This is a genomic window from Enterococcus sp. AAFC-DPL-5182, from assembly GCF_058216605.1.
In genome coordinates this window covers 2,076,171-2,306,856 of record NZ_CM177101.1, presented here as the reverse complement: position 1 = coordinate 2,306,856, position 230,686 = coordinate 2,076,171, and the positions used below count along the sequence as shown (strand labels likewise).

General features: G+C 36.3%; 208 protein-coding genes, 15 tRNA genes, 3 rRNA genes, 2 other RNA genes, 2 pseudogenes, 2 riboswitches and 1 other annotated feature (2 of these 233 only partly in view). Of the genes and pseudogenes, 190 read left to right on the top strand and 40 right to left on the bottom strand.

Annotation, left to right across the window (positions count from 1 at the left end):
* Positions 1-545: the 5' portion of a LysR family transcriptional regulator gene (locus AC4BB7_RS10755; protein WP_490483007.1), read on the bottom strand. The gene continues 337 nt to the left of window position 1, outside the view; only the first 545 of its 882 coding nucleotides appear in the window; it begins with the start codon at positions 543-545; its stop codon lies off the left edge, out of view.
* Between the two features lie 626 nt (positions 546-1,171).
* A riboswitch (M-box (ykoK) riboswitch) is annotated at positions 1,172-1,342 on the top strand.
* Positions 1,343-1,458: 116 nt separating this feature from the next.
* Here AC4BB7_RS10755 and mgtA point away from each other — a divergent pair.
* The 6 genes from mgtA (at position 1,459) to dnaJ (ending at position 10,614) form a co-directional block, all read left to right on the top strand.
* Positions 1,459-4,122, top strand: a complete 2,664-nt coding sequence (gene mgtA / locus AC4BB7_RS10750; protein WP_086313501.1) for a magnesium-translocating P-type ATPase — start codon at positions 1,459-1,461, stop codon at positions 4,120-4,122.
* A gap of 245 nt (positions 4,123-4,367) precedes the next feature.
* The gene (gene hemW / locus AC4BB7_RS10745) at positions 4,368-5,525 is read left to right on the top strand and encodes a radical SAM family heme chaperone HemW (protein ID WP_490483006.1); all 1,158 of its coding nucleotides are present in this window, start codon (positions 4,368-4,370) and stop codon (positions 5,523-5,525) included.
* A gap of 188 nt (positions 5,526-5,713) precedes the next feature.
* Complete coding sequence (hrcA, locus tag AC4BB7_RS10740) at positions 5,714-6,757, top strand: heat-inducible transcriptional repressor HrcA (protein ID WP_490483005.1); 1,044 nt, start codon at positions 5,714-5,716, stop codon at positions 6,755-6,757.
* A gap of 61 nt (positions 6,758-6,818) precedes the next feature.
* Positions 6,819-7,361, top strand: coding sequence for a nucleotide exchange factor GrpE (grpE, locus tag AC4BB7_RS10735; RefSeq protein ID WP_086313498.1), 543 nt, complete (start codon positions 6,819-6,821; stop codon positions 7,359-7,361).
* 62 nt (positions 7,362-7,423) lie between these two features.
* Positions 7,424-9,253 (top strand): molecular chaperone DnaK, encoded by a 1,830-nt coding sequence (dnaK, locus tag AC4BB7_RS10730; RefSeq protein WP_010771895.1) that lies wholly within the window; start codon positions 7,424-7,426, stop codon positions 9,251-9,253.
* A gap of 197 nt (positions 9,254-9,450) precedes the next feature.
* Entirely contained in the window at positions 9,451-10,614 is a 1,164-nt protein-coding gene (gene dnaJ, locus AC4BB7_RS10725) for a molecular chaperone DnaJ (protein ID WP_086313497.1), read from the top strand.
* A gap of 63 nt (positions 10,615-10,677) precedes the next feature.
* Here dnaJ and AC4BB7_RS10720 read toward each other — a convergent pair whose 3' ends face one another.
* Positions 10,678-11,607, bottom strand: a complete 930-nt coding sequence (locus AC4BB7_RS10720) for a helix-turn-helix transcriptional regulator (RefSeq protein WP_490483004.1) — start codon at positions 11,605-11,607, stop codon at positions 10,678-10,680.
* Positions 11,608-11,743: 136 nt separating this feature from the next.
* A riboswitch (adenosylcobalamin (AdoCbl) riboswitch) is annotated at positions 11,744-11,886 on the top strand.
* Between the two features lie 239 nt (positions 11,887-12,125).
* Between AC4BB7_RS10720 and AC4BB7_RS10715 the strand changes: the two genes are divergently transcribed.
* The 29 genes from AC4BB7_RS10715 to AC4BB7_RS10575 all read left to right on the top strand — a co-directional run bounded on the left by AC4BB7_RS10715 (position 12,126) and on the right by AC4BB7_RS10575 (position 35,010).
* Entirely contained in the window at positions 12,126-13,259 is a 1,134-nt protein-coding gene (locus AC4BB7_RS10715) for a 1-propanol dehydrogenase PduQ (protein ID WP_490483003.1), read from the top strand.
* A gap of 80 nt (positions 13,260-13,339) precedes the next feature.
* The gene (eutS, locus tag AC4BB7_RS10710; protein ID WP_086313494.1) at positions 13,340-13,684 is read left to right on the top strand and encodes an ethanolamine utilization microcompartment protein EutS; all 345 of its coding nucleotides are present in this window, start codon (positions 13,340-13,342) and stop codon (positions 13,682-13,684) included.
* Positions 13,685-13,702: 18 nt separating this feature from the next.
* A complete protein-coding gene (locus AC4BB7_RS10705; protein ID WP_490483002.1) occupies positions 13,703-14,275 on the top strand; it encodes an ANTAR domain-containing response regulator in 573 nt (190 codons plus the stop codon).
* Positions 14,268-15,686: a sensor histidine kinase gene (locus AC4BB7_RS10700; protein WP_490483001.1), complete on the top strand. Its 1,419-nt coding sequence runs from the start codon at positions 14,268-14,270 to the stop codon at positions 15,684-15,686. Before AC4BB7_RS10705 ends, AC4BB7_RS10700 begins: the two co-directional genes overlap by 8 nt.
* Before the next feature lie 103 nt (positions 15,687-15,789).
* On the top strand, positions 15,790-17,217 hold the full coding sequence (gene eutA, locus AC4BB7_RS10695; RefSeq protein WP_490483000.1) for an ethanolamine ammonia-lyase reactivating factor EutA: 1,428 nt from the start codon (positions 15,790-15,792) through the stop codon (positions 17,215-17,217).
* A 47-nt stretch (positions 17,218-17,264) separates the two neighbouring features.
* Positions 17,265-18,632, top strand: coding sequence for an ethanolamine ammonia-lyase subunit EutB (locus tag AC4BB7_RS10690; RefSeq protein ID WP_086313490.1), 1,368 nt, complete (start codon positions 17,265-17,267; stop codon positions 18,630-18,632).
* 19 nt (positions 18,633-18,651) lie between these two features.
* Entirely contained in the window at positions 18,652-19,566 is a 915-nt protein-coding gene (gene eutC, locus AC4BB7_RS10685; protein WP_490485141.1) for an ethanolamine ammonia-lyase subunit EutC, read from the top strand.
* Between the two features lie 15 nt (positions 19,567-19,581).
* Positions 19,582-20,235 (top strand): ethanolamine utilization microcompartment protein EutL, encoded by a 654-nt coding sequence (gene eutL / locus AC4BB7_RS10680; RefSeq protein WP_490482999.1) that lies wholly within the window; start codon positions 19,582-19,584, stop codon positions 20,233-20,235.
* Between the two features lie 18 nt (positions 20,236-20,253).
* Positions 20,254-20,718 (top strand): BMC domain-containing protein, encoded by a 465-nt coding sequence (locus AC4BB7_RS10675; RefSeq protein WP_086313487.1) that lies wholly within the window; start codon positions 20,254-20,256, stop codon positions 20,716-20,718.
* 13 nt (positions 20,719-20,731) lie between these two features.
* The gene (locus tag AC4BB7_RS10670; RefSeq protein WP_490482998.1) at positions 20,732-22,192 is read left to right on the top strand and encodes an acetaldehyde dehydrogenase (acetylating); all 1,461 of its coding nucleotides are present in this window, start codon (positions 20,732-20,734) and stop codon (positions 22,190-22,192) included.
* Positions 22,193-22,283: 91 nt separating this feature from the next.
* On the top strand, positions 22,284-22,562 hold the full coding sequence (locus AC4BB7_RS10665; RefSeq protein WP_211272478.1) for a BMC domain-containing protein: 279 nt from the start codon (positions 22,284-22,286) through the stop codon (positions 22,560-22,562).
* A 161-nt stretch (positions 22,563-22,723) separates the two neighbouring features.
* Entirely contained in the window at positions 22,724-23,353 is a 630-nt protein-coding gene (gene eutD, locus AC4BB7_RS10660; protein ID WP_490482997.1) for an ethanolamine utilization phosphate acetyltransferase EutD, read from the top strand.
* Positions 23,354-23,362: 9 nt separating this feature from the next.
* Positions 23,363-23,992, top strand: coding sequence for a hypothetical protein (locus AC4BB7_RS10655; RefSeq protein WP_490482996.1), 630 nt, complete (start codon positions 23,363-23,365; stop codon positions 23,990-23,992).
* A gap of 9 nt (positions 23,993-24,001) precedes the next feature.
* The gene (locus tag AC4BB7_RS10650; RefSeq protein ID WP_086313483.1) at positions 24,002-24,265 is read left to right on the top strand and encodes a EutN/CcmL family microcompartment protein; all 264 of its coding nucleotides are present in this window, start codon (positions 24,002-24,004) and stop codon (positions 24,263-24,265) included.
* 20 nt (positions 24,266-24,285) lie between these two features.
* Complete coding sequence (gene eutH, locus AC4BB7_RS10645; protein WP_086313482.1) at positions 24,286-25,377, top strand: ethanolamine utilization protein EutH; 1,092 nt, start codon at positions 24,286-24,288, stop codon at positions 25,375-25,377.
* A 9-nt stretch (positions 25,378-25,386) separates the two neighbouring features.
* Complete coding sequence (locus tag AC4BB7_RS10640) at positions 25,387-25,839, top strand: cupin domain-containing protein (protein WP_490482995.1); 453 nt, start codon at positions 25,387-25,389, stop codon at positions 25,837-25,839.
* Positions 25,840-26,245: 406 nt separating this feature from the next.
* Positions 26,246-27,133 carry an energy-coupling factor transporter transmembrane component T gene (locus AC4BB7_RS10635; RefSeq protein WP_490482994.1) on the top strand — a complete coding sequence of 296 codons (888 nt, stop codon included), beginning with the start codon at positions 26,246-26,248 and terminating at the stop codon, positions 27,131-27,133.
* A complete protein-coding gene (locus AC4BB7_RS10630) occupies positions 27,106-28,782 on the top strand; it encodes an ABC transporter ATP-binding protein (protein ID WP_490482993.1) in 1,677 nt (558 codons plus the stop codon). Before AC4BB7_RS10635 ends, AC4BB7_RS10630 begins: the two co-directional genes overlap by 28 nt.
* Positions 28,775-29,461 (top strand): ECF transporter S component, encoded by a 687-nt coding sequence (locus tag AC4BB7_RS10625; RefSeq protein ID WP_490482992.1) that lies wholly within the window; start codon positions 28,775-28,777, stop codon positions 29,459-29,461. Before AC4BB7_RS10630 ends, AC4BB7_RS10625 begins: the two co-directional genes overlap by 8 nt.
* A 23-nt stretch (positions 29,462-29,484) precedes the next feature.
* A complete protein-coding gene (locus tag AC4BB7_RS10620) occupies positions 29,485-29,859 on the top strand; it encodes a DUF4430 domain-containing protein (RefSeq protein ID WP_490482991.1) in 375 nt (124 codons plus the stop codon).
* 10 nt (positions 29,860-29,869) lie between these two features.
* Complete coding sequence (locus tag AC4BB7_RS10615) at positions 29,870-30,367, top strand: ECF transporter S component (protein WP_490482990.1); 498 nt, start codon at positions 29,870-29,872, stop codon at positions 30,365-30,367.
* A gap of 3 nt (positions 30,368-30,370) precedes the next feature.
* Positions 30,371-31,117: an AIR synthase related protein gene (locus tag AC4BB7_RS10610; protein ID WP_490482989.1), complete on the top strand. Its 747-nt coding sequence runs from the start codon at positions 30,371-30,373 to the stop codon at positions 31,115-31,117.
* Complete coding sequence (gene cobU / locus AC4BB7_RS10605; RefSeq protein ID WP_490482988.1) at positions 31,114-31,707, top strand: bifunctional adenosylcobinamide kinase/adenosylcobinamide-phosphate guanylyltransferase; 594 nt, start codon at positions 31,114-31,116, stop codon at positions 31,705-31,707. Before AC4BB7_RS10610 ends, cobU begins: the two co-directional genes overlap by 4 nt.
* A complete protein-coding gene (gene cobS / locus AC4BB7_RS10600) occupies positions 31,704-32,453 on the top strand; it encodes an adenosylcobinamide-GDP ribazoletransferase (protein ID WP_490482987.1) in 750 nt (249 codons plus the stop codon). Before cobU ends, cobS begins: the two co-directional genes overlap by 4 nt.
* 11 nt (positions 32,454-32,464) lie before the next feature.
* Positions 32,465-33,049 carry a histidine phosphatase family protein gene (locus AC4BB7_RS10595; protein ID WP_490482986.1) on the top strand — a complete coding sequence of 195 codons (585 nt, stop codon included), beginning with the start codon at positions 32,465-32,467 and terminating at the stop codon, positions 33,047-33,049.
* Positions 33,046-33,495 (top strand): EutP/PduV family microcompartment system protein, encoded by a 450-nt coding sequence (locus AC4BB7_RS10590; RefSeq protein ID WP_490482985.1) that lies wholly within the window; start codon positions 33,046-33,048, stop codon positions 33,493-33,495. The genes AC4BB7_RS10595 and AC4BB7_RS10590 overlap by 4 nt, the downstream gene beginning before the upstream one ends.
* A complete protein-coding gene (locus tag AC4BB7_RS10585) occupies positions 33,492-34,049 on the top strand; it encodes a cob(I)yrinic acid a,c-diamide adenosyltransferase (protein ID WP_490482984.1) in 558 nt (185 codons plus the stop codon). The genes AC4BB7_RS10590 and AC4BB7_RS10585 overlap by 4 nt, the downstream gene beginning before the upstream one ends.
* Before the next feature lie 109 nt (positions 34,050-34,158).
* Positions 34,159-34,578, top strand: coding sequence for a pyridoxamine 5'-phosphate oxidase family protein (locus tag AC4BB7_RS10580; RefSeq protein ID WP_490482983.1), 420 nt, complete (start codon positions 34,159-34,161; stop codon positions 34,576-34,578).
* Positions 34,579-34,599: 21 nt separating this feature from the next.
* The gene (locus tag AC4BB7_RS10575; protein WP_490482982.1) at positions 34,600-35,010 is read left to right on the top strand and encodes an EVE domain-containing protein; all 411 of its coding nucleotides are present in this window, start codon (positions 34,600-34,602) and stop codon (positions 35,008-35,010) included.
* Between the two features lie 52 nt (positions 35,011-35,062).
* Here the strand turns inward: AC4BB7_RS10575 and AC4BB7_RS10570 are convergent, their stop codons facing one another.
* The 3 genes from AC4BB7_RS10570 to AC4BB7_RS10560 are packed head-to-tail and all read right to left on the bottom strand — an operon-like array spanning position 35,063 to position 37,867.
* Positions 35,063-36,286 carry an ABC transporter permease gene (locus tag AC4BB7_RS10570; RefSeq protein ID WP_086313467.1) on the bottom strand — a complete coding sequence of 408 codons (1,224 nt, stop codon included), beginning with the start codon at positions 36,284-36,286 and terminating at the stop codon, positions 35,063-35,065.
* Between the two features lie 15 nt (positions 36,287-36,301).
* A complete protein-coding gene (locus AC4BB7_RS10565) occupies positions 36,302-36,994 on the bottom strand; it encodes an ABC transporter ATP-binding protein (RefSeq protein ID WP_490485140.1) in 693 nt (230 codons plus the stop codon).
* A 12-nt stretch (positions 36,995-37,006) separates the two neighbouring features.
* Complete coding sequence (locus tag AC4BB7_RS10560) at positions 37,007-37,867, bottom strand: efflux RND transporter periplasmic adaptor subunit (protein ID WP_490482981.1); 861 nt, start codon at positions 37,865-37,867, stop codon at positions 37,007-37,009.
* Positions 37,868-38,067: 200 nt separating this feature from the next.
* On the opposite strand from AC4BB7_RS10560, the gene AC4BB7_RS10555 reads away from it, so the two are divergent.
* The 6 genes from AC4BB7_RS10555 (at position 38,068) to AC4BB7_RS10530 (ending at position 43,699) form a co-directional block, all read left to right on the top strand.
* Positions 38,068-38,802, top strand: coding sequence for a metallophosphoesterase (locus AC4BB7_RS10555; RefSeq protein ID WP_490482980.1), 735 nt, complete (start codon positions 38,068-38,070; stop codon positions 38,800-38,802).
* Between the two features lie 117 nt (positions 38,803-38,919).
* On the top strand, positions 38,920-41,112 hold the full coding sequence (locus AC4BB7_RS10550; RefSeq protein ID WP_490482979.1) for a Tex family protein: 2,193 nt from the start codon (positions 38,920-38,922) through the stop codon (positions 41,110-41,112).
* A 2-nt stretch (positions 41,113-41,114) separates the two neighbouring features.
* Entirely contained in the window at positions 41,115-41,600 is a 486-nt protein-coding gene (locus AC4BB7_RS10545) for a SprT family protein (RefSeq protein WP_086313462.1), read from the top strand.
* Between the two features lie 81 nt (positions 41,601-41,681).
* The gene (locus AC4BB7_RS10540) at positions 41,682-42,407 is read left to right on the top strand and encodes an ElyC/SanA/YdcF family protein (RefSeq protein ID WP_490482978.1); all 726 of its coding nucleotides are present in this window, start codon (positions 41,682-41,684) and stop codon (positions 42,405-42,407) included.
* Positions 42,408-42,689: 282 nt separating this feature from the next.
* Positions 42,690-42,772 (top strand) — tRNA-Leu (locus AC4BB7_RS10535).
* A gap of 186 nt (positions 42,773-42,958) precedes the next feature.
* On the top strand, positions 42,959-43,699 hold the full coding sequence (locus AC4BB7_RS10530) for a glucose 1-dehydrogenase (RefSeq protein WP_490482977.1): 741 nt from the start codon (positions 42,959-42,961) through the stop codon (positions 43,697-43,699).
* Positions 43,700-44,443: 744 nt separating this feature from the next.
* Here the strand turns inward: AC4BB7_RS10530 and AC4BB7_RS10525 are convergent.
* Positions 44,444-44,845 (bottom strand): DUF2871 domain-containing protein, encoded by a 402-nt coding sequence (locus AC4BB7_RS10525; RefSeq protein ID WP_086313459.1) that lies wholly within the window; start codon positions 44,843-44,845, stop codon positions 44,444-44,446.
* A gap of 170 nt (positions 44,846-45,015) precedes the next feature.
* Here AC4BB7_RS10525 and AC4BB7_RS10520 point away from each other — a divergent pair, with 170 nt between their 5' ends.
* Both AC4BB7_RS10520 and AC4BB7_RS10515 read left to right on the top strand, forming a co-directional pair.
* Positions 45,016-46,665 carry a glycoside hydrolase family 13 protein gene (locus tag AC4BB7_RS10520; RefSeq protein ID WP_490482976.1) on the top strand — a complete coding sequence of 550 codons (1,650 nt, stop codon included), beginning with the start codon at positions 45,016-45,018 and terminating at the stop codon, positions 46,663-46,665.
* A 230-nt stretch (positions 46,666-46,895) separates the two neighbouring features.
* Positions 46,896-48,113, top strand: a complete 1,218-nt coding sequence (locus tag AC4BB7_RS10515) for a pyridoxal phosphate-dependent aminotransferase (RefSeq protein WP_490482975.1) — start codon at positions 46,896-46,898, stop codon at positions 48,111-48,113.
* A gap of 83 nt (positions 48,114-48,196) precedes the next feature.
* On the opposite strand, the gene AC4BB7_RS10510 is transcribed toward AC4BB7_RS10515, so the two are convergent.
* Positions 48,197-48,373 carry a hypothetical protein gene (locus AC4BB7_RS10510; protein ID WP_086313456.1) on the bottom strand — a complete coding sequence of 59 codons (177 nt, stop codon included), beginning with the start codon at positions 48,371-48,373 and terminating at the stop codon, positions 48,197-48,199.
* Positions 48,374-48,567: 194 nt separating this feature from the next.
* Here AC4BB7_RS10510 and AC4BB7_RS10505 point away from each other — a divergent pair, with 194 nt between their 5' ends.
* Both AC4BB7_RS10505 and nagA read left to right on the top strand, forming a co-directional pair.
* Positions 48,568-49,395, top strand: coding sequence for a helix-turn-helix domain-containing protein (locus tag AC4BB7_RS10505; RefSeq protein WP_490482974.1), 828 nt, complete (start codon positions 48,568-48,570; stop codon positions 49,393-49,395).
* Positions 49,396-49,498: 103 nt separating this feature from the next.
* Positions 49,499-50,647 carry an N-acetylglucosamine-6-phosphate deacetylase gene (nagA, locus tag AC4BB7_RS10500; protein ID WP_086313454.1) on the top strand — a complete coding sequence of 383 codons (1,149 nt, stop codon included), beginning with the start codon at positions 49,499-49,501 and terminating at the stop codon, positions 50,645-50,647.
* A gap of 41 nt (positions 50,648-50,688) precedes the next feature.
* Here nagA and AC4BB7_RS10495 read toward each other — a convergent pair whose 3' ends face one another.
* Positions 50,689-51,081 (bottom strand): hypothetical protein, encoded by a 393-nt coding sequence (locus AC4BB7_RS10495; RefSeq protein WP_086313453.1) that lies wholly within the window; start codon positions 51,079-51,081, stop codon positions 50,689-50,691.
* A 33-nt stretch (positions 51,082-51,114) separates the two neighbouring features.
* Positions 51,115-51,783, bottom strand: coding sequence for a DNA/RNA non-specific endonuclease (locus AC4BB7_RS10490; RefSeq protein ID WP_490482973.1), 669 nt, complete (start codon positions 51,781-51,783; stop codon positions 51,115-51,117).
* A 165-nt stretch (positions 51,784-51,948) separates the two neighbouring features.
* Between AC4BB7_RS10490 and AC4BB7_RS10485 the strand changes: the two genes are divergently transcribed.
* The 4 genes from AC4BB7_RS10485 (at position 51,949) to floT (ending at position 58,411) form a co-directional block, all read left to right on the top strand.
* Positions 51,949-52,650, top strand: coding sequence for an ABC transporter ATP-binding protein (locus AC4BB7_RS10485; RefSeq protein WP_086313451.1), 702 nt, complete (start codon positions 51,949-51,951; stop codon positions 52,648-52,650).
* A 6-nt stretch (positions 52,651-52,656) separates the two neighbouring features.
* Positions 52,657-56,085: an ABC transporter permease gene (locus AC4BB7_RS10480; RefSeq protein WP_490482972.1), complete on the top strand. Its 3,429-nt coding sequence runs from the start codon at positions 52,657-52,659 to the stop codon at positions 56,083-56,085.
* 308 nt (positions 56,086-56,393) lie between these two features.
* Entirely contained in the window at positions 56,394-56,918 is a 525-nt protein-coding gene (locus AC4BB7_RS10475) for an NfeD family membrane protein (protein WP_086313449.1), read from the top strand.
* Between the two features lie 20 nt (positions 56,919-56,938).
* Entirely contained in the window at positions 56,939-58,411 is a 1,473-nt protein-coding gene (gene floT, locus AC4BB7_RS10470; RefSeq protein ID WP_086313448.1) for a flotillin lipid rafts scaffold protein FloT, read from the top strand.
* A 107-nt stretch (positions 58,412-58,518) separates the two neighbouring features.
* Here the strand turns inward: floT and AC4BB7_RS10465 are convergent, their stop codons facing one another.
* The gene (locus tag AC4BB7_RS10465) at positions 58,519-59,778 is read right to left on the bottom strand and encodes an MFS transporter (RefSeq protein WP_086313447.1); all 1,260 of its coding nucleotides are present in this window, start codon (positions 59,776-59,778) and stop codon (positions 58,519-58,521) included.
* A gap of 228 nt (positions 59,779-60,006) precedes the next feature.
* Between AC4BB7_RS10465 and AC4BB7_RS10460 the strand changes: the two genes are divergently transcribed.
* Positions 60,007-60,705: a carbonic anhydrase family protein gene (locus AC4BB7_RS10460; protein ID WP_490482971.1), complete on the top strand. Its 699-nt coding sequence runs from the start codon at positions 60,007-60,009 to the stop codon at positions 60,703-60,705.
* Between the two features lie 65 nt (positions 60,706-60,770).
* Here the strand turns inward: AC4BB7_RS10460 and AC4BB7_RS10455 are convergent, their stop codons facing one another.
* Positions 60,771-62,387, bottom strand: a complete 1,617-nt coding sequence (locus tag AC4BB7_RS10455; protein ID WP_490482970.1) for a PucR family transcriptional regulator — start codon at positions 62,385-62,387, stop codon at positions 60,771-60,773.
* A 61-nt stretch (positions 62,388-62,448) separates the two neighbouring features.
* On the bottom strand, positions 62,449-63,204 hold the full coding sequence (locus AC4BB7_RS10450) for an IclR family transcriptional regulator (protein WP_086313444.1): 756 nt from the start codon (positions 63,202-63,204) through the stop codon (positions 62,449-62,451).
* 176 nt (positions 63,205-63,380) lie between these two features.
* On the opposite strand from AC4BB7_RS10450, the gene AC4BB7_RS10445 reads away from it, so the two are divergent.
* The 5 genes from AC4BB7_RS10445 to AC4BB7_RS10425 are packed head-to-tail and all read left to right on the top strand — an operon-like array spanning position 63,381 to position 68,553.
* Positions 63,381-65,054: a thiamine pyrophosphate-dependent enzyme gene (locus AC4BB7_RS10445; protein ID WP_086313443.1), complete on the top strand. Its 1,674-nt coding sequence runs from the start codon at positions 63,381-63,383 to the stop codon at positions 65,052-65,054.
* 47 nt (positions 65,055-65,101) lie between these two features.
* Positions 65,102-66,004 (top strand): sugar phosphate isomerase/epimerase family protein, encoded by a 903-nt coding sequence (locus tag AC4BB7_RS10440; RefSeq protein WP_490482969.1) that lies wholly within the window; start codon positions 65,102-65,104, stop codon positions 66,002-66,004.
* A gap of 22 nt (positions 66,005-66,026) precedes the next feature.
* Positions 66,027-66,989, top strand: coding sequence for a D-2-hydroxyacid dehydrogenase (locus AC4BB7_RS10435; RefSeq protein WP_490482968.1), 963 nt, complete (start codon positions 66,027-66,029; stop codon positions 66,987-66,989).
* 28 nt (positions 66,990-67,017) lie between these two features.
* A complete protein-coding gene (locus tag AC4BB7_RS10430) occupies positions 67,018-68,163 on the top strand; it encodes a glycerate kinase family protein (RefSeq protein WP_490482967.1) in 1,146 nt (381 codons plus the stop codon).
* A gap of 27 nt (positions 68,164-68,190) precedes the next feature.
* The gene (locus AC4BB7_RS10425) at positions 68,191-68,553 is read left to right on the top strand and encodes a cupin domain-containing protein (RefSeq protein WP_086313440.1); all 363 of its coding nucleotides are present in this window, start codon (positions 68,191-68,193) and stop codon (positions 68,551-68,553) included.
* A gap of 64 nt (positions 68,554-68,617) precedes the next feature.
* Here the strand turns inward: AC4BB7_RS10425 and AC4BB7_RS10420 are convergent, their stop codons facing one another.
* Positions 68,618-69,217 (bottom strand): FUSC family protein, encoded by a 600-nt coding sequence (locus AC4BB7_RS10420; RefSeq protein WP_490482966.1) that lies wholly within the window; start codon positions 69,215-69,217, stop codon positions 68,618-68,620.
* A 116-nt stretch (positions 69,218-69,333) separates the two neighbouring features.
* Here AC4BB7_RS10420 and AC4BB7_RS10415 point away from each other — a divergent pair, with 116 nt between their 5' ends.
* A complete protein-coding gene (locus AC4BB7_RS10415; protein ID WP_490482965.1) occupies positions 69,334-70,293 on the top strand; it encodes an aromatic acid exporter family protein in 960 nt (319 codons plus the stop codon).
* Positions 70,294-70,512: 219 nt separating this feature from the next.
* Positions 70,513-71,016, top strand: coding sequence for an HD domain-containing protein (locus AC4BB7_RS10410; RefSeq protein ID WP_086313437.1), 504 nt, complete (start codon positions 70,513-70,515; stop codon positions 71,014-71,016).
* A 67-nt stretch (positions 71,017-71,083) separates the two neighbouring features.
* Here the strand turns inward: AC4BB7_RS10410 and AC4BB7_RS10405 are convergent, their stop codons facing one another.
* A complete protein-coding gene (locus AC4BB7_RS10405; protein WP_490482964.1) occupies positions 71,084-72,439 on the bottom strand; it encodes an MATE family efflux transporter in 1,356 nt (451 codons plus the stop codon).
* A gap of 313 nt (positions 72,440-72,752) precedes the next feature.
* On the opposite strand from AC4BB7_RS10405, the gene AC4BB7_RS10400 reads away from it, so the two are divergent.
* The 5 genes from AC4BB7_RS10400 to recQ all read left to right on the top strand — a co-directional run bounded on the left by AC4BB7_RS10400 (position 72,753) and on the right by recQ (position 79,269).
* A complete protein-coding gene (locus AC4BB7_RS10400; protein WP_490482963.1) occupies positions 72,753-74,021 on the top strand; it encodes a voltage-gated chloride channel family protein in 1,269 nt (422 codons plus the stop codon).
* Positions 74,022-74,080: 59 nt separating this feature from the next.
* On the top strand, positions 74,081-74,359 hold the full coding sequence (locus AC4BB7_RS10395; RefSeq protein WP_490482962.1) for a UPF0223 family protein: 279 nt from the start codon (positions 74,081-74,083) through the stop codon (positions 74,357-74,359).
* A 1-nt stretch (position 74,360) separates the two neighbouring features.
* A complete protein-coding gene (locus AC4BB7_RS10390; RefSeq protein ID WP_490482961.1) occupies positions 74,361-75,128 on the top strand; it encodes an inositol monophosphatase family protein in 768 nt (255 codons plus the stop codon).
* A 250-nt stretch (positions 75,129-75,378) separates the two neighbouring features.
* Positions 75,379-77,214, top strand: coding sequence for a translational GTPase TypA (gene typA, locus AC4BB7_RS10385; protein WP_086313432.1), 1,836 nt, complete (start codon positions 75,379-75,381; stop codon positions 77,212-77,214).
* Positions 77,215-77,481: 267 nt separating this feature from the next.
* Complete coding sequence (gene recQ, locus AC4BB7_RS10380; RefSeq protein WP_490482960.1) at positions 77,482-79,269, top strand: DNA helicase RecQ; 1,788 nt, start codon at positions 77,482-77,484, stop codon at positions 79,267-79,269.
* Positions 79,270-79,335: 66 nt separating this feature from the next.
* Here recQ and AC4BB7_RS10375 read toward each other — a convergent pair whose 3' ends face one another.
* Entirely contained in the window at positions 79,336-80,115 is a 780-nt protein-coding gene (locus AC4BB7_RS10375; protein ID WP_490482959.1) for an ABC transporter ATP-binding protein, read from the bottom strand.
* Between the two features lie 158 nt (positions 80,116-80,273).
* Here AC4BB7_RS10375 and AC4BB7_RS10370 point away from each other — a divergent pair, with 158 nt between their 5' ends.
* The 23 genes from AC4BB7_RS10370 to AC4BB7_RS10260 all read left to right on the top strand — a co-directional run bounded on the left by AC4BB7_RS10370 (position 80,274) and on the right by AC4BB7_RS10260 (position 94,443).
* Entirely contained in the window at positions 80,274-80,840 is a 567-nt protein-coding gene (locus tag AC4BB7_RS10370) for a YceD family protein (protein ID WP_490482958.1), read from the top strand.
* Positions 80,841-80,899: 59 nt separating this feature from the next.
* Positions 80,900-81,079, top strand: coding sequence for a 50S ribosomal protein L32 (gene rpmF, locus AC4BB7_RS10365; protein WP_010763436.1), 180 nt, complete (start codon positions 80,900-80,902; stop codon positions 81,077-81,079).
* Positions 81,080-81,324: 245 nt separating this feature from the next.
* Positions 81,325-82,746, top strand: coding sequence for an NADP-dependent phosphogluconate dehydrogenase (gene gnd / locus AC4BB7_RS10360; RefSeq protein WP_086313428.1), 1,422 nt, complete (start codon positions 81,325-81,327; stop codon positions 82,744-82,746).
* 149 nt (positions 82,747-82,895) lie between these two features.
* Positions 82,896-83,582 carry a response regulator transcription factor gene (locus AC4BB7_RS10355; protein ID WP_010765234.1) on the top strand — a complete coding sequence of 229 codons (687 nt, stop codon included), beginning with the start codon at positions 82,896-82,898 and terminating at the stop codon, positions 83,580-83,582.
* An 11-nt stretch (positions 83,583-83,593) separates the two neighbouring features.
* Positions 83,594-85,096, top strand: a complete 1,503-nt coding sequence (locus AC4BB7_RS10350; RefSeq protein ID WP_490482957.1) for a HAMP domain-containing sensor histidine kinase — start codon at positions 83,594-83,596, stop codon at positions 85,094-85,096.
* 624 nt (positions 85,097-85,720) lie between these two features.
* Positions 85,721-87,281, top strand: a 16S ribosomal RNA gene (locus tag AC4BB7_RS10345).
* Positions 87,282-87,364: 83 nt separating this feature from the next.
* A tRNA-Ala gene (locus AC4BB7_RS10340) sits at positions 87,365-87,437 on the top strand.
* A gap of 187 nt (positions 87,438-87,624) precedes the next feature.
* Positions 87,625-90,536: ribosomal RNA gene (locus AC4BB7_RS10335) — 23S ribosomal RNA — on the top strand.
* A 96-nt stretch (positions 90,537-90,632) separates the two neighbouring features.
* Positions 90,633-90,748 (top strand): 5S ribosomal RNA (gene rrf / locus AC4BB7_RS10330).
* The 16S, 23S and 5S rRNA genes sit together here with 14 tRNA genes alongside, the layout of an rRNA operon.
* 7 nt (positions 90,749-90,755) lie before the next feature.
* A tRNA-Asn gene (locus tag AC4BB7_RS10325) sits at positions 90,756-90,829 on the top strand.
* Positions 90,830-90,876: 47 nt separating this feature from the next.
* Positions 90,877-90,965, top strand: a tRNA-Ser gene (locus tag AC4BB7_RS10320).
* Between the two features lie 15 nt (positions 90,966-90,980).
* Positions 90,981-91,052, top strand: a tRNA-Glu gene (locus tag AC4BB7_RS10315).
* Between the two features lie 12 nt (positions 91,053-91,064).
* A tRNA-Val gene (locus AC4BB7_RS10310) sits at positions 91,065-91,137 on the top strand.
* Positions 91,138-91,146: 9 nt separating this feature from the next.
* Positions 91,147-91,220 (top strand) — tRNA-Asp (locus AC4BB7_RS10305).
* Positions 91,221-91,234: 14 nt separating this feature from the next.
* Positions 91,235-91,307, top strand: a tRNA-Phe gene (locus AC4BB7_RS10300).
* 3 nt (positions 91,308-91,310) lie between these two features.
* Positions 91,311-91,391 (top strand) — tRNA-Tyr (locus AC4BB7_RS10295).
* A gap of 9 nt (positions 91,392-91,400) precedes the next feature.
* A tRNA-Trp gene (locus AC4BB7_RS10290) sits at positions 91,401-91,471 on the top strand.
* Between the two features lie 13 nt (positions 91,472-91,484).
* A tRNA-His gene (locus tag AC4BB7_RS10285) sits at positions 91,485-91,557 on the top strand.
* 31 nt (positions 91,558-91,588) lie between these two features.
* Positions 91,589-91,661: transfer RNA gene (locus AC4BB7_RS10280), tRNA-His, on the top strand.
* A 14-nt stretch (positions 91,662-91,675) separates the two neighbouring features.
* Positions 91,676-91,747, top strand: a tRNA-Gln gene (locus AC4BB7_RS10275).
* A 34-nt stretch (positions 91,748-91,781) separates the two neighbouring features.
* Positions 91,782-91,852 (top strand) — tRNA-Cys (locus AC4BB7_RS10270).
* A gap of 16 nt (positions 91,853-91,868) precedes the next feature.
* Positions 91,869-91,952, top strand: a tRNA-Leu gene (locus AC4BB7_RS10265).
* Between the two features lie 76 nt (positions 91,953-92,028).
* Positions 92,029-94,443, top strand: coding sequence for a bacterial Ig-like domain-containing protein (locus tag AC4BB7_RS10260; RefSeq protein WP_490482956.1), 2,415 nt, complete (start codon positions 92,029-92,031; stop codon positions 94,441-94,443).
* 70 nt (positions 94,444-94,513) lie between these two features.
* Here the strand turns inward: AC4BB7_RS10260 and AC4BB7_RS10255 are convergent, their stop codons facing one another.
* A complete protein-coding gene (locus AC4BB7_RS10255; protein WP_086313426.1) occupies positions 94,514-95,059 on the bottom strand; it encodes a PadR family transcriptional regulator in 546 nt (181 codons plus the stop codon).
* A 122-nt stretch (positions 95,060-95,181) separates the two neighbouring features.
* Here AC4BB7_RS10255 and AC4BB7_RS10250 point away from each other — a divergent pair, with 122 nt between their 5' ends.
* Positions 95,182-96,381, top strand: coding sequence for an MFS transporter (locus AC4BB7_RS10250; protein WP_490482955.1), 1,200 nt, complete (start codon positions 95,182-95,184; stop codon positions 96,379-96,381).
* Between the two features lie 147 nt (positions 96,382-96,528).
* Here AC4BB7_RS10250 and AC4BB7_RS10245 read toward each other — a convergent pair whose 3' ends face one another.
* Positions 96,529-99,192 carry a sigma-54-dependent transcriptional regulator gene (locus tag AC4BB7_RS10245; protein ID WP_490482954.1) on the bottom strand — a complete coding sequence of 888 codons (2,664 nt, stop codon included), beginning with the start codon at positions 99,190-99,192 and terminating at the stop codon, positions 96,529-96,531.
* 253 nt (positions 99,193-99,445) lie between these two features.
* Between AC4BB7_RS10245 and AC4BB7_RS10240 the strand changes: the two genes are divergently transcribed.
* The 17 genes from AC4BB7_RS10240 (at position 99,446) to ssrA (ending at position 117,054) form a co-directional block, all read left to right on the top strand.
* On the top strand, positions 99,446-99,781 hold the full coding sequence (locus AC4BB7_RS10240; RefSeq protein ID WP_490482953.1) for a PTS lactose/cellobiose transporter subunit IIA: 336 nt from the start codon (positions 99,446-99,448) through the stop codon (positions 99,779-99,781).
* A gap of 23 nt (positions 99,782-99,804) precedes the next feature.
* On the top strand, positions 99,805-100,107 hold the full coding sequence (locus tag AC4BB7_RS10235; RefSeq protein WP_086313422.1) for a PTS sugar transporter subunit IIB: 303 nt from the start codon (positions 99,805-99,807) through the stop codon (positions 100,105-100,107).
* 23 nt (positions 100,108-100,130) lie between these two features.
* Positions 100,131-101,390, top strand: a complete 1,260-nt coding sequence (locus tag AC4BB7_RS10230; protein WP_086313421.1) for a PTS sugar transporter subunit IIC — start codon at positions 100,131-100,133, stop codon at positions 101,388-101,390.
* 12 nt (positions 101,391-101,402) lie between these two features.
* A complete protein-coding gene (locus tag AC4BB7_RS10225; protein WP_490482952.1) occupies positions 101,403-102,455 on the top strand; it encodes a tyrosine-protein phosphatase in 1,053 nt (350 codons plus the stop codon).
* Between the two features lie 263 nt (positions 102,456-102,718).
* Positions 102,719-103,555 carry a BglG family transcription antiterminator LicT gene (gene licT, locus AC4BB7_RS10220; protein WP_490482951.1) on the top strand — a complete coding sequence of 279 codons (837 nt, stop codon included), beginning with the start codon at positions 102,719-102,721 and terminating at the stop codon, positions 103,553-103,555.
* A gap of 125 nt (positions 103,556-103,680) precedes the next feature.
* On the top strand, positions 103,681-105,564 hold the full coding sequence (locus tag AC4BB7_RS10215) for a beta-glucoside-specific PTS transporter subunit IIABC (RefSeq protein ID WP_490482950.1): 1,884 nt from the start codon (positions 103,681-103,683) through the stop codon (positions 105,562-105,564).
* Positions 105,565-105,604: 40 nt separating this feature from the next.
* A complete protein-coding gene (locus tag AC4BB7_RS10210; RefSeq protein WP_086313417.1) occupies positions 105,605-107,035 on the top strand; it encodes a 6-phospho-beta-glucosidase in 1,431 nt (476 codons plus the stop codon).
* 808 nt (positions 107,036-107,843) lie between these two features.
* Positions 107,844-110,384 carry a choline trimethylamine-lyase gene (cutC, locus tag AC4BB7_RS10205; protein WP_086313415.1) on the top strand — a complete coding sequence of 847 codons (2,541 nt, stop codon included), beginning with the start codon at positions 107,844-107,846 and terminating at the stop codon, positions 110,382-110,384.
* 141 nt (positions 110,385-110,525) lie between these two features.
* The gene (locus tag AC4BB7_RS10200; RefSeq protein ID WP_490482949.1) at positions 110,526-111,542 is read left to right on the top strand and encodes a DMT family transporter; all 1,017 of its coding nucleotides are present in this window, start codon (positions 110,526-110,528) and stop codon (positions 111,540-111,542) included.
* Complete coding sequence (locus AC4BB7_RS10195; protein ID WP_086313413.1) at positions 111,542-111,820, top strand: hypothetical protein; 279 nt, start codon at positions 111,542-111,544, stop codon at positions 111,818-111,820. Before AC4BB7_RS10200 ends, AC4BB7_RS10195 begins: the two co-directional genes overlap by 1 nt.
* Positions 111,821-111,839: 19 nt before the next feature.
* On the top strand, positions 111,840-112,790 hold the full coding sequence (cutD, locus tag AC4BB7_RS10190; protein WP_490482948.1) for a choline TMA-lyase-activating enzyme: 951 nt from the start codon (positions 111,840-111,842) through the stop codon (positions 112,788-112,790).
* A 237-nt stretch (positions 112,791-113,027) separates the two neighbouring features.
* A complete protein-coding gene (locus AC4BB7_RS10185) occupies positions 113,028-114,185 on the top strand; it encodes a histidine kinase (RefSeq protein ID WP_490482947.1) in 1,158 nt (385 codons plus the stop codon).
* 16 nt (positions 114,186-114,201) lie between these two features.
* Complete coding sequence (locus AC4BB7_RS10180; protein ID WP_086313410.1) at positions 114,202-114,936, top strand: response regulator transcription factor; 735 nt, start codon at positions 114,202-114,204, stop codon at positions 114,934-114,936.
* Between the two features lie 132 nt (positions 114,937-115,068).
* Complete coding sequence (locus AC4BB7_RS10175; protein ID WP_086313409.1) at positions 115,069-115,545, top strand: GAF domain-containing protein; 477 nt, start codon at positions 115,069-115,071, stop codon at positions 115,543-115,545.
* A 78-nt stretch (positions 115,546-115,623) separates the two neighbouring features.
* Positions 115,624-116,046, top strand: a complete 423-nt coding sequence (locus tag AC4BB7_RS10170; RefSeq protein ID WP_490482946.1) for a VOC family protein — start codon at positions 115,624-115,626, stop codon at positions 116,044-116,046.
* Positions 116,047-116,225: 179 nt separating this feature from the next.
* Positions 116,226-116,549, top strand: coding sequence for a DMT family transporter (locus tag AC4BB7_RS10165; protein WP_086314308.1), 324 nt, complete (start codon positions 116,226-116,228; stop codon positions 116,547-116,549).
* A gap of 137 nt (positions 116,550-116,686) precedes the next feature.
* Positions 116,687-117,054, top strand: a transfer-messenger RNA (tmRNA) gene (gene ssrA / locus AC4BB7_RS10160).
* Positions 117,055-117,145: 91 nt separating this feature from the next.
* Here ssrA and AC4BB7_RS10155 read toward each other — a convergent pair.
* Positions 117,146-117,295: pseudogene (locus tag AC4BB7_RS10155) on the bottom strand (tyrosine-type recombinase/integrase); the annotation flags it as partial.
* Between the two features lie 247 nt (positions 117,296-117,542).
* On the opposite strand from AC4BB7_RS10155, the gene AC4BB7_RS10150 reads away from it, so the two are divergent.
* From AC4BB7_RS10150 to AC4BB7_RS10110, 9 genes are all read left to right on the top strand, one after another.
* Positions 117,543-117,932 (top strand): hypothetical protein, encoded by a 390-nt coding sequence (locus AC4BB7_RS10150; protein WP_490482945.1) that lies wholly within the window; start codon positions 117,543-117,545, stop codon positions 117,930-117,932.
* On the top strand, positions 117,919-119,085 hold the full coding sequence (locus tag AC4BB7_RS10145; protein ID WP_490482944.1) for a hypothetical protein: 1,167 nt from the start codon (positions 117,919-117,921) through the stop codon (positions 119,083-119,085). The genes AC4BB7_RS10150 and AC4BB7_RS10145 overlap by 14 nt, the downstream gene beginning before the upstream one ends.
* Before the next feature lie 187 nt (positions 119,086-119,272).
* Positions 119,273-120,073, top strand: a complete 801-nt coding sequence (locus AC4BB7_RS10140; protein WP_490482943.1) for a hypothetical protein — start codon at positions 119,273-119,275, stop codon at positions 120,071-120,073.
* A 52-nt stretch (positions 120,074-120,125) separates the two neighbouring features.
* Positions 120,126-120,965, top strand: a complete 840-nt coding sequence (locus AC4BB7_RS10135) for a hypothetical protein (RefSeq protein ID WP_490482942.1) — start codon at positions 120,126-120,128, stop codon at positions 120,963-120,965.
* 333 nt (positions 120,966-121,298) lie between these two features.
* Positions 121,299-121,589, top strand: coding sequence for a TIGR04197 family type VII secretion effector (locus AC4BB7_RS10130; RefSeq protein ID WP_490482941.1), 291 nt, complete (start codon positions 121,299-121,301; stop codon positions 121,587-121,589).
* Positions 121,586-121,972, top strand: coding sequence for a hypothetical protein (locus AC4BB7_RS10125; protein ID WP_490482940.1), 387 nt, complete (start codon positions 121,586-121,588; stop codon positions 121,970-121,972). The genes AC4BB7_RS10130 and AC4BB7_RS10125 overlap by 4 nt, the downstream gene beginning before the upstream one ends.
* Complete coding sequence (locus tag AC4BB7_RS10120) at positions 121,962-123,251, top strand: T7SS effector LXG polymorphic toxin (RefSeq protein ID WP_490482939.1); 1,290 nt, start codon at positions 121,962-121,964, stop codon at positions 123,249-123,251. Before AC4BB7_RS10125 ends, AC4BB7_RS10120 begins: the two co-directional genes overlap by 11 nt.
* Positions 123,252-123,253: 2 nt before the next feature.
* On the top strand, positions 123,254-123,631 hold the full coding sequence (locus AC4BB7_RS10115) for a hypothetical protein (protein WP_086313402.1): 378 nt from the start codon (positions 123,254-123,256) through the stop codon (positions 123,629-123,631).
* Positions 123,632-123,796: 165 nt separating this feature from the next.
* Complete coding sequence (locus AC4BB7_RS10110) at positions 123,797-124,189, top strand: hypothetical protein (RefSeq protein ID WP_490482938.1); 393 nt, start codon at positions 123,797-123,799, stop codon at positions 124,187-124,189.
* 384 nt (positions 124,190-124,573) lie between these two features.
* Here the strand turns inward: AC4BB7_RS10110 and AC4BB7_RS10105 are convergent, their stop codons facing one another.
* On the bottom strand, positions 124,574-125,440 hold the full coding sequence (locus tag AC4BB7_RS10105) for a LysR family transcriptional regulator (protein ID WP_490482937.1): 867 nt from the start codon (positions 125,438-125,440) through the stop codon (positions 124,574-124,576).
* Positions 125,441-125,563: 123 nt separating this feature from the next.
* Here AC4BB7_RS10105 and AC4BB7_RS10100 point away from each other — a divergent pair, with 123 nt between their 5' ends.
* Entirely contained in the window at positions 125,564-126,142 is a 579-nt protein-coding gene (locus AC4BB7_RS10100; protein ID WP_490482936.1) for a DapH/DapD/GlmU-related protein, read from the top strand.
* A 181-nt stretch (positions 126,143-126,323) separates the two neighbouring features.
* Here the strand turns inward: AC4BB7_RS10100 and AC4BB7_RS10095 are convergent, their stop codons facing one another.
* From AC4BB7_RS10095 to AC4BB7_RS10080, 4 genes are all read right to left on the bottom strand, one after another.
* Entirely contained in the window at positions 126,324-127,148 is an 825-nt protein-coding gene (locus AC4BB7_RS10095) for a DUF4393 domain-containing protein (protein WP_490482935.1), read from the bottom strand.
* Positions 127,149-127,634: 486 nt separating this feature from the next.
* Entirely contained in the window at positions 127,635-129,278 is a 1,644-nt protein-coding gene (locus AC4BB7_RS10090; protein WP_490482934.1) for a YfhO family protein, read from the bottom strand.
* 355 nt (positions 129,279-129,633) lie between these two features.
* Positions 129,634-130,548, bottom strand: a complete 915-nt coding sequence (locus AC4BB7_RS10085) for a helix-turn-helix domain-containing protein (protein ID WP_490482933.1) — start codon at positions 130,546-130,548, stop codon at positions 129,634-129,636.
* A gap of 458 nt (positions 130,549-131,006) precedes the next feature.
* Positions 131,007-131,348 (bottom strand): hypothetical protein, encoded by a 342-nt coding sequence (locus AC4BB7_RS10080; RefSeq protein ID WP_086313395.1) that lies wholly within the window; start codon positions 131,346-131,348, stop codon positions 131,007-131,009.
* Between the two features lie 251 nt (positions 131,349-131,599).
* On the opposite strand from AC4BB7_RS10080, the gene AC4BB7_RS10075 reads away from it, so the two are divergent.
* The 10 genes from AC4BB7_RS10075 to AC4BB7_RS10030 all read left to right on the top strand — a co-directional run bounded on the left by AC4BB7_RS10075 (position 131,600) and on the right by AC4BB7_RS10030 (position 141,066).
* A complete protein-coding gene (locus AC4BB7_RS10075; RefSeq protein WP_490482932.1) occupies positions 131,600-131,917 on the top strand; it encodes a hypothetical protein in 318 nt (105 codons plus the stop codon).
* A 229-nt stretch (positions 131,918-132,146) separates the two neighbouring features.
* Positions 132,147-132,194: a sequence feature (sodium ion sensor (DUF1646 type); this cis-regulatory element may regulate processes involved in with the transportation of sodium ions), on the top strand.
* 167 nt (positions 132,195-132,361) lie between these two features.
* A complete protein-coding gene (locus tag AC4BB7_RS10070) occupies positions 132,362-132,688 on the top strand; it encodes a hypothetical protein (protein WP_086313393.1) in 327 nt (108 codons plus the stop codon).
* Positions 132,675-134,678, top strand: a complete 2,004-nt coding sequence (locus tag AC4BB7_RS10065) for a V-type ATP synthase subunit I (RefSeq protein ID WP_490482931.1) — start codon at positions 132,675-132,677, stop codon at positions 134,676-134,678. Before AC4BB7_RS10070 ends, AC4BB7_RS10065 begins: the two co-directional genes overlap by 14 nt.
* A gap of 15 nt (positions 134,679-134,693) precedes the next feature.
* On the top strand, positions 134,694-135,167 hold the full coding sequence (locus AC4BB7_RS10060) for a V-type ATP synthase subunit K (RefSeq protein WP_010760283.1): 474 nt from the start codon (positions 134,694-134,696) through the stop codon (positions 135,165-135,167).
* A 13-nt stretch (positions 135,168-135,180) separates the two neighbouring features.
* Positions 135,181-135,762, top strand: coding sequence for a hypothetical protein (locus tag AC4BB7_RS10055; protein WP_490482930.1), 582 nt, complete (start codon positions 135,181-135,183; stop codon positions 135,760-135,762).
* A gap of 41 nt (positions 135,763-135,803) precedes the next feature.
* Entirely contained in the window at positions 135,804-136,805 is a 1,002-nt protein-coding gene (locus AC4BB7_RS10050; protein WP_490482929.1) for a V-type ATPase subunit, read from the top strand.
* Complete coding sequence (locus AC4BB7_RS10045) at positions 136,795-137,106, top strand: V-type ATP synthase subunit F (protein ID WP_086313389.1); 312 nt, start codon at positions 136,795-136,797, stop codon at positions 137,104-137,106. The genes AC4BB7_RS10050 and AC4BB7_RS10045 overlap by 11 nt, the downstream gene beginning before the upstream one ends.
* A gap of 167 nt (positions 137,107-137,273) precedes the next feature.
* A complete protein-coding gene (locus AC4BB7_RS10040) occupies positions 137,274-139,055 on the top strand; it encodes a V-type ATP synthase subunit A (RefSeq protein WP_490482928.1) in 1,782 nt (593 codons plus the stop codon).
* On the top strand, positions 139,048-140,424 hold the full coding sequence (locus tag AC4BB7_RS10035) for a V-type ATP synthase subunit B (RefSeq protein ID WP_490482927.1): 1,377 nt from the start codon (positions 139,048-139,050) through the stop codon (positions 140,422-140,424). Before AC4BB7_RS10040 ends, AC4BB7_RS10035 begins: the two co-directional genes overlap by 8 nt.
* 6 nt (positions 140,425-140,430) lie before the next feature.
* Positions 140,431-141,066: a V-type ATP synthase subunit D gene (locus AC4BB7_RS10030; protein ID WP_490482926.1), complete on the top strand. Its 636-nt coding sequence runs from the start codon at positions 140,431-140,433 to the stop codon at positions 141,064-141,066.
* A gap of 90 nt (positions 141,067-141,156) precedes the next feature.
* On the opposite strand, the gene AC4BB7_RS10025 is transcribed toward AC4BB7_RS10030, so the two are convergent.
* The 4 genes from AC4BB7_RS10025 to ccpN form a co-directional block, all read right to left on the bottom strand.
* A complete protein-coding gene (locus AC4BB7_RS10025; protein ID WP_490482925.1) occupies positions 141,157-142,098 on the bottom strand; it encodes a serine hydrolase in 942 nt (313 codons plus the stop codon).
* A 387-nt stretch (positions 142,099-142,485) separates the two neighbouring features.
* Positions 142,486-144,405 (bottom strand): fructose-1,6-bisphosphatase, encoded by a 1,920-nt coding sequence (locus tag AC4BB7_RS10020; RefSeq protein WP_490482924.1) that lies wholly within the window; start codon positions 144,403-144,405, stop codon positions 142,486-142,488.
* Positions 144,406-144,420: 15 nt separating this feature from the next.
* Positions 144,421-145,233 (bottom strand): pyruvate, water dikinase regulatory protein, encoded by an 813-nt coding sequence (locus AC4BB7_RS10015; protein WP_490482923.1) that lies wholly within the window; start codon positions 145,231-145,233, stop codon positions 144,421-144,423.
* 90 nt (positions 145,234-145,323) lie between these two features.
* Positions 145,324-145,959, bottom strand: a complete 636-nt coding sequence (ccpN, locus tag AC4BB7_RS10010) for a transcriptional regulator CcpN (protein ID WP_086313383.1) — start codon at positions 145,957-145,959, stop codon at positions 145,324-145,326.
* A 166-nt stretch (positions 145,960-146,125) separates the two neighbouring features.
* On the opposite strand from ccpN, the gene ppdK reads away from it, so the two are divergent.
* The 11 genes from ppdK (at position 146,126) to AC4BB7_RS09955 (ending at position 156,565) form a co-directional block, all read left to right on the top strand.
* Entirely contained in the window at positions 146,126-148,741 is a 2,616-nt protein-coding gene (gene ppdK, locus AC4BB7_RS10005; protein WP_490482922.1) for a pyruvate, phosphate dikinase, read from the top strand.
* Positions 148,742-148,879: 138 nt separating this feature from the next.
* On the top strand, positions 148,880-149,986 hold the full coding sequence (locus AC4BB7_RS10000; RefSeq protein WP_490482921.1) for a serine hydrolase domain-containing protein: 1,107 nt from the start codon (positions 148,880-148,882) through the stop codon (positions 149,984-149,986).
* Between the two features lie 91 nt (positions 149,987-150,077).
* Positions 150,078-151,379, top strand: a complete 1,302-nt coding sequence (gene lysA / locus AC4BB7_RS09995; protein ID WP_490482920.1) for a diaminopimelate decarboxylase — start codon at positions 150,078-150,080, stop codon at positions 151,377-151,379.
* 180 nt (positions 151,380-151,559) lie between these two features.
* Positions 151,560-152,528, top strand: coding sequence for an alpha/beta hydrolase (locus tag AC4BB7_RS09990; protein ID WP_490482919.1), 969 nt, complete (start codon positions 151,560-151,562; stop codon positions 152,526-152,528).
* A 14-nt stretch (positions 152,529-152,542) separates the two neighbouring features.
* Positions 152,543-152,911, top strand: coding sequence for an EamA family transporter (locus tag AC4BB7_RS09985; protein WP_086313378.1), 369 nt, complete (start codon positions 152,543-152,545; stop codon positions 152,909-152,911).
* Positions 152,908-153,255, top strand: a complete 348-nt coding sequence (locus AC4BB7_RS09980) for an EamA family transporter (protein WP_086313377.1) — start codon at positions 152,908-152,910, stop codon at positions 153,253-153,255. The genes AC4BB7_RS09985 and AC4BB7_RS09980 overlap by 4 nt, the downstream gene beginning before the upstream one ends.
* Positions 153,256-153,687: 432 nt before the next feature.
* Positions 153,688-154,131, top strand: coding sequence for a hypothetical protein (locus tag AC4BB7_RS09975; protein WP_490482918.1), 444 nt, complete (start codon positions 153,688-153,690; stop codon positions 154,129-154,131).
* Between the two features lie 202 nt (positions 154,132-154,333).
* Positions 154,334-154,786 (top strand): hypothetical protein, encoded by a 453-nt coding sequence (locus AC4BB7_RS09970; protein ID WP_490482917.1) that lies wholly within the window; start codon positions 154,334-154,336, stop codon positions 154,784-154,786.
* Positions 154,787-155,956 carry a hypothetical protein gene (locus AC4BB7_RS09965; protein ID WP_490482916.1) on the top strand — a complete coding sequence of 390 codons (1,170 nt, stop codon included), beginning with the start codon at positions 154,787-154,789 and terminating at the stop codon, positions 155,954-155,956.
* Positions 155,957-155,972: 16 nt separating this feature from the next.
* The gene (locus AC4BB7_RS09960) at positions 155,973-156,314 is read left to right on the top strand and encodes a hypothetical protein (protein WP_086313373.1); all 342 of its coding nucleotides are present in this window, start codon (positions 155,973-155,975) and stop codon (positions 156,312-156,314) included.
* Complete coding sequence (locus AC4BB7_RS09955) at positions 156,308-156,565, top strand: hypothetical protein (protein WP_490482915.1); 258 nt, start codon at positions 156,308-156,310, stop codon at positions 156,563-156,565. The genes AC4BB7_RS09960 and AC4BB7_RS09955 overlap by 7 nt, the downstream gene beginning before the upstream one ends.
* Positions 156,566-156,850: 285 nt before the next feature.
* Here AC4BB7_RS09955 and AC4BB7_RS09950 read toward each other — a convergent pair whose 3' ends face one another.
* Both AC4BB7_RS09950 and AC4BB7_RS09945 read right to left on the bottom strand, forming a co-directional pair.
* Positions 156,851-157,192: a metal-sulfur cluster assembly factor gene (locus tag AC4BB7_RS09950; RefSeq protein ID WP_069644547.1), complete on the bottom strand. Its 342-nt coding sequence runs from the start codon at positions 157,190-157,192 to the stop codon at positions 156,851-156,853.
* A gap of 185 nt (positions 157,193-157,377) precedes the next feature.
* Positions 157,378-157,944, bottom strand: a complete 567-nt coding sequence (locus AC4BB7_RS09945) for a helix-turn-helix domain-containing protein (protein WP_086313371.1) — start codon at positions 157,942-157,944, stop codon at positions 157,378-157,380.
* Between the two features lie 303 nt (positions 157,945-158,247).
* Here AC4BB7_RS09945 and AC4BB7_RS09940 point away from each other — a divergent pair, with 303 nt between their 5' ends.
* From AC4BB7_RS09940 to pyrG, 4 genes are all read left to right on the top strand, one after another.
* Positions 158,248-159,312: a dipeptide epimerase gene (locus AC4BB7_RS09940; protein ID WP_490482914.1), complete on the top strand. Its 1,065-nt coding sequence runs from the start codon at positions 158,248-158,250 to the stop codon at positions 159,310-159,312.
* Positions 159,313-159,328: 16 nt separating this feature from the next.
* Positions 159,329-160,699 carry a transglutaminase-like domain-containing protein gene (locus AC4BB7_RS09935; RefSeq protein WP_490482913.1) on the top strand — a complete coding sequence of 457 codons (1,371 nt, stop codon included), beginning with the start codon at positions 159,329-159,331 and terminating at the stop codon, positions 160,697-160,699.
* Between the two features lie 32 nt (positions 160,700-160,731).
* On the top strand, positions 160,732-162,402 hold the full coding sequence (locus tag AC4BB7_RS09930; RefSeq protein ID WP_490482912.1) for a peptide ABC transporter substrate-binding protein: 1,671 nt from the start codon (positions 160,732-160,734) through the stop codon (positions 162,400-162,402).
* Positions 162,403-162,644: 242 nt separating this feature from the next.
* Complete coding sequence (pyrG, locus tag AC4BB7_RS09925) at positions 162,645-164,246, top strand: CTP synthase (RefSeq protein ID WP_086313366.1); 1,602 nt, start codon at positions 162,645-162,647, stop codon at positions 164,244-164,246.
* 85 nt (positions 164,247-164,331) lie between these two features.
* On the opposite strand, the gene AC4BB7_RS09920 is transcribed toward pyrG, so the two are convergent.
* Entirely contained in the window at positions 164,332-166,659 is a 2,328-nt protein-coding gene (locus AC4BB7_RS09920) for a PBP1A family penicillin-binding protein (RefSeq protein WP_490482911.1), read from the bottom strand.
* On the bottom strand, positions 166,649-167,290 hold the full coding sequence (recU, locus tag AC4BB7_RS09915) for a Holliday junction resolvase RecU (RefSeq protein ID WP_490482910.1): 642 nt from the start codon (positions 167,288-167,290) through the stop codon (positions 166,649-166,651). The genes AC4BB7_RS09920 and recU overlap by 11 nt, the downstream gene beginning before the upstream one ends.
* 61 nt (positions 167,291-167,351) lie before the next feature.
* Here recU and AC4BB7_RS09910 point away from each other — a divergent pair, with 61 nt between their 5' ends.
* From AC4BB7_RS09910 to nth, 7 genes are all read left to right on the top strand, one after another.
* Positions 167,352-167,894 (top strand): SLOG family protein, encoded by a 543-nt coding sequence (locus AC4BB7_RS09910; protein WP_086313361.1) that lies wholly within the window; start codon positions 167,352-167,354, stop codon positions 167,892-167,894.
* Positions 167,895-167,987: 93 nt separating this feature from the next.
* On the top strand, positions 167,988-168,422 hold the full coding sequence (gpsB, locus tag AC4BB7_RS09905) for a cell division regulator GpsB (protein WP_086313359.1): 435 nt from the start codon (positions 167,988-167,990) through the stop codon (positions 168,420-168,422).
* 23 nt (positions 168,423-168,445) lie between these two features.
* An RNA gene (gene rnpB / locus AC4BB7_RS09900) (RNase P RNA component class B) lies at positions 168,446-168,820 on the top strand.
* Between the two features lie 126 nt (positions 168,821-168,946).
* On the top strand, positions 168,947-170,110 hold the full coding sequence (locus tag AC4BB7_RS09895; protein ID WP_086313357.1) for a THUMP domain-containing class I SAM-dependent RNA methyltransferase: 1,164 nt from the start codon (positions 168,947-168,949) through the stop codon (positions 170,108-170,110).
* 11 nt (positions 170,111-170,121) lie between these two features.
* Positions 170,122-171,621 carry a carboxypeptidase M32 gene (locus tag AC4BB7_RS09890; protein ID WP_490482909.1) on the top strand — a complete coding sequence of 500 codons (1,500 nt, stop codon included), beginning with the start codon at positions 170,122-170,124 and terminating at the stop codon, positions 171,619-171,621.
* Positions 171,622-171,657: 36 nt separating this feature from the next.
* A complete protein-coding gene (locus AC4BB7_RS09885) occupies positions 171,658-172,374 on the top strand; it encodes a DnaD domain protein (protein ID WP_490482908.1) in 717 nt (238 codons plus the stop codon).
* 11 nt (positions 172,375-172,385) lie between these two features.
* Positions 172,386-173,033, top strand: a complete 648-nt coding sequence (gene nth, locus AC4BB7_RS09880) for an endonuclease III (RefSeq protein ID WP_490482907.1) — start codon at positions 172,386-172,388, stop codon at positions 173,031-173,033.
* A 197-nt stretch (positions 173,034-173,230) separates the two neighbouring features.
* On the opposite strand, the gene AC4BB7_RS09875 is transcribed toward nth, so the two are convergent.
* Positions 173,231-175,033 carry a glycerophosphoryl diester phosphodiesterase membrane domain-containing protein gene (locus tag AC4BB7_RS09875; protein WP_490482906.1) on the bottom strand — a complete coding sequence of 601 codons (1,803 nt, stop codon included), beginning with the start codon at positions 175,031-175,033 and terminating at the stop codon, positions 173,231-173,233.
* 92 nt (positions 175,034-175,125) lie between these two features.
* Positions 175,126-175,515, bottom strand: a pseudogene (locus AC4BB7_RS09870) (TVP38/TMEM64 family protein); the annotation flags it as partial.
* Positions 175,516-176,116: 601 nt separating this feature from the next.
* Between AC4BB7_RS09870 and AC4BB7_RS09865 the strand changes: the two are divergent.
* The 4 genes from AC4BB7_RS09865 to rplS all read left to right on the top strand — a co-directional run bounded on the left by AC4BB7_RS09865 (position 176,117) and on the right by rplS (position 179,355).
* Entirely contained in the window at positions 176,117-177,484 is a 1,368-nt protein-coding gene (locus AC4BB7_RS09865) for an Nramp family divalent metal transporter (RefSeq protein ID WP_086313348.1), read from the top strand.
* A gap of 115 nt (positions 177,485-177,599) precedes the next feature.
* The gene (gene rimM / locus AC4BB7_RS09860) at positions 177,600-178,124 is read left to right on the top strand and encodes a ribosome maturation factor RimM (protein ID WP_086313346.1); all 525 of its coding nucleotides are present in this window, start codon (positions 177,600-177,602) and stop codon (positions 178,122-178,124) included.
* A complete protein-coding gene (trmD, locus tag AC4BB7_RS09855) occupies positions 178,114-178,863 on the top strand; it encodes a tRNA (guanosine(37)-N1)-methyltransferase TrmD (protein ID WP_490482905.1) in 750 nt (249 codons plus the stop codon). Before rimM ends, trmD begins: the two co-directional genes overlap by 11 nt.
* 144 nt (positions 178,864-179,007) lie before the next feature.
* Positions 179,008-179,355, top strand: coding sequence for a 50S ribosomal protein L19 (rplS, locus tag AC4BB7_RS09850; RefSeq protein ID WP_010772344.1), 348 nt, complete (start codon positions 179,008-179,010; stop codon positions 179,353-179,355).
* Between the two features lie 500 nt (positions 179,356-179,855).
* Here the strand turns inward: rplS and AC4BB7_RS09845 are convergent, their stop codons facing one another.
* Positions 179,856-182,273, bottom strand: a complete 2,418-nt coding sequence (locus AC4BB7_RS09845; RefSeq protein WP_490482904.1) for a hydroxymethylglutaryl-CoA reductase, degradative — start codon at positions 182,271-182,273, stop codon at positions 179,856-179,858.
* A 185-nt stretch (positions 182,274-182,458) separates the two neighbouring features.
* On the opposite strand from AC4BB7_RS09845, the gene AC4BB7_RS09840 reads away from it, so the two are divergent.
* The 32 genes from AC4BB7_RS09840 to AC4BB7_RS09685 all read left to right on the top strand — a co-directional run bounded on the left by AC4BB7_RS09840 (position 182,459) and on the right by AC4BB7_RS09685 (position 216,594).
* Complete coding sequence (locus AC4BB7_RS09840) at positions 182,459-183,610, top strand: hydroxymethylglutaryl-CoA synthase (protein WP_490482903.1); 1,152 nt, start codon at positions 182,459-182,461, stop codon at positions 183,608-183,610.
* A gap of 221 nt (positions 183,611-183,831) precedes the next feature.
* On the top strand, positions 183,832-184,374 hold the full coding sequence (locus AC4BB7_RS09835; protein WP_490482902.1) for a hypothetical protein: 543 nt from the start codon (positions 183,832-183,834) through the stop codon (positions 184,372-184,374).
* A 209-nt stretch (positions 184,375-184,583) separates the two neighbouring features.
* The gene (locus AC4BB7_RS09830) at positions 184,584-184,997 is read left to right on the top strand and encodes a MerR family transcriptional regulator (RefSeq protein WP_490482901.1); all 414 of its coding nucleotides are present in this window, start codon (positions 184,584-184,586) and stop codon (positions 184,995-184,997) included.
* Positions 184,998-185,116: 119 nt separating this feature from the next.
* On the top strand, positions 185,117-186,100 hold the full coding sequence (locus tag AC4BB7_RS09825) for an aldo/keto reductase (RefSeq protein WP_086313336.1): 984 nt from the start codon (positions 185,117-185,119) through the stop codon (positions 186,098-186,100).
* A 36-nt stretch (positions 186,101-186,136) separates the two neighbouring features.
* Entirely contained in the window at positions 186,137-186,553 is a 417-nt protein-coding gene (locus AC4BB7_RS09820) for a cupin domain-containing protein (protein WP_490482900.1), read from the top strand.
* A gap of 19 nt (positions 186,554-186,572) precedes the next feature.
* Positions 186,573-186,887 (top strand): carboxymuconolactone decarboxylase family protein, encoded by a 315-nt coding sequence (locus tag AC4BB7_RS09815; protein WP_490482899.1) that lies wholly within the window; start codon positions 186,573-186,575, stop codon positions 186,885-186,887.
* 191 nt (positions 186,888-187,078) lie between these two features.
* Positions 187,079-187,765 (top strand): alpha/beta hydrolase, encoded by a 687-nt coding sequence (locus AC4BB7_RS09810; RefSeq protein ID WP_086313330.1) that lies wholly within the window; start codon positions 187,079-187,081, stop codon positions 187,763-187,765.
* A 260-nt stretch (positions 187,766-188,025) separates the two neighbouring features.
* Positions 188,026-189,267 (top strand): sugar ABC transporter substrate-binding protein, encoded by a 1,242-nt coding sequence (locus AC4BB7_RS09805; RefSeq protein ID WP_490482898.1) that lies wholly within the window; start codon positions 188,026-188,028, stop codon positions 189,265-189,267.
* A gap of 115 nt (positions 189,268-189,382) precedes the next feature.
* Positions 189,383-190,267, top strand: coding sequence for a carbohydrate ABC transporter permease (locus tag AC4BB7_RS09800; RefSeq protein ID WP_490482897.1), 885 nt, complete (start codon positions 189,383-189,385; stop codon positions 190,265-190,267).
* A 14-nt stretch (positions 190,268-190,281) separates the two neighbouring features.
* On the top strand, positions 190,282-191,112 hold the full coding sequence (locus AC4BB7_RS09795) for a carbohydrate ABC transporter permease (RefSeq protein WP_490482896.1): 831 nt from the start codon (positions 190,282-190,284) through the stop codon (positions 191,110-191,112).
* A gap of 33 nt (positions 191,113-191,145) precedes the next feature.
* On the top strand, positions 191,146-193,293 hold the full coding sequence (locus AC4BB7_RS09790) for a glycoside hydrolase family 3 N-terminal domain-containing protein (protein ID WP_490482895.1): 2,148 nt from the start codon (positions 191,146-191,148) through the stop codon (positions 193,291-193,293).
* A gap of 14 nt (positions 193,294-193,307) precedes the next feature.
* Positions 193,308-196,613: a GH36-type glycosyl hydrolase domain-containing protein gene (locus AC4BB7_RS09785; RefSeq protein ID WP_490482894.1), complete on the top strand. Its 3,306-nt coding sequence runs from the start codon at positions 193,308-193,310 to the stop codon at positions 196,611-196,613.
* Between the two features lie 13 nt (positions 196,614-196,626).
* The gene (locus AC4BB7_RS09780) at positions 196,627-197,598 is read left to right on the top strand and encodes a LacI family DNA-binding transcriptional regulator (RefSeq protein ID WP_490482893.1); all 972 of its coding nucleotides are present in this window, start codon (positions 196,627-196,629) and stop codon (positions 197,596-197,598) included.
* A 144-nt stretch (positions 197,599-197,742) separates the two neighbouring features.
* Entirely contained in the window at positions 197,743-198,168 is a 426-nt protein-coding gene (locus AC4BB7_RS09775) for a MarR family winged helix-turn-helix transcriptional regulator (RefSeq protein ID WP_490482892.1), read from the top strand.
* Positions 198,169-198,179: 11 nt separating this feature from the next.
* A complete protein-coding gene (locus tag AC4BB7_RS09770) occupies positions 198,180-199,085 on the top strand; it encodes a magnesium transporter CorA family protein (RefSeq protein WP_490482891.1) in 906 nt (301 codons plus the stop codon).
* 193 nt (positions 199,086-199,278) lie between these two features.
* The gene (locus AC4BB7_RS09765; protein WP_490482890.1) at positions 199,279-201,252 is read left to right on the top strand and encodes a BglG family transcription antiterminator; all 1,974 of its coding nucleotides are present in this window, start codon (positions 199,279-199,281) and stop codon (positions 201,250-201,252) included.
* 2 nt (positions 201,253-201,254) lie between these two features.
* Positions 201,255-201,710 carry a PTS sugar transporter subunit IIA gene (locus AC4BB7_RS09760; RefSeq protein ID WP_490482889.1) on the top strand — a complete coding sequence of 152 codons (456 nt, stop codon included), beginning with the start codon at positions 201,255-201,257 and terminating at the stop codon, positions 201,708-201,710.
* 18 nt (positions 201,711-201,728) lie between these two features.
* Positions 201,729-203,066, top strand: coding sequence for a PTS galactitol transporter subunit IIC (locus tag AC4BB7_RS09755; protein WP_490482888.1), 1,338 nt, complete (start codon positions 201,729-201,731; stop codon positions 203,064-203,066).
* Between the two features lie 24 nt (positions 203,067-203,090).
* The gene (locus AC4BB7_RS09750) at positions 203,091-203,375 is read left to right on the top strand and encodes a PTS sugar transporter subunit IIB (protein WP_086313310.1); all 285 of its coding nucleotides are present in this window, start codon (positions 203,091-203,093) and stop codon (positions 203,373-203,375) included.
* A gap of 11 nt (positions 203,376-203,386) precedes the next feature.
* Complete coding sequence (locus AC4BB7_RS09745; RefSeq protein WP_490482887.1) at positions 203,387-204,214, top strand: class II fructose-bisphosphate aldolase; 828 nt, start codon at positions 203,387-203,389, stop codon at positions 204,212-204,214.
* Between the two features lie 14 nt (positions 204,215-204,228).
* A complete protein-coding gene (locus AC4BB7_RS09740; protein WP_086313307.1) occupies positions 204,229-204,930 on the top strand; it encodes a triose-phosphate isomerase in 702 nt (233 codons plus the stop codon).
* 3 nt (positions 204,931-204,933) lie between these two features.
* The gene (locus AC4BB7_RS09735) at positions 204,934-205,449 is read left to right on the top strand and encodes a YjbQ family protein (RefSeq protein ID WP_086313305.1); all 516 of its coding nucleotides are present in this window, start codon (positions 204,934-204,936) and stop codon (positions 205,447-205,449) included.
* A gap of 343 nt (positions 205,450-205,792) precedes the next feature.
* The gene (locus tag AC4BB7_RS09730) at positions 205,793-206,500 is read left to right on the top strand and encodes a GntR family transcriptional regulator (protein WP_086313303.1); all 708 of its coding nucleotides are present in this window, start codon (positions 205,793-205,795) and stop codon (positions 206,498-206,500) included.
* A 94-nt stretch (positions 206,501-206,594) separates the two neighbouring features.
* Entirely contained in the window at positions 206,595-207,095 is a 501-nt protein-coding gene (locus AC4BB7_RS09725; protein WP_086313301.1) for a PTS sugar transporter subunit IIB, read from the top strand.
* Between the two features lie 2 nt (positions 207,096-207,097).
* Complete coding sequence (locus AC4BB7_RS09720; RefSeq protein ID WP_490482886.1) at positions 207,098-207,910, top strand: PTS mannose/fructose/sorbose/N-acetylgalactosamine transporter subunit IIC; 813 nt, start codon at positions 207,098-207,100, stop codon at positions 207,908-207,910.
* A 2-nt stretch (positions 207,911-207,912) separates the two neighbouring features.
* The gene (locus AC4BB7_RS09715) at positions 207,913-208,731 is read left to right on the top strand and encodes a PTS system mannose/fructose/sorbose family transporter subunit IID (RefSeq protein WP_490482885.1); all 819 of its coding nucleotides are present in this window, start codon (positions 207,913-207,915) and stop codon (positions 208,729-208,731) included.
* A gap of 80 nt (positions 208,732-208,811) precedes the next feature.
* A complete protein-coding gene (locus AC4BB7_RS09710; RefSeq protein WP_490482884.1) occupies positions 208,812-209,228 on the top strand; it encodes a PTS sugar transporter subunit IIA in 417 nt (138 codons plus the stop codon).
* Entirely contained in the window at positions 209,218-209,994 is a 777-nt protein-coding gene (locus AC4BB7_RS09705) for a glucose-6-phosphate isomerase family protein (RefSeq protein WP_490482883.1), read from the top strand. The genes AC4BB7_RS09710 and AC4BB7_RS09705 overlap by 11 nt, the downstream gene beginning before the upstream one ends.
* Positions 209,995-210,008: 14 nt before the next feature.
* The gene (locus AC4BB7_RS09700) at positions 210,009-210,560 is read left to right on the top strand and encodes a glucose-6-phosphate isomerase family protein (protein ID WP_490482882.1); all 552 of its coding nucleotides are present in this window, start codon (positions 210,009-210,011) and stop codon (positions 210,558-210,560) included.
* A complete protein-coding gene (locus AC4BB7_RS09695; protein ID WP_490482881.1) occupies positions 210,535-212,277 on the top strand; it encodes a class I mannose-6-phosphate isomerase in 1,743 nt (580 codons plus the stop codon). Before AC4BB7_RS09700 ends, AC4BB7_RS09695 begins: the two co-directional genes overlap by 26 nt.
* Positions 212,278-213,056: 779 nt before the next feature.
* A complete protein-coding gene (locus tag AC4BB7_RS09690) occupies positions 213,057-214,505 on the top strand; it encodes a DEAD/DEAH box helicase (protein ID WP_490482880.1) in 1,449 nt (482 codons plus the stop codon).
* Between the two features lie 274 nt (positions 214,506-214,779).
* Positions 214,780-216,594 carry a penicillin-binding transpeptidase domain-containing protein gene (locus tag AC4BB7_RS09685; RefSeq protein WP_490482879.1) on the top strand — a complete coding sequence of 605 codons (1,815 nt, stop codon included), beginning with the start codon at positions 214,780-214,782 and terminating at the stop codon, positions 216,592-216,594.
* A gap of 19 nt (positions 216,595-216,613) precedes the next feature.
* Here the strand turns inward: AC4BB7_RS09685 and efbA are convergent, their stop codons facing one another.
* Positions 216,614-218,320: a fibronectin-binding protein EfbA gene (efbA, locus tag AC4BB7_RS09680; protein WP_490482878.1), complete on the bottom strand. Its 1,707-nt coding sequence runs from the start codon at positions 218,318-218,320 to the stop codon at positions 216,614-216,616.
* A 299-nt stretch (positions 218,321-218,619) separates the two neighbouring features.
* Between efbA and AC4BB7_RS09675 the strand changes: the two genes are divergently transcribed.
* On the top strand, positions 218,620-219,564 hold the full coding sequence (locus AC4BB7_RS09675) for a DUF7916 family protein (protein ID WP_490482877.1): 945 nt from the start codon (positions 218,620-218,622) through the stop codon (positions 219,562-219,564).
* Positions 219,565-219,731: 167 nt separating this feature from the next.
* Here AC4BB7_RS09675 and AC4BB7_RS09670 read toward each other — a convergent pair whose 3' ends face one another.
* Both AC4BB7_RS09670 and AC4BB7_RS09665 read right to left on the bottom strand, forming a co-directional pair.
* Positions 219,732-220,853 carry a 5-methyltetrahydropteroyltriglutamate--homocysteine S-methyltransferase gene (locus AC4BB7_RS09670; RefSeq protein WP_490482876.1) on the bottom strand — a complete coding sequence of 374 codons (1,122 nt, stop codon included), beginning with the start codon at positions 220,851-220,853 and terminating at the stop codon, positions 219,732-219,734.
* Positions 220,854-220,870: 17 nt separating this feature from the next.
* On the bottom strand, positions 220,871-221,989 hold the full coding sequence (locus tag AC4BB7_RS09665) for a 5-methyltetrahydropteroyltriglutamate--homocysteine S-methyltransferase (protein WP_490482875.1): 1,119 nt from the start codon (positions 221,987-221,989) through the stop codon (positions 220,871-220,873).
* Positions 221,990-222,486: 497 nt separating this feature from the next.
* On the opposite strand from AC4BB7_RS09665, the gene AC4BB7_RS09660 reads away from it, so the two are divergent.
* From AC4BB7_RS09660 to AC4BB7_RS09640, 5 genes are all read left to right on the top strand, one after another.
* Positions 222,487-223,173, top strand: a complete 687-nt coding sequence (locus AC4BB7_RS09660) for a hypothetical protein (protein WP_490482874.1) — start codon at positions 222,487-222,489, stop codon at positions 223,171-223,173.
* 111 nt (positions 223,174-223,284) lie between these two features.
* Complete coding sequence (locus tag AC4BB7_RS09655) at positions 223,285-223,866, top strand: GNAT family N-acetyltransferase (protein WP_086313277.1); 582 nt, start codon at positions 223,285-223,287, stop codon at positions 223,864-223,866.
* A gap of 436 nt (positions 223,867-224,302) precedes the next feature.
* A complete protein-coding gene (gene trpX / locus AC4BB7_RS09650; RefSeq protein WP_086313275.1) occupies positions 224,303-225,292 on the top strand; it encodes a tryptophan ABC transporter substrate-binding protein in 990 nt (329 codons plus the stop codon).
* Between the two features lie 18 nt (positions 225,293-225,310).
* On the top strand, positions 225,311-226,198 hold the full coding sequence (locus AC4BB7_RS09645; RefSeq protein WP_490482873.1) for an ABC transporter permease: 888 nt from the start codon (positions 225,311-225,313) through the stop codon (positions 226,196-226,198).
* Entirely contained in the window at positions 226,195-226,980 is a 786-nt protein-coding gene (locus AC4BB7_RS09640; protein WP_490482872.1) for an ABC transporter ATP-binding protein, read from the top strand. Before AC4BB7_RS09645 ends, AC4BB7_RS09640 begins: the two co-directional genes overlap by 4 nt.
* An 81-nt stretch (positions 226,981-227,061) precedes the next feature.
* On the opposite strand, the gene AC4BB7_RS09635 is transcribed toward AC4BB7_RS09640, so the two are convergent.
* A complete protein-coding gene (locus AC4BB7_RS09635) occupies positions 227,062-227,520 on the bottom strand; it encodes a threonine/serine exporter family protein (RefSeq protein WP_086313271.1) in 459 nt (152 codons plus the stop codon).
* A 12-nt stretch (positions 227,521-227,532) separates the two neighbouring features.
* Positions 227,533-228,294, bottom strand: a complete 762-nt coding sequence (locus AC4BB7_RS09630; RefSeq protein WP_490482871.1) for a threonine/serine exporter family protein — start codon at positions 228,292-228,294, stop codon at positions 227,533-227,535.
* A gap of 254 nt (positions 228,295-228,548) precedes the next feature.
* Between AC4BB7_RS09630 and AC4BB7_RS09625 the strand changes: the two genes are divergently transcribed.
* Positions 228,549-228,737: a hypothetical protein gene (locus AC4BB7_RS09625; protein ID WP_086313267.1), complete on the top strand. Its 189-nt coding sequence runs from the start codon at positions 228,549-228,551 to the stop codon at positions 228,735-228,737.
* A gap of 37 nt (positions 228,738-228,774) precedes the next feature.
* Here the strand turns inward: AC4BB7_RS09625 and AC4BB7_RS09620 are convergent, their stop codons facing one another.
* The gene (locus AC4BB7_RS09620) at positions 228,775-229,548 is read right to left on the bottom strand and encodes a Cof-type HAD-IIB family hydrolase (protein WP_490482870.1); all 774 of its coding nucleotides are present in this window, start codon (positions 229,546-229,548) and stop codon (positions 228,775-228,777) included.
* A 150-nt stretch (positions 229,549-229,698) separates the two neighbouring features.
* Between AC4BB7_RS09620 and AC4BB7_RS09615 the strand changes: the two genes are divergently transcribed.
* Entirely contained in the window at positions 229,699-230,418 is a 720-nt protein-coding gene (locus AC4BB7_RS09615; protein ID WP_086313264.1) for a response regulator transcription factor, read from the top strand.
* Positions 230,419-230,686 carry the start of a sensor histidine kinase gene (locus AC4BB7_RS09610; RefSeq protein ID WP_086313262.1) on the top strand. It continues 1,199 nt past the right edge of the window, so 268 of the gene's 1,467 nt are visible here — the first part of the coding sequence; it begins with the start codon at positions 230,419-230,421; its stop codon lies off the right edge, out of view. It abuts the gene before it with no gap.

The window sequence follows — 230,686 nt, the reverse complement described above, 5'->3', positions numbered from 1 at the left end:
ACTGACAATTCGTTTAGATAAGATAGTTGATTTTTTTTGCTAATGAAAACAACGTAAGATTCTGAAAAAATCAAACTACTTGCTATTTTAGAATTCTCTTCTGATAGAATACCGACTGCTATATCGATTTCTTTATTTTCCAGAGCTATTTCAAGGTTGTCGTAATAGCCATAATCAATAGAGGCTAATGGATATTTTCGGTGAAAGTCTGTTAGCATTTTTGCAATCAAATAGTCAGTGTCAGCTAAATTTGTTCCGATTTTGATGGTTGCTGTTTCTCCAGTATGGACAAGTAAATTGATTTCTGTGACAGCCATTTCAAATTCTTGAAAAATTTTCTCCCCTCTTTTTTTTAAAACAAGACCCTCAGGCGTTAAGGTGTTATTGCCGTAATCTCTCGTTATCAGTTGGGCGTTTAGCTCCTGCTCTAATTCTCGAATATGTGTGCTTAAATAAGGCTGAGAAATACCTAATTCCTCTGATGTTTTTGTAAAGCTTTTGTTTTTGCATAATGCTAAAAAATAGTCTAATTGTTTTAATTTCATTTGCTCATCTCCTTTACTCTGTTGAAAATAAATGCTGGTTCTCTTCAAGATAAAATAATTTGAGATGAAATAGTCATTTTTTTCAAAAAATATACAAAAAATTAATAGTATTTTTTTATTTTGAAATAATGACTGTTTTCTATAAAGGAAAAGAGCCCTTTTAATTGGTAATAGCCGACCAATTAAAAGGACTTTTATCAGTATTAGCTTACTGATAGGGAATAGTGAACAATTAGTGAATAGGTTGTTTCTTAGTTTAGTATAATTTTCTTTGGCCAATAGAGCCATTCTGTTTTATTTATAGTGCTATTCTTTTTTATGAAATTTGAACAATGAACTTTGGAAATATAAATCCCACTACGGGGGAAAGCCGAAGTGGGATCCATCAGAGCTTACTTTGTAAAAAGGAGTATGGATGTTACATAAACGAACTTGGGAGATTCGTTTATACAAATATAGTAAATAAAATGAACTGAATAAACTATTTCTTTTTTGTCATAGAAGTATTCTTTTTTATAAATGATTTAAAAAGGAAGATGGCGAAAAAATTACATTCAAAAAAAGTTATACAGGTATCGTTTTTTTTGTCTATAAATGTAAGGCATAATTCATTAGAATAACAGTGTAATTCTTCTTGTTAGGCGAGGCTCCTATACAAACACAGGCTACTGCCCAAAAATGTCGAGAGACGCCAATGGGTAGAACAGGAACTGTCGAATTAAGGCTTTTCTTAAGGTAGCTAAAAGCTTGGGCTTTTTACGTTGTATAGTGCCAAAACTCAACGATTATGGAGACTCACGGCAAAGCGGGCTGAGTTTTCAGTGCGCTTTTTTGTGTGGAAAGGATGTGGTGACGGTGCCAGAAGATAGTTCGATAAGCCAGAGATCAACTAAAAGAAAAGAGGATAATCTAGATGCAAAAAGAAATGAAGAACATGATCCATGAAAAAGCTTATCAAAAGATAGCGAATTTATCTATCGATAAAGTTTTAGAAAGCTTTTCCTCTTCGTGGGATGGCTTGAAAGCCCGAGAAGTTCAACACTCAAAAGAAAAATTCGGTATAAATAAAATTACAGATAATAAAAAAAAGTCCTTTATTTATACTGTGATAAAATCCTATGTCACACCATTTACTGTTGTATTGATGATACTAGCAACTATCTCGTTTTTTACTGAATATGTGTATGCTGAACCAAGTGAGAAAGACATTACTGGGGTTTTGATTATGGTGGTCATGGTTTTGTTAAGCGGCACTATGACTTTAGTTCAATCAGTGAAATCAAGTAATGCAGTCAGTAAATTACAAAATATGATTCAGATCACAGCGACTGTTACCAGAGAAAATAAAGAAATGGAAATACCTGTGGACGAAGTTGTTTGTGGTGACTTAGTTAATCTTGCAGCAGGAGACATGATTCCTGCAGATTTGCGGTTGATTCATGCGAAGGACTTATTCGTTTCACAATCAGCGATGACAGGAGAAAGTTTTCCAGTTGAAAAAAAAGTCAAAAATGTTACTTCTACAAATAATAATAACCAAACAGATTTTGATAATTTATTGTTTTTAGGCAGCAATGTCGTTAGCGGCAGTGGTGTTGGTGTAGCTGTTCGGGTTGGGGATAATACACTCTTTGGAAAAATTGCACAAGATGTTGCAGATGATGAGAAAAAAACAAGCTTTGAATTAGGTGTAAACAAAACGACATGGTTATTGATTCGTTTTATGATGGTGATTACGCCAGCAGTATTTTTGATCAACGGAATCACAAAAGGCGATTGGGGTGAAGCCTTAATGTTTGCTATTGCAACGGCTGTAGGGCTTACACCAGAAATGCTGCCAATGATCGTTACGACTAATTTGGTCAAAGGTTCTAGGGATATGGCAAAAGAAGGAACGATCATGAAAAACGTCAACGCGATTCAAAATTTTGGTGCCATGGATATTTTATGTACGGATAAAACTGGCACCCTGACACAAGACAAGGTCATTTTAGAATATCATTACAATACCTCATGCCAAGAAGATCGGGAAGTATTGCGTTCTGCTTTTTTAAATAGTTATTTCCAAACTGGTCTGCGTAATTTAATCGATAAGGCAATTATTGAAGCATCATCGAAAGAGTTATCTATCGATGAAGAAGATTATTTTAAAATTGATGAAATTCCTTTCGACTTTAATCGTAGAAGAATGAGTGTTGTTATTAAAAATAGAAGATCGAATCAAAGCTTTTTGATTACTAAAGGAGCAGTTGAAGAAATGCTACAAGCATGCTCTCATATCAATCAGGCTGGAGATGTTGTTCCGATCACACCAAAAATAAAAAAACAAGTATTGAAAACAGTGAAGGAATTAAATGAAGATGGTCTGAGAGTCTTAGCGATCGCAGATAAAAAAGTCAACAATCAATTAGATGACTATTCTGTTGCAGATGAACAGGAACTGATTTTACAAGGGTATCTCGCTTTTCTAGATCCTCCTAAAGAAACGGCTGCTGCTGCTATTCAAGCATTAAAAAGTAACGGAGTTTCTGTAAAAATTCTAACAGGTGATAATGAATTAGTAACACGTTCAGTTTGTAAAGAAGTTGGTCTGGGGACTGAAAAAATGATCGATGGTTCAGCAATTTCTAAATTATCTGAATCAGAACTAGAACAGATGGTCAATAAATATACTATTTTTACAAAAGTAACACCTGATCAAAAAACAAAAATTGTTAAAGCGTTGAAGAAAAATGAACAAACAGTTGGCTTCATGGGGGATGGAATCAATGACGCAGGAGCTATGAAAGTCTCTGATGTTGGAATTTCTGTAGATACGGCAGTTGATATTGCAAAAGAATCGGCTGATGTGATTTTGCTGCAAAAAGACTTAATGGTTTTAGAACAGGGGATTATTTCTGGACGCAAAGTCTTTAGTAATACAATGAAGTATATCAAAATGACAGCAAGTTCAAATTTCGGGAATGTATTTTCTGTTATTCCTGCGAGTATTTTTTTACCATTTTTACCAGTTGCGCCGATTCAATCACTATTTTTGAATTTGATTTACGATACATCTTGCATGTCGGTTCCGTGGGATAACGTGGATAAAGAGTATGTCGAAAAGCCTAAGAAGTGGGAAGCCAAATCAATTGGTTCATTCATGAAATGGTTTGGACCGACAAGTTCTGTTTTTGATATCGTTACTTATCTATTTATGTATTTTATTATTTGTCCAACTATCTTAGGCGGTGGATTTTTCTCATTAGCAGCCGATCAGAAACTCTTATTTATCGCTATTTTCCATGCAGGTTGGTTTATTGAGTCTTTATGGTCACAAATGTTGGTACTTCATATATTGAGAACGCCAAAAATACCATTCCTTCAAAGTAGAGCTTCAGGCATCTTGACGCTCGTCACTTCAGTTGGAATTTTAATTGGAACAATTTTGCCGTTTACGAATTTAGGAGCAAGTATTGGTTTTGCACCACTTCCAGGAAATTACTTTTTTTACTTGATTCCAACAATCATTGCGTATTTACTCTTAGTAACAGTGATCAAGAAAATATATATAAGAAAATATCAAGAATTACTCTAGTCAGAAAATACAGAGTTTTAACTGGGCTATTCTATCAAATATCAGACACTTTGATTTCGCGGGAGATATCAAAGTGTCTGTCTTTATTGTATAGTGTCATTACTTTTAAAAGGGGAGCGGAAGAATGAAAAAGCGGGAAATTATGAAGCAAATTAAAACATTTTATCATTGAGTGTGGTAAGATAAGAGACGTCTTCTATATGATGTAAAATAGCAAGACACTCTAAAGTGGAGGAAGAAATAAATTGAAAAACAATTCTAATAGCACCTCAGCATATATACATATTCCGTTTTGCGAACATATCTGTTACTACTGTGACTTCAATAAAGTTTTTTTAGAAGGACAACCTGTAGATGAATATATTCAAAGTCTTTTAAAAGAAATCCGATTAACGAAAGAGCACTATCCAAGCAATGATACCAAAACAATTTACATTGGAGGGGGAACACCTACATCGTTATCGGCGAATCAATTAGCAGTTTTATTAGAAGGTGTACGAAACTTACTCCCTTTTGATCCTAAAAATGAATTTACAGTGGAAGCTAACCCTGGAGATTTAACACAGGAAAAATTACATGTAATGAAAGAATATGGTGTGAACCGCTTGTCTATGGGCGTACAAACTTTTGATAATCAATTGTTGAAGAAAATTGGAAGAAAACATACAGCTGAAGATGTGTACGAAACGATGAAATTTTTGGAAAAAGAAAATTTTTCAAATGTAAGTATCGATTTGATCTATGCTTTGCCTGGACAAACACTTGAAGGATTCCGGGATACGTTGAAACGTGCGATCGAACTTGATTTACCTCACTATTCATTGTACTCACTAATTTTAGAAAATAAAACAATGTTTATGAATTGGGTTCGTCAAGGGCGCCTACAGTTACCAGATCAAGAAGTTGAAGCCCAAATGTTTGAAGAAACGATCATCGCAATGGAAAAAGGCGGCAGACATCAGTATGAAGTGAGTAACTTCGCATTAAAAGGCAAAGAAAGTCAGCATAATTTGATTTACTGGGATAATGAACACTATTATGGGTTTGGCGCTGGAGCAAGTGGCTATTTAGGACATACTCGCTATCGAAATCACGGACCAATTCAGCATTACCTAAAACCTTTACGTGATGATCAGTTACCAACTGTTGAAAAAGAGATACTAACATTGAATAATCAGATGGAAGAGCAACTTTTCTTAGGATTGCGCAAAAAAGATGGTGTCTCTAAAGCGCAATTTAAAGAAAAATTTGGTGTTACGTTAGAGCAAGTTTATAAAGAAAAGATCCCTAAATTGATTGAAAAGGGGTTATTATTGGAAGATGATACGTCTATTCAACTTTCCGAAAAAGGCTTATTTGTTGGAAATGATGTTTTCGAAGAGTTTCTAATCGACAAAGAATAAAAAAGAAAAAGTACAGAGCTGTTTTTGAATAAAAACCCTCTAGTGCTTTTTTTTTATCATCGTTTAGCACTCGATGATAAAGAGTGCTAAAAAAGTGTGTTTTTCTCTTGACAATTATACAAGATGTTGATATATTAATAATTGTATTAGCACTTAGATGCCATGAGTGCTAATGAAGGGTGGTAACTATGATAACGGAAAGACAAAAGAATATTTTGCGACTTATCATCCAGGGATACACAAATACAGGAACTCCTGTAGGATCAAAGAAATTGATGGAAGAAGGAATTAAATCAAGTTCTGCAACGATTCGTAATGATATGAAAGCTTTAGAAGAACATGGATTATTATTAAAGACACATTCTTCGTCTGGTAGAATTCCTTCAATGGATGGTTATCGTTATTACGTGGATCATTTACTAAGGCCGGCTGAAGTTGAACGTGATGAGTTAGAAACGATTCGTCGTTCTTTTGGCAAAGAATTTCATGAAATCAATGATATCATTGAACAATCGGCTGAGATCCTTTCAGATTTGACTAGCTATACAGCATTTTCGTTAGGACCAGAAGTGAAAGAACGGAAATTGACAGGTTTTCGTATCGTTCCTTTAAATGATCGCCAGATTATTGCTGTGATCGTTACAGATAAAGGCAATGTGGAAAGTCAGGTCTTTGCGATTCCGTCATCTGTATCTAGCCAAGATCTAGAGAAGATGACCCAAATCATCAATGATAAACTTGTAGGACAACCGCTATTGACTGTTTATCATCGATTAAGGACGGAAATTCCGATGATTTTACATCGTTATTTTCAAACGCCTGAAGGGATGATGAATTTATTCGATGCAATGTTAGGTCATGCTTTTGAAGAAAAAGTATTTGTCAGCGGGCGCATGAATGTTTTAGATTTCGGGATGAAACAAGATATCGATCAATTAAAATCTGTCTATTCTTTTATGCAAAATACAGATGCACTTACACATTTGTTGACGACAGATGAAAAGACAGATACTCAAATAGCGATTCGGATCGGTTCGGAAATAGGCAACGATCTGCTGGATAATATGAGTATGATCACTGCAACGTATGAAGTATCCGGTCACGGTAAAGGAACGATTGCTTTATTAGGTCCGACTAGTATGCCGTATTCAAAAATGTTTGGTTTAGTGGATGTTTTTCGCCATGAACTAGCTACAAAGCTTGGTGCTTATTATCGTTTTCTTGATGAATAAGCTAAAAGTTTAAATATAGAATTCTATTAATTCTACGGAAATGAGAAGGGAAGTTGCCAGAGTGAGTAATAAAGAGGAAACAAATGAAGAATTACAGGAAGAACGCATGGAAGCTATCGATGATTCAGGAGTTTCAGAAGTAGAAGCTGAAATGACAGAATTAGAAAATGCTCAAGCTGAACTATCAGAAATGGAAGATAAATTCCTAAGAGCTCGAGCTGAAATTGCCAATATGAGCAACCGTTTTAAAAATGAACGTGAATTGCTTGTTCGTTACCGATCGCAAGACTTAGGTAAAAAATTATTGCCTTCGCTTGATAATTTAGAACGTGCGATGGCAATCGAAGTCGATGATGAGCAAGGCGCAAGCTTGAAAAAAGGTATTTCGATGGTTCTTGAAAGTGTACAAGCTGCACTGAAAGAAGAGGGTATTGAAGAAATTCCAACAATGGGTGAAGTATTCGATCCTAATTTACATCAAGCAGTTCAAACGATTCCAGCAAGTGATGAAACACCTGCAGATACAATCGTTGAAGTCCTACAAAAAGGATATAAATTACATGACCGCGTTTTACGAGCAAGCATGGTTGTTGTTGCACAATAACAAGGAATGTTTGCATAATATAAATTGAAAAAATTAAAATAGAAGATAGGAGATCATTAATTATGAGTAAAATTATTGGTATTGACTTAGGAACTACAAACTCAGCAGTTGCAGTATTAGAAGGCGGAGAAGCAAAAATCATTGCAAACCCAGAAGGTAACCGTACAACACCTTCAGTAGTATCATTTAAAAATGGCGAAATCCAAGTTGGTGAAGTGGCAAAACGTCAAGCAGTGACAAACCCACATACAATTGCATCAATCAAACGTCATATGGGCGAAGCTGGCTACAAAGTTGAAGCTGATGGCAAATCTTACACACCTCAAGAAATTTCTGCGATGATTTTACAATACTTAAAAGGCTTTGCAGAAGAATATTTAGGTGAAAAAGTGGATAAAGCTGTTATTACAGTTCCAGCTTACTTCAACGATGCGCAACGTCAAGCAACAAAAGACGCTGGTAAAATCGCTGGTTTAGAAGTAGAACGTATTGTTAACGAACCAACAGCTGCGGCATTAGCTTACGGTTTAGATAAAACAGATAAAGACGAAAAAGTCTTAGTATTTGACCTTGGTGGTGGTACATTTGACGTATCAATCCTTGAATTAGGTGATGGTGTGTTCGACGTATTATCAACTGCCGGTGATAACGAACTAGGTGGAGATGACTTTGATAATAAAATCATCGACTACATGGTAGCAGAATTCAAAAAAGAAAACGGTGTTGATTTATCTAAAGATAAAATGGCTGTTCAACGTTTGAAAGATGCTGCTGAAAAAGCGAAAAAAGATTTATCAGGTGTTACATCAACTCAAATTAGCTTACCGTTTATCACAGCAGGAGACGCTGGTCCATTGCACTTAGAAATGAACTTAACTCGTGCTAAATTTGATGAATTAACAAGTGACTTAGTAGAACGTACAAAAACACCTGTACGTCAAGCATTGAAAGATGCTGGCTTGAACCCTTCTGAAATCGACGAAGTAATCTTAGTTGGTGGATCTACACGTATCCCAGCTGTAGTAGAAGCTGTTCGTAAAGAAACAAACAAAGAGCCTAATAAATCAGTGAACCCGGATGAAGTAGTAGCAATGGGTGCTGCGATCCAAGGTGGCGTTATCACAGGTGATGTTAAAGACGTTGTATTATTAGACGTAACACCATTATCATTAGGTATTGAAACAATGGGTGGCGTATTTACTAAATTGATCGATCGTAATACAACGATCCCAACAAGTAAATCACAAGTATTCTCAACTGCCGCTGATAACCAACCAGCCGTAGATATCCATGTATTACAAGGTGAACGCCCAATGTCAGCAGATAACAAAACATTAGGTCGTTTCCAATTAACAGATATTCCAGCAGCTCCTCGTGGTGTGCCTCAAATCGAAGTAAGTTTTGATATCGATAAAAATGGTATCGTAAACGTACGTGCGAAAGATTTAGGAACACAAAAAGAGCAAACAATCACAATCAAATCTTCTTCAGGTTTATCAGATGATGAAATCGAACGTATGGTGAAAGATGCTGAATCAAATGCTGAAGCAGATAAAGCACGTAAAGAAGAAGTTGATCTACGTAACGATGTTGATGCTTTGTTGTTCACTGTTGATAAAACATTGAAAGAATTAGAAGGCAAAGTAGACGCTGATGAAGTGAAAAAAGCAGAAGATGCTCGTGATGAGTTAAAAGCAGCTGTTGAAGCGAATGATATCGAACAAATGAAAGAAAAACGTGATTCATTAAACGAAATCGTTCAAAACTTAACAGTAAAACTTTATGAACAAGCAGCGCAACAACAAGCGCAAGAAAATCCTGAAGCTGCACAAGGTGGAGCAGATGATGTTGTAGATGCTGACTTTGAAGAAGTAGAAGGCGACGATAAATAATCGTTAACAAGCTGGCAAAGACCAAAGTCATCGCTTTGGTCTTTGCCTATCTTTATTTGTAGATAAATACTGGCAAATGAAGGGAAGCTATTTTGCTTTTGCGTGATTTGTGGTATGATTACAACGATGTTTTTATACAAATAAGTTGGCGTCGATCCTATTTTAGAATAAATGGAATAATAGTTGGAGGGGAACTAATGGCTACGAAAAGAGATTATTATGAAGTGCTTGGCCTTGCCAAAGGTGCTTCAGATGATGAAATAAAAAAAGCTTACCGAAAGCTTTCCAAGCAATATCACCCAGATATCAATAAAGAAGCAGATGCAGAAGATAAATTTAAAGAAGTTTCTGAAGCCTATGAAGTGTTGAGTGATCCTCAGAAAAAAGCGGCTTATGATCAATATGGTCATGCAGGCACTGATCCAAATTACGGCGGAGCAGGTGGTTTCGGCGGCTTTGGCGGCGGTGGATTTTCAAGTAGCGGTTTTGGCGGCTTTGAGGATATTTTCGATTCATTCTTTGGCGGCGGTTCTCGTAGTGTAGATCCAACAGCGCCAAGACAAGGGGCTGATCTGCAATATACAGTCAACCTTAAGTTTGAGGAAGCCATTTTTGGTGTAGAGAAAGAAATCAAATACAACCGTGAAGATAACTGTAGTACATGTGGTGGGAACGGTGCTAAGCCAGGTACACATCCAGAAACTTGTCACAAGTGTCATGGATCAGGTTCAATCAATGTTGAACGTCAAACGCCACTTGGACGTGTGATGAGCCGTCAAACTTGTGATGTATGTCGTGGAACGGGTAAAGAAATCAAAGAACCTTGTCCAACATGTCATGGAACTGGACATGAGAAAAAAGCGCATAAAGTCAAAGTCAATGTTCCAGCTGGAGTAGAAGATGGACAACAAATGCGTTTGGCAAATCAAGGAGAAGCCGGAATGAACGGCGGACCATATGGTGATTTGTACGTTGTATTCAGTGTAGAGGATAGTAATATTTTTGATCGTGATGGTTCAGAAATTTATTACGATTTACCACTAAGTTTTGTTCAAGCAGCACTTGGTGATGAAGTCAAAGTACCGACTGTTCATGGGGATGTGAAGTTAAAAATTCCAGCAGGCACTCAAACAGAAACAAACTTCCGTCTAAGAGGTAAAGGTGCACCGCGCTTGCGAGGTGGCTCTAATGGTGACCAGCATGTGAAGGTCAAAATCATTACACCTAAAAACTTGAATGATGAACAAAAAGAAGCATTACGCACATTTGCTAAAGCTGGCGGACAAACCGTAAGTGAACAGCAAGAAGAAGGCTTCTTTGATAAAATGAAAGACGCTTTTGGCGGCAAGAAAAAGAAATAAAAATAGGAAGGCTTCTCAACCTGTACTCAAGTGGTACAGCGTGAGAAGCTTTTTTTAGCCTGATTATTGATAAAGTTCGAGTAACTCTTCGATGCGATTTTTTAATTCAGCTCTAACGTGTGGTGGGTCAAGGCATTCGCACTGATTTCCAAATCCTAAAAGTAAGTTGTAGCCAAATTCATCTTCCATGAATGGAAACTTAACCATGTATAAATCTGAATCAGTAGAAAAAAAGTTCAGCTGTCCAAATTTATCGATTAGTTGTTCTTTGACCTTATGCGTTACTTTAAGCGTTATGGTCGTAAAGTCTTTACCGTAAAACGGTTCTTTTCCTAAGGGTTGAGGTTGAAATTCTCGAGGAGTAAAAGTTGTCGGTAATAATTCTAAATCATTCATTCTTGAAATTTTAAACGTACGAAAATCTAATTTCTCTGTGCAATAAGCCTGTAAATACCAACTTATTTCTTTTAAAACAAGTCGATAAGGCTCGATGATTCGCGTTGTTTGCCGTCCTTTATTGTCCTCATAGTGAAAACGTAATAAGCGTTGTTGATCCATACCAGATTTGATCACTTCTAAAAATGGCTGTAAGGTATGATTGCTAGTCCATGGAGTGAGATCAATCGCAATTTGATTCGTTTTGAACTCAATTTCTTCCATGAAACCTGCTGGGACAAGTGTTTTTATTTTTTCAAATGTTTGGCTTATTTGAATAGGTGAGACATTCGTCGATATACTTTCTAAAGCAATCAAGAGGGAAGTGATATCGGCTGATGTAAAAAATTGTTTATCGATTTTATAATTCTCCATGATTTGGATACCGCCATTTACGCCCGGAGTCGTGGTTACTGGTATACCGGCCTCGCTCAGAGATGTAATATCTCGATAAATGGTTCGAACGGATACTTCCAAGGTCTCAGCTAATTGAGAAGCACTGATTTGTTTTTTATCTAATAAGATCATAATGATGGCAAGCAGTCGTTCAGTTTTCATAAAAGCACCTCTTTTTTGTTTGGCATAGTTCTTCTATTATAACGAAAATCTTGAAGCGTTGGGAGAAAAAATCAAAAGAGATTTTATCAGAAAAAACTTGTTTCTTTTTTTGATTGTGATATAATACAAATGTAGAAATTGAATATGTATTGATTTAGATGGAAATTTGGTTAGATTCCAATACGGTCCCGCCACTGTAATGAGCAGCAATGCTATAAGTCAGGTCTTTCTATTTTAGTACCCCGTACTATTGTTTCGAGGCAAAGCAATAGGGCACATTGAACATACTGTTTCAGAATGAAATATTTCTGAATCGTATACGCAAAAATGTGGCATCTGTACGATGAAGTACAATGCAACGGTTGAAGCCTATTTTTTGTGTTCAAAAATCCAAAAAGTAAGATAATCTGAATAAATTAAAAGCACAAAGTGGTGTTTTTTAGCAAGCAAAGAAGCTGCGAAGAAGATGATAGACGTCTTTTTTGCGGTTTTTTTTGAAGAAACGAAAGGAGAATCACATGGAAACAATCACTTTTCCAACTAAGCTCCATATTGGAGAACAAGTTCTTGAAGGCTTAAACACATATGTGAATCAGCGGATTTTTATCGTAACAGATCCATTTATGGTCCAATCCAATAAAATCGAGCAAATCACAACCCATCTTATCCCAAAAAATGAACTTAAGATTTTCAGTAATGTTATTCCAGATCCACCAATTGAAAACGTTATTAGTGGTATCGAATCGATGAAAGCTTTTGCTCCAACAATTCTTTTAGCAGTCGGCGGTGGTTCACCGATCGATGCTGCAAAAGCGATGAAATTTTTTGCACAGAAACTGGGAGAAATCAAAGACTTAACCTTTATTGTTATTCCGACAACAAGCGGTACAGGATCTGAGGTGACCAATTTTTCCGTTATCACGAATCAAGATAAAGGGGTGAAATATCCCTTAGTAACAGCTGAGATCCAACCAGATGAAGCATACTTAGCATCAGAATTAGTGATAAGTGCACCGCGAAATATTACAGCTGATACTGGGATGGATGTTTTGACCCATGCACTTGAAGCCTATGTTTCTACTAAAGCAAATGTACTTTCTGATGCATTATGCGAGAAAGTTGTCGTACTGGTATTTGAAAACTTAGTGAAATGCTACAAAAATGGTGAAGATGTAAAAGCCCGTGAGCAAATGCACTATGCTTCTTGTATGGCAGGGATGGCGTTTAATTTAACCTCTCTTGGTCTCAATCACGGTATTGCTCATGCTGCTGGGGCAAAATTACATGTGCCTCATGGACGATTGAATACACTATTGTTGAATGAAGTGATCCAATATAATGCAGGATGTGGTCATTTTAATCACTCTTATGATGAGCGAACAGCCGAAAAATATGCTTACTTAGCGAAGTTACTTGGCTATGAGAAATCAACCCCAAAAATAGGTGTGAAACACTTGATTCGAGCAATCGAACAGTTAAAAAAACAACTAGCAATGCCAAGTTGTTTGAAACAAGCAGGAGTGAGTCCGGAGACGTTTGAGCAATTTAAAGAAGAAATTACTGAAGGTGCTTTACTTGATGGATGTACAAAAACAAATCCTAGAGTGCCTACAAAAGCAGAAATCGAGCAAATTTTGGACAATATTAAATAAAGTTTGTTTAGTCAACGGTATGTTATGACACTAACTCAATCGTGATACTGTAAATTAACAAAGAAAAAGAGGTGAGCCAATTGACTGAAAAACAGCGGATGATCCAAGAATATGTACCAGGCAAACAAATAACATTGGCACATATTATTGCGAATCCTAATCCGGAAATTTATGAAAAACTAGGATTGATCGATGTAGAAACCAACGCAATCGGGATCTTAACGATCACGCCTAGTGAAGCGGCAATCATTGCAGTTGATATTGCCACAAAAGCTGGAGATATAAAAATTGGTTTTATCGATCGTTTCAGTGGGTCAGTGGTCATTACTGGAGATGTTTCATCGGTAGAATCAGCATTATCGGAAGTCCTTGTTGGATTAGGCACTATTTTAGGGTTTAATGAGACCCACATCACAAAAACATAAAGAAAAGGATGAGCCATTATGAACGGAAGAATTGTCATTGTAGACGATGAACCTATTACAAGAATGGATATCCGGGGAATGTTGGAAGCGGAAAACTACAACGTAGTAGCAGAAGCAGCAGACGGTATTGAAGCAATCGAAGTCTGTAAACAACATCAACCCGATCTAGTTATTATGGATATCAGTATGCCACTTTTAGACGGTTTGAAAGCAAGTAAAAAAATTTTAGCTGAAAAATATGCGAAAGCCGTGATTCTATTAACGGCCTATAGTGATAAAGAGAATATTGAGAAGGCTAAAAAATATGGAATTAGTGGTTACCTGATTAAACCAATCATGGAAAAATCACTAACGCCTATGGTTGAAGTGGCGATTGCTACAGGAACCAAGACGAGAGAATATGAAGTCTCACTTGAGAAACTGACGAAAAAGTTATCTGATCGAAAATTGATTGAAAAAGCTAAAGGAATTATTATGATCGAACAAAATATGTCAGAAGATCAAGCCTATCAGTTACTAAGAGATTTAAGTATGAATAAACGGTGTCCGATTGCAGATATTGCAGAAATGTTTGTGGCTGCAGATGACTGATTTTACGATAAAGATCAAACAATTATGCGCTAAATATACGGACCTGTCTATAGAAGATATCGAGGAACTGATCTCTCAAGCTGAGAAAATTCTATCAAGGCATCTATATCCTGATAACGATGTTTTTATTGATGTAATGAATGAACTAACAGGAGATGCGATCGTTGTATTTCAGCGTCCGCCACTTTCCAAAAATTCACTTTACTCAAAAGATATTGTGGGACAAAAGGCAAAACGAAAAAATGAAGCAGCCGTTTATCGAACATTTGAAACCTCTTTGAATACAGTTGGCTTACTTGCTCGCTCACAAGAAAATGTCATGGTACGGCAACGAGTTTATCCGATTCGTAATCAGCGAAAAAATATTGGTGTCGTCATCGTTGAAGATTCAGTCGATGAAAAAATGAAACATTTTTTAGTTGCGCAAAGCGAAGCTGAGAATTATAAGAATAGTCCTATATCGATCACATCTAAAGAATTTGTGACAGACAATATTGATGAAGGAATCTTGATATTTAATCGAAAAGGCTACTTAGTTCAGATGAATCGAGCGGCAGAATCCTACTATCACGGTTTTGGTTACTTAGATGACATTCTCGGGATGCATTATGATAATCTTTCGTTGGATATGTCAACCTTTGAACAGTTAAACTACTTACGTTCGCGCAATGATGCACCAGGCTCGATGGAAAAAGAAATCAAGTTTGGGAATTTATACTTTGAGATGAAATATATCTTTGATGAAGCCGAAGGTACGGTGATCGTGATTATTCATGATGTTACTGAAGTTAGAAAAAAAGAAGCAGAAATCAGTGACAAAGCGGTTGTGATCAAGGAAATCCATCATCGGGTAAAAAACAATCTTCAAAGTGTGGTTTCTATCTTAAGAATTCAAGCAAGACGTTGTTCAACAGATGAAGCTAAAAAAGTTTTGACTGAAAGTGTTTATCGAATCATGGCGATTGCGAGAACCCATGAATTACTGTCAAAACAGTTGGAAGACAATATTTCGTTGAAGTCTGTTTTAGACTCAGTCATAGAAAATATGCATCACTGTTACGAAGAGCTCTATCACATCACAATGGAAGCAGAAATCGATGATCAACTTATTTTGGGAAGCGATATTGTTGTAACCATTGCGTTAGTAGTCAATGAACTAATTCAAAACTGTTATGATCATGCTTTTATCAATCGAAATCACGGAAGTATCAAAGTGACCGTTTATGAAAAAGACGAGTATGTTTATATTTCGATTGAAGATGACGGAATTGGGTATAAAACAGAAAACACCGAACAAAATAACTTAGGATTACAAATCGTAACGAGTTATGTTAAAGAAAAGTTACGTGGAAAATTGGAAGTCGTTTCTGATCAAAATGGTACGAAAACATTTTTCTATTTTAAAAAATAAGAATAAGGATAAACAAGGTTGTTTATCTAGACAAGCAAAGACGCTTAAAAAAACTCTTTTGGAGGTTTTTTAAGCGTCTTTTTTATAGGAAGGATGTGAAATAATGACTGAATCAATGCTAAGTGTGGGAATCGATTTAGGAACCTCTACAACTCAAATGGTTATTTCTAAACTGACAATGAATAATATGGCTTCCGCTTTCACGATTCCAAGAATTGAAATCACAAAAAAAGAAGTCATCTTCCGCAGTGATATCATCTTTACCCCGTTAAAAGAACATAGAATCATCGATGTTGAAGCGATCAAGACATTTTTAGACGAACAATATATAAAGTCAGGCATCAAGAAAGAAGAAATCCAAATCGGTGCTGTGATCATCACAGGAGAAACCGCTAGAAAAGACAATTCAAGCTCTGTTTTACAAGCAATGAGCGGCTATGCTGGAGATTTTGTCGTAGCTACGGCAGGACCTGACCTTGAAAGCATCATTGCTGGCAAAGGCGCAGGAGCACAAACCTATTCGAAAGAACACCATACATCAGTTGTCAATTTAGACATTGGTGGAGGAACGACGAATCTCGTTCTTTTCAAAGATGATGATTTACTAGATACTGCCTGTTTTGACATTGGAGGGCGTTTGATCCGAGTAGATCCAAAAAACAAAACCATCCAATATATCGCACCGAAATTGAAAGAAATCATTCAAAAAGAAAATTGGTCGATCAAAGAAGGAATGGTAGCTTCGGCTGAATTACTGAAACCAATCATCCAAACATTGGTTTCAGTTCTTGAAAACAGTGTAGGAATCGGGGATTTAAATCCTTATTATGAACGATTGATCACCAACAAAGGGTTAAAACTTGATACTAAAGTAGACTGTTTATCTTTTTCAGGCGGTGTAGCAGATTGTATTCAAACGGAACATTCCGATCCATTTCAGTACGGAGACATTGGCGTGCTATTAGGGCAAGCAATTTTAACCTCTCGACTATTTCTGGAGAAAAAAGTGATTCCCTCGCTTGAAACGATTCGAGCGACAGTCGTTGGTGCAGGTTCACATACGACCAAAGTCAGCGGCAGCACGATTACCTATGATCAAAAGAGTCTGCCTATCAAAAATGTTCCTGTACTGAGAATGTCTCAAGTAGATGAGCAAAGTGAAACAAAGGAGCTTGCTTCTATCATCAAAGAAAAGTTGAATTGGTTTTCAGTCAACAATGAGCGTCAAGCTGTTGCCTTAGGTTTATCAGGAAAAAGCAGTCCAACGTTTCAGGAAATAATCGATACAGCTCAGTCGATCGTAGCTGGTTTTGAAGAACAGATCATTTACCAATTTCCACTGATCGTGATTTTAGAAGAGGATAATGCGAAATCACTAGGGCAAGCCTTATTCAATTATTTACCACCTGACTATCCTTTTGTGTGTATCGATGGCATTCAAGTTGAAAATGGTGATTATGTTGATATTGGTACGCCGATTATTGATGGCAGTGTTTTACCCGTGGTAGTAAAAACGTTAGTGTTTGAATAAATACAGCGTTTCTAATTATAAAACTATATAAAGGAGGCTATTATTTCATGATTTTAAAAACGAAATTATTTGGTAAAGTCTATCAATTTGAATCTGTGATGGATGTGATGGCCCGCGCCAATGAAGAAAAATCAGGAGACCGCTTGGCAGGTGTTGCAGCCGTTTCCTCTGAACAACGAGTGGCAGCAAAAGTTGTCTTAGCGCAGTTAACAATGGAGGATTTATTTAATAATCCCGCAGTCCCTTATGAGGAAGATGAAGTTACTAGAATCATCATCGACGATGTGAATCAACGTGCTTATAATCGAATCAAACATTGGACGGTAGAAGAATTAAGAGAGTGGATCTTAGATTTTAAAACGACGGATTATGATATTAAACAAGTGGCTCGTGGTTTGACGTCTGAAATGGTCGCAGCTGTTGCTAAGCTAATGTCAAACTTAGATCTTATCTATGCCGCTCAAAAAATCAAGATCATTAAAACAGCGAATACAACAATCGGTGAAGCAGGACGTTTTTCGGTTCGCTTACAACCAAATCATCCAACCGATGATGTAGATGGCATCATGGCTAGTGTGATGGAAGGATTATCCTACGGAATAGGAGATGCTGTTATTGGCTTGAATCCTGTTGACGATTCGACTGAAAGCGTGAAACGAATTTTAACGAAGTTTGAAGAATTCAGAAGTGAATGGGAAATTCCAACTCAAACATGTGTCTTAGCTCATGTTAAAACACAAATGGAAGCAATGAGACAAGGTGCTCCAACAGGTTTAGTTTTTCAATCGATTGCAGGTTCCGAAAAAGGCAATACTGCATTTGGATTTAACGCTAATGACATAGCAGAAGCTAAACACCTTGCTTTACAACAAGGGCAAGTGGCAGGACCGAACGTGATGTATTTTGAAACAGGACAAGGTTCTGAGCTTTCTTCTGATGCTCATTATGGCGTTGACCAAGTAACTATGGAAGCAAGATGCTACGGGTTTGCCAAACGTTTTGATCCATTTATGGTGAATACAGTGGTTGGTTTTATTGGACCTGAATACTTATATGACTCAAAACAAGTTATCCGCGCTGGTTTAGAGGATCACTTCATGGGTAAACTATCAGGTATTTCTATGGGCTGTGACGTTTGTTATACCAACCATATGAAGGCAGATCAAAATGATGCTGAAAACTTGTTAACGTTACTAGGAACTGCTGGTGTGAATTTTGTCATGGGAATTCCTCATGGTGATGATGTCATGCTGAATTATCAAACAACAGGATTCCATGAAACAGCGACGATCCGCGCGATGTTGAACAAACGTCCAATTAAAGAATTTGAAGAATGGATGGAAAAAATGGGCTTCATGGCAAACGGACAATTGACCGATTTAGCTGGTGATGCTTCTGTATTCTTAAAAAAATAAAGGAGTGAAAACATAAATGGTGGATAATAATGAAATCAAATCAATGATCGTTTCGATTTTAGAAGAAATGACAGACACAAAAAAAACAATCATTGAATCAAATACAACCCAAGTAAATCCGTATGCCTCTAATGAATCGAGCCAAGCACAAGTAGAAGATGGTTTGATCGATGATATTACAGAAGTAGATATTCGTAAACAATTTTTAGTACCTGACCCAGTTGATCGGGAAGGCTATTTAAAAATGAAGGCTAAAACACCTGCTCGTTTAGGGCTATGGCGAAGTGGTCCCCGCTACAAAACACAATCAATGTTACGTTTTCGCGCGGATCATGCAGCTGCTCAAGATGCTGTTTTTTCATACGTACCAGAGGCGTTGATCAAGGAAATGAACTTTGTTGAAGTAGCAACAAAATGCCAAGATAAAGATGAGTATGTCACTCGTCCAGACTTGGGTCGTCAATTTGATGAAGAAAATACAGCAAAAATCAAGGCGAACGTTAAACCAAATCAAAAAGTTCAAATTATTGTCGGAGATGGGTTAAGTTCAGCGGCTATCGAAGCCAACATCAAAGAAATTCTACCTTCGATCAAACAAGGTTTGAAGATGTTCGGGTTGGATTTTGATGATGAATCTGTTGTTTTTATTAAACATGCACGTGTTCCTGCAATGGATCAAATCGCCGAGTTAACAGGAGCAGAAGTGGTCTGTTATTTGATTGGTGAGCGTCCAGGACTTGTTACAGCGGAATCAATGAGTGCATACATTGCGTATAAACCGACCGTTGGAATGCCGGAAGCTAGAAGAACAGTCATTTCAAATATCCATAAAGGTGGAACACCAGCTGTTGAAGCAGGAGCTTATATTGCCGAATTGATCCATAAAATGCTGGAACATAAAAAGTCAGGTATTGATTTGAAAGAAGTAGAATAAGGAGGTTTTCAAAGAATGAAGAATGAGCGTTTAGGTGCAAGTGTACTAAGTGTTAAAGTCATTTCAAATGTCGCGCCTTCAATGGCACAAGCTTTAGGATTAGAACCAGAGCACCGTAGTTTGGGACTGATTACGGCAACGTGTGATGATGTGACCTATGTCGCATTAGATGAAGCGACAAAGGCTGCTGCTGTAGAAGTCGTTTATGCTAAAAGTTTTTACGGTGGAGCAGATAACGCAACAACCAAATTAGCTGGAGAAGTAATTGGGATATTAGCTGGACCAAGTCCGGCAGAAGTTAAAAGTGGCTTAGCAGTTGCGGTTCAAGAAATCGAAAACGGTGCAAGTTTTTATAGCGCAAATGAAGAGAACTCGATTCCATACTTTGCTCATTGTGTTTCACGAACAGGAACCTATTTATCGAAAGAAGCAGGGATCAAAGAAGGTTCTGCGTTAGCTTACTTGATTGCGCCACCATTAGAAGCAATGTATGGACTTGATGCAGCGTTAAAGGCAGCAGATGTTGAAGTAGCCGCATTTTTTGGACCCCCTTCTGAAACGAATTTCGGCGGAGGCTTATTGACAGGAAGTCAATCAGCTTGTAAAGCTGCATGTGATGCATTTGCGGATGCTATCGCGATGGTTGCTGAAAATCCGACCACTTATTAAAGGATGTGAAAACCAACCATGTTAGAAGCTTTAGGAATGATCGAAGTAACGGGTTACTTAGGCGCAATTAGTGCAGCAGATGCCGCACTGAAAGCCGCCAATGTTAAATTGTTGAAATCAGAAAAAGTCAAAGGTGGTATCACGACTATAGAATTGATCGGTGATGTAGCGGCAATTACTGCGGCAGTTGATGCAGGAAAAGTCGTTGCTGAAAATCTCGGTTGTTTCCGTGCTAGTCATGTAATTCCGCGAATGGATCCTGCAACACAAAGCCTTTTACTTGATGAATTAACTGTCAAAGAAGGAACAGCACCAGAGAATAAGGTTACGGAAGAACAACTTGTTTCACAAGTAGAAGAGCTGAAAGTAGAAATTTTTGAAGAAGAAATTGTAGCTGATGCAACGCTAAAAGATGCAAAGAGAGATAACAAAAAAGTAAACAAGTCAACCAATAAAAAGAGTGCAAAAAAAGACAAGAAATGAAGGAGGCTGACAAATGGTAACCCTTGATAAAGACTTAGCGTCTATCCAAGAAGTCAGAGACTTACTAAGTGCTGCAAAGTCAGCACAACAAACACTAGCAAAGATGTCGCAAGAACAAATCGATAAAATTTGTGAAGCAATGGCAACTGTGGCATATGATGCGCGTGAAAAATTAGCTAAAATGGCCAACGAAGAAACAGGATTTGGTATCTGGCAGGACAAAGTTGTAAAAAACAGTTTTGCATCAAAATTTGTCTGGAATTATATCAAAGACATGAAGACAGTCGGTATTCTGAATGAAGATAATGAGAAAAAAGTAATCGATGTAGCCGTACCTGTAGGTGTTGTGGCAGGCTTGATCCCATCAACTAATCCCACATCCACTGTCATCTATAAAGCGTTAATCGCAATTAAAGCAGGCAATGCAATCGTCTTTTCTCCACATCCGAATGCCTTGAATGCGATTTTAGAAACAATCAATATTATTTCTAAAGCAGCGGAAAGTGCTGGTTGTCCAAAAGGCGCCATTAGTTGTATGGTCAAACCCACAATGCAAGGAACAGCTGAATTGATGAAACATGATGATACATCGCTGATCCTAGCAACAGGAGGTTCTGCAATGGTCAAGGCAGCTTATTCATCTGGAACGCCTGCTATTGGAGTCGGACCAGGTAATGGTCCCGCTTATATTGAAAAAAGTGCGGATATTCCATTAGCAGTTAAACGCATAATGGATTCCAAAACATTTGATAATGGTACGATCTGTGCTTCAGAACAATCAATTATTGTAGAAACAAGCAACAAAGCAGCAGTCATCGCGGAATTGAAAAAGCAAGGTGCTTACTTCTTATCTCCGACTGAGTCAGCACAGTTGGAAAAATACATCATGCGACCAAATGGCAGCATGAACCCGCAAATCGTTGGAAAGTCTGTTCAAACAATTGCACAATTAACCAACTTGACCATTCCAAAAGACGCAAGAGTCTTGATAGCTGAAGAGACAAAAGTCGGTCATAAAGTCCCTTATTCACGTGAAAAACTAGCGCCGATTTTAGCTTTCTACACAGTTGAAAATTGGGAAGAAGCGTGCGAGTTATCAATGGATATCCTTTATCATGAAGGCGCTGGTCATACTATGATGATCCACTCACAAGACGATGCGATTATTCGTGCTTTTGGTTTGAAAAAACCAGTTTCAAGAGTTTTAGTGAATACGCCAGGTGCTCTTGGTGGTATTGGTGCTACAACGAATATGGCGCCAGCTTTGACTTTAGGATGTGGTGCTGTTGGGGGAAGCTCAACTTCTGATAACATCAGTCCTGAAAATTTATTTAACATTCGTAGAATCGCTTACGGTGTTCGTGAACTTGAAGATTTAAGAGAAGAGCCAAACGCTTCATCTATTTCAACTTCAATCAATGAAGATCAATTAGTCGATACTTTAGTAGAACGTATTTTAGCTAAGTTACAATAATATTGTTTAATATTATGTAAATAAATTGTTTAGCCTTGATTCAAAATGGATTAAGGAAAGAATCTAAAAAAACTCTAGGAGGAATTATATTATGAACGCAAATGCATTAGGAATGATCGAAACAAAAGGATTAGTAGGAGCTATTGAAGCAGCAGATGCCATGGTTAAAGCAGCAAACGTAACATTGATCGGCAAAGAACAAGTCGGCGGTGGTTTAGTAACAGTGATGGTTCGCGGTGACGTTGGTGCTGTAAAAGCAGCTGTTGATGCAGGTGCTGCTGCTGCAGAACGAGTAGGCGATTTATTATCTGTTCATGTGATTCCACGTCCACACACAGAAGTTGACGCTATTTTACCACCAGTAAAATAAAACATTTCGCTAAAAAATCAAAGGAAAAAGTAAACTTAGTAAAAAGGTAGCATTATAGAAAAAGGTGGTCTCCTTCGTCTTTGTTTGCTCTTATACTAAGGAGGCTTTTTCCTTTGTTTTAAACAAACGAGTGTAAAAATTTGAACAGAGGTGAAAACGGCATGAATGAACAACTGATAGATAATTTGGTAGATCAAGTTGTAGCAAAAATCAATGAAGAACGAAGCTTTTTAGTAGAAGCTAGCGGACGTCATGTCCATTTATCACAAGAGCATATCGATGTTTTATTTGGAACAGGATACCAATTAACGATCAACAACTACTTATCTCAACCAGGACAATATGCTTCAAAAGAACGTGTCACACTTTTAGGACCGAAGGGTGCATTGCATAATGTGGTGATATTGGGTCCAGCTAGAGCTGCGTCTCAAGTAGAAATTTCTAGCACGGATGCCTTGACACTAGGAGTCAAAGTTCCTGTAAGAGAAAGTGGCGATATTGAAGGGACACCAGGTATCGTACTCGTTAATGGGAATAAAACTGTCCCGCTAGAAAAAGGATTGATTATTGCGAAACGACACGTCCATGTTTCTACAAACGATGCTAAAAAAATGAATGTGACTCAAGGAGAGATCGTAAAAGTTAGAATCAATAGTGATCAACGTTCCTTGATTTTTGATGATGTTGTGATTAGAGTCAGTGATAAATTTGCGACAGCAATGCACATTGATTACGATGAAGCGAATGCTTGCTCATTTAAAAAGGGAATCCGGGGTCATATTGTAAAGTAGGGATCAAACATGAAAACAACTGATTTTGATAATTTAGTTGAAAAAATCACTAAAAAAGTGATGGAACGACTAGCGGAAATTGAACAACACAAGATACAATCTCATTGTCTTTTGGGGACAAACCAAAAATGGCTGACACGGGAAGATATGGATTATTTGCACAAAGTCTCTCGAAATAAAGAGAATGATCTAGTTGTTGTGACTGAACTTTCCTTTGAAAATTTGGCGAATACGCTGAATTTCAATCCACAAAATGAACTGGAACAAACAATCGTTCAAACAATCAAAGAGGGCAACGAATTTGTGATCATAAAAGATGGTAGAACATACCTATCGTTAGTGACAGCTGGAAGATATGCATTGAAGAAAACCATTCTTGATTTTGAAGCTCAATTATATCGTTATGGCGGCACATTTATATCTTTAGCTGAATTAAAACAAAGCGTGTCAGATAGAAAAACTGTACCTCCTTATGAAGCGTTGAAACATAAAAAATATTTAACTGTTAAAGATCTTACTGACAGAATCAACGACTGTCAAAATACAGTAGAACTATCTGACCAAACAAGTATCACAGATTATGCAAAAGAATATATTCGTGAGAAAAAAATCAACATTAGCTGGACTAATGAGAAATGAGGAGACGCAATGTTCATCGGACGTGTAAAAGGTAGTTTATGGGCAACCAGAAAAGATGAAAAACTAAGTGGTTTAAAATTTTTAGTTGTTGAATTAGATGAATACAATGGCCCTCAGCATTCTTTGGTAGCAGCTGATAACACAGGTGCTGGATTGGATGATTTAGTCTTAGTTTCAACAGGTAGTGCTGCCAGAATGTCATTAGAAAATCCAGAAATTCCAGTAGATGCCGTGATTGTGGGCATCATTGATTCAGTGGAGATAGATCAATAAAAAAGTAGGATGTGAAGTGAATGAGTATTAATGAAATAATCATGTATATTATTGCTTTTTTCATGGTTTTGGGGGCAATCGATAAATGCTTAGGGAATAAATTCGGGTTAGGTGAGCAGTTTGAAGAAGGAATTATGGCAATGGGCTCTTTGGCTCTATCCATGGTGGGGATCATCACGCTAGCACCTGTATTAGCGAATATTTTGAAACCTGTTGTAGTGCCCTTATATACAGCTTTAGGTGCAGACCCAGCAATGTTTGCAACAACTCTATTAGCAAACGATATGGGGGGATTTCCTTTAGCAATGCAATTAGCACAAGATCCTCAAGCGGGCTTATTCGCAGGAGCGATTCTTGGTGCGATGATGGGACCTACCATTGTTTTCACGATTCCAGTGGCTCTTGGCATTATTGAAAAAGAAGATCAGCAGTATTTAGCTACAGGCGTTTTATCTGGTTTGATCACGATTCCTCTTGGTTGTTTTGTGGGTGGTGTGATTGCTGGTTTTCCAGTGGTGATGATCTTAAAAAATCTTGTGCCGATTTTACTTGTTGCGGTGTTGATCATGATCGGATTATGGCTAAAACCAGATGCTATGATCAAAGGGTTTACGGTATTTGGAAAGTTTGTCGTGATCGTGGCCATTGCGGGGTTAGTTTTAGGCGCTTTACAATTATTAGTTGGTGTCACGATTATTGAAGGCATTACGCCTGTAACAGAAGGAATTGAAGTGGTTGGCGGAATTGCGTTAACATTAGCAGGTGCCTTTTGTCTCGTGTTCGTTATCACAAAACTGTTCAACAAACCTTTGATGAAACTTGGAAAAGTCTTAGGAATGAATGAAGTTGCTGCGGCAGGAATGGTAGCTACACTAGCGAATAGTATTCCAATGTTTCAAATGATGAAAGACATGGACCCTCGCGGTAAAATAATCAACGTTGCTTTTGCTGTGTCAGCGGCTTTTGTAATGGGCGACCACTTAGGGTTTACAGCTGGAGTTGCCAAAGAGATGATTTTTCCAATGATCGTTGGAAAATTAGTTGGTGGGATTACGGCTGTTGTTGTGGCAATGTTTATGGCGAATCGGATGTTGAAAAAAGAAGCGAAGTAGGTGAGAATCATGAATAATTTGAATGAAGAAACAATTCGTGCTCTTGTTCGAGAAGTGTTATCTGAGCAATTAGCTTCAGTAGAAAATAGCACAAAAAACGTCGATCCAAGTGGCGTTTTATCGATCAAACTTCCATTATTAAATGTGTCAGAAGAAGATCGTTTAGATACTGGGAATCCAGAACATAAAGTATACTGTAAAGATTTAGTTACGTTGGGCGAAAGTCCGCGTCTAGGATGTGGTTTGATGGTCATGGAAGATACGACATTTGATTGGTTATTAGAATATGATGAAGTGGATTATATTATTGAAGGTCGCTTAGATGTTCTAATCGATGGTCGGACAATTACAGCAGGTCCTGGAGAAATTATTCTGATCCCTAAAGGAAGTCAGATCAAGTTTTCAGTTTCTGGAACGGCACGTTTTATTTATGTGACGTATCCAGCAGATTGGCAAAAGTAATCAGTGAATGAATAAAAATGGTTCTTAAAGTTAGTTGACAGCTGATTTTTTGAGCTGTTTTTTTGCATAAAAAAAGCGCGGAGTAAGAGACTAATTCGTTTAATGGATATTGACTTTAAAGGGAGAAATTTATATAATGAAAGTGGTTGAACAACAATGAAGTTGTTTAAAACGATGGATGATTATGTCAATGAAGATATAGCAAAAATAAAAAATAAGAAGTGTTTGGAAGACTTACAAGTCTATCTATTTTGATCGATACTTTTTATAAAGACATCTTTTGTACCAAAGATGTTTGCTGTTCTGACATAATAACCTTCCGTTATAGTAGTCAATTCAGACAGCACACTTATACTAAAAGTGACTGCTGTTTTTTTATTGTTTAAGCTAAGAAGAGGAGCAAGCGATGAATCCACATTTTTTTAGGCAAAGACATCCGCTAGTCATTTCCTGCTATTATTTGATGATGTTGTTGATTGCCATGAGCACCACAAATCCACTCATTATTGGTTGTTGTTTTTTGGGAAGTTTAACTTTTCGCTTGCTGCACTTTAAGAAGGGAAACAAGCAGTCGATTATCTTCCCTTTGTTTTTTCTGATCTTGATTACGATCACCAATCCGTTATTTGTACATAGGGGCGGAACGATTTTATTCTTTTTTCTAAATAAACCAATTACGCTTGAAGCATTTGTATATGGTCTTTTTATGGGAATGATGATTGCTTCTGTCATTTACTTATTTCAAAATTTTCAAAGTGCAGTGGATTCTGAAAAATTTTTTTATCTTTTTGGGAAACGATTTCCTAAGGCGGCATTGATACTGACGATGATTTTTCGCTTTATTCCTTTATTTCAAGCCTATTATCAAGAGTTGAATCAGGTCCAAAAAACGATTCAGCGAACACAAAAAAGAACGTTTAAAGAAAAAGCCTCATATGGCTTAGATTTGTTTGGCAACTTATTTTCATGGGCTTTAGAGAATGCGATGGATACTGCTGACTCGATGAAAGCACGAGGTTATGGTGTGACGGTTAGGAGTAGTCGAACGAGTTATCGTTGGCGGAAGATGGATTCATTTTCTTTGTTTATGATCATCAGTTTGACCTGTTTGTTTATTCTGTCTGTTACGCAGGGGGGCTATCAATTTAACTTTTATCCTTATCAAGAGAATCTATTTTTAGCGTTAGAACAACGGTGGTTGGATTATCTAGTGATTATGTTCTTAGCCTTATTACCAACATTAAATCGAATACGGGAGGTGATCGTGTGGACTATCTTGAAATCCAGAATCTAAGCTTTAGCTATGCCGGCAGTGAAAAATTAGTATTAAATAATGTGTCGTTAGCCATAGAAGAAGGAGACTTCGTATTGATATGCGGCGCTTCTGGTAGTGGTAAATCGACATTGTTAAAAATGCTAAAACCTCAATTGACACCAGCTGGGAAACAAACTGGAGCAATCTATTTAAATCATGAAAAAATCTCAGCGATTCCAGATGTTTTTTCAACAAGTAAAATTGGTTATGTCATGCAAAATCCGGAAAATCAGATCGTAACAGACAGTGCTTGGCATGAATTAGCCTTTGGATTAGAAAATATTGGACTTGAGCCTTCTGAAATAAAAAGTCGTGTGGCTGAAATGGTCAATTTTTTAGGCATTCAGGATTTAGTTGACTATCAAACAAAAGATTTATCGGGTGGCCAAAAGCAATTGCTGAATTTAGCTTCTGTTTTAGTCATGCGACCAGACGTTTTGATTTTAGATGAACCTACCACACAACTTGATCCAATCGCTTCTCAGAACTTTGTTGATGTGTTAGTTCGACTAAATAGAGAAATGGGATTGACTATACTGTTAGCTGAACATGGGTTGGAATCCGTTTTTTCTCTTGCTGATAAGGTGGTGCTTTTGGATAAAGGGCAATTGATTTTGTCAGATGCACCAGCGAACATATCCAGTGAAATTCAAAATAATCAACAGGATCTTAGCCGTTTTATCGTCAGCTTGCCTAGTGCAGTCCAAATATACCATGCAAGTGGTTTAACAGGACAGAGCCCAATCACTGTGATAGAAGGAAAACGATTCTTAGCCCAACAATTTCCTGAAAAGCCGCTTATCACAACGAATAGTTTATCAAGTCAAACTAAAACACAAGAAAAACCAATTCTTCAATTAAACAATTGCTGGTTTCGTTATGAGAAAAATAGTCGAGATATTTTAGCAGGCGTAGATCTTGATTTAGTTGAAGGTGAAATTTTTTCTTTAGTTGGAGGGAATGGTACAGGGAAAACAACTTTACTGAAGGTTATTGCGGGTATTCATGAGTGTTATCGCGGGAAGATCACTCTTTTTAATCAATCGTTGAAAAAAAATCAGCATGTTGTTGGCTACTTGCCTCAAGAACCTCAAATGATGTTTATCAGAGATTCAGTAGCAGATGATTACAACCATTATTTAGAGAGTAAGAATATAGCCGAATCAGAAAAGCGCAGTCGAATCGAGCACATTGTGACCTTGCTTGATCTAGGTGAAGTACTGTTGCAGCATCCTCTTGATTTAAGCGGTGGGGAATGCCAGAGAGCGGCACTTGGAAAGCTTCTTTTGACCGACCCTAAAGTTTTATTGCTGGATGAGCCGACAAAGGGGATCGACAACTATGGAAAAAAACAATTGATCAACTTATTAAAACAATTGTCTGAGCAAGGAAAAACGATTTTAGTAGTGACACATGATTTAGATTTTGCTGCAGAATTATCCGATCGTTGTGGGTTGTTTTTCCAGAATGATTTATTAACAACAGCTACACCAACTCAATTTTTTGGGAATCATACCTTTTATACAACTGCAGCTAGCCGAATTTCACGTGACTTATTTTCAAATTTGGTCACGACGGATGAAGTGATTGCGGCCTACAAAGCAGCAAAAGGAGTGGCTAATGAATAAGAAAACAAACCCGATCGTGGTCAGAAGTATACTGGCTGGCCTCTTGATTTTTATAGGAATTGCGCTTTTTCAAGCTAGCCAGTATCAGGTTATTTCCATGTTGCTTGTGATGGCTGCTTGTATTCCGATTTATTATCGCTATGAGAAGAAGCAGTTGAATATCAAAGAATTAGTTTTGATAGCAGTAGTTACAGCAATTGCTGTGCTAGGTAGATTTCTATTCTATATGGTTCCTGCGATTACTCCGATGACAGCCATTATTATTATTTGCGGGATTTGCTTAGGGTCTGAAATTGGTTTTTTGGTGGGTTCCCTTTCGGCGATCACATCGAATATGTTATTTGGTCAAGGGCCGTGGACCCCATTTCAAATGTTTTCTTGGGGGATGATCGGATTAGTTGCTGGGTTACCGTGGATGCAAAAAGTTCTTGGAAAAAGTTATTGGTTTTTGGCGTTATATGGTATTTTTGCGGGATTATTCTTTTCCTTTTTTATGGATGTTTGGACGGTATTTTCAATTGATCGGGCCTTTTCTTGGCAAAGATATTTAGCGTTATTACTGACAGCTGTTCCTTACACAGTTTCATACTGTTTTGCAAATGCATTTTTTTCGTGTTTGCTATTTAGGGCAATTCAGACAAAGCTTCAACGTATTTTAACGAAATACGATATAAAATAATAGAGACAAAGGCGGAATGAATAATGAAAAAATTTGTAAAAGTAACAATGGTTTTAACAGTTATCTTTCTATTAGGAGCATGTGGTAAAACAAGTAACACGAAAAAAGCAAAAGAAGACGCAATGAAGGTAACGATCATCTTAAAAGAAGATGATAAAGAGTTTGATAAAAAAGAAGTCAAAGTCAAAAAGGATGAATCTCTTCAAACAGTCATGGAAACAAATTATAAAGTAGACATGGATAAAGATTTTATCAGTGGAATTGATGGCCATGTGCAAGATGCAAAAACAAGTAAATATTGGTTATATGATGTAAATGGCAAACAGCCGGAAGTGGGCGCAGTTGAGTATTTCTTAAAAGACGGCGACACAGTGACTTGGACGTTGAATAAACTATAGGAGTGAGTAGATGACAAAGCGATTGACACTAACCGCAATGTTTATAGCATTATCGGTCATTGGATCAATGGTCAAACTAACTGGGTCGATCGCTTTGGATTCGCTACCTGGTTTTGTGGGAACGGTCTTTCTTGGTCCGAGTATAGGATTTCTTTTAGGGAGTTTTGGGCATTTGACAAGTGCAGCGATTGCAGGATTTCCATTAACGATCCCAGTTCATGTAATCACGGCTTTTTTGATGGGTTGTTGTTTATTTTGTTATGGACTAATTAGAGAGAAGTTAACGAAAAAGTACTCGATCAATCGTTTTTTATCGGTGTTGATCGCTTATTTGATCAATACACCACTATCGTTACTGCTCTTGTATCCTTTACTAGGTAATGTGGTCTATATGTTGTTTATTCCATTAAGTGTTGCTTCTTTATTGAATTTACTCTTAGCTGAAGTCGTTCTTTATTTTTTAGAGAGGACTTCGGATCGATTTATCGCTAAAAAGAAAGTAGGGTAACAGATGAAAGAAAATATTCGTGATCTATCAGTTGCCTTTTTTACAGATGAAATTGGAATTGTCACAGCTTGTGATAGCAGTGCAGCGATTGGACTAAAAGAAGCGGATCAAGTAAAAGTCGATCCTGAAATCACAGCGGCTTTTTGTTTAAGAGTGGCGTTATTAGAAGTTTTAGCAGTGGGTGGTAAACCGACCATGGTGATCGATACGATCGGTGGTGAAATGGAGCCTACAGGTAAAAGAATGTTGAAAGGACTTACTGCTGAATTAAAAAAAGCTGGTTTAGAAAATGTTCTGATCAATGGGAGTACCGAAGAGAATATGCTGACTGAAATGACCTCTATTGGTGTGACCGTTATCGGCTCAATTCATAAAGCTGAGCTAAATTATGGCAAAGTATTATCTGGTAGTTGGTTGTATCAAGTGGGCGAGCCATTTATGGGAAGTGATGTGTTGATGCAAGAACAAGAGATTTTTTCGTATCAAGACTTCTATGCTATTCAAAAGCAGGCTCATGTTTTAGAAATATTGCCTGTCGGCTCTAAAGGAGTGAGTTATGAGGCGGCTAAACTTGCTGAATCAAGTGGGTTGAAAGTGATTTTCGATCAAATTCAGTATATGGATTCACGCTCTGCTGGTCCTGCGACGGTTTTACTTGTTGCTATTGAAGAAAATCAATCACTTCAATTAACAAATCAAGCCATTCACATCAAAAAAATCGGCTATTTCACAGAGGAGGATCCAAGTTGAGTTATACATTAGTTACAGGTGGCGCCAAAAGCGGTAAGTCAACATTCTCAGAAAGTTTACTGAAAAATGAAAGCTCTGTTTGCTATATCGCAACGAGTGTCATGGAGTATCCAGATGAAGAAATGATTTCACGAATCCAGCATCATCAAAACACAAGACCCACTGCATGGCATACAGAAGAACGTTTTCTTGGAATCGATGAATGGCTCAAAGAAACTTCAAAAGACTATAATGCCTATCTCTTGGATTGTGTCACGATCATGACGACAAATTTGTTTTTTCATATTATGTCTAAAAAGTTGGATGTTGATTTAAACGAAATAGAAACTGTTTTTGACCATTATACGGCTAAAGAACGTCAAAAAATCGAGGAGCAGATTTTTAATGAGTGGGGAAAAATCACTAAAGCGATAATGGAAACGAATACAAAAGTGATTTTAGTTACCAATGAAGTGGGGTCTGGAGTTGTTCCAGTCACTAGTTTAGGACGCTGGTTTCAAGATTTACTAGGGAAAATCAATCAATTTTTAGCGAGGGAAGCGGAGCAGGTATATTTTGTCGTCTGTGGGATTCCGCAAAAAATAAAATGATCAAAACGTTGATTTTATATCTTCAATTTTTTACACGAATACCACTTCCAATCGAAATCGATCATGCTGAAGAACGATTTAAAAAAGGAATTCTTTGGTTTGCTGTTTTGGGATTACTGATCGGCTTAGTTGATGCTCTAGTTCTTTGGGGGCTTTACGGGCTTCTACAATCTACGATACTTGCTTGGATCACAGCCTTACTATTTGATGTGATGTTGACAGGTGCATTTCATATGGATGGTTTAGCGGATATGTGTGATGGTCTTTTTTCTTCTAGAAATAAAGAAAGAATGCTCGAAATCATGAAGGATAGTCGGGTCGGCAGTAATGGTGTTCTGGCCTTGATTTTTTACTATTTATTTTTGATTATCCCGATTATGACTAAAAGTATGGAGGTCGATATTTTCTTCTTGATTCGTTTACTAATTGGGTTACAGGTAGTGGGAAAAGCAGGGATCGCCTTATTATTTCAACAGATGCGTTATGCAGGACATACAGAAGGATTAGGACGATTATTTTTAGGTGTTGAGACTTGGCGTATTTGGCTTTGTCAGATAATGGCCCTTGGTTTGATGTACGCGCTATTGGGAATAAAGGGATGTCTTAGTTATGTAGTCGTTCTCTTAGTCAGTTTTGCGTATCGATACTTGGTATATCAAAAAATCGATGGAATGAATGGTGATACATTAGGTGCGTTTCATTGTATTGGGCAAATCGTTTTTATCTTGAGTCTTTTTAGAAATTAGAGGTGTCATCAATGATTTATTTAATTAGACACGGCGAAACACTGCTGAATCAGGAAAAAAAATTCTATGGAAGCTTAGATGTTTCGTTGAATGAGACAGGTAAAAAGCAAAGCCATCAAATTGCTGAAAAATTGAAAGATGTTTCTTTTTCGAACATTTACGTCAGCCAACTGAAACGAACGCTAGAGACAGCGAAAATAGTCAGACCCAAAGAGCAATACTATGTCTTATCGGAACTTAATGAAAAGTCTTTTGGAGCATGGGAAGGGCTTTCGGCAGATCAAATCGAAGCGAGCTATAAAACACAATGGCAAGAATGGTTGGATGCGCCACTTGAGAAGTCACCTCCTGAGGCGGAATCCTTTAAGCAATTTAAGCACAGAGTTCTACATGGTTTTTCAAAAATCGAAGGAACTCTTGCAGAAAATCCGCAAACAGATATTTTGATTGTAGGACATTTAGGTGTTTTACGAGTGTTGGATCATTATTTTAATCACTATTCAACTGATTTTTGGTCATGTGACTATCAGCAAGGGATGTATACTATGTATCGTTATGAAAACAATTCGTATCAGCTGGAGGGAAGAAATAAATGAAAAAAGCAATCTTTATTGGTTCTGTTGGTTGCGGGAAAACGACTCTTTCACAAAAGCTGAAAGGAGAAGAGATTTCCTACAATAAAACGCAAGCAATCGAGTTTCATGATCAAATTATTGATACACCGGGAGAATTTATCCAACATCGTAATTATTATAGTGCTCTTTTAACAACGGCAGTGGATGCACAGTTGATCGTATTGATGGCGAGTGCTGTGGAAAAGAAACAAACTTTTTCACCACTTTTTGCAGCAGCATTTGCCAAGCCTTGTATTGGTGTGATCACTAAAATCGATCTCGCTGAAAAAGAAGATATCGAACGGACAAAAAAGCAATTAGCATTAGCTGGATCCAAGAAATTCTTCATGATTTCTACAGTAGAAAATCAAGGAATCGACGAATTGAGAGCGTATTTACAAGAGCCTAAAGGAGACGAAGACAGATGAAAATATACACTAAAACAGGCGATAAAGGTCAAACGAGTATTATCGGTGGAGAAAAAAGAAGCAAAGGTTCCGAGCGCGTAGAAGCATACGGCACGATCGACGAATTGAACTCAATGATCGGCTATATTATCAGTCAGATGCAACACTATCGAGAAATAAAAAAGGAACTAGAAGAGATTCAACAAGTGTTATTTGATTGCGGCACCGATCTTGCCACACCAAATAGCACAAAAGGCTATCGAACGAGCAACCAACCGACGATCTGGCTAGAAGAGCGAATTGATCGATACGCAGATGTTCCTCCAGAGTTGACTGAATTTATTTTACCAGGTGGTTGTCCAATTGCTAGTTTACTTCATATGGCTAGAACTGTCGCTAGAAGGGCGGAACGATGTGTTGTCCGTGTACAAGAATCAGAAGAAATCAATATAGATGCATTGATTTTCTTAAATCGGTTATCTGATTATTTTTATGCAGTCGCTCGATTTATTAACTTTCGTGAAGGAAGAGAAGATATCAACTATCGTCGAAATGGCAAAATTTTTCATAGTTAATTATTCTTAATAATATTTTTGAAGAAACCCTGACAATCAGTTGTCAGGGTTTGTTTGTTAGACTGAACTTGTCAGTAAGACAATATAAAAATAAAGGAGCAATTAATTTATGAAAACAACAGAAGCATTTCAAAAAATAATGAATGAGCAGACAGAAATCGCACTAGCAACTAGTGTTAATGAGGTGCCAAATGTGCGAATCGTTAGTTTCTTTTATGATGAAGTTAAAAAATGTCTTTTTTTCTCAACCTTTAAAGGAAATGAAAAAATCAGTGAATTTCAAAACAATTCCAATGTTGCCTTCACAACGATCCCACAAGAAACAACGAATCATGTTCGGGTACATTTTGCAAAAGTAAAAAAGAGTGAGTTGACCGTCTATGATGTCGCAGATCAATGGATTCAAAAAATTCCTAGTTACGATGAAAACATTAAACAAGCGGGTACAATGCTTGAGTTATACGAGATCCACTTCTCAGAAGCGATCGTAATTTTGGGAATGGATAGTAGAGAAACGATTAAACTGTAACATTGAAAAGGAGCGGATAATATGAATTATTGGATCGGTGTTGCGTCTAAGGACCATGTAGCATTAGGTGTCGCGGGAGGCTTTTGCCAGTTGTGTCATGGCAAATCTGCACCTTTAAATAAAATGAAAGCAGGTGACTGGCTGATTTATTATGCACCCAAGCAAAGCTTGAAAACCAAAGAGCCTTGTCAAGAATTCGTTGCAATTGGACAGATTTTGCCAGGTATGGCCTATTCATTTGAAATGTCTCCGGATTTTATTCCAGTTAGAAAAGATATTAAGTTTATAGAGAATATTAAGCCCGTTCCACTGCAAGCGTTAGCTGATCTTCCCTTATGGCAGGAATATCGATCACGTTTGAGATTTGGGCATTTTCAAATTCCTAAGGAGTTGTTCGATTTTATTGCCTCTGGGATGAAAAAAGCAGGATGAATAAAAAAGTAGGACGAGAAGTTATTTTCTCTATCCTACTTTTTTTATTAAATTATTCGTAACGCAATGCTTCGATCGGATCAAGTTTGGCTGCTTTTCTTGCTGGATAAACGCCAAAGAAAATCCCAATAGCACTTGAAAAGAGTAATACAGCGACTATTGAACCTAATGTGAACTGGGCCGTGATATCTAATGCACTAGCAACGCTAACAGCTAAAATTGCGCCTAAAGTCAACCCAATCAAGCCGCCAATTAAGCATAAAATCACAGATTCTGTTAGAAACTGGAATAAAATATTCCGATCTGTCGCACCTAAGGCTTTTCTGGTCCCGATTTCTCTTGTTCGCTCTGTAACGGAGACGAGCATGATATTCATCACACCAATTCCTCCTACAAGTAAGGCAATCGCAGCTACGGCCGCAATAAAATTAATAAATAAACCTAAAACGTTGTTCACTTGATCTAATGCTTGTAGGAAATTTGTTGCAGTATAGATTTTTTCGCCGACCGTATTATGTCGTACAGATAAAATATTTACGATCTGTTTAGAAACGGCATCTATATCATCCTTAGATTTTGCTATCACAGTCAAACTAGTGATTTTAGTTGCATCGGGATTTAACGCGTTTGCAGTAGTCAATGGGATGGAGACATAGCCCATCATTTCTTCTTCATCAAAAGAGCCGACCATTTTTTCTACAGTACTTTTGGTAACGCCGATGATCCGAACACTGAGTTGTCCTTTTTGTCCGCGTAAATTAATTTTTTCCCCAACGACATTTTCACGTCCATTGAAAAAATAGCGGGCAGTGTCTGCACTGATCACAGCGACTTTACTGCCTTCTGAATATTCAGTGGTATTGAAATAACGACCATAGACGATAGCTTTATCCATTGTTTGATTTGTATACTGTAAATCAGGTGTCCCTGCCATGATCAAAGTAGCTTTCGACTTGTCGTTAGCTGCTCCAACCGCTTGGATCGACACGACGGGGGAGAGATGATCGATTTGGGGAATACCGTCTTTTAGTGCCTTGATATCTTTACTTGTGATTTTTTGACTATCCGTTGCATCTCGACTAGTAGAAACTGAAATTGTTGAAGCTCCTAAGTCGCTAAATGTGCCTGTAATTTGACTCGTCGCGCCATTACCGACTGCTAAAATAGCGATTACAGCCGCAATTCCGATGATGATTCCTAACATGGTCAAAAACGAACGCATTTTATTGGCTAAAATACTATCGATCGCCATTTTGAAACTCTCAATGATTCCCATAAAAACGGCTCCTTTCTATAGTGTTTTTCGCTCTTTGACAGGTTGATCATCAATGATTTCGCCATCTTTGAAAGAGACGATCCGTTTAGTGTATTGCGCAACATCTGGTTCGTGTGTCACCATGACCACAGTGGTACCAGCATTATTTAAATCTTGGAATATTTTCATGATTTCTAGTGTTGTTTTTGAATCTAAATTTCCAGTTGGTTCATCAGCCATCAAGACAGCTGGATCATTGACAATGGCACGAGCAATGGCAACACGTTGTTTTTGTCCACCTGAGATGGCATTGGGACGATGGGTTACACGATCTGCTAAACCAACTTTTCGCAATGCCTCTAAAGCTCGCTCTTTACGTTCTTTCGGTGCAATTCCTGAGTAAACCATCGGCAATGCAACGTTGTCCAAAAGAGACATCCGCGGCATTAAATTAAAGGATTGAAAAACAAAACCGATTTCTTTATTTCTAACATGAGCACTTTCATTACTCGTCAAATTGGTCACATCTTGCCCATTTAAATGATATGTTCCTTCATCAAAGCGATCTAATAGGCCGAGAATATTCATCATTGTTGATTTACCAGAACCGCTTGGCCCCATGATTGAAGTGAATTCTCCTTCAGCAATATGCAAGGAGACATGCTTTAAAGCCATTAATTCTTCTCCACCAGTACGGTAGATTTTTACTACATCTTTTAAGTCGATCAATCGTTTCACCTTCTATCCTTTGGTTACTTCAGCATTGTTTTTAACATCAGAATTTGGCGAAAGAATGACCGTATCGCCTTCTTTTAGTCCATTTTTAACTTCGATCATTTTATCAGATTGAATGCCAATTTCAATTTTGGTTTCTTTTGCTTTACCATCGTTTACCACATAAACAAATGCTTCGTTTTTATCATTGTAAGTTAAAGCTTCGATTGGTAGAGCTAAAGCATTTTCTGCTGTATTTGTTGTAACGTCAACATCCACATCAAATCCTGCAAATAGGTTATCTGGTGCTTGATCAAACGTTAAGATCGCGCCTAAGCTTGCCGTCGTTCCTGTTGCTGATTGCGCACTTTTTGCAACGGGATCTTTTTCTGATACTTTACCAGGGAATTTTTGATTACCACTTGAGATTTCTGCTTTTTGGTCGATTGCGACAGCAGATGCTTCAGAATTAGACAGTTCTAGTTGAACTTTTAATGTGGAAAGATCATCTACTTGAATCGCAGGTTTCCCTTGTTGTGCATTTGTGTCAGCTTGTTTTGCTTTGATATTGACTTGAGTGATCGTTCCTGCAAAACCAGCAATTAATTGTAACCCATTGTCATAAGTCGCTAAAACGTTGTCTTTTTCTACTTTATCACCAACTTTGACATTCACGTCAACGACATTTCCCGTGCCCATAAGCGATTGTGTTTGATTTGGGATCAAAGTACCAGATGTGGAAAGTTTTTCGACGATGGTCTCTTTTTTTACCTCATCTGTTCGCACCGTAACAGCTTTAGATTTACTTGAATTTCCTTGAACAATCAAGAAAATTGCGATTGCAGTTACCAAGACTGCTAGAATACCGAAAATAGTTTTCTTCTTCATACATTTCAACTCTTTTCTGCTATTTTTATGACATAGTGTCATTTATGTAAGTTTACTCTCTTTTTTATGAAAAGTCTAAGATTAATTTCTGATTCTTTAAGATTGTTAAATTTCGCCAGTGTTGCAGTGGATAATCTGAATCATCTGCTTCATTTTACGTTATACTAAGAGAAAAAGAGGGCTTGAAGGGAGCGAAACCAATGAAAAAATTTGTGTACGCAATCAGTGATATTCATGGAGAATATGAGTTGTTTAAAGCATTGATCCACTATTATGATCCAACGATACATCAGTTGGTTTTGATCGGTGATTTAAATGATCGTGGTCCTAAGACAAAAGAGAGTTTCTTCCTTGGCAAAGAATTAGTTGAAAAGTACGGAGCTGTTTATCTTAGAGGGAACCACGAAGAGTATTTCTTGCAGTTTTTAAATAAGCCTGAAGATTGGTTTACTAGTTATATACGCAATGGTGGCAAAGAAACGATGGAAAGTTTACTACATTCAGGAGCTACAGAAGAATACTCTCCCACAGAAATCAGTATGATGATTCGTAGCCGCTACAAAGAATTGATCGATTTTTTGATGGAGCGACCGCTGTATTATGAATGGGAGAACTACATTTTTGTTCATGCTGGTGTTGACCTGAGCAAAAAAGATTGGCATGAAACGAGTCCTCATGATTTTATTTGGATCAGGGACGCATTTCATCAAGGTAAAAACAATACAGGGAAAAAAATCGTTTTTGGTCATACGATTACACCCATGTTACATGGAGATATGGAAACAACAGACTTATGGCTTTCTGATAACAAGATAGGCATTGATGGTGGCGCAGTTTTTGGCGGTTCCGTTCACGGTGTGATTTTTGATCAAAAAGGAATTGTACAAGATATTGAGTATCAAAATTTAAAGGGACCCTGGCAACCTGATTTTTAAGCGACTCTTTTGGTCGTCAATGAGTATGGTCTTTTTTAAGCTTTTGGCTCTGCCTATATTTCAAGTAGAAAATATGCTAAAATGAAACGGTATGTTAATGAAAAGAGGTATGTAAATATGGCAGAAGCTTATAACCAAGAAGTAGTTGATTTACTTCAGAAAGAATTGACAGACTATCGTCCAAAACAACTAACGACAGTGCTGACTTTATTAAGTGAAGGCAACACTGTTCCTTTTATTGCTCGTTACCGTAAAGAGATGACAGGCAGCTTAGATGAAGTACAAATTCGTGAAATCGAAGAACGCTATACTTATTTAGGTAATCTAGAAAAGCGTAAAGAAGAAGTTCTACGCCTGATTGAAGAACAAGGGAAATTGACAGAAGAATTGTCTAAATCCATTCAAAAAGCAACGAAGATGCAGCAAGTAGAAGATTTATACCGCCCTTATAAACAAAAACGCCGCACGAAAGCGACAATTGCCAAAGAAAAAGGATTAGAACCATTAGCGGATTGGCTGATGAGTTTCCCCGTTCAAGCTAATGTAACGACAGAAGCGGAAAACTATATTGATACTGAAAAAGAAGTTGATTCAGCTGAGACTGCATTGCTTGGTGCTCATGAAATCATCGCTGAACGAGTATCTGATGAACCGAAGTTTCGTACATGGATTCGTGATTTTACCTTTAAACACGGTCAATACGTCAGCACGGTCAAAGATCAAGAGAAAGACGAGAAATCTGTTTATGAAATGTATTATGATTTTTCAGAACCGGTAAGTAAGATGGTTTCTCATAGAGTACTAGCTACAAATCGTGGGGAAAAAGAAGATATTTTAAAAGTAGCATTATTAGTAGAAGATGAAAAAATTGCTTCTTATTTAGAAAGACAACTGATTGGTGCAAATACGCAATCACCAACTGCAGCATATGTTGAAACAGCTTATTTAGACAGCTACAAGCGATTCATCGGTCCTGCAATCGAACGTGAAATCCGCAATGAACTCACTGAAAAAGCAGATGAACAAGCAATCAATATCTTTGGTGAGAACTTACGTAATTTGTTATTACAACCGCCGTTGAAGGGGAAAGTTGTTTTAGGGTTTGACCCAGCTTATCGTACGGGATGTAAAATGGCAATCGTTGATGCGACCGGAAAAGTCTTAGCCATTCAAGTCATTTATCCTCACAAACCAGCTTCTGGAGAAAAACGCGCAGCAGCAGGTCCTGCTTTCAGTAAATTGATCGAAGAATATCAAGTTGAAATGGTTGCAATCGGAAATGGAACAGCTAGCCGTGAATCGGAATTATTTGTAGCAGAACAATTAAAACAAATCAAAAGAGATGTTTTTTACGTGATCGTCAATGAAGCAGGAGCTTCTGTTTATTCTGCCAGTGATGTGGCTAGAACAGAATTTCCAGACTTGCAAGTAGAAGAACGCAGTGCAGTCAGTATTGCACGACGCTTACAAGATCCATTAGCTGAGTTAGTAAAAATCGATCCGAAAGCTGTTGGTGTTGGACAATACCAACATGATGTATCGCAAAAACGATTAGCAGAACAATTGGATTTCGTGGTAGAGACAGCAGTTAACCAAGTGGGTGTGAATGTAAATACCGCTAGTCCGCAATTATTACAACATATATCTGGTTTAAATAAAACGACTGCACAAAATTTAATGGCCTATCGTGATGAAAATGGGGCGTTTACTGCACGGAATCAAGTCAAAAAAGTGCCTCGCTTAGGACCGAAAGCGTATGAACAAGCGATTGGATTTTTACGAATTCCAAATGGCAAAAACATATTGGATAATACAGGTATTCACCCAGAAAGTTATGATGTTGCCAAAGCTATTCTTGAAAAAGCCAATGTTAAATTAGCTGAACTGGGTACCTCAGAGTCAGCCCAACAGATCAAGGGATTATCGTTAGCTCAATTGGAAGCAGAATTAGCAGTCGGCAGTGAGACCTTAAAAGATATCATTGCGGCTTTAGTCCAACCTGGAAGAGATATGCGTGATGAAATGCCAGCACCTCTTTTAAGAAAAGATGTTTTATCAATGGAAGATTTAAAATCAGGAATGGAATTGCAGGGAACGGTTCGTAACGTGATTGATTTTGGCGCGTTCGTTGATATCGGTGTGAAACAAGATGGTTTAGTGCATATTTCAAAACTAAGCACAAAATTTGTGAAACATCCAACTGACATCGTTGCCGTAGGTGACGTTGTGACCGTTTGGGTGGAAGATGTGGACACGAAGAAAGGGCGTATCAGTTTAACGATGCTGCCGCAAGCTGAAAGGAAAGATTGATTTTGAGTCGTTTTTCAACAGAGGAAAAACCAGCAAAGCCAGTATTTACCGATGATCAGTTACAAAAATTAGTAGAAGAAATTTCGTTGTCTTTTTTTGAAAAAAAGTTTAAACATAAAGCATTTTTCAATCGACGGTTGAAAACGACAGGTGGGCGTTATCATTTAAATTCTCATGATATTGACTTCAACCCAAAAGTCGTCGAATTATACGGTGAAGATGAATTGATCAAAGTAATCAAACATGAACTTTGTCATTATCATCTTCATATTGAAGGAAAAGGCTACAAACATAAAGATTCTGATTTCAAGACTTTATTAAAGCAAACGGGCGGCAGTCGCTATGTGCGCCCGTTAGTTAAACAAAAGCCTCAATCCTATCATCAGTATCAATGTGAGAAGTGTCAAACATTGATTTTAAGAAAACGTAGAATCAATACGCAAAAGTTTGTCTGTGGCAAATGCCATGGAAAGTTGATAAAGGTCTAGAGAAATCATAATACCGCCTTTTCTTTTTTAGAAAATGGCGGTATTATTGTTTTATCAATTAAACACAGAGTAGGTGAGCAGATGATTCAGGAATGGAATACAGTTATCGACTATTTATCCGAGAAAGAAAAAGCGACAGGCACTTATGATTTAGCGATTTTAGCTGGAAATAGTTTACCTTATCTTGCAGATGAGTTGATCGATTTATACAAGCAAAAAAAAGTATCCGCGTGTTTACTTGTGGGTGGCATTGGTCATGCTACGCCTTTTTTACGCAAAAATTTTAAAGTTATGGGCATAAACGTGAGTGACACAAGTGAAACTGAAATGTATTTAGAGTACTTTAAAGAAAAATATTCTCTCGATACAAGCTCATTTTTAACAGAGACAACATCAACTAATTCTGGTGAAAATGCCCTTTTTTCATTAAATACTGTAAAATCAATGGGAATCACACCCAAAAAAGTCTTGTTATTAGAAGATCCCATCTTACAAAGAAGAATCAAAGCAACTTTTAAAAAAGAATGGCAAGAAACCGACACAGTGTTTACAAACTATGTACCAATAGTACCTTACGTTACAGCTATCAATGAAACGATCAGTTTTGAAGATCCGAAGCTAAATGGTTTATGGAGCAAAGAATATTTTCTTTCTTTAGTTTTAGGTGAAATTCCACGACTAAGGAATGATGAATACGGTTATGGTCCTAAAGGCCGTGATTATATAGGTGAAGTAATGATCCCTCAGGATGTGTCTCTAGCATATGACAAGTTACTGCAGCGATTTGAATACAAGCAGAAACGGTGACAGGAAAATGGAGAATCTGAGATCGCAAAAAAACAACTTTCTGAGAAATTAAGTGGTTAGGCTGTGACTCGTAACGTTATATTCTAACCACTTTTTCTTGATTTGTTCTATATGAAGCATTGTAATTGTTTTAGTCAAAAAAGAAAGTAACTCAAGTTGTCCCTGGGAGTACTTTTTGGAATATTGACAAATACTAAGGTATATTCTATGATAGATTTACGCAGAAAGAGTGACTCATCTACTTTAATTTCAACAAAGAGTCGATTGATTATTTTATAAAAAGCGGTCATGGCGGAATGGCAGACGCGTCAGCTTGAGGGGCTGATGGGGGCAACCCCGTGGAAGTTCGAGTCTTCTTGGCCGCATAATTTTTTTAACAGATATGAAAAAATTGTGAGCAAAGCATCTTCCTTTTCAAGGAAGTGCTTTTTTAGGTTTATCTTTCAATGATTGTAACGTCCATTTACAAAACCCTATAAAGCGTTATAATGAATGTAAGCGTTTTACAAGGTTTTTGGTTTTATCATATAGTAAGAATGGGGGACTCATTAATGAGATTAAAAGGAAAAATTGCGTTGGTTACTGGAGCATCGATGGGGATGGGGAAAGAGCATGCTGCTTTATTTATTAAGGAAGGTGCGATCGTTTATATTGCGGATATCGATGATAGTTCAGGAAAAAAAGCAACTGCCGATTTAGGCGAAAATGTTCATTTTGTTCATTTGGACGTTACAAAAGAAGAGCAGTGGCAAGCTGTTATTGAGCAAATTTCTAAAGAGCAAGGTTTATTAGATATCCTTGTTAATAATGCGGGTATTAGTGTCTTTAAAAGTTTAGAAAATACCAGCCAGGATGATTTTATGAGGACGATTGAAATCAATCAACTATCTGTCTTTTTAGGGATGAAAACATCTATCGGATTAATGAAAAAAAGTCAATCAGCTTCAATCATTAATATTTCATCTATCGAAGGTTTTGAAGGAAGTATCGGTGGTTATGGCTATGTCAGTTCAAAATTTGCGGTTAGAGGCTTAACTAAATGTGCCGCTTTAGAATTTGCAGATAGGAATATCCGTGTCAATTCTGTGCATCCTGGCGGCGTTATTACGCCAATGGTCACCCAAGCAACGGGAGAACAAAAAGCTGCAATTGAACAATTCCAGCAAACAATTCCGATGAAAAGGATGGCTAATCCACAAGAAATCTCAAAATTAGTCTTGTTTTTAGCATCAGATGATTCTTCTTATTCAACAGGTAGTGAATTTATCGCAGACGGCGGTATTTTAGCGTGATACTCGAGAAAATACAAACGTGAGAGTGGACATTAGAGTTATTTCGTGTATTATAAAACTATGGAAACCCACACAGGATTATTAACCCATATCAAGGTGTTTAAAGAAAAGCCATACGCTATAACAGGGATGTTAATTTGGGAAAATGATGTCTGTATTAATTGTGTTATCAAAAACAGACCGTTTGCCACGTATGTACTGTCGTTACCGATGCACCAATACAAAATTGAGGTAAAAGGAAACTATAATAGTAGAGGGCAATTTGATGTAAAACATATGCGCATCGTTAACATAGATAGCTATATTGCTTTGATAGGAACACCGGAATGAAGAACTTGGGACGGAAGAGTTTATTTACGAAGCTTTCAAATCTTAGTGCTTTAGCACTTGGAAAATAAAGGGAAGTATTTTGTTATTCGTGATTTACTGCAATGTAATCAAAGAGTAACATAGTAATTTTTTCTGTTTCCACTGTTTATTCGGATTACTTGAGACAGGGATGTGACTCATAGAGTTATATCTCTGTCTCTTTGCATTTATTACGTATAAGACAAAAAAATTATTCGCATATGAATGGGAGAAATTAGTCGGATATAGTGAATCATTTAAGTGTTATAGGAAATGGCACTTTAATTGCTGAACATCAAAAAAAGTGCGCTTCATTTATTTAGAAGACGCACCATTTTAATAATGATTAAAAGAATAGACAACCAGATTCATTCCTTGTATTAAAAACAGTGAAGTCTATTCTTTAACTGCTTTAAATAAAACTTGGAAGAAATAAGCTAATCCCACTGTAATGATAATATGACCTAATCCAGCCATTCCAGAAATCGCTGCTGATTCAGGATGACCTAATACTTGCAAAATACCTCGAACGATCATCATTAATAATGTAACACCTAAGCCAATATTATAAATAATATAGAATTTTTTATAATTTTTCTCTTTAGTCAATTGAAAATTCTTTTCTAGCACTAAAACAATCAAGAAAAAGAACATTCCTAAAATCAATACATGTGTGTGTAAAACACTCAATTGTGTTGTACCAGAAAAATCATTCCATTTTGTAAATTCACGATAAAAAACTCCTGCTAATAATCCAAAAATCATATACGACATACTAACTCTAACTAACTTTTTCATGGTTCACCTCTAATTTTATTTTTCAAACAACTTAACTATAGCAAAGCAATTGCCTAATTTCTATGTATTTGCTTTTCGAGTAGATCAAAAAAATATATGCATTTTAGATACGCTTTTTGATCATATCTTATATAATGGATGAAAGACAAATACAAATTGGAGTGATACAGATGACAATCAAACGTACTTGGTGGAAAGAAGCAGTTGGTTATCAGATCTACCCAAGAAGTTTTATGGATACTAATGGTGATGGTATCGGTGATTTGAACGGTATTCGCTCAAAGTTAGACTACCTTAAGGAGTTAGGAATTGGCTTTATTTGGATCACTCCAATCTATGAATCACCTAATATAGATAACGGTTATGATATCAGTGACTACCAGAAAATCCTTAGAACATTTGGTACGATGGAAGAATTCGATTTGTTAGTGGAAGAAGCACATGGATTAGGAATCAAGATCATTATGGATTTAGTCATCAATCACACCTCTAATCAACATCCTTGGTTTTTGGAATCAAGATCTTCCGTAAAAGATGATTATAGAGATTATTATATTTGGGCAGATGGGAAGATTGATGGTCCGCCCAACGATTGGGTTTCGATTTTTGGTGGATCGGCATGGGAATATGATGAAACAACCAATCAATATTACCTCCATGTTTTTGCCAAAGAGCAGCCTGATTTGAATTGGGAAAATCCTAGAGTTAAAAGAGAATTATTTTCAATGATCGATTGGTGGCTAGATAAAGGTATTGATGGGTTTCGTGTTGATGCGATCTCTCACATCAAAAAGGCACCTTTAGAAACGCCCTTAACCAGCGACCCCTTTGAGTCATTTAAAAATGTACCTGGAATTGAAACGCACTTAGAAGAGCTGAGAGATGTGTTTAAAAAACGTGATATTTTAACGGTTGGTGAAGCGAATGGTGTTAGTGCCAAAGAAGCGCATCAATGGTTAGGAGAAAATGAAGGATACTTTAATATGCTATTTGAGTTTGATCATATTTCACTTTGGAATAAAGAAGAACAAGAGACTCTCGATGTCATTCGTTTTAAAGAAGCAATCACTACTTGGCAAGAAGCTTTGGCGGATGGTAAAGGTTGGAATGCTTTGTATATGGAAAATCATGATATTCCTCGTTCTGTTTCAAGTTTTGGTAGTGAAGAGACTGTGTTCTGGCAGGCATCTGCTAAAGCATTAGCACTCACATTTCTTTTACTACAAGGAACGCCTTTTATATACCAAGGACAAGAAATAGGAATGACAAATATGCCATTTGCCTCGATTGATGATATCGATGCAGTAGATACTAAAAATTTTTATTATGAAATGATCCATGCAGGAGTGACACCGGAAAAAGCAATGGAAGTGATTCGAAAAACAGCTAGAGATAATGCAAGAACACCGATGCAGTGGACGGCAGAAGAATATGCTGGTTTTTCAAAAAGAACACCTTGGATAGTTATGAATCCAAATAAGCAGTCCATCAATGTATTAGATGAATCAATGGATCCAAATTCAGTGTTAAACTTTTACAAAGAAGTAATTCAGTTAAGAAATCAAAATGAAGCATTGATTTATGGATCGTATAAATTGTACTTACCTAAACACCCACAATTATTTGTTTATGGTCGTCGCTTAGGAACAGAACGGTTTGTGATCATCATTAATTTGTCTAAAGAATTTGCATCGGCTGATTTGCCAGAAAATGTTCAAATTGAAGAGTGGAATTTGGTAGTATCCAACCTCAATGATCACGCGATTCATCAACACACACTATTTGCTCCTTATGAAGCAAGAGTTTACAAACATAAATAAAAACTCTGACATCTTTTTTACTTAAAGAGAAAGATGTCAGAGTTTTTCAACGATTCATTTAAAAGGAAATTTTGCTGTTAGAGTGGTGTGATTCTTATTTTTGTAAATAAATAGAGCAGATAGGAAAATGGAATAAGAAATTTTTTTAGAAAATTTTCAATTTTTCATTGCTTTTTTTTTCTAGGTGGCGTAACTTTAAAGATATAAATTTTGAAAATGAGGGATACAGTATGAGAAATTTTGAGAAATCTAACAAACTTGATGGTGTAAGTTATGATGTACGTGGTCCGGTTTTAGAAGAAGCGGACAGAATGCATGAAGAAGGTATTCGTATTTTGAAACTTAATACTGGTAATCCCGCCCCCTTTGGTTTTGATGCGCCAAATGAAGTTGTCCGCGACATGATCATGAATGTTCGTAATTCAGAAGGCTATTCTGACTCAAAAGGGATTTTTTCAGCACGTAAAGCGATTGAACAATATTGCCAAGTTAAAGGATTCCCTAATGTGACGATCAATGATATCTATACAGGTAATGGCGTCAGCGAACTGATTTCAATGTGTATGCAAGGCTTATTGAATAATGGTGATGAAGTGTTAGTTCCAATGCCGGATTATCCATTATGGACAGCTTCTGTTTCTTTAGCTGGCGGAAATCCTGTTCATTATATTTGTGATGAACAAGCAGAATGGAATCCTGATATTGATGATATTAAATCTAAAGTTACGACTAATACAAAAGCAATCGTATTGATCAATCCAAATAATCCGACAGGAGCCTTGTATCCTAAGGAAATCCTTGAACAAATCGTTGAAATAGCAAGACAAAATGATTTAATCATCTTCTCAGACGAAATCTATGATCGTTTAGTGATGGACGGACTAACGCATATACCAATCGCAACATTGGCGCCAGATTTATTTGTGGTTACTTTAAATGGACTATCAAAATCACATAGAGTTGCAGGTTTCCGTTGTGGTTGGATGGTACTTAGTGGGAATAAAAAACATGTGAAAGGGTATATAGAAGGATTGAACATGTTGGCTTCGATGCGTTTATGTTCAAATGTATTATCTCAACAAATTATTCAAACGGCGTTGGGAGGGTATCAAAGTGTAGACGACTTGTTATTGCCTGGAGGAAGAATCTACGAGCAACGGGAATATATTCACAATGCGATCAACGCTATTCCAGGGCTTTCAGCAGTGAAACCCAAAGCAGCTTTTTATATATTCCCCAAAATCGATACTGCCCGTTTTAATATTTATGATGATGAGAAATTTGTTCTAGATTTTCTACATGAACACCATATTTTACTGGTGCATGGTGGCGGATTTAACTGGACTCAACCAGATCATTTTAGAATTGTGTATCTTCCTAAAATGGAAGACTTGAAATTTACAACTGAAAAAATGCGTGAGTTTTTAAGTACCTACAAGCAAAAATAATAAGAAAACATAGAACTAAAAAGAGTGACTCAAAACGATTTTCGTTTTGAGTCACCCTCATTTTTCGATTGCTATCTACAAAATTAGTCTGTAGTTTTGCAATCTTTTTTACTAATTACCATACGATTTGTGTACTTTTCTTCCATATCCGGACTTGGATCCGAAACAACAACCAAATAAGCATTTTCATATTCTTTTTCGACATAGCCCTGATAACTACTTTTGTCCCAACTGAAGCTAATTCGTTTCTCCTGTGTCATGAGTAACACCCCTTATTTGCAAAGCAAAATTATTTTAAATCGTCTCGGTCTAGTATTAGGTAATGTTCTTGCAGTATATTATGCAATAAAGTACAATAAATGCATAATGCGAATTCGCATATTTTGAATCTTTTTGATTAACATAACTTTTTTTATTAGTAATAGATCATTGAAATTGGCTTAGGAGTGAAGGTATGGATTCTTTTGGAGCAGTTATTAAAGAGATTCGTAAGAATAGAAAACTAACGCAAAAAATGTTATCAGAAGACATTTGTTCACAAAGTGTATTGAGTAGGATCGAAAATAATGAAGAGTTACCTAATGTGGTAGTGATGCAACAAATTTGTCAGCGTTTAGGAGTAACAATGGACCAAATCATGCAGTTCAAGTCAGATGAAGTTCGTTTGATTACACAAATATTTGAAAAAATAGCGGATTACTTTCGACATAAAGAATATAAAAAAATAATGAGGTACATGAAAGATACTCAAATTGAAGAACGTTTACATTTGGATACAGACTGGCAACGCTATTATTATTATTTAGGTAGTTGTAAATTTTATCTTTGCAGTGATTACGAACAAGCGAACCTTGACCTGAAAAAAGGTCTTTCATACACCTATCAAGCAAATAAAGTGAACTTGTCTGATTTTGAAATTCAAGTGATCAGTTGTATCGGCAGTACATATAGTAGTATTGGTAAGATTGCGGATGCTGAGAAATATTTGAAACTAAGTATTCATTATTTTCATAAATTACCAAATGAACGCGTGACTGCTGAATTAACAAAGATATTTTATAATTACTCTAAATTTTTAACAGATCAAAAACGTTTGGAAGAGGCTCAAATCTATATCGATCAGGGAATTGTTTGGTCAAGACATCGAAATAGTTATTACTATCTAAGCGAATTATTTCAATTAAAAAGTCAATTGATGTTTGTTAAAGGAAAAATAGAACAAGCAGAAGAATATCAAATTTTATCGGAACAAATTCTCCGTATCGAAACAATTAAAATCTAAGGAAAGTTATGTAAATATTTTTTGAAAAGGTCTACACCATTCTTGACTTTACCTGATTTTAAGAGTACGTTTATAGTAGAAAATTAAAGAAAGAAGGATGAAGATGAGAACGTTTATCTTTGCTGAAAAGTTCTTTTTAAAAAGTGATGTAAAAGGACCAGGTTATTTAGAGATCACAGATGGTCTTTTCGGAGATTTTTATAAAGAAGTTCCTGAAAAAGATGTAAAAGTAATCAAAGAAGAAGGCAAATGGATTGCACCTGGCTTGGTTGATACCCATATTCATGGTTATATGAATCATGATGTGATGGATAACGATGCTGAAGGGTTGAAAGTTATGTCAGAAGGATTGTTATCTTGTGGTGTAACATCATTTTTACCAACGACGTTGACTTCAAGTAAAGAACGCTTAAAAGATGTTGCCAAAACGATCGGTGATGTTTATCAAGAAGTTCCAGGAGCGAAAGTTCAAGGAATTTACTTTGAAGGACCTTTCTTTACAGAAGAACACAAAGGCGCTCAAAATCCAAGTTACTTTGGCGATCCAGATTTAGCGACATTTAATGAGTGGCAGGAAGCTTCTGGCGGTTTGATCAAAAAAATCGCATTAGCTCCAGAACGTAAGGGTGTTAAAGAGTTTGTAAAAGCTGTAACAGATGAAGGTGTTGTTGTGGCGTTAGGTCACAGTGATGCAACATTAGAGCAAGCAACAGATGCAGTAGAATCTGGTGCTAGTGTCTTTGTTCATGCATATAATGGGATGCGTGGATTGAATCATCGTGAACCAGGAATGGTCGGCGCACTAATGTCATTGAAACATGTCTTTTCTGAATTGATTTGTGATGGACACCATGTTCACCCGAATGCAGCAGATATTTTAATGGAAAAAGCGGGTCATGATCATGTAGCATTGATTACTGACTGTATGATGGCTGGCGGTATGCCAGAAGGTGATTACATTTTAGGCGAGTTTCCAGTTGTTGTTAAAGACGGAACAGCTCGTTTAGAATCGGGCAATTTAGCTGGTAGTATTTTAAAATTAAAAGAAGCAATCAAAAACGTTGTGGACTGGGAAATCGCTACACCAGAACAAGCGATTATGATGGCAACATTAGTTCCAGCTGTTAGTTGTAAAATCGATGACAAATGCGGTATGATTTCTAAAGGTCGCGATGCAGACTTTATCGTGTTAAATCCAAATATGGAATTAGATGCAACCTATTTAGACGGTGTAGAACGTTACCGTGCATAATAAAAAAACAGCTTTCAGCAATTTTGCTGAAAGCTGTTTTTTTATAGTGATTCATTTTTAGGTAAGATAGAAGAGTTTAATGTACCACTAGTGTACGCAATAAAAAAATCGGATAAGAATAGATCATAGGTCTCGATATCTTCTTTATAAAGTGAAACTGGAATAACAAAGCTCTGTTCGGTTGTACCTGCGATATAATCTCCGTCAATCGTTTGTGCTACAACTAAAAATTCTTTTTGTTTCCAATTTGAAATATCATCCGAGGAAATTGTTTCATCAGAAGCAAGGTATTGAACATTTTGCTCAAATTGCTCTTCTAAAGTTTGGCTGAAAATAATCGCACTTTCTTCATCCTGTTCATTTTCTAAAACCGCGGTTAAAAAACTTTGTGGATCAGATTCTGTAAGCTGGTCTTTTATCGTTGGAAAATCCATATACCTTCCTCCTAAACTTAAAAGCCGAACAGGCTATTTTTCATTCAATATCGTAACACGAAAATCAATGGTGGTATTTTTACCCAGACCTTTTGCTTCTAAATCGATTTGTTTACATAATAATTCAGTACCTTCATAAACTGGTGTGACCCGATAACGGATCGTTTCTCCATTATCTAAGGCTTGACGGATTTGGTTTTCGTATTTAGTCATAAAAGGTGTATTTACAGGTGTTTGATAAAGAGTGGTGAGATTTCTTGCATCATCACCTGAACCGCCAAGCTGCCGTCCAATCAAATGTCCTCTAGAATGAGAGGTTGGTTCTAAACCAGAAACAAAACCGGGTGGGCGAATATCCTTATTAGCGGATGTACCTGTATTGACCATTGCTGGTTTCAATAAAGCATCAGCGCCAGTTGCCCGGCCAAGTGAATCTAAAGCGTGATAATCAATCCAGCCTTTTTTACTATCAGCTAACTCAGCGGCTGAAAATGTTGCAGCTCCAAGTTCCTTAGGTCCAGGATTCGTCGAACTTACAGGTTTTGTCGTACTTGGTTTTGTTTGTTCCTGTTTGTGAATTCCGAACATCTCCTGAATGTCGGTTGGGACTTGTACCCCAAATACGCCTAAAACTAAAATAATTAAAACTGCCACGAGCATAACTGCTGGACTGAACGGTGGCTTTTGTTTTTTTCTTGCCATGTTTTTTCTCCTAACTGAAAATAAAGCTGACCTTTGTTGAAAATTTATAATAAGTCATCCTTCTATTATACGAAAAAAAACAAAAAAATCAAAAACCTTTTGTGCTGTAAGAGGACTTGTTAGTCTTATTATGATAAAATTCTTTTGAGAGGGGATTGAAAAAACATGGCGTATATTGATGTAATAAATGAATATAAAAGATATCATATGGGAGATACCACAATAGCTGCAAATGATGGGATCACCTTTTCCGTAGAAAAAGGGGAAGTAGCTGTCATCTTAGGTCCAAGTGGTGCTGGGAAATCAACTGTATTAAATATTTTAGGTGGAATGGATTCTTGTGATGAGGGGCAGATCGTAATCGATGGAACGGATATTGCCAAATTTAATGAAAAGCAATTAACAACATATCGCAGAAATGATGTTGGATTTGTTTTTCAATTTTATAATTTAGTGCCTAATTTAACCACAAAAGAAAATGTTGAGTTAGCTTCTCAAATCGTTTCGGATGCATTGAATCCGGAAGAAGTCTTGAAATCAGTTGGTTTGGGCGCTAGATTAGACAATTTTCCGGCACAATTATCTGGTGGTGAGCAACAGCGTGTGACGATTGCTAGAGCCATTGCCAAGCGTCCTAAATTGTTATTATGCGACGAACCTACAGGTGCCTTAGATTATGAAACGGGAAAACAAATATTAACAATTTTACAAGAAACTGCTCGTAATACTGGTACGACTGTTATCATCATCACACATAATTCTGCGATTGCACCAATGGCGGATCGCGTGATTCGCATTAATGATGCCAAAGTTAGAAGTGTAACGATCAACGATGAACCAAAACCTGTATCCGAGATAGAATGGTAGGTGGCCGTGTTGAAAAAAACAGCCTTACTTAAAACAAGTTTTCGAGAAATCAAACAATCTAAAACGCGATTTATATCGATCATGGGAATTATTTTTCTCGGTGTGATGGTTTTTGTTGGTTTAAAAGCAACAGGGCCTGATATGACTCAAACAGCTTCAAACTATTATCAAAAGCAAAAATTACCAGACGCCCGAATCGTTTCGACTCTTGGGTTAACAGATAAAGACATTGATGAAGTGAAGCAAGTGAAAGATGTAGAGACTGTTTTTCCGAGATATACAAAGGATTTAGCTATTAGCGATCGAAATGTTGCGGTAAAATTTGTCAGCTACGACATCAAAGAAAAACAATCTTTGACTGACTATAAAATTGTTGACGGTCGAATGCCTAAAAAAAGTGGAGAGATCGTTCTAGATGACCTTGCTCAATTACGAGGACACTATAAATTAGGGGAAACTCTGACACTATCAAAAGAAGACAACAAAGACAAAGCATTGAAAAAAACGCAGTTTAAAATCGTCGGATTTGTTCAATCACCTGAGTATATCGAGAATACGTCAAGAGGGAATACAACGATTGGAAAAGGTTCACTAGATTTTTTTGCAGTAGTTCCAAAAGAAGATATGGATCTTTCAGTCTATACAGAAATACTAGTGTCTTTCAAAGGTCTTAACAATATTGACAGCTATTCAACTGAGTATAAGGACAAACGAGAAACAGCAGTTGCATCCGTTAAACAAGCAATGAAGAAACGTCCAAAACAACGCGTAGAAGAAATCCGTGAAGAATCAAAAGCTTCATTTGAAAAAGCGCAAAAAGAGATTACGGACGGAGAAAATGCCTTAAAAGATGCTGAAATAAAATTGCAGTCAAGTGAACAGGAATTAGTGTCAGGAAAGCAAGAACTAGCGCAAGCACAAGCAACCTACACACAACAAATCGCGACAGCAGAAAATGAACTTGCAGCAAATCAAACAACGATCATCAACAGTGAAAATGAGCTTACAGCTCAAAAAAACTTACTTGAAACAAAACGAACTGAGTTAGCTCAAGCAGAAAATCAAGTTGCTGAAGGTCAAAATGCCTTACCTGGGTTACAACAACAGCGCAATGAACTAGCGACATCAAGTGAATCGTTAAATCAATTAGTCAATGGTTATCAGAGTTTAGCTGCTTCGGTTGCTATTTTGGATCGTGTACCAGATGCGTTATTGTCAGAAAGTATTGCGGAAGCTGCCCCACAATTACAATCAGCAGTTCAATCATTAGGAGCGCCAGCTGAAATAACTAGTGCGATCGATCAACTGATTACCCAACCAGAAAGAGGAAACATAGGGGTTGTGATGCAAACCATCAATGGTGCTTTAGCAAATTTATCAGCACAACAAGCTGACGTTGCACAAGGTTTGCAATCGCTTGATCAAACCATTGCTACTATCAATCAATCGATCGCTCAATTCACGGAAGGTCAACAGCAAATCGCTGTAGCAGAAACTCAACTAGCACAAGCACAAGCGCAATTAGCTTCTGGAAAAGAACAATTATCAGCGGGACAAGCGCAATTGGAACAGTCAAAAATTGACGGACAAGCAAAATTAGATGAAGCGCAAGCCAAAATTGATGAGGGACAAAGAGCCTATGATCAAGGACTAGCCGATTTTCAAAAAGAAAAGGAAGAAAGTCTAGCGAAATTGGCGGATGCCAAAAAACAATTAGAAAAGAAACAAAAAGAATTAGCTGATTTAAAAGCAGCAGATTATTACTATTTCACAAGAGATGATAATCCAGGGTATTCAGAATATGAAGACAATGCGAATCGTATTTCGTCTCTATCAACCGTTTTTCCAATTTTCTTTTTCTTGATTGCAGCGTTAGTTAGTTTAACAACAATGACTCGTATGGTTGAGGAAAAGCGGATGGAAATCGGTAGTTTGAAAGCATTAGGCTATCGAAACGGTGAAATTGCTTTTAAATTTTTAGTGTATGCAGCAATTGCCAGTTTATGTGGTGCTGTTTTAGGATTGTTTGTTGGGTATTATTTATTCCCGACGATCATCTTTGATGCATATGGCCAATTATATAATATTCCAAATTTTGTGACACCTTGGTATTTGAGTTATAGTTTGATTGCTATTTTGGTGGCTGTGCTATGTACAGCCGGTGCAGCGATGGTTGTTTTACGAATCGACTTATTTAGCACTCCCGCAAGCCTTTTACGCCCCAAAGCACCTAAAGCTGGTCAACGGATTTGGTTAGAAAGAGTGAAACCAATTTGGAATCGATTGAGCTTTATTCAAAAAGTAACAGCACGGAATTTGTTCCGATACAAGCAACGAATGCTAATGACAGTCTTAGGAATTGCAGGGTGTATGGCATTGATTATTACAGGCTTTGGGTTGAAAGATTCAATTTCAGATATCGTAGAAGTTCAATTTAATAAAATCTGGCATTACCAAGCTGTTGTGACGTTCAAAGATGGAACGAATAAAAAGGAGCAAGAGAATTATCAAGCGGTATTGGATAATGTTAACGGGTTAAAGGAAACGATGCCTTTGTACATCGAGTCTTTAAAAACGACCAATAAATCGAATGCAAAACAAGATGTTTCAATTTATGTTCCTGAAACACCAAAAGAAATCGATCATTTTATCCTATTCAATGATCGGCAATCTGGCAAAAAATATGAGTTGACAGATGATGGTGTCATCATCAATGAAAAATTAGCTAATTTATTCCACTATAAAACAGGTGATACACTTGTTTTGAAAAACAGTGACAACCAAGAATACAAATTTAAAATCAAGGCGATTGCCGAAAATTATACAGGTCACTTTGCCTATATGTCACCAGCCTATTATGAAAAAATAGTCAAGAAAGCACCGAAATATAACACGGAGTTTTTACTTTTTGATAAAGTGCCAGATGAACAAACTGAGGCTTCAATAGGAAAAGAATTGATGGCAAATCAAAATGTTTTAAATGTTTCCTTCTTATCTATCTCTAGTGATGCACTAGATGATACGATCCACAGTTTGAATATTGTCGTATGGGTCTTGATTACAGTCTCTGGGTTGTTGGCATTTATCGTGTTGTATAACTTGACGAATATCAATATCTCAGAACGAATCAGAGAACTCTCAACCATCAAAGTATTAGGTTTTTATGATAAAGAAGTGACGATGTATGTTTATCGGGAAAATATTATTTTAACGTTGATCGGTATTTTCTTCGGTTGTTTCTTTGGAAAACTTGTTCATGGTTATGTATTGACAACGGTAGAAGTTGATATGTTGATGTTTTCTCCGACTATTCATTGGTTTAGCTATCTTTATTCCGCGTTGATTACCTTATTCTTTACTTTGTTGGTCATGGTTTTCATGCATAGAAAATTGAAAAAAGTCGATATGATCGAAGCTTTAAAATCAAATGAATAAAACGGATAAAAAGTTAGAGTGGAACAAAAACATTTAACTCCGAAAAAAGAAGGCGTCGCTTTTGCGCTCACTATTTATTTGGATTTCTTAAGGCTAGGACATAACTCTAAAGTTATGTCCTAGCCTTTTCTTTTTGTGTGAACAGATACTTTTGATGGATGACTTTTTTAAGATTAGCTGTCCTTTTGTACAGAATATTGGTAAAATATAAGTATCTTCGGGAGAACGTCGGGAGAGAATGGAAAAAGTCGTTTCAATAATAAAACGACAAAAAAGGCGTGGGAATCAGACAAGAAAGGAGTGAGAACGTGATTCAAGGAATTCCGATTGAAACAATTTATCTTTACACACTGATTATTTGTGCAGGAATTGCGGTTTTACTGGTGATTTTCGGAGATATTTTTGATTTTGACGGACCTATTGATCCGATGTTAGCTATTCCATGGTTGGCATTTACATCATTATTCGGTTATTTAGGAGAGCGTTTACTTGGTTGGAATCATCTAATGTTATTCATCGTCAGTGGCGCAATTGCGTCAATTCTCGTTTTTTTCTTAAATTTTTATGTGTTGATGCCGTTGAAAAATGCGGAATCAACCATTTCGATTTCGGAAAAGGATATGGAAGGCAATACGGCAACTGTTATTACGCCGATTCCAGTTGGCGGTATGGGTGAGATTCAATTTAAAAGTGTCACTGGGTCAATCAGTAGACCAGCGGCATTCTATGCGCCACAAGACCAACCAATCGAACGAGGGGCGCAAGTACTGATTATTGAAATCAAAGAACGTGTGTGTTACGTCGTTCCTTATGAGGGTAGTTTACAATTATAAACAAGAAGGGGTAGAAGAAAATGGAATTAGGGATTTTAGGACCAATTGTTCTGGTTGTTTTTATTTTATTGATGATGTTGATTGTTTTTATCTCAAAATATCAAACAGCCAAACCAGATGAAGCGTTGATTATTAGTGGGAGTTATTTAGGTAATAAGAATGTTCATGCTGATGAGCGTGGCAATAAAATAAAAATCGTTCGTGGCGGAGGTGCCTTTGTATTACCAGTATTCCAACGCTCGAATCGAATTAGTTTGTTATCAAGTAAGTTAGATGTATCCACACCGGAAGTTTATACAGAACAAGGAGTTCCAGTAATGTGTGATGGAACCTCGATCATCAAAATCGGTTCTTCAGTTGAAGAAATCGCAACCGCGGCGGAACAATTTTTAGGTAAAACACGTGAAGAACTTGAAAATGAAGCACGTGAAGTTTTAGAAGGTCATTTACGTTCGATTTTAGGTTCAATGACTGTAGAAGAAATTTATCAAAATCGTGATAAATTTAGTCAAAGTGTGCAGGAAGTTGCGAGTGTGGATTTGGCCAAGATGGGTCTGATCATTGTATCATTCACAATCAAAGAAGTTCGTGATAAAAATGGGTATCTAGATTCCTTAGGAAAACCAAGAATCGCACAAGTAAAACGTGATGCAGATATCGCTGAAGCAGAAGCTTGGAAAGAAACACGAATCAAAAAAGCGGAAGCAGAAAAAGAGTCACAGCAAGCTGAATTACAACGTCAAACAGAAATTGCTGAAGCCTCAAAAGAAAAAGAATTGAAATTAGCAACTTACAAAGAAGAACAAGATATTGCTAAAGCCAAAGCTGACCAAGCTTATAACTTAGAGACAGCGAAAGCGCAACAAGACGTTATTGCCCAAGAGATGGAAGTCAAAGTTATTGAACGTCAAAAACAAATCGAGTTGGAAGAAAAAGAAATCATTCGTCGTGAAAAACAATACGATTCTGAAGTGAAGAAAAAAGCGGATGCTGATCGTTATGCGAAAGAACAAGAAGCACTAGCTCAAAAAGCCCGTGAAGTAGCCGAAGCCGAAGCTGAACGTTTCCGTGTGGAATCATTAGCAGAAGCTGAAGCAAACCAAACTCGTTTAGCGGGTCAAGCGGAAGCGGAATCTATTTTAGCCCGTGGTGCTGCCGAAGCCGAAGCAAAACAAAAAATTGCGGATGCCTTTAAGGAATACGGCGAAGCTGCTGTCTTAAGCATGGTGATGGAAATGTTACCACAATTGATGAAAGAAGCGGCTCAACCACTTAGCAATATTGATAAAATCTCAGTCGTTGATACAGGCGGCGGCGGAGAGAATGCGGGCGCTAATCGGATTACGAACTATGCAACGAATTTATTAGCTGGTACGCAAGAAACATTAAAAGAAACAACAGGTTTAGATGTCAAAGAATTAATTGAAAACTTCTCAAAAAAAGGAACGAACAGCAATGTGAATTTCTACGGTGATGAGAAGGAAGAACAATAAGCAAAAAAGAAACAGTGAGCAGATAATCTCTGCTCACTGTTTTCTTTTTTTGAGGCAATAATTGGTATTGCAGGCGTTTTTAATTCCCAGTATATTTTGTTAAAGACTTAATCTAGTTCATAAGCACTATCTTTTTCAGGGACTTTGTTCACGATGAAAAAAGCTACGGCAGCGAGGACCATAATAATGATTGAGATGTAAAAACCCATTTCCCTTGTTCCAGACGCATCGGAGATAACTCCTGTAATCGTAGGAGCAAAAATAGAGGCGCTTAAGCCGAAAAAGTTTGAGATCCCAAGAGTAGTTCCTAAAATTAAAGGGTTTGCCTGGTCGCTGATAAATGAAATAATGATCGGCTCAACGGCTAATTTCCCTAAGAAACCATAAAGAATCAATGCAACTAATAGTAATGAAGAAGTCTTAGCGGTGACAGTCAACAGCAACATTGCCGCTGCACCTAATTCTAGTGCTAAGATGATCGTTATTTTTTTAGACTGCCATTTATCGGAAATTCGACTAAAAATCAAAGCACCTGGAATAGCAGCAAAAGCTACAAGTGCTGATGAAAATCCAATCGCCACACCTTTAAAACCGCGTTCATCTTGTAAAAATGCGGGGAGCCATGTAACGACCATATAGTAACCATAACAAGTGCCAAAATATAACAAGTAAGAGACAAGCATTTTAGCTGAAAAAAGTCCGGTCGGTTTTTCTGTTGTAGTTGGTACTTCAGTTACTGTATCTGTAGTGTCAGTGGTTTCATTTTGTTGTTTTGTTGGACTACTTTTTATCCCAAACGTAAAGGCGATGATCATTGTAACAATCAGTCCAAAGCAAAGGAACATCATCGATTGCCATGGAAAATTAAATTGTTTGACTAAAAGACTGGAAAGAATCATCCCGATCCCCATACCAACGGCAGAACCACTATTAATAATAGCGGTAGAAAGGCCTTTTCTGTTTTGAGGGATACTTTCAGATGAAAGTGAGAAAGCTGCGCCATAGTATGAACCACAACCTAAGCCGGCTAGAACACTAGCGAAATAAATAAGTGTCAAAGATTGCGCTTGAGTGATCATAAATGCTGCTGCACCAAATAAAATAAATCCAGGAATCATCACCGTTTTCTTTCCGAGTCGGTCAACTAGCATCCCAGCTGGAATCTGCATACTTGTTGCCCCTAAAAAATAACAACTAGAGATCAAGCCCATTTGTGCATTGGTGTGAAGACCGACCGTTCCTTGGATTTCTGAAAATAATGGTGTAAGGGACGCGCGATAGACCCAAATAGTGACCCAACCAAAACATAGTAATACGACAATTCTTTTCCAGTAATGCGTGTCAATTTTTTCACTGCTGTTATTCATTTTTTTCCTCCTATAGCAATTTAATAGAACATGTATTGATCGAAACTAGAAATGTAAACGCTTTTTTACATCATAATAAGAAATCAAATATAATTCATGGTACATTCTGACTAATGTTTTTAAATTTCTTTGCTCTATTTGGACAAATACAACCATAAGTTCATCGATTATACTATCTTCAAATATAGAATTGTAAGCGTTTTATAACTGCGGGAAGGATACGTCAATATGGAAAAAGAAATAGAGTGGGATTATTCTTTAAACAAAGGACCAGAATCATGGATAAACTTATGTGATGATTACCATCAAGCATGTACTAAGTATATGCAATCACCAATCGCATTAGCCAAAAGTAAAATCACAAATAATTTGACCCAAGATGCATTGGAAATAGAGTATGAGTGTGACGATTTTCAAATACAGTGGTCAAAGCATACGTTTCATTTTATTCCAAAATCAAAAAATAATAAAGTGTATTTTGATGGGAAATACTTTTACCTTGATGATATTCACTTTCATATTCCTAGTGAACATAGTCTGGAAAATGCCGTTTATCCAATCGAGTTTCATTTTGTCCATCATTCTCAGGAAAATGAACCATTAGTAATTGCTATCTTGTTCAAAAAAATTGTTGGTAATGAGGAATTGCTACAAATAGAGGAGAGCTGCACAACTATAAATTGGGATCTAAGAAAAAAAAGTCTTCGCTTAAATCCTAAAGTTTTTATCCCTCAACTAGTGAATTACTATGCATATTATGGTTCGTATACGACGCCCCCATGCATAGGGGATGTTCATTGGATCGTGTTTTCAACAGTTTCTTCTCTTTTTAGTCGTACTATTTTGAAATTAATGAAAGAAAAAGGATGGACAAGTAATAATCGTCCGATTCAAAAGCAAGAGCAAAAAAAAATTTGGCATACTTAAACTGAGTATGTCAAATTTTTTTAGAGTCAGCTATGATCAAATAATGCTCAGTGTTTCACAATAAGTCAGACTGCGCTTTCATTTTCTGAAAGGGACAAAGCTACTCGTAGTTTAAGTGATAATTTAGAATCATCTACTGGTTGGCCAAATAATTGATTACACTTTTCTATACGATACTTTACTGTATTTCGATGGACAAAAAGTTGTTCAGCTGTCTCAGTTATTTTACATTGACAGTCTAAATAGGTCGTTAAGGTTTTTCTGAGTTCCACATTTGTCTGGTTTGTGGGATAAGCTAGACACTTTAATATTGACTGGCAGAAGTGCTTCATTTCTTCTTCTGATAAATTTTCGGCGATTCGATTGATTCCTTGAGCAGTATTATAAAAAATGAAATTTGTCCGTGAAGGGGCTGTTTGAAGCGTACTTTTGGCCTCTTTATACGAAAAATGAAACAAGTTCAATTGGTTGACAGGATCACCGATGCCAAAATAAAGCGTAACACCTAGCAAGTCAAAAACTTTATCATGTAACTCTTCAAGTATAGATTGCAGATTCTCTTTGTTCCTAAATAGTAAGGCATACTGGTTATCTTCGTCGGTAGGTAAAAGTAAAATACTACCATGTTTTTCAGATAGATATTTTTCTACAAAGTCATAAATAAACAAGTCAATTTCTTTTTCATGAAAGAGTTTATTTTTAGGTATTTGGACTAAAGCTGTGACTACTCGGAAATAATTTGATTCAAATGAATTGATGATCGATGGGAGTTTAGCAAAATCTAATGGATAGCTATTTTTATCAGGGTGAAGCAAGTGATGGAATAAATGCAGTTTTGCTAAACGACTTTCATGTTTGATTGTTTGTTCTTTATAAATCGAAAGTGCCAAAATGATCAATGACTGCTCGATTGCAAATTGTGAAAAAGGATAGCTTAATTGATCGACTTTGAAAATGATCAATAGATATGGAATATAACTATCTGAAGGTACTGGAATAACACTTACTAAAGTTTGTTCCTGTTCATTTATTTCAAATAAGAAAGATTCTTTCTTTGCTTTTTTTTGATTGGAGGTTAAGTGTGTTATAAGTTGTTCTTTTTTTGCAGAGCTTAAAAAATCTGCCACATTATGACTGCGACTAGATGCGGAAACTTCGCCAAATGAATCGATCAGCATAATTGGCTGTTTGATCATGTGACTTAATTGATCGATTAGAGTTGGTGTGGAAGCACCGCGAAAAAGCATTTCAGCAAATTTTTGTTGGATTTCAAGCGAAAAAAACATTTCTTCTGTTTGATCACTCCACACATGACTCAGTAATTTATGAGAAATAGCACCTAAGGTTCGGTTCATCGGAATTTGAATGATAGGAAAATTAAGTGAATCAGCAAAATCGAGAACTTTTTTATTTATTTGTGGGATGAAGCGACCTAACTTGATTGCTAATCCAGCGCTAGGAAGGTTGTTTAAGTGCTCAATCAGTTCGCATAATCGATCAGGATCATCTTTATATGCCATACCAGTTGTTAAGAGTAAGGAATGAGGAGATAGGTAATTTGCGACATCAGGTGTTTCTGATATCTCGACTGTATGCAAAGGGACATCTAAATTTGCCTGTTGGTTTAAAACTACTAAGTCTGAAAAACGGGGAATGCTTAAAACCTCTCTAAGATTTTTCATAATAGTCTCTCCTTTTGATTTGGTTAAAGATAGCTCTCTCAATGAGATGTTTATTTCTAATTTAGTTGATAGTCGCTATTTCTTGTTTTGATAAGTTTAAAACTGTTTTAATTTTTTCTTCACTTATTCTAATGGTGGGAATGGATACACTGATTGCGGCAATTGTTTGATTGGCGGAATTTAAAATAGGTGTTGCAATGCAAAAAACACCTAGTTCACATTCTTCATTATCAACAGCAAATTGTTGTTTTTTAACTTGTTGAATTTCAGTCAAAAGCTGTTGTTTATCAGTGATTGTATTGGGTGTAAATGGTTGTAATTCGACTGTTTCAAAGTAACGCTCTAATTCTTCTTTTGGAAAGGTCGATAAAAATAATTTTCCTGCGCCTGTACAGTATAAAGGTGCCCTTTTCCCGATTTTCTGGGTAATGCTTAAAATTCTTTCTTGACTGTCAATCGAATTGATGTATTCAAGTTGATCTCCAGCACGTACGGATAAACAAGTAGCTTCAGCTAATAAAGAAGACAATCGATAAAGCACGGGTTGCGTCAGCTGAATCAGGTTTTCAGAAGAGATTAAATTTGCTGATATGACCTCAAATTTTTTAGATAATGAATACTGCTGGTTTTCCCGATTTTGTTCAATATAGCCTAATGTCATAAGTGTGTATAAAAATCGTAAAATCGTAGATTTGGGTAATTCAACTGCTTGTGCAATCTCAACTAGTGACATTTCTTGTTTAGCGCTAGTAAAGCTTTCGATAATAGTAAATGTTTTTATCACCGATTGATTTAATTTTACCTTTTTTTCATTCATATGTTACCTCCTGCTTTTTTTCATCGAAGCGTATTTGTCCATCTTGTACAAAAGGATGAACTGTTTTTCGTTTGAAAGAGTCAAAGACCACTTTATGGAGTCATGGTAACATGTTGTTAAGTGAAACGCAATGCCACATGGTGAAATAAAATGAAAAATAGAAAGAAGGAAATGAAATGAAAGCTGCAGAAGCAATAGTTCAAATCATGGTCAAAGAAGGAATCAAAGATGCTTTTGGTATACCAGGAGCTGGCATAAATCCGGTTTACAAATATTTGGAAACAGCACCGATCGAACATTATTGTATGCGACATGAAGAAGCTTGTGTTCATGCGGCAGATGGTTACTACCGTGCCACACATGATATTGCATTAGCTATTTGTACTTCAGGTCCTGGTGCAACAAACTTTGTTACGGGCTTGTATACGGCAAATATTGATTCAATCCCACTGCTTGCCATAACAGGACAAGCAAATAGCTGGCAAATGAAACAAGATGCCTTTCAATGTGTTGATATGGTAAGTATTGCTTCAACTGTATGTAAGAAAGTGTATTGTCCTATGGATGCCGAAGAAATTCCTGCTATTTTGAGAGAAGCATTTTATATTATGCGTTCTGGAAAACCTGGACCTGTTTTACTTGATTTGCCTCTGGATATTCAACAAGTTGAAATCGATTTTGATATCAATGAGTATGAACCGAAAAAAGTGGAAACCGTAAAAGCTACGCCTACTCAAATCAATCAAGTATTAGATATGATCAATGCATCGAAAGCTCCCGTAATTATTATGGGAGGCGGCGTGATTTTAGCGAAAGCAGAAAAAGAACTGATTCAGTTTGCAGAAAGACTTCAAATTCCGATCATACAAACGTATATGGCAAAAGGTGGAGTACCAATTGAACATCCTTTAAACGCGGGTCATGCGGGGATTCAAGTCGGACAACCAATTGGAAATAAAATTTTTCTAGACTCTGACTTAGTCATCGGTATCGGCAATCGCTTTACTGATCGTCATACAGGAAATTTAGATGTTTATAGACAAGGGCGCAAATTTATCCATATTGATATAGAAAAAAATCAAATTGGAAAAGTATTTACGCCAGATCTTGGAGTTGTGTCAGATGCTAAAGAAGCAATCAATGATTTGCTAACAGCTATTGATTCACGCGGTATGACACAAGTAAATAGAAAAGGAATCAGTGAACTTCCTCAGCTTAGAAAGGAATTAGCTAGAAAAACGGATTTTGAAAACAAACCGATCAAACCCCACCGTGTCTTTAGAGAAATGAATCAATTCTTTGATTCAAATACAATGTATACAGCAGGATGCGGTATCACTCAGATTTGGAGTGGTCAATTACAAGATATTGATCGTCCTCGTCGTTATTTACCATCAGGAGGTGCGGGGACCTTAGGGTTTGAAGTACCAGCAGCATTTGGTGCGAAAGTAGCAGATCCAAGTGCAACATCTGTCACTGTCTTAGGAGATTTTGGTTTTACTTTTATGGGAGAAGAAATCGCTGTTGCGGCAGCATTTAAAAAACCAATTATTGTGATTATTGTGAATAATGCCTATCTAGGATTGATTCGTCAAAATCAAATTTCAGCATATGATTTTGAATACGGTGTAGACATGCCCTATAACCAAGATGGTTTGATTGATTATGTAAAAGTAGCCGAAGGTTTTGGTTGTTTAGGAGAGCGGGTTTTCGATCCAGAAGACTTGTCAAACGCATTTAAACGTGCTGTTGATTCAGGTAAAACGTATGTGATTGATGTTATTTGTGAACCTGAACAGCTTTGTGATATGGGTGGTGCACTTGACCAAATCAAAAACTTTGGAGACTAGATCGTATAGGAAGAAAATAAAAAATGGATCAAAAGGAGAAGATAAAAATGAAAGAAAAAATTGAAACGTATTTTGATTTAGGTTTGATTCAATGGATGAGCTATCCGCCAAAAGAGTATGATTTAAAAGAAACTCTTTTACAAATTGCTAAAGATGCCGATTTTAGAGCCATTGAAATTACCCAAATCAAAGATGATAAAACGCGCTTAGAAGTGAAGCAATTGTTGGAACAATCAGGACTAAGAGTTGGTTATGGGGCTCAGCCTAGACTTTTAGGTCCAGGACTTAATCCCAATGCACTGATTGAAGACGACCGGATCTTAGCAGAAAAAACGTTGCTTGAAGCGATTGATGAAGCAGAATATTTAGGTGCTAAAGGGATTGCCTTTTTATCAGGTCACTGGGAGGAAGCTACAAAATCAGAGGCGTATAATCAGTTATTAAAAACTACGGTAAATGTCTGTAAATATGCTGGGACTAAAGGAATGATGGTAGAACTAGAAGTATTTGATTATGATATGGATAAAAAATCGTTGATTGGTCCTGCACCGTTAGCAGCTGAATTTGCGGCTGACGTTCGTAAAAGTTGCAATAATTTTGGATTGATCGTTGATTTATCTCATTTTCCGACAACTTATGAAACAAGCAAATTTGTCATTCAAACAACTAGACCGTATATTACGCATTTGCATATTGGAAATGCTGTTGTTAAAAAGGGGTTTGATGCATATGGCGATCAGCATCCAAGGTTTGGCTATCCAAACAGTGCAAATGATACAGCAGAATTAACAGACTTTTTCAAAGTATGTAAAGAAGAAGGACTCTTTAATAAAGAAGAACCGCTGATCTTATCTTTTGAAGTAACGCCACGAGAAAATGAAGATGCAGACGTAATTGTTGCGCAAACTAAACGAGTAATCAATCGTGCATGGGCTTTATTGGAAGATTAAAAAAGAAAAGGAGAAACAAACGATGAATATTGTTGTTCTTGATGGCTATACAGAAAATCCAGGAGACTTATCCTGGGATGGATTAGAAGCCTTAGGTAATTTGACTGTTTATGATCGAAGTCTTATTTCGGATGACGAGCTGATTAAAAGAATCGGTGATGCGGAAGTTGTCTTAACAAATAAAACACCTATTTCAAAAAAAGTAATTCAAACCGCAACACACTTAAAATACATTGGTGTTCTAGCAACAGGTTATAATGTAGTCGATGTAACAGCTGCTAAAGATCAAGGCGTTATCGTAACAAATATTCCAACATATGGTACAGATGCGGTGGCTCAATACACGATTGCATTATTATTGGAACTATGTCATCACATCGGAGCGCATTCAGATAGTGTTAAAAATGGTGATTGGACTAATTCTAAGGATTGGTGTTATTGGAATTATCCGTTAATAGAGCTATCTGGCAAAACCTTAGGAATTATTGGTTATGGCAGAATCGGTCAAAAAGTTGGAGAGATTGCTCAAGCTTTAGGGATGAATGTGATCGCAACGAATGGCAAGGCAGATGAAAGTACGACCAATGAAGAGACCCTAGTAGATCTTGAAATGATATTTACTGAATCGGATGTCATTACCTTACATTGTCCATTACTTGCAGAAAATGAAGGGTTCATTAATACAGAAAATATGTCAAAAATGAAAACGGGTGTATTGATCATTAACGACTCTAGAGGACAATTGATCAATGAGCAAGATCTGACAGATGCTTTGGCGTCAGGTAAGGTAGGTGGAGCTGCTTTGGATGTTGTTTCAAAAGAACCGATTGAAGCGAACAATCCTTTGTTGAAAGCTAAAAATATAATTATTACGCCTCATATTGCCTGGGCGTCAAAAGAATCACGTTTACGTTTAATGAATATCGCTGTGGAAAATGTAAGAGCCTATCTCAACGGGCAACCAATGAATGTGGTAAATGGATAGTTTGCAATAAATGATGGAAGGTGATCGTTTGAAAATACTAGTAGCGATGGATTCGTTTAAAGGCAGTGCAACATCAGTTGAAGTTGGGGAAGCCGCTAAAAAAGGAATCAAAGAATCTTTTAACATGGACGAAGCGGTTGAGGTAAATGTATTTCCAATCGCAGATGGGGGAGAAGGAACCATCGAAGCTTTATTTTACAACGAACCTGACTTTATTTATTCTGAAACCGTTCAAGGACCTTTACTAGGTCAAGAAGTAAATGCAAAATACGGTATTGATCATGAAACTGTCATTTTAGAAGTAGCTGAAACATCAGGGATCCTGTTAGTTGAAAAAGATGAACTTGATCCTTGGTGTGCCACTTCATTTGGCTTAGGTCAATTGATGAAGAGAAGGATCAAGGCAGGGTATCGTAAATTTATTGTTTGTCTGGGGGGAAGTGCAACCAACGATGGTGGTATCGGACTTCTAAATGCTTTAGGATACAACTTTCTAGATGCTAAGGGACGATCCCTTGGGCATTTGCTGAAAGATATGAAGCACTTAAGCAAAATCGATGATTCCTCAGTTTTACATGAACTAGCACAATGCTCGATACGAATAGCAAGTGATGTAGAAAATCCACTATATGGAGAAAATGGCGCAACGTTGATTTTTGGCAAGCAAAAAGGGGTAACCAAAGAAGATGAAAATGAAATCGACACTATACTTAAAAACTTTGCTTACTTAACCAATCAATTGACGAAAACGATCTATCAACACACAAAAGGTGCTGGGGCTGCAGGTGGTCTAGGTTTTGCACTGTTGTCTTACTTTGATAGCGAAATCGTTTCAGGGTTTGCTGAAATAGCAAGAATCATCGATATAGAGAATCAGATCGAACAACATGATTTAGTTATAACAGGAGAAGGTATGCTGGATGCTCAATCCATGATGGGAAAAGTACCAGTGGCAATTGCGTCTATGGCAAAAAAATACAATAAGCCAGTCATTGCACTATCAGGGGGCGTTTCAAAAGATGCAGCAATGTGTAATAGTAAAGGAATCGATGCTTTTTTCCCAACCATTAGGAAAATCGCCTCTGAAAGAGAAGTCCTTGACCGTGACAATACACTTGAAGCAATCAGAGAAACCGCTCAACAATTATTTCGATTAGTACAGTTATTTAGTTGATTTTAAACAGAAAGGATTAGATGTAGGATGTCAAAAACAAGAATGGACGAACGATTAATTAAGTTAGATGCAGTATGCAATTTTTGTAATCATGAAGGCAAGAAAACAATTTTTTATGAAACAGAAAAGACTGCTGGTGCAGTATGGTGCTTGAAGCCGGGACAAAGTGTAGTTAATCATTCGCATACTACATCAGATGATCTTTGGTTTGTTACAAAAGGAACCGGAACATTCTTTCCAGGGGAAGGGGAAGAGGTTCAGATTTCTAAAGGTGACATCATCGTATCTTTACCAGGTGAACAACATGGAATGAAAAACACTGGGGATGAAGATTTTGTCTTTATTGGTTTAGCGGGTCCGCAACCAATGGACCTAATTGTACATGAGTAACTAAAATACGGCTTGAGTTTTGAGGACAACACAAAGTGTTATCGCCTAAACTTAAGCCGTATCTCTATTTCTTAGCGTTATCAGATTCCTGTTTTTTCAAGTTGATTTTTTGTTTAAGTTCTTCTAATTCTTTTTCTTTTTTGGCTAAATCTGCCAGATCTTCTTCGATTTCATGTTCTTCTTCTACTGGTTTTGGCCGTATGAAGAAATTTAAACCGATTCCGATAAATGTCCCGATAAATGTATCAATCACTCTGGATAATGCAAAATAAAACGATTCACCCTGAGGAATACTTAATGAAATCAATAACAACGTCGCAATTGCAGAAATAATCCCTGAATTATTGTTCATACCATCAGAAATCACAATCACTACAATCACTAAAAAAGGCAATAAAAATAGTTCAACTAAAAAATCATTAGAGAATAAATCTTTCACTAAAAAGTAGACGATCGCCAACCCTCCACCTAAAGTATTACCAAGGATTCTCGATTTTCCAAAAGTAAGGCTAGTGGTTAAATCTTGTCGTAATGAAAAAACTGCTGCTAGAGCCGCAATCATCGGTGCTCCACGATCGAATACTTTAAACAAAATAATACAGAGCATAACAGCTAGAGCTGTTTTCAATGTACGCATACCTAAACGAAAAGGACCGACTTCCATGAGCTTTCTCTCCTATAATCAACATTTAATCAGTTTTCTATTTAATGATAACCGAAATAGAGGTAAAATTACTAGTAATAAAACAAAAGATTAATTATTTTGTGAGGAGCAGTCAAATGAAAATTGGATTACGAACAATCAAGACCGCAGTGAGTGCGACCTTGTCAATGATCGTTGCAGGGAGTTTAGGGTTATTATATCCAGCATCAGCGGGGATTATTTCTGTATTGAGTGTGACAAACACAAAGAAAACCTCTTTATTAACGGGATTTTACCGTTTACTTTCTTTAGCGCTAGCTACTGCTATTGCCTATTTATGTTTTTCTATTCTAGGGTTCAATGCTCTTGCCTTCGGGGTTTACTTGCTTTTATTTATTCCAGCGGCAGTATATTGCAAACTTTCAGATGGGATTGTAGTGAGTTCAGTCTTAGTGACGCAATATTTAGTCGAACAAGATTTATCTTGGTCGATCATTGGAAATGAGTTTTTATTAATGACGATAGGGGTTGGGTTTGCCTTACTCATGAACTTGTATATGCCGGATACAGAAAAACGCTTAAAAGAAGATCAAGAAGTTATTGAAACGATGTTTCGTAAAATATTGAATAATATGGCAGCGTATCTAAATCAGCACGGAAAAGAAAGAAATTTGTTTGAAAAATGTAACGACTTAAAACAGTTCATCCGAACTGGTGAAAATTGGGCGAAGAACCATGCTGAGAATCAATTGATTTCTTCAAATCATTACTATATCGAATATTTTACGATGCGTCGTCTACAAAGTAATAGCTTGAAAGAGATGCTGAAAATATTGGAAAACATCACAGTTGAACCAGAACAAGTAGGCAACATTCAAGAACTTTTGCAATATACCGCTGAAACGTTTGCTGAAAATAATGATGGACAAGATATCTTGGATAGAATTGCTTTAGTGTATGAAGCATACAGGAACAAAGAATTACCGAAAACTAGAAAAGAGTTTGAAAACCGCGCCCAACTTTTTCAATTTTTACGAGTCTTTCAATCCTTTATAGAGATCAAAGCTGAATTTGCGAAAAACCAGAATGAAAAATAGGGATAAGAATGGTAAAAGCCTGATGATATAAAATTCTTTTTTTAAGAAGTATCTATATAGTTATAAAGTAAATATTAAAGTTTAGTTACGGAATTCAAAAATCCTAGCATTTGTAAAATCAAGGTGCTATACTTTCATCAAGTTAAAAAAAGACTATTTCTTAAATTAAGTAAGAAAAGATAAAAATTATAAGTCTCTAAAAAGGTGGAACCAGAATTAATGACTGAAAAATGGCGTGAAGATCAGGAATATATGTCTTATGTGGAAGATTTATTGGAAACGGAAGAAGTACAACGTTTAGGCAATTACACGCAGCATGTTCACTCGACTCGTTTAGATCATTCAATCAGCGTTTCTTATTATAGTTATAAACTAGCTAAAAAATGGAATGGTGATGCTAGAGCGACAGCTCGTGCTGGGCTTTTACATGATTTGTTTTACTATGATTGGCGTACGACGAAGTTCGATGAAGGATCTCATGCATATATGCATCCAAGAATTGCAGTTAAAAATGCTGAAAAGTTAACCGAACTTTCAGATTTAGAACGTGATATCATCATCAAACATATGTGGGGTGCTACAATTGCTCCACCGAAGTATAAAGAGAGTTATATCGTTACTATGGTTGACAAATATTGCGCAGTCAAAGAAGCATCTGAGCCGATGACGAACTCAGTAAAAGCAAAATGGCGCCAATTTTTCCCAAGAAAACAATCTATTTAATAAAAAAAGTCGACTGATTTTCATTTTGAGAATCAGTCGACTTTTCTATTTTGATCAAGTGCATAAATTAATGTGTATCCATTAATTGTTCATGCTCTAATTTTTTTAAACGTTTGATTGCCTTGAAATAAGACGCTAGCAACACAACGACAGAGCCTGCCCAAGCCAATGGAGAGGCTAAAGCAGCACCGACAAAGCCGAGTGATGCAGTTAAGATAATGGCAGCGAAAGAACGCATGATCAGTTCCATAATTCCTGCTATAGTCGGAATCACACTTTGTCCAAGTCCTTGTAACGTATAACGGATAATAAACAAGATTGCTAACAACCAATACATACTGCCGTTGATATTAAAGTAAATCTGAGAAAGGTTGAGTACTTCTGTTTCTTTCCCGCTGATAAAAAGGGTCACTAGATTTTGACCATAGAATAGAACAATTCCGCCAGCCAAAAGACTAAAGCCAATACTCATTACAAGGCATTGATTGACGCCTTGTAAAATTCGTTTGTATTTTTTCGCACCATAATTTTGAGCGGCAAATGTCGCCATGGCGATACCAAATGACATCATTGGTTGAGTCGCAAACTGTTCAATTTTTCCTGCAGCTGCTTGAGCCGCCACAACGTCTGTTCCTAAACTATTTAACGCAGCTTGCAAGATAATAGCACCGATTGCAATTATAGATGATTGAAACGCCATAGGCAATGCAATAGCTAAATGTGCCCGAAACTCACGTTTATCGATGACAAAATCCTTTTTACGCAATTGAAGATTAGGGATTTTCCACCGAATATAGACCACACATAAAAGACTGGAGATAACTTGAGCTGTAACAGTTGCAATACCAGCTCCCGCAACGCCCATGTGGAAATTAAGTATCAAAGTCAAGTCTAGCCCAACATTGATAACACTAGCAATTATTAAAAATAACAGAGGGGTTCGACTATCTCCTAAAGCTCTAATCACATTCGATAATAAATTGAAGGCCATTGCTGCAAAGATTCCGATAAATATAATAGAAATAAACGTTTGAGCATCCTCTATGATTTCTGGTGGAGTTTGCATTAATTGCAGCATAGGACGAACAAAAAACAGACTCAACGCAGTCAAAATAACTGTTACGATGGTGCTGATGATAATTCCGATAGCAAAGCTTTTTTTCACACCCCGATAATCTTGTGCGCCAAAACGTTGCGATGTTAAGATGGACAGCCCAGCTGTCAACCCTTGAGCAAAACCAATAATCAAAAAAGTAATACTTCCGGTTGAACCAACCGCGGCTAAAGCATCTTTACCTAAGGTTTGTCCAACGATGATCATATCAGCCATATTATAGAATTGTTGGAAAATATTGCCGATCAATAGCGGGATCGTAAAGAAAAAGATTAGTTTTGCAGGATTGCCATGTGTTAATTCTTTCAATGAAAACATCCTTTCATTATGTGAGAATAATCGGTTGGGAGATTCTCTTTACAGTTTTAATTAAATAAACGATCAAGTTAAAGGGACAAAGAGAGTAGAGGAATTGAAAATTTCCTGCTTATAGTACCACATTAACAAGCATTTGCAAGTGCTTTTTAGTGTGAGGCTATTTTTATTTTGATTAAATTGATCAGTGACAAGAAATCACTTATTTATTTCTCGTTTCTTTGGATAAAAATTGCTATAATTGAACAGCGCAGATTTAAGAAGTGGTATCATAGAGTAGTTGATGTATTGATAAGGAGATGTCCAAATGAAAAGTGAATTAAATATGCCGATAAAAATTAGCCTGTATATGGTCAAATGGTTGACGATCAGTTTATTGATTGGTTTGATAATGGGAGCACTGTCGGCTTTTTTTTTGAAAAGTTTAGACGTAGTGACTCAAATTAGATTGGACAATCCTTGGCTACTATTTTTTTTACCAATAAGTGGTGCCATTTTTGCTTTTCTCTATAAAAGATATGGTGATAATGCGGTTCGAGGAAATAATCTTGTGATTGATCAAGCAAATGGTGAAAAAGAAAACATTCCGTTACGTCTTATTCCTCTTACTTTGTTTGGGACTATTACAACGCATTTATTCGGTGGCTCAGTTGGCAGAGAAGGGACTGCTGTTCAGATGGGAGGGACAGTAGCAAATGCAGTGGGGCGTCTTTTTCGACTAGATAAGGTTGAACGCGAAATTGTTATTATTAGTGGCATCAGCGCGGGGTTTAGTTCTGTTTTTGGAACGCCTCTGGCAGGTACGATTTTCGGGTTAGAAGTCCTGGTAATTGGACGTTTGCGATCTGATGGACTTTTCCCTAGTTTTTTTGCTGCATTTTTTGCCAATTTTGTTACTGAATCATTTGGTATAACACATACACACTATGGTATGGGGTCAATACCCGATTGGTCATTGATATTGTTTATTAAAATAGTGATTGCAGGTGTGTGTTTTGGTTTAGTCGGTTGGCTGTTTAGTCGTTCAGTCGTGTGGATCAAAAAAATGTACGCTAACTGGTTTGAAAATGTTGTGATACGAAACTTTGTTGGGGGAACGGTGGTAGTAGTTGCTGTTTTTATGTTGCAAACGCAACGTTATTTAGGACTAAGTTTACCTTTACTCAAAGAGGCGTTTAGTGGAGAGAATCACTGGTTTGATTTTCTTGGAAAACTTTTTTTCACGGCATTGTCATTAGGTGCAGGCTACCAAGGTGGTGAGGTGACACCATTATTTGAAATTGGTGCGACATTAGGTAGTAGCTTAGCACTGATCCTTCATTTATCCATTCCATTTTTAGCTGGATTAGGATTTATTGGTGTTTTTTCAGGAGCAACAAACACGCCAATTGCTTGTTTCATCATGGGAATCGAACTATTTGGAAGTGAGGCTGCATTATTTTTCTTTATGATTTGTTTGATCAGCTATATGTGTTCAGGAAATACAGGGATATATTCAGCTCAAAAAGTAGAAATAGAAAAAGGTGTTTTATTTTTACCGATTTTGACCAACTGGCAAAATAATAAGAAGAACTAACTAACAGACTATAGAAAATTTTTCTTAGCCTGTGATAAACTAAAAGATGAGGTGAAGACATGAAAGATTATCAATATCCTTTAGATCTGGACTGGACAACAGATGAGATGGTGATTGTGACCAATCTTTGGTCAGCGGTAGAACAAGCAAATGAAACAGGAATCGACACCAAAGCTTTTTTAAGTACGTATAAAGAATTTAAAACGGTAGTTAAAAGTATTGGGGAAGAAAAACGTTTAGGAAATGAATTTCAAAAAGCGTCTGGTTATTCTTTATACCGAACACTCCAACAAGCAAAGAAACAAGAGTCAGGTAAATTGAAACTAGGAGCTGATTAAAATGACAACGGAAAAAATGATCATTGAAATCAAAAAATGGTTGATGGAAGCCGCAGGATACATTCGCGTGAGCTTGACCAATGAACTGACGGTTTCTCAAAAGTCGGGCAGAACGGACTTAGTTACAAACATCGATGAAGAAACACAATCATTCTTTATTAAAAAAATAAACCAATATTATCCTAATGATCGCATTTTAGCTGAAGAAAAAGGGTATGATACAATTGATTCTCTAACTGGTCGTGTCTGGATCATCGACCCAATTGATGGTACGATGAATTTTGTGATGGAACAGGAAAACTTTTGTATTATGATTGCTGTTTTTGAAGAAGGCATTGGACAATTAGGTTTCATTTACGATGTAATGAAAGATGAGTTGTACTGGGGTGGGAAGAACCGCGGAGTATTTCTGAATGAGCAAAAGCTAGTACAACCAAGTGATGTTTCTTTATCAAAAGGCTTATTGGGGATGAATGCTTATATGTATGGGAAAAATATTCATTCAGCTGGAGAAATTGGCCATGCGAGCATGGGAATCAGAGTCAGTGGATGTGCTGGAGTGGAACTGATCGCAATGCTTAAAGGGAATCATATCGGCTACATTTCAAATCTTAGCCCTTGGGATTATGCGGCTGGATTGGTCTTGTTGGATGAGTTTGGATTTAAGTACTCTAATATAGAAGGAAATCCATTAACATTTACTAAGCGTGAATATTTTTTAGCTGCAACGCCTACAGCTTACGCAGAAATTCTGGAAAACTTTATTTAAAAATAGAAACATAGCTTCTGATATACACGAAAGAAAAACGAACTGTTTGATAAAAAAGTAGGACAATCTTGATAGAAAACATTGCTTTTTTTCAGTAAATATGTTATTTTTTCAAAAAAAGGCAATAAAACATGAAGTTTTCATAACTTTTGAAAGCTTTAGACTATATTTCATGAAAAAAATTTGGTATAATAAACAGTCGGATTTAATGAACAAGTGACGTAAGGCAAAAGGATAAGGAGCAATTACATTGAAATACAGAGAAGATATTAGAAACGTGGCCATCATCGCCCACGTCGATCATGGTAAAACAACATTAGTAGATGAACTTTTAAAACAATCAGATACTTTAGATGGACACACGCAATTACAAGAACGTGCGATGGATTCAAATGCGATTGAAAGCGAACGTGGAATCACGATTTTAGCTAAAAATACGGCAGTTGATTACAAAGGCACTCGTATCAACATTTTAGACACTCCTGGACACGCGGACTTCGGTGGTGAAGTAGAACGTATCATGAAAATGGTAGACGGCGTAGTTTTAGTTGTCGATGCATACGAGGGAACAATGCCTCAAACTCGTTTCGTATTGAAAAAAGCATTGGAACAAAAAGTAACACCTATCGTTGTTGTAAATAAAATTGATAAACCTTCAGCACGTCCTGAGCACGTTGTTGACGAAGTCTTAGAATTATTTATCGAATTAGGCGCGGATGATGATCAATTGGACTTCCCAGTTATTTATGCATCTGCTTTAAATGGAACTTCAAGTGATTCTGATAAACCTGAAGATCAAGAGCCAACAATGGCACCGATTTTTGACCAAATCATTGAACACGTACCAGCGCCAGTTGATAACTCAGATGAACCATTACAATTCCAAGTATCATTATTAGACTATAATGATTACGTAGGACGTATTGGGATTGGTCGTGTGTTCCGTGGAACAATGAAAGTCGGAGATCAAGTTGCTTTGATGAAATTAGATGGCAGCGTGAAAAACTTCCGTGTTACTAAAATATTTGGTTTCTTTGGCTTACAACGTGTTGAGATCAATGAAGCAAAAGCAGGCGATTTGATTGCCGTTTCTGGGATGGAAGACATCTTCGTTGGTGAAACAGTTGCTGACGTGGCGCATCAAGAAGCTTTACCGATTTTACACATTGATGAACCAACATTGCAAATGACATTCTTAGTAAACAACTCTCCATTTGCTGGTCGTGAAGGTAAATATGTCACTTCTCGTAAAATCGAAGAACGCTTAATGTCAGAATTACAAACAGATGTGTCGTTACGTGTAGAACCAATCGGTCCTGACTCTTGGACAGTATCTGGTCGTGGTGAATTGCATTTATCAATCTTGATTGAAAATATGCGTCGTGAAGGATACGAATTACAAGTTTCTCGTCCAGAAGTTATTGAGCGTGAAATTGAAGGCGTAAAATGCGAACCGTTTGAGCGTGTTCAAATCGATACTCCTGAAGAATATATGGGTAGTGTTATTGAATCATTAAGCCTACGTAAAGGTGAAATGCAAGATATGATCCACACTGGTAACGGTCAAATTCGTTTGATTTTCTTAGCACCAGCTCGTGGTTTGATCGGTTATACAACTGAATTCTTGTCAATGACTCGTGGATACGGTATTATGCACCATACCTTTGATCAATATCTACCAATGATTCAAGGAACAATTGGCGGACGTCATCAAGGTGCTTTGGTTTCGATCGATACTGGTAAAGCAACTACTTACAGTATTATGAGTATTGAAGAACGTGGAACAGTCTTTGTAGAACCTACGACTGATGTTTATGAAGGTATGATCATCGGTGAAAACAACCGTGATAATGACTTAACTGTAAACATCACAAGAGCAAAACAAATGACCAACGTTCGTTCTGCCAATAAAGACCAAACGTCAGTTATCAAAAAAGCAAAAATCCTTACATTAGAAGAATCACTAGAATTCTTGAATGAAGATGAATATTGTGAAGTAACACCTGAAAGCATTCGTTTGAGAAAACAAATTCTTAATAAAAACGAACGTGAAAAAGCAAGTAAAAAGAAAAAAGTAGCTGAATAATCTGGTTTGGCTCTTCATCTAAGCTAGCAGATGAGACAAGACTTTAAAAAGTCTTGTCTCTTTTTTTGTGGATAACTTTTAATGGATAAGGGGAAAAATGCGTATCTTAATATAGAAACCTTGATAAATAAAGGTTTTGAATTTTAACGAACGTGGCAATATGTTTCACATGGGGAATATTGTTTCACGGCGGAGTGAATCCTCCCTTGAATTGCACTATAACGCATGCTAAAATAACAACCAGACGCAAAGAACGGAGAGAATTTCATGATTGATAGCAAAGGTTTACTAAAAGAAAAATTTGGATATGATGAATTTCGTCAAGGGCAAGAAGATATCATCAATCATGTTTTGCATAAAGAAAATGTTTTAGGAATTATGCCGACTGGTGGCGGGAAGTCAATTTGTTATCAATTACCTGCTCTGATGTTGGAAAATTTAACGCTAGTGATATCGCCATTGATCTCTTTAATGAAGGATCAAGTTGATGCGCTAAATATGATGGGAATTCCAGCGACATTCATCAATAGTACAATTTCGCAACAAGAAATGAATAAACGTGTCCAAATGGCAGTTAATCGTGAAGTAAAGCTTTTGTATGTAGCGCCTGAACGTTTAGAATCGTTTGATTTTCAGCAATTGTTATTACATGTTCCAATTGATTTGTTGGCAGTGGATGAAGCGCATTGTATTTCGCAATGGGGACATGATTTTCGTCCAAGCTATCTGCGCTTAGCGGAGATTATTGAACAGTTCCAACAGCAGCCAACAGTGATTGCCTTAACTGCTACAGCAACACCTCAAGTAGCAGAAGATATCCTTAAACAATTACATATTCCCAAAGAAAATCAAGTGCAAACGGGGTTTGCCCGAGAGAATCTATCATTCCAAGTTGTAAAAGATCAAAACCGCGATGTTTTTCTGCTAGAATACTTGAAATTGAATCAAGGCCAATCTGGTATAGTTTATGCTAGTACTAGAAAAGAAGTGGAACGAATTTATCATTTACTTCAAAGTAAAAAGATAGCAGTAGGAATGTATCATGGTGGAATGAATGAGAAGGAACGTAATCATAATCAAGAAGAGTTTTTATTCGATAAATTGCAAGTTATGGTGGCAACGAATGCGTTTGGTATGGGAATCAATAAAAGTAATGTCCGCTTTGTTATTCATGCGCAGATACCAGGTAATATTGAATCTTATTACCAAGAAGCAGGTCGGGCTGGTCGAGATGGTCTGCCAAGTGACGCAGTCTTATTGTATGCGCCACAAGATTTACAAATCCAGCAATTTTTTATTGATCAATCAGAAATGACGATTGATTATAAACAAAAAGAATACATGAAATTAAGAGAGATGTCCCAATATGCTAATGCTCAGATGTGTCTGCAAAAATTTATTTTACGCTATTTTGGAGAAAAAGGTCATGATTGTGGGCGCTGCTCTAATTGTTTAGACGAGCGGGAATTAGTGGATATTACTGTTGATGTTCAAAAAGTGCTGTCGTGTGTAAAACGAATGGGCGAAAAATTTGGTAAAGGTTTAGTCGGAAAAGTATTGACTGGTTCAAAAGACCAAAAAATCGATCAATGGCATTTTAATCGCTTACCTACTTATGGATTAATGAAAGATCGAACGCAGAAAGAAGTCAATCAATTGATTGACTATCTGACAGCTGAAAGATATTTAAATCCATCTGATGGGCAATATCCGTTGCTATCCGTTTCACCAACTGGAGTTCAGGTGCTTTTAGGGGAACAGACGGTATTTAGAAAAGAAGATCAGCGTGTTCGGAAAGTTGTGGTCAATGATGGACTGTTTGAAACATTAAGAGAGTTACGGATGGATTTGGCGCAGGAAGCAGGTGTGCCGCCATATTTGATTTTTTCAGATAGCACTTTGAAAGAAATGTGTGAAAAACTACCTAAAAATTCGATTCAGTTACTACAAGTAAAAGGTGTAGGGCAAAATAAACTAGATAAATACGGAGAAAAATTCCTAACAGCAATTGAAACGTTCAAACAAACAGAAGTAAAAGGCGACAGTATCCAGTAAGTCTTAGTACTGACGAACAAAAAAAGTTAGAGCCTCGCTCTAACTTTTTTGTTTGACTAGCTCCTTTTATATAGGATAAACAGCAAAGCGTTGTTCTTTCAACGGAATGATTTGGATTGGTTCAGCATAAAAGTCTGCGAATATTTCTTCGTTAAATAGTTCTGCTTGTGTTCCCTTGGCAAAGATTTCTCCATCTTTTAGCAGCATCAAATGATTAAAACATGGCAGAATTTCTTCAGTATGATGGGTGACATAAAGCAAGGTTGGATGATTTTTTTGCTCAGCGATCTGTTGGATTTGAGATAAGAGCTTTTCTCTAGCAAATAAATCCAAACCATTACAAGGTTCATCTAAAATCAATAATTCCGGATCAGTCATTAAAGCTCTGGAAATCAAGACAAGTTGACGTTCTCCTTGAGATAATACTTCATACTTTTTACCGAGGAGCGACTCACCGCCAGCATTTCTTAAAATGTTTTTGGCTTGCTCTAATTCTTTTTCGGTATAGTTCTGATAAATGCCAATACTAGCAAATTTACCTGAAAGAACAATCTTTTCGGCGGTCTCGTGATTTTTCATTCGATACTGCAAAGCAGTACTAACCCAACCAATCCGGCGCTGTAACTCTGGTATTGAAGCATGACCAAATACTTGGTCCAACACTTCTAAACGCCCCTTAGACGGCCATAAGTAGCCGCAAATCAGTTGTAAAAGAAGTGTTTTGCCTGCACCATTCAATCCAAGAATAGCCCAGTTTTCAGAAGTGTCAACAGACCAGTTCACGTTATTTAACAATGTCTTTTTATCCCGAATAAAAGAGACGTTTTTAAACTCAAAAGCTTTCATACTAGCTCCTCCTTTGTCTTATTTTACCATTAAAAATCAAGAATAGAATAGGGGAGCTTGAAAAAAGATGAAAGAAGAAAACACTGTCAAGAAAATTTCATTGACAAAGCTTTCAAACCCTTGTATAATTGCTTTTGTTGCGTTATGAGGTGATGAATATGAAATGGTCTTTACTAGAACTAAATAAATACAAAGACAAACCATGTGATTTTTCAGAGACACTAGATTTAAAAGCGTCTTTGATGAAAAGAGACAATCTAATTCTAGATGTTAGTCCTGTTAAAGCAACCGGGATATTAACAGTAGGAAAAGAAGAGTATCTGCTTCACTATAGAATTGATGTTATTGTAACAGTTCCATCTTCACGTTCTTTAACACCTGTTCCTCTTACTTTCGCAATTGATGTGGATGAAGTCTTTATGACTCCTGAACAATATCAGCAAAGAGATGAACGTTTGGCAGATGAAGAAATTATTTTGTTGGAAAAACCAACAATTGATTTAGATGAATCCGTCGAAGATAACATTCTTTTGTCTATTCCAATTCAAGTGTTGTCAGAAGAAGAACAAACAAGTCAAGATATGCCAAAAGGCAATGACTGGGAAGTTCTATTAGAAGAAGCGTACGAACAGAAAAGACAAGTTGAAGCACAACAAACAATGGATCCTCGTCTTGCTAAATTATCCGAATTATTCAATGAAACAACTGAAGATGACGATAACTAGTAAGATTGGAATATACCGTGCATTTTATGCACACATCTTTACAAGGAGGTGGAACACCAATGGCAGTACCAGCTAGAAGAACTTCAAAAGCTAAAAAGGGCAAACGCCGTACTCATTACAAATTAACTATCAAAGGTTTGAATGCATGTTCAAACTGTGGTGAAATGAGAAAAAGCCATCACGTATGTCCAGCATGTGGTCATTACGATGGAAAAGACGTAATCTCTAAAGAAGCATAAAACATTTTTTAGAAAATGTTAAAATCCCCTAGGCTAACCATGGAGCCTAGGGGATTTATTTTAATTTAGTGAGAAGTATTTTGATTGACATTTCTCTGTAATTGTCCAAATTATAAAAAATAAACTAGAATAAATGGAATTATTCGAACTATTTTGTTTTCATATCAAGCATTCTACGTTATAATGATGTAGATTATAAGAAAGTTCTAATGAAGTTCTTTTCTAAGATAGTGGGAGGATACAAGATGACAAAACAACAATTTGGCGTAGTCGGAATGGCCGTAATGGGGAAAAATTTAGCCCTAAATATCGAGAGTAGAGGATATTCAGTTGCTCTATTTAATCGTACAGGTTCAAAAACAACGGATGTCGTTGAAGAACATCCAAATAAAAATTTTAAAGCGACTTATACAATTGAAGAGTTTGTAGACTCTATTGAGAAACCTCGCCGTATTATGTTGATGGTTCAAGCTGGTTTTGCAACAGATGCGACGATTCAAGAATTATTGCCTCATTTAGATAAAGGGGATATTTTGATCGACGGCGGGAATACATTCTTTAAAGATACAATTCGTAGAAATGAAGAATTAGCTAATTCAGGAATCAATTTTATCGGAACGGGTGTTTCAGGCGGTGAAGAAGGTGCGCTTAAAGGACCTTCAATCATGCCGGGTGGTCAAAAAGAAGCGTATGAATTAGTAGCGCCAATTTTAGAAAAAATTTCAGCGAAAGCTGAAGATGGTGAACCTTGCGTTACTTACATTGGTCCAAATGGTGCGGGGCATTATGTTAAAATGGTACACAATGGAATCGAATACGGTGATATGCAGCTGATTGCTGAGTCTTATGACTTAATGAAAAATATCCTTGGTGTTTCCGTTGATGAGATGGCTGAGATTTTCAATGAATGGAACCAAGGCGAATTAGATAGTTACCTTGTAGAAATCACAGCAGATATTTTAACACGCAAAGATGATGAAGGAACTGGCAAACCAATCGTTGACGTGATTATGGATGCAGCTGGTAATAAAGGAACTGGTAAATGGACAAGTCAAAGTGCATTAGATTTAGGTGTCCCATTACCACTGATTACAGAATCTGTATTTGCTCGTTTCATATCTGCATATAAAGAGGAACGTGTAAAAGCAAGTAAAGTACTGGCAAAACCTGAAGCTCCTGCTTATCAAGGCGATAAAAAGGAATTGATCGAAAAAATTCGTGAAGCTCTTTATTTTAGTAAAATCATGAGTTACGCGCAAGGTTTTGCGCAATTACGTGTTGCATCTGAAGATTACGAATGGGATTTACCGTTCGGTCAGATCGCTAAAATCTGGCGCGCAGGTTGTATCATCCGTGCTCAATTTTTACAAAAAATCACAGATGCATACGATAAAAATCCGACAATCGAAAACTTATTATTAGATGAGTACTTTATTGATATTACGAAAAAATATCAACAGTCTGTTCGTGATGTGGTATCGATCGCTGTTCAAGCCGGTGTACCAGTTCCAACATTCGCTTCAGCGATTGCTTATTATGACTCTTATCGTTCAGAGCGTTTGCCAGCAAACTTGATTCAAGCTCAAAGAGATTATTTTGGTGCTCATACGTATCAACGTACTGATAAAGAAGGCACTTACCACTATAGTTGGTATAACGAAGAATAATAAGTTGGAAAACCATGGGATCCAAAGATTTCTCATGGTTTTCTGTCTGTTATTAAGGAGAAAACAGGTTGTTACTAGCTTTTTGAGTTAAAAGTGGGTATAATAGGTAGGCTTTAAGATAGCTTTTAAAGAGAAAGGACAAATAACCAATGAGTAATATTCTAATTATTGAAGATGAAAAGAACTTAGCGCGTTTTGTAGAGTTGGAGCTGAAACATGAGGGTTACACGACAGAGGTTCACTACAATGGACGTACTGGTTTAGAAGCGGCTTTAAATAATGATTGGGATGCTATCCTTTTAGATTTGATGTTGCCTGAATTGAATGGACTTGAAGTTTGTCGCCGTGTACGCCAAGTGAAAAACACACCAATTATTATGATGACTGCGCGTGATTCTGTGATTGATCGTGTCTCTGGCTTAGATCATGGAGCAGACGACTACATTGTTAAACCATTTGCTATTGAAGAATTATTAGCGCGTTTACGCGCATTGCTTCGCCGAATCGATATCGAAGGTGACAAAAATGTAGCGAAGCAAACAACGATCACATATCGTGATTTAACAATCGAAAAAGAAAACCGCGTTGTGCGCCGCAATTCAGAGATGATCGAATTGACAAAACGCGAATATGAATTACTTCTAACTTTAATGGAAAATGTAAATGTTGTCCTAGCCCGTGATGTACTATTAAATAAAGTCTGGGGTTACGAAACAGAAGTCGAAACAAACGTTGTCGATGTCTATATCCGTTATCTACGTAATAAAATTGATGTTCCAGGCGAGGAGAGTTACATTCAAACTGTTCGTGGAACAGGTTATGTGATGCGCTCGTGAAATCAATAAAAATGAAAAAAGCAACAAAAAAAGAACTGAAGGGGCCTTCTTTGACAATCAAGTGGGCTTCTGCAAGTTCTTTCTTCATATTTGTTGTATTCACTATATTCGCTGTGATTACTTATAAATCATCCGTTAATTTGATTGTTGAAAAAGAACGTGAAAATGTAGAAAGAACGGTCGCTGAAGTAGGCAACCGATTAGCTAATGCAGCAGAAAATTTGACGATCTCAGATGTTTATGAAAAATTAAAGACCCCAAGTGTTAATGAGAATGACCTGGACAGCAAAAAACTTTCTGTAGAAGGATCATTGATGGAAATGGATAGCATGATTTCTGAATTAGGGCAACCTGCCTTATTCCTTTCGGTCTATGATACGAAAGGAACACTGATATTTGAAACACAGAAAGTGCAAAATCAGTTGCTAAAAAAAGAAAAACAATCTGCTGAGATTAAAACAATGGGGGATAAGACGGGTTTTTTGATGATTCAGCCTGTTCGTTCAAAAGATAATAGAGAGATCGTCGGGTATATCCAAGCATTTTATGAGTTATCTTCTTTTTACGATATTAGAAATCGTTTATTGTTGACATTGTTTGTACTAGAAATAATCTCATTGATTTTAAGCAGTATTCTAGGTTTTATCCTATCATCATACTTTTTAAAACCATTGAAAGTGTTAAGGGACACAATGGATACTATTAGAAGAGATCCTCAATCAGATATTCATATGCCAGATATCCATTCAAATGATGAGTTAGCTGATCTTGCAGAAATCTTTAATGAAATGTTAGATCGGATGAGGCGCTATATTGAACAACAAGAGCAGTTTGTAGAAGATGTATCTCATGAATTGCGTACACCAGTTGCAATTATTGAAGGTCATTTGAGTTTGCTGAATCGTTGGGGGAAAGAAGACCCAGAAGTTTTGGATGAATCTTTAGAAGCCAGTTTGCAAGAAATAGTTCGTATGAAGAGCTTAGTTCAAGAAATGTTGGACCTATCCCGGGCGGAACAAGTAGACGTTCAGTATTCAAACCACACATCAAATGCGAAGCAAGTAGTGTACCAAGTGTTCAATAACTTTAAAATACTATATCCAGATTTTGTTATCACTTTAGATGATGACTTATTGCACGAAGTAACTTTAGGTATTTATCGTAATCATTTTGAACAACTGCTGATTATCATTTTAGATAATGCGGTGAAATATTCAACAACACGGAAAGAAGTCCATATTTCTATTTCGAAAACGTTGAATGAGTTTGAAATTGCTATTCAAGATTTTGGTGAAGGGATACCAGAAGAAGACTTGGAGAAAATATTCAATCGCTTTTATCGCGTTGACAAAGCGCGCGCTCGTAATAAAGGTGGGAATGGCCTAGGGCTGTCGATCGCCAAGCAACTAGTAGAGAACTACAAAGGAAGAATAGATGCCGAAAGTGTTGTCCATCAAGGCACGATATTCCGAATTTATATTCCGATAGTAGATAAAGGTGAAATAGTAGAGTAGGAGCAGGTAAGCTCCTGCTTTTTTCTTTAAGCGAATAATCTAACTGTTATGATTTGCAACATAGCGGAAAAAGCGAATGCTTAGATGAAGTTGAAGAGATTTGTTCGCTAAAGAAAAAAAGAATAAAAAATAGGCATTTTCTAGTTGCTTTTTGCGATAAGACTTGTTATATTTATACATGTTCTTGTGATTGCACTTTATAAATATAAGAGAGAAAAAAATGTTTTTTTTCCTCTTGACGAGTGAGATACAATCATGATAGAATAACAAAGTTGTTGAAATAAAACAGCTAAAGAAACTTGAAAATTCAGGAATAAAGTTGTTGACAAATAACAAACAACCTGATAAACTAATGAAGTTGTCGCGAAACATTCGATAACATCAAGCAGAAAAAACTTTGAAACTTTTTTTAAAAAAAAGTGTTGACATCAAATCGAAGATTTGATATGATGTAAAAGTTGCTGCGAGGTAACACAGTAGACCTTTGAAAACTGAACAAAGTAAGACGAACCAAATGTGTAGGTTGTTTTTACAACGGTAAAAACAAACAACAATTTTTAACAAAGCGAAGCAATATGCTAGCAAACAAATGAGCTTAACAATCTTCGGATTGTGTTCAACTTTTATTATGAGAGTTTGATCCTGGCTCAGGACGAACGCTGGCGGCGTGCCTAATACATGCAAGTCGAACGCTTCTTTTCTACCGAGTGCTTGCACTCATTTGAAAAGAGGAGTGGCGGACGGGTGAGTAACACGTGGGTAACCTACCCATCAGAGGGGGATAACACTTGGAAACAGGTGCTAATACCGCATAACAGTCGACACCACATGGTGTTGATTTGAAAGACGCTTTCGGGTGTCACTGATGGATGGACCCGCGGTGCATTAGCTAGTTGGTGAGGTAACGGCTCACCAAGGCCATGATGCATAGCCGACCTGAGAGGGTGATCGGCCACACTGGGACTGAGACACGGCCCAGACTCCTACGGGAGGCAGCAGTAGGGAATCTTCGGCAATGGACGAAAGTCTGACCGAGCAACGCCGCGTGAGTGAAGAAGGTTTTCGGATCGTAAAACTCTGTTGTTAGAGAAGAACAAGTAGGAGAGTAACTGCTCTTACCTTGACGGTATCTAACCAGAAAGCCACGGCTAACTACGTGCCAGCAGCCGCGGTAATACGTAGGTGGCAAGCGTTGTCCGGATTTATTGGGCGTAAAGCGAGCGCAGGCGGTTTCTTAAGTCTGATGTGAAAGCCCCCGGCTCAACCGGGGAGGGTCATTGGAAACTGGGAGACTTGAGTGCAGAAGAGGAGAGTGGAATTCCATGTGTAGCGGTGAAATGCGTAGATATATGGAGGAACACCAGTGGCGAAGGCGACTCTCTGGTCTGTAACTGACGCTGAGGCTCGAAAGCGTGGGGAGCAAACAGGATTAGATACCCTGGTAGTCCACGCCGTAAACGATGAGTGCTAAGTGTTGGAGGGTTTCCGCCCTTCAGTGCTGCAGCTAACGCATTAAGCACTCCGCCTGGGGAGTACGACCGCAAGGTTGAAACTCAAAGGAATTGACGGGGGCCCGCACAAGCGGTGGAGCATGTGGTTTAATTCGAAGCAACGCGAAGAACCTTACCAGGTCTTGACATCCTTTGACCACTCTAGAGATAGAGCTTTCCCTTCGGGGACAAAGTGACAGGTGGTGCATGGTTGTCGTCAGCTCGTGTCGTGAGATGTTGGGTTAAGTCCCGCAACGAGCGCAACCCTTATTGTTAGTTGCCATCATTCAGTTGGGCACTCTAGCGAGACTGCCGGTGACAAACCGGAGGAAGGTGGGGATGACGTCAAATCATCATGCCCCTTATGACCTGGGCTACACACGTGCTACAATGGGAAGTACAACGAGTCGCTAGGCCGCGAGGTCATGCAAATCTCTTAAAGCTTCTCTCAGTTCGGATTGTAGGCTGCAACTCGCCTACATGAAGCCGGAATCGCTAGTAATCGCGGATCAGCACGCCGCGGTGAATACGTTCCCGGGCCTTGTACACACCGCCCGTCACACCACGAAAGTTTGTAACACCCGAAGTCGGTGAGGTAACCCTTGTGGAGCCAGCCGCCTAAGGTGGGATAGATGATTGGGGTGAAGTCGTAACAAGGTAGCCGTATCGGAAGGTGCGGCTGGATCACCTCCTTTCTAAGGAATATTACGGAAACTTACACATTCGTCGACACTTTGTTCAGTTTTGAGAGGTTTACTCTCAAATTAATAAGTACCACGGGGCCTTAGCTCAGCTGGGAGAGCGCCTGCTTTGCACGCAGGAGGTCAGCGGTTCGATCCCGCTAGGCTCCATTAGTAACCAATGGGTTACTAGAATTGTTCATTGAAAACTGGATATTGAAGTAAAAAAGTAATCAAAACAAACCGAGAACACCGCGTTGAATGAGTTTTTTAATTAAAATAGTTCGAATGCTTATTTTATTGGTGACGCCTCTATCGCTAGAGAAACGAACCAAACAAACTGACCGTAAGGTCATAAGGTTAAGTGAATAAGGGCGCACGGTGGATGCCTTGGCATTAGGAGCCGATGAAGGACGGGACTAACACCGATATGCTTTGGGGAGCTGTAAGTGAGCTATGATCCAGAGATTTCCGAATGGGGAAACCCAACATCTTTTATAGGATGTTACTTGCCAGTGAATACATAGCTGGTTAGAGGTAGACGCAGAGAACTGAAACATCTTAGTACCTGCAGGAAGAGAAAGAAAATTCGATTCCCTGAGTAGCGGCGAGCGAAACGGGAAGAGCCCAAACCAACAAGCTTGCTTGTTGGGGTTGTAGGACTCCGTTGTGGTAGTCTGTCAAGATAGTCGAAGAATCTGGAAAGGTTCGCCAAAGTGGGTAATAGCCCCGTAGACGAAATGTTGGCAACACCTAGGAGGATCCTGAGTACGGCGGAACACGAGAAATTCCGTCGGAATCCGCGGGGACCATCCCGCAAGGCTAAATACTCCCTAATGACCGATAGTGAACCAGTACCGTGAGGGAAAGGTGAAAAGCACCCCGGAAGGGGAGTGAAATAGATCCTGAAACCGTGTGCCTACAACAAGTCAAAGCCCGTTAATGGGTAATGGCGTGCCTTTTGTAGAATGAACCGGCGAGTTACGATTGCATGCGAGGTTAAGGTGAAGAGCCGGAGCCGCAGCGAAAGCGAGTCTGAATAGGGCGAATGAGTATGTAGTCGTAGACCCGAAACCATGTGATCTACCCATGGCCAGGTTGAAGGTGTGGTAAAACGCACTGGAGGACCGAACCCACGTACGTTGAAAAGTGCGGGGATGAGCTGTGGGTAGCGGAGAAATTCCAAACGAACTTGGAGATAGCTGGTTCTCTCCGAAATAGCTTTAGGGCTAGCGTCGAAGTTAAGAATGATGGAGGTAGAGCACTGTTTGGACTAGGGGCCCATCTCGGGTTACCGAATTCAGATAAACTCCGAATGCCATTCATTCATATTCGGCAGTCAGACTGCGAGTGATAAGATCCGTAGTCGAAAGGGAAACAGCCCAGACCACCAGCTAAGGTCCCAAAATATATGTTAAGTGGAAAAGGATGTGGGGTTGCACAGACAACTAGGATGTTGGCTCAGAAGCAGCCACCATTTAAAGAGTGCGTAATAGCTCACTAGTCGAGTGACCCTGCGCCGAAAATGTACCGGGGCTAAACATATTACCGAAGCTGTGGATCACACCTCTGGTGTGATGGTAGGAGAGCGTTCTAAGGGCGTTGAAGGTCGATCGTGAGGACGGCTGGAGCGCTTAGAAGTGAGAATGCCGGTATGAGTAGCGAAAGACGGGTGAGAATCCCGTCCACCGTATGACTAAGGTTTCCTGGGGAAGGCTCGTCCGCCCAGGGTTAGTCGGGACCTAAGCCGAGGCCGATAGGCGTAGGCGATGGACAACAGGTTGATATTCCTGTACCAGTTGTTTTTGTTTGAGCAATGGAGGGACGCAGGAGGCTAAGGAATGCATGCGACTGGAAGTGCATGTCCAAGCAGTAAGTCTTGAGTAGAGTCAAATGCTTTACTCTATACGGACAAGCTGTGATGGGGAGGGAAATAATAGTACCGAAGTTCCTGATGTCACACTGTCAAGAAAAGCTTCTAGTGAGAAAACAACTGCCCGTACCGTAAACCGACACAGGTAGTCGAGGAGAGTATCCTAAGGTGAGCGAGCGAACTCTCGTTAAGGAACTCGGCAAAATGACCCCGTAACTTCGGGAGAAGGGGTGCTGACTTCGGTCAGCCGCAGTGAATAGGCCCAAGCGACTGTTTATCAAAAACACAGGTCTCTGCAAAATCGAAAGATGAAGTATAGGGGCTGACGCCTGCCCGGTGCTGGAAGGTTAAGAGGATGGGTTAGCTTCGGCGAAGCTCAGAATTGAAGCCCCAGTAAACGGCGGCCGTAACTATAACGGTCCTAAGGTAGCGAAATTCCTTGTCGGGTAAGTTCCGACCCGCACGAAAGGCGTAACGATTTGGGCACTGTCTCAACGAGAGACTCGGTGAAATTTTAGTACCTGTGAAGATGCAGGTTACCCGCGACAGGACGGAAAGACCCCATGGAGCTTTACTGTAGCTTGATATTGAGTGTTTGTACCACATGTACAGGATAGGTAGGAGCCGATGAACCCGGAACGCTAGTTTCGGTGGAGGCGCTGGTGGGATACTACCCTTGTGTTATGAACCCTCTAACCCGCACCACTTATCGTGGTGGGAGACAGTGTCAGGTGGGCAGTTTGACTGGGGCGGTCGCCTCCTAAAGAGTAACGGAGGCGCCCAAAGGTTCCCTCAGAATGGTTGGAAATCATTCGCAGAGTGTAAAGGCAGAAGGGAGCTTGACTGCGAGACTTACAAGTCGAGCAGGGACGAAAGTCGGGCTTAGTGATCCGGTGGTTCCGCATGGAAGGGCCATCGCTCAACGGATAAAAGCTACCCTGGGGATAACAGGCTTATCTCCCCCAAGAGTCCACATCGACGGGGAGGTTTGGCACCTCGATGTCGGCTCGTCGCATCCTGGGGCTGTAGTCGGTCCCAAGGGTTGGGCTGTTCGCCCATTAAAGCGGCACGCGAGCTGGGTTCAGAACGTCGTGAGACAGTTCGGTCCCTATCCGTCGCGGGCGTTGGAAATTTGAGAGGAGCTGTCCTTAGTACGAGAGGACCGGGATGGACTTACCGCTGGTGTACCAGTTGTTCTGCCAAGGGCATTGCTGGGTAGCTATGTAGGGAAGGGATAAACGCTGAAAGCATCTAAGTGTGAAGCCCACCTCAAGATGAGATTTCCCATTTCTTTAAGAAAGTAAGACCCCTGAGAGATGATCAGGTAGATAGGTTGGAAGTGGAAGTGCAGTGATGTACGGAGCGGACCAATACTAATCGGTCGAGGACTTAACCAAAGAAACGAAATAAAAAAGTTTTTTCGGAATGTTTGATTACTACTTCAATCCAGTTTTGAGTGAATAATCACTCAACTTAATAGCAACAACACCCAGTGTGGTGGCGATAGCGAGAAGGATACACCTGTTCCCATGCCGAACACAGAAGTTAAGCTTCTTAGCGCCGATTGTAGTGAAGGGTTTCCCTTTGTGAGAGTAGGACGTCGCCACGCTAATTATTCCGGCATAGCTCAGTTGGTAGTAGCGCATGACTGTTAATCATGATGTCGTAGGTTCGAGTCCTACTGCCGGAGTTCCTTAATATAGGATTTATGAGTAATATTTTGCTTCTTTTAACTCTGGAGAGTTGTCCGAGAGGCCGAAGGAGCATGATTGGAAATCATGTAGACGGTGAACGCTGTCTCAAGGGTTCGAATCCCTTACTCTCCGTATTAAGTTTTTATTGGCCCGTTGGTCAAGCGGTTAAGACACCGCCCTTTCACGGCGGTATCACGGGTTCGATTCCCGTACGGGTCATTTATATTTATTGGAGGTTTAGCTCAGCTGGGAGAGCACCTGCCTTACAAGCAGGGGGTCGGCGGTTCGATCCCGTCAACCTCCATTAAATTACGGTTTGGTAGTTCAGCTGGTTAGAATGCCTGCCTGTCACGCAGGAGGTCGCGGGTTCGAGTCCCGTCCAGACCGTTTTATTAATTTTTGGCGCAGTAGCTCAGTTGGTAGAGCAACGGATTGAAGCTCCGTGTGTCGGCAGTTCGATTCTGTCTTGCGCCATTTGGAGGAATAGCGAAGTGGCTAAACGCGACGGACTGTAAATCCGTTCCTTAGGGTTCAGTGGTTCGAATCCACTTTCCTCCATTACATAGTAGGGATATAGTTAAACGGTATAACTACGGTCTCCAAAACCGTCATTGTGGGTTCGATTCCTACTATCCCTGTTAATAGTTTATGGCGATTGTGGTGAAGTGGTTAACACAGCGGATTGTGGTTCCGCCATGCGTGGGTTCGATCCCCATCAGTCGCCCTTAGCTTTTAAAATTATCATATGCTTTATGGCGATTGTGGTGAAGTGGTTAACACAGCGGATTGTGGTTCCGCCACGCGTGGGTTCGATTCCCATCAGTCGCCCTTAGTTCTAATATTGGGGTATAGCCAAGCGGTAAGGCAACAGGTTTTGATCCTGTCATGCGTTGGTTCGAATCCAGCTACCCCAGTTTTCTCTAATAGAGAATGTTTCATTTATAATATGGCGGTATAGCCAAGTGGTAAGGCAGAGGTCTGCAAAACCTTCATCACCGGTTCAAATCCGGTTACCGCCTTGCAAATTTATTTCATGCCGGCGTGGCGGAATTGGCAGACGCGCTGGACTCAAAATCCAGTGCCCGCGAGGGCGTGCCGGTTCGACCCCGGCCGCCGGTATAAAAGATAAGCCAACGTTGGTGAAACGTTGGCTTGTTTTTTAATATTTTAATACATTGGTTAAAAGGAGGTTATTATGAGGAAAATAAGAGTTTATTGTTTATTTATCTTGCTAGTTGGCTATATTAGTCCAATCATTGTAAGCGCCGAAGAGATCAACGAGCATAAACTAGATGAATCTGCAGAACAACACATAGAAAACAGTTCAGAAAAATTCAGTACATACGATAATGAAGCAGAAGAAGTTATGCCTCAGAAAGAGAGTACATTAGATACTTCAAGAAGTGTGCCTGAAGTATCTAATGAAATAAAAGAAGAAAAAAGTGGGAAAGTAATTGTTGCCTCAGGAATGTTCGGAACGAGTAAATGGCAAATAGATAATTCTGGAGCTTTACATATAGGTAGTGGTGACTTTATAAATACTAGAAATAGTTCACCTTGGTTTCCATATAGAAATCAAATTAATAAAATAGTTTTTGATGGACCTGTCAAAGCTAGCAGTAATTCTTCCAATCTTTTTTCAAATTTAGATCGAGTTGTCGAAGTTGAGAATCTTGGTGAGCTTGATACAAGTAATGTTACTCTAATGCGAGATATGTTTTCAAATACAAGTAGCTTAGTAAGTTTGGATTTATCTCATTTTGATACAAGCCGAGTAATTGATATGGGATTCATGTTTTCTTACGCAAGCAGTTTAACAAACTTAAATTTATCAAGTTTTAATACAAGCAATGTAGTTTATATGAGAAGTATGTTCTTTGGGACGCAAAATATAGATCATTTAGATTTATCAAACTTTGACACAGGTCATGTAGAAGATATGAGTGGTATGTTTATGAGAAGTGGAGTAAAAAACCTCGATATCAGTCGTTTTGATACAAGTAATGCAACAGACATGAGTGGTATGTTTAGTGGTCTTGATTTGGATGGTTTAGATCTATCTCATTTTGATACAAGCCAAGTGACAAACATGGCAGCTATGTTTGGCTGGAGTCAAATAACGAACTTAAATGTTTCTAGCTTTGAAACAGCTCAAGTCAAAAACATGGATGAAATGTTTACAGGGACTCAAATAGATAGTGTAGACTTATCCAGTTTTTATATAAATAATGTGAAAAATATGAATAATATGTTTAGTGGTAGCCAAATAAATAGTATCGATATATCTAATTTTGATACAAGTATGGTAGTTTATATGTATGAAATGTTTGCACGTATGAGTGAACTTAAACATATTAATCTTGGCGAAAATTTTCAATTTAAAGATGGAGTAACATTACCTTCTCCAAGTAATATTTTACCTTATTATGGAAAGTGGCAACGAGATCATGAAGGAATAGTCTATACATCAGAAGAATTAGCAAATCAATATGATGGTTTAACAATGAAGGGAAATTATTATTGGGCAGAAAAACAGCCCAAGTTAGAAGTCAGGGACTCTACAATTTATACGGGAGACGAATGGAATCCACGAGATAATTTTATTTCAGCTGCTGATGAAGAGGGGAATATCCTTTCATTTGATCCAGCTATGACTACTGATACTGTAAATACTGAGTTCCCAGGAACCTATGAAGTTACGTATACAAATAACAGCGTGTCTAAAACAATCATAGTGACTGTAAAAAAAAATCTAGAAACGATCGAGGCTGAAGATACTATCATTTATGTTAATGATAGGTGGGAAGCAAAAGATAGTTTTCTCTCAGCTACTAATAGAGATGGAGAGAGTATTGAGTTTAATGCTAATATGACTGCAGATACTGTGAATACTACTATTCCTGGAACGTATCCTGTAACTTATAAAAATGGAAGATCATCAAAAACAATTGAAGTGATTGTAAAAGAAAATAAAGAAAGTATTTATGCTAAAGATTCTCTTATTTATGTTGGAGATAACTGGGAAGGGTATGACAGTTTTGTATCAGCAACTGATAAGGATGGAAATGAATTATCTTATAATGATTCCATGCTATCTGGAGAAGTAGATACTAAAGTACCAGGGATATATAATGTTGATTATACCAATGGTGAAGCTACAATTAAAATAACGGTCACTGTCAAAGATAACCTAGCTAGTATTCAGGCTAACGACTCAACTATTCATGTTGGTGACAATTGGCATGCAGAAGACAATTTCAAAGGGGCAACAGATAAGGCGGGGGATCAGCTAAGTTTCAAAGATATAACCGTTACTGGAAAAGTCGATACCTCAAAAGCAGGTAAGTATGAAATAACATATGCTTATGATCAAGTTTCGATGACCATTTTTGTGTTTGTTGAGGAAAATAACGATGAGAGCAGTATTGATAAGGATAACTTCGGAGATAAAATGGATAACAATTTAAAAAATGAAAATAGTACTAAAAAGAATACTAATCATGTACTTCCTAAAACAGGCGAGCAAGTCCATATGTTGCCTATAGTATTCGGTCTATTTATTTCTATGTTATCTGTTATCATGTTGAAAATAAGAAGAAAAGTTTTATAATGCGTAAGAAAACGTAAAAAAGAGGAAAGGCACTGAGTTGTTTTTCCTCTTTTTTGGTGCACAAATAGTATCAGATACTAAGCTTTTTTGAGAATAGTTGTTCCACCTGTTCTTCAGCCCACTGACACCACCTCAGTTCTTCTTCACAAATACGTATTCTTCTTTGGATGACAAGGAAACGCCCAAAGTTTCTGTTCTGTTCAACAGGATCACTCAACTGTTCTATTTGTTCTTGCTTTTCTTGGTTTTGCTTTAAAATTTTCAGCTGATGCTGTCTTCTTTCAAAAAGTAGCCCTTTGACTGTGTGTTTATCTAGAATAGAAGCAACATAGATTTTAGCTAGAAATTCGTCTTTTTGAGAGGGCTCCTTGGTTTCTTCTTGAATCCAGAGATTAACAACTTCTTCTCCTTTTTTGGTCAAATGATAAATCTTTTTTTGTGTATGTGTGTCATCAGTTTCTACCGATACATATTCGTCTTTTAAAAGTTTCGCCAGAGAAGTGTAAATTTGACTGTGATGGGCTTCCCAAAAAAGAGCAAGGTATTGCTTTAATTCATAACCAGTACAAGGTTTTCTAACTAACATACAAAGTAAAATATAACTAAGAGTATTCATTGAAGCCAGTCTCCTTTTATTTTTTTCTTTATTATACCATAAAAATATGTGTATTAATAAACATGTAAATATTGACATGTTTATTTTTTTGTAGTATCTTTTTATAGAAAGAAGGGAAATAAATGGAAGAAACAGGTATTTTAGAGGAACAAGTGAAGATAGAAACTAAGGTGGGGTTGCGATCGGCATATGCAGTGGCATTTACATGTATGATTGCATTTATGGGAATTGGTTTAGTTGATCCTATTTTGAAAACAATTGCTAGACAATTAGATGCAACGCCAGCTCAAACAACTTTATTGTTTACGAGCTACATGTTGGTGACAGGAGTCATGATGTTGTTTACTGGTTTTATTTCCAGTCGAATAGGTGCAAAGAAAACATTGATTTTTGGACTTATTATCATTATAGGATTTTCATGTTTAGCTGGTTTTTCTGAAACAATTGAAGGACTGATTTATTTACGTGCGGGCTGGGGTTTAGGAAATGCTTTATTTATTTCAACTGCTTTATCAGCTATTGTGGGTGTGTTAGCCGGGCAAACAGAGAAAGCAATTATCATGTACGAAGCATCTATGGGACTTGGAATGGCTATTGGTCCGTTGCTTGGTGGTGTATTAGGAAGCATGTCTTGGCGTATGCCATTTTTTGGTGTAGCTACTTTGATGCTTATTGCAAGCTTTGCGATTGGTCTTTTATTGACTCCTATCGCTAAACCAAAGAAAAAAGTTACTCTTTGGGCAGGGATCAAAGCTTTAGGTAATCATAAATTACGTTCAGTTGGCATTATTGCACTACTATATAATTTTGGTTTCTTTACCTTATTAGCATATGCACCATTTTTACTGGAAGGATTTTCTGAAATGCAAATTGGATTTGTCTTTTTTGGTTGGGGCGCATTATTAGCTATTGCATCGGTATTCATTGCACCTATTTTAGAAAAACAGATCAATACGTATCGTACGATTTTACTTGCATTATTTTTATTCTTTGCGTGTTTGTTCTTTATTGGCTTCAGCGCCCAAAAACCTGGATTGGTTGCAGCAGGTGTTATCATGGCAGGCTTTTTCCAAGGTCTGATCAATACACTTTTGACAACTATTGCTATGGAGATACCTGAGATCGAAAGAAGTGTAGCATCATCTTCTTATAGTTTTATTCGTTTTTTTGGCGGAGCGATTGCGCCATTTATTGCTGGTAAGCTAGCGGAAATTTGGAATACAAGTATACCCTTTTATTTTGCTGCCTTTATGGTTCTAATAGGTCTTGTATTTGTGGTCGTTCATAATCAATATTTTGCTACAGAAGAAGAGTATGAATAGAAGAATTTAAAAAACGCAGCATCTCTGAGAACTTCGAAGATGCTGCGTTTTTACTAATATTAGTATTACATTTTTAGGTATTTAATAAATTCAATATACAAACGAACGATCTACTATCGTTATAGTAATAGTTTTTGTAGCTGGAAATCAAATAAACGATTCGCTCATAAAAAAAGCAGTGATATAAAAGATTTCATCTTTAGGAATAGAAATGGCATAATAAGCTTCTAAAAATTGACTATTTTTTTGAACAATAGAAATTTCATTTGAATATTTTTCCTTAAATGTTAAAGTTTGCGGGAAAGTACTGACATTTTTTCCTTGTTTTAAACGATCGATCATACAAACGATATGACAAGACAATCCAATTTTTATTTCATAAGAGATAGCAGGATTGATTTCTGCCGCCATCGTTTCCACCCATTCTCGAATCGATAGAATCAAATTCTCACCATCTTTATATTCCAACATAGTTGCAATATTTAGACGCATGCCTTCAAAGGCGATTTCATAATCGATAAGTGATTGGATTTTTTCTGTTTTTGTTTCGTCTAGTGCATCAGTAATTGAGAAATGCGGTGCAGTGAAAGGATATTGAAACGTACCGATCGTACAGATTATTTTTCCAGATTGGCTTAAGTTTGCGACAGTTCGTTCAAGTAATTTTTGATCTGTGATTTGTAAAGATACAATTTCACAAGCAGCACCTCTCAAATTCAAACGGCTACTTAGCATTTTTTTGATCATTTGAGCCGATCCTTCTCCAGTAGTGCATAAAGTGAGTATATATAATTTCGACGGACTTTTTTCTTCTGAATGTTTTTTATAAGTAGAAAGTCCTCTGATATTTATAGTTGCTTCAAATATTTCATTTAGCCCATAGCCAAGAGAGGCTTTTCTACTCGCTTCTAAGACATGAAGTGTACTAACTAATTCAATACAACGGATTTGAATATTTAATTTTTTCTCTAATTCATCACTGAAATTAATCAAAGAGCCCATGTCTACTAGTAAAAGAACGTCTTTTAACTGCTCTTTTGAAGAAAGATAATTTTGTATATTGGTCAAAGCGGTAATCGGTTTCTCGTCAAGACTCATATCAAAACCTACAGCTATTTGTTCACCCAAAAGCTTATTAACAACTGTCGCCATACTGGTTGCCGTGGATTCCCCATGAGCCACAACAATGACTTCGACCTTCGCTCTTTTTTTACTTTTATTTTCATCGGTTGTAAAAAATAATGCAAGAAAGGCAACTTCATCTTCAGGTAGTTGAATACTAAAATCAGTCTCAATAACCGAAAGACAATGCTGTGCTGTTTCAAAATGTCTAGGATATTCTTTTTTTATCTCAGAGATTCTTGGGTTAATGATAGTCTGACCTCTTTTTATTCTCTGAATCGTGTTATATAGATGAAGAGAGAGTCCATAACGAACATTATCAGGTAGATAAACATTCAATAATCGAGAGGCTTTTTCACAGACTTTATTAGCAGTTGCCACAATTTCTGATCCGACTATCTGTTCTAAATTAGTTAAATCGATTGTTGAATCATTATCATATGAACGATAGTAATTAGTGATCGTGGTATCGATAATCTCAGAAGTTTGGGAAAAATCAAGACCGATTCGTTCCATATCATTCATTTTTTGTTCAATGATTTGGTAGATATCATTTCCGTTCGGCGTATCTTTAGGTAAAAAAAGAGTGGTTTCTTCTTCATTAAAAAGAAAAAATCGAGCATTCATATTTGGTAAAAGTAACCATATTTTTTTTCGGTCTTCATTGTTGTAAAGACCTTCACGGATATAATGTGGTAATTCATAACTACCTATTTTAATAGTTCCTTCTTGTCGAGCAATAAATTGCGCATAAGCTTTTGCACAAAGCAACTGAATATCTGCTTTTAGTTGACCTACATTATTTGGACAATGATAGCCTAATAATGCTCGAATCGTATTGGTGGAAACTTCTATCGCTGTCCCTAATTTTTTAGTCTCCATTTGGAAAAAAGTTGCAATCAAGCCTAGTCGTTCTTCTAGTCCTCGTTCAATTAAGCTTGGGATTTCGATTCTCATTGGAATTCTACGAATAAAGGTTTGTAGTAAAGAGGAAGAGGTATCTTCCGTTGTTGCACAAACGAGTAGTACTTGTGCCTGTCTTTCACTACTGGTCTCACCAAGTCTTCGATAAACGCCGCGGTCAATAAAAGTAAACAACATTTCTTGTCCTTCAGGAGGAAGGCGGTGAATTTCATCAAGAAATAGGATACCCCCATTGGCTTTTTCTAATAAGCCAGTTCGATCACTTTCTGCACCTGTATAAGCACCCTTGAGAACACCAAAAATAGAGCCGACCAATAATTGAGGGTTGTTGGCATAGTCAGCACAATTGAAGGTAACAAAGTTAGAATCCGCTTTCACTTTGTTTTGAGAGACTGCATAAGTATAAATCAATTCGGCGAACATACTTTTTCCGACACCTGTTTCGCCAGTTAATAAAATATGCATGCCATTTGGCGGGTATAAGACAGCAGCTTTAGCCTGTTCACCACAGTGAAACAAACTGGGGCTTTTTTTGATGAAGTCATCTAAGATATTCGTTTCAGCTTTTTCTTTTGGATTAGTTGAAAAGAAAAAAACAGGCTTCGTTCCATTTTTTTCTGCTTTGCCTAATTTAACTAATTGATTTAAGTCACTACTAACATTTGCTCGTGTAATGTTTAATTGTTCTGCGATTTCACTTGCTGTGACTGGTGTTTTTTCAGAATATTGGCGTAGTAATTCTGCCACTTTATCGATTCTTTTCATTTTTCCCCGACCTTTGATAAATATGTGTTTTTGTGTTCTATGGATTAAGTATACTGGTGTGAAATGAAATAGTCAAAGTCATGTGTTTTATTCTTGACAATGTGTTTTATCGCTGGGTTGGAATGTGTTTTTTTTTAGGAAATATGAAACACATTTGATGAGAACCTTGTTTCATAGCCTTTCTAATCGTTTGGCACGTTTATTGCTTATATAAATATGACAACGTAACGAGTGTTTGAAAGGAGAATGTCAAATGATTTCAGAGACAGATGTAATGCAAATTATTGTGTATGCTGGCAATGCCAAGTCACTGGCAATGAATGCAATCAAGGAAGCAAAAGGTGGAGAAATAGAGGGTGCCAAAAAAATGTTGGAGGAAAGCAAGAGCAATCTGAAAATTGCACACCAGCATCATACAGATATTTTACAGAAATTTGCGAACAATCCAGAAGAACCAGCAAATATGTTTTTGACTCATGCACAAGATCATATGATGGCCGCTATCACAGCAACAGATTTTTCAAAAGAATGTATCGATTTACATGAAGAGATACAAGAAATGCGTATTTTAATTAAACAGAATGCATAAAATAAAAGGAAAAGGTGATTAGGATGAAAATTACATTAGCGTGTGCAGGTGGAATGTCAACAGGAATGTTAGTTAAGAAAATGGAAGAATATGCGAAATCCCAAGGAATCGAAGCAGATATTTCAGCCTGCGGACTTAGTGAATTAGAAGAACGAGTAACAGGTTCGGATATTATCTTGTTAGGACCTCAAGTTGGTTATCAATTGGACGATGTGAAAAAAGAATATCCAACTATTCCAGTACTTGTGATTGAAATGATGGATTATGGCATGATGAATGGGGAAAAAGTCTTTAAGAATGCTCAAGAAGTTATTGCATCTAATTAGGGTTAGTTAAAGGAGGAGTACAAATGTCAGAAACGAAAAAAAGTTCATTTACTAATGGGTTGAACGTATTTGTCAATAAGTTTTCAAATAATACGTTTGTTAAAAGTATTGCGAATGGTATGATGATGACGCTGCCGATTACCATTGTGGGAAGTTTGACAACAATAATCGGCATGATTCCAGGTTTGCCAGAAATCGTTGTGAAGGCTTGTTCGCTTGGCACATCAATTTCAAGTAATTTAATTACGATTTATGTGATTATTGGTATTTCAAGTGCAATGGCCAAAGAGAAAAAAGGTGATATGATTTCTTCGATTATCTTAGCGTTAGCGTCGTTCTTCGTTTTAACACCAATAACTGCATTTGATATTGGTAAAGAGAAACCGGCGATGGCTTTTGAATTAACCTACCTAGGCTCAAAAGGGATTTTTGTTGGAATGATCGTTGCATTGGTTGTAACGTGGGTGTTTGCTAAGATGGTCGAAAAGCGTATCACGTTTAGAATGCCAGAGAGTGTTCCTACAGCAATCGCTAAAACATTTGAAGCAATTGTTCCTGCTGCAATTATTTTTATTGTTGTTATTCTAATAAGTACAGCATTCGCTGAGACGAAATTTGGAAATGTTCATGATTTTATTTATACGAATCTTCAAACACCACTGGAATCTTTAGGTGGTTCAATATGGTCTGCACTATTTATTATGTTCTTATCAGAATTGCTATGGTTTTTTGGTATTCATGGAAGTATGGTTGTAGGTTCTGTTATCGCTGTTTTATTTACAACTCAAGCATATGCTAATATGGAAGCAGTAGCGGCTGGAGAAGTAGCGACAAATATTATCAATTCATTCTTCTTAGATGCTTTTAAAGGCCCTAGAGCTTTAGCATTAGCTGTGATTTTAGTATGGATGAGTAGAAGCGAAAAGTTCAAGTCGATTGGTAAGATCTCTTTAGTGCCTAGTATTTTTGGGATTACTGAACCAATGAAATTTGGTATTCCGATGATCATGAATGCGGTCATTTTTATTCCTTTAACTCTTTCGGCAGCTGTTTGTGTAGGAATTGCTTATTTGGCAACGATTATTGGGTTTCTACCAGTTATTAGCGTGAATGTTCCTAAAAATCTGCCGACCTTCTTATCTGGTTTTATGGCCGCTGGTTGGCAAGGATTAGTCGTTCAGCTGATTCAATTTGTTGTGGTATTATTATTGTATCTGCCATTTATGAAAAAATTAGATAGTCAAGGTGTTGCTGATGAAGCCGCAACTCTTGAAAATAATTAGGAGCGTGAAATAATGCAAACACTTCAAGTGAAAAGAGAAGAAGATGAGTTAGCAATCTATATTCCTGAAATAGCTGAGCTTCCTGTAAATGTTTACTATGGAGCTGATAGTTCAGGAAAAACCGAGTCTAATTATATAGAATTCACTGAAAAAGGTTGGCAAAAAGTGATTGATCCTAATTCTAAAGAGCGAAATTACTTTAAATTAAACATAAATTCAGAAACCTTTATCGGAGCTGAACGACGCTTACCGTTAAGAAACTTGTATAACTGTCGTGATATGGGAGGTTATCTAACGAAAGATGGTCGTTTAACAAGCTGGGGAAAAGTCTTTCGTTCAGATGCACTTCATCAAATCGATGGGGCAGGACAAGCCTATATCGAACGTATGGGCGTTAAACGAATTATTGACTTTCGTTCACCAGAAGAGATTGCAAAAGACCCAAATAAAGCGATTTTAACCAGTGAGATGTTCAATTTCAATCCCCATGCCGATGTTGCCCAACAAGCTAGTACGCAATCAGTTTCTAAGAAAGATGAAGATAAAATCATTCAATTAGAAAAAATGGTGAAGACTGAGGCAGGTCGAGCTCAGTTAATCAAAAACCGTAACATCATGATTAAACAGATGGAACAATTAGTATTAGGAGAAAATGCTATTGAAGCATATAAACATTTTTTCGAAATACTATTACAAGATTCTGTCACACCATTGATATTCCACTGTCAAGGTGGAAAAGATCGGACTGGCTGGGCTGCAGCATTGTATTTAGGTGCACTAGGCGTTGGAAAGGAACAAATCTATGAAGATTACCTACTGACGGATAAGATGAATGCCCCGAGAAATGCTAAAAGAATGGCTATCTACAAAAAATATACTGACAATGAAGATGTTTTAGCTTTTTTAGCCTCACTTCAGCAAACCAGAAGAGACTATCTTGATGGGGCGTATACAACGGTAGAAGAAGGTTATGGTACGATAGAGCATTATTTAAAGGAAGTATTAGAGATAGATGCTACACAATTGGAGATTTTAAGAACTAGATACTTGTATCCAATCGAATAGATAAAATTATGAAAAGTCAAAATAGTGAGATGGAATCAGTAATCTGTCTCGCTATTTGTTTGCGATAAGTAACAAAATAGTTGATTTACAAATTTAGTTCATCCTAAAAACTAAACGTTGTTTTTTCCTATGTTGACAACGCTTTACTTTCATGTTTTAATAACAAGAGAAATTAAGATTGTTACTGAATTTTCAGGCTATACTTCATTTCTTTTTATCAACATTTAATTAGCTAGCTGATCTAATCTCATTGAGGGGACAATATGGAAGTAAAAAAAGTAATCAATAATAATATTATAAAGTCTCTTGATGCTGACGGGCTTGAAGTGCTAGTGATGGGTAAAGGGATTGGCTTTAAGAAAAATATCGGTGATGTCATTGATGATACTCTTATAGAAAAAGTGTATACAAGCAATGCCGATTTAAATACAAATAAGCTTACTCAGCTATTAGCAAACGTTCGTTTAGAGCATCTACAGGTGGCAAATGAAATTATTGGTTTTGCTAAAGTTTCCTTAGGCAAAAAGTTGAACGAAAATATCTACCTGACGCTGACAGATCATATCGATTATGCGATTGAGCGTCACAGTAGCGGCTTACCTGTTAGAAATGCACTTCTTTGGGAAATCAAACGTTTTTACAATCATGAATACTTGATAGGAAAAGAAGCGTTGAATATGATTTCCAATCGTCTGGGAATTGTGTTGCCTGAAGATGAAGCAGGTTTTATTGCATTGCATATTGTTAATGCAGAACTTGATTTATCCCAGGTCAGCCAAGTCTCTGAAATGACAAAAGTCATTCAAAAAATCATCAATATTGTTAAGTATCATTATAAAACTGATTTAGATGAATACACATTAAATTATGAGCGGTTTATTACGCATTTAAAGTTTTTTGTACAGCGTTTATTTAGCGGTATAGAGTTAGACAAAGATAAAGACGAAGGATTCTTGTTTATGTTAAAGGAAAAATACCAAGAAGAATACCTTTGTGCATTGAAGATCCGTGAATATATCAGCAAAGAATTTGGTCGTGATTTACAAGAAGATGAGATGATTTATCTCACTATTCATATCAGAAGAATTACCAACAATTAAAGGATTGTTACTGCATTAAAGCAGGCTATACCTAAGAAAAATCTCTTTGGAATAAGAGGTTTCTTAGGTATTTTTTTATGTTACTAATTTACACGATTTAATATTTAAAATTTGGGGGATGAATAATGAATTATCAAGAATTAGCACAAACGATTATTGAAAAAATCGGTGGCAAACAAAATATTACGGGACTAACTCACTGCGCTACAAGACTACGTTTCAATTTGAAAGATGAGAAAAATGCGCAAACAGAGGAGATAAAAGATACAGCTGGCGTAATGGGTGTTGTTTCAAAGGGCGGACAATATCAAGTCATCATTGGTAGTGATGTTGGTAGTGTCTATAAAGAAATTTTAAAGGAAGTACCTTCTTTAGATGGAGAACCAACTGAATCTGATGAGAAGGATGATCGTGGGACTGCTTCGAAAATTATCGACACGATTACAGGTATTTTCACACCGATTTTACCAGCAATTACAGCAGCAGGGATGTTAAAAGCTGTTTTGTCACTATTAGTTGTTTTTAATGCAATCGACAAAACGGGACAAACGTACATTATTATTGATTTTATGGCAGATTCGGCTTTTTACTTTTTACCTATTTTACTAGCAGCATCGTCTGCACAAAAATTTAAAACCAATATGTATCTAGCGATGATGGTAGGAGGAATTTTACTGCATCCAAACTTCGTTGGAATGGTTAATGCAATCAAAGAAGCTGGAGAAGGTGGTATTCATTTATTTGGATTACCAATATCTGCAGTAACGTATGGATCATCTGTTATTCCGATTATTTTGGCGGTTTGGTTTATGTCCTATGTTGAACCAATTGCTGATAAAGTGTCACCTAAAGCAATTAAGTTTTTCAGTAAACCATTGCTTACAATTGCGATTGTTGGAACGGTATCATTAGTCGTTATTGGACCTGTTGGTTATTTCATTAGCGATGGTATTTCAAATGGAATCAAAGCATTAGAAAACTTCAGCCCGTGGTTAGTTCCAACCATTATTGGTGCGTTGACACCATTGTTTGTAGCTACAGGAACTCACTATGGCTTAGTACCGATTGGGATTAACAATCGAATGACAACAGGATATGACAGTGTGATCTATCCAGGTATGTTGGCGTCAAACCTTGGTCAAGGAGCTGCTTCATTAGCGGTTGGTGTGAAAAGTAAAGATTCTTCAATCAAACAAGTAGCTGCTTCAGCTGGTTTAACTGGTTTGTTTGGGATTACTGAGCCTGCTCTATACGGGGTTAACTTGAAATATAAAACACCTTTATATGCGGCAATGATCGGTGGTGGAATCGGTGGTTTATTTATGGGAATCACTCGAGTGAAAAACTTTACTGGTGGTTCACCAGGTTTGTTGACACTCCCAAGTTACATTGGTGATGATACGTTAAGTCATTTATATATGGCTTGTATCGGAGCGGCTATTAGTATTGTGATCTCTTTTGTGATTTCTTATATTTTATATAAAGATCCAGTAGTTGAAACAACAAAAGTAATACCCAATAAAAGTGAAGATACTTCCTCTTCTGACATAAGTTCTATTACAGAAGTTGCTACACCGATTAAGGGTGAAATAGTTGCTTTGAGTTCAGTCGAAGACGGTATGTTTTCAGAAGAAATTTTAGGTAAAGGATTTGCTGTTAAACCAGTAGAAGGCGTAGTTTACGCACCAGTTTCAGGAACTGTAACAGCCATTTTTGATACTAAACATGCAATTGGCTTAACTAGTGATTCAGGAGTGGAGTTATTGATCCACATTGGTATTGACACGGTCCAATTAAATGGGGATGGGTATGAATACTTTGTTGAAAAAGGTCAAAATATTGAAATTGGTGATAAATTAATTGAATTTGACTTAGAAAAAATTACTGAAAAAGGCTATAATATAATTACACCCGTTGTGGTAACAAATTCAACAGACTTTGGTGATATTATTACGTTGACCAAAGCCTTGTCTGAACCAGGTGAACAAGTAATGAAGGTTATTCGATAAGAAGAATCCCTTTATTCTAATAAATTGGAGGATGATTTGAATGGCATTTAGAAAAGACTTTTTATGGGGCGGCGCAACAGCTGCCAATCAATGTGAAGGTGGTTATAACGAAGGCGGACGTGGGTTAGCGAACGTAGATCTTGCTCCTGTTGGACCAGATCGTTTCCCAGTAATCACTGGTGAAAAGAAAATGTTTGCTTTTGATGACGAACATTTTTATCCAGCCCAAAATGCAATCGACATGTACCATCGCTATAAAGAAGATATCGCGTTGTTTGGCGAAATGGGCTTTAAAACCTACCGTTTATCGATCGCTTGGAGCCGTATTTTCCCTCTAGGAGACGAAACAGAGCCGAATGAGGAAGGGTTGAAGTTCTATGAAGATTTGTTCAAAGAATGCCGCAAACACAATATAGAACCCCTTGTAACCATCACTCACTTTGATTGTCCTATGCACTTAGTGGAAAAATATGGTGCATGGCGCAGTCGTGAAATGGTTGGCTTTTACGAAAATCTATGTAATGTGATTTTCAATCGTTATAAAGGCTTAGTAAAATATTGGTTAACATTCAACGAAATCAATATGATTTTACACGCACCATTTATGGGGGCTGGTCTTTATTTTGAAGAAGGCGAAAACAAAGAACAAGTCAAATACCAAGCAGCTCACCACGAATTATTAGCAAGTGCGATCGCAACGAAAATCGCTCATGAAGTCGATCCAGAAAACCAAGTCGGCTGTATGTTAGCGGCTGGGACAAACTATGCGTATACGTGTAAACCAGAAGATGTTTGGGCAGCGCGTAAAGCAGACCGTGAGAATTTCTTCTTTATCGATGTCCAATCTCGCGGAGAATATCCAGCCTACGCTCTTAAAGAATTAGAACGCGAAGGCATTGAATTACCGATTGAGGACGGAGATCTAGAACTACTAAAAGAACACACAGTCGATTTTATTTCATTCTCGTATTACTCATCACGTGTACAATCGACGGATCCAGCAATCAACGAAAAAACAGCTGGTAATATTTTTGCCTCAGTGAAAAACCCATACTTGGAAGCAAGTGAATGGGGCTGGCAGATCGATCCGCTAGGCTTGCGTACAACAATGAATGACTTATATGATCGTTACCAAAAACCATTATTTATCGTTGAAAACGGCTTAGGAGCAGTAGATACACCAGATGAAAACGGCAATGTGATCGATGATTATCGTATTGAATACCTGGCAGCACATATCCAAGCGATGAAAGATGCGGTAGAGCTAGACGGAGTTGATTTACTAGGTTATACAACATGGGGCTGTATCGATTTAGTCTCTGCTGGAACAGGTGAAATGAAGAAACGTTATGGCTTTATCTATGTCGATCGTGATAACGAAGGCAATGGTACGTTGAAACGTTCGAAGAAAAAATCGTTTGATTGGTATAAAAAAGTCATTGCGACAAATGGGGAAGATTTAACGAACTAAGATTTATTTCTTAACGATAAATTGTGTTTAAAGTGAATAAAATATAAAGTAGAACATTAACAGAAAGCACAGCTATGAAAGTAGTTGTGCTTTTTTTGTTATTGTTCTTAAAGTCGGGAAGAAGAGAGTTGGAAAGACCATATGAAATACATCAATAATTATAATAAAAAAAGTTGCCTTGAACATAAATCGTTCAGGACAACTTTTTTACTATAATTTTCCATAGTTATGTTGATGCTTGGGTGCATGCTTCAAAAATGAATAGGCGGCAATTGTAAGAGCAGATATTGTTGCTCCTGTAACGAATATTTTTTTCATAGGCATCATTCCTTTCGTTATAGCTGAATCTATGTTTAAGTGCAACAAATGCACGTACGTGGACGGTAGGATTCGAACCTACACCTCATCAGGTCGAGAATAAACATCCGTTAGTCCTCAAAGAGTTTTAACACCACGTTCATCCACAAAGTTATTGGTTGTTTACTATGATTAAACTATAACCTTAATAGATTAAATCAAACATAAAAAAGCTTGAAAAAAGTGTGAATTCGTTTGAAGTTGTTATGAAGAGTATGAATATCTTTGATAATAAAAAAACAAAGGCTTGATAAGGAAATAGGGCATAACGTCTTTTTTTTACAATATAAGGTCTTTATTTTAAAAAAATCTATGAATTTTACAAGTTAAACTAATGCATGTAAACAAAAATTATATTGAAGGGACGTATTAGAGTTCAGTCAAATGATAAGAATGTAAGCGTGAACAAATTTGATGCGACATAGTTAAAGCCAAAAGGGAGGAAAAACAAATGAACAATGAACTTTTAGAAAAACAATTAATCGATGCAACAAAAAATCTATCTGGTACGGAATCACAAGAGCTAGTCAAAGTATTTTCAGGTGTTATTCAAGAATTAAAAGAAGATGATCCAGTGGTGGTATCGAATATTTCTACTTTTCCAGGAGATGAATTAAGTCGATTTAGTCCTCGATTAAAAAAATTAAAGGACCATTATTTAACAATTCGTCCTTCTGTAACGGCTCATAGAGCAAAAGCAGTGACTGAAATTGCAAAAAAACATTGGGGTATGCCAAAAATTATCTTACGAGCAAAAGCGTTTAAACATGCATGTGAAACAGCACCGTTGTTGATTCAAGATAACGAATTGATCGTAGGTCATGCTTGTGGACGTCCTCGGGCTGGAGCTGTTGCTCCAGATATCGCATGGCGTTGGGTATTAGATGAACTCGATACGATCGATTCAAGACCGCAAGATCCATTTGAAATTAGTGAAGAAACGAAAAGAACGCTTCGAGAAGACATCTTCCCATTTTGGGAAACGCGTTCATTAGATGAAGTCTGTCAGTCACAATATGAAGAGGCAGGTCTTTGGGAATTTTCTGGAGAAGCATTTGTTAGTGACCTATCCTATCACCAAATCAATGGCGGCGGTGATACATGCCCAGGATATGATATTTTGTTGATTAAAAAGGGAATTAACAAAATAAAAGAGGAAGCGGAAACGAAACTTTCTGAATTGTTGATGAGCAATCCAGAAGATATCGAAAAAATTTATTTTTATAAAGCTGAAATTGAAACTTGTGAAGGTATTTTAAATTATTCTAAACGTTTATCTGACCATGCCAAAGAACTAGCGGCTGTAGAAAATGATCCAGTTCGAAAAGCAGAACTTTTAGAAACAGCAGAAATTCTGTTAGCTGTTCCAGCAAATCCGCCAAAAACATTTAAAGAGGCATTGCAATCAATCTGGACAATGGAATCATTGTTTGTAATAGAAGAAAATCAAACGGGAATTTCATTAGGACGTCTAGATCAATATATCTACCCAATGTATAAAGCTGATCTTGAAGCAGGACGAATGACTGAACATGAAGCAATTGAGTTACTGGGCTGTTTCTTTATCAAATGTTCTGAATATATGTGGCTGTCTAGTGAAGGCGGAGCTAAATTTTTCGCTGGCTATCAACCCTTCATTAATTGTACGGTTGGCGGAGTAAAACGCACAGGTGGAGATGCTACGAATGAATTGACCTATGCGATTATGGAAGCTATTCGGATGACAAAAGTTTATCAGCCTTCATTAGCGTGTCGTATCCATAACCAATCACCGCAAAAATACTTGAAAAAAATTGTTGAAGTTGTAAAAGCAGGAATGGGCTTTCCAGCTTGTCATTTCGATGATTCTCATATCAAAATGATGCTAGCTAAAGGTTTTGGGATCGAAGATGCACGCGATTATTGTTTGATGGGATGTGTAGAGCCACAAAAATCCGGCAGAATTTACCAATGGACTTCAACAGGATATACACAATGGCCAATTGCAATTGAGTTCGTATTAAATCGCGGTGTTATGAAATGGCATGGTACAAAACAAGGAATCGATACAGGTGATTTAGATCAATTTAAAACATTTGAACAATTCGATGAAGCGGTTAAAGAGCAGTTGAGAAGGATTGTTAATTTATCAGCAGTCGGCACCGTAATTAGCCAGCGTGTCCATGCAGATGTTGCACCTAAACCATTGATGTCATTGATGGTAGAAGGGTGTATGGAGACAGGAAAAGATGTCACGCATGGTGGAGCAGTTGTTAATAATGGGCCAGGATTAGTTTGGTCTGGTTTAGGTACTTACGTTGACTCAATGGTTGTAATCAAAAAATTAGTTTTTGAAGAACAAAAGTATACATTAAAGCAACTCAAAGAAGCTTTAGATGCAGATTTTGTTGGATATGACCAAATCAAACGTGATTGTTTAAGTGCTCCTAAATACGGGAATGATGATGATTATGCTGACTCGATTGCAGCAGAAATCATTAACTGGACAGAGAGAGAACATCAGCAGTATGACATGCTGTATTCGAAAATGAGCCATGGAACATTGTCAATTTCCAATAATACACCATTTGGAGAAATGACTGCTGCAACACCAAATGGTCGTAATGCTTGGGTGCCGCTTTCTGATGGAATCTCTCCGAGTCAAGGAGCGGATAAATTTGGCCCAACAGCAATCATCAAGTCTGTCAGCAAATTAGGGGTTGAGAGTATGACGATCGGTATGGTGCATAATTTCAAACTACTTAAAGGGATTTTAGAGACATCCGAAGGGGAAAACGGTTTGATTAACCTTTTACGTACAGCATCGATATTAGGCAATGGTCAGATGCAATTTAGTTATATCGATAATGATTTGTTGTTGAAAGCGCAAAAGCAGCCTGAAAAACACCGTGATTTGATTATTCGTGTAGCGGGGTACAGTGCTTACTTTGTTGAATTGTGTAAAGAAGTACAAGATGAAATCATCAGTCGGACAATGATTGAGCATTTCTAATTTATATTGAAAGGACACTTATTCTTTCTCAGTAGTTAAAACGGTCAAGAATGGTGAGAAAAAGTTGTTTAGTCCATTCCAAACACTGGGATGATTAAACAACTTTTATCTTAAATTCATTTTACAGATGGGGGAAAAAGAATGAATAATGTAAATGACTTAAGCAATTCTAATATAGAACAAGCAAAAATAAAACAAGCAAGTAGTTTTGAGCGTAAAGGTCTTTTAAATGGTTTGTCTTCTGGGTTACTTTTTGGATTGAATAGCGCATTACTAGCTTTAGCGATTTCGTTATTTCTCTTTTCAGACGAACCTAATGCCTATGCTTTACCGTTAGTTTTTGCAGGTTTTAATGATTTTTTAGCTGCGATTTGGTTGATTATTTATAATGCTCATCAAGGCAGGTTAAAAGAGATTTTTAGAAGCTTAAAACTATTTCCAGGGAAAATGACATGTTTAGCAGCTTTAATGGGCGGTCCAGTGGCTCAAGGAGCCTATCTATTAGGGATTGCTTTTGCCGGACCAACTTATGCTGTACCAATTTCAGCATTGTGTCCAGTGGTTGGCGCTTTACTTTCTGCAGTTTTCTTAAAGGAAAAAATAACCCAGCGTGTGTGGGCTGGTATGGCAATTTGTGTTGTTGGTGCCGTTGTAATTTCATACACGCCGCCAGCGGGAAATGTAGAGAATTTTTATTTAGGGATTATTTGTGCGGCGGTTGCAGCCTTAGGATGGGGTCTTGAAGGAGTTCTTTCAGCTTTTGGTGGTTCTGTACTTGATCCTAAAGTAACGATTACGATTCGCGATATTACATCTGGATTGACATTTTTCTTGATTGTGATGCCTTTAGTCAATGGATTGGGTGTTTTTCAACAAGTGTTCCAATCGCCAAAAACTTTAGTCATTTTAGCGTTAGCAGCGTTAGTTGCTGCGGTCTCATTTTTACAGTGGTATAACGCCAACAGCATGTGTGGTGTGGCAAAAGGGATGGCTTTAAATAGTACGTATGTGATGTGGGGAATTATTTTTTCAGCTGTTGTTTCCCAAGATTTTTCGGCTATTACGCCAATGGTTATTGTAGGTGCATTATTGATTACCTTTGGTGCCATCATGGTATCAGTTAATCCACTTTCATTCTTTAAAAAGGAGGTAGCATAATGGCAGAAACCTTATTACCGCTACGTTTTCGTGTGTTAAAAGAACTAAAAGATAAAAAAATGCATTTTCAAGAGTTGATGACTTGTTTGCATCCTGAATATGGTACGGAGAAGCAATTTAATGAAGCGGCATTTTTAGATCATGTACTCGCGTTAAAAGAAAACGGCTTGTTAGAAGAAGCAGATGCCTATATCAATGAGAAAAACCAATTGTTAACGACTTATCAAATAAATGATGCTGGAAAAGAGATGCTGAGAAAATATTTACCGAAAAAATAATGGAAAGTAGTGAGAGAAGATGATACCAGCAAAAAAAACGGCCCGGATCTTTAATATTCAGAAATATTCTATTTATGATGGAGATGGGATTCGTACGTTAGTCTTCTTTAAAGGCTGTCCGTTACGGTGTAAATGGTGTTCAAATCCTGAGAGTGTAGAGCCTGGATTTCAAGTGATGAAACAACAAAATTTATGTGACGATTGTGGAATTTGTGCGGAAGTCTGTCCTAAAAACATTCACAAAATGCGTACAACGATGGATGACAAGCAAGAGCACTATATCGATCGAAAAATTTCTTGTAGCGGTTGTCGAATTTGCGAAGAAAAATGTCCTAAAAATGCTTTGACTGTAATGGGGCAAGATATGACTGTTCCAGAAGTAATGGAAGTAATTTTGCAAGATATGTTATTTTATATGAGTTCAAATGGAGGGGTCACACTTGGTGGGGGTGAAGTGACTTATCAAGGAGATTTCGCTGTTGAACTTTTAGCTGAATGTAAAGAAAATGGTATTCACACGGCGATTGAAACTTGCGGGTACACAAAATGGGAAACGATGAAAAAATTTGTTGATGTGACGGATTTATTTTTGTTTGATGTGAAGCATTTTGATCCTGAAAAACATCGTGAATTAGTCGGCGCACGAAATGACCGCATTATGGCAAATTTGGAACAACTATTTCAAGCAGGAGCAACTATTTCAGTTAGAATGCCGTTAATCAAAGGATTAAATGACTCTTTAGAAACGCTGAAAGCAACTATTTTGTACATTAAAGAAATTCAAACAAACGGACAGTTGAAAAGTATCGATATTTTACCTTATCATAAATTAGGGGTAGCTAAATATGAACAATTAGATCAAACATATCCATTAAAAGATATCGATATGTCTTATACTGATGATGAACTTGAAAAAATCAGAGATTATCTGTCTCAATTTGAATTACCAGTCAGAGTAGTGAAACATTGAACAAATGAAAAGAACGTTAATTTAACTATTATAAAGTTAAACCATCTAGTTGTAATAGATAGGAAAGAACTGTGTAAGTTATAAGATTGCTGCGATAAATGCAATAGTTGATCATATTCGTTTACTTGTTCCAAATTTGAATCATTAGTGATGGGAATTCCAAAGCTGAAATTGTATAAAATGTTATTTATGTTATACTGTATGTACAGTGAAATTGTGTTAAAAGGAGCAATTAGTGTGGAAAATGTTTATCTAACTATCTACACCAGTTCAGAGCTTTCCCAACAAACAATCGAGCAATCTCAAGAACTACTGAAAAGATTTCCGTTCAAGGTACGTCCGTATTTTCAGATTTTAAACAAAGTGAGCTCAACGATTGATGAAGCAAACCAAAGCTTCTGTAAACGTGCAACGGATTGTTCTTCTTGTCCATCAAGTAGCGGTATTTTTAGAAAGAAGAAGATCGCTTCTTACTGCCATCGCTGCAGTTATGGATTAAGTAAATTTATCTATCCGTTTCAATATTGCGGAAAAGAACGAGGCTTGTTGATTTTCGGCCCTTTTTTTAAAGATGAAACGGATATCAACTTATTGATCGTATCTGATATTGATGAAGCTGGTGCAAATGAAAAAATGAATATCTTAAACCTTTTTGAAGAGAATGAACTAGAAAAGGTTGAAAACTTCGCTTCCGTCTTTGCAGCGTTTTTATCGCAAACTTTAACGATGGAAAAATTGGAAAAAGAAAAGCAGAAGACTGAAAATAACTTAAAGATCCTCTCTCAAAAAATTAAACATATAGAAAATCAGGACAACAGTAAAGGGTTGACACCTTATTTTGTGTTTAATTCACTGACGACTTTAGCAAGATTGGCCCATTTTAATGAGAACCCTGATTTAGAAGAAGCTGTCTATAAGTTATCCAGTGTTATCCGCTACAATTACCAATCACAAAATCATTGCATTTCTTTAGAAGAAGCATTTAGCTATTTAAGCAATTACTTAGAACTTAGTACGACTAGATCGCTGAAGCGATTAACGTATCAAGTTGATCTTCCCCAAGATTTGACTGAATATCGTATACCTGTAATGACCTTGATTCCAATTGTGGAAAATTTACTAGAAATCAGACTGCCTAAGTATGGAAATGATTTTTCTCTATTATTTACAGTAGAAAAAGTGAGTGGAAATATCATTATTACCATTCAAGAGAAGATTCACTTAGATAGAAAGAGAGAATTAGCTGTAGAAGAAGAGTTTCTATCTGCCGTTGCTAAAAGTAACACGAGATTGGTTGAATTATTAGGTGATCAGGCACATGTTCGAATGGTAGAATCGGTAAATAAGTTAGTTGTTGAGATAATGCTTCCAGCTTCAAAAGGATTAATAGTATGACTAGAGGATGAAGTAGATGAAAAATATAATGATTGTAGAAGAGGATGAATTAGAACGTCAATTTATAAAAGACATTATCAAAGAGAATTATCAGCGAGAAAATATAAATATAGTTGAGGTTCAAAACGGAACAGAGGCACTAAATAAAGCTAGAGTATTTCAGCCTGAATTAGTGGTGATGGATATTGAGGTAGCGGGTATGAATGGACTAGAATTACAAAAAGAAATATTACAAATTAAGCCAACGATTTATACGATTTGGACATCGATTTATTCTAATTTTGATATGTTGAGTCAAGGATTATCCTATAATGTTCGCGGTTATTTGTTAAAGCCATATTCAAAAGCTCAAATGATGCAGCATTTGGATAAGTTTATGACCCGTAAGAAGAAATATACACTCTCTAGCCAATACAATAAACAATTTAGCGAAGGAATCAATAAAGCGATCCAGTACATCAAGAAAAGTTTTAAACAGAAAATAACTATTGACGATATTGCTAATCAAGTGTATTTAAATCCTCAGTATTTTGGACGTTTATTTCGCAAAGAGTTAGGTATTAGTGTGAATGATTATATCAATATTTTGAAAATAGAAGAATCATGTCGTCTTTTGCATGAAACGGATTTACCATTATATCGAATCGCAACAGAAGTAGGATTTGCGGATTCTTCCTATTTCACTAGAGTTTTTACGAAGTATTTGAACATGACACCGCATGAATATCGCAAACAAGAAGTAGGTAAATAGGCAAGTGGTTTGAGGCAATCCGTTTATAATAATGAATATGTGCACTCAATTCGTTAAGACTACTCTATGATATAATAAGAAAACAATGGAACTATTTCTGATTTTATTTATAGAGAAGAGAGTGAATGAACAATGTGGAAATCACCAGAAGAAAAGTCAGCTGTTTACAAATTATTAGTACAACAACAAGCTGCAATTATTGAAATCGAACATGATAAAATTGCTAATCTTGCCAATTCTTCTGCATTATTGGCAGATGCATTACCTAATACAGTGTTTGCTGGCTATTACTTATTTGATGGAGAAGAATTAGTCTTGGGACCTTTTCAAGGTAAGGTTTCTTGTACACGAATCAAGATGGGAAAAGGTGTTTGTGGGGAATCGGCTGAAAAGCGCGAAACATTGATTGTTGATGATGTAAAAAATCATCAGAATTACATCTCTTGCGATTCTGCTGCGCGCTCTGAGATTGTTGTACCAATGGTCAAGGATGGAAAATTACTTGGTGTTTTAGATCTAGATAGCTCAGTAACGCATGGCTATGATGAAATGGATCAGCAGTATTTAGAACAATTGGTATCGGTACTTTTAAAAGAGACAGACTTTTAGTAAAATATGAGCTTCTCCTTCGCTTAATTTATTTTTGCATGAGATAATTAGCAAAAATAGAGTGAGAGGAAGATGAGCATGTTAGAAGTATACTTAAATTTTAAGGATGAAGCGGCCGATGCAATTACTTTTTACGAATCAGTCTTTGATGTTAAAAGTGAAGGTGTTATGACTTTTGCAGATGCACCTCAAGACCCTGAAAATCCAACGCCTGATGCTTGGAAAGATTTGATTATCAATGCAACCATGACAATTGAAGGGGTACCTGTTATGTTTTCTGATGTGCCAGATGGAATGGGTTTGACCTTTATTGAAGGAAACAATGTTTCTCTTGTAATTAATACAGAAGACGAAGCCAAAATTGATCGGATTTTTAGTCGTTTAGCTGAAGGTGGTAAAGTAACGATGCCGCTAGGAGAAACATTCTGGTCTAAAAAATATGGCATGGTTGTTGATAAATTTGGCATCAACTGGATGCTTAATTATTTCGTTGAACCTTAATTTTGAACGTATCTAACTAAAATGAATAGGAGATCATCAATGGATTAGAAATAAGTAAATCTGTTGATGATTTTTTGTATCTAAAAAACGCTGAGAGTATATTAAGAAAAATCTACGTTTAAATTTGTTGAAATTTTGATATAATGATTTAGGAATTATATGAGGAGGAGAAGTTTGTGATAGGATACATCTATCTTTTTATTGCCATTATAAGTGAGGTCATCGCTACCAATTTGTTAAAAGCAACAGACGGATTTAGCAAATTATTGCCATCAGTCGAGTGTTTGATTGCATATGTTGTTTGTTTTTATAGCCTATCTAAAGCAATTAAGTACATGCCGTTAAATGTCGCATATGCACTTTGGGGAGCGGTTGGGATTATCTTGATCACGATTTTTTCAGTGGTTTATTGGAAAGAGCAGATCAATACACCAACAGTAATTGGAATTGGTTTTATTGTGATTGGCACGATCTTAGTGAATACATTTGGAACAGGGCACTAATTATTTGATTGTGAACACTTTTTATAAGTGTTATCCAGTTGTAATTAGAAAGCTGAATAATTGGTACCTGATCCTTTAAAAAACAAGATAAATATGTTATACTAATCAAAGCGTATATTATGCTATTTAATCTTAACGGGGACGTTACGGATTCGACAGGCATAGTTGAGCTTGAATCGCGTTTCGTAGGTTACGTCTACGTAAAAACGTTACAGTTAAATATAACTGCTAAAAACGAAAACAATACTTTCGCTCTAGCTGCGTAAAAACAGCGGGTGAAGATCCTCCCGGCATCGCCCATGTTCTCGGGTAAGGGTCTCAAATTAAGTGGGATACGCTAAATTTTTCCGTCTGTAAAATTTAGAAGAGATCATCAGACTAGCGAGAGTTTGGGCCTGTTATGCGGCATGAACTTCAGCGAAGCCTTAAAATAGTATGACTATGAACGTAGAAGTTTAAGTGGCAATGTGTTTGGACGCGGGTTCGACTCCCGCCGTCTCCATTTATTTTATGGAGACAGACAGTAGAAACGTTGATGTACAGAGGTTTGTACAGCGTTTCTACTGTCTATTTTTTTTGCATTGAATACGATTGAACTAGATTCCGGCATAATTAGCAAATAATTTAGCAGTCTTTTCTTTATTGTCTTGTGTTACATGAGCATAGATGTTCATTGTAGTTTGAACATCTGAATGTCCTAAACGATCCTGAACCTCTTTAATTGTTGCACCGGATTCAAAAAGTAGATGCAACAAAGGTTATTTACTCAAAGAATGCTTGCAATTGTTAATCTACATAGGAACTATGGTCATTATTCATTGATGGTAATTCATGATAGTAAATGCTAGTACTATAAAAGAAAAGTGCCGTACTTGATTTTAACGCGTTCTAATTATAGTTTTTAAAAAGAAATTTTAGTAAATGCTTGTTTTTAGTCCCTATTTCTGTTTTAATCAAAATAGCAGATATTAATTACAAAGGAGATCTAGAGTATTGTTCAAATATGATGATTATCCGGAAAGTTGTCCACCTATAAATGCTGTTGAATTGAATGGTCAGTATTTTAGATTGTGTAAAGAAATTGTACCAGCTGCATGTGATTTTGTAACACATGTTGAACAAGGTTTGTACTTTCCGCCAGCAAAAAGGTGTGAAGCAATGGCGTTGTCTTTTTTTTGTAGCGCGGAGCAAGCAGATAAAATGAAGAAGAAATTCAAACGGAAATTTACTGGATATAGTGTAGTTCCTGTTGAAATTCAAAATGAGTTTGGAATAGGCATTGTAAAAAATGGTCACTTGAATTTATGGGAATACCGAGATGTAAATATCTATGAAACGATTAAAGAAGACAATGCGGGGGTAGGATCAAATGAAAAAAATTAACATTTCTGATTTAATCCCTGTTTTTATTTTCGACTATTTTGATATGCCATTATTTTTTATATCTAGAGACGAAAGTAATTTGAAAAGTTATTTATTTTATTTAATTGATGATGATATCTTTTTTGTTAGTGAAATTAATCGCAAAACTTTAACATTACTATTTGATGGTGGTACTACTAGGAACTTTTTAGATGATTTAATTAAAAATAATCAATTGTTTGTCTTGTTCATAGATGGGGAGAATTACGAGGTAAAAAGCATTCAAGAAGCCGAGTCAAACCTGGGAGAAAGCTATGAAGAATGGCTACCAGAAGAACAGCTATATATAGAACATGATTATGTAACTGGTAGAGAGATGAAATCACTGGAAAAAACTTATACTGATTTTTTTCCGGAAATTTACAACAATGAAGATACGTCAATTCAAACTATTGATAAAATGAACTATAATGCTATTTTTACAGAAGATATAAATCAAGATGATGAACTTGAAGGTTCTAACGAAATAAATTTAAATATGAGTAAACTTTCAAATTCTGGAAAAAGTAGAAGAAAAAAAGATGCTATGAAAGCATTTAGAGACCTTATAAACCCAATCAAGAAACGTAGTCATGTAGCGTATCAAACTTTTGTAGATGGATTAGAAATAGCTAATGCTTCTTATATTGGATATAGTTCGAAGAAAAAAAGCGTAAATAAATCAAATGAGTTAGAGGGAAAAGCAATAAGAGAGCCTAGATTTATAGAAAAATTTCCTCAGAATTTATCTGAAAAAGATAGCTGGAAAAATCTGAGAACTACTGCAGAAATAAAATCTATTAATATTACGGATACAGATAGGGTTAAAGCGGAAATAAAAGCTGAATTGTCGGATGTTAATCTAACTTTTGTTTTACCAGAAGAGTTTTTTCTCAATGATAATCAGCAAAATATAGTTGAGGGATTGACGGAGAGTTTAATGATAATTAATAATTACGTTAAATCAAACAGCAGTGCTTTATATCTAACAACAATGTGTCAATCAAAAAAACTAGATTTGAACAATATTGAATTATATATAGCTGACCCGGATTTTATGGCTTTTCAGACAATCGATAAAGATTTTGATGAACTCAGGTCAGTAACTGTAGCAATTACTACAGGGGTAATTTAATAGTAGGTAAATCTTTGATCACTCTTGGAGTGGTCTTTTTCTGTATAATATTTAAACACATTCTCTATGTGAGATAAAACTTAACTCTTTATCGTTTGTATTGGATTTTAAAACGCTGTTAGAGGCTGAAAGATAAGGATAATTGACGTGGAATTTATTTGTATATTTTTGTAAAGGGGATTGTACAATGTTAGATTTGAATGGTTTGATCGAAACAATCGGGAAGGTAGTAGGGATATTAGGAGGTATGGTAGGAATAATAGGAGGAGTTTATGGAATAAGATCTGGAAACAAAGCTAGGATAATATCAGAAAAAGCACTTAGAATTTCTGAAAAAAGTTTAATGAATTCAGATAAAAATCTTGAAATAAATGAAAAAAATTCTATTTTAGGTTATCACACATTTGTAATATGGAATTCAACAAAAATTCCAAGATTGACTATTGATGTAAAAGAGGGAGAAGGTGACTTAAAAGAAACTACTCCTGTAGGGTATAGATGTCTAATTACAATTAATCCGTTTATTGCAACCGGAACTGTAAAGGGTATCTTTATTTCTAGCGAAGGTATTGGGGAAGAACGAACTATCACTAACAATGTTTATAATCAAGTATGGATTGATATTAATAAAGATAAATTATATGAAAGTCTGTTTGTGATATATATTGAACCCAATAATCTAATAGCTATTGATACTTTCATTTTGCAAATGACTATCGATACTACAGAACCATTAGGATCGAAAATAAAACTGAAAAAAAATGAACCAATAGATTCAATTATATTCAAGCCGGTAAGGGTGAATATTTTAAAATTTACAGAGGCTGAAATAGTTGCTGGAAGTACTTTTAAAGATAAGTTATTAAAGTTTTCTTCTAAAAATGGCTGTGGAGAGATCTTAAGCCAGATAGATAAGGATGAATTATTAGAAAAAGGTTGGAATTATGCTCAAAATATAAAAAGTAAGTACTTAACCTTTGAAAATTAGTGCAAATAAAATGATTACTATTGGTATGATTGAGTAAAAAGGAGTGTTGAAATTGAGTACAATAAAAGTATTATTTGAGGATGTTACAAAATCAAGTAGTTGGAATATCGCTAATATTTTAACTTTCATAGGAGTATTGATAACTGCAATAATTTCTGTTATTAATTTAAGATCAAATGCTAAATGGAAAAAGAAAGAAATAGATGCCAATCTAACTGCTCAAGCAAGAATTGGATGGATTCAGAGTGTAAAAGAAATAACTGCTAATTCTATAGCTTCTATAATGGATTTAATAGAGTCGGAAGGCAGCCCATCTTGGAAAAAAGCTTACACGCAGTTGAACCTTCTAATTTTGCAGTTTGGTCCAAACAATCCTGAGATTATAAAAAACGAAATCTGTTATAAAAATAGGAAAGTTATTTTATCAGATAAATCGAAAAAAAGTCTTGTAAAGATTGAAAACAATGACAATAAAAATGATTATATCGTACAATATTTAGAAACTGTACAGGAATTTTTATTTTATAATAAAGATGAATTTGTTAAGAACAAAAATGACTTACTTGATAAAAGGCTTGAAATTTTTAAACAACTATTAGAATTAGGAATTGCGGATTTAGAACGGGAGCAGAATTTGTCAAATAAAGAGGATTATGAATTAGTTCTAATGACTAAAGCATATAGTGTAACGGATCTTGAAGAATTAGATGAAGGTGAAAAAAATTATGATATTAATTATCAAAAAGTCGAAATGTTTGAAGACATAGAGAATAGTCTTGAGATTATCTACAAGCAACTACAAGATGAGTGCTTAGAGGTATGTAGTATGATGAGCCAAATTATAAGAATTTATTTAAAAATAGAGTGGGATCGTGCAAAAACAGGTAAGTAATTTTATTATCAACCTATCTATTGGCATGGTGGTTTTGTCTGTGCATTTGTCTGTATGTGTAAATAAAACTATCTAAGTTTATTACTATATCTTTAAATTGAAAAACTAGATTTCTCTAGTAAATGAACTTAATTCAATTTATATAAAAGTAGTATTTTAAATGAAAGGGTCTGTGTTTTCACTCATTTAATATGTTATGTGCATGATTAGTCATAATTTCTTTATTTATATAAGTATTCACTTATAGTTCCTTTTTAATCCATTTATCATATTTATAATTTATCTAGTATATGATAAACTAAATTAGACAATATGGTGAAAACAAATAACTAAATGGCTATTAATAGTAATTCAAGTATTGCCGGTGGTATTTCGGCTTCTTTTAGTCAGTCTGCTAGCGCATTAAATAGTATAAGTGTTTCTGTATCGGCTTCTAGCACCAATGTTTCAGGAAATGCTCCAGCTGTACAATCGCTCAATAACTATCAACAGGGATTAGCAGCATTATCTACCAGTGTTGTTTCAGCTGGTGATAACATTCATTCCGTTGCGAAAGAGTTTGAACGAATCGATCAGAATATTGCGCAATTAACAAAATTTAACCTTCCAGGAGGTTTTTCATGAGTGAAATCCAGAAACAACAAGAAATTGAACAAAAAAATTATCAGTTTAGGATTCGCTTGGAACAACTTCAAGAGGATCAATTAGCGATTAGAAAAGAGCAACACTACATAGAAGAGCAACAAGAAGAATTTTTCCAGTTACAGCAACAAGAACAGGCCGCGTATGATTTTGTCTTAGGAAACTGCGAAGCAGAAGAACGAGCCTTTTTTGAAGAAAGAGGAGATGAGAGCCTTCATCTTGCTAAAAAAGCCCAACGAGAATTTGATGAACAACTCCTTCAGCTAAAAAAAGATGAACGGATGTTGTTTGATCAAGAAGAAAATCTAAAGGCCGAGCAACAAGCTTTTTGGAAGAAACCAGAGGAAAAAGAAAATGGGGCTTAAATTTTATGTGAGTGAAGCACAGGCACGATCATCGCAAGCTTCTCAATTGACCAATCAAGCAAATCAGGCAATCACATCGTTACAAGCAAGTATTCGACTGTTCTTATCCGCACCACTTTCTAGTAAAGCCTATGATTCAGCGAAAAATTATTTTATGGTCGCTTATACACCTTTATGTCAATCTGCTATAATGACAGGTGAAGCGCTGGAAAGTGCGCATAAAAAATTTCTTAGTGAATATCAAGGAACTGTTAGTGGAATTGATACGGATGAAGATCTGATTTTAGAAGAGATTAACCAGTTTGAGCAGTTGAAGCAGCGTTTAGATCAGCAAATGAGTACGGCTAAAACACCACGACCAGACTTAGAACGGAGATATATCAATGCCTGTGAAAGTATTGATAAACGTCGAGAAAAATTAGAAAAGTTTCATGCCTACGATGGTCAATCAGCAAGTTTCTTTTCAGAATATGAAGCAAGTCAACAAGAGTTTAATACAGGATTGGCACAAGTTGCTAATTCTAAAGCATGGAATCCAGCAACAGGGACTTTTGATTTGAAACGTTTAGACATGACGTGGGCAAAACCTATCCAAACACGTTGGAAGCAGCGTGAGAAAATGAAGCAACAAGTGAAAGATGCACAAGTAAAACAAGCAATTGGTAAGTTGGATGGGTATGAAATAATCAAAACTGAATTAGGTCATTGGTATCTAATGAAAGATGGCAAAATTGTTTCTCCGGATAAATACCCAGAACTATATGAACAATTAGAAACGTGTAAAGATTATTTAAATAAAGATCAGTACAAAGTTGAAGAATTAAAAGTGATGAAAAATGAAATGCCGCTTGCTCCTGGATTTGGCGGTATATTAGGAAATCTAGGAAATGCTGGAAAAATAGCGGATGCTATTAAAAAAGGGACTGGAGTAGTAAAAGTAGGACAATCTATTATGGATCAAATAAATAATGCACCTACTATCAATGCAGTAGATGAGACTTTGGAATTAGATAAGAGTCGTGAAGAAGGTAAACCTGCTAAGAAACATAAAGTCTTTGATTCAGAGAAAAGGAATCTGGATAAAGAAGGTGAGCCAAACTCATCTGCTGACTTATTAAATGATGATGGTTCAGTTAAACAAAGGAGATACTATGGACCAGATGGTCTGCCAATTGAAGATATAGACTACAATCACCCTGATGACGGAACACATGAATTTCCCCATAGGCATCAGTGGGATTGGAATAAAAGACCACCTAGACAAAAAGGAGAATGGTAAAAATGAATATGGTACATGACTATGAAATAAAAAGCTATTTTGTAAATTTTGAAAATAAGGATATAGCTATTAATATTTCTGATGATGAGAAAGAAAAACAAATTATATTCCATAACTTTTTATGTTACAAATTTTATGATGAAATGCCTTACAGTATTATTTTAGATCTGGAAGAAAGAGCTTTAGATAAATTTTTTATTGAAAATAAAGAATTATTGATTCAAGGGAAAAAAAATGTATGGCCAATGCGGTATGATTCATTGGAAGAACTAGAAGAAGAAATAAGAAAAGATCATTTGACCTATCAGGTTTTATATTCTTCGTATGGAATGAATGGATGGGTTTTGGCTGAGCGAGTAGAAATTATTGATCTTAATTAACCTTTATCAACAGTTTTGCCAATAAAAATAGTACAGAATTTAAATAGTAAAAACCAGAAATCTTAAATTAACAAGATTTCTGGTTTTTACATATATGATGTTAAGTATTCATATTTTGTGTAATGTTAGTATACTTAATGAAAATGGGAATGAAGGTGTATGAATATGTTAGAAAAGTGGCGTGAATATAATCAAACTGATGTACCAAAAGATACTTATGAAGTTTCTGAAGTAGTACAAAATTCTGAAGGAACGGTTATAAAGCTAATGGGAGAAAAAAATAATATGAACATCACTTTCGGTTTTGTTGATTCTTTACGAATTACTGATGAAGGAAGACGGATACAAACATATAATGAAATTGAAAGCATTCAAAAGTATAGGGAAAATTTCATTGGCAATCCTTTATATAAAGTAGAACAATCAGAATATGTTGAGTGGATAAAAAAAGAGAGTGCTGGTTTTTGTGCTGATGTAGATCATTATGTAATTATCACGGAAAATGATCTTATTGATATATTGTCTACTTTTCCCCCAACAATCACAAATTATGTATAGCGCCCCACGCTAATGAGAATTAGTGAATACGAGTTTGAATACGATTCACATTCAATTGTTTGAAATGCTATGGAGGCTGTTTCAATTAATAGTATCAAAAGTGTACTGATTTATAGTGGATGAACCTCGTACCTTTAAATCCCATCGTATCCATACGAACGAACATCCATACATACTGATTTAACAGTATTTATAGATGTTCTTTTTTATTATCAAAAATCAAGCGTAATCATTCTATATCTAAAAATATGAAAATATAGATTTTACACATTTAATTTGTATTCTAAGTAATTTTACAAAATCATGATTATACATTTTGAAATCCAGTCTTTTTAATTCAAAAATTAAAAAGACTGGATTTGGAAATAGAACAAATAAAGTGAACTATACCGACTTCAGTAGACGTAAAAATTCTTTTGCTACACTTGAAAGGGTTAGATTTTTTTTCCAAACAATGTTGATGTTTGCAGTTAATGGTGGTGAAAAGGGAATAAAAATTAGATTTGTATTTGCAGTATTTACAATATTATCAATACAAAGGACACTTGCAACACCTTCTTTTACCAATAATGAGGCATTATAGAGTAGGTTATACGTACCGATAACGTTAAAATGTTCGAGGTTTCCTCCAAGCCATTCAGAAAGTTGATTATCAACCAATGATTGATTTGAAATAAGTAATGGTGTTTGTTGAAGGTCTTTTGGTTGAATTGTTTTTTTATTGGCAAGACGATGTGATGTATTGACTAAAATTCCCCAATGATCAACTAAAGGTAGGCGGATATATTCGTATTTTTGTTTTTCAACAGGGTCAATCACTAGCCCGAAATCTATAAGTCCTTTATCAATTTTTTCCAATACATCATCGGCATTCCCACTATAAAGGTGTATATTGATCTCTGGATAGTTATCTCTTAGCTCATGTAAAATACTTCCAAGAAATTCAAAAGCCTGCGTTTCTCCACCGCCAATTGTTAGTTGGCCACTAATTATTTCACTTTTGCTGAGGTTTGTTGTTGTTGACTCAACTAAAGAAAGAATTTCTTGACCTCTTTTCATCAAATAAATGCCATCTTCTGTTAATGTGATAAATCGATTTCCGCGAATAAATAGTGTAACGCCTAGCTCTTCTTCTAACTCTTTTAATTGTTTTGAAAGGGTTGGTTGAGAGAGATTTAAGGACTCAGCAGCTTTGCTAATTGTTTTTTCTCTTGCAACCGTGAGAAAGTAAGTTAATACACGAAGTTCCATTTTATTCTTCCTCCTATAGTTAAAAAGAATAGTTGCGTATTCTTTATTGGTATTAGTTAAGTATAACGGATTCAGGTATACTTTGGATAGTCGAAAATGAAAAATTCGTAGGAGGTAAAAGGAATGGTAACTAGTGATTTGCTGAAAAAAATTAGTAGGAAAGAGATTTTAAAAGATTCGTCTTTATTTAAAGAAATCCATTTGATAAAAAAGGATAATGAACGATTGATCATGATGTTGAATGCACAATATTGTCCTAATGAAGAAGTTATACGGTATCTAGAGAAAATTACTGGACAAACAATTGATTCGTCAGTAACGGTTTCCCAGCCTTTTTACAGTGATTTTGGTAAACATATCACGTTTGGAAAAAATATTTTTATTAATCAAAATGTGACATTTGTAGATTTAGGAGGAATTACAATTGAAGATCAAGTATTGATTGGTCCAGGGACTAGATTAGTCACAGTAAATCATTTAATTTCTCCCAAAAACAGGCGAGGAATCAAAGTAGAACCGATTTGTATTAAGAAGAATGCATGGCTTGGGGCAAATGTAACAGTCTTACCTGGAATTACAATTGGGGAAAATTCTATTGTTGCTGCTGATTCAACCGTAACAAAGGATGTTCCTGATAATGTAATTGTAGTAGGAAGTCCAGCTAAAGTGGTCCGGAAGATTGAGGAGGATGTTAACGTATAAGAAGATTTAGTTTGAAGGAACTTCTATGAACATAACATCGAATCAATTCAACGTTATGTTCAACTCCTGCCCCACTCAACCCTAATGGGTGGCAGGAGTTAATTTTTTTTATCGATATTATTTGTGGTATTAACAAGTTAAGCAATTAAATCTGTTATTACATTTCAAAATAGAGAAAGAACTAAGCTGTTTTTTTAAGCTCACTAGGAAAAATTAGGGAGCAAAAATCCTTGCCGCTTTGTGTTAATATTACACTACCTTTAGCATATTGAATAGAGGTTTTAGAGGGAGGATATGCCGTTGACTTCTTCGTGATCTCAACGGCTCTTTCTTTTAGATTATTATAATATTCAGATTCTTTAAAGGAGTCATAGACATCATGGAATGTTTTGCTAGATGCAGCTTCGGTTTCATTATAATTGATTAAGCCAAACGAAACTAATGTCTCAAAGGAAGTAGGTTGATAAGTAATTTTGTCAGGAGTTAAGATTATCTTGCTTTCGATATCTCGCCATATTTTTGTTTCGTTATTGAAGATCCTAACTCTCGCTAAAGCAGCTCGTCTTACTGAGTTATTGTTATGAATTAGTTTTAGTAAATTTGCATCTATTGTCGTAAGTTCAGACAAAATACTTGAAAAGCGAGGTGATATTTTTGAATTTTTACGGTTATCGATCGTACCAGCAACTAATCTTGAAAAATACTCTCTCATATCCTCTTCATCCAATTGATACCGAGCATCTTCCATTATTTTTAATGCAATACCTAGTTTTGAAGAATCTCTGTTATTCTCGGGGATTTTGTTAGTTTCAACATTAATTTTCTCAACAAAATCTTTATAATTTTTTTCTGTAATTACATTTAATTTTCTTAAGGGATTCATGATAAAATTTACAACACCACCTAGACCTTGTCCAATTCCAACAGTAGCAGGTCCTAAAAGATTGGTAAGCAGTTCTTTCGGAATCGCCTCAATATTTACAAATGATTTTTTATCTTTAGTCATAATTACATCTCCTTTTGCGTTTATTATAACAAATAGGGGATGATTTATCTATGAAACTTAGACCGCTTAAAAAACAAATTTGAATTTAAAACATTGGCTCGGACTTAATGGAAAATGATGGAAAAGATCCAATAAAAATAAATAGATAGAATCACAGCACCTATAAAAAAACTTATACTAATATATTTATAGAGTTGTTCTCCCTTCTTTTTGTAAATAAATAGAAAAATGATGCCAATCAAAATAGAAATTAATGGATAAAGCATTAACATTTCCTCCTTTTTAATGACTATATACATAAGTCAAGGATTTCATTACTGAAATCAAATTTTTTATGAATAAATCAATTGTATCACAGAGAGAGGCAGACATCAGAGGAATTTTAAAAGAATGGAAGTTGTTCGATCTGAGTAAAAAATAGGCATAGCGTGGAATCTGGATAAACGCTCCAGCCCCATTCTCTACCTATTTTTAGAAAAGTGATTATTATTTACTTACTTTCTTTTTTAGAAAGTTGTAGAAGATTAATAGCCCAACCACTAAAACTGAAAAAATAACCGAAATTTTTTGAATAGTCGTTTTTCTATAAGAAATGCGAATATTGTGAACACCTTGTTCAAGTTTAACTGTGACTAATCCCTCTTTATTATAATTAGGAATTACTTTTTGATTTACTTGAACCTCGTAGCCTTTGTAATAAAATTTAGGCAGCTGAACTTCCTGAGCACCGTTGATTTGCGCAGAATAATAATCAACATTGTATTGATTTCTTTCGTGGTGAGATGAATCAAGAGAGGGAACACCATCAATAATTAATCCGGGAGAAGCAAAATACTTTTTGAAATCGGTATCTTTTACTAAATATTCCTTACCGTGGCCGATTTCTGATTCGTAAAAATCAGTAAAATTTTCATCTGTTACAGTTATGTTGTTTTGAATATTGCTTTGCGTCAAATTATTGATATTAAAACCCAGGGTTAAAAAACTAGCTAACGCCATTAATATAAGCACATCTTTTCTTGATAAGATAAGAAATTGTTCAATCAAACAAACCGCAAGCAAACTAGCAAAAAAAGAAGTAAATAACAATAATCTCCAAGGAAATTGAATGGTCGCTAAAATTGAAACTTTAAAAAATCCCCATGGAAAAATAGTTGTAGACACTAAACTAAAAAAAATAGTGGCAAGTGTAAGACGTTTATTGACAAGCGTCAATTTTCGATAACTAAAAATGGCGGTTACGATAGCAACTAAAAGTAAAAGACCAATATTAGGAGCTAGTTCAGTGAATGGTGCGCTCATATTTGCAAGGCTATTCATAAATAAATTGCTTAAGTTAAAATTTAATCCACTAGCCCATAATGTTGTATTGGCAAAATTAAATTTCAAATATCTTATTTGTTCCAGATAAGGAAATAGGAACCAAGCAGATAATCCAAGGGATAATAGCCCGGCTTGAACCAAACTTTTTATCTGAGCTTGTTTACATTTTTTCCAGTTGATCACTATGAAGAGAAGAAGAAAAATAAACGAGTAGAAGGCCGTAATCAAGTGACTAGCAATCAATAAACTCATTCCGATTCCTAACAGCTGCCAGCGGTGCCTGTTGCTATAAAAAATGGAATAAATACCAAGTATAAATAAAGGTAAGAAAATAAAGGCTAATGTTTCGCCAAGTGCAGCGCGAACAGACTGATCTATCAAGCGATAGGTGGAAAGAGTATAAAAACAAGAAAATAATAATGCCAATTTCTGTGATTTTTTTACAGAATATAGAAAATAATAGGACGTAGAAGCAGTTAAAAAGCTAAGTAGTAACTGATACAAATAATAGGAGGGGACAAAAGAAATCCCTATAATCCTAAAAATAGCGAAAGGCAACAATAGAATGGAGGGATAAAATAGATCTGCTCCATAACCAAAGTTTAATCCCATCGTAGGAAAAACTCGTGGGAAAAAATCTAAGTGTTTCACTGCTTGATAATAGTTTTCCAATCTTGTTCGATGAAATAAAAGATCATCTTGACTAAAAATAAAGTTATTAAAAAAATAAGGAAAAATAGAGATAATGCTAATCCATAATAATGCGATTAAAAGAGTAATTTTTGTTTTTCTATATTGTATATTCAAGTAAATTCGCCTACTTTATATTTTTTCTTTATTTTAACAGAATTGATAGAGAGATATGGCATATTTGTCTAAAGATAAGATGTTCATTGAAAAATTATTTTTGATCAAAGGGGACTTTAGAATAGATAAAAAGCTCACTTAATCAATAGATTAGTGAACTTATCAGACAATAAGTCTGGTTTGTTTTAATAAAATCTTCAAGAAATAGTCAAATAAAAGATTTTTAAGTACTTTAGGGTTGAAATTCATAACATGATGTAGTATTATAAATGTACCCTAACAGTATTTTCATTTTACTCAATCCGAGTAATACTCCTTATCCCACCTTGAAAGAGGTGGGATATTCTGGTTTAACTCAAGACTCTTTTATTAATCCAACAGCGTAGCTATTTATCACTTTTTCACTATCTCTTTCGTGTATTAACAACTTTACTTCTTTTTTTACTTGCTCTGCTTGTAAAGTATCGCCAGCATTTTCTAGTAAATGTATAAAGTCGTAGACACGCTCCATGTAAACGGGTTCGCCTTCAATAATATAGTTTAAAAGGTTGGTTAGATATTGTAGGTTCAATTTAAAGCTATAGTTTTCATTTTGTTTGTCTTGTTTTTTTGCGAGCTTTATATATTTTTCTGCACTTTCATAGTCCTTCTCATATAATCGTTTTGAAATTAAATTGATAAGAATATTATAGGCAAATTTTTTAGTCGTAAAATCACGTTGGAGTTCATATTTTATTGGGAACATTCTTGCAAGTAACAAATCAGCTTGTTTTGTATTAAAAAAACGAGTCAAATTTGCAGTAATAATATAGTCATATTGAAGATAGAAGGACTTATTCATTAAATCATTAAAAATATCAGTTATTTCTTCATAAGTTACGGGATCAACTTCTTCCCAGTGTGCATTGAAAAAATTTTTGATACCAATATAATTTGATAATTCTCGTAATGTCTTCTGGTCTTTATCTTTTAAAGAAAAATAATAGGTAAGTAATTTTTGCTTTGTACTCTTATTTTCCAAGTGCGCACCGCAGTAATAAAAGGTTTCTCTGAAATCCTGTTGTTTCTTATCGAATGTTGTGAAACTAAAAAATTCATCAACACTAATAGATGTTTGATTTAAAATTTCTTCCAATTCATTTACCTTAAGAGAACGTTTACCACTTTCAATTTTTGAATAGGTGGAGGGATCAGTATATTCAGACATCATTTCTCTTTGGGGTAACTTCAATTTAAGTCTGAAAAAACGTAAAGTTTCTATGATATTCAAGCATTTCTCTCCCTTCTTATGCGATTATAGCATGGAATGAACAAAATATTCCGATTTTTAATAAAAAATTTTATATTTTATTGGAATTTTATGCCAATTTCGCACTTTTGAATTTTCCTGCTTTATTTTCTAGGTCTTGTTTGTTATTCTTTACCTAAGGAGAATTATTTGTTTGCAGACGTTGATTTCTAAAAAAATGAGTGGAGGTGTATGGATGATTTCATTAGTAGCTGTTGTAGCAAGCGTTATTTCTGTATATGTAATTACAGGAGGCGTCTAAAACGTATGTAACTATCTCATGTTTAAGTTATCAAGAAAACCAATTTTGCAAACAAGCAATTTAACTAAAAAAAACTAAAAATGTATAAGTAAAAAGTGCGTACCAAAAAAAGTGCAAATAATAGCTTCTGATTTACTTTTCCTGTTGAATGAAGTAAATCAGAGGCTGTTATTTATTTTTAACTGTCTTTTTCTAAATCATCGATGGGCGCTGTTGGAATGATATAGTGTTCTATACCATATTTAGTTGCAAGAGCTTTTGAAAACATTCTTTCTTGAACTACTTTCATATAATTAAAAAAGTCTATTTCAGTTGTAGTTGGCTGTTCTCTTGATAAAATTTCTTTGTCGTATGTCAATGCGATAGCTTCTGAAAAATAATAAGAGTCGTTTTTAGAGATAGAAAGTCTCACTGTATCTCCAAATAGGATATTGTTTTCTTCAGAAAATGAATCTTTTTTCAAGTTGATCAACCATGTATTGTGAAAAGTTGTCCTTATTTTAATTAAATGTTGTTCCATTATTTTTCTCCTCCAGTTAAGTCATTAATTAGTGTACTGTTCTATTATATCAAATGGTAGAAAATTTCAAACATTAAGTTCGAAAGTAGTCTGTTAAGATTGATTATAGTTGGAAAGAACAGTCTATATCAAAATTTTGTCTAGAAACGTTATAATCGAATTTTTGACGATAGGGATTTCACGGCTGATTTGTCTCACTAACAATCTTTTGGTATGATGAAAAGATTGAATAAAGCAAAGGAGTTAAGGACATGAAAAAAATTACAACTAACCTGTTTATCACACTACTAGAAAATAAAGAAGACCGATTTGCAGTTATTATCAATCACTGGTTTTATTACATAGAAAAAGGACGTATCTATCGATTCCAACAACATAATAATACAAAAATGCTAGCCATGTTAGGTTCGTTCTATGAATACGAAATCGATAGTGAGACGATGATCATGGAGTTAAAAAAAAGTATTATCAACCAAATTCAATATGATTGGTTTACAGATGTTTGGAAAGAAACAATCGTTGAACGAATTAGCCGTTCTTCTTATGATTTAGAAGCTTTCTTTTTTTAAAGAGTGGAAAAGAAAAATCATAGTGCATATCATTTGTAAAAGTAAAAATAGGATAGTAATATAAATCTATCCTAACATTAAACTTTTTTTCATTTACTCTCATGAGTAAAACTCCTTCTCCCATCTTCCATTGAAGATGGGATTCTTTTTTTCGTCAGAAAAAGTTCACTCTAAAATCAGTTGTAATTTTCGTTTTTTTTTGCTAAGATTAGTGCATATGAATAAAAATGGTTGGGCGCAAGCTTCAAGGATCAGGTTCTTCAAGGGGTGAGAAGAATGGTTTTTTGAACTTACGCCCTTTTTTTCATTTTCCGATTAAATGAGGGAATAAGTTGTGTTTTTAGTAAATAGAAGCACAAATTATGCCCTTTTTGATTGTAATAAAAAGGGATACGTTCAATAATAAGGTTGAAGAATAAGTAGTCAAATGATAGGGGTGAAAAAATGGTTTTAGAAGCATTAGATAAAATTCGTGACGCAGAAGATAACGTTGAAAAAATGAGACAAAATGCAAAAGATGAACTTAATGTTTATGAGCAAAAAAAAGCCGATGACTTCAAGAAAAAACAAGAAGAAAGCCAAGAAAAAGTCAAGATGTTACTTCGCGAGTTAGAAACACAAAAAAATGAACAACTACAAAAAGAAAAGGACATTTTGCTAAGTGAAGCAAAAATCCAAAATCAAGATTTTAGAGAAAAATATGAAAAGAACAAAGAATCTATCATTGATCACGTAATAGAAAGGGTGAAAAAAATCTATGGCAGTCAATAAAATGGAAAAAATGACGATTATAGCTGCAGCCGAAAAAGAAGAAGCGATTCTTCAGGCCATTCAAGGGATGCAGGCAATCGAAATCAAAGATTTTTTTCATTCAAGTGTAGATAGCTCTTATATAGAAAAACATTTTTCGGCAACATTGGTAGAAGGAGACGAAACTCAAAAGAAACAGTTCCAGACAATGTTGACTGAGATCCAGGATTCACTAACGTTTATTGAGCGATTCTCCGAAAATACTTCAAAGAAGAAATCCTTTAAAAGACAAATTCGTACATTAAGTTCTTTAGAAAAAGACTTTGATGTGTTTAAAATCAACAGATATTTAAAAGAAATAACCTCATTCAAAAATAGGCTGACAAAGATCGAGACGATCAGAAAGGATTTACTATCAAAAGAAAACTGGTTAGCCCGTTGGCAGTATTTAGACATTATTCCGAAAAATAGTGTTCTAGAAAGTAGTAATATCTTGCTAGGATCAATCAATTCTGCCAATCGGATGGACTTTCTGTCAGATTTAAAAAAAGTTTCTTCGATTTATGTAGAAGAAATCTATCATAGCCAAAATCATGTCTACTATAGCTTGATTTATCTCAAGGATCAGTCTTCTGACGTTGATGAAATCACAGCTCGATATAGTTTTAATCAATTTGATTATCCATACGATATTTTACCAAAAGAGGCATATCAACAGAATAAAGAAGCAATGGCTGCACTTGTTAAGGAGGAGAAGCAATTAAAAAATGATTTAACTTCTTATCGAGACCACTTAGAAGAATTATATTTAGCAGAAGAAATGACCTATGCGTATATCCATCGTGAAGACGCAAAAAAACATTTATTGAATACTTCTTACTTTTTTATTATGCAAGGCTGGATTCCTATTGAGGAGAAACGAGAGTTAGCTACTGTATTAGAGGATGCATTACCGAAAGATGAAGTGTATATTTCTTTTGATGCGCCATCAGCTGATGAGATTCGAGAAGATATTCCAGTGAAACTAAAGAATAATTCTATAGTAGCACCATTTGAGATGCTTACTGAAATGTATAGCTTACCCAAATATGACGAAATAGATCCAACGCCGATCATGACGCCGTTTTATATGGTATTTTTTGGCATGATGGTGGCAGATATTGGCTACGGATTACTGATGCTTGTAGGTGCATTCCTTGCGTTGAAGTTAATGGTCTTACCTCGAGGAATGAAGCGCTTTGCAGACTTTTTCCTGATTTTATCGTTTCCAACGATTATTTGGGGTTTTATTTACGGCTCTTTTTTTGGCGCTGCTTTACCCAAAATACTATTTGGCGTTCAGTTGCCGTTTCCAATTTTATCAACGACTGAAGATGTGAATACGATTTTGATCTTATCTGTTATTTTTGGATTTATTCAATTGTTGACAGGTCTGATGGTTAATGGCATCGAACTAACGAAGCGAAAACGTTACTTGGACAGTATTGGTGAAAGTTTTGCTTGGCAAGGTTTATTGATAGGAATTTTGATTGTAGTCTTAGGTATGTTGCTATTTCAAAATGATGGTTTGGTTACGGCTGGAATAATTGTGGCGGTCATTTCTGCTTTGTCAATCGTGATCGTACCAATTATTCAAACGAAGTCAAAGGTCAAAGGACTAGCTAAAGGTCTCTATGGATTATATGGTTTGACCGGTTATATTGGGGATTTAGTCAGTTATACTCGACTGATGGCTTTGGGAATCTCGGGAGGAAGCATTGCCGCTGCCTTTAATATGTTAGTAGCCTTTATGCCGCCAGCTGCACGATTTACGGTGGGAATTTTATTGATCATCGCATTACACGCGTTGAATCTATTTTTAAGCTTGTTAAGTGCTTATGTTCATGGTGCACGTCTACAATATGTAGAGTTTTTCGGAAAATTTTATACAGGCGGCGGTCGAGCCTTTAAACCGCTAAAGACAGAAGAGAAATATATGAATATTGAAAAAAAATCAAAAGTAAAAGAATAGTGGAGGAATAAAAACATGATAGATTACTTAATTAATAATAATGGTGGAATTCTTTTTGCAGTATTAGGAATGGCGATGGCAACGATTTTAGCAGGGATTGGTTCAGCGAAAGGTGTTGGTTTTACAGGAGAGGCGGCCGCAGCCTTAACAACTGAGCAGCCTGAAAAATTTGGACAAGCATTAATTTTACAATTATTACCTGGTACACAAGGATTATATGGTTTCGTTATCGCATTTTTGATTTTTATCAATTTAAACAATGATATGACGATGGTTCAAGGTCTGGATTATTTTGTAGCATCCTTACCAATCGCCTTTGCAGGTTTATTTTCTGGAATCGCCCAAGGTCGAGTAGCAGCAGCTGGGATACAAATTTTAGCGAAAAAACCTGAACATGCAACAAAAGGGATCATATATGCTGCTATGGTTGAAACATATGCCATTCTTGGGTTTGTTATCTCATTCTTACTTGTCCTAAATGTGAAGTAGTAGGAGGAAAAAAATGGATGCAATCGAAAAAATTGTCGAACAAATTCTAGAAAAAGGTCAAAAAGAAGTTTCAGAACGAAAGAAAATTGAACTAGATCGTATCAATCAAGAGTATCAGGAACAGGAAGAAGCGTTATTTTTACAAGAAAGTAAACTGATTGAAAAAAATCAAGAACAAACGAATAAAGCTTTTAAACAAAAAGAAAATCGTCAGCAACTGGAAATCAAGCAATCGATCTTGAATCAAAAGCAAGGATATCTGGAGCAGCTTTTTACAGAAGCCGTTGAACGAATGAATCATTGGACAGAAAGTGAATTTCAAACATTTGCAGAGCAAATCATTAATCAGCTACCAATAGAGGGCAAGGCTTACTTAAAATTAGGTTCGTTTTCAAAAGGAAAGTTGTCTGAGCAGTGGATAGTTGAACATTCTAATGAAATTTTGACGTTGATACTGGAAAAAGAAGAAGTTCCAAATGATGGCGGGTTTATTGTAGCAAAAGATGGTATCGAATATAATTTTTTATTTTCCAGTCTAATTCAAGAAATTAAAAAAATGGAAAGTTTTAAAATAGCAGAAATGCTGTTTCAATAAAACAAGTTGCTCCACCTTATATGATGGGAGGATCATAACGAATGAAAGAAACTGCATATAATCAAATCAACCCTTTGATTCGTCTTAAAGAAACAGAACTTTTGAGTAGTGCTCAATATGAACAACTATTAAATGCAAAAAACACTGATGAACTAAAAGAGTTATTAAAAAATACTGTTTATGGAACATATATGACGGAAGATTTTTCTGAGCGTTTTGAATATATTTATTCAAAAGAAAAAGGCAAACTTTATGAATGGTTATATGAAATGGCTCCAGAGCCAGAAGTGATCACAATATATACTTCCAGAGCAACATTTCATAACTTGAAAGTTTTGACAAAAGCTGAGCTGACAGGTCAAGATTTAGACTATCTATTTATTGACGATGGACGATATTCGATAGAAACGCTGAAAAGTGCGATTCGTACCCGTGTTTCAAATGAATTGCCGCAAGCGTTGATGAACGCAATTCTTGAAGTGCTAGATTATTTTCAAGAATCGAACACTCTTCAGGCAATCGATATCATTTATGACCGAAATTTTTTAACATTTCAACGACAATTAGCTGAAAAATTAGGAGATAAAGATATACTAGCTGAAGTTAGCGCTTTTATTGACTTGACGAATATTTCTACCATGGCCAGAGGAATCATACAAGGTCAGCATGAAAATTTTTTATCAACAGTTCTATCTAGTTCAGGAAGTATTCCTAAAGCGGTATTTTTAAACTATACAGAGCAATCATTAATTTCCTTTACTGATTTTGTTTTGAGCACGACCTATGGTGGGATGTTAGCGCCAATCGTCTCTGGGGAAACGAAGGAAATAGATTTAGTTGCTTTTGAAAAGGTAAAAGATGATTATTTGACTAGTCTTTATGACAAAGCGAAGATCATGGCTTTTGGTCCATTACCGCTGCTTGCTTTTTTAAATGCTAAGGAAGTGGAATGGAAGAATCTGCGTTTGATTCTAGTTAGCAAACGAAGTAACTTTCCTATAGAAGTTGTGAGAGAAAGGATGCGGATAACAGATGACGTATAGTATAGGCGTAATCGGCGACAGAGATTCTGTTATGCCATTTAAACTTTTTGGCTTTGAGGTAGTTTATGCCGTTTCATCCAAACAAGTTAGAGAGACGATTGAATCAATGGCGAAAAATAATTTCGGTGTTATTTTTATCACAGAAGATGCTTCTGAATTAGCAATTGAAACGATTGAACGATATAAAAGTGAAGTTACACCAGCAATAATTTTGATTCCAAGTCATAACGGAACAAAAGGTATTGGACTGAAAGAAATTCAGGATAATGTGGAAAGAGCGGTTGGACAGAATATTTTGTAGGACGTTAGACTGTTGTTCAGCTTTATAGTTGGTCTAGCTTCACGAGCCAGTTTTTTTCGGCAAATAGATAAAATTAGGTAGTGATAAAGAACATCATTGAATGATTTTCATGATTTGTTCAATAAATATACGGGCACGTTCAGCTTTTCTGAATAGGAGGAATGAGTTTGCAAACTGGTAAAATTATTAAAGTATCTGGTCCTTTAGTTATGGCGGAAAATATGTCTGATGCAAGTATTCAGGATATTTGTCATGTCGGGGAACTAGGTGTAATAGGAGAAATCATTGAGATGCGCGGAGATGTTGCATCGATTCAAGTATATGAAGAAACAACAGGGATTGGACCTGGTGAACCAGTTGTTACAACTGGTGAAGCACTGTCAGTTGAACTAGCACCTGGATTGATTTCCGAAATGTTTGATGGAATTCAGCGTCCTTTAGATACATTCGCTGAAATAACAGAAAGTAATTTCTTAAGCAGAGGTGTTCAAATTCCAGCTTTGGATAGAACCAAAAAATGGCTATTTGAACCGACCGTTTTCATAGGAGATGAAGTATCAGCAGGGGATATTATTGGATTTGTTCAAGAGACAAAAGTAATTCCTCACAAAATTATGGTGCCCTTTGGCATCAGCGGAACAGTGGTAGATGTTAAACAAGGTGAGTTCACGATCGAAGAAGTCGTTTATGTAATTAAAACAGAGCTGGGTGAAAAAGAATTCACAATGATGCAGAAATGGCCTGTCCGCCGTAGTCGTCCGATTTTAGAAAAATTAAATCCAGATGTGCCGTTACTTACAGGACAGCGTGTGATCGATACTTTCTTCCCTGTGACTAAAGGTGGAGCGGCTGCAGTTCCGGGTCCTTTCGGGGCTGGTAAAACAGTAGTACAACATCAAATTGCTAAATGGGCAGATGTTGATTTAGTGGTCTATGTAGGCTGTGGTGAGCGCGGTAATGAAATGACAGATGTATTGAATGAATTTCCTGAGCTGATTGATCCAAGTACAGGAGAATCTGTGATGGAACGAACTGTATTGATCGCAAATACCTCTAATATGCCTGTAGCAGCTCGTGAAGCATCAATCTATACAGGAATCACAATTGCGGAATACTTCCGTGATATGGGCTATTCTGTAGCGATTATGGCTGACTCGACTTCTCGTTGGGCGGAGGCTTTACGCGAAATGAGTGGACGTTTAGAAGAAATGCCGGGGGATGAAGGATATCCTGCCTATTTAGGGAGTCGTCTAGCAGAATACTATGAACGGGCGGGTCAAGTTGTAGCATTAGGAAAAGATCATCGCGAAGGTAGTATTACAGCGATTAGCGCGGTATCTCCATCTGGTGGGGACATTTCTGAACCTGTTACGCAAAATACATTACGTGTTGTAAAAGTGTTCTGGGGTTTAGACGCAACATTGGCACAAAAACGTCACTTCCCGTCAATCAACTGGCTGCAAAGTTATTCATTGTATGATTCTGAGGTTGGCAAATATCTAGATCAACAATTACAAGTTGAGTGGTCTGAGATGGTTACAGAAGGAATGCGCATTTTACAAGAAGAGTCGCAATTAGAAGAAATCGTTCGTTTAGTTGGTATTGATTCATTGTCTGATAAAGACCGTTTAACTTTGGAAGTTGCTAAATCGATTCGTGAAGATTATCTGCAGCAAAATGCCTTTGATGATGTGGATACGTTTACTTCGAGGGAAAAACAATATAAGATGCTACATTTGATTTTAACTTTTTATAAAGAAGGACAAGCGGCATTAAGTTTAGGGGCTTATTTATCAGAAATTATGGCAGGAACAATTGGTCTAAGAGATCAAATTGCTAGAAGTAAATATGTACCAGAAGAAGATATTGATCAATTAGATGGCTTAGCTGATGAAATAAAACAAACGTTAAAACAAATTATCGCAGACGGAGGGATGGCAAATGATTAAAGAGTACCGTACGATCAATGAAGTTGTCGGTCCCTTGATGATCGTTGAAAAAGTTGAAGGAGTTAAATACGAAGAATTGATTGAAGTTCGCATGCAAAATGGTGAAATTCGGCGTGGACAAGTTCTCGAAATCAATGGGGATAAAGCAATGGTTCAGATTTTTGAAGGAACCAGTGGAATCAATCTGCGTGATTCAAAAGTTCGCTTTTTAGGTCATCCTTTAGAATTAGGTGTATCAGAAGATATGGTAGGGCGAATTTTTGATGGTTTAGGTCGACCAAAGGACAATGGTCCTGAAATTTTACCTGAAAAAATGGTAGACATCAATGGAGAAGTAATCAATCCAGTTGCCAGAGATTATCCAGATGAATTCATTCAAACAGGAATTTCTGCGATCGATCACTTGAATACATTAGTTCGTGGACAAAAATTACCAGTATTTTCTGGATCAGGATTGCCACATAAAGAATTAGCAGCACAAATTGCACGTCAAGCAAATGTTCTAAATAGCGATGAAGAGTTTGCCGTTGTTTTTGCAGCAATCGGAATTACATTTGAAGAAGCTGAATTTTTCATGGAAGATTTCCGCCAAACAGGAGCGATCGATCGCTCTGTAATGTTCATGAATCTAGCGAATGATCCTGCGATCGAACGAATCGCTACGCCGAGAATGGCGCTGACTGCCGCTGAATATCTAGCCTACGAAAAAGGCATGCATGTGCTAGTGATCATGACAGATATGACGAACTATTGTGAAGCGTTACGTGAAATTTCAGCAGCGCGTCGGGAAGTACCAGGGCGTCGCGGCTATCCAGGTTATCTGTATACCAATTTAGCTACTCTTTATGAACGGGCCGGTCGTATTCGTGGGTTAAAAGGCTCAGTAACTCAAATTCCAATTTTAACGATGCCGGAAGATGACAAAACACATCCAATTCCCGATTTAACTGGCTATATTACAGAAGGCCAAATCATTTTATCCAGAGAGTTGTATAAGAGCGGAATTCAGCCGCCAATCGACGTTTTGCCGTCATTATCCCGCTTGAAAGATAAAGGGACAGGTGAAGGTAAGACACGCATCGACCATGCGCCTACAATGAATCAGTTGTTTGCAGCCTATGCTCAAGGAAAACAAGCAAAAGAATTAGCAGTTGTCCTTGGCGAGTCGGCTTTATCTGATGTCGATAAAATCTATGCGAAATTTGCTGATCGATTTGAAAAAGAATATGTCAATCAAGGATTTTATACAAATCGCTCAATCAATGAAACCTTGGATCTAGGATGGGAATTGCTATCGATGTTACCAAGAACTGAATTGAAACGTATCAAAGACGATATGCTAGACGAATACTTGACCGAAGGAGAGTGATCGATTATGGTGCGTTTAAATGTAAATCCTACTCGAATGGAACTCTCTCGTTTAAAAAAACAGCTTGGAACCGCAACTCGGGGACATAAATTGTTAAAAGATAAGCAAGATGAACTGATGCGCCGTTTTATTTTACTGGTCAAAAAAAATAATCAGCTGCGGATCGATGTGGAAGAAGAGTTAACAGATGCGTTAGCTAGTTTTGTATTGGCGAATGCGACATTAAATGAAGCCTTTATTGAAGAATTGGTGGCTATTCCAGCAGATGATATTACTCTTGATGTGATCGAAAAAAATATCATGAGTGTGACAGTTCCAATCATGAATTTCCACTATGATGCAACTGTAACAGAGGCACCACTAAATTATGGCTATCTAAATTCTAATGCAGAACTGGACGGTGTGTTTGCTAAGATTTCGACTATTTTACCCAAATTATTAGAATTAGCGGAAGTTGAAAAAACTTGTCAGTTGATGTCAGAAGAGATTGAAAAAACTCGTCGTCGAGTGAATGCATTAGAATACATGACGATTCCTCAACTAGAAGAAACGATTTATTATATTCAGATGAAATTGGAAGAAAACGAACGGAGTGAGATCACTCGTTTGATTAAAATTAAAAATATGGGAAGCAATGCTTGATACTTATAATAAAGGAAGTAGCGTGCTTTTACGTCATTTATTAAGAATTAGAGGGTAAAACAAAACTATTTTTTTAGTTTTGTTTTACCCTCATTTTTTTGGATATTCATGACTTTGTACTGCCCATAACTGATCTGTAATAGTTGAAATAAATGAGATGCCAGCATCAGTCTGCCCGTTTGTAAATACGGTCAAAATAAAAGGATGCTCCGTTTCTAAGATGCCGATATCATGCAGAAAACCTTCATAAGAACCAATCTTATGTGCAACTTTTCCTGATGTTGTCGGTGTATCCATTCGTTCATGGAAAACTGTATTTTTCATGTAATCATAGATTGTTTGATACTCTTGATTTGAAGATTTTTCATCATATAAAATCTTAAGGATTTTTGCTGCATCTTCAGAAGTAAACTTCGCATCATCCCAATCCGTTTCTTTTTGCAAAAAATGAGCGTAGAGTGCTTTTTTGGCTTCAACACCACCGCCAAAGGTATCATACAACATATTTTTAGCAATATTATCTGAATAGGTGATGCTATATTCTTGCAATGTTCTTAACGAATATTTTGGTTGAATATCATTGATAATGATCCCCGTACCATCTTCGTAGTCTTCTTTTTCATTAAAAGTAAGCTGATCATCCCACTTTAAACTACCAGCTTGAACTTTATCAGCAATCATCATAGCTAAAGGCACTTTAATTGTGCTAGCACTATAAAATTCCTTTTCTCCATTAACTGAGATCTGTTTTCCAGTTGTCAGATCGACATAAGTCATGCCCACATCGCCTTTAAACGTTTTTGCAGTATCAGTCATCACTTGTTCGATTTTATGATAAAAATTCGTCAGTTCTGGGCTGTTTATTCTTTTTGTTTCCGGATTTTTAACTGCAGAAGCAGAGGCAGTTTTTATTGGAACGCTAATTTGTTCGCTTGTTTCTGTCCCATTTGCGTAATCTACTGTATGGGTAGAAAAAAAGAACGATACAATCAAAAAGAAACAAATAGAGAAAATCATCCCATATAGAGTCATTTTCTTTTTTTCCAAATACTTTTCGTTCCTTTCAAAAAAGTAGAATTGTAATAATCATATCAAAGAATCATTAAAACCAATTAAATCTCTATAAAAGGTTTAACTAAAAATACAACCATACTCATTTAATCATTTTTTTTATTGATTTGCAAGGTAAGTTAAAGTACGAAAATCATAGAATGTTGATTTGTGATAAGTGAAGCAGGGTGATGTCTGTTCCTAACAGGAGTGGAATTATTTTTTGTGTAGAAATAATATAAGAGATTTAATTGAAGAGCAATTGATAGTCAATGATCGTCAAATAACCGAAGTGGGTCAAAGAAAATAGAAGACAGAAAGAGAAAGAAAAAATAGTATGAATTAAAAATAAGGGCTAAGATCGATTGATTACAATCGTCTAAGCCCTTGTTTTAAATTAGAAAGCTGTTGATTGTGGTTTTCTAATTGTTGTTTTAACTGTTTTGTCTCTTTTATCAACGACTCACCAATTGTTGTATCCTTCACTTTCAGACGTTTCAGCCGTCGATCGACGATTTGTCTTGTCGAAATTATATCATCATTTTTTTGAATCGCCGTTTCTTTGTTCGAAAATGGCTTGTGAGCAGCTAACTGCATGCCAAAAGAATTATATAAAAGCGTATAACCGCCAATTCCAGTCACTTTTTGATAGGCTCGCGAGAACCCACCATCAATAACAATCATTTTACCATCAGCTTTAATCGGCGATTCCCCTTTGATCTGCTTCACAGGCGTATGTCCATTAATAATATGAGCATCTGCTTCATTTAGATCAAAAGCACTTAAAATTTGCTGACAGATTTCAGAATTATTCCTCAGTTCATAATAAGCATTTTTTTCTTCTATATGCGTTTCAGTTTCTTGGATAAAATAACGTTCAAAAGTTTTCATTGCTTTTTTCCCAAAGAGAGAAGAACTTTCCCCGCACCACAGATACCACACGACATCAGTTGCAAAATCTTCGGACTGCCATCGTTGTGCAAAGGCTTGTTTAATCGCTGTTTCAAAAAAGTCGAGTAAGCTTCTCCCTGCATAATTTTGTCCATTAAAGAATGCAGATTGGAAGGAGCCGTCCTCATTAAGAGGAATACAGCCATGAATCAACAAGTTGTGATTATAGGAAAGATAAAGTGAACCTTTTTCTATAAGAAATGCCATATGTTGATTTAATTTTTGAGAGTGTTGGAATTGCTGTAGTAAATCATTTATGATAAATTCTTCTTCTTTTGATAGCTTATAGGGATCGTGCCAATCAACTGTTTGAAAACAAGTGTTGATCAATTGATAGGAATGACTATCAATCGTAATACGGTCATTTTGAATTTTATCTAAGAGCAATCGATGCTCCATTTGAAATTCAGGTCGCCGTTTAATAAGCTGACCTTCTAATTTTTCTTGAATGATTGCCATCGCTTGTTGAATGTTCATCGCATCAGTTATTTCAGTTATCGTAAGTTTTCTATACGGATTTTTCTTTGGGAGAAAATGAAGGTTCTCCTGAAAAGTTTTTCGACTGTATGATTTTAATAAATTTAGATCGATCCCGTATGCATTTTCCAAAAGATCAAGGTTGCCGTAGCGGGCGCAGATTCTCAGAACATTAGCTAAACAAGCTTTAGAACCGCTCACAGCACCTAACCAAATAATGTCGTGATTTCCCCATTGGATATCAAGTGAATGATAATCAATCAAACTATCGATTATTTTATCAGGATGAGGACCTCGATCATAAATATCACCGATGACATGAAGATGATCGATCACAAATTGTTGAGTCAAATAGGCTAAATCTTCTATAAAACGTTCCGCTTCACCAAGGTCGATGATTTTTTTGATGATTTGTCGATAGTAGGCTTTTTTATCGGTCGTTTCATCGTATTGATAAATTAATTCTTCTAAAATATAGGCATAAGTTTCGGGTAAGGCTTTCCGAACTTTGGAGCGGGTGTATTTACTTGAAGAAAATCGAACAATAATCAATAAATGTTCAATTGTGTCAAACCACCAAGTTTGTGATAGCAACTGTTGCTCTTGTAATGCTTGAATTTTTTCTTCTGGATAGTAAATCAAAAAACAGAGTTCATCCATTTGTTCTGCAGAAAGCTTTTGATTGAAAAGTGTATATACTTTGTCCCGAATGCTTCCTGAGCCATTTCTTAAAATATGATTGAACGCATCAAATTCTCCATGAAGGTCACTGATAAAATGCTCGGTTCCTTTAGGTAAATTTAAAATAGCCTCCAAATTTATAATTTCGGCAATCAGTTCATTGGATCGAATGTTATTCATCTAGAGGACTCCTGACTATTTGTTTTGGGCTAAATCTTCGATAATCGTCGTAGTTTCTTCAATTGATTTTTTGTCAACATTGATTACAAGTGCATTGTATTTTTCAAAAATACTATTTGCGTAATCTAGTTCTTCTTGGATACGATCAGCATTCGTATAAGCAGAGTCTTCTTTTAGGCCTAGTGAATGCAAGCGGGACTTGCGAATGTCCATCAAACTTTCAATGCTAGTTGTTAGCCCAATGATTTTTTTTGGATCAATTTGATCTAATTCTGCAGGTAAAGAAACTTCTGGGATCAAAGGTAAATTAGCAACTTTATGATTTCGGTTTGCCATATACATACTTAAAGGTGTCTTGGATGTCCGTGAAACACCTAGTAATACGTAATCAGCTTCTAAAAAGCCTTTTGAATCCTTACCGTCATCGTATCTGACTGCAAATTCTATCGCTGAAACACGGCTAAAATACTGCTCATTCAACTTGTGGATAGCCCCTGGTTCTTGTAGAGGCTGAATGCCAAAGGTTCCCTCGACGATTTCACTTAGAGGGCTCATATAATCCACATACTGTAACCCAGTTCGATTCGCAAACTCTTTGACTAAATTTACTAGTTTTTTATTAACCAAAGTCGTAACGACAATGGCCTTATCGTGTAAAGCATCTTTTAAAATTGGCTGTAATAGCCCTTCGTCTGTAATGAATGGGAAACGTTTGATATCGCTCATATCAATACTTGGGTATTGAGCTGAGACAGCCGAAATGATTTTCTGTGCGGTTTCACCAACTGAATCTGATACTAAATAAATTTTGATTTTGTCTTTTTTCATGAATGCATTCTCCTATATTGTGATCGTTATAATCTATAGTTTCTTTACAAATAATTTTTGAAAAAAACTATGAATAGACCTTTTTATTTTTTAATAATTTTCTTTTTCAATGTCATTACCTGCATTAATAAAATAAGCCATCATTCTAGTCTTAGTGACTTTACCGATCACTTTTTTTGGCTGACCAATCTCAACAACAGGTAAGGTATCAATACTATGTTGCATCAATAAGCCCCCAGCCTCCAAAATCGTACGGTCGCTAGTGATCGTGATGATATTTGGCATGCGGCTCATAATCATAGCAACAGGTGTTTTTTCTGTATTAGGATTGCTGATAGCCGCTCTTAATAAGTCTTTACGAGATAAGACGCCATTCAACTCATCATTGTCATCTTTTACATACAAAGAACCCACATCGTACATGAACAAATTTGTTACGGCATCATAAACCGTTGTACTCTGGTGGATAAGGATTGGCGGTAGCATAATATCTTCTACTGTTTTCTTGTATAGTTTTTCGTAAAGCAAAGGCTCAATTGTTTGACCAGTATAAAAATAGCCAACTTTTGGTCTAGCATCAAGCAAACCAGTCATCGTCAAAATAGCTAAATCACTGCGTAAGGTCGCACGGCTTAAACCAAGAGTTTTGGCAATACTATCCCCGCTGATCGGTTCATTTTCCTTAACGATTTTGATGATCTCTAATTGTCTTGAGGTAAGTTTCATTTTATCGACCTACTTTCTAAATGTGACACACTAATTATTATATATTTCTTATAAAAATAATGCAACAATAAAAAAAGGGTACACTAATTATTCTTGACAATGAATGTGATACACAATATAATCAATTTTAGACAAATGTGATACACTAATTAAGAAAAAGGAGATTATGCTTGTGACATATGTAATTGATTTTTTAGAAGGAAGTAAAGAACAAGGCGATTTATTAGGAGGAAAAGGTGCTAACTTAGCTGAAATGACAAAATTGAAGCTCCCAGTTCCGACAGGTTTTACGATTACAACAACGGCTTGTTTGGACTATCTTGAAAAGAAAGAAAATGTTTCAACTAAGCTTAATGAAGAAATCCGAGAACACGTCCTTAGTATGGAAAAAAGAACAAAGAAGATATTTGGGGACCCTTTGGATCCTTTATTGGTTTCGGTTAGAAGTGGATCAAAATTTTCAATGCCTGGAATGATGGATACCATTTTAAATTTAGGCCTAAACGATGAAACAGTTCTCGGCTTAGCAGAAAAAAGTGGAGATGATCGTTTTGCTTATGATTGTTATAGAAGATTATTACAGATGTTTGGCGATGTCGTTTGCGGTATTGATAAAAATCGATTTGAAGAACAACTAGATTTTTACAAATCAAAAAATAAATATTTAGTAGATACAGAAATGCAAGCCGAAGATTGGCAAGAATTGGTAGCGGTTTATAAAGATATCTTTTTAGAAGTGACCCATCAAGCTTTTCCTCAAGATCCCTACGAACAATTGACTTTGGCAGTGGAAGCCGTCTTTCGTTCTTGGAATAATCGTAGAGCAATTACGTATCGTCGTCTCCATGATATCTCAGATACATTAGGAACTGCCGTTAACATTCAAGAGATGGTTTTTGGAAATTTTGGGGCTGATAGTGGGACAGGTGTTGCCTTTACTAGAAATCCAGCAACGGGTGACAAAGGGATTTTTGGAGAATTTCTTTTAAACGCTCAAGGGGAAGATGTAGTAGCTGGGATACGAACACCGCAGCCAATCAGTGAACTGAATGTTTTGATGCCGGAAGTTTACCAAGAGTTCTTACGCTTAAGTCATTTGTTGGAGAGTCATTATAAAGATATGCAAGATATTGAATTTACGATTGAAAATCGCAAATTATATCTTCTGCAGACGAGAAATGGCAAACGAACAGCCAAATCTGCGTTTAAAGTTTGTATTCAATTAGTTGAAGAAGGAATTATTTCTAAGAAAGAAGCGATTCAGCGAATCAATCCAACTATCGTGACTCAGTTACTTCACCCTGTTTTTGAACCGGATCAACTAAATCATGCTGAGCTTTTTGCTAAGGGACTCCCAGCAAGTCCTGGAGCTGCTAGTGGGAAAATCTATTTTACAGCTGAACAAGCCAAAAAAGCTAGTGAACTAGGAGAGAAAGTTATTTTGATCCGTCAAGAGACATCCCCAGAAGATATTGAAGGCATGGTAGTTAGTGAAGCTATCGTAACCTCTAGAGGTGGTATGACTTCTCATGCTGCAGTGGTAGCCCGTGGTATGGGGGTTTGTTGTGTTGCGGGCTGTGAAGATATTTATGTAGATGAATTTTTAGAACAGGCAACGGCAGGCGGTATTACATTGCATCAGGGCGATATCATCTCAGTAGATGGAACTACAGGAACTATTTATCTAGGCAGTATACCATACGTTGAGGGAGATGAATGGCAATTATTAGAAACCATTACAGACTGGGCAAAAGAGGAAGCGAGTATTGGTGTCAAAGCCAATGCTGAAACACCTAAAGACATTAAAACAGCATTGAAATTAGGCGCTCAAGGAATTGGTTTGGCAAGAACTGAGCATATGTTTTTTGGGGAAGAACGGATATTTGAAATGCGCAAGATGATTCTTGCAGAAAATGAAGAATCCCTGATAGCCCCTTTAAGTTTGTTAAAAGAGTTCCAAAAAGATGATTTTCGAACAATGTTTACCTTGTTAAAAGGAAAAGAGTGTACGATTCGTCTATTAGATCCACCGCTACATGAATTTTTGCCGCAAACGGAAGAAGAAATTATTCATTTGGCCAATGCAACACAGAGAACAGTTGCTGAGATCAAGCATCGAATAGAAGAACTCCATGAACAAAATCCAATGCTCGGCCATCGAGGATGTCGATTGGCAGTTACAACACCAGAAATTTATGAAATGCAAGTAGCGGCTATAATTGAGAGTGCGATAGAAGTTGCTCAAAAAGAAAAGAATCTAAGGATCGTTCCAGAAATTATGATCCCTTTGATTGGCAGCCAAGAAGAGATGCATTGGCTACGAGAACGATTGGTTCAAGCAATTCAAAAAATATTTGACGAAAAACAGCAAACGATCCCATACAAAATAGGGACGATGTTAGAGATTCCTAGAGCTTGTTTAACAGCAGAAAAAATTGCAACAGTTGCTGACTTTTTTAGTTTTGGTACAAATGATTTAACTCAACTGACTTATGGGTTTTCTCGAGATGATTCAGTGAAATTTATAGGTGCCTATCAAGAGAAGCAATTACTAAAAGAAGATCCGTTTCAGCATATCGATGAAGAAGGAGTCGGTGCGTTGATGAAAATTGCGGTAGATAAAATCAGAAGCGTTGATCCAACGATTAAAATTGGTGTTTGTGGAGAAGTAGGTGGAGATCCGCAGTCCATTCGATTCCTAAAAAAGATTGGTGTAGATTATATTTCATGTTCCCCATATCGAATCCCATCTGCTATATTGACGATCGCACAAGAACAGTAGAATGAAAATACAAGAGATTGTGATGTGACTTATAGAGTCATGTCTCAGCCTCTTGTATTATTTTTTTCTTAGTAGTCTGATTATTTTTCAGTAAATGGTATAATTTATAGGAAGTCTATTGAGAAAGAAGTGAGTGAGATGAATAAGCGATGGAAGTTGTCTATTTTGATTGGCACATTCTTTTTGCTTTTAATTCTAGTAGGTAATTGGTTTTTTGATGAAGAAAACAGTCTTTTCGGAGGAGGATCATCACAGAAACAGGCAAGTAATCAAGAGGATAAATTCTCTAAGGCGGATCGACAAAAGAATATTGATAAGATAATAAATGAGACTCATTTTCAAGGGTCGGTATTGTTAGTGAACCAAGATCAAATTTTCTATCAACAAAGCTATGGTTATGCAGATGCACAAGAAAAACAACCAAATAAAATAGACGGTCCGTTCCCTATTGCTTCTTTACAAAAAATAATTACTGGCTCAATTGTTTTAGAATTAGTAAAAGAAGGTAAGGTAAAGTTAAGCACTACATTAGATACATTTTACCCAGATATTGATCTAAGCCAAACAATCACGATTCAGCAACTGCTTGATCATAATTCAGGTATTTTCATGGCAGAAGAAGAACCAGAACTATTATTAAAAGATCAAGACAGTCAGATAGAGAATGCTTTAACTGCTATGTCTGTCACGAGCAATAAAGAGTTTACTTATACGAATGTTAACTATACTTTATTAGCGGGAATTATTTCCAAGCTTACAGGTCAACCTTATGAAGAAGTTGTCAGAAAAAGGGTAATTGATAAACTCTCTTTGACGCATACTTATTTTTGGGATGCCGTACCAAAAGATGTCATAATTCCCCGTCCTTATTATTACATGGGGGAAGATTATCAAGCAGATCCTTTTCCAGCAAGTGAAAAATTATTCTCTAGCTTGTTAGGTGCAGGAAATATGTATATGTCAACGGAAGATTTTTGGTCGTTTATTCAAAGCTTAGCCAATGGTCAACTCTTTGAGCAAACGGAATATGAGCGACTTGCTGGTACCAAGGAAGAAGGATACCAGGCAGGCATAGTCTATTTTGGTGATTTAAAATATTCTGAAGGGAATTTGGGTGGTTATGATACTGTGATTTATGGCGATCAAGACAATAAAAACGTAGTGATTCTTTTTGCAAACCAACCAGCAGATGATGGGATGAGAGCGTTAAGTGAAGAGTTATATGATCAGTTACTAGAAATGTAAGTCATTTGTTGTGAAAATAATGAAAAATAGATAGGAAGTTTTTCATTTTTGTGCTATTATTTTTAATAAATCAATTGAAGAAGGTGAAGAGATGCCACTCTTATTTGGAACGGCGGAATTTAATGAAAATGAACATTTAACAATCGGCGGTTGCGATACGGTTCGTTTAGCTGAGAAATACGGAACACCATTATTCGTTTATGATGTTGCACATATTCGTCAACGTGCTAGAGGCTTCAAACAAACATTCGACTCTTTAGGAGTAAAAAATAAGGTTATCTATGCAAGCAAAGCATTCTGCTGTTTAGCAATGTATAAACTGCTAGAAGAAGAAGAGCTAGGTTGTGATGTTGTTTCAGCTGGAGAGATTTATACAGCGATCAAAGGCGGTATGTCTCCTGCAAATATTGAGTTTCATGGAAATAATAAGACCAAAGAAGAACTTGCCTATGCAGTGGAGCAAGGGGTTGGCACGATCATAATTGATAATTTTTATGAGATCGATTTGTTAAGTGCTATTTTAAAAGAAAAAAAGAAGAGCCAAAACGTTATGTTTCGTATTACGCCTGGGGTAGATGCTGAAACGCATGAGTATATTCTAACCGGGCAAGTAGACTCAAAATTTGGTTTTGATGTAAATAGTGGACAAGCAACACAAGCGCTAGAAAAAATCATGGCTGATGACTATTTAGTGTTAAAAGGCGTACATTGCCATATTGGCTCGCAAATATTTTCTGCAGAAGGATTTTTAGCGGCAGTTGAAAAAATGTTGCTGATTTTGAATGAATGGAAAAAAACGTTTGATTATACTGTGGACATTTTAAATATGGGCGGCGGTTTTGGTGTGCGCTATACTGAGGCAGATGATCCTTTAGAGCCAGAAGCATTTGTTAAAGCTATTGTAAATGCAGTAAAAGGTCAATGTGAATTGCTTGATTATACGTTCCCAGAAATTTGGATCGAACCAGGGCGTAGTATTATTGCTGAAGCAGGAACAACGATTTATACAGTTGGTGCTCAAAAAATAATCCCTGATGTTCGTCATTATGTTTCAGTAGATGGTGGTATGGGTGATAATATTCGACCAGCATTATATGATGCAGTTTATGATGGCTTTTTGGCGAATAGAATCAGTAACGATGCAGCTGAGAATATGAGAATTGTCGGCAAATATTGTGAATCAGGCGATATTTTGATCAAAGAAATCGCGTTGCCGCCGATGGAAGCAGAAGATTTATTTGCTATGACAAGCACTGGTGCATATGGGTATTCAATGGCTAATAACTATAATCGCAATTTAAAACCAGCAGTTGTTTTTGTGGAAGATGGGCAAGATAAGTTAGTCATACGTCGTGAGACTTATGAGGACTTGGTTTCATTAGATTGTGAGTAATAATAATTAGGGGATAGCTCAGAAATGTTTATCCAGATTCTAAGTTAGTGGAATATGACTCGAAGAGTTATATTCCACTAACTTTTTTTACTCACACTTGTTTGAGTACATCGATACTTTTTTTCTTAAATAAGAGTATACTTAGTTAAGAGAATAAAACTTAGAATAGAGGTGTCGTGTTTGAAGTGGATTGTGTTGATTTTGGTTATTTTATTTATTTTGGTTGTGGCAGTGTCAGTTTATGCGGCAAATTTCTTCTTGAATGTAGCGCTTTTTAGAGATAATAATTGGTATGACAAAATGGGCCATAAAATGATGAATCCTGATAATTTTAATAAGGGACAGTCGCAATATGACCTTACTGAAGAGCAACAAAATCAACAAGGCGATATATTTTGGCAGACAAAATTTGCTCAGGATCATTGGCTAGAGACAGACGGGGAAAAGCTCTATAGCCGTTTGATCGTTCCGCACCCTGAAAGTAAGAAATGGGTGATTTGTGTCCATGGTTATCGTTCTTACGGTCAGCGTGACATGGCCTATGTTGCTTCTCAATTTTCTAATCAGCACTATAATATATTGATTCCTGATTTAAGAGCGCATGGCCAAAGTACAGGAAATGTGATAGGAATGGGATGGTTGGACCGTTTAGATTTATTGAAATGGATTCAAGAAGTGGTTAAGATCGAACCACATGCTGAAATCATTCTATTTGGCGGTTCAATGGGTGCTGCAACTGTGATGATGACAAGTGGTGAGGAACTACCAGCATCTATCAAAGGTTTGGTTGTTGATTGTGGGTATTCATCTGTCTATGATGAATTTGGAGCTATGTTACGTTCGGCGTTTAAGTTACCAGCTTTTCCTATATTGACTATTGCCAATATAATGGCTAAAAAAAAGGTTGGATACTCACTTAAAGAAGCTTCTTCTGTTGCTCAGTTGGCTAAAAATGATTTACCAACTTTATTTATTCACGGAACGGGTGATAAATTTGTACCGCATCAAATGCTTTATGACAATATGGAAGCTACCAATGGTGTCAAAGAAAGCTTGATTGTTGAAAAGGCACCCCATCTCTCTTCTTTTATTTATGAACCAGAGCATTATTTTGATACTGTGTTTGAGTTTATCCATCGTTATTGTTAGAAAGGAGAAACCATATGGATGCTAAAAATAAACAACAAAAGTTAAGCTTAGGCGTTATACTGATTTTAATTGCAGCTGCGTTGAGTAGTTTAGGTCAATTGGCATGGAAATTTGGCGCTGATGGAACAGGGAGTTACGCAATTGTACTTTATGCAGTCGGTTTTTTAGCTGCAGGAGCAGGAATGTTTTTTATGATGGCAGCTTTTCGTTATGGAGAAGTATCGATTTTACAACCAATGATGAGTTTGGGATTTGCCTTGTCGATCGTATTAGGTGCACTATTCTTAAATGAAAGTATTACTTGGTATAAATTATTAGGAACAGGATTCATTATTGCTGGTTCGATTCTTCTAGGGATTGAAGGAAACGAGGAAACCATATGATGGATTATGCAGCAATTTTGACGATTCTTGTCATTACTACTTTTTCTGGCAGTGCAGGTGCTTTAGCGTTGAAAAAAGGAATGAATGACTTACCACAATTGAGTCTCAAACGAGTATTGCGAAGTGGTTGGATTTATCTGGGTTCGTTTTTATATATTTTAAGTGCAGTAACTAATATTGTTTTATTAAAATTTTTAGATTATTCGATCGCTTTCCCAATGACGTCGTTAACCTATGTTTGGACAGTTATTATTAGTTATTTTATTTTTAAAGAAAAGCTAAGTGTTCGAAAAGTTTTAGCTGTGATTTTGATTATTATTGGTGTTTTTATTATTAGTCAATAAAACCTGATGTTGGTAATGAGAGCATTCTAGTTGTAAAATAAATTTATAAACAACAGGAGGGATTACTATGACCGTTAAGTCAAAGGGAATCGATAAAATCAAGTTGTTACAAGCAGTAACAACAATCGTAACAGGAATTATTATGTTAAATGCAGTGTTGAAAGCAAGCAAAAAATAAATAGACAGCAAGGATAAGTATTATTGTGGACGTTCTTATAAAGAGCATCTGTGATAATACTTTTTTGTATGCAGAAAAAATCGGGAGACCTTTAAAAGGTTGACCTAATTGCGATCTTATATACTTAAATAAGACAATAAACCGTCTAAAGGAGGGATCAAGATGAATAGAAAAACTAGCCTTTTATTTGTTTTCATAGTAATGGTGTTACTTTTATCAGGATGCGTAATTGTGCGGATGTAAGGAGGAAAAAGATGAAAAAATTGATAGGTGCAGTGTTTTTCTGCTTATTTGCATTATCTGGTTGCAAGATAGAATGTAATAGTCCACAGACTGCTAGAGATGATAATTATGGCGTGAATACTGGAAATAGCTACAGTAATGAAAGCCTTGGTGATGATAAAACGAGTGGTATACTCGCAGCAAAAACAGGTACAGGTGACGAGGTTTTGACAAATTTGGCTTTTAAAAAAGGACCAGTGATTTTTACACTCAGTCATGATGGACAAGGGAATTTTATTGTGAAAATGTTAGATAGCAATGGCACTGTTGTCGCAACTTTAGTAGATAAAGTAGGCAATTATTCTGGAAAAGTAGTTGTTCAAGTTCCTAAAGATTCGGACAATTATATTTTGGAAATTCAAGCAGATGGTAAATGGCAAATGGTACCATCGAAAGCAGATGAAAAGGGGCAATAAAAAAATTTTGCGGGTATCTATTTGGAAGTCTATTATGGAAATAGGATGTTGTTTCGTGTTCAGGTTTATAGAAAAAGAAGTGTTCTGGTGGTTAGAACACTTCTTTTTTTATAGATTTTTTTGTTACTCTAACGTTATTTCGTGACGTTTACACATGCTCTTTGGTTATGTATAATTTACTTATGGTTAGGTGGAGATAAACTTGTCAAAAATGAAAATCAAAGCAATTAGTTTAGTAGTTATAGTGGTAATTTTAGGGCTTGGAGGGAAATTGTATATGGATGAGCAAGAGAAAATTAGGGAAGAAAGAAATATGGCAATAAAGAATGTACAAGAAGAAGCTTCAAAGTATATTATAGAGAACTATGTTGGGATTAAGAAAATTGAGTGGCGTGGTTGGGCTATTACTAAACCCAATTCAGTTGATACTTCTATGACAATCAACAATAACAAAGATGGAATTTTTTCTTATAGTGCAGGTCATACTGAATGGATTAGAGGATATACAGATGGTAACTTTGAAGTTTTAGAAATTGAAGAAAATGACCCATCCAAAGCAATAATGCAAAAAGAATTGCGGAATCAAGGCGTTACAAAGTCAAAAGAAGGGAGTCCAAATGCTGAAATTATTTATAATTGGGAGGAGAGTAAATAAGTGAGTCTTACTGAAGAAGATTTTAATCTATTAAATCAATATGTTTATAATGTGGATAATGAAAAACATGTAAATGAAAAACTTGAGCTACCTAAAGTAAATACTAATCTTAGAATGAAAAATGGTAAAAGAGTATATATAGTTGCAATAAAAGATGATGACAACACAGGCTTCCAAGGAATGGCAGTAGCGCCAATAGTCAACGGAAAACCTGACTACAACCAAGTAACAGTCGTCGCAGCAGCAACAGAAAGCAGTGATCCTAAAGATCTACATGGCGCTTTAAGTGGCACCACAGAATCAGGTTCGCACCAATATGATGCAGCATTAGACTTCATAAAAAATCTACCAAAAAACTGTACAGTATCACAATTAACAGGATACTCTCAATCTGCTTTTATGCTAAAAGCAGGGGCAAAGCTAAAGATCCCTGCCACAGTCTTTAACGGTTGGTTCCAATATACGTCACTGAATGATGATGAACGGAAATTTATCAGAGATAATCCTGGATTATTCCTTAATTACCGTCATGCAAGTGATTGGATCACCATGTTAAATGACCGAAATTCAAAGTCAGTAAAAGATCTAGGCACTATTGTATGGGTAAAAGGTTCTAGTCATAATATTTATGATTGGGATTTTGATGGTGATGGGCGGCTAATTGTTAACGGTGATACAAGAGAAAAAGTAACTGTGCGAAACAATCAAATAAAAAATAATGCGGCAATCTTGTTATTAGCTTTATCTGGTTTGGCTAATAAATTAAGAGCAAGCGGTGGTGGATTGTCTTCAAATGAAGAGATTTTCTTAGATAACTCGGAAGCACTGATTGTGTTAGAAGCGGCCTCTCAAACAATGTATATTGGTTTACAAGGGACAATCAAGGTTTGGAAAGACTCCATTTCAGAAGCAGAAGAACTTTGGAAAACCGGTGTACAAACAGCTGAATCCGTTGGCGAGGATTTGAACCCCTCTGAGGTAATGGAAACTGTGGAAAGTGGTTCTCCCAAGGCAAGTATTGTAAATGAACCCATAAACTATTATGAAGAGAAAATAGCTGAAGCAAAACAAATGAATGAGAGCTATGATCATTTAATTGATGAAATTAAAGAAAGTATTAACCAATTAATTGCAAGTGATCAAGAGTTGGCTAGACAACTTCAGCTGTAAAGACGGGAGAAACATCGTGAAGCAAGAACACTTAGAAATAGAATATAGAAAGAATAGAAAGCAATATGAAGAGCAAGAAGAAGAGTTATATCATCAAAGAGATAAAGGGATTCAGATGCTAGAAGAAATAGCAGAATCTACAGATTACTATTTGAGAAATCTTGAAGAGGATAGAACTGCTAGAAATCAAAGTTTATACGTATTGGAAGAAATGAAAGAAGAAATTGTACAAGTATTCAAAGCAGATCAAACGCAAATAGAGGAATCGTTAGAACAACTTGAAATAAATTACCACAAACAGCAACAACAGTTAATTGAGCAGGAAAACGAGACAAAGGAAGGAGAAATTGAATGCTAGATAAAGTATTAAAAGATTTAAAGAAGAATGCGCAAAAAATGATGATCCGCATTCGTGTTTGTAACGCTCTAAATCAGAAAAGTTATGCCAACCGCGAAAAAGCGAAAAGCTCTGCAAAGGAATTTCTTACTGCAACCAAAGATGGAATGACAAGTATTACTGGAGATTTAGGTAGCTCGATTAAAGGCAAATTTGGAAAGCAAGTAAAAGAAACCCTGAAAAATCAAAGTGATAAGCTGAAATCATTTTAAAGGGGTAGATGATGACTATAATTAGTTTTGCATTCACCTGAGTAAAAGTACAAATCTAGAAGGATATGGGGGAAGAAGTGTTGGCTCACAACATGAATTATTTTAATCTGAAAGCCCTCTAGCTTTACTAAAAACTAAACTTTGGTAAAAGCTCCTATAAAGGGCTTTTTTCAGCCATACAAAAAAGCCTTCTAACTGTGATTACTGAGGTACAGTTAGAAGGCTTTATGTTTTCATTATAAAACTACTGTTAATTTTTACTACAGAAGCGTTGTTATATCAGATTTAACGAATCCCTAAAGCAATGCGAGCATAGCGAGACATTTTATCAGTTGTCCACGCTGGGTACCAGACAAGTTTTACTTCTGGATTTTTTACTTCTGGAATTTCTTTTAAGGCTTCATGAATTTGCTCAGTAAGAACATCAGCTAGTGGACAGCCCATAGTTGTTAAGGTCATTTTGATGACCGTATCGCCATTTTGGGCAAACTCCACTTCGTAAATCAATCCTAAATTAACAATATCAATCCCAAGTTCAGGATCGATCACGGTTTCTAGAGCAGTTAGAATCTGTTCCTTGATATCTTCAATCTCTTCAGCAGACCATTCTTGATTTGTTTCAGTCATTGTATCTACTCCTTTTTCTTAGTCGTTCACTGTGCCTAAATTGAATCAATATATCGAAATAAAGGCACTCCTTTACAGTTCGTTCTTTCCATATAATACCTTTTTTTAAATGCTTTGTAAATGAGAATCTTTTTCAATAAAGCGAAGTTTGCAAGCTTAGTGATTCAATGGCGTCAAGGGCTAAGCTAAAATTGAAGAGTAAAAAGCATCAATTCATTCTCTGTAGCGTTGAGAATATTATGTTGAGTGAATGCTTCTAAAAAAATTGCATCACCTTCTTGCAGAATAAGTACCTCGTCGTTCAATTCAACCGTTGCTTCACCTTTTAGAACGTAATTGATTTCACAAAGATTATGAGCAATTTTTTTACCACTGGATGATGATTGAGCATCGATATAAATTTTCGAGATGACCATATTGTTTGTATGTACAGGTAGATTGAACAACGTATCATAATAAGTAGAGTTTGTCTGCCACGGATTATAGATCGTACCAGAAGAGTTGCGAATCACTTTATAGCCATGTTCAGACGTTTCCTCATCCTGTATTACTTGTGGAGCCTCATTTGCTAAAAGATAAGCAACAGTGACACCTAAAGAATCTGCGATTTTTCGCAACGCTTCAAGAGAGGGACGATTAGTACCACGTTCGATTTGTGATAAGAAACTTGCGGAATAACCAGTTTTTTCACCTAGTTCAGTTAACGTAATCTTTTTTTCTTTTCGTAAATTCTTGATTTTTCTAAATTCCATCTACAGCCGTCCTTTGCATATAGTCCTTTTTTCATTCATATTATCTCGGATTCGTTACAAAATTACAAGCACTAGAATTTTAATTAAAAAAACCACATCATAATCTCATAAATATATTGACATTTACATAGAGTAAACTTAAAATTGTAACCAATAATTCAAAAATTGTACTAAAATTTAATTCAAAATTAAAAAAAGAGTAGTTATTATTTCCTTTGGATATATTTAATTTTTTTGATTAAGATTAGAAAGTAGTATGAAAATGAGTGTTGAATTAAAGAGATGACCATTGGAGGAAATGAATTGAAGATAACAAAAATAAATGTGGCGCCTAAATCAGCAAGATTAAAGGAACCGATCACAATTTCTCTTGGAACGATTGAGCATTCTATGAGTGCAATCGTCGAAATTGAAACTGACGAAGGAATTAACGGATATGGCGAAGGATCACCAGGTATCTTAATTACAGGTGAAACGTTAAAAGGGACGACAGAGTGCATTCAATTATTTGAAAAGCAACTAATTGGTGTCGATCCTTTAGACATTGAGAAAATCCACAGCATAATGAATGCAACAGCGGCATTAGCACCCTCTGCGAAGACTGCGATTGATATTGCTTGTTATGATTTGTTTGGAAAAAAAGCAAATCTGCCAGTGTATAAACTTTTAGGTGGTTTTGATTCGTGTGTTAAGACAGATATGACGATTGGAATCGATACATCTGAAATAATGGCTGAAAAAGCAAAAACAGCCGTTGCACAAGGTTTTGATACACTAAAAGTTAAAGTCGGAACAGGTTTTGCTGCAGATACTGCCCGCATCAAAACAATCAGAGAAGCCGTTGGCAGTGAAATAAACATCCGTCTAGATGCCAATCAAGGCTGGAATCCGAAAGAAGCTGTGAATACGATCAACCATTTAGCGCAATACGGCATTGAATTAGTAGAACAGCCAGTTGCATATCATGATATTGAAGGACTGACATATGTTACAACTAATGTTGGGACACCAATCATGTCAGATGAGAGTTGTTTTAATTCAAAGGATGCTCTTCGTTTGATTAAAGCGCGGGCAGTTGACTTTGTGAATATCAAGTTAATGAAGTGCGGTGGTATCCATGAGGCACTGAAAATCAATAGTATTTGTGAAGCAGCGGGTGTTGAATGTATGATTGGCTGTATGGTGGAAGAAACGAATATCGGTGTGACTGCTGCAGCGCATTTGGCCGCAGCAACTAAAAATATCACAAGAGCAGACTTAGATGCGACTTTTGGCTTGAATGAAGTCGCAATTCCTGGCGGTGTTGGATTAGAGGCAACTAGTGAAATTCAGTTATCAGGTAAAGCTGGTTTGGGTTTAAGTAAATAAGAGAGGTGCGTGTCAAATGTATTATGATTTAAAGTATATGAGTGTGCCGTTACCGGAAGATGTAATTAAATTAAAAAATTATGGTGATTTTGAGGGTGCAGGTAAGTTGATTGAACATTTATTGTCTAACGAACTGCCCCACGCATTGAGAAAACGATTAGAAATCGAACAAGATATTATCCGAATCGTTGGAATCAACGAGTATCCGTTTGATTTTAGCGAAGCAAATAAAATGATGAAAGAAACGTTTAAAGACTATCAAGAGCAAGAACTAATAACACTAAAAGAAACCGGAAAAGTAGACTGGCTGTATATTGATGGTAAGGTTCATTTTCAACGACGTTTCTTAATGAATTTGATCAAGACACAAGCAGATTATGAAGCAAGACTGCTTGTTAAAGAAGACAATGAAATCGATCTTTTGAGAAAACAAGAACTAACCCAAAATGTTCAAATAATGAAAGAACAAGGGAGAAGAAAAGTCAAGATTCACCTGAGAACTAGTATTCAAGTAAAAAAAGAATACGAGCGTCCAGGCGAAACGGTCAAAGTATACTTGCCAATACCAAAAGAATGCAAACAAGTATCAGACATTCAAATCATAAAAACCACACCAGAAGCTACTTTTATCGCGCCAGAAACACAAGCGCAACGCACGGTTTACTTTGAAACGGTTTTAGAAGAAGATCAAGTCTTTTCAGTGGAATACAGCTATACGAATCAAGTTGATTATGTAGAGCTAGATCCAGAAAAAGTATCAGAACTACAACCAGAATTTGAGTTAAGTGAAGAATTACCGCACATTCGTTTTACCCCTTATTTGGAACAATTACTTGAAGAAATTTTGTCTGGCGAGACGAACCCAATTAAAAAAGCACGAAAGATCTATGATTTTATTACAACTAAAGTCAATTATTCATTTATGCGGGAATATTTTACGATTGATAATATCTCAGAGTATGCTGCTGTCAATTTAAAGGGGGACTGTGGCGTTCAAGCAATTTTGTTTATCACTTTATGCCGAATGGCTAATATCCCGGCAAAATGGCAATCAGGGCTATATGTGTCGCAATACTACACAGGTTGCCATGATTGGGCGCAATTTTATGTATCACCTTATGGATGGGTTTTTGCTGACTTGTCATTTGGAGGGGGCGCCCGTAGAAATGGTGATTTAGATCGTTGGAATTATTACTTTGGTAATCTCGATATTTTCAGGATGCCGGCAAATAGTGAAATCCAAACAGATTTCAATCCGCCAAAACAATTTTTACGTGCAGATCCAATCGATAATCAGCGTGGAGAATTCGAGTATGAAAACCAAGGGCTTCCTTATGCTTACTTAGATGTGAAACAAGAGTTAGTTTCAATGGAGGAACTTGTGTAATAAATAAAAAAGAGAAGGAAAAGGTGGAACGTATGAAAAAAGGGTTAAAACAAAGCATCACATTGATCACAACGATGCTACTGCTTTCAGCTTGCGGGGGAAATACAAGCGATAAATCAGCAGACAGCACAGATGCTAAAGTCTCAACTAATCAAAAATCATCAAGGGTCTTGAATTTAATGGAAGCTTCAGAAGTGGGGTCTATGGACACAATTTTTACACAAGATGAACCTAGTGTAAATGCCCAATCGAATGTTTTTGAAGGATTGTATCAACTAGATGAAAAAGATAATGTCATTCCGGCTGTTGCAAAAGAAATGCCGGAAATTTCAGAAGATGGTAAGACATATACGATCAAGTTGAGAGAAGATGCAAAATGGTCAAACGGAGACAAGGTCACAGCAAATGATTTTGTCTTTGCATGGAAAAAGATGGTAGATCCTAAAAACCAAGCTAATTACTTTTTCTTGATGGATGGCACGATTTTAAACGGGACAGAGATCGTCAATGAAGAAAAATCAGCAGACGAACTAGGTGTTAAAGCTCTAGATGACTATACACTTGAGATAAAAATGGCTAAACCCGTGACCTATTTCACGTCGTTATTAGCATTTTCACCTTTCTTCCCGCAAAATGAAAAATTTGTGACAGAAAAAGGGAAAGAATATGGTACGTCTAGTGAAAACATCGTCTCTAATGGTCCATTCTTAATGGAAAACTGGGATCAATCTTCAATGTCATGGGATTTAGTTCAAAATCCAAATTATTATGATGCTGATAAAGTAAAATCGGAAAAAATCCATTTTGAAGTATTAAAAGAAACAAATACTGTATTCAATCTTTATGAATCTGGTGAATTAGACGTTGCGATTTTAACAGGCGACTTTGCAAAACAAAACAAAGACAATCCAGATTATGAAGCAATCCAACGTTCAAAAGTATATTCTTTAAGAATGAATCAAAAAAGAAATGACAAACCATCGATCTTTGCAAATGAAAATGTTCGTAAAGCGGTTGCTTATGCTCTTGATAAGAAAAGCTTAGTAGAAAATATCTTGTCAGATGGTTCGAAAGATATTTACGGTTATATTCCTAAAGACTTTGTTGCCAATCCAGAAACAGGAGAAGATTTCAGAAAAGAAGCTGGAGATCTAGTCAAAACAGACGAAAAACTAGCGAATGAGTATTTGGACAAAGCGAAAAAAGAATTGAATGGCGACGTAACGATCGAATTACTATCTAAAGATGGTGATGGAGATAAGAAAGTAGCTGAATTCATTCAAGGGCAATTGGAAAAAACATTACCTGGTTTAAAAATCAATGTCAAAACAGTTCCTTTGAACAATTCAATTGAATTAATGAAAAAAGGCGATTATGAACTTTCTGTCAGCATGTGGGGACCAGATTATCAAGACCCAATGACTTTCTTAGAAAGTTCAGTAAGCTCAAAAAATAAAACAAGTTACCGTAGTGAAAAGTATGATCAGTTGATCGATGATGCATCAAACAAGTATGCCAATGAACCTGAAAAACGTTGGGAAGCATTGATTGCAGCTGAAAAAGTTTTAGTAGAAGAAGATGCTGCGCTGATTCCACTGTACCAACAAGCAAGAGGACAGTTGGTTCGCCCAGGAGTCAAAGGCATTGAATACCATAACTTTGGTGCAACTAGCACTTATAAAAACGCTTATATAAAAGAGTAAATGAGCGAAGCGTTAAAACTTTACTAAAAAAACAAAAGTCATCTAATAGAAACACTTGACCTCAAATTGATTTGCTTGTATTATACTACTTGGGCACCTTTGAGAAGGTCAGAAGTTTACAACAAATTCCAGCTCCCTATTCATTTTGGATAGGGAGCTTTTGTTTTTTATGAGTATAAAAAGCACGATTTGCTGTTTACTTATCTCTACAAATCTATTTTCAGAAAGGGTTTTTTTATATTATGACAAAATATATCTTTGTTACAGGCGGCGTAGTTTCTTCGATTGGGAAGGGTATTGTTGCAGCATCTTTAGGGCGTTTATTGAAAAATCGCGGCTTGAAAGTAACGATTCAAAAATTTGATCCATATATCAACGTGGATCCAGGAACAATGAGTCCTTACCAACATGGAGAAGTTTTTGTCACAGATGATGGTGCCGAAACAGACTTGGATTTAGGTCACTATGAACGTTTTATCGATATCAACTTAAATAAATATTCCAATGTAACAACAGGGAAGATTTATTCAGAAGTATTGAGAAAAGAACGCAAAGGTGAGTACTTAGGTGCAACTGTACAAGTGATACCTCATATTACCAATGAAATCAAAGATAAAATCATGCGTGCGGCGACTATGACAGATGCGGATATCATTATTACAGAAGTTGGCGGAACAGTTGGGGATATTGAATCATTACCGTTTTTAGAAGCGTTACGTCAAATGAAAGCCGACGTTGGTAGTGACAATGTGATGTATATCCATACAACACTGATTCCGTATTTAAAAGCAGCGGGCGAAATGAAAACTAAACCCACACAACACAGTGTCAAAGAATTACGTAGTTTAGGTATCCAGCCAAATATTTTAGTGGTTCGTACAGAATTACCAGTTTCTCAAGGAACAAAAAATAAATTGGCTCAGTTTTGTGATGTAGCACCAGAAGCAGTTATCGAGTCACGTGACGTAGAAACGCTTTACTCAATTCCGTTAGCATTACAGGCGCAAAACATGGATCAAATTGTTTGCGATCATCTAAAATTAGATGTGCCAGTTGCTGATATGACAGAATGGCGTGCGTTAGAAGAAAAAGTATTAGGATTGAAGAAAACAACCAGAATTGCTTTAGTAGGTAAGTATGTGGAGCTTCCTGATGCCTATCTTTCAGTAGTTGAAGCATTAAAGCATGCTGGGTTTGCTTTTGATTCAGATATTATGATCGATTGGGTTGATTCACAAGCATTGACTGAAGAAAACGTCGCAGATGTTTTAAAAGATGCTGACGGAATCTTGGTACCTGGTGGGTTTGGTGATCGCGGAGTAGAAGGAAAGATTGAAGCGATTCGTTTTGCTCGTGAAAATGATGTACCATTCTTAGGAATTTGTCTAGGGATGCAAATGGCCTGTGTTGAGTTTGCCCGTAATGTGGTAAAATTGGAAGATGCTGGATCTGCTGAAAATAATCCGGAAATCCTTAACAATATTATCGATTTGATGGCAGATCAAGAAAATGTAGAAAATCTTGGTGGAACATTACGTTTAGGTTTATATCCATGTAAACTTAAAAAGGGTAGTGTTACAGCGGCAGCTTATGAAGGACAAGAGGTAGTTCAAGAACGTCATCGTCACCGTTATGAGTTCAACAATAAATACCGTCAATTATTTGAAGAAAACGGCTTAGTCTTTTCAGGTGTTTCACCAGACAATCGCTTAGTTGAAATTGTTGAATTGCCAGAGAAAAAATTCTTTGTTGCTTGCCAATTCCATCCAGAATTGATCTCTAGACCAAACAGACCGCAACATTTGATCAAAGGCTTTGTTGAAGCAGCTTTAAATAATCAATAGTACAAGTCTATATTGTCAATTAAATGAAAGAAGCAGGGATGTGACTCAAAAGAGCCGCATCCCTGCTTCTTTCATTATTTATATGTCAGCCAGAAGGTGATCGTCTTCTGACTGCATTATTTTGTACAGGAGGCGTTGTTGAAGGTTCTACTGGTTGCTCACTGCTTTGTGGAATTTCCGTTGGTGTAGTTGATATTGGCGGTTCTGTTTGTTGTGTAGACGAAACTGGTGGTTCACTAACCTGAGCAGACGATGATTCTGTTTGCGAAGGAGTGGTCGAACTGCTTATTGTTGACTCAGAACTTATCGGACTTTCCCAAGATGAAGAGCTTTCATAGCCAGAGTTTGAAGGTAATAATTGTTCTTCATAAGCACCTTTAACATATAATTCACTGCCAGAGCGTATGACGGAGTCGGGCATTTCCCAATCATCAGTAGCGGTACCTTCAGAAAGGTAAGTCATCATTTCTCTGTAAACTTCAGATGCTGTTGCCCAATATTCAAATGGGATAGGAGTTAAGCGTTGCTTGTAACCTGTCCAGACTGAAACAGCGTAATGAGGTGTGTAACCAACAAATGTACTATCCGGCGCAATACTAGATGATTCAGAAGCGCCCATTTTTACAAGGTCGTCTTCCGTGTAATTGGCAGTACCAGTTTTTCCAGCTTGAATCAAGCCTGGAACAGCAGCGTTAAAGGCTGTTCCTCCGTTGATAACATCTTTAAGCATATCAGTCATCATATATGCAGTTGAATCCTTCATAGCACGCTTACTTTCAGTTTCAGTGACATCTTCGGAGCCATCTTGATAAACTACTTTGTTAACATAATAAGGCTTATTGTAGACACCCATATTTGCAAATGCCGCATAAGCAGCAGCTAGTTTTAAGGATGAAACACCGTATTTGTTGCCACCTAAATCACTAGTGTTACTAGAGATTGCGTTGGCAGCAACGAAATCTTTGAATTCGATTCCTAAGTCTTTAAGGAAAGCCGCTGATTTATCACTTCCGACAGCATCAAATGTTTGAATAGCAGTTGTATTTCGAGAATACATAATTGCTTTTCGCATCGTAAGAGCACCATAATACTGCATGTCTGCATTTGTGACAGGAATATTGGTTCCTTCATACGTAGTAGGTTTATCCATCATGATTCGTCCGGTAGAATAGTTCAAGTTCTCGATAGCAGGACCATAATCTGCGATGGGTTTCATTGTTGAACCAACATCACGATCGGTTTCAATGGCTGAGTTAGTCCCTAATTGAACATCGTCAGGAATATTTCGGCCACCGATTTGGGCTTTGACTTGACCTGTTTTTACATCGATCACAGTTGAAGCTACTTGAAAATCTTGGTCAGGATATTGAACATAAGTATCGCTATTGATAATGTCATAAAGACGTTTTTGTGCGTTCATATCAAGATTTGTATGGATATCTAAACCATCTGTATAAGGGTTTTTGCCCATGCTTTCTACTTCAGCAATAACTTCTCTAATATAGTTATCAACGATTTTGCGGTTTTCATTTGATTGTTTTAAAGGCTGTAAACCATCATCGATAGGAGTGGCTTTAGCTTCATCATACTCTTTTTGCGTGATTTTATCATTTTCTTTCATCGTAAATAAAACAACATCACGTCGCTCTTTAGCAACATCTGGTTTTACATAAGGATCATAGTCATTCGGCGCTTGCGGCATGCCAGCAAGTAAAGCCGTTTGTGGTAGATTCAGCTCAGATAGCGGTTTTCCAAAATAGGATTGAGCAGCAGTTTCCATACCATATAAACCATTTGCCATATAAACCTTATTGATATAATACGTTAAAATCTCTTCTTTTGATTTTTCTTTTTCTAACTGCATTGCAAGCCAAGCTTCCTGGGCTTTTCGCTTAAGGTTTTGGTCTTTCTCTTTTGTTGAGAAGTAAGAGAGCTTAATCAATTGTTGTGTTAGCGTACTACCACCTTGAAGACCACCTGTTTTAAAGTTTGAAAATGCAGACCCCAGAATTCGGATTGGATCAACACCGCTGTGTTTGTAAAAACGTTTGTCCTCGACGGATACAACTGCATCTTTAAGTAATTGCGGTACATCTGTCGGTTTGATCATTTCACGTTTTTCAGCACCTAGTTCTTCAAAAACTTCATTATTTGCATCGTATAATTTTGAAGAAACCGTAGCACTAAGTTTGTCGTCTTCGAGTTTAGGAGCATCTTTAGCATATGACCAGAATAGTCCTACACCAGCTAAAAGACCCAAGATTCCAAGCAGAATCAATCCTAAAAATATTTTTAGCAGGATCCGTTTTTTCTTTGGTTTTTTGCCACCGCCAGACGGTGTGTTTTCAGTGCTGTTCGATATAGGAGTATGTCCATGTCGTGCAGCACGTGACCCTATTTCATCAGTTGTCATTAAACGCAACTCCTTTATTTGATTGAATATGTTGCCAAACTGCATCCAAGTATGGAACCCTAGGTGCAATTCCAATTTGAATCTCTATTCCTTTTCTTTCAATAATAGATAATGGCAACGATTTTTTTCCAGTATTTTCTTGTTCTGACCAATGGGTTACTAATTCTTCTCCGCTAAAAAAGAAACATCTATTCAATGAAGAAAACCACAATAGAACAAAGCAAATACCGTTTTGTGTCAAACATTGCTGGATATGATCGATTTGGTGTTGATGGAAGTTTTTTAAAGGAAATGACGTTTTATTCTTCGTTTCCTTTGCTTCAAAATCAAGATAATATCCGTTGTAGACACCATTATAATCAGTTGTAGAAGCTTGTCGAAAGTAAGCTTCTTTGATTACAGCAGCACTACGGCTGGGGTAATCAACTTTGACAATTTGAACGGGGGTGGGCTTTTTGTGAACGACAGCTATATTGCGTGATAAATAAAAAGCATTGCTCTTATTGATCTCTTCTTCGAAATCCATTCCTCGTTTCCCAAATTGAATTGATTTTTGGTTTTTTACTTGTTTTTTTGATTTCGGTGCTTCATGATTGTTATAGGGAGTACCATTAGGATAATGAAAAGCCATTTCTATCACACTCCTAGCCAACATTATAACAAAAAATCTTTATGAAAGAAAAGGAATGTCTATGGAAAACGTAAAAACACTTTATGTGACTGGTTATAAAAGCTTTGAAATCGGGGCTTTTCAAGACAATGACCCTAAAATTACAGTTATTAAAAATGTATTAAAAAAAGAAATTATGGGCTATTTAGACACAGGATTGGAGTGGGTTTTGGTTTCCGGCAATCTTGGAACTGAGATTTGGGCAGCAGAAGTAGTCGCTGAATTGAAAAATGATTACCCAGAATTAAAATTAGGTCTGATCTATCCATTTAAAGATTTTGGTAGTAACTGGAATGAAAAAAATCGAACAAATTTAGAGAAAATTGAACTTTTAGCAGATTTTGTTGATTCTGTGAGTCATCAACCTTATAAATCACCAGCACAATTAAAAATGCATACCCGCTTTTTATTGGAGCATTCAGGTGCCAGCTTGTTAGTGTATGATAAAGAATATCCAGGAAAAACAGAGTATTTTTTGAAAGACGCTGAACTTTTTTCTGAGAAATTTCCTTACGAAATTCGCCTAATAACAATGGATGATTTACAAAACTCGATGGAATCGTGATAATCTGTTTGATTTTCTGACGATTTTCCGATACAATAATGCTGTTGAACTATGAACTTTTATCCTAATCAAAGAAAACAATGAGGTGTAAGTATGGCAAATTTAGTATACAGTCCAAAAGATATTTTACAAAAAGAATTTAAAACAAAAATGCGTGGTTATGATCCAGTTGAAGTTGATGAATTTTTAGATAACGTAATCAAAGATTATGAAGCGTATAACAAAGAGCTTTTGACGTTACAAGAAGAAAATAACCGTCTTTTAGCTAAATTAGATCAAGCATCTAAAGTACAACAAGCAATGCCACCACGTGGCGGACAAGAAATGCCGAAGAGCGCTGCAGTTACAAACTTTGACATTCTGAAGCGTCTTTCTAATTTAGAACGTGAAGTTTTCGGTAAAAAATTAGATGATACTCCTGCTTCAAACCCTATTTCAGGTATGAGCCACTCTAACCCATATGAAAGCAACATGCATCACAATTCATATGAACGTGAAATAGATAACTCAGAAACACGTCAATTTTAATTGATCAAATCAAACATTTTGTAATTTTCGGGTGATCGCGGTTTGAATTTATTCAAGCTGAGGAAAGTCCATGCTCGCACAGGCTGAGATGTCTGTAGTGTTCGTGCTTAGCGAAATCATAAGCTAAGGTATTCTAGTAATAGAGTAACGGCAGGAAAAATGACTAAGGTTTCGGCTATGTCAAAGTACCCTTGAAAGTGCCACAGTGACGAAGCAATTTTGGAAACGGAATTGGTGGAACGCGGTAAACCCCTCGAGCGAGCAACCCAAACAATGGTAGGGGCGCTCTTCTAAAGGAAATGAACGAGTAGAAGAGGCAGATTCATTTCTGCAGATAGATGATGACCATCGAGTGTCTTTCCCTGAGAGGCATTCGATACAGAACATGGCTTACAGAAAATTACAATTATTCAGGATGACCTTCCAACTTTGTTGTGAAGGCTTTTTTTAAAGTAAGGGATAAAATAGTTTTTAGACAGATAATCAATCCGTTCTTAATAAAAATGAGAACAAGAGGAGACATAATGACAAAAGAAAAAACATTTAAACTAGTGGCAACTGCTGCAAGTGGATTAGAAGCACTAGTAGGAAAAGAATTACGAGACTTGGGGATTCCTTGTGAAGTAGAGAATGGTAAAGCACTATTCGAAGGGACGATGGAGACGATTGCTACAGCTAATTTATGGTTGCGTACAGCGGATCGCATCAAAATTATAGTTGGTGAATTTGATGCCTTTAGCTTTGATGAATTGTTTGAAAAAGTTAAAGCGTTGCCGTGGGAAGATTATTTACCGATGGACGCAGAATTTCCGGTTGCTGGAAAGTCGATCAAATCTAAATTATACAGCACACCTGATTGTCAGTCGATTACAAAGAAAGCCATCGTCAATCGTTTAAGAGAAGTCTATCATCGCCCGGCAACTGTACCTTTAGCTGAAACAGGCGCTTTTTTCCAATTAGAAGTTGCTCTTTTAAAAGATCATGTCACTGTAACAATCGATACAACTGGTCCAAGTTTGTTTAAACGCGGCTACCGTATTGAAAAAGGTGGCGCTCCATTAAAAGAGAACATGGCGGCGGCTTTAGTTGCGCTGACAAATTGGCGTAAAGATCGTCCGTTTTATGATCCAGTTTGCGGATCAGGGACGATTTGTATTGAAGCAGCCTTGATTGGACACAATATTGCACCAGGATTCAATCGCGAGTTTGTCTGTGAAACATGGGACTGGTTTGATACGGCTGTATTTGAAAAAGTTCGTAAAGAAGCAGATGAGAAAGCGGATTATGATATTGAACTAGATATTATGGGGTCAGATATCAATGGAAAAATGATCGAAATTGCCAAAGCAAATGCGGAAGAAATCGGATTAGGTGATTCAATTACTTTCAAACAATTAGCGTTACGTGATTTTACAACAGATAAAGAATATGGCGTGATGGTCGCAAATCCGCCTTACGGAGAACGTTTAGGCGAAGAAGAATCTGTGCGCAAATTATATAAAGAGATGGGAGAAGTTTTCCGTCCGTTAAAAACATGGAGTAAATATATTTTAACGAGTGATTTAACTTTTGAACAATATTATGGAGCAAGAGCGACTAAGAAGCGCAAGCTATATAACGGTGCTTTACGCACTGATTTGTTCCAATATTGGGGAGAGCGACCACCAAGAAAACCGAGAGAAGAGTAGGTGAATCCAGTATGAAAGAACAAGAATTTCTACAAGAGGTAAAAGAAATCCAATTACTACAACAAGCTTTAGGTTTATTAGAATGGGATAGCCAAACTGGAATGCCGGAAGCGAGTAGTGAATTCCGTGGAGAGGCTGCAGGGTATTTATATGGGATGGCATTTGAACGAAGTGTAGGCCCTAAAATTCAAGAAGCTTTGGCATATTTTGATACTCATTCTGTTGAATTGTCAGAAGTGGGCTTGTCCGTTTATAAGGAAGTCAAAAAAGAATATGAACTAAATCACAGTATCCCAGCTGAGCGTATGCAGGCTTATAATACTGCATTAACAAATGCTCATACTGCTTGGCTTCAGGCCAGAAAATCTAAAGATTTTACTGAAATGAAACAAGAAATTCAAACAATCATTGATTTTTTAAAAGAGTTTATTCCTTATTGGAAAAAAGATGAGACAACAAACTATGACGTGCTGCTAAATCAATACGAACCTGGTTTGACTGTTGAAAAACTGGATCAAATTTTTGACCAACTTAAAACTGGAATTATGAGTATAAGAGATGCTGTTGTAAAAGAAGGAACAGTTCCGCGGACTGACTTTTTATCTAGACGAGTGACAAAAGAACAGCAAAGAACATTTGTGATGGGGATTGCAGAGCAACTTGGTTATGATTTTTCAAGAGGCCGTTTAGATGATACGGTTCATCCGTTTATGCTAGCGTTAAATCGTAACGATGCACGCATCACGACACGTTGGGATGAAACGAATTTTTCAATGGCAACGTTTGGTGTGATCCATGAAGCGGGTCATGGAATTTATGAGCAAAGCATTGACCCTAAATATGATTATACACCACTTGCTACAGGTGCTTCTATGGGGATTCATGAATCGCAGTCGTTATTTAATGAAATCATTATTGGTAGTAATAAACAATTTTGGAAAAAGCAATTTCCATTTTTTAAAGAGTGTACAGAGGGAACTTTTGACGATATTGATTTTGATACGTTTTATGACTCATTAAAAGAAACCAAGGCAAGTTTGGTTCGTATTGAAGCAGACAGTTTAACGTACCCGCTTCATATCATTATTCGTTATGAAATTGAGAAAATGATTTTTAATGAAGAGGTTTCGATCGATGATCTACCACAGATTTGGAATGATAAGTATGAAGAATACTTGGGAATTCGACCAGAAAATGACTTAGAAGGTATTGTGCAAGATGTACACTGGTCTGGTGGTAGTTTTGGTTATTTCCCTTCATACGCTTTAGGGTATATGTATGCAGCGCAATTACGTCATGCGATGGGGAAAGAAATCGATGTAGATGGTATTTTAGCTAGTGATGACTATTCTATCATTAAAAATTGGCTAACTGAGCATATTCACCAATATGGAGCATCTAGAAAACCAAATCAATTGATTTTAGATGCAACAGGTGAGTCATTGAATCCGCAATATTTGATCGACTATATGAAATCAATTTATTATGATGTCTATAAAATCAAAGAATAATTATTTTTATCGAGCAACAGAAATGAGGGAGCAGTTATGTTATCAATTAATGAGTATTTAAAAGCCGGTGAAACGACTGTCTCCAACTTGGTCATTGAGAACTATCAGAAAATTGGTTTAACAGATGAAGAATTTTTATTTTGGTTACAGTTGTTCCGATCTCAAGCAAAGGGAGATTTATTTCCGGATTTGGCTGAAATCAGTTCAATGATGGGAAAACCGATTGATGTTATTTATAAACTAATGAATCAACTTGTTTCACGAGGTTTTCTAATTATTGAAACCAAGCAAAACGAACAAGGTCAAATGATGGATACGTATGATTTATTGCCGATTTTTGAGAAAATTGCTCTTTTGCAAGAAAAACAATTTCAAAAACAACGAGAACTTTCATCAGAAGAAACAATCAAGCAACTTTACCAAGGGTTTGAAAAAGAATTCGGTCGTCAATTATCACCAATTGAATTAGAAATGATTGGTCAATGGTTAGAAACAGATCATTATCAACCTGAGCTTATTAGACTGGCACTAAGAGAAGCAGTATTGAATCAAGCTTATAGCTTAAAGTATATCGATCGAATCTTACTTGCCTGGGAACGTAAAAACATCACGACGAAAGAGCAAGTGGCTGAAGACCAAAAACGAAGAAAGCAAGCCTTGATCCAAAAAGAAATTGAACAACAAGGTGCCCAAAATGAGCCGATTCCAAAGGTTACTCTGCATAATTGGCTTAATCCAGAAGACAGTGAGTAGGAGGTAGGTAAATGCTTTCTAAAGAGAAAACAATGGAAGCAATTCAGATCATGTATGATATGTTCCCAGAAGCTGCGTGCGAGCTTACACACAAGAGCCCATTTCAATTACTGATTGCAGTTATTTTAAGTGCCCAAGCGACAGATGTCTCTGTGAATAAAGCAACACCAGCTTTATTTGCCGCATATCCAACACCTGAAGCACTGGCAGCAGCTCCTATAGAAGATATCATTCAAAAGATTAAAACAATTGGTTTGTACCGAAATAAGGCGAAAAACATTAAAGCATGTGCCGCTCAATTATTAGACCAGTTTGATGGAAAAGTACCTGAAACTCGTGAAGAACTCGTTTCTTTACCAGGAGTTGGCCGTAAAACAGCTAATGTGGTGATGGGGGATGCTTTTGGTGAACCTGCTATAGCAGTTGATACCCATGTTGAACGGGTATCCAAGCGTTTACGTATATGTAAACTAGATGCAAGTGTAATGGAAGTTGAACAAACCTTGATGAGAAAAATCCCGAAAGAATTATGGGTAAAAACCCATCATACGATGATTTTTTTCGGACGTTATCATTGTTTAGCTCGAAATCCTAAATGTGATATTTGTCCACTTTTGCATATGTGCCAAGAAGGTAAAACGAGAATGAATACTAAATAAAGAACACAATTGTGACGAAGTCAATACGCTTTGATTTTTATTCATATCAGCGGAAATTCGAAAGAATAGTACGGGAAATTTAGAAACTTCGTCAATTTACAGAAAACCGCACAATGCGTAAAGCGCATTGTGCGGTTTTTTAGGACAACTATTCAAGCCTATATAATTATTTTTATACTCTCTATGATGTGTATTATTTAACCAATCCCGATAACAAAATGCAATAATTTGTCTGAATACGTAAGCTCATCTAAATCTGTTTTGATGGTTTTATTGAGTAGCCTTAATTCGTCAGTAACAATACCATCCACTCCATAAAACATCATCCGTGTCATCGTATCTTCATCATTAACAGTCCAAGCGTAGACTTTTTTACCATCATTATGAGCTGCATTGATAAAGTTTTGATTTAAAGTAGTATATTCCATCGTAAAGAAATCTACATTTGAAATAGGAGGCCCAACAATGTTAAAAGGAAGGATGTAACCAACATAAAAGTCAGGTTCTTGTTCTTTTAACTGAGTAGCTGTATCAAAGGTCAATGTATGCAGAATATGTTTTTCTGATAAAATGATCTGACGATACTTTCGAGTAAAACGTTCAACCAAATCGGGGCTATCTTGCGGTGTTGTTTTAATCTCAATCAATAATTTTTGCCCCAACTCTTTTGCTTTTTCAAGGTATTCATCAAAGGAACAGACGTTGGCTTCCATGCCATTTTCTTTAGCAGTCAATTTGACAAGTTCTGCTAAAGTAAGTTCATTAGGTCTTTTGTTGACACCCGTAAGCTTTTTCAAATTGAAATCATGCATGACAACAAATTGTTTGTCTTTCGTTTCTTGTATATCCATTTCTACGTAAGTAGGGTGCTCTAAACTAGTTTTTTCAAGTGCAGGTAATGTATTTTGAACACCATTTGCTGCATCGACACCTCTGTGAGATATCGTTAAGGGTTCTGATAGTGATGGGTTACTTAGATAAGTGGTATTATATGCACCGACACCAATACCGAATAGGGCAGAGGTAAGAGAAAATAAGCCGATTTTAACAGCTGTCCATTTTTTTCTAGGCTGTTTTGGTTGATCAAAAAACCACTGCGGAAGTTCTGGCAAAAATCCTTCATCATCCATATAGTCGATCGTGATATAAAAAATGCCGACAGTTGAAAAAATAATATTCAGGAGCAAAATAAATTGTAAAAGAGTCATTGCGATTACAGCACTAGCTAAAGCGTAACTTGGAAATGCAGTTTCAATAATCGCTTGAGCGCTTAGTATTACTGTATAGCTAAATACGAAAACTAAAAGAATACTGCCGCCGATCACAATAAATTGTCCTAGAATCCTGAAAAAATGATGCTTCGTGGATCTCCAGCTTTCTTTAACGGCTTGGCGAAACGGAACATCTCTTAAAATCATTTCTGGCAATGCAAAAATCAAGCGAATAGAAAGATAGAAGAAAAGTAAGTAACCTAGAATGACTAAAGCAATGATTGTTACTCGGTTAGCAAAGATAAAATCCATGATAAATGCAGGTATTTTTATTTTCGCCAATAAATCTGAATTAAACCCTAAGCCACTAAGCGGTAAAACTAAGAAAAAATAAAATAAGAAAAAAAGTACAGTACTAAAGCGAATTTTTTTAAGTTGAAGAACCGTTCCTTTTAACAAACTTGTTAGAGAGATTGGTTCTTTTTTCTTTATAAAAAAAACACTTAAAAGTAAAAAAGTAAATTCAAAAAAGACCGCAATCACTGTTGCTAACAGTACAATAATTAAGGCGATCAGAACTCCAGGATGCTTAGAGAAGATAATTGGAATTGTATCATAAGACAGATAATTGATGTTTCCTTGTTTTAATATAAAACGTGTCGAGCTTGCCAAAAGAGGAAGCAGTACAAAAAGCATAAAGCCATGCATCAATAAAACATCTCGAAAATAAGACGATGTACCTGAAAAGAAATCAATGATATTTTTAAAACTATTTTTAAAGTATTTCATTATTTAATCCACCCCTACACACTTAAAATAAAAGAGGATAGGATACTGTGGCATCCTATCCTGCACTTGTTTCTATTATATAGTTTTAAGCGTTAAACGCCTAGTAAACCGTTTAAGAATGTACCGCCGTAGATCAAGGCTAAACTATACAAGAAGATTGAAACGGGTTTTGCTAAAATGATAATCAACGTAAATTTCTTTAAAGACATTTTTGTTAAACCAGCCATCAGACAAAGAGTGTCATCTGGTGCGATTGGAAGAAAAATTGCTAATGCGAAGAGACGTTCAAACCGTTTTTCATTATCCAACCAACCAATATATTTATCATAGGTCTTATCGCTAACTAAACTTAGAATAAAAGGTTTACCATATTGGCGACCCAATAGAAAAATGATAACAGAACCGATTGCGATTCCAACATAATTATAGATAAATCCAGCAACTGGACCGAATATCAGAACGCCAGCGGCACAACTGATGCCTCCTGGGATAATTGGGATCACTACTTGAATGATTTGGATCAACATAAATAGAATAGGTCCCATGATAACTGAGTCACCGACTAATCCTCTCAAAGCATTGATATCTTTAAAAACACCTAATCGTATAAAATAAATCGTCATAGCAATCGTTGCTATGATTCCTACGATTGAAATGCAGTTAATAATTTTTCTTGAAAGCGCGATGCTCATGTTTATCATCTCCTTAATTTAGGACTCATTTGGTCTCATAATAAAAATATGTTTGTGACGCTTTTTATCATACACGATATTTTATTATTTCCCTTGAAACTAGCTATGAAGCTAGATAAAGTAACTATCCTTAGTATAAAAGTCTTTGTATTATTTTACCATTGTTATTTATCAAATTTCACGAACAAAGTTGTAAGAATCAACTTGTTACGATTATTATACAAAGAAATTTTTCCAAAAACATCCTACTTTAGCCCTAAAATAAAAAATAACCGAGAGTTTCCTATTTACAAGAAACAATGAGAGGATTATAATTGTTTTAAGGATTATGGCGTGCCTAAAAATATAATAATATAAACCTTATGATTTATAGTTGGAAGAAGGATAAAAGATGAAAGAAGAGAAAAGTGAAGCGGAGAAGTTGTTGGAATATGCCAATGGTCCTAGTTTGGAAGAAATCAACAATACAGTTGATGTTCCTAAAAATGCTAGCTTTTTGCGTACATTGTTGGCTTATAGTGGACCGGGAGCACTTGTAGCAGTTGGCTATATGGACCCAGGTAATTGGATCACTTCAATTGCTGGAGGGGCAGAATATAAATATGCATTACTAAGTGTTATTTTACTATCAAGCTTGATTGCGATGTTACTTCAAAGTATGGCAGCTAAACTAGGTATCGTGACAGGGAGAGATTTAGCACAGGCAACTAGGGAACATACAAGCAAAAAAACAGGTTTTGTTTTATGGATCATTACTGAGCTTGCAATTATGGCGACGGATATTGCTGAGGTAATTGGTGGGGCTGTTGCTTTACAATTACTATTTGGTTTTCCGTTATTGATTGGTGTATTGATTACAACGTTTGATGTCCTATTGTTATTACTATTAACAAAATTAGGATTTAGAAAAATCGAGGCAATTGTTGCCTGTTTAATAGCAGTTATCTTTTTTGTTTTTGCATACGAAGTAGCGCTAGCTGATCCAACTATTGGTGAAGTACTTCGTGGATTTATTCCAGATCCGAAAATTGCTACTGACAAATCAATGCTGTTTTTAGCTTTAGGAATTGTCGGGGCAACTGTTATGCCTCACAATTTATACCTACACTCTTCAATTGCTCAAGCACGAAAATTTGATCGCAATGATGATGAAGAGAAAGCAAAAGCAATTCGTTTCACGATTTGGGATTCAAACATACAATTGACGGTGGCATTTATTGTTAACTGTCTATTGCTGATACTAGGTGGAGCTTTGTTTTATGGAACAAATAGTGACTTAGGTAAGTTTGTAGATTTGTTTGATGCATTGAAAAATCCTGATATCGTTGGGCATATTGCTAGTCCTGTTTTAAGTATTTTATTTGCAATCGCATTGCTAGCCTCAGGTCAAAATTCTACGATCACCGGAACACTTTCGGGTCAAATCGTTATGGAAGGGTTCATTCACTTAAAAATGCCATTGTGGATGCGTAGAGTGGTAACGCGTTTGATTGCGATCGTACCCGTTATTATTTGTGTGATTATTTATGGCGGCAGAGAATCGGCAGTTGAAGATTTATTATTGTACACCCAAGTATTTTTAAGTATTGCGTTGCCAATTTCGATCATTCCTTTAACGATGTATACGAGTGATAAAAAAATCATGGGTCGTTTCGCTAATCCAATGTGGGTGAAAGTTTTAGCGTGGATCATCGCAATTGTATTGACAGCACTGAATCTATTCTTGATATATGGAACTTTAACTGGCGTGAATGCGTAATAAAAAAGAAAGCGATTCTTGATTGAATGGCTTTCTTTTTATGTATATATAATAGAATTCGTGCTATAGAAATGGTAGAATGAGAAAGACTAAAATTTTGAAATGAGGGTTTTAAGTGACTGAATATTTAAATGTTGGAAAGATCGTCAATACTCAAGGCTTAAAGGGTGAAGTACGAATAATTTCTCAAACAGATTTTCCAGAGTTGCGTTATAAAAAAGGATCAGTTTTGACATTATTTCAAGAAAAAAAAGAGCCGATCGAGTTAACGATCAAGACTCACCGAAAACATAAAAATTTTGATATTGTAACGTTTGAAGATCATTTTTCTATTAATGATGTTGAGAAATACCGTGATGGGATTTTAAAAGTATCAAAAGATGATTTAGCTGATTTACCAGGCGATGAGTTTTATTATCACGAAATCATTGGATTGACTGTTATTGACGAAAACGAAAAAGAATTAGGGAAAATCAAAGAAATTCTTTCGCCAGGCGCAAATGATGTCTGGGTTGTTCAAAGACCAAAGAAAAAAGATGCTTTGATTCCTTATATCGAATCTGTTGTTAAGTCGATCGATTTAGAAGAAGGAATTGTTCGTGTAGAAATTCCAGAAGGTTTGATTGACGATGAAAATTGATGTATTGACGCTTTTTCCAAGAATGTTTGAAGGTCCGATGGGAGAATCGATCATTGGAAAAGCTGTAGAGAAAAATTTACTTGAAATCGATGTGTCTAATTTCCGTGATCATTCAGATAATAAGCATCAGTCGGTCGATGATTATCCATATGGTGGTGGAGCTGGAATGTTGCTGAAAGTTCAGCCGATTTATGAGAACTTACGAAGGATTGAAGAAGCATCGCCGGAAACTAAAAAACGTGTGATTTTACTAGATCCAGCGGGTAAACAGTTTGACCAAAAAATGGCGGAAGAATTTTCTGAGGAAGAGCATTTAGTTTTTATTTGTGGTCACTATGAGGGATATGATGAGCGTATTCGTTCTTTAGTCACTGATGAAGTTTCATTAGGAGATTACGTATTAACTGGTGGAGAATTAGGCGCGATGGTCATGATCGATGCAACAGTCCGTTTACTTCCTGATGTTTTAGGGAATAAGCTTTCTGCACAAACCGATTCACATTCAACTGGCTTACTAGAGCATCCGCAATATACACGTCCAGCTGAATTCAATGGAATGAGTGTACCAGAAGTTTTGACAAATGGAAATCATAAATTGATAGCCGAATGGCAGTTGAAAGAATCATTGCGGAGAACCTACTTAAGACGTCCAGATATGTTGGAAACCATGGAGCTTGATACTGAAATGAAAAAATTTCTTGCAGAGATCATTGAAGAAGAGAAGTCAGCAGAGGAATAGAAAATAAGGCCTCTTTAAAGAAAAATCCCTTTACAGCAATGAATAGCTATGTTAAACTATTTCAGTGAGTGCAAAGCGCTCAACTATTACGATATTCCGCTGTGACAAGAGTCATAAGAATGTTTGGAATGAGGAGAAAAAAGAATGAATCCATTAATTCAAGAATTAACACAAGAACAACTACGTACGGATATTCCTGCGTTTCGTCCTGGAGACACTGTTCGCGTTCATGCGAAAGTAGTCGAAGGAACTCGCGAACGTATCCAATTATTTGAAGGAGTTGTTATCGGACGCCGCGGCACTGGTATCAGCGAAACTTATACAGTACGTAAAATTTCTAACGGTGTTGGTGTGGAACGTACATTCCCATTACACACTCCACGTGTTGCTCAAATCGAAGTAGTACGCTATGGTAAAGTTCGTCGTGCGAAACTTTATTACTTACGTGCATTACATGGTAAAGCAGCTCGTATTAAAGAAATCCGTCGTTAAAAACTTGTTATTAATTAACAATGAACCCCTTGATGATCAAGGGGTTTTATTTTTTTATTTTATTGCTCATTTATTTTTTACGGTGCTCAGTTAAATGATAAGATTTGTAAAGCAGCTAAACAAAAAGATAATGAAGAATAAAACCTATAATGAATGAAAAAGTAAAATAAGATAATGCAATATATATAAATAGTTTCTCTTTTGTTGCTCTGTACTTAAATAATGATAAAATACCTAAAACAAAGAAAATGATCGATAAAACCATTATTTTCACCTCAAAATGAATTGTAACAGCTTGAAATAAAAATTAGAAAAATAAAGGATTCTCAATAAACGAATTTTTACTTAAAAAACAAAATTAGTTGTAGTGAGAGCGACATCCAAATTCAGCTATAACAATTTTGGCGAGCGAAAAGTCAATATGAAAAAACTAAGCAAGTAGCTAATGAAGAGCATCTACAGGCTTAGTTTATTTTTGTTTGTTATGTCTACATAAATGATTATTGTCTCAGTTCTAATAAAAACGCTAAGGCTTTGTCTTGGTTCATCAAACCAGTTTTTAGTTTTTCAGCGATGATGTCGATTTCTGTGCCTTTTGCACCAACAGACATTGCTAGAGAGCGAGCTTGTAAGGACATATGACCTTGTTGAATACCTTCTGAGACTAGTGCCCGTAAAGCAGCTAAATTCTGTGCTAAACCGACGGCGGCAATTACTTCCGCCAATTCTTTTGCAGTTGTTACGTTTAAAATCTCTAAAGCAGCCTGGGCTTTAGGTAAAACATTAATGGCACCGCCAACGGTTCCAATCGCCAATGGTAACTCAATTGTACCTTTTAAACCATATTCAGTAAGTTCCCAGCGGCTTAAACCATGATAGCTGCCTGTAGCAGCATAGGCATGAGCTGCGGCAGCCACTGCACGAGTATCATTCCCAGTTGCTAAGACTACAGCTTCGATGCCATTCATAATGCCTTTATTGTGTGTGGCCGCACGATAAGGATCTATTTGAGCAAGTTGCGAAGCTGCTGCAATTTTCTTCGCAACTAATTTTCCAGCTTCTAAATCACCTGTTTTACTTAAACTAGTAAATGAAACATCACAAGTAGCGGTTACTATCGATTCAGTTGCATAGTTGCTTAAAATGCTAAATAATATATCAGCATCAAACCATTGACGGAATAAATCAGTGACACCTTCTAAAATGGAATTAAGGATATTGGCTCCCATTGCGTCTTTAGTATCAACAAGTAAATCTATTGATAAATAGCTGCTATTCTCTAGGAAATGACGGATTTGGATTCTTTTTAAGCCGCCGCCTCGTTTCACGATAGAAGGGTAGCTTTTTTCAGCTTGGGCGAAAATTTCTGCCGAGAACTGGTTGATTTTTTCTTCTATTGGTGCTGAATCTGTAACATTCATAAAAACAATTTGACCGCGTAAAAGTCCTTCTGCCAATTCACTTTGAATGCTGCTAGATTGTTGAATCATTTTTGCTCCGTTACTACAGGCTGCAATGACAGATGGTTCTTCTGTTGCCATAGGGACTTGATAGCTTTTATTATTTACTAAAATATCCGGAACAATACCCATTGGTACGGCCAATTCACTGATTTGATTTTCAATCAAATGATTAGCGGTATCTTCATCTAATGATATATTTTCTAATTCTTGCTTGCTTTCTATAGAAAGATGACCTGTTGTTTGTAAAAATGTTAATCGTTCCTCTTTGGATAGTTGATAAAACTTTTTATCTGTTTTGGTTTGTTGAGGACGCTCAATCAACATAGCAAGCCCAAGGCCTCCTCCAACACACAGCGAAGCCACTCCATAGCGACCATTGATGTCTTCTAATTGGTGAGCTAAAGTTGCTACGATGCGCGTTCCAGAAGCACCAATCGGATGACCTAAGCTAATGCCACCGCCCCAAATGTTGAGTTTTTCTTCAGGTATCTTTAGTTCATTTTGAACAACAATAGAAGAAGCGGCGAACGCTTCATTGATTTCAAATAAATCGATATCTGGAACTTTTAAATTGTTGCGTTCTAATAAGGTTTGAACAGCCTTAATTGGTGAGATGCCCATTATACTTGGATCAATACCAACCTCAGTAACATCTTTGACAATAGCAATATAAGGAATCTGATGTTTTTCTGCAAACGATTTAGAAGCCAAGATCATTGCTGAAGATGCATCGTTGATTGTTGAGGCATTTCCTGCTGTGACAGAACCGTTTTCTTTAAATACCGTTTTTAACGTACTTAGTTTTTCTAAAGTTGTATCTTTTCGAATACCTTCGTCGTAATCAAAAATAACGTCATTGATCGTCAAAGGAACTATTTCTTTCACAAACTTTCCTTCTGATTGTGCTTTAGCTGCCTTTATTTGGGAATGTGCAGCAAAACGATCCTGCATTTCTCGTGTGATGTTAAACTGTTCAGCAACATTTTCCGCCGTCAAGCCCATTGCTTTACCGCTAAAAGCATCGGTTAAGCCATCTACCATCATAGTTGGAGCAGGTTTTGAATAAGTGTCTTCTTCTTTGTACGTGATAGCAGGAGCAGTTGTCATGCTTTCTGTTCCACCAGCCAAAATAACGTCAGCTTGACCTAATTGAATAGCTTGTTTGGCTAAGCTGATTGCTTTCATGCCAGATCCGCACACTTCATTTACAGTAAAGGCAGGGACATCAAAGCCTAATCCACTGTTGAGTGCAATTTGTCTTGCAGGGTTTTGTCCATTTCCGGCCTGTAATACGTTTCCAAAAATGACTTGTTTTATATGTTCTGCGGCTTTTGTATTCCTTATAAGTAACTCTTTTGTAACAGCTGTTCCTAGTTCAACTGCAGATAATGATTTTAATTGTCCTCGGTACTTGCCGATAGGCGTTCTCAAGGCGTCGATAATTACGATTTCCACGACGTCACCTCCACTATGAAATATACCATGCTTTGTGAAAAAAGAATACTCTATAAACCATAATAAAAAAACTTCTGAAATTCTTTAACAAATTTTAAATTGTTCTTATTTCTACCAATCTTACTCGAATTTATGATAAATTATACTATGTAATGAATTGAGAATAACGACAAAGGAGATATACAATGAACGTTGGCATAGATAAAATTAGTTTTTTTGTCCCACCATACTACGTAGATATGACCGATTTAGCTTTAGCGAGAGAGGTAGATCCAAATAAATTCCATATTGGTATTGGACAAGACAAAATGGCAGTAAATAAAAAAACACAAGATATTGTGACTTTTGCGGCAAATGCTGCAAAAAATATTTTAGCGGATGAAGATAAAGAACAAATCGATATGGTGATCGTCGGTACAGAATCTGGCATTGATGAGTCAAAAGCTTCTGCAGTTGTTTTGCATCGCTTGTTAGGGATCCAACCATTTGCGCGTGCTTTTGAAATGAAAGAAGCTTGTTATGCTGGAACGGCAGCTTTGCAGTATGCTGTTGCGCATATTAAAAGTCATCCGAAAAGTAAAGTGCTAGTCGTTGCCTCTGATATTGCAAAATACGGCTTAGCTTCTGGAGGAGAACCGACACAAGGAGCAGGAGCGGTGGCAATGCTTGTTTCCGCTGATCCAAGAATTTTACAGTTAAATGATGATAGTGTGGCACTGACACAAGATATTTATGATTTTTGGCGGCCCGTTGGACATGATTATCCAATGGTGGATGGACAATTATCTAATGAAACTTATATTCAAGCTTTTCAAAAAATTTGGGAGGAATATCAGAGCCGTCATAAAAAGACAATCGCTGATTTTGATGCACTAGCTTTTCATATTCCATATACAAAAATGGGAAAAAAAGCATTGTTAGCAGCTTTAGAAGATGAGTCACCAGAAGAACAAGAACGAATTTTAGCTAAATATGAAGCAAGTATTGTGTACAGTCGGCAAGTCGGCAATTTATATACAGGTTCATTGTACCTTGGGTTGATTTCATTATTAGAAAATGGTCAATTGAATGCGGGTGAACAAATTGGATTATTCAGTTATGGATCTGGTACTGTAGCGGAATTCTTTAGTGGAAAGTTAGTTGAGGGATACCAACAACAATTACTTGCAGATATCCATCAAAAACAATTAGTAGAACGAAAAAGATTATCTATCGCTGAATATGAAGCAATGTTTAATGATGTTTTAGATGCGGATATAGACAGTAACTACGAAGACTCACTTCTTTACAGCATCGCTTCCATCTCAAATACGGTTAGAACTTACAAGGAAAAATGAAGCTTTTCTTTAAGACAGACAGTTTAAATACTTCTTGTTGCATTCAATCAAACTGAATGCAGCAAGAAGTATTTTGTATTTCTGTAATTTTATAGCTATCCCTGCTAAATTATACCCTTGATATAACATTAAAAAACGAAAGTGAATAGAATAAAGTTATCATCACTGTATCAGATAAGTGATACAGTGATCGAGAGATGAACTGATAAAAGGAGACAATGATGAAAACTATTTATATTTTATTAACTCGTTCTAAAACGTATATTTCACGACTGATTCATTTGGCTACGTCAGATGATTACACACATGTTTCTATTTCTTTTGACAAAACGTTGACCCAATTCTATAGTTTTGGTCGTAAACATACCCATTTTCCTTTACCAGCAGGGTTAGTTCAAGAAAGCTTGACCAATTGTTTTTTTGGCTATCACAAAGATATGCCGTGTGCCTTGTATGAATTGAAAGTGCCAAAATCGGTCTTTGCGCACGCCATGAAAGAAGTTCAACGAATGATAACAGAAAAAGGACAATATCGTTATAGTATCATTGGGCTAGTATGCTGCAAGTTTTCGATTCCATATCAAAGAAAAAAATATTATTTTTGTTCTCAATTTGTGGCTGAAATATTAGAAAAGAGTCAGGCTGTTGTGTTGCCAAAGCCAGCGGAATTAATAAGACCTGTCGATTACATGAATATAGCAATGGGGGATTGTTTGTTTACCGGTAAAATTAGTGAGTTAGTTGCTAGAGTTGCTACTTTTTAGTTATCATCAAATTGAAAGTTTTATCTGATGATATATTATTATTTTTGAAGCAGATCCCAAAAGAAATTGCCCGATGATGCACAATAAAGACGTTATTTATCGTATGAGATGTTTTTCAAATTAATAAGAGAGTTTGTAAAAGATTAGAAAATTGTACTATAATAAAATAGTAAAAGACCTAAGAGCAGTGCAAAGGGGAGGAATAAGACTTGAATATAAAGAAAGTTAGTGAGTTAAGTGGTGTTTCTGCTGATACGATCAGATATTATGAACGTATTGGGTTGATTCCGCCTGTGAAGCGTAGTGCTAATGGAATTCGTGATTTTGATGAGGAAGATTTACGCTGGATCGTTTTTAGTAGACAGATGAGAAACGCTGGGTTATCTATTGAATCCTTAGTGGAGTATTTAACTTTATTTCAAGTAGGAAATGAAACCGTTCCTGCGCGTAAAGAAATCATTGCCGACCAAATCAAGGAATTAAAGAAAAAAGCATCAGAATTAAACACAGCAATTGAACGGTTGGAGTTTAAGTTTGATAATTATGAGGAACATATGATTCCAGCAGAAAATGCGTTAAGAGATTTTAATCAAAATAAAGAACAAACAATAAAAAACTTCTAAACATCTTTGTTTGGAGTTTTTTTTAATTTAGTAAATAAATCACTTGACTTAGAGTTCACTTTAAGAAGTAAACTGTATTTATCAGGAAGAAAAATGAACTACTATAAGGAGGAATTTTAATGGACTATGTTAAATTTGGCAACACAGGAATGGATGTTTCAAGAATTTGTTTAGGTGCAATGGGCTTTGGTGATCCAAATAGTGGGTTTCATGAGTGGGTATTAGAGGAAGTAGAGAGCAAAAAGGTGATTAAAAAAGCATTGGATTTAGGCATTAATTTCTTTGATACAGCGAATGTTTATTCCTATGGTGCTAGTGAACGAATTCTTGGAAAAGCGCTAAATGAGTATGCCAATCGGGATGAAATCGTTGTGGCAACGAAATTATTTACCACGATGAAAAAGAATGTTCCAAATAGCGGTGGGCTTTCAAGGAAAGAAATATTCCATCAAATTGATGCTAGTTTAGAGCGATTAGGTATGGACTATGTTGATTTATATATTATTCACCGTTGGGATTACAATACACCTATTGAAGAGACGATGGAGGCACTACATGATGTAGTGAAATCTGGAAAAGTTCGCTATATCGGCGCTTCGGCCATGTTTGCTTGGCAATTTGCAAAAGCGCAAGCAGTAGCTGACAAAAATGGTTGGACAAAATTTGTTTCGATGCAAAATCACCTGAATTTGTTATATCGTGAAGAGGAAAGAGAAATGCTACCGTTGTGCGAAGATCAAAAAATTGCTGTTACACCATATAGTCCATTGGCGTCAGGACGTTTGACACGCGATTGGAGTGCTCAAACAAAGCGTTTTGAAACGGATAAAACAGCGATGTCAAAATATGATACTACAGCTGAGCAAGATCGTATTATTGTTGAGCGAGTTGCTGAAATTGCAGAGAAACGTGGCGTTGAACGAGTACAAATTGCTTTAGCATGGTTACTTCAAAAAGGACCAGTTGTAGCGCCAATCATTGGTGCTACTAAAGAAAGTCATTTAACGAATGCGATTCCAGCATTGGATTTAGTGTTAACTGAAGCTGAAGTGTTATTTTTGGAAGAACCTTATGTTCCACATGTTATTGTTGGACATAATTAAAAGGGGATAAAAGGTTAGTAGTTGGAGGAATAGGAAATGGCTAAATTTGAAGAAGTACAAAATGGTGTGATTTTTCCAGTAGGAGAAAAAAATGAGACGTATGCTCAATATTTTGTTGGTCAAAGTTATCTAAAAAACTTAGTTGCAGATCCTAACATTAATGTGGGCGTAGGGAATGTTACTTTTGAACCTGGTTGTCGTAATAATTGGCATATCCATCATAATGGGTTTCAACTGCTGCTTGTTACAGGTGGTGAAGGCTGGTATCAAGAAGAGGGCAAACCTGCTCGGTTTTTAACAGCTGGCGATGTTGTTGTCACTCATGATGGCGTAAAACATTGGCACGGTGCTGTAAAAGATAGCTGGTTTGAACACTTAGCGGTTACTGCTGGAACACCAGAATGGTTAGAACCTGTTGCGGATGAAGTGTATGATGCGCTAAAAAATGAATAAAAGATGGGAGTCCTACTTAATGAAAAAACAAACAGCTGATAGAGACCAACTAGGAGCATTTGCACCGAAATTTGCAGAATTAAATGACGATGTATTATTTGGAGAAATTTGGTCAAGAGAAGAGGAATTATCACCACGTGAACGTAGTTTAATTACTTGTTCAAGCTTATTAACCCAAGGAGTGCCGCAGTTAAAACCACATATGGAAATGGCGAAACAAAATGGTGTAACTAAAGAAGAAATGGTGGAATTGATCACTCATTTAGCTTTTTATACGGGATGGCCAAAAGCATGGTCAGCATTTGCTCTTGCAAAAGAAGTTTTTGGCGAATAGAATGGCTTTTACTTATTAAAAAAGTGGAACGCATGTATCATCTAGCGTTCCACTTTTTTATGCTAAATTTTCATTAAGTTTAATCAAGAAATGAAAAATAAGTAGGCTTAAATAAGGTAAAATGGTAAAGTGAACTATAAAATAATTGCTTCTATGCAAAATTCATTCATCTAAAAGGAAGAGGGGACAAAATGAAAAAAAGAGCAATATTGATTATTCATGGCTTCGGCGGTAATGAGAAAGAAATTTTGTTTTTACATGAATACTTAAAACAAAGTGATCTTGATTCATTTTGGATTCAATTGACTGGACATGATGGAAATAAACAAAACTTTTCAAAAGGAACTGCCAATCAATGGGTAGCAGATGTTGAAAAGAAATTAGATAAACTTGAAGAAAATTATACACATATTACTTGCATTGGTTTTTCAATGGGAGGATTATTGACGATTCAAGTTTCAGAGAGAGAATCAGTAGATCAAATAGTTTTGTGTAGTACACCGATTTATCTTTACAATGTTAATGTAATTGCACAAGACATCGTCAAAGGGGTATTCTTCAAAAAGCAAGAAACATTGAACTATTACCTCGGTTCAGCAAAAACAGTGTCGATTCGTCCATGTATTCAGTTTTTGTCCTTACTTCAAAAAACAAAGAAAAAAATGAAAAAGAATAGATTAACTAAGAAAAATAAAAAGATGCTCATTTTACAAAATAGGCAAGATGAAACGACATATTATAAAAGTGCCTATTACCTTGCGAAAGCTAGTAATGCAAAAGTATCGTTGAAAATGTACGAGAATGGACGACACCAGTTATTTTTAGGCGAAAATAAAAATCAGGCTGTTGAAGATATTAAAACCTTTATTACTCAATAAATATGTGACTGTGATACATATCATTTCATTATTTAAAAATCTCATGGGCGAACAGGGCTATTGAGGTTTTTTATACTTTACGAGATATTAGTTCAGTAAAACGTTTTGGTGAAACGTTTTTATTTCGTTTCCAGAATAAAAGGATGGTTTTGCTCTTTTTTATAAAAAACAAGAAAAGAAAACGCTTGCTTTTAATTGGGATAAGGAATATAATCATTTTTGTAGAAACGTTTCACTAAATAATATTGAGGAGTGGAAGTATGAAATCATGGAAAAAGCTTTGCTTACTTGGAACAACTTTATTGGTAACTGTAGGTGTAATGGCAGCCTGTTCTTCGGGGAATAAAGAAAGCGCTTCAGATGAACTGACATTTTGGTATATGGGTGATGGAGATCAAGGTATCAAACCAATCGTTGATGAGTTTACAAAGGAATCAGGGATCAAAGTCAAAATCCAAAGTATTCCGTGGTCTACTTCCAGAGATAAATTATTAACTGCGGTGGCTTCTAAAGAAGGTCCAGATGTTGTGCAAATGGGGACCACTTACATGAGTGAATTCGTTGATGCGGGCGCTTTGATGGATATAACAGATGATGTGAAAAAAAATGATGTGATGAAATCAGATAATTTCTTTGACGGTTCAGTGGCTACGACAGAATTTAATGGACAAACATACGCAGTGCCTTGGTATACCGAAACTCGCGGATTGTATTATCGAAAAGATTTGTTAGAAAGTGTTGGTTACAAAGAAGCACCTAAAACGTGGGATGAGTTAGCGGATGCAGCGAAAAAATTGGCAGCACGCGGTGATAATAAATATGGTTTTGGTGTTGAATTGAAAGAACCAACCTTCGGCTTTATGTTTGCTCGTCAAAATGGCTCGAAATTATTTGATAAAGACGATAAACCTTTATTCAATCAACCAGAAATGGTTGATGCTTTAAAATTTTTAGATAAGTTAGTTCAAGATGGTTCAGCGCCTAAAACAGATCTTGGTTTAGAAATTGGTCAAAGTTTTGGTGGTGAAGGCGTTGTCCCAATGTTTATCAGTGGCCCGTGGATGATCAATAGTATTAAAGATTCAGCACCTGATATCGAAGGGAAATGGGGAGTTGCTGAATTACCAAAAGGTCCTGTGAATAATACGTCTGTGACAGGTGGGGCCAACTTAGCAGTTTTCAATAGTTCTAAGAAAAAAGAGGATGCAATAAAATTGATCGAATATCTATCTAAACCTGAAAATCAAACAAAATTCTTTGAAAGTACAAATTCACTTCCAACCAATAAAGAATCTTGGAATTCTGATGTGTTCAAGAGCGATCCGTTAATTTCTGTTTTTGGGAAACAATTGAATGAATCGCAACCAATGCCGTTATTAAAACAATGGGATGAAATTTCTCAAAACTTTATGAAGCAATGGGAGCAAGTTGTTGTAAGTGGAAAGAATCTTCAAGAAGCAATGGATGAACTGAACGAACAAACGGAAAGCTTGATTAAATAGTCTAAAGGAGAAGGAGGAACAAAAGCCTAGAATATGTTATCTATTACTTACTAAAGTGTAGAGGCAAAAACTATCTTTTGTTCCTTTAGTTGATTTGGTAAGGAGGAACAAAGCGATGAAGAAGTCAAAATCGCCATATTTTTTTATAGCTCCAGCCGTTGCATTATTGCTTATTTTTTCAATCATTCCGATTTTTATTGCCGTAACAATCAGTTTTACAGATATGAGTTTAGCTGGCTTGGCTGATTTTTCACGAATCAATTTTGTTGGTTTTGATAATTATTTGAATATATTTAGTGACAAGGTTTTTGGGCAAGCCATGTTCAATACAGCTTATTATGTCGTCATAGGTGTACCTTTAGTTATTATTTCTGCATTAGCATTAGCCATTATGATCAATTTTGGTGAAAATAAATTTTTCTCTTTTATGCGTTTAGTGTTTTATAGCCCATCGATCACTAATACGGTTGCAGTATCCGTTGTCTGGATGTATTTATACAATCCAACGATTGGCTTACTAAATCATTTATTAGCGTATATAAATGTTGGTCCGATTATGTGGCTAACAGATCCGAGTACATCGAAGTTTTCTCTGATTATTATAGCTGTTTGGAAAGCAATCGGCTTGAATATGTTGATTTTCTTAGCAGCAATCCAAGGAATTCCAAAAGAATATTATGAAGCGGCAGAAATTGATGGTGCTAATAAATGGCAGCAAATTTTAAAAATCACTATTCCGCTTTTAAAATTTTCTATTTTCTTTGTGACCGTAACGACATTGATCGGTTGGTTCCAATTCTTCGATGAACCCTTTGTTATGACTAAAGGAGGGCCACTTGACAGTACCTTATCTGTTGCCTTGTTTATCTATCAAAGAGGTTTCCAATACAACAAATTCGGGTATGCAGCAGCAGGCTCCGTGATTTTATTCATTGCGATCATTATTGTGACCAGTATTCAAATGAAAATCCAAACGAAACAAAAAGAAAATGAAGGATAAAAGGAGAGAACGTTATGAATTCACATAAAAATGCACAAATGAGTTTCAAGCTTTTTATAGGTATCCTTCTAGGCGTTCTAGGTATTATGACCTTTTTCCCATTTCTTTGGATGATTTTTTCTTCTTTTAAAACGAATGCGGAAATCAATCAGATCGTTCCTAGTCTATTTCCAAAAAATGCGACTTTCGATAATTTTAAAGAGCTTTTTATCAGGCTTAATTTTGGAACCTATCTTAAAAATACTCTGATCATAACAGCTTGTTCATTCGTAGGGTTATTACTAAACGCGATGGCGGGATATGGTTTTGCCAAGTTTGATTTTAAAGGGAAAAATTCACTTTTTCTAATGGTGTTAGCAACTATGATGATACCAGGGCAAGTAACAATGATTCCTGTGTATTTACTTTTAAACTCAGTTGGTTTAACGAATACCTTGATTGGGATTGTGTTACCTGGATTAGCGGGAGCTTTCGGGATTTTTCTTTTCCGACAGTTTATGAACAATATATCTAATGAAATGCTTGAAGCAGCTCGATTGGATGGAGCGAGCGAATGGTACATCTTTTTCAAAATCATCTTACCTGTAAGTCGTCCGATTTTGGCTGTTCAAGGGATCTTAACCTTTATTGGCGGCTGGAATTCATTTTTATGGCCGTTGATCATCGCCAATGATGAAAAGTATTATACGTTATCGGTGGGCTTACAATTATTACAAGGACAACATGGCTCAAATTATGCCTTACAAATGGCAGGAGCAACATTTATGGTGATTCCGATTTTAATCGTTTTTTCGATTTTCCAAAAGTATATTTTACAAGGATTTAATGTATCAGGAATGAAGTAACAAAGGATAATATAAAGGATAAGGTGAATAAATATGGAGCAAAAGCAACTAATAGAGTTATTGAAGCAAATGACCCTAGAAGAAAAAGTAGGTCAATTACTTCAATTAGCAGCAGAATTTTACTCAGAAAAAGCTGAAGAAAAAACAGGGCCTATGACGGATCTCGGTTTGACGCATGAAGATATCAACAATGCTGGAACAACACTAGGCATCTCAGGAGCGAAAGAAGCGATTCGTGTACAAAAGGCCTATATGGAAAACAATCGACTGGGAATTCCCACTATTTTGATGGCCGATATTATTCATGGATTCCGTACGATTTTTCCAATTCCGTTGGGGTTAGGTAGTTCATGGGATGTGGATGTTGCTGAAAAAGTTGCAGAAGTTTCAGCGAAAGAAGCCGCTGTCTCGGGGTTACATGTGACATTTTCGCCAATGGTAGATTTAGTTCGTGATCCTCGTTGGGGGCGTGTCATGGAATCAACTGGAGAAGATCCTTTTTTAAATAGCCGCTTTGCAGAAGCCTTTGTTAAAGGGTATCAAGGTGAGGACTTACAAAATGATTTCTTCCGTGTAGCTGCATGTGTTAAGCATTTTGCAGCATATGGAGCAGCAATTGGTGGACGTGATTATAATACGGTCAACATGTCTGAAAGACAATTACGAGACAGTTATTTACCAGGTTATAAAGCAGCACTTGATGCAGGCGCTAAGTTAGTGATGACGTCATTTAATACGGTAGACGGTGTTCCTGCAACTGGGAATAAATGGCTATTTAGAGACGTATTGAGAAAAGAATTCGGATTTGATGGTGTGGTGATTTCTGACTGGGGAGCTGTGATCGAGTTGATTCCTCATGGTGTAGCAGCAGATAAAAAACAAGCAGCAGAACTTGCGATCAAAGCAGGTGTTGATATTGAAATGATGACGACTTGCTATACCGAAAACTTAAAAGAATTGATTGAAGAAAAGATCGTTGATGAAGCAATTCTTGACGAAGCAGTTTTAAGAATTCTGACATTGAAAAATGATTTAGGTTTATTTGAAAATCCTTATCGTGGCGCAGATGAAGCCTTAGAAAAAGAGCTGGTTTTGTCGAAAGAACATCGGGAGATTGCGAAGGATGTTGCAAGAAAATCGATTGTTTTACTAAAAAATGAGGGGATTTTACCGTTATCTAAACAGGATAAAGTTGCCATTGTAGGACCTGCTGCTGCTTCTAATGATGTTATTGGCGTATGGTCTTGGCAAGGGAAAAAAGAAGAAGCAATTTCTTTAGGGCAAGGAGTGGCGCAATTAAATGCAGATTATCGGATTGGAAAAGAAGCCTTTGATTATTTTAAACCAAGTCAGGCTGCAATCGATGAAGCCGTTTCCTTAGCTAAAGGAGCAGACAAAGTAGTTTTAGCGCTTGGAGAAGAAGACTGGATGAGTGGTGAAGCGTCAAGTCGTAGCGATATTCGTTTACCACAAGCTCAACTAGATTTATTCAATGCTATTCAGGCTGTAAACGACAATATTATTGTTACCCTTTACAATGGCCGTCCACTTGATTTAAAAGGAATTGATTCAGCAAAAGCCATCGTTGAAGCTTGGTTCCCAGGAACAGAAGGTGGTGCCGCATTAGCTGATATTCTTTATGGGGAGTATAATCCAAGTGCTCGTCTAAGCATGTCATTCCCTGAAACAGTGGGACAAGTTCCTGTGTATTATAATTACGACAATACAGGTAGACCATATAAACCAGGTGATGAAAAATATGTATCCAAATATTTAGATGTTTCAAACTTTGCCAAATATCCTTTTGGTTTTGGCTTGAGCTATAGTGAATTTACCTATACTGACTTTCATTTAAGCTCGGATGAAATGAAGCCAGATGAAACAATTACTGTATCCGTTACTGTGGAGAATCAGTCAGAAATATCAGGACAAGAGACTGTCCAATTGTACGTACGCGACAAAATCGGTGAAGTCGTTCGTCCGGTACAAGAATTAAAAGGCTTTAAAAAGATAACGCTTCAAGCTCATGAGAAAAAGACAGTTCAATTTGACATTACCGAAGAACTTTTGCGCTATGTGCATGGTGATCAAACATTTGTCAGCGATGCTGGGATCTTTGATGTAATGGTTGGTGCAAATAGTAGAGATGTAGCAACAAAAACCTTTAAATTATTGAAATAGATAGGAAGATTGAGATGGCGTATCAAAAACGAACGATTGAAAATGGTGGAACAACGGTTTCGTTTTTAGAAACTGGAGATCTTTACGAAATAATGCATGGAAATATTATGGTCAATCAACTGAACGGAAATCCATTGGATGGTAGCTGTAACCAGATTTATCTTAGAGTTTATAATGGAGCTAGTATTCAGTCAGTGCCAATGATCGGGTCTAACTCAAAGAGTAAATTTCAAATATCAAAAGAACAAGCTTCATGGAGCGGCACATTTTTAGATGTTTCTTATCGCGTCGATTTCCAAATTGCTAAATCAGGCATTTGGTTTTGGCAGGTGACAGTGCATGGATCTGGACAAACAATCGATGTCATCTATGGACAAGACATTGGTAACGCGACTAAAGGAGCTGTTCAATCAAATGAAGCCTACATGTCACAATATGTAGATCACCATGTTACAAAAGAAAATGACACTATTACGATATCGTCTCGACAAAATCAACCGCAAGAAGGAAACTTCCCAGTAGTCGAACAAGGAAGCCTGAATCCACTAGTCGCTTTTTCAACAGATGGGTATCAATTTTTTGGACGTGATTATAAAGAAACAAATCAAGCTGTTGCATTGACACAAAAAATGCTAGCGAATGAAGTGTATCAATATGAGTTTGCTTATATTGCGTTACAAACGGAACGCTTTGAAATGATGGATCAAGAGATGATAGTCGTATTTTATGGAGCGCCAATAGCAAATCAGCAATCGGTCATTCAACAACCACTTATTTCTAAAGAAGTTATCAAGGAAAATTATGACTCATTAAAAATAGAAAATAATGCTGGACAAGGAAAGGTTAGTGAGAAAAACATCGGTGATACTATCACAGGTGAGACATTTTCAGAAAAAGAGCGAAACCAATTATTTCCTACTCAAAACCTAATTGAAACAGTCGATGGGCAAATCGCTTCTTTCTTTACTGACGAGTATCATCATGTTGTTTTGAAAGAAAAAGAAGTTGCTATGGAGAGAGCACATGGGCACATTTTACTGAGTGGAACGGAACTTGATGTGAAGCATCCAGTGCTTAGTACAACAGTCTATATGTACGGCATATTTAATTCTCAGATCGTTTTAGGCAATACCTCAATGAATAAGCTAATGAGTAATAGCCGTAATTCATTAAATGCTATAAAACAATCAGGGCAAAGGATCTACATCAAACAAGGAGATCTTTGGCGACTGTTAACAATGGCATCTGCTTTTGAAATGGGATTAAACTCTGCCACATGGTATTATAAATTAGAGAATGATATAATTACCGTGAGAACGTTTACGTTGTGTGATACAAGAGAAGTCATTACGGAAATAAAGAGTCAGCAAAAGAGACATTACACCTTCGCTGTAACGAATCACTTGGTGATGAATGCCGATGAAGAAGAGCCAGCTTATACGATAAACAAAGTAAAGGATTTGGTGACAGTAAAAGCGTCAACGGATTCTGTTATCCATCAAGAATACCCAGAATTAACCTACTACTTTTCTTTGGATAAATCTTTTGAATTGACGGATGAAAGTTTGTTTTTACCTAATGAATCATCGGAACGATTGGCTGTATTTGTGATTGAAGAGCAATCAGCGTTTTCTATGCATATTCAAGGAACCTTGACAGGCGAAGCTTACGACGTGGTAGACACTACGTATCAATCAGAAAACGACCAATTCTTAACTTTTGTAAATGATTTATTGAATCATTTCAAGTTAGCCCATGCAACGGAAGAAGTCGAAACAATGAATGTCTTAGCTCGCTGGTATACTCATAATATGCTAGTCCATTATCTTTCACCACATGGATTGGAGCAATATGGGGGCGCTGCTTGGGGCACAAGGGATGTTTCACAAGGACCAACAGAATTTTTCTTTGCGGTCAATCGCCCAGAAGTTGTGCGTTCGATCATTCAAAACGTCTATGCGAATCAGTTTGAAAATGATGGAAACTGGCCGCAATGGTTCATGTTTGACCGCTATGAAAAACAAAAAGCTGATGAAAGTCACGGGGATGTGATTGTTTGGCCGATGAAAATTGTTGCAGATTATTTAGCTAAGACAAAAGACTTTGGGATTTTGGATGAAGAAATTCCTTATACAGATCGTTCAACATTTTTAAAAACAAAAGACCGGTATCGTCTATTCGACCATGTAAAAAAAGAAGTTCAATTTATTGAGGACAATTTTTTAGAAGGAACGTATCTTTCTTGTTATAGTGATGGTGATTGGGATGATACTTTACAACCATATGATAATAAGTTGAAAAAATATATGGCAAGTAGTTGGACGGTTGCTTTGACGTATCAAGTAGTGAAAAAATTAGCAGATCTATTAAAAGAAGTTGATGTTGAATATGGCGAGCATTTATATGAACTAGCTCTAAATATCAAAAAGGATTTTGAAACCTATATTTTATCTTCTGAGACGATTCCTGGGTTTGTCTATATGGAAGATACAGAGCATGTAGAATTTATGATTCATCCAACCGACAAAAAAACGGGGATCCAGTATCGTTTACTACCTATGACACGGAGTATGATAGCTGAGCTGTTAACAACTGAACAAGTTGAGCATCATTATGCTATTATTAAAGAGCATTTAGAATTTCCCGATGGCGTTCGTTTGATGAATCGGCCTGCTGTTTATCGAGGCGGTGTAAGTACAAACTTTAAGCGTGCAGAACAATCAGCTAACTTTGGTCGTGAAATTGGGTTACAGTATGTCCATGCTCATATTCGTTTCACTGAAGCAATGGCAAAGTTAGGGAAGACAGATGAAACATGGCAAGCATTGAATCGAATCAATCCGATTCAACTAAAAAATCACGTGAAAAATGCGGAAATTCGACAAGCAAATGCCTATTTTAGTAGTTCTGATGGAGATTTTAAGACTCGCTATGATGCGCAAGAAAATTTTGGCAAACTAAAAACAGGGCAAGTTGGTGTCAAAGGTGGTTGGCGAATTTATTCCAGCGGACCGGGGATTTATATGAACCAGTTGTTGACAAATGTATTAGGTATTCGTGAAGATAGGGAGAATGTGATTTTTGATCCAGTATTGCCGGATAGTTTAAATGGTTTGAAAATGACCTATCAGTTAGCAGGAAAAGATGTACAAATCGTATTTCATTTGACTGGTCAAAAAGAGTTCATTTTGGTAAATGGCACAGAGCTTTTGACCAAGAGAGAGCAAAATCCATATCGCCAAGGCGGATTGGTCGTTCCATTGGCTGACTTTACGACATTATTAGATAAGCAAGAGAACCAAATAGATATTTTTTGTTAGGAGATGAGCGTACATGGTAGGGATCAAAGAAATTGCAAAAAAAGCAGGGGTATCGATTTCAACTGTTTCTTATGCGTTAAATGGCAGTTCCAAAGTTACTGAAGCAACTCGAGCAAGAATTCAAGCGATTGCAGAGGAACTGGACTATGTTCCTAACATGGCTGCTCGTACCTTAAAAAGACAGCAAACCAATATAATCGGTGTATACCTTGCTGATTATGGAGGCAGCTTTTATGGTGAATTATTAGATGGAATCAAAAAAGGGTTAGAAGCCCAGAACTATGAAATGATCGTCTGCAGCGGGAATAAATCACACTTGTTCATTCCAGAACGAATGATCGATGGTGCAATTGTGTTAGATTGGACATTTAAAAATAAAGAAATCGAACAATATGCGGATCGAGGGCATTTTCTTGTCATTTTAGATCGTTTGATCACCCATAAAAATGTTCGAAAAGTTTTGTTAGATAATAAAGGCGGTGCTACGTTAGCGATTGAGAAGGCAGTTGCCTGTGATACGAAGAAATTATTTTTAGTATCAGGTCCTGAAAAGAGTTATGACGGCCAGGAGCGGCTAAATGCTAGTATGAAAGAACTAGAGCGATTTGGCATTGAGTATGAGATTATTTCAGGTGACTTTACAGAACCTTCAGGCTATCGTGCAGCAAAAGAAATCATGGAAAAAGAACAACGTTTTCCTATAGATATCTTTGCACTGAATGATGAAATGGCTATTGGTATTTACAAATATTTTAAAGAAACATCATACGAAATTGGGAGAGATGTTCGTGTGATTGGTTTTGATAACATTGATATCAGTGCCTTTGTTCAGCCGCGATTAGCAACGATTTCTTACTCTAAACATCGTTGGGGGATGCTGGCAGCTGAAAAAATTATTCAGTTGATTGCGGGAGAAGAAACAGAAGATGATCATATTTATACAAGTTATATAGAAGGAGACTCATTTTCTGATCGCAATGAGTGACGTAATATGCATAGTAGAACAATCAGTTAAGAGTAGGACAAAAACAGATAATTAGTTTTTGTCCCGCTCTTTTTTAGTTTATTTTTAGATAGTTGTAAATTAAAGTGTTTTGATTTAAACTATTTAAGAAGAGGTGATGATAGAATGTCTAATCAGGAGAGCCTAGCAGAAAAAATTTATCAGATAAGTATTTTGCAACAAAATTATGTACTTCAAAGATTCAAAGAATTACAATTAAATAGTTTACAAGCGCGTAGTATCAGCTATATATTTCATCATCAAGGATCAATGCAACGAGAGTTAGCAGAGTATTTAGGTAAAAAGCAGGCAACAGTTACGAATATCTTAAAAGGGTTAGAAAAACGAAATGTAGTCTATCGTAAAATCCCCAAAAACAATGAGCGACAGAAAAATATCTTTCTTACGACTGATGGTGAGCAAGTAGCACATCAAGTAAGTCTGATTTTTAAAGAGCTAGATGAAAAAATTTGTAATGGATTAACGCAAGAAGAACAAGACATGTTTCAACTGAATCTTACTAAAGTTGAAATGAAGTTTTTTGAAAATTAGGAGGTTTTTTTATGATCACAGAAAAAAAGTTTGGAAATAAAGAAAATATTTGGATCAATATCAATTCTGATCAGATTGCGATTGATTCTGATTTATATAAGCAATATGGTATTGATAGTGAAATCATTTCGTATGCATTAGATAGAAATGAGCGAGCCCGTATCGAGTATGACAGTGAACTGGATGCGTTCATTTTGATATATAATGTTCCACAAGCTAAAAAAAACGACAATCATTATGAAGCTGTCCCAATGACATTTCTCATTAAAAACAACCAATTATTAACAATAACAAATAGTGAAAACACCTATATTATTCAATATATGGGAAAATACTTACAAAATAATTTGGATATTTCAGTATTTAAATTTTTATTTTCAAGTTTATTTATGATTACCGATAAATTTTTTCCTGTGATAGAAGAAATGAACAGAGAACGAAATCATATTAATGATATGTTAAAAGAGAAAACGACTAAAAAGAATTTATTAGCGTTGTCAGATGTTGAGACCGGCGTTGCCTACTTTATCTCTGCTACAAAACAAAATGCTGTTTTACTAGAACAAATTAAAACAAATGCGATTTTTCAGTCACTAAACGAAGTTGAGAAAGAGCAATGGGAAGATACTTTGATTGAAGCCAGACAATTGGTAGAGATGGCTCAATTGACTTCTCAGGTTTTACAGCAATTATCAGGTACGTATAATAATATCTTAAATAATAATTTAAATGACACAATGAAAATTTTGACGGTGCTTTCTATTTTATTGACGATTCCAACGATCGTAACAGGTTTTTTCGGAATGAATATGCCTTTACCATTGGAACATAATATTTTAGGTTGGGTGATTGCAATCGGTATCAGTTTGATAGGGTGGTTTGGGTTATCATTTATTTTACGTCTGATTTTAAAATAATAGCGAAACGAGTCACTAAACAGTGTAGGGAAATTATTTCCTGATACTGTTTTTTTATTTTTTCTTTCTTAATGAATAAAATAACGACCGTGCTAACGATTTCCACATTAATGTGGAAATAGAAGATGATTTACTATCTATTCAAATATTCGTATACTCTACTTATGGAAAGCGCTTTCCGGAGGTGTGATAAATGGAAAAACGAACAAAACGAGAAAATGAGTTGATTCGTTTACTGCTGCATCAAAATGAATACCAAGCAACAAACTATTTCAGTGAGAAGCTCTCTGTATCAAATAAGACGACGTATACTGACTTAAAGAATATTGAGACTTATCTTAATGAAAATGGGGTAACGATCGATCGCGTTCCAAGAAAAGGAATTTATTTAATTGGAAGCAAAGAAATGAAGGAACGTTTAAAAAGTATGATCCAACAAGATCGTGTCCTTGTCCTAGAGGATGAGGAATATTCACCTGCTTATCGACAATTGATCATGATTTCATCGATTTTACTGTACGGTGAAAAAATAACATACGACGATTATGCAAAGCAATTTTTAGTCAGTAAACAATCGATCAAAAAAGATATGGATGAAGTGTTGCATTACTTAAAAAAGACAGAACTTCTTGAATTGAATGAGCGTAGAATCAATGCTTTAGAAAAAGAAACTGCGATTCAAAAGGTCTATAAGAAATATTTAGTACGCTACAGTAAAAAATATCATCCACATGTTGAAAAGAGTCCCAGAGGTAGTTTGAATTTTCTTGCTGAAATTATTGAACCAAAAATTCTTGAAATAGTGAATGATTTCATTGAGAAAATAATGATTCATACCGGTAAAATACTAAATGATTATTTTGTTTACTCTTTAAAATTGTCACTGATTATTTTTCTAACAAGACTTAAAGCAGGGCATCATGTGGAAAAGCAAAATGAATTTGTCTTTAAGGATTTACAGAAAATGCAACTTTATATGGTTGCTCTAAATTTTTCAGATGAAATCAATCAAGAGTTAAATTGTCTTTTTTCTAAGAATGATATCCAATATGTTTGTTCATTGTTATTCGCTCACAGTGTTGTACCAGGAATATCAGACTTACCAGTTGATCAAAAAATGAGTGCTGTCACAAATGCCTTGATCAATGAAATGACACACTTACTTGATATAAAAGTCGATCAAGATGAACAACTATTTCAGTCATTGATTGCTCATATCATGCCAATGCTTCATAGATTAAAAAACGATATTTATGTAAGGAATCCGCTTAAAGAAAGTATCAAGAAGCAATATACTACAATGTTTACATTGACACAATTTGCTTCTGCCGTATTTGAAAAATACTATTTACTTTTTTTAAATGAAGATGAAGTATCCTTTTTGACGATTCATTTTCAAGTAGCGTTTGAAAAAATTCAATCAACGAAACATGTTTTGATTGTATGTGGTAACGGATTAGCAACATCCGAATTGATTTTTAATCGTATCAAGCAAAATCTACCTGCAAGCGTTATTGTTGAAATTGTGACAGAAAAACAGCTACTAGAAAATCCAGTAGATGATATTGACTTGATCATTGCAGCAATTCCACTCGAAATAGAGAAAATTCCAGTTCTTCATGTTTCTGCTTTACCTACTGCAGAAGAAGTGGCAATGATTGCAACTTATTTATCCAATATTAGTGAAAATGAAAAAACGTTCACCTATTCAAAAGAAAATAGCACAATTTCTTTGATTCCATTTATTCAAAAAGAATTAATTTTCTTAGAACAGAGTTTTTATCGAAAAGAAGAAGTTTTGGCTTATTTAATTCAGCGATATCAAACGCTAGGATTGGTCAATGAAGGTTTCGAAGAGTCGATAATTCAAAGGGAAGAACTAGGGAATACTAGTATTGTCAGTGGTGTAGCGATCCCGCACAGTGCACCAGATACAGTTAAAGAAACCAAATTATCTTTTATGACAACAAAACAACCTATTCAGTGGGGAATAAATCAGGTTCGACTGATCGTGACCATCGCAATTGCAGAAAAGGATATGGTCATAGCCAAAGATTTGGTTTCAGCTTTATATGACAGAATTGATTCAAAAGAGTGCGTGGATCAGATCATTCAAAGTCAAAGTGTGGAAGAACTAATGACTTGTTTAAAAAGGAGGGAATGTTGAAGATGTATTTTAATAGTGAGATTGCTGAATTTCAGGTAGAAGTTAAAGATAGAAATGAAGCATTTCGACGGTTAACGAAACAATTAAGAGAAGAACAGTTTATCACAGATAGCTTTCTCGAACATATTATTGAAAGAGAAGAACGTTTTCCTACAGGACTTCCTGTTACGAATATTGGCGTCGCAATTCCGCACACGGATAGTGAGTATGTAAAAAAATCACAAATTGCCTTTATGTCTTTAAAAGAACCGATCACATTTTTTGAAATGGGAACCTCAGATAAGCCAGTAGCTGTTCATATGATTTTTATGCTGGCATTGAAAGAACCACATGAACAATTGGAAATGTTGCAGAAGCTGATTGAGATGATTCAAAATCCAGAAACAATGGAAAATTTATATCATTGCCAAACGAAATCAGAATTTATTGAAATTATTCATCATGTTGGCTTAGCTTAAAGAAATGGGGGAAATAACATGTTAGATGCATTACAGTGGTTTGTTGACTTGGGTGCCATCGTCGTTTTACCGATCTTGATTTTTGTATTTGGTATGATTCTCGGGACCAAACCGGCTAAAGCCTTTACATCTGCTTTGACGGTCGGCGTTGGGTTTGTAGGGTTAAATTTAGTGATTGATTTATTGAGTAGTAGTTTAGGACCAGCAGCGCAGGCAATGGTTGAGCGCTTTGGTTTGAATTTAACGACAATCGACGTAGGATGGCCAGCGGCTGCGGCAATTTCGTACGGAACGGTCTTAGGAAGTTTAGCAATTCCAATCGGCGTGTTACTAAACGTAGCCTTGATTATTTTAGGGTTAACGAAGACCTTAAACGTGGATATTTGGAATTTCTGGCATGGTGCGTTTATTGCGTCGTTAGTCTATGCTTTAACTGGTAATTTTGCGATTGGAATCGCAGCAACTGTGGTTTACATGATGATGATTTTGTTGTTTGGTGATATCTTGGGACCAATCGTGAAAAAATTCTATGGTTTCCCTAATATTACATTTCCTCATGGGACTGCGGCTCCCGGCTTCATTTTTGCAATACCAATGAATTGGCTGTTTGACCGTATTCCTGGAATAAAAAATTGGAAAGCAGATCCTGAAACAATCCAAAAACGCTTTGGTATTTTCGGTGATTCAACTGTGATGGGCTTTCTGATTGGGTTAGTGATTGGGCTCTTTGCAGGATATGATGTTGCAGGCGTTGGTCAATTAGCAGTGAAAACTGGCGCAGTAATGGTTTTGATGCCAAAGATGGTTGCACTTTTAATGGAAGGATTGACACCAATTTCAGAAGCAGCGAATGAATTTGTGAAGAAACGTTTTCCTGGAAGAGAATTATATATTGGGATGGATGCAGCATTATCAGTAGGACATCCAGCCGTTCTATCATCTTCTCTATTATTAGTTCCAATTACAATTTTATTAGCTGTTATTTTACCAGGAAATACAACCTTACCGTTTGGAGATCTTGCAACGATTCCTTTCTTAGTTTGTTTAATGGCCGCAGTTTTTGCTGGAAATATCGTTCGAACAGTTATCGCAGGTTCAATTTATATGGTCAGCATTCTTTATATTACTTCTTGGGTCGCACCATTAGTGACGATGTCAGCCAAGGCTGCAAACTTTGACTTACAAGGAAATTCAAGTATTACAGCACTAGCTGAAGGTGGTTTATGGACGACATGGATGTATGTTGGCTTGACAAAACTATTGAGCTGGGGTGGGTTAGCCATCATAGGCGTAGTTGTTTTATGCGGAATGATCTATGTGAATAAAATTTTACCCAAAAGACAAGCAATTAAATAAACGAAAAGAGAGGAAGTATGGATAATGAAAAAAATGTTGATTATGTGTGGGACAGGTGTAGCTACTTCTACAATCGTAACAAACAAAGTGAAAGATTGGTTGAAAGAAAAGGGTTATGAAAACGATGTGAAATTATACCAATCAAAAGTCGCAGATGAGATGAACAGAATTGATGATTATGACATCATCGTTAGTACAACAGTCGTACCAGATAAAATCAAGGATAAAATAATCATGGGGTTACCGTTATTGACGGGAATGGGAACTGAGGAAATGTATCAAGAAATCGAAGCTAAAATCAAAGAATAGGAGGAATTGCTTTGTTAGTTACATCTAAAGAATTATTTAATAGGGCGCAAAAAGAACAATTTGCTATTCCTGCTGCTAATTTCTTTGACTTAGATTCAGCACGATCTTACGTAAACGCGGCTGAACGAATGAATAAACCGTTGATTTTAGCTTTTGCACAAGCACATATGGATATGATGTCGCTGGAAGAAGCAGCCTTGATCGGAAATTATTTAGCAAAAAAAGCGCAAGTGCCAGTGGTCTTGCATTTAGATCATGGACAAGATGAAAAGATTATTAAACAAGCAATAGAATTAGGCTTTTCATCTGTCATGATCGATGCGTCTCTTGATTCATTTGCAGAGAATGTTCGGCGGTCTAAAGCAATTTCAGACTATGCTCATGAAAGAGGAGTAGTTGTTGAAGCTGAAATTGGTTTTGTCGGTTCTGGTTTGAATTATGAAAATCATGATCACAGTGATTCCATATATACGGAGGTAACAGATGCGGTGCGTTTTGTTGAAGAGACAAACGTAGATTCTTTAGCCGTTTCCATCGGAACAGCTCACGGTTTTTACAAGGGAACACCTAAAATAAGTTTTGACCGTTTAGCCGAACTTCGAGAAGCTGTAAAAACACCCCTTGTATTACACGGAGGTTCTTCATCAGGTGACGAAAATTTACATCGATGTGCAACAGAGGGAATTAGTAAAATCAATATTTTTACTGATTTTATTACGGCTGCGATGAAAACCATCGAACGAGAATCTCCAACAGATTATGTTCGACTAAAAAAACTAGCCAATCAAGCGATGGGAAATACGTTGGAGCATTATTATACACTATTTGCAACTAAATAAAAGAGGTGATCAAATTGAAGAAAAGGACGGTTCGAGCACCATTTTTCTGTGTGAATCCAAAAGCATATTTATATGGGGATGATGCTCTAAAATTAGCGGAAAAAGCAGATGAACTTGCTGGTAAGTATGATATCGATATTTTTTTCACGGTTCAGTATGTGGATGCATATAGAATTTCTCAAGCAACAAAGCATTTGATTCTTACCGTACAACATATGGATGGCTTAACAGTCGGACCAGGTATGGGTTATATTTTACCAGAAGGACTTGTAGAGGCAGGCGTGCAAGCAACATTTTTGAATCATGCGGAGCATCCTGTTGGGATCAATCAATTAGTAACGATTATGAAAAGAGCGCAGGAGCAAGGGATTTTGGTTATTGCGTGTGCAGATTCAATTGCTGAAGCGCATGCAATTGCTACACTTAAACCTGATGTTATGGTTTGTGAACCGACAGAGTTGATCGGGACTGGGAAGACCAGCGATAGTTCGTATATGAAACAAACAAATCAAGCTGTAAAATCAGTTTCACCCAACACGCTTGTGCTTCAAGCTGCAGGGATCAGTACGATTGAGGATGTTCGTCAAGCGCTAGAATCGGGAGCGGATGGAACAGGTGGGACGAGTGGTATTGTGTGTGCAAAAGACCCAGTTCAAACGTTGCAAGATATGGTAGAAGAAGTTGTTAAAGTCAGAGCAGAGTTAAAGGAGTCATAAGAAATGAAAATATATACAAAAGATTTAATTTTGACGTCTAATGGACAACGTGTAAGTTATCATAATATTACAGAAGAAGTGAAACAAGCCGTAAAAGAGAGTGAGCTTCAAAATGGGATATGTGTTGTTCAATCGCCGCATACGACTTGTTCAGTGATTTTTGAAGAATATGTTCACGATTTAGATTTTAATGGAGACGAATTTTTACAAGTGGATCTTAATCGTATTCTAGATGAAATCATTCCTAGAGAGTTGTCAGAAGAAACCAATTATCGTTATCCAGGTCCCAAACATCTTGAATTCCTAATGAGTTTGGATGATCCAAACTATCCCTGTGATCCGGGAACAATCTTAAATGGAGATGCCCATATACGAGCTTCTTTATTCGGTGCTAGTGAAACCTTTATTGTGAAAGATGCAGGACTTCAAATAGGTTCAGTTGGGTATATTTACTTTATAGATTTTGACCAAAACCGAAAACGAAATAGAAAATGTCAGTTGATGATTTTAGGTGAATAAAATGTTATAAAGATTTAGGAGAAAAGGGTTGTTTCTTTTAAATTAAGACTTTAGACAGATTTCACGTGATCGGGACATAACGTAAAGAGTTATGTCCCGATCACATTTTTGTCATAAGCACAAAAAAGATATAAACAGATTAAAATTATTGCTAATCAATATCAAAATGTATAGAACAATTGTATGAATGTTCTATCTGGAAAATACATAAAAGATGTAATAAAATAAAGCGATATTCATAGTTTCTGCTGCATTTAACGTTACATACATAAAAAATAAACTTGCAATAAACACAACCGTGTGCTATTGTTATGACAATAAGATGTGAACGGAAGGTGAGACAATGAATGACAATAGATTACCCTTGTATATTCAAATTGCCAGCGACTTAAAATTCAAGATTCATTCAGGCGAATGGGAGGTTGAAGATCAAATTCCTACGGAGTTTGAACTATGCAATATCTATGATGTCAGTCGGATTACGATTCGTAAAGCGATTGATCAATTAGTTAATGAAGGACTCTTGTATCGTAAACGAGCTGTAGGAACATTTGTACAATCCAAAGAGCCAGAAATCAAGGAAACGATTGTAAAAAGCTTTACGCAAGAAATGAATGATCTTGGAAGAAAAGTCCATACTCTACAAGCTAAAATAGAAAAAAAGACTGCGTCAGCTAAAATTGCGAACTTTTTAAATATCAAAGAAGGTGAGCCTGTTTTAAATCTTCAACGGGTTTTTGGAACGGACGATCTAGCATTTGCTTTTTTTGATACCTACTTTACCTTTGATCAACGTTTTTCAATAGATAGCCAAGACTATTACGGTTCTTTTTATGAATATTTGAAAAAATTTGATATTGTTGTAGATTCAATTAAAGAATATGTTGAAGCAATCGAACCAAGTGAACAATTAGTACAAGCTCTTGAAATCAATGAACATACGCCGATTTTAAAACGAGTAAGAATCACTCAACAATTAGGGAAAGATTTTCACGAGTACTCAGAGTGTTTTTATATAGGTAGTGAGTATCGCTACTATGTAGAAGGCTAAACTTAATTAAATGAAAGTGTATTTCTGAAAACAGAAATATATTTTCTTTATAATATAATGTAATGACAATATGTCAATATGAGGAGGAAGAAATATGGCAATTTCATTTATTAGAATTGACGATCGAATTATTCATGGACAAGTGGTTACACGTTGGATGAGTGAAAGAAAATGTGATGGGGTCGTAGCGGTAGATGATCCATCAGCAAATAATCCGGTACTTGCTAAAATGTTGAAGTCAGCAGTTCCCTCGCCGTTAAAAGGTTTTGTGTTAACAGAAGCAGAATTAATACAAAAATGGCCTAAGATTGTTGAAAGCAAGAGACAATATTTTCTAATTGCACGTTCACCAGAAACACTTGTTAGAATTTTTGAAAGCGGTGTCGATTTTATTTCTGAGCATCAAGAGTTAAATGTTGGACCGATGAGTGTTAGGGAAGGGGCAAAAAAATACGGTAAAAACTTAAGTATGATTCGAACTGAAGAAACGGCTTTTGATACATTGCAAAAAAATGGGATGACCATTTCATTTCAATTGGTACCCGATTCCAAAAAGAAAACTTGGACTGAACTGAAAGCTGAAGGAGGAGAGTAATAATGAATGGAACCTTATTATTTCAAGCAGTTGCGGTGTCGATCTTCTGTTATCTTGGTGCTTTATCGACACCATGGCTACTGGGTTTGACAGGTGGATGGTATACAATTACGCGCCCATTAGTATCAGGAATGATCGTTGGGTTAATTTTAGGTGATCTGAAACAGGGAATTTTGATTGGTGTTGCGATTCAAACAGTCTATATTGCAATGGTTACACCTGGAGGACAGATGCCGGCAGATCTAAACTTTGTGGCTTTTCCAGCTATTGCTTTAGCGATGTTATCAAATGCAAGTACTGAAGTCGCTGTAACCTTGGCTACGACCATTGGCGTTCTAGGTACGATCGTGTTTAACTTATATCAAGTAGTCAACTCATTTTGGAATCATCGAGCGGTAGCAGCTATTCAAGAAGGCGATTATCGGAAATTTCGCTTAAATGCCATTGCAGGGCCTCAAGCAACAAACTTTATTTCTCGTTTCTTGCCTTCATTCTTAGTTGTGTATTTTGGTTCAGGCTTTGCTAAAACAATGTTGGATTCTATGCCTCAATATTTGATCGATGTTATGAGTTATTTAGGTGGTGTTTTGCCAGCGATTGGGATTGCAATGTTACTTACAGCAGTGGTTAAAGAGAATTCACTGTTTCTTTTCTTCTTATTAGGATTTGTTTGTATTGTCTTTTTAAATTTAAATATGATTGCGCTAACAATCGTAGCAGCTGTCATCGCGTATCTGTACTATACAGGTTCGAGTAAAAAAGGAGTAGTTACTCCAAATGGTGTAGTTGACGAAGAGGATGAGGAGGAGTTTTAATAATGACAGAAAAATTATTAGATAAAAAAACCTTAACAAAGTCATACCACAAATGGATGATGTATAACTTGGTTGCCATGAGCTTTGAGTTTTTAGAAGCGATGGGATTTGCGCTGTCAATGGAACCAATAGCTGATAAATTATACAGTGAAGAACCTGAAAAGAAAAAAGAGATGATGGAGCGCCATACTGCGTTTTATAATACGGAACCTCAAGTTGGAGCATTGATCAATGGAATCTCAGCTGGACTTGAAGAACAAAAAGCTTTAGGGAATTCTGGCATTACAGGTGAGTTGATCAATAGTTTGAAGATTGGTTTAATGGGCCCTTTAGCTGGTATTGGCGACTCAATGGTACCAGGAATGTTGATTCCGATTTTACTTTCAATCGGGATGGGCTTATCTTCAAATGGCAGCATTCTAGGCGTTCTTTTCTATATTGTTGCGTATAACTGCATTATGTATTTTGGCTCTCGTTATCTCTTTTTTAAAGGATATGAACTTGGTGCTGAATCTGTGGATGTATTTACTGGAGAAAAAGCACAGCAAATAACAAAGGCGATTACTGTTTTAGGAATGACAGTTATTGGAGGTGTAGCAGCTTCTTATGTAAAACTTGAGATACCCGCAAAATTTGCTTTAACAGGAACAGAAATTGATGTTCAAGCAATACTAGATGGTATTTTTCCTAAACTAGCACCGCTTTTAGTGATTTTCTTTTCTTGGTATTTGATGGCGAAGAAAAATGTTTCTCCAGTGAAACTGATTATGATTTATTTTATCGTCGCATTTGCTGGCGTTGGTCTAGCTTATCTATTTTAAAAACAATTGGATACTATAAACACAACTATTCAAATGTGATTTAGGATTTTTAACTAATGACAAAAGGAGATAGGATATAAATGAATAATCGAATCATTTTAGTAAGTCATCTCGGTTTGGCAACTGGGATAAAAAAAGCCGTTGAGTTTATTATCGGTGAGCAATCACAGCTTTATGCCGTAGAACTAGATGAACAAGGAATCGAGCATTTTAAAGAAAAGTTGCGCTTTTTAGAAAATGAAAATAAGGTAGATCATACAATTATTGTAAGCGATATTCCTTCAGGTTCACCAGGAGCTACGGCGTATAGTTTTTTTGCGGAAACTGGTAATGTGAGGTTGTTAAGTGGTATGAATCTTCCGCTAGTGCTGGATTTGATTCTATCAAGTGCAGTCAAACCAGTTGAACAATTAATTCCCGAAGTAATAAGTGCGGCTAAAGAAGCGATTCAAGATTATACAATTCTTTCAGATGGAGAGTCTGAGGATGACTTTTGAGAGGGTGCTTGATGTTCAGTTGGAAGAAGCAGACTTGTCCTTTCAATTTGGCTCAGGTATTTTTCATCCTGAAAAAGTAGAAAAAAGATACTTGAAAGATATTCGTGCTAGCTTGCTAGATAGAGAGGCAAAAGGACCAGACATTCTATATTCAATTGCAATGGATGTTGGGAAAAAGGATCATTTTGAAGATTTGAGAAAACGTAATTTATTATATGGAATCGTTGCATATAATGCTGGTTTGATTGGCAATGAACTGGTCCGTAGTCAAGGACATATCCATGCAGTATCAGCTTCATGTCAGTCTTCTACACCAGAAGTATATGAAATATGGCAAGGAGAAGCATATATTTATATGCAGGAGTTCGTTAAGGATTTACCAGGACGATGTGTAGCGATTTTAGCTAAAGCAGGAGAGATTGTTATCGTACCACCAAATTGGGCCCATTATACTGTAAATGCTTCTCAAAATAAAAAAATGTTCTTTGGCGCTTGGTGCGTTCGGGACTATGCGTTTGAATATAAAGAAATTAGAAAACGTCAAGGTTTAGCTTATTATCCAATCGTTGAAAAAGGTGTAGTAAAATGGCTAAACAATTCTCATTATATACATGAAGGCTTAGAAATAAAACAAGCCAGAGAGTATCCTGAGTTTGGCTTATCCAAAAAGAATTTATATACACAATACGAAGAAAAAATGTCGCGATTTGAATTTGTGACGGATCCATTGAAATATCAAAGAATATGGGCAGCGTTTCAACCGTAGAAAGGAGCTGGAAAATGGCGAAAGCGCTAATTCGTCTTAATGAAAAGATACCTTGTCTGGAAGGAAAGGCTATTAAAACCAATCAAACTAAGCTTGAAAGTTACCTAGAGTATTATCAAGAAAACAATCAAAATTTTGACCTTTCTAAAGTCATCTATGAAGTTGAATATCATGACAATGGATTACAAGAGGGGCAAAAAGGAGGCTTGTTTCTTGGGATCTCACATGTAATGCCTGGCACTGTAGGTGAGGAATTTTATATGACGAAAGGTCATTTGCATCAAAAAAAAGATACAGGCGAATATTATTGGGGATTAAAAGGATGTGGTCTGCTACTTTTAGTTTATGAGAATGGCACTTATGAACTTGAGAAGGTTTCCACAGGTTCAATTCATTATATTCCTGGAAGGACAAGCCATCGTTTGATCAATATCGGTACTGAAAAACTATCAGTCGGTGCATGCTGGTCAACAGAATCAGGACATGATTACGTAAACTGCTATTTTCCAGTCAGAGTATTTAAAAAAGGAGAGGGAAAATTTGAAGTCATCCATTGTACGACCTGAGATAAGAATGCAAAATCAGGCAACAGTTATTACATCTTATGAAGAAATTGTCAAAACGTTACTAGAACAAAAAAATAAGAATCACGCTTTAACGATCGCAATCGAGTGTTATCCAGTTTCAAATGAAACTCTTTTGTTAGAAAAAATCATTTGTCCGTTAAAATCAGCTATGATTATCAATGCCACTGAACTATTCATAGAGTCATCTGAATTAAATAAAAAAATCCAAGATAATTTAACGGATGACCGAATCTTTGGTTTGATGAGTCATCATATTTTTGAGGATTTTGTCGATGAAGCAAAATTTAAGATCGTAGCAGATAAATTGAATGAAGTAAGAGCTACACAAGAACTTTCAGTTATATACGGTGTAGGGGCTTCTCTTGTCGATAATGTAGATATACTGATTTATGTCGATTTGGCACGTTGGGAGATCCAAAAACGCTACCGTTCTGGAGAATATAGTAATTGGTTTGGAAATAACGCAGGAGAAGATGCCTTACGAATGATCAAACGCGGCTATTTTTTTGAATGGCCAATAGCGGATCGTCATAAGAAAAAAATTGCTGGAAAAATAGATTATTTAATAGACATTCATGATGAAAAACAACCGAAAATGATTGCCTATAAGGATTACTTAAATGGTTTGAAAGAAGTTGTTTCTCAGCCCTTTTCATTAGTTCCCTTTTTTGATCCAGGAATTTGGGGCGGAACATGGATGCAGAAAACATTTGACATCGGACACGAAGAAAAGAATTTAGCGTGGAGTTTTAATGGGGTACCAGAAGAAAATAGTTTACTGTTAAATTTTTCAGGAACATGTATTGAGATTCCAGCGAACAACTTGATTTTTAACTTTGGGGAAGAACTTTTAGGTAACAGGGCATTTGGCCGATTTGGGCATGAATTTCCTATCCGCTTCAATTTTTTAGATACGATGGATGGTCAAAATTTAAGCTTACAAGTTCATCCTAAAGTAGACTATGCACAAGAAAAATTCGGCGTTCCTTATACTCAAGATGAAAGTTATTATGTGTTAGAAGCCAAAAATGATGCAGTTGTTTACTTAGGTGTAAATGAAGGTATTGAAAAAGAAGAGTTGATCAATGCGTTAAAAGAGGCAGAAACAGGGCAAGTAAGTTTTGACGATGAAAAATATATTTACCGCCATGTGATGAAAAAGCACGATCATTACTCTATCCCTTCTGGTACGATTCACTCTAGTGGGAAAGATTCGGTCATTTTAGAAATTAGTGCGACACCAAATCGTTTTACTTTTAAGCTTTGGGATTGGGATCGAGTAGATTTCGATGGCTTACCTAGACCAGTCAATATTGACCATGGAGAACCTAATATTGACATATACAAAGATGAAAAGTGGGTTGAGAAAGAATTGATCAATCCATTTATAGTAATCGCACAAGGTGAAGGCTGGTTGGAAGAAAAAACAGGACTTCACGAAACAGAGTTTATCGAAACAAGACGACATACATTTAATCAAAAAGTACACCATGAAAATCATGGGAGTGTAAATGTCTTGAATTTGGTTGAAGGGGAAGAAGCATTAGTGACTAGTCCTAAAGATGAGTTTGCACCTTATCGCATTCAATATGCGCAGACGTTTATTATTCCTGCAACTATCGAAGTATATGATATTGAACCTTATGGAGCTAGTTTGGGTAAAACAATTAAAACGATGAAGGCATTTGTGCGATAGCTATTGGTTGAAGAAAAAAGTGTACAAGATCTTAGTAAATCAAGGGATGTTGATGAAAAGTCTTTTGGAAACAAGGGCGAAAAGGTGAATTCGCAAAAGACTTTTTCGATGGTGGAGCATTTTTTTTAAAAGCGAAAAGACTTTTTGTTTAAGTGGTCGGTTTGTCTGTTGGAGATGAGTTTTTTGAAGTATGATATCAACTATGTGGATCAAATAGAATCAGTTTTTTTATAATTCTAAAAAGAAAAGTCTTGAATGGAAAAGTACTAAAAAAACAATCACGATTTAGTTTCGAACTATCATCGTGATTGTTTTTTATTTTTTCTTAGAATGATAAAGATAATCCTAAGTTTTTGTACAAATAAATAATTTTTTTCTAAACCGTAGAGTTTCATCAAAATAAAGGTAGCGATAAGAAGTGCGATAAATCCTATTCCTGATAAGTAATCATGCACAATTGATTCAATATCTATTTTAGATAGATTAGTTGAACGATCAAAAAGTGCTATAATAAAACAATCTCCAAGTGCAAATCAAGCCATCATAATACTCAGCACAACTTGTTCGTTTAAGAAAAAAATGATTTAACCACTAGCTTCTGATTTACGCAGAAGAACAAGAGGAATCTACCCCCTTGCAGTTCAATGGTTTTTCATGGATAATAAGGAACTGAGTCTAAAAAAATATTTGGACTACTAAGATGATAAATAAGGTCACACTAAAGGAATTCTAACGTGTGTAAAATATTTTGATCAATACAAGAGAAGAATGGTGAAACAATGAATAGAATAAATTTCAACGATTATCCGCTAAGTGACGTAATCGTAAAAGCAATTTCAGATTTAGGTTACCAAACACCAACACCAGTTCAACAAGCAGTCATGCCAGCAGTGCTGGATGGAAGAGATGTTCTAGTCCAGTCACAGACCGGAAGTGGAAAAACTGCTAGTTTCGGTATCCCGCTTTGCGAAAAAGTCGACTGGGTGGAAAATAAACCGCAAGTACTTGTTCTAGAACCAACAAGAGAGTTAGCGCAGCAAGTGCAAGAAGATCTTATCAATATTGGACGTTACAAACGGATAAAAGCTACTGCAGTTTATGGAAAAGCTTCATATGTTAAGCAAAAATCAGAATTAAAACAAAAAAGTCATATCGTTGTTGGAACCCCTGGTCGAGTATTAGACCATATCTTAAAAGGGACACTTCCTCTTGAAAAAATCAATTGTTTAGTGATCGATGAAGCAGACGAGATGCTAAATATGGGATTCATCGAACAAGTGAAAGAAATAATCGCAGCCTTACCAGAAGCAAAAAATACGCTATTATTTTCTGCAACAATGCCAAAAACAATTGAACAGATGAGTAGTTCATATCTACATAACCCTATTATCGTAAAAATAGAAGCGACAGAGAAAACAACGCCTAAAATTCAACATGCTTTTTTAAATGTATCTGAGGAAAGCAAATTGGCAGCATTAGAAGCGGTGACGATAGTTGAAAATCCGGATACTTGTATCATTTTTGGCAATACACAAGAAAGAGTTAATGACACATACGATTTCTTAGTTGACGCAGGTTATCCTGTTGGGAAATTGCATGGTGGTATGATACAAGAAGATCGTTTTGAAGTGATGGATGCCTTTAGAAAAAGCAAGTTTCGTTATCTTGTGGCGACAGATGTGGCAGCTCGAGGCATTGATATTGAAAATATCACTCACGTCATCAATCTCGATGTTCCTTTTGAAAAAGAAAGTTATATTCATCGGGTAGGACGAACAGGACGTGCAGGAAAAGAAGGCTTTGCGCTGACATTCGTGACGCCTAAAGAAGAGACGTTGAAAAAAGAAATTGAATCCTTTGGTGAATTAACAATGACACCGATCACGTTACCTAATGCTAAGTTAGTCGCCAAAAGTAAATCAGCTTTTGAAAAGAAAATAACAACAAAACAAAAGCCTAAACAACAAAAAGCCAAACGTGTAAATGAAGAAATCACAAAAGTTTATTTCAACGGTGGTAAGAAAAAGAAATTACGCGCACTTGATTTTGTAGGAACTATTTCAAAAATTGAAGGAATCACATCAGAAGACATCGGTATTATTACCATTCAAGAAAACGTGACGTACGTTGATATTCTAAATGGCAAAGGTCAACTTGTGATTCAAGCGATGAAAGAAAGAACAATCAAAGGCAAACAATTAAAAGTACATGTAGCAAGAAAGAAATAATTAAAACGAGTATATACTTCAAATATGGATTGAAGCATATACTCGTTTTTTTAGTTATTTAAGAAGAATTATTTGGACCGACTACAGAAATCGTAAACTGAAAAAATTAAATGTGTTTTTTTTGTTACAATACTCTAATTTTTGTTTAAGAAGGGAATCGTAAACAAAAAGAGGGGAAGCAAAAGAGGTACAATGAAAGAACACTATTCGCTGAAAATCTGCCAATAAATATCTGTAGAAAAATCAGCCTAAAAAAATTTGGAGATATGCTTGAATGAAAAAAATAAAAGAAATACTTAAAAAACGCAATCTTTCAACCACTAAAAACCGAAAACGAGTTGGTGTCATTATTCTATTTTTAACCAGCTTACTTTTCTTACTATTTACAATTCGCTTTTCCTATATTTTACTTACAGGTAAAGTGGCTGGAACCAATCTTTCTGAAAAAACCAAAGATCTTTATGAAGTTCATGAGATTCTAGAGGCTAAACGAGGATCGATTTTCGATAAAGATGGCAATGTATTGGTGGAAGATTCTAGTGCGTTTTCACTATACGCTATTTTAGATCAAAACTATACAGATTTAGACGGTAAAAAATTGTATGTTCAAGAAAAAGATTGGGAGACAATCGCTGAAATTTTTGAAAAATATGTAAAAATAGATAAAGAGATAACCTTAAAACAATTAAAACCTAGTGTCAATGATGAAGGAGAAACTGTCACAACTGTTGAGTTTGGAACGAACGGTAAAAATTTGAATTTTGAAACGAAAAGAACGATCCAAACTGAACTAGATAAGAAAAAAATTTCAGGTATTTACTTTAAAGAAGAGAAAAAACGTGCGTATCAAGTCGGAAATTTTGCTTCCTATTTTGTGGGTTACACTCAACAAGATAAAAAAGGAAACGAACAGGGTGTCATGGGAATTGAAGAGGCATACGACGATAAGCTATCTGGTAAAAATGGCTCTAGAAGTTACGAAAAAAACTCTGCGTTAGGCGATGTAAAGCCTGGAAGTGTGAAAGAGAAGAAACGAGTTGATGGGAGTGATATCTACACCACATTGGATACAAATCTACAGTTTTATTTGGAGGAGCTTCTAGATGATGCTGCGCAGAAGTATCAACCAGAGCATATCACGGCAACTTTGATGGAAGCGAAAACTGGAAATATAGTAGCAACTTCTCAACGACCATCATTTGAATTAGATACAAGAAAAGGCTTAGAAGATCCTAATAGTGCTCGTTGGAGTAATATTTTAGTAGAAGATGTTTATGAACCAGGATCAACGATGAAAAGCATGATGATTGCAAGTGCGATCGAAGAAAATAAATTTAACGAAACTGAACAGTTTAATTCAGGAAATATCAAAGTTGATGATACAACAATCAATGACTGGAATAGCGGTGTAGGTGATGGACCGATGACGTTTAGACAAGGTCTAGCATGGTCAAGTAATGTCGGAATGGTGACACTTCAAGAGCGGATGCCTGATTTATGGCAAGAGTATCTTAAAAAATTTGGTTTTGGTCAAAGTACAAATTTCGGTCTAGCAGGTGAAGCTGCGGGAGAAATTCAGAACAAGACAACAGTAGATAGAGCAATGACATCTTATGGTCAAGGAATCTCCGTTACTCACTTACAAATGCTTCAGGCGTATACTGCAATTGCTAATGGTGGAAAAATGCTGAAACCGAACATTATAAGTAAAGTAGTTTCTTCAAATGGAAAAGAAACAGTTATTGAACCAGAAACCGTGGGGACTCCAATTTCAAGCGAAACTGCTGGGAAAGTCTTAGAATATATGAAAGACGTTACCACAGATCCTAAGTATGGAATGGGGAAAGAATACGCAATAGATGGACTGAATGTCTCTGCAAAGACTGGGACGGCAGAATTCTTTGAGAATGGTAAGTATCAAAAACAAGAATATTTACACTCTGTCGTTACGATCACACCGACCGAAAATCCTAAGTATATATTTTATATGACTATTAAAAAACCTTTATTACAAGGTGTTTCTGCTAACACTATTATCGCTGATGTAGCAAATAAATTAGTAGAACGGGCAATAATCGCCAATAGTTAAAGAAAAACGAACAAACCATTTAATAAGGTTTGTTCGTTTTTAATATTTCGAGTAATTGTTCATCTGGTGTAACATAGAGTGTTTTTTGATTCTCATAAATAACATAGCCTGGTTTAGCACCGTTTGGTTTATGAACATGTTTGACCTGAACATAATCAACTGGGACTTGAGCTGAGAGGCGATATTTCGAATAATAAGCCGCAAGATTCGCTGCTTCCAAAAGAGTTTTCTCAGAAGGCTCAGGATCTTTGATGATTACATGGGAACCAGGAATATCTTTAGCATGTAGCCAAATGTCAGTTTTTTTAGCTGTTCTAAGTGTAAGCTGATCATTTTGAAGATTATTACGACCGACAAGAATCAAGCTGCCATCGCTTGAATAAAATTCTTCTGGTTTACTTTTTTTGAGTTGTTTGTGTTTTTTTACACCACGTTTTTTGACGTATCCTTGTTCAATCAATTCTTCACGAATCATTTCGATATCCATTGGCCCAGCAATTTCCAATTGCGATAGAACGGATTCTAGGTAGCTTATTTCTTGATTTGCCTGCTCAATTTGACCATGAACAACTTTAACGGCATTTTTGAGCTTTTGATATTTTTGGAAATACTTTTGTGCATTTTGATTTGGGGTAAGGGCTGGGTTTAATTTAATTTTCAATAACTGATCCTCTTCATAATAATTCGGCAGTTCAACAAATTCAGCACCTTTTGGAACTTGAGTCATAAATGTGGTTAACAATTCACCATCACGACGATAATTTTCGGCATGTTCTGTATCTGCTAATGTTTGCTTAAGTTTCACCACTTTACTTTGGTTTCGTTTCAATTCATTTTCAATTTTATGGATCAATTCGCCACCTTGTTGTTTAACGCGGTCTTTTTCAGCTTTTCCACCATAAAATGCATCCAGTAATTCACTTAGATTCTCAAAATTTTGTTGTTTTCCAACTAGAGAGTTAAAAGGAAGAGGTGTAAAGTATTCTTTTTTCTCAGTGAAGGTTAAAGTAGGAGAAATGTCACTTGTAAGTGAAGACCAAAATGATTGCCATACAAGCATCTTCTCGTTAGGACGTTCATTTAAACGCAAAGCTAATTCATCAGCAGTGTCTCTACCTAAACCTTGGAATTGACTTTGTAAATATTTTCCATTGATTTCACTTGTCATTGAAAGAATTTCAAAGACTTTTTCTTTACTTACTAAAAATGGATTTGGTTGATCTTGTTTTGGCGGATCGATATATTCCATGCCTGGAAGTAAAGAGCGGTAACTATTTTGAGAACTACCGATGTGTTTAATCGCATCGAGAATCTTACCGTTTTCTTTGTTTATCAAAACAACTGTACTGTGTCTGCCCATCAATTCGACGATCAGGACAATGTTTTGTAAATCACCTAGCTCATCTCTTTTTGCGAAAGTAAAATGGATCACCCGATCATTATCGACTTGATGAATCTGTTCTAAAATGGCACCTTCAAGAAACTTACGCAACATCATCACAAAATTTGGCGGTGTGTCAGGATTAGCATAAGCGATTTCAGTCAGTTGGACCCGTGCATAACTTGGGTGAGCTGATAAAAGTAATTTATGATTTTTCCCTTTAGTGCGGATAACTAAAATAATTTCATTTTCATAAGGCTGATGAATTTTTGAAATTCGGCCTGTGGCTAAAGTCTCGGATAATTCGGAGACCATTGCATGAGTAAATACGCCATCAAATGACATAAACATCCCTCAATTCTATATACATAATAATACTATTATAACGGAGTTCTTTTTATTTATAAAGGAAGGGGAGAATAAAAGCCTAAGAATGTGAAATTGATGAATCTATCTAGTAATTGACTGCGCTTTCTTTTGTTTTTTAGTATAATAAGGGTAAAGTTATTTATCTAGCTACAAGGGCTAGCTCTTCGGAAAAAAGATAAAATCTGCCTGTAACATAAAGCATCATAAACAGATTTTTTTATTTTTCGGTCAGAGCTGAACGAGTCTGCTACACTTTCAAATTAGGAGGAACAAATATGGTAAAAAGATTGATCAGTGCAAGTTACAGTGAAGTCGCAAAAATGACAGCAGAAGAGTTAAAGCAGTCGATTAAAGCGAGTGAAGGACGGACGATTTTGTCTGAAAATGTCGTTATAGCGTCCCCGCAAGCTGGTGATATTAGTAATGCCGAAGTTGCGGCAGCATTTGGAGCAGATTTGATTCTGTTAAATGTTTTCGATTGTTTTAACCCGATCGTACAAGGAATTCCTGGTATGTCTATGGAAGAGGTTATGAACTATTGGCAAAATCCAGAAAAAAATAAAATTAACCCAATTCCTATTTTAAAAGAATTGGTAGGACGTCCAATCGGTGTGAATTTGGAGCCGGTTGATGACTCATCTGCAATGTTTAGTGATAAACTCACAATTAGTAATGGTCGTACAAGTTCAAAAGAAACGATTCAAAAAGCCGAAAAAATGGGGATTGATTTTATTTGTTTAACTGGAAATCCCGGCACTGGAGTAACGAATTTAGAGATTGCTAAAGCGGTAAAAATCGCAAAAGAAAACTTCTCAGGATTGATTATTGCTGGAAAAATGCATAGTGCAGGTTCTGATGAGCCAGTTGTATCGACGGAAGCTGTCGAAGCTTATGCAAAGGCTGGAGCAGATATTTTATTATTGCCTGCTGTTGGGACAGTTCAAGGTTTTACAGAAGAAGATATGAAAGCAGCGGTAGCAATTGCTAAAAAATATGATCTATTGACAATGTCAGCAATCGGAACGAGTCAAGAAAGTGCAAATAAAGAAACGATTCGTCAAATTGCATTGACGAATAAAATATGTGGAGTAGACATTCAACACATTGGCGATGCTGGCTATGGTGGATTAGCTCCAGTTGAAAATATTTATGAAATGTCTGTTGCGATTCGTGGAATGCGTCATACGATCAATCGGATGGCTCGTTCGGTGAATCGATAAATAAAAAGAGTGAGTAACAAAAAAATGTTACTCACTCTAAAACTTGATAAACGGTGGCCAAAAGTCAGAATCTTCGGTAATTTCGTAAAAAAGCGAGCAATACAAAAAGCGTATTGTTCGCTTTTTGTATTGCTCGAACCTAAGCGACTTTTGGCTTAACCTGTTTTTTAAGCGTCATTCCAGACAGATTTAGCAGTATCAACAACTAATCGTACTTTCGCCCATTGTTCATCTTCAGTCAGATGGTTCCCTTCCTCAGTAGAGGCAAATCCGCATTGGGGAGAGAGACAAAGATTAGTTAGCGGGATGTAAGTTGCAGCTTCAGAAATTCGTTTGCGTAAATTGTCTTCTGATTCTAATGTAGGAAACTTAGAAGTGACTAAACCAAGGACTACCTTTTTTGCAGGACCGTTTTTATAGATTTGTGCTAACGGCTCAAATCCTCCAGAGCGCTCATCGTCATATTCTAAGAAATAGCCGTCAATATTTAAACGTGCTAAATAAGTAGCGACATGATCATAAGGACCTGCAATAGCCCAGTCGGATTTGTAATTGCCTCGGCAAACATGCATTGTGATTGTTAAATCCTCAGGTAAATCTTCCAGCAATTGATTGACTACAGAAACGCCGGCTTCACATTGTTGTTGCCAATGTTTGATCTCTTCTTCAGTTTTAGCATTTTCGATAAAGCCTGTGTACATTCCCCAAGAAGTATCATCTAATTGGAGATAACGGCAACCTAAATTGTAAAATTTCAGAATCGTTTGATGATAAGCCTCGGCCAAGTCATCAATAAAAACTTTTTCGTCGGTGTAACTTGCATAGGTGAATGTATCACTTTTACGGTTGAAAAGTAGTGTTGGGGAAGGAATCGTTGCTTTCGCGATGATCCCTTCTGGTGTATGTTCGTTTAAAAAAGTAAAGGCTTCAAAAAATGGATGATTTGGATTGAATGTGACTTTATCTGAAATTTGATAAGAAGCGGCTCTTGTTTCTACTTCATTAAATTGATAACCATGTTCGGGTGTTGTTTGTTCAACGCCGTTTAGGCCCCAAAGAAAATCTAAATGCCACCAACTACGGCGAAATTCACCATCAGTTACGGCTTTTAAACCATTTTTAATTTGATTATCAATTAGTTCAATGATAGCTTGATCTTCGATCTTTTTTAAATCTTCAGCAGATATAGTTTTATCTAAAAACTGTTCTCTTGCTGTTTTCAATGCATGAGGTCGTAAAAAACTTCCTACCTGATCGTAACGAAATGGAATTTCTTTAATGTTTGTCATTTTGTTTCCTCCTTTTTTTAAGCGTCTTGCCAGATAGTTTTAGCAATATTTTTTACAAGTTCAATTTTTTTCCATTGGTCTTCTTCAGTCAAATGGTTCCCCTCATGAGTGGACGCAAATCCACATTGTGGTGATAGACAAATTTGATCTAAAGGAACAAATTGACTGGCTTCGTTGATTCGTTTAATAATAGTAGAAGACTCCTCTAACTGACCATTTTTGGTTGTGATTAAGCCTAACACGATTCGTTGCTGTTTTAATTCTTTAAGTGGTTCAAACCCGCCAGACCGTTCATCGTCATATTCTAAGAAGAAACCGTCAAATGCTTCGATGGAAAATAAATTTTTTGCGATTTTTTCGTATGAGCCGTTATAAAGCCAATGGGACTGGAAATTTCCTTTACAAAAATGGAAGGTAACAGCTAAATCAGCTGGTTTATTTTCTAAAGATTTTTCAGTTACTTCTTGGAAATCACTTAATAATTGATCAGCATCCAGACCATTATCTTTGATCATTTTACGGAAACGTTCATCAAATAATCCGCCCCAACTTGTATCATCCAGTTGTAAATAGCGACATCCAGCATCATAGAAAGCTTGAATCGCGTCTTGATATGTTTTGATTAAGTCTTTTTTGAATACCTCTAAAGACTCATAAATTGGATTTTCATTGTATTGTTTTGACAAAATCAGTGAATCTAAAAAGATCATATTAGGACCAGGGATCGTTTGTTTAGCTAGAATTGGTGCTGCATGTTTTTGAGTAAAACGAAAGTGGTCTAGAAAAGGATGATCGTTTGAAAAAGACAAAGGACCACTGACATAAGTCCCTTGAGCATCAGTTGTGATACCAAAAGCGGTCGTTTGAAAATCATAAACAGTGATACCCTTTAACCCTGCAATAAAGTCTAAATGCCACCAACGACGTCTGAATTCACCATCAGTAACAGCGTGTAAGCCAATTTTTTTCTGCTTTTCAATCAAGTCGATAATCGCTTGATCTTCGACTTGGGTCAATTCCTCTTTAGAAATATCCCCATTAACAAATGCTGCTCGTGCAGTTTTTAGGGGTTCTGGTCGTAGAAAACTCCCTACGGTATCATAACGAAAAGGGATGGTTTGCTTGTTTTTTGTCATAATTGTTCCTCCATTATTTTATCAGACTTATAAAAATACAAAAAAAGCCCAATACTTTTTCGCAAAAGTAAAGGACGACTGATCGTGTTACCACCTTTAATTCAAAAATCTCTTACAAGATTTTCCTCAATAGGTACGGATGATATTCATCGATACCATGACGCTGTAATGGGCGTTCCCAATAAACTACTCAAAGACCATCTTCCTATTTTCAAAAATTATCTCTTTTCAGCTGCCGAGACTCTCTCATCAATTTTATAAAAATAGTACTCTTCTTTTCATCGTATTTTAATTTATTCATCATTAAGGAAAGTATAGGCTAGGGGTCGTATTTTGTCAACAGGTGATTTTATTATTGTTGTTTTTTAATATTTATATATGTTTTAAAAGAAAATATTCTATTTTTTGCTAAAAATAACGGGAGCATTATTTGTTATACTAGGCAAAGGAATGAACTACTAGTATAATAGGGATATAAGTAGTAGAGGAGAGAACACATGAAGAAAAATTTTATTGATGTTAAAGATGATTTTGTGGCTTCTATAAATAGACAGAAAAAACTTACTGCCATTATTTTAGCTGTGATTGTTCTATTTATTATAAGTTTGTTTATAGTAGTGCCTAAAGTACAAGCAAATATTCGTGCTTCAGAGATCAACTCTTTAGTGAATCAAGATAAACTGACAAAAAAAGCAAATTTTTTAAATGCTAAAACTGCAGATAAAGAAATCAGTGAAAAGACGGCAATGACTGTTTTGTTTTCAGTACCAAGTGGAAAAACTTACGGAGAAATCATCGATGTGCTAAAAAGTTCTAAGCAAATGAAAGAATTTAATCATAGCATTTATATCTACCCAATCGTTTATGATGCACAGAAGATTGAAAATAATTATAAAATTAAGAAGGATGATGTGACGATTGTCTTTTTTGAAAATGGCAAAGAGAAAAATAGAGTTCTTATTGATGAAAGTCTCGACATAAAAACAATGTTGATTCCAAGTTTAAATCAGTTGCCACTACCAAGTGTAGAAAAAAATATTCAACCGCCAGCCTCTTCAACTTCAACAGAAGCAACAACTGACACGACTCAAACAATAGAAGAAGAACAATCAACTGGTGAAGAAGAACAGCCGGTAGAACAGACAGTAGATCAATCTGTTGAAGCTGATTCAGTAGCGCAATAAACCAATTTTAGAAAGAAGGGCTTGATATGAGAGAATTTATTCTATTCAGTTTATTAGGACTTTTGATATTGAAACCTAGATTACAGCGTGTATATGTAAGAAGTGAACGACGTGACAAACGCTAAATGGCGGACTTTGGCAACAGATTTATTAAAAAAGAGGACTCAGCCTAATACTGAGTCCTCTTTCAATCGTACTACATCCAAAAAAATTCGATTAAATGAAAATATTCGTTTGATTCCTTTTGATAAACTCCGCAAAGAGTCTTTAAAATGGTATCAAGATCCAGACAGTATGCGTAACATTGTCGGAATAAAAATCACATATACGAAAGAACAAATCAATCAAATGTATGAATGGCAAAATGAACATGGCTTACTTTATTATATTGAGTATATAAGTAATGATCGTTCTCAAATAATAGGAGATGTTTGGCTGGCGGAAGATGACTATGCGATTGTAATAGATCGATCTTTTAGAAATCGCCATATTGGTCGAACAGTCACGAAGTATTTCATTTATAAAGCTAAAAGGTTGGGACGAAATTTTATTACTGTTAGTGAAATATTTAATTGGAATAAAGCGTCTCAAAAAATGTTTACACGCTTGGGGTTTTATCCTTTCCAAGAAAATAAGGATAGTTGGAGTTATCGTAAACGATTGAAAAAAACTCAAAAGTCAAAATATTCTTAGTTTAGCCCTTTTTTAGACTTGACGAACAATTTCTCTTTAGTGTAAACTGACTGTATTAGAAAACTATAGGAGTGATTATATGAATCGACTATCAAAACCAATCAAAGAATTGAATAGTTCATGGCAAAACTGGCGTAGATAGTTGTATATATGATACTCTCATAGATACAACTTTAGAAGACAAATTCTAAATTTTGTATCTATGTCGGCTTTTTCAAGATGAATTTTTGACCGCATAGATAAGTAATCTATGTGGTTTTTGTTTATAAAACAACGACCACTCCTTTATTAGGATTTGTCGTTGTTTTTTTATTTACTGCTATTGAGTTTGTTTCATTAAGTATTATCTGGCTTTTAGAAAAAACACTGCCATTGATTGCTTTTTTTTGTTAAGACAGAATCAATCCATTCAGTTTTTAAATTAGGAGGAAAATAGATGAGAAAGAATCGTTTATCAGTCGTTGTCGTTATTATCGTTATTTTTTTAATTGGATCATTTTTTGTAGAGAAGAAAGAAACAGCCAAGCAAAAGCTACCAACAGTTGGTGTACTACAATTTGTTAGTCATCCTGCTTTAGATCAAATTTACAAAGGGATTCAAGCTGGATTGAAAGAAAAAGGCTATGAAGACGGTAAAAATATGACAATTGTTTTTCAAAATGGACAAGCTGATCAAAGTAAGTTGACCACGATGAGCCAACAATTAGTCCAAGAAAAAAAATCAGATGTTCTAGTTGGAATTGCCACACCAGCAGCTCAAGCACTTGCTAATACAACATCAGAAATACCGATTGTTTTGGGAGCGATCACGGATCCTGTCAGCGCAGGATTAGTAAAAGATAATCAACAACCAGGAGGTAATATCACGGGTGTAAGTGATAAATCACCAGTTGATGCTCAATTTAAATTAGTAACGGAATTATTGCCGAAAAGTAAAAAAGTCGGAATCCTCTATGCATCTTCTGAGGAAAACTCAAAGTATCAAGTTGAAGAAGCAAAAAAAGTTGCTGAGAAAAAAGGCTTATCTGTAAAAAGCTTTGCGGTTCCTTCCAGTAACGAAATTGCGCAAACGGTTCAAGTAATGACAAGTGAAGTGGATGTTATTTATATTCCTACTGATAATACCATTGCCAATGCGATGCAAACTGTAGTCAATGAAGCCAATAAATCAAAAACGCCAATTATTCCATCGGTCGATACAATGGTTGAACAAGGTGGACTGGCTACGGTGGGAATCAATCAGTTTGATCTAGGTGTTCAAACTGGAAAGATGACAGCAGATATTTTGTCAGGTAAAAGCAAGCCTGCAACAACACCAATTTATACCTTTAAAACGGGTGATATTATTATTAATCAAAAGCAAGCAGAAAAACTAGGGATATCCATACCCGAAAAGATCAAATCAGAAGCAAAAATTATAGAATAAACATAGGGAGAGGATAACATGATAGTATCGGCAATTGGACAAGGAATGTTATGGGCAATATTAGGATTAGGAATTTTTATGACTTATCGTATTTTAAATTTTCCAGATATGACGACGGAAGGGTCATTTCCGTTAGGAGGAGCGGTTTGTGTTACGGCAATTACTGCTGGAATCCATCCGGTTTTAGCGACTTTACTAGGTGTTTTGGCAGGGATGTGCGCCGGACTTGTAACAGGCTTATTGTTTACTAAAGGAAAGATCCCTGTGATATTGGCGGGGATTCTGGTGATGTCGGGTTTGAACTCGGTGATTCTTTATGTCATGCAAACACCCAATTTATCATTGTTGAATAAACCAAAAATCCAAGATTTCTTTTTACAACTTAATTTACCTAATTATTATGATATTGTATTTTTAGGTGTGATTTTTCTTGTAATCATTATTAGTTTGTTATTGTTTTTCTTTAATACGAATTTAGGACAAGCTTATATTGCAACTGGTGATAATGAGCATATGGCGCGTTCAATTGGAATCAAAACAGATTCAATGAAAATACTCGGTTTAACCTTATCAAATGGCGTGATTGCTTTATCAGGGGCATTGATTGCTCAAAATGATGGATACGCGGATGTCAATAAAGGCACCGGGGTCATTGTCATCGGATTGGCATCGATTATTATAGGAGAAGTGTTGTTTGGAGAATTGACGTTTGCAGAACGCTTGGTGGCAATCGTGGTTGGAAGTATTATTTATCAACTACTTATTCTAGCTGTTATCAAACTTGGGTTTGATACAACTTACTTAAAAATCTTCTCAGCGGTGATCTTAGCAGCCTGTTTAATGATTCCACAACTAAAAAAAGCATTGAATCTTCACTTTCTACCACAAAAGGAGGGAGAAAAATGAGTACAGTTTTAGAACTTAAAAATGCAACAAAGTATATCGATAATGGTTTGAACGAAAGAAAAGTGATATTAAATCATGTGAATCTAAAAATCAATCAAGGCGAATTTGTCACTGTATTGGGCGGTAATGGTGCGGGTAAAAGTACGTTATTTAACAGTATTGCTGGAACAGTAGCACTAAGTGAGGGCGATTTGTTTATCAATGAACAAAATATTACTGCCTATTCTGAAGAAAAGCGTGCCTCATATTTATCTCGTGTTTTCCAAGATCCTAAGATGGGCACAGCGCCAAGAATGACTGTTGCCGAGAATTTATTATTAGCATTACATCGAGGGAAAAGAAGAGGGTTGAAGTTACGAAAAATAAATGAAGAGAGAGCACTGTTTACAAAAATTTGTAGTGAGGTCGGAAATGGATTAGAAAATCATCTAGACACACCGACAGGAAACCTTTCTGGAGGTCAAAGACAGGCGTTGAGTTTATTAATGGCAACTTTGACTAAACCTGAGTTGCTCCTTTTAGATGAACATACAGCAGCACTTGATCCAAAAACATCCAAGCAGTTGATGCAGTTGACAGAACAACGGATCAAAGAGGGGGAGTTGACTTGTTTGATGATCACTCATCGTATGGAAGATGCTTTACATTACGGAAATCGATTGATCGTATTACAAAAAGGTCAAATTATCAAAGATTTAAACAAGGAAGAAAAAGAAAAACTAACCTTACAGGATTTACTGTTATTCTTTGAAGAAGAAGCAGAAGAGATTTCAATTGAATAGGGAACAAAGTGTAACTGAGGGAAAACCGCACAATGCGTTTATGCATTGTACGGTTTTCCCAAGTTACACTTTCTATTTTTATCAAGAATTTTTCATTGGCGTTTTATTTTTATCCAATAAATTTTTTAACAGACGTTCAACGATTCCAGTGACCATAAAGCCAGCAGCAATCGCACCAGCAGTCATGATTACCTTGATGATAGAATGGACACCGTTGACATAATCGCCTAAAACAATATTTCTAACAGCTTGATAAGCAGGTCCTCCAGGAACTAGTGGAACAAGACTAGGAATATTGAAAATTGTCATGGGCATTTTTTTTCTGCGTGAGAAGTAAATACTTAACAATCCAATACCAATTGCACCCAGAAAGTTAGCAAAAATGCCACCTGCTTCTAGATTTTCAGTAGACCAATAGATCATCCAGCCTACAGCACCAGTGATACCACAAGCATTTAAAACTTTTCGAGGTACATTTGTAACAATTCCGAAAGTTACTGTACTTAGGTAACTAAATATACAATGAATAACTACTTCCACAGTCATTTCTCCTTACATAAATAATTTAAAAACAATTGCGATACCGATACCAATGGAACCCGCAACAAAGATTGCCTCAGTAGCACGTGCTGTCCCACTTAATAAGTGTCCTGCTAAGATGTCTCTGAATGAATTTGTAATCGCGACACCAGGCACCAGCGGCATGACAGCACCAATAATAATATTATCGATATTTCCAGCTAAGTGGAACCTTACTGCTAGATAAGCTAACAGACCAATTGTGAAAGCAGAAAGAAAATCATCTAAAAATTTGATGTTCAGCCATTCCTTGGTAAAATAAGCAACCGTAAATCCAATCATTCCAATGAAAAAGGTAGCTAAAAAATCATTCCAATTTCCACCAAAGATATACATCAGCGTACAGCTGACGATTCCTGCTGCTAAAATTTGCAAAGGAACAGAATAAGTTGGCGCTTCATGATTGATATTAGTAAGTTTTAGATTAAGTTCTTCCAATGAAATTTCTTTATTGGCAAATTTTCTTGAAAGATTGTTGACGATTGCTACTTTTTCTAAATTAATACTGCGTTCTGTGACATTTTCTAATTGGGTGTAATTACTGGAACGAAATCCCATAAACAAACCAGTGGCGGTAACATAACTAACACTTTCTTTTTGCCCAGCATTTTCGGCGATTCGATTCATCGTATCTTCAACTCGATAAACTTCAGAACCACTTTCAGTCATTATTTTGCCAGCCATCAAACAAGTATCTAAAATAAGTTGTATATTTGATTGTTTCTTTTCATCCATGAATCAAAAACTCCTTACAATAAAAAATTTGCAGTAAAATCAGTGTATCATTTTTTTTCGCTGTTTGAAATGGATAGCGTGATTTACAAGAAAAAAACACTAAAAAATTGAATGTGCAATATTTAGAGTTTCCTTAGAATTATAAAGAAACACTAAAAAATTGTAGGAAACTTCACAGATAACCAAAAGATCCTTGCTTTTTCTAATTAAAAGTCCTATCCTTATAGGTAACAAACCAAAGGGGTCTAGATATTATGGATAAACAATGGTCACTTTATTCAGTAAGTAGTCTGATTTTACTTGTATTGTTAAAAAGAACATTCGATCAAGGACATTTAGGGTTAAGTGCAATTTTACTTTTTCTCTTACTGATTCAAGTGACAGGAACCGTTATCTGTGTTCATCAAAAAAGACATAAAAAAGAAATCCCATCTTCTAAATAAGAAGTGGGATTTTTTAGTTCTATTTTTAAACTAAAGATTAAATCAAATCAAAGTGTTTTAAAGCGTGAACAATGCCGCCTTCAGTATTTTTCTTAGTGATAAAACTAGAACGCTCTTTTAATTCATTACGGGCATTTCCCATAGCGATTTTGTTATCGCAAGCCTCAAATAATGCAAGGTCATTGATACCATCACCGAAGGCAAAAGTGGGCACATTTGGTAAATTCAATGTTTTAAAAAGGTTTTGGACGCCACTTCCTTTAGAAACTCCTTTTCTAACCGTATCTATTGAATAGGGACCATTTCGATAAAAGGTCATTTCGGGAAAATGTTCTAAATAATGCTCATCGCCATCTTCAGATAAAACGAGCATCATATTAACTGTTTTTCCATCTAAGCTAGAACGATCGATTACAGGAACATCTGAATGGATAAAAGCATAGGCACTTTGAACAATCTCATTGTGACCAGAACACCAAATTTGCTGATCATTGTAATAGGAGATTTCGTGACCTAAACTTTTAACATGCTCATACATTTTTAAACACTCTTCAAAGGTGAACTCATCTGAATAAACTTTCTTTCCTTCTACTTGAATAAACTGACCATTCATAACGATGGCAGAATCAATTCCGCTACCTTTCATGATATGTTCAATCTCTACAATTGTTCGACCTGTTGCAATCAACGGTAAGACATTGTTGGCTTTTAAGGCACTGATCGCATCGGTTATTTCTGTAGTAATTTGTGACTTCTCATTCAATAATGTTCCATCTAAATCAAAAAAAGCAACTGCTTGTATATTTTCCATGAATTTTCAACGTCCTTTCATCCTTAATCTTATCAAAAATTGAATAAAAGACAAAGCTTTTTTGAAGAAAGGTAGAAGTTATTGGTGCTGACAGGTTTTTAGAGTATAATATAAATGACGTTAAACTTGAAGGGAAGAGGAGAGTAAATAATGAATGTATTGATGATAGAAGATAATGAATCAGTTTCAGAAATGATGCAAATGTTTTTCTTAAATGAAGGATGGGAGGCTACTTTTAAATACGATGGTAAAGAAGGGCTGGATGCCTTTTTAGAAAATCCAGAAAAATGGGATATGATCACACTAGATTTGAACTTACCAACGATGGATGGAATGGCTGTTTGCCGAGAAGTCCGAAAAGTGTCAAATACTGTTCCGATCATTATGTTAACAGCTAGAGATTCGGAAAGTGATCAAGTAATCGGATTAGAAATGGGCGCAGATGATTATGTGACGAAACCGTTTAGTCCATTAACCTTGATTGCTCGGATCAAAGCATTGCACCGTCGCTCAGAGATTGGAGAACATGCTCCTGATGGTACAACTAGTTCGGATGATAAATTCGATGTGGAAACAGATCACTTCAAGATGAATACAAAAACCAGAGAGGCTTATTTAGACAATAAATTAATTGATGGTCTAACACCTAAAGAATTCGATTTACTTTATACTTTAGCTAAAAAGCCAAGACAGGTTTTTTCACGAGAACAATTACTTGAAATGGTTTGGGACTATCAATATTTTGGTGACGAACGTACCGTAGATGCACATATTAAAAAATTGCGTCAAAAAATTGAAAAAGTTGGACCACAAGTGATTCAGACTGTTTGGGGTGTAGGGTATAAATTTGATGATTCTGGAGTAGCTTAGATGAAATATTTATATCAACAATTACTTGCTTTTTGGGGAGTGATCATTCTAATTATTTTGATCGTTGGAACTTCTTTTACTCAATTGACTAAAAAAACGCTGCAGGATAATAATTATGAGCAACTTCGAGGGTATGCTATATCGGCATGGAAGACAAAGGATTCAATCACTCGACTCCCTGGAATGACTGATCAGGATATCTGGAATACATCATTCAGTTTATTTGAAGGTTTTTTAAGTAATCAGGATGTTCAATTTGTTTTTTATG

Coding starts and splice junctions, on each gene's coding strand:
- mgtA (WP_086313501.1), top strand. CDS start 1,459: ATGCAAAAAGAAATGAAGAACATGATCCATGAAAAAGCTTATCAAAAG.
- hrcA (WP_490483005.1), top strand. CDS start 5,714: ATGATAACGGAAAGACAAAAGAATATTTTGCGACTTATCATCCAGGGA.
- dnaK (WP_010771895.1), top strand. CDS start 7,424: ATGAGTAAAATTATTGGTATTGACTTAGGAACTACAAACTCAGCAGTT.
- dnaJ (WP_086313497.1), top strand. CDS start 9,451: ATGGCTACGAAAAGAGATTATTATGAAGTGCTTGGCCTTGCCAAAGGT.
- AC4BB7_RS10720 (WP_490483004.1), bottom strand. CDS start 11,607: ATGAAAACTGAACGACTGCTTGCCATCATTATGATCTTATTAGATAAA.
- AC4BB7_RS10715 (WP_490483003.1), top strand. CDS start 12,126: ATGGAAACAATCACTTTTCCAACTAAGCTCCATATTGGAGAACAAGTT.
- AC4BB7_RS10705 (WP_490483002.1), top strand. CDS start 13,703: ATGAACGGAAGAATTGTCATTGTAGACGATGAACCTATTACAAGAATG.
- AC4BB7_RS10700 (WP_490483001.1), top strand. CDS start 14,268: ATGACTGATTTTACGATAAAGATCAAACAATTATGCGCTAAATATACG.
- eutA (WP_490483000.1), top strand. CDS start 15,790: ATGACTGAATCAATGCTAAGTGTGGGAATCGATTTAGGAACCTCTACA.
- AC4BB7_RS10690 (WP_086313490.1), top strand. CDS start 17,265: ATGATTTTAAAAACGAAATTATTTGGTAAAGTCTATCAATTTGAATCT.
- eutL (WP_490482999.1), top strand. CDS start 19,582: ATGAAGAATGAGCGTTTAGGTGCAAGTGTACTAAGTGTTAAAGTCATT.
- AC4BB7_RS10675 (WP_086313487.1), top strand. CDS start 20,254: ATGTTAGAAGCTTTAGGAATGATCGAAGTAACGGGTTACTTAGGCGCA.
- AC4BB7_RS10670 (WP_490482998.1), top strand. CDS start 20,732: ATGGTAACCCTTGATAAAGACTTAGCGTCTATCCAAGAAGTCAGAGAC.
- AC4BB7_RS10665 (WP_211272478.1), top strand. CDS start 22,284: ATGAACGCAAATGCATTAGGAATGATCGAAACAAAAGGATTAGTAGGA.
- eutD (WP_490482997.1), top strand. CDS start 22,724: ATGAATGAACAACTGATAGATAATTTGGTAGATCAAGTTGTAGCAAAA.
- AC4BB7_RS10655 (WP_490482996.1), top strand. CDS start 23,363: ATGAAAACAACTGATTTTGATAATTTAGTTGAAAAAATCACTAAAAAA.
- AC4BB7_RS10650 (WP_086313483.1), top strand. CDS start 24,002: ATGTTCATCGGACGTGTAAAAGGTAGTTTATGGGCAACCAGAAAAGAT.
- eutH (WP_086313482.1), top strand. CDS start 24,286: ATGAGTATTAATGAAATAATCATGTATATTATTGCTTTTTTCATGGTT.
- AC4BB7_RS10640 (WP_490482995.1), top strand. CDS start 25,387: ATGAATAATTTGAATGAAGAAACAATTCGTGCTCTTGTTCGAGAAGTG.
- AC4BB7_RS10635 (WP_490482994.1), top strand. CDS start 26,246: ATGAATCCACATTTTTTTAGGCAAAGACATCCGCTAGTCATTTCCTGC.
- AC4BB7_RS10625 (WP_490482992.1), top strand. CDS start 28,775: ATGAATAAGAAAACAAACCCGATCGTGGTCAGAAGTATACTGGCTGGC.
- AC4BB7_RS10620 (WP_490482991.1), top strand. CDS start 29,485: ATGAAAAAATTTGTAAAAGTAACAATGGTTTTAACAGTTATCTTTCTA.
- AC4BB7_RS10615 (WP_490482990.1), top strand. CDS start 29,870: ATGACAAAGCGATTGACACTAACCGCAATGTTTATAGCATTATCGGTC.
- AC4BB7_RS10610 (WP_490482989.1), top strand. CDS start 30,371: ATGAAAGAAAATATTCGTGATCTATCAGTTGCCTTTTTTACAGATGAA.
- cobS (WP_490482987.1), top strand. CDS start 31,704: ATGATCAAAACGTTGATTTTATATCTTCAATTTTTTACACGAATACCA.
- AC4BB7_RS10595 (WP_490482986.1), top strand. CDS start 32,465: ATGATTTATTTAATTAGACACGGCGAAACACTGCTGAATCAGGAAAAA.
- AC4BB7_RS10590 (WP_490482985.1), top strand. CDS start 33,046: ATGAAAAAAGCAATCTTTATTGGTTCTGTTGGTTGCGGGAAAACGACT.
- AC4BB7_RS10585 (WP_490482984.1), top strand. CDS start 33,492: ATGAAAATATACACTAAAACAGGCGATAAAGGTCAAACGAGTATTATC.
- AC4BB7_RS10580 (WP_490482983.1), top strand. CDS start 34,159: ATGAAAACAACAGAAGCATTTCAAAAAATAATGAATGAGCAGACAGAA.
- AC4BB7_RS10575 (WP_490482982.1), top strand. CDS start 34,600: ATGAATTATTGGATCGGTGTTGCGTCTAAGGACCATGTAGCATTAGGT.
- AC4BB7_RS10570 (WP_086313467.1), bottom strand. CDS start 36,286: ATGGGAATCATTGAGAGTTTCAAAATGGCGATCGATAGTATTTTAGCC.
- AC4BB7_RS10560 (WP_490482981.1), bottom strand. CDS start 37,867: ATGAAGAAGAAAACTATTTTCGGTATTCTAGCAGTCTTGGTAACTGCA.
- AC4BB7_RS10555 (WP_490482980.1), top strand. CDS start 38,068: ATGAAAAAATTTGTGTACGCAATCAGTGATATTCATGGAGAATATGAG.
- AC4BB7_RS10550 (WP_490482979.1), top strand. CDS start 38,920: ATGGCAGAAGCTTATAACCAAGAAGTAGTTGATTTACTTCAGAAAGAA.
- AC4BB7_RS10540 (WP_490482978.1), top strand. CDS start 41,682: ATGATTCAGGAATGGAATACAGTTATCGACTATTTATCCGAGAAAGAA.
- AC4BB7_RS10530 (WP_490482977.1), top strand. CDS start 42,959: ATGAGATTAAAAGGAAAAATTGCGTTGGTTACTGGAGCATCGATGGGG.
- AC4BB7_RS10525 (WP_086313459.1), bottom strand. CDS start 44,845: ATGAAAAAGTTAGTTAGAGTTAGTATGTCGTATATGATTTTTGGATTA.
- AC4BB7_RS10520 (WP_490482976.1), top strand. CDS start 45,016: ATGACAATCAAACGTACTTGGTGGAAAGAAGCAGTTGGTTATCAGATC.
- AC4BB7_RS10515 (WP_490482975.1), top strand. CDS start 46,896: ATGAGAAATTTTGAGAAATCTAACAAACTTGATGGTGTAAGTTATGAT.
- AC4BB7_RS10510 (WP_086313456.1), bottom strand. CDS start 48,373: ATGACACAGGAGAAACGAATTAGCTTCAGTTGGGACAAAAGTAGTTAT.
- AC4BB7_RS10505 (WP_490482974.1), top strand. CDS start 48,568: ATGGATTCTTTTGGAGCAGTTATTAAAGAGATTCGTAAGAATAGAAAA.
- nagA (WP_086313454.1), top strand. CDS start 49,499: ATGAGAACGTTTATCTTTGCTGAAAAGTTCTTTTTAAAAAGTGATGTA.
- AC4BB7_RS10495 (WP_086313453.1), bottom strand. CDS start 51,081: ATGGATTTTCCAACGATAAAAGACCAGCTTACAGAATCTGATCCACAA.
- AC4BB7_RS10490 (WP_490482973.1), bottom strand. CDS start 51,783: ATGGCAAGAAAAAAACAAAAGCCACCGTTCAGTCCAGCAGTTATGCTC.
- AC4BB7_RS10485 (WP_086313451.1), top strand. CDS start 51,949: ATGGCGTATATTGATGTAATAAATGAATATAAAAGATATCATATGGGA.
- floT (WP_086313448.1), top strand. CDS start 56,939: ATGGAATTAGGGATTTTAGGACCAATTGTTCTGGTTGTTTTTATTTTA.
- AC4BB7_RS10465 (WP_086313447.1), bottom strand. CDS start 59,778: ATGAATAACAGCAGTGAAAAAATTGACACGCATTACTGGAAAAGAATT.
- AC4BB7_RS10460 (WP_490482971.1), top strand. CDS start 60,007: ATGGAAAAAGAAATAGAGTGGGATTATTCTTTAAACAAAGGACCAGAA.
- AC4BB7_RS10455 (WP_490482970.1), bottom strand. CDS start 62,387: ATGAAAAATCTTAGAGAGGTTTTAAGCATTCCCCGTTTTTCAGACTTA.
- AC4BB7_RS10450 (WP_086313444.1), bottom strand. CDS start 63,204: ATGAATGAAAAAAAGGTAAAATTAAATCAATCGGTGATAAAAACATTT.
- AC4BB7_RS10445 (WP_086313443.1), top strand. CDS start 63,381: ATGAAAGCTGCAGAAGCAATAGTTCAAATCATGGTCAAAGAAGGAATC.
- AC4BB7_RS10440 (WP_490482969.1), top strand. CDS start 65,102: ATGAAAGAAAAAATTGAAACGTATTTTGATTTAGGTTTGATTCAATGG.
- AC4BB7_RS10435 (WP_490482968.1), top strand. CDS start 66,027: ATGAATATTGTTGTTCTTGATGGCTATACAGAAAATCCAGGAGACTTA.
- AC4BB7_RS10425 (WP_086313440.1), top strand. CDS start 68,191: ATGTCAAAAACAAGAATGGACGAACGATTAATTAAGTTAGATGCAGTA.
- AC4BB7_RS10420 (WP_490482966.1), bottom strand. CDS start 69,217: ATGGAAGTCGGTCCTTTTCGTTTAGGTATGCGTACATTGAAAACAGCT.
- AC4BB7_RS10415 (WP_490482965.1), top strand. CDS start 69,334: ATGAAAATTGGATTACGAACAATCAAGACCGCAGTGAGTGCGACCTTG.
- AC4BB7_RS10410 (WP_086313437.1), top strand. CDS start 70,513: ATGACTGAAAAATGGCGTGAAGATCAGGAATATATGTCTTATGTGGAA.
- AC4BB7_RS10400 (WP_490482963.1), top strand. CDS start 72,753: ATGAAAAGTGAATTAAATATGCCGATAAAAATTAGCCTGTATATGGTC.
- AC4BB7_RS10395 (WP_490482962.1), top strand. CDS start 74,081: ATGAAAGATTATCAATATCCTTTAGATCTGGACTGGACAACAGATGAG.
- AC4BB7_RS10390 (WP_490482961.1), top strand. CDS start 74,361: ATGACAACGGAAAAAATGATCATTGAAATCAAAAAATGGTTGATGGAA.
- recQ (WP_490482960.1), top strand. CDS start 77,482: ATGATTGATAGCAAAGGTTTACTAAAAGAAAAATTTGGATATGATGAA.
- AC4BB7_RS10375 (WP_490482959.1), bottom strand. CDS start 80,115: ATGAAAGCTTTTGAGTTTAAAAACGTCTCTTTTATTCGGGATAAAAAG.
- AC4BB7_RS10370 (WP_490482958.1), top strand. CDS start 80,274: ATGAAATGGTCTTTACTAGAACTAAATAAATACAAAGACAAACCATGT.
- rpmF (WP_010763436.1), top strand. CDS start 80,900: ATGGCAGTACCAGCTAGAAGAACTTCAAAAGCTAAAAAGGGCAAACGC.
- gnd (WP_086313428.1), top strand. CDS start 81,325: ATGACAAAACAACAATTTGGCGTAGTCGGAATGGCCGTAATGGGGAAA.
- AC4BB7_RS10355 (WP_010765234.1), top strand. CDS start 82,896: ATGAGTAATATTCTAATTATTGAAGATGAAAAGAACTTAGCGCGTTTT.
- AC4BB7_RS10350 (WP_490482957.1), top strand. CDS start 83,594: ATGAAAAAAGCAACAAAAAAAGAACTGAAGGGGCCTTCTTTGACAATC.
- AC4BB7_RS10260 (WP_490482956.1), top strand. CDS start 92,029: ATGAGGAAAATAAGAGTTTATTGTTTATTTATCTTGCTAGTTGGCTAT.
- AC4BB7_RS10255 (WP_086313426.1), bottom strand. CDS start 95,059: ATGAATACTCTTAGTTATATTTTACTTTGTATGTTAGTTAGAAAACCT.
- AC4BB7_RS10250 (WP_490482955.1), top strand. CDS start 95,182: ATGGAAGAAACAGGTATTTTAGAGGAACAAGTGAAGATAGAAACTAAG.
- AC4BB7_RS10245 (WP_490482954.1), bottom strand. CDS start 99,192: ATGAAAAGAATCGATAAAGTGGCAGAATTACTACGCCAATATTCTGAA.
- AC4BB7_RS10240 (WP_490482953.1), top strand. CDS start 99,446: ATGATTTCAGAGACAGATGTAATGCAAATTATTGTGTATGCTGGCAAT.
- AC4BB7_RS10235 (WP_086313422.1), top strand. CDS start 99,805: ATGAAAATTACATTAGCGTGTGCAGGTGGAATGTCAACAGGAATGTTA.
- AC4BB7_RS10230 (WP_086313421.1), top strand. CDS start 100,131: ATGTCAGAAACGAAAAAAAGTTCATTTACTAATGGGTTGAACGTATTT.
- AC4BB7_RS10225 (WP_490482952.1), top strand. CDS start 101,403: ATGCAAACACTTCAAGTGAAAAGAGAAGAAGATGAGTTAGCAATCTAT.
- licT (WP_490482951.1), top strand. CDS start 102,719: ATGGAAGTAAAAAAAGTAATCAATAATAATATTATAAAGTCTCTTGAT.
- AC4BB7_RS10215 (WP_490482950.1), top strand. CDS start 103,681: ATGAATTATCAAGAATTAGCACAAACGATTATTGAAAAAATCGGTGGC.
- AC4BB7_RS10210 (WP_086313417.1), top strand. CDS start 105,605: ATGGCATTTAGAAAAGACTTTTTATGGGGCGGCGCAACAGCTGCCAAT.
- cutC (WP_086313415.1), top strand. CDS start 107,844: ATGAACAATGAACTTTTAGAAAAACAATTAATCGATGCAACAAAAAAT.
- AC4BB7_RS10200 (WP_490482949.1), top strand. CDS start 110,526: ATGAATAATGTAAATGACTTAAGCAATTCTAATATAGAACAAGCAAAA.
- AC4BB7_RS10195 (WP_086313413.1), top strand. CDS start 111,542: ATGGCAGAAACCTTATTACCGCTACGTTTTCGTGTGTTAAAAGAACTA.
- cutD (WP_490482948.1), top strand. CDS start 111,840: ATGATACCAGCAAAAAAAACGGCCCGGATCTTTAATATTCAGAAATAT.
- AC4BB7_RS10180 (WP_086313410.1), top strand. CDS start 114,202: ATGAAAAATATAATGATTGTAGAAGAGGATGAATTAGAACGTCAATTT.
- AC4BB7_RS10175 (WP_086313409.1), top strand. CDS start 115,069: ATGTGGAAATCACCAGAAGAAAAGTCAGCTGTTTACAAATTATTAGTA.
- AC4BB7_RS10170 (WP_490482946.1), top strand. CDS start 115,624: ATGTTAGAAGTATACTTAAATTTTAAGGATGAAGCGGCCGATGCAATT.
- AC4BB7_RS10145 (WP_490482944.1), top strand. CDS start 117,919: ATGAAAAAAATTAACATTTCTGATTTAATCCCTGTTTTTATTTTCGAC.
- AC4BB7_RS10140 (WP_490482943.1), top strand. CDS start 119,273: ATGTTAGATTTGAATGGTTTGATCGAAACAATCGGGAAGGTAGTAGGG.
- AC4BB7_RS10130 (WP_490482941.1), top strand. CDS start 121,299: ATGGCTATTAATAGTAATTCAAGTATTGCCGGTGGTATTTCGGCTTCT.
- AC4BB7_RS10125 (WP_490482940.1), top strand. CDS start 121,586: ATGAGTGAAATCCAGAAACAACAAGAAATTGAACAAAAAAATTATCAG.
- AC4BB7_RS10120 (WP_490482939.1), top strand. CDS start 121,962: ATGGGGCTTAAATTTTATGTGAGTGAAGCACAGGCACGATCATCGCAA.
- AC4BB7_RS10115 (WP_086313402.1), top strand. CDS start 123,254: ATGAATATGGTACATGACTATGAAATAAAAAGCTATTTTGTAAATTTT.
- AC4BB7_RS10110 (WP_490482938.1), top strand. CDS start 123,797: ATGTTAGAAAAGTGGCGTGAATATAATCAAACTGATGTACCAAAAGAT.
- AC4BB7_RS10105 (WP_490482937.1), bottom strand. CDS start 125,440: ATGGAACTTCGTGTATTAACTTACTTTCTCACGGTTGCAAGAGAAAAA.
- AC4BB7_RS10100 (WP_490482936.1), top strand. CDS start 125,564: ATGGTAACTAGTGATTTGCTGAAAAAAATTAGTAGGAAAGAGATTTTA.
- AC4BB7_RS10095 (WP_490482935.1), bottom strand. CDS start 127,148: ATGACTAAAGATAAAAAATCATTTGTAAATATTGAGGCGATTCCGAAA.
- AC4BB7_RS10080 (WP_086313395.1), bottom strand. CDS start 131,348: ATGGAACAACATTTAATTAAAATAAGGACAACTTTTCACAATACATGG.
- AC4BB7_RS10075 (WP_490482932.1), top strand. CDS start 131,600: ATGAAAAAAATTACAACTAACCTGTTTATCACACTACTAGAAAATAAA.
- AC4BB7_RS10070 (WP_086313393.1), top strand. CDS start 132,362: ATGGTTTTAGAAGCATTAGATAAAATTCGTGACGCAGAAGATAACGTT.
- AC4BB7_RS10065 (WP_490482931.1), top strand. CDS start 132,675: ATGGCAGTCAATAAAATGGAAAAAATGACGATTATAGCTGCAGCCGAA.
- AC4BB7_RS10060 (WP_010760283.1), top strand. CDS start 134,694: ATGATAGATTACTTAATTAATAATAATGGTGGAATTCTTTTTGCAGTA.
- AC4BB7_RS10055 (WP_490482930.1), top strand. CDS start 135,181: ATGGATGCAATCGAAAAAATTGTCGAACAAATTCTAGAAAAAGGTCAA.
- AC4BB7_RS10050 (WP_490482929.1), top strand. CDS start 135,804: ATGAAAGAAACTGCATATAATCAAATCAACCCTTTGATTCGTCTTAAA.
- AC4BB7_RS10045 (WP_086313389.1), top strand. CDS start 136,795: ATGACGTATAGTATAGGCGTAATCGGCGACAGAGATTCTGTTATGCCA.
- AC4BB7_RS10035 (WP_490482927.1), top strand. CDS start 139,048: ATGATTAAAGAGTACCGTACGATCAATGAAGTTGTCGGTCCCTTGATG.
- AC4BB7_RS10030 (WP_490482926.1), top strand. CDS start 140,431: ATGGTGCGTTTAAATGTAAATCCTACTCGAATGGAACTCTCTCGTTTA.
- AC4BB7_RS10025 (WP_490482925.1), bottom strand. CDS start 142,098: ATGACTCTATATGGGATGATTTTCTCTATTTGTTTCTTTTTGATTGTA.
- AC4BB7_RS10020 (WP_490482924.1), bottom strand. CDS start 144,405: ATGAATAACATTCGATCCAATGAACTGATTGCCGAAATTATAAATTTG.
- AC4BB7_RS10015 (WP_490482923.1), bottom strand. CDS start 145,233: ATGAAAAAAGACAAAATCAAAATTTATTTAGTATCAGATTCAGTTGGT.
- ccpN (WP_086313383.1), bottom strand. CDS start 145,959: ATGAAACTTACCTCAAGACAATTAGAGATCATCAAAATCGTTAAGGAA.
- ppdK (WP_490482922.1), top strand. CDS start 146,126: ATGCTTGTGACATATGTAATTGATTTTTTAGAAGGAAGTAAAGAACAA.
- AC4BB7_RS10000 (WP_490482921.1), top strand. CDS start 148,880: ATGAATAAGCGATGGAAGTTGTCTATTTTGATTGGCACATTCTTTTTG.
- lysA (WP_490482920.1), top strand. CDS start 150,078: ATGCCACTCTTATTTGGAACGGCGGAATTTAATGAAAATGAACATTTA.
- AC4BB7_RS09985 (WP_086313378.1), top strand. CDS start 152,543: ATGGATGCTAAAAATAAACAACAAAAGTTAAGCTTAGGCGTTATACTG.
- AC4BB7_RS09980 (WP_086313377.1), top strand. CDS start 152,908: ATGATGGATTATGCAGCAATTTTGACGATTCTTGTCATTACTACTTTT.
- AC4BB7_RS09975 (WP_490482918.1), top strand. CDS start 153,688: ATGAAAAAATTGATAGGTGCAGTGTTTTTCTGCTTATTTGCATTATCT.
- AC4BB7_RS09955 (WP_490482915.1), top strand. CDS start 156,308: ATGCTAGATAAAGTATTAAAAGATTTAAAGAAGAATGCGCAAAAAATG.
- AC4BB7_RS09950 (WP_069644547.1), bottom strand. CDS start 157,192: ATGACTGAAACAAATCAAGAATGGTCTGCTGAAGAGATTGAAGATATC.
- AC4BB7_RS09945 (WP_086313371.1), bottom strand. CDS start 157,944: ATGGAATTTAGAAAAATCAAGAATTTACGAAAAGAAAAAAAGATTACG.
- AC4BB7_RS09935 (WP_490482913.1), top strand. CDS start 159,329: ATGTATTATGATTTAAAGTATATGAGTGTGCCGTTACCGGAAGATGTA.
- AC4BB7_RS09930 (WP_490482912.1), top strand. CDS start 160,732: ATGAAAAAAGGGTTAAAACAAAGCATCACATTGATCACAACGATGCTA.
- pyrG (WP_086313366.1), top strand. CDS start 162,645: ATGACAAAATATATCTTTGTTACAGGCGGCGTAGTTTCTTCGATTGGG.
- AC4BB7_RS09920 (WP_490482911.1), bottom strand. CDS start 166,659: ATGACAACTGATGAAATAGGGTCACGTGCTGCACGACATGGACATACT.
- recU (WP_490482910.1), bottom strand. CDS start 167,290: ATGGCTTTTCATTATCCTAATGGTACTCCCTATAACAATCATGAAGCA.
- AC4BB7_RS09910 (WP_086313361.1), top strand. CDS start 167,352: ATGGAAAACGTAAAAACACTTTATGTGACTGGTTATAAAAGCTTTGAA.
- gpsB (WP_086313359.1), top strand. CDS start 167,988: ATGGCAAATTTAGTATACAGTCCAAAAGATATTTTACAAAAAGAATTT.
- AC4BB7_RS09895 (WP_086313357.1), top strand. CDS start 168,947: ATGACAAAAGAAAAAACATTTAAACTAGTGGCAACTGCTGCAAGTGGA.
- AC4BB7_RS09890 (WP_490482909.1), top strand. CDS start 170,122: ATGAAAGAACAAGAATTTCTACAAGAGGTAAAAGAAATCCAATTACTA.
- AC4BB7_RS09885 (WP_490482908.1), top strand. CDS start 171,658: ATGTTATCAATTAATGAGTATTTAAAAGCCGGTGAAACGACTGTCTCC.
- nth (WP_490482907.1), top strand. CDS start 172,386: ATGCTTTCTAAAGAGAAAACAATGGAAGCAATTCAGATCATGTATGAT.
- AC4BB7_RS09875 (WP_490482906.1), bottom strand. CDS start 175,033: ATGAAATACTTTAAAAATAGTTTTAAAAATATCATTGATTTCTTTTCA.
- AC4BB7_RS09865 (WP_086313348.1), top strand. CDS start 176,117: ATGAAAGAAGAGAAAAGTGAAGCGGAGAAGTTGTTGGAATATGCCAAT.
- trmD (WP_490482905.1), top strand. CDS start 178,114: ATGAAAATTGATGTATTGACGCTTTTTCCAAGAATGTTTGAAGGTCCG.
- rplS (WP_010772344.1), top strand. CDS start 179,008: ATGAATCCATTAATTCAAGAATTAACACAAGAACAACTACGTACGGAT.
- AC4BB7_RS09840 (WP_490482903.1), top strand. CDS start 182,459: ATGAACGTTGGCATAGATAAAATTAGTTTTTTTGTCCCACCATACTAC.
- AC4BB7_RS09835 (WP_490482902.1), top strand. CDS start 183,832: ATGAAAACTATTTATATTTTATTAACTCGTTCTAAAACGTATATTTCA.
- AC4BB7_RS09825 (WP_086313336.1), top strand. CDS start 185,117: ATGGACTATGTTAAATTTGGCAACACAGGAATGGATGTTTCAAGAATT.
- AC4BB7_RS09820 (WP_490482900.1), top strand. CDS start 186,137: ATGGCTAAATTTGAAGAAGTACAAAATGGTGTGATTTTTCCAGTAGGA.
- AC4BB7_RS09815 (WP_490482899.1), top strand. CDS start 186,573: ATGAAAAAACAAACAGCTGATAGAGACCAACTAGGAGCATTTGCACCG.
- AC4BB7_RS09810 (WP_086313330.1), top strand. CDS start 187,079: ATGAAAAAAAGAGCAATATTGATTATTCATGGCTTCGGCGGTAATGAG.
- AC4BB7_RS09805 (WP_490482898.1), top strand. CDS start 188,026: ATGAAATCATGGAAAAAGCTTTGCTTACTTGGAACAACTTTATTGGTA.
- AC4BB7_RS09800 (WP_490482897.1), top strand. CDS start 189,383: ATGAAGAAGTCAAAATCGCCATATTTTTTTATAGCTCCAGCCGTTGCA.
- AC4BB7_RS09795 (WP_490482896.1), top strand. CDS start 190,282: ATGAATTCACATAAAAATGCACAAATGAGTTTCAAGCTTTTTATAGGT.
- AC4BB7_RS09790 (WP_490482895.1), top strand. CDS start 191,146: ATGGAGCAAAAGCAACTAATAGAGTTATTGAAGCAAATGACCCTAGAA.
- AC4BB7_RS09785 (WP_490482894.1), top strand. CDS start 193,308: ATGGCGTATCAAAAACGAACGATTGAAAATGGTGGAACAACGGTTTCG.
- AC4BB7_RS09780 (WP_490482893.1), top strand. CDS start 196,627: ATGGTAGGGATCAAAGAAATTGCAAAAAAAGCAGGGGTATCGATTTCA.
- AC4BB7_RS09775 (WP_490482892.1), top strand. CDS start 197,743: ATGTCTAATCAGGAGAGCCTAGCAGAAAAAATTTATCAGATAAGTATT.
- AC4BB7_RS09770 (WP_490482891.1), top strand. CDS start 198,180: ATGATCACAGAAAAAAAGTTTGGAAATAAAGAAAATATTTGGATCAAT.
- AC4BB7_RS09765 (WP_490482890.1), top strand. CDS start 199,279: ATGGAAAAACGAACAAAACGAGAAAATGAGTTGATTCGTTTACTGCTG.
- AC4BB7_RS09760 (WP_490482889.1), top strand. CDS start 201,255: ATGTATTTTAATAGTGAGATTGCTGAATTTCAGGTAGAAGTTAAAGAT.
- AC4BB7_RS09755 (WP_490482888.1), top strand. CDS start 201,729: ATGTTAGATGCATTACAGTGGTTTGTTGACTTGGGTGCCATCGTCGTT.
- AC4BB7_RS09750 (WP_086313310.1), top strand. CDS start 203,091: ATGAAAAAAATGTTGATTATGTGTGGGACAGGTGTAGCTACTTCTACA.
- AC4BB7_RS09735 (WP_086313305.1), top strand. CDS start 204,934: ATGAAAATATATACAAAAGATTTAATTTTGACGTCTAATGGACAACGT.
- AC4BB7_RS09730 (WP_086313303.1), top strand. CDS start 205,793: ATGAATGACAATAGATTACCCTTGTATATTCAAATTGCCAGCGACTTA.
- AC4BB7_RS09725 (WP_086313301.1), top strand. CDS start 206,595: ATGGCAATTTCATTTATTAGAATTGACGATCGAATTATTCATGGACAA.
- AC4BB7_RS09720 (WP_490482886.1), top strand. CDS start 207,098: ATGAATGGAACCTTATTATTTCAAGCAGTTGCGGTGTCGATCTTCTGT.
- AC4BB7_RS09715 (WP_490482885.1), top strand. CDS start 207,913: ATGACAGAAAAATTATTAGATAAAAAAACCTTAACAAAGTCATACCAC.
- AC4BB7_RS09710 (WP_490482884.1), top strand. CDS start 208,812: ATGAATAATCGAATCATTTTAGTAAGTCATCTCGGTTTGGCAACTGGG.
- AC4BB7_RS09705 (WP_490482883.1), top strand. CDS start 209,218: ATGACTTTTGAGAGGGTGCTTGATGTTCAGTTGGAAGAAGCAGACTTG.
- AC4BB7_RS09700 (WP_490482882.1), top strand. CDS start 210,009: ATGGCGAAAGCGCTAATTCGTCTTAATGAAAAGATACCTTGTCTGGAA.
- AC4BB7_RS09690 (WP_490482880.1), top strand. CDS start 213,057: ATGAATAGAATAAATTTCAACGATTATCCGCTAAGTGACGTAATCGTA.
- AC4BB7_RS09685 (WP_490482879.1), top strand. CDS start 214,780: ATGAAAAAAATAAAAGAAATACTTAAAAAACGCAATCTTTCAACCACT.
- efbA (WP_490482878.1), bottom strand. CDS start 218,320: ATGTCATTTGATGGCGTATTTACTCATGCAATGGTCTCCGAATTATCC.
- AC4BB7_RS09675 (WP_490482877.1), top strand. CDS start 218,620: ATGGTAAAAAGATTGATCAGTGCAAGTTACAGTGAAGTCGCAAAAATG.
- AC4BB7_RS09670 (WP_490482876.1), bottom strand. CDS start 220,853: ATGACAAACATTAAAGAAATTCCATTTCGTTACGATCAGGTAGGAAGT.
- AC4BB7_RS09665 (WP_490482875.1), bottom strand. CDS start 221,989: ATGACAAAAAACAAGCAAACCATCCCTTTTCGTTATGATACCGTAGGG.
- AC4BB7_RS09660 (WP_490482874.1), top strand. CDS start 222,487: ATGAAGAAAAATTTTATTGATGTTAAAGATGATTTTGTGGCTTCTATA.
- trpX (WP_086313275.1), top strand. CDS start 224,303: ATGAGAAAGAATCGTTTATCAGTCGTTGTCGTTATTATCGTTATTTTT.
- AC4BB7_RS09645 (WP_490482873.1), top strand. CDS start 225,311: ATGATAGTATCGGCAATTGGACAAGGAATGTTATGGGCAATATTAGGA.
- AC4BB7_RS09640 (WP_490482872.1), top strand. CDS start 226,195: ATGAGTACAGTTTTAGAACTTAAAAATGCAACAAAGTATATCGATAAT.
- AC4BB7_RS09630 (WP_490482871.1), bottom strand. CDS start 228,294: ATGGATGAAAAGAAACAATCAAATATACAACTTATTTTAGATACTTGT.
- AC4BB7_RS09625 (WP_086313267.1), top strand. CDS start 228,549: ATGGATAAACAATGGTCACTTTATTCAGTAAGTAGTCTGATTTTACTT.
- AC4BB7_RS09620 (WP_490482870.1), bottom strand. CDS start 229,548: ATGGAAAATATACAAGCAGTTGCTTTTTTTGATTTAGATGGAACATTA.
- AC4BB7_RS09615 (WP_086313264.1), top strand. CDS start 229,699: ATGAATGTATTGATGATAGAAGATAATGAATCAGTTTCAGAAATGATG.